The sequence below is a fragment of the Thalassotalea litorea genome (genome assembly GCF_043642205.1).
Lineage (GTDB): Bacteria > Pseudomonadota > Gammaproteobacteria > Enterobacterales > Alteromonadaceae > Thalassotalea_A > Thalassotalea_A litorea.
In genome coordinates, this window is the sequence record NZ_JBHZSG010000004.1 from 1 (window position 1) to 192,907 (window position 192,907).

The 192,907-nt window shown below is 44.4% G+C and carries 158 protein-coding genes, 1 pseudogene and 1 riboswitch; of the genes and pseudogenes, 70 read left to right on the forward strand and 89 right to left on the reverse strand.

What is annotated here, in order from left to right; all coding sequences use genetic code 11:
• Positions 1-183 precede the first annotated feature (183 nt).
• The 5 genes from bfr (ACHUFQ_RS02985) to ACHUFQ_RS03005 all read right to left on the reverse strand — a co-directional run bounded on the left by bfr (ACHUFQ_RS02985) (position 184) and on the right by ACHUFQ_RS03005 (position 3,990).
• On the reverse strand, positions 184-657 hold the full coding sequence (gene bfr / locus ACHUFQ_RS02985; protein WP_394172830.1) for a bacterioferritin: 474 nt from the start codon (positions 655-657) through the stop codon (positions 184-186).
• Between the two features lie 9 nt (positions 658-666).
• Complete coding sequence (bfr, locus tag ACHUFQ_RS02990; RefSeq protein WP_394172832.1) at positions 667-1,146, reverse strand: bacterioferritin; 480 nt, start codon at positions 1,144-1,146, stop codon at positions 667-669.
• Between the two features lie 526 nt (positions 1,147-1,672).
• The gene (locus ACHUFQ_RS02995) at positions 1,673-2,155 is read right to left on the reverse strand and encodes a hypothetical protein (protein WP_394172834.1); all 483 of its coding nucleotides are present in this window, start codon (positions 2,153-2,155) and stop codon (positions 1,673-1,675) included.
• Between the two features lie 321 nt (positions 2,156-2,476).
• Positions 2,477-3,070 (reverse strand): DUF938 domain-containing protein, encoded by a 594-nt coding sequence (locus ACHUFQ_RS03000; RefSeq protein WP_394172836.1) that lies wholly within the window; start codon positions 3,068-3,070, stop codon positions 2,477-2,479.
• A gap of 41 nt (positions 3,071-3,111) precedes the next feature.
• Positions 3,112-3,990, reverse strand: coding sequence for a mechanosensitive ion channel family protein (locus ACHUFQ_RS03005; protein ID WP_394172838.1), 879 nt, complete (start codon positions 3,988-3,990; stop codon positions 3,112-3,114).
• A gap of 271 nt (positions 3,991-4,261) precedes the next feature.
• Here ACHUFQ_RS03005 and ACHUFQ_RS03010 point away from each other — a divergent pair, with 271 nt between their 5' ends.
• Both ACHUFQ_RS03010 and ACHUFQ_RS03015 read left to right on the forward strand, forming a co-directional pair.
• Positions 4,262-4,531: a metalloregulator ArsR/SmtB family transcription factor gene (locus tag ACHUFQ_RS03010; RefSeq protein WP_394172840.1), complete on the forward strand. Its 270-nt coding sequence runs from the start codon at positions 4,262-4,264 to the stop codon at positions 4,529-4,531.
• A gap of 2 nt (positions 4,532-4,533) precedes the next feature.
• Positions 4,534-5,208: an SdpI family protein gene (locus ACHUFQ_RS03015; RefSeq protein ID WP_394172842.1), complete on the forward strand. Its 675-nt coding sequence runs from the start codon at positions 4,534-4,536 to the stop codon at positions 5,206-5,208.
• Between the two features lie 752 nt (positions 5,209-5,960).
• Here the strand turns inward: ACHUFQ_RS03015 and ACHUFQ_RS03020 are convergent.
• The 5 genes from ACHUFQ_RS03020 to ACHUFQ_RS03040 form a co-directional block, all read right to left on the reverse strand.
• Complete coding sequence (locus ACHUFQ_RS03020; protein WP_394172843.1) at positions 5,961-9,110, reverse strand: efflux RND transporter permease subunit; 3,150 nt, start codon at positions 9,108-9,110, stop codon at positions 5,961-5,963.
• 11 nt (positions 9,111-9,121) lie between these two features.
• On the reverse strand, positions 9,122-10,348 hold the full coding sequence (locus ACHUFQ_RS03025; RefSeq protein ID WP_394172845.1) for an efflux RND transporter periplasmic adaptor subunit: 1,227 nt from the start codon (positions 10,346-10,348) through the stop codon (positions 9,122-9,124).
• A 66-nt stretch (positions 10,349-10,414) separates the two neighbouring features.
• Positions 10,415-10,756 carry a hypothetical protein gene (locus ACHUFQ_RS03030; RefSeq protein ID WP_394172847.1) on the reverse strand — a complete coding sequence of 114 codons (342 nt, stop codon included), beginning with the start codon at positions 10,754-10,756 and terminating at the stop codon, positions 10,415-10,417.
• A gap of 79 nt (positions 10,757-10,835) precedes the next feature.
• Positions 10,836-11,723 (reverse strand): cation diffusion facilitator family transporter, encoded by an 888-nt coding sequence (locus ACHUFQ_RS03035; RefSeq protein ID WP_394172849.1) that lies wholly within the window; start codon positions 11,721-11,723, stop codon positions 10,836-10,838.
• Positions 11,704-12,444, reverse strand: a complete 741-nt coding sequence (locus ACHUFQ_RS03040; protein WP_394172850.1) for a transglutaminase-like domain-containing protein — start codon at positions 12,442-12,444, stop codon at positions 11,704-11,706. The genes ACHUFQ_RS03035 and ACHUFQ_RS03040 overlap by 20 nt, the downstream gene beginning before the upstream one ends.
• A gap of 88 nt (positions 12,445-12,532) precedes the next feature.
• On the opposite strand from ACHUFQ_RS03040, the gene ACHUFQ_RS03045 reads away from it, so the two are divergent.
• The 5 genes from ACHUFQ_RS03045 to ACHUFQ_RS03065 all read left to right on the forward strand — a co-directional run bounded on the left by ACHUFQ_RS03045 (position 12,533) and on the right by ACHUFQ_RS03065 (position 15,377).
• Positions 12,533-12,922: a Cd(II)/Pb(II)-responsive transcriptional regulator gene (locus ACHUFQ_RS03045; RefSeq protein ID WP_394172852.1), complete on the forward strand. Its 390-nt coding sequence runs from the start codon at positions 12,533-12,535 to the stop codon at positions 12,920-12,922.
• A gap of 120 nt (positions 12,923-13,042) precedes the next feature.
• Positions 13,043-13,666, forward strand: coding sequence for a tyrosine-type recombinase/integrase (locus ACHUFQ_RS03050; protein WP_394172853.1), 624 nt, complete (start codon positions 13,043-13,045; stop codon positions 13,664-13,666).
• A gap of 114 nt (positions 13,667-13,780) precedes the next feature.
• Positions 13,781-14,230 carry a hypothetical protein gene (locus ACHUFQ_RS03055; RefSeq protein WP_394172854.1) on the forward strand — a complete coding sequence of 150 codons (450 nt, stop codon included), beginning with the start codon at positions 13,781-13,783 and terminating at the stop codon, positions 14,228-14,230.
• Between the two features lie 312 nt (positions 14,231-14,542).
• Positions 14,543-14,827, forward strand: coding sequence for a DUF6881 domain-containing protein (locus ACHUFQ_RS03060; RefSeq protein WP_394172856.1), 285 nt, complete (start codon positions 14,543-14,545; stop codon positions 14,825-14,827).
• A gap of 199 nt (positions 14,828-15,026) precedes the next feature.
• The gene (locus tag ACHUFQ_RS03065; RefSeq protein WP_394172857.1) at positions 15,027-15,377 is read left to right on the forward strand and encodes a hypothetical protein; all 351 of its coding nucleotides are present in this window, start codon (positions 15,027-15,029) and stop codon (positions 15,375-15,377) included.
• Positions 15,378-15,421: 44 nt separating this feature from the next.
• Here the strand turns inward: ACHUFQ_RS03065 and ACHUFQ_RS03070 are convergent, their stop codons facing one another.
• Positions 15,422-15,724, reverse strand: a complete 303-nt coding sequence (locus ACHUFQ_RS03070) for a hypothetical protein (RefSeq protein WP_394172859.1) — start codon at positions 15,722-15,724, stop codon at positions 15,422-15,424.
• 706 nt (positions 15,725-16,430) lie between these two features.
• Here ACHUFQ_RS03070 and ACHUFQ_RS03075 point away from each other — a divergent pair.
• Positions 16,431-17,447, forward strand: coding sequence for a hypothetical protein (locus ACHUFQ_RS03075; RefSeq protein ID WP_394172861.1), 1,017 nt, complete (start codon positions 16,431-16,433; stop codon positions 17,445-17,447).
• Between the two features lie 52 nt (positions 17,448-17,499).
• Here the strand turns inward: ACHUFQ_RS03075 and ACHUFQ_RS03080 are convergent, their stop codons facing one another.
• Both ACHUFQ_RS03080 and ACHUFQ_RS03085 read right to left on the reverse strand, forming a co-directional pair.
• The gene (locus tag ACHUFQ_RS03080; RefSeq protein ID WP_394172863.1) at positions 17,500-17,745 is read right to left on the reverse strand and encodes a hypothetical protein; all 246 of its coding nucleotides are present in this window, start codon (positions 17,743-17,745) and stop codon (positions 17,500-17,502) included.
• Between the two features lie 362 nt (positions 17,746-18,107).
• Positions 18,108-18,518 carry a hypothetical protein gene (locus tag ACHUFQ_RS03085; RefSeq protein ID WP_394172865.1) on the reverse strand — a complete coding sequence of 137 codons (411 nt, stop codon included), beginning with the start codon at positions 18,516-18,518 and terminating at the stop codon, positions 18,108-18,110.
• A gap of 853 nt (positions 18,519-19,371) precedes the next feature.
• Between ACHUFQ_RS03085 and ACHUFQ_RS03090 the strand changes: the two genes are divergently transcribed.
• On the forward strand, positions 19,372-20,562 hold the full coding sequence (locus ACHUFQ_RS03090) for a tyrosine-type recombinase/integrase (protein WP_394172867.1): 1,191 nt from the start codon (positions 19,372-19,374) through the stop codon (positions 20,560-20,562).
• A 194-nt stretch (positions 20,563-20,756) separates the two neighbouring features.
• Here the strand turns inward: ACHUFQ_RS03090 and ACHUFQ_RS03095 are convergent, their stop codons facing one another.
• The 5 genes from ACHUFQ_RS03095 to ACHUFQ_RS03115 form a co-directional block, all read right to left on the reverse strand.
• On the reverse strand, positions 20,757-21,002 hold the full coding sequence (locus ACHUFQ_RS03095) for a DUF6482 family protein (RefSeq protein WP_394172869.1): 246 nt from the start codon (positions 21,000-21,002) through the stop codon (positions 20,757-20,759).
• Positions 21,003-21,184: 182 nt separating this feature from the next.
• Positions 21,185-22,282 (reverse strand): phosphotransferase family protein, encoded by a 1,098-nt coding sequence (locus ACHUFQ_RS03100; RefSeq protein WP_394172871.1) that lies wholly within the window; start codon positions 22,280-22,282, stop codon positions 21,185-21,187.
• A 94-nt stretch (positions 22,283-22,376) separates the two neighbouring features.
• Complete coding sequence (gene pnuC / locus ACHUFQ_RS03105) at positions 22,377-23,003, reverse strand: nicotinamide riboside transporter PnuC (protein ID WP_394172873.1); 627 nt, start codon at positions 23,001-23,003, stop codon at positions 22,377-22,379.
• Positions 23,003-23,269, reverse strand: a complete 267-nt coding sequence (locus ACHUFQ_RS03110; RefSeq protein WP_394172875.1) for a YkoF family thiamine/hydroxymethylpyrimidine-binding protein — start codon at positions 23,267-23,269, stop codon at positions 23,003-23,005. Before ACHUFQ_RS03110 ends, pnuC begins: the two co-directional genes overlap by 1 nt.
• Before the next feature lie 68 nt (positions 23,270-23,337).
• Positions 23,338-25,518 carry a TonB-dependent receptor gene (locus ACHUFQ_RS03115; protein WP_394172877.1) on the reverse strand — a complete coding sequence of 727 codons (2,181 nt, stop codon included), beginning with the start codon at positions 25,516-25,518 and terminating at the stop codon, positions 23,338-23,340.
• A 24-nt stretch (positions 25,519-25,542) separates the two neighbouring features.
• A riboswitch (TPP riboswitch) is annotated at positions 25,543-25,648 on the reverse strand.
• A 439-nt stretch (positions 25,649-26,087) separates the two neighbouring features.
• Between ACHUFQ_RS03115 and ACHUFQ_RS03120 the strand changes: the two genes are divergently transcribed.
• Positions 26,088-26,882 (forward strand): SDR family NAD(P)-dependent oxidoreductase, encoded by a 795-nt coding sequence (locus ACHUFQ_RS03120; RefSeq protein WP_394172879.1) that lies wholly within the window; start codon positions 26,088-26,090, stop codon positions 26,880-26,882.
• Here the strand turns inward: ACHUFQ_RS03120 and ACHUFQ_RS03125 are convergent.
• Positions 26,879-27,703, reverse strand: a complete 825-nt coding sequence (locus ACHUFQ_RS03125) for a hypothetical protein (RefSeq protein WP_394172881.1) — start codon at positions 27,701-27,703, stop codon at positions 26,879-26,881. The two genes, ACHUFQ_RS03120 and ACHUFQ_RS03125, sit on opposite strands and share 4 nt — an antisense overlap.
• Positions 27,704-27,875: 172 nt before the next feature.
• Positions 27,876-28,832 carry a DM13 domain-containing protein gene (locus ACHUFQ_RS03130; protein WP_394172883.1) on the reverse strand — a complete coding sequence of 319 codons (957 nt, stop codon included), beginning with the start codon at positions 28,830-28,832 and terminating at the stop codon, positions 27,876-27,878.
• Positions 28,833-29,171: 339 nt separating this feature from the next.
• Between ACHUFQ_RS03130 and ACHUFQ_RS03135 the strand changes: the two genes are divergently transcribed.
• The 8 genes from ACHUFQ_RS03135 (at position 29,172) to ACHUFQ_RS03170 (ending at position 37,563) form a co-directional block, all read left to right on the forward strand.
• Positions 29,172-30,266, forward strand: a complete 1,095-nt coding sequence (locus ACHUFQ_RS03135) for an extracellular catalytic domain type 2 short-chain-length polyhydroxyalkanoate depolymerase (RefSeq protein ID WP_455342384.1) — start codon at positions 29,172-29,174, stop codon at positions 30,264-30,266.
• Between the two features lie 348 nt (positions 30,267-30,614).
• Complete coding sequence (locus tag ACHUFQ_RS03140; RefSeq protein WP_394172887.1) at positions 30,615-31,586, forward strand: sialic acid TRAP transporter substrate-binding protein SiaP; 972 nt, start codon at positions 30,615-30,617, stop codon at positions 31,584-31,586.
• Positions 31,561-32,145: a TRAP transporter small permease gene (locus ACHUFQ_RS03145; RefSeq protein ID WP_394172889.1), complete on the forward strand. Its 585-nt coding sequence runs from the start codon at positions 31,561-31,563 to the stop codon at positions 32,143-32,145. Before ACHUFQ_RS03140 ends, ACHUFQ_RS03145 begins: the two co-directional genes overlap by 26 nt.
• A 41-nt stretch (positions 32,146-32,186) precedes the next feature.
• Positions 32,187-33,467, forward strand: coding sequence for a TRAP transporter large permease (locus ACHUFQ_RS03150; protein WP_394172890.1), 1,281 nt, complete (start codon positions 32,187-32,189; stop codon positions 33,465-33,467).
• A gap of 213 nt (positions 33,468-33,680) precedes the next feature.
• The gene (locus tag ACHUFQ_RS03155; protein ID WP_394172892.1) at positions 33,681-35,207 is read left to right on the forward strand and encodes a tryptophan halogenase family protein; all 1,527 of its coding nucleotides are present in this window, start codon (positions 33,681-33,683) and stop codon (positions 35,205-35,207) included.
• Positions 35,208-35,358: 151 nt separating this feature from the next.
• A complete protein-coding gene (locus tag ACHUFQ_RS03160; protein ID WP_394172894.1) occupies positions 35,359-35,991 on the forward strand; it encodes an MSMEG_1061 family FMN-dependent PPOX-type flavoprotein in 633 nt (210 codons plus the stop codon).
• Between the two features lie 95 nt (positions 35,992-36,086).
• Complete coding sequence (locus tag ACHUFQ_RS03165) at positions 36,087-36,377, forward strand: helix-turn-helix transcriptional regulator (protein WP_394172896.1); 291 nt, start codon at positions 36,087-36,089, stop codon at positions 36,375-36,377.
• On the forward strand, positions 36,367-37,563 hold the full coding sequence (locus ACHUFQ_RS03170; RefSeq protein ID WP_394172898.1) for a type II toxin-antitoxin system HipA family toxin: 1,197 nt from the start codon (positions 36,367-36,369) through the stop codon (positions 37,561-37,563). Before ACHUFQ_RS03165 ends, ACHUFQ_RS03170 begins: the two co-directional genes overlap by 11 nt.
• 243 nt (positions 37,564-37,806) lie before the next feature.
• On the opposite strand, the gene ACHUFQ_RS03175 is transcribed toward ACHUFQ_RS03170, so the two are convergent.
• Positions 37,807-38,514, reverse strand: coding sequence for a hypothetical protein (locus ACHUFQ_RS03175; RefSeq protein ID WP_138319595.1), 708 nt, complete (start codon positions 38,512-38,514; stop codon positions 37,807-37,809).
• A gap of 200 nt (positions 38,515-38,714) precedes the next feature.
• Entirely contained in the window at positions 38,715-41,213 is a 2,499-nt protein-coding gene (locus ACHUFQ_RS03180; protein WP_394172900.1) for a choice-of-anchor D domain-containing protein, read from the reverse strand.
• Positions 41,214-41,760: 547 nt separating this feature from the next.
• Between ACHUFQ_RS03180 and ACHUFQ_RS03185 the strand changes: the two genes are divergently transcribed.
• Positions 41,761-43,479: a methyltransferase domain-containing protein gene (locus tag ACHUFQ_RS03185; protein ID WP_394172902.1), complete on the forward strand. Its 1,719-nt coding sequence runs from the start codon at positions 41,761-41,763 to the stop codon at positions 43,477-43,479.
• Between the two features lie 107 nt (positions 43,480-43,586).
• The gene (locus ACHUFQ_RS03190) at positions 43,587-44,516 is read left to right on the forward strand and encodes a nuclease-related domain-containing protein (RefSeq protein WP_394172904.1); all 930 of its coding nucleotides are present in this window, start codon (positions 43,587-43,589) and stop codon (positions 44,514-44,516) included.
• A 21-nt stretch (positions 44,517-44,537) separates the two neighbouring features.
• On the opposite strand, the gene ACHUFQ_RS03195 is transcribed toward ACHUFQ_RS03190, so the two are convergent.
• The 3 genes from ACHUFQ_RS03195 to fic all read right to left on the reverse strand — a co-directional run bounded on the left by ACHUFQ_RS03195 (position 44,538) and on the right by fic (position 49,674).
• Complete coding sequence (locus ACHUFQ_RS03195; protein WP_394172905.1) at positions 44,538-47,738, reverse strand: DUF3427 domain-containing protein; 3,201 nt, start codon at positions 47,736-47,738, stop codon at positions 44,538-44,540.
• Between the two features lie 79 nt (positions 47,739-47,817).
• Complete coding sequence (locus tag ACHUFQ_RS03200) at positions 47,818-48,423, reverse strand: DUF1294 domain-containing protein (RefSeq protein ID WP_394172907.1); 606 nt, start codon at positions 48,421-48,423, stop codon at positions 47,818-47,820.
• Between the two features lie 147 nt (positions 48,424-48,570).
• Complete coding sequence (gene fic / locus ACHUFQ_RS03205; protein WP_394172909.1) at positions 48,571-49,674, reverse strand: protein adenylyltransferase Fic; 1,104 nt, start codon at positions 49,672-49,674, stop codon at positions 48,571-48,573.
• 274 nt (positions 49,675-49,948) lie between these two features.
• On the opposite strand from fic, the gene ACHUFQ_RS03210 reads away from it, so the two are divergent.
• Positions 49,949-50,620, forward strand: coding sequence for an amino acid adenylation (locus tag ACHUFQ_RS03210; protein ID WP_394172911.1), 672 nt, complete (start codon positions 49,949-49,951; stop codon positions 50,618-50,620).
• A gap of 266 nt (positions 50,621-50,886) precedes the next feature.
• Here the strand turns inward: ACHUFQ_RS03210 and ACHUFQ_RS03215 are convergent, their stop codons facing one another.
• Entirely contained in the window at positions 50,887-51,750 is an 864-nt protein-coding gene (locus ACHUFQ_RS03215) for a YicC/YloC family endoribonuclease (RefSeq protein WP_394172913.1), read from the reverse strand.
• Positions 51,751-51,842: 92 nt separating this feature from the next.
• On the opposite strand from ACHUFQ_RS03215, the gene ACHUFQ_RS03220 reads away from it, so the two are divergent.
• Positions 51,843-52,037, forward strand: coding sequence for a hypothetical protein (locus ACHUFQ_RS03220; RefSeq protein WP_394172915.1), 195 nt, complete (start codon positions 51,843-51,845; stop codon positions 52,035-52,037).
• Between the two features lie 113 nt (positions 52,038-52,150).
• Here ACHUFQ_RS03220 and ACHUFQ_RS03225 read toward each other — a convergent pair whose 3' ends face one another.
• The 4 genes from ACHUFQ_RS03225 to ACHUFQ_RS03240 form a co-directional block, all read right to left on the reverse strand.
• Positions 52,151-52,282 (reverse strand): hypothetical protein, encoded by a 132-nt coding sequence (locus tag ACHUFQ_RS03225; RefSeq protein WP_260680386.1) that lies wholly within the window; start codon positions 52,280-52,282, stop codon positions 52,151-52,153.
• A gap of 112 nt (positions 52,283-52,394) precedes the next feature.
• The gene (locus ACHUFQ_RS03230) at positions 52,395-54,110 is read right to left on the reverse strand and encodes a GMC family oxidoreductase (protein ID WP_394172917.1); all 1,716 of its coding nucleotides are present in this window, start codon (positions 54,108-54,110) and stop codon (positions 52,395-52,397) included.
• On the reverse strand, positions 54,110-54,880 hold the full coding sequence (locus ACHUFQ_RS03235; RefSeq protein ID WP_394172919.1) for a gluconate 2-dehydrogenase subunit 3 family protein: 771 nt from the start codon (positions 54,878-54,880) through the stop codon (positions 54,110-54,112). Before ACHUFQ_RS03235 ends, ACHUFQ_RS03230 begins: the two co-directional genes overlap by 1 nt.
• Before the next feature lie 27 nt (positions 54,881-54,907).
• A complete protein-coding gene (locus ACHUFQ_RS03240; protein WP_394172921.1) occupies positions 54,908-55,561 on the reverse strand; it encodes a thioredoxin family protein in 654 nt (217 codons plus the stop codon).
• A gap of 380 nt (positions 55,562-55,941) precedes the next feature.
• On the opposite strand from ACHUFQ_RS03240, the gene rph reads away from it, so the two are divergent.
• Both rph and pyrE read left to right on the forward strand, forming a co-directional pair.
• Positions 55,942-56,655: a ribonuclease PH gene (gene rph, locus ACHUFQ_RS03245; protein ID WP_394172923.1), complete on the forward strand. Its 714-nt coding sequence runs from the start codon at positions 55,942-55,944 to the stop codon at positions 56,653-56,655.
• 108 nt (positions 56,656-56,763) lie between these two features.
• Positions 56,764-57,408 carry an orotate phosphoribosyltransferase gene (gene pyrE / locus ACHUFQ_RS03250; RefSeq protein ID WP_394172925.1) on the forward strand — a complete coding sequence of 215 codons (645 nt, stop codon included), beginning with the start codon at positions 56,764-56,766 and terminating at the stop codon, positions 57,406-57,408.
• A gap of 874 nt (positions 57,409-58,282) precedes the next feature.
• On the opposite strand, the gene ACHUFQ_RS03255 is transcribed toward pyrE, so the two are convergent.
• The 3 genes from ACHUFQ_RS03255 to bioH all read right to left on the reverse strand — a co-directional run bounded on the left by ACHUFQ_RS03255 (position 58,283) and on the right by bioH (position 61,727).
• On the reverse strand, positions 58,283-59,413 hold the full coding sequence (locus tag ACHUFQ_RS03255; RefSeq protein ID WP_394172927.1) for a mechanosensitive ion channel family protein: 1,131 nt from the start codon (positions 59,411-59,413) through the stop codon (positions 58,283-58,285).
• A 149-nt stretch (positions 59,414-59,562) separates the two neighbouring features.
• Entirely contained in the window at positions 59,563-60,855 is a 1,293-nt protein-coding gene (locus tag ACHUFQ_RS03260; protein ID WP_394172929.1) for an NADH:flavin oxidoreductase/NADH oxidase family protein, read from the reverse strand.
• Between the two features lie 35 nt (positions 60,856-60,890).
• The gene (gene bioH, locus ACHUFQ_RS03265) at positions 60,891-61,727 is read right to left on the reverse strand and encodes a pimeloyl-ACP methyl ester esterase BioH (protein WP_394172931.1); all 837 of its coding nucleotides are present in this window, start codon (positions 61,725-61,727) and stop codon (positions 60,891-60,893) included.
• Between the two features lie 63 nt (positions 61,728-61,790).
• Between bioH and ACHUFQ_RS03270 the strand changes: the two genes are divergently transcribed.
• Positions 61,791-62,579 (forward strand): ComF family protein, encoded by a 789-nt coding sequence (locus ACHUFQ_RS03270; protein ID WP_394172933.1) that lies wholly within the window; start codon positions 61,791-61,793, stop codon positions 62,577-62,579.
• 52 nt (positions 62,580-62,631) lie between these two features.
• On the opposite strand, the gene ACHUFQ_RS03275 is transcribed toward ACHUFQ_RS03270, so the two are convergent.
• Positions 62,632-65,202 (reverse strand): M14 family metallopeptidase, encoded by a 2,571-nt coding sequence (locus ACHUFQ_RS03275; protein ID WP_394172935.1) that lies wholly within the window; start codon positions 65,200-65,202, stop codon positions 62,632-62,634.
• Between the two features lie 429 nt (positions 65,203-65,631).
• Here ACHUFQ_RS03275 and nfuA point away from each other — a divergent pair, with 429 nt between their 5' ends.
• Together nfuA and ACHUFQ_RS03285 are read left to right on the forward strand one after the other, a co-directional pair.
• Positions 65,632-66,210: a Fe-S biogenesis protein NfuA gene (gene nfuA, locus ACHUFQ_RS03280; RefSeq protein ID WP_394172937.1), complete on the forward strand. Its 579-nt coding sequence runs from the start codon at positions 65,632-65,634 to the stop codon at positions 66,208-66,210.
• 629 nt (positions 66,211-66,839) lie between these two features.
• Positions 66,840-67,127, forward strand: coding sequence for a GIY-YIG nuclease family protein (locus ACHUFQ_RS03285; protein ID WP_394172938.1), 288 nt, complete (start codon positions 66,840-66,842; stop codon positions 67,125-67,127).
• Positions 67,128-67,832: 705 nt separating this feature from the next.
• Here ACHUFQ_RS03285 and ACHUFQ_RS03290 read toward each other — a convergent pair.
• Positions 67,833-69,542: a serine hydrolase gene (locus tag ACHUFQ_RS03290; RefSeq protein ID WP_394172940.1), complete on the reverse strand. Its 1,710-nt coding sequence runs from the start codon at positions 69,540-69,542 to the stop codon at positions 67,833-67,835.
• Positions 69,543-69,957: 415 nt separating this feature from the next.
• On the opposite strand from ACHUFQ_RS03290, the gene ACHUFQ_RS03295 reads away from it, so the two are divergent.
• The 5 genes from ACHUFQ_RS03295 to ACHUFQ_RS03315 all read left to right on the forward strand — a co-directional run bounded on the left by ACHUFQ_RS03295 (position 69,958) and on the right by ACHUFQ_RS03315 (position 72,381).
• On the forward strand, positions 69,958-70,380 hold the full coding sequence (locus tag ACHUFQ_RS03295) for a PH domain-containing protein (protein WP_394172941.1): 423 nt from the start codon (positions 69,958-69,960) through the stop codon (positions 70,378-70,380).
• An 8-nt stretch (positions 70,381-70,388) separates the two neighbouring features.
• Positions 70,389-70,601 carry a hypothetical protein gene (locus ACHUFQ_RS03300; protein WP_394172943.1) on the forward strand — a complete coding sequence of 71 codons (213 nt, stop codon included), beginning with the start codon at positions 70,389-70,391 and terminating at the stop codon, positions 70,599-70,601.
• A 217-nt stretch (positions 70,602-70,818) separates the two neighbouring features.
• Positions 70,819-71,253 (forward strand): GFA family protein, encoded by a 435-nt coding sequence (locus ACHUFQ_RS03305; RefSeq protein ID WP_394172945.1) that lies wholly within the window; start codon positions 70,819-70,821, stop codon positions 71,251-71,253.
• A 47-nt stretch (positions 71,254-71,300) separates the two neighbouring features.
• Positions 71,301-71,669: a SpoIIAA family protein gene (locus tag ACHUFQ_RS03310; RefSeq protein WP_394172946.1), complete on the forward strand. Its 369-nt coding sequence runs from the start codon at positions 71,301-71,303 to the stop codon at positions 71,667-71,669.
• A 52-nt stretch (positions 71,670-71,721) separates the two neighbouring features.
• Complete coding sequence (locus tag ACHUFQ_RS03315) at positions 71,722-72,381, forward strand: cyclase family protein (RefSeq protein WP_394172948.1); 660 nt, start codon at positions 71,722-71,724, stop codon at positions 72,379-72,381.
• A gap of 318 nt (positions 72,382-72,699) precedes the next feature.
• Here the strand turns inward: ACHUFQ_RS03315 and ACHUFQ_RS03320 are convergent, their stop codons facing one another.
• Positions 72,700-74,277, reverse strand: coding sequence for a di-heme oxidoredictase family protein (locus ACHUFQ_RS03320; protein ID WP_394172950.1), 1,578 nt, complete (start codon positions 74,275-74,277; stop codon positions 72,700-72,702).
• 240 nt (positions 74,278-74,517) lie between these two features.
• Between ACHUFQ_RS03320 and ypfJ the strand changes: the two genes are divergently transcribed.
• The 4 genes from ypfJ to ACHUFQ_RS03340 all read left to right on the forward strand — a co-directional run bounded on the left by ypfJ (position 74,518) and on the right by ACHUFQ_RS03340 (position 78,616).
• On the forward strand, positions 74,518-75,405 hold the full coding sequence (ypfJ, locus tag ACHUFQ_RS03325) for a KPN_02809 family neutral zinc metallopeptidase (protein ID WP_394172951.1): 888 nt from the start codon (positions 74,518-74,520) through the stop codon (positions 75,403-75,405).
• 276 nt (positions 75,406-75,681) lie between these two features.
• The gene (locus tag ACHUFQ_RS03330) at positions 75,682-77,115 is read left to right on the forward strand and encodes an MFS transporter (protein WP_394172953.1); all 1,434 of its coding nucleotides are present in this window, start codon (positions 75,682-75,684) and stop codon (positions 77,113-77,115) included.
• 157 nt (positions 77,116-77,272) lie between these two features.
• Positions 77,273-77,608: a hypothetical protein gene (locus tag ACHUFQ_RS03335; protein WP_394172955.1), complete on the forward strand. Its 336-nt coding sequence runs from the start codon at positions 77,273-77,275 to the stop codon at positions 77,606-77,608.
• Positions 77,609-77,749: 141 nt separating this feature from the next.
• Positions 77,750-78,616 carry an alpha/beta fold hydrolase gene (locus ACHUFQ_RS03340; protein ID WP_394172957.1) on the forward strand — a complete coding sequence of 289 codons (867 nt, stop codon included), beginning with the start codon at positions 77,750-77,752 and terminating at the stop codon, positions 78,614-78,616.
• A gap of 180 nt (positions 78,617-78,796) precedes the next feature.
• Here ACHUFQ_RS03340 and ACHUFQ_RS03345 read toward each other — a convergent pair whose 3' ends face one another.
• From ACHUFQ_RS03345 to ACHUFQ_RS03365, 5 genes are all read right to left on the reverse strand, one after another.
• Positions 78,797-80,617 (reverse strand): alpha-amylase family glycosyl hydrolase, encoded by a 1,821-nt coding sequence (locus ACHUFQ_RS03345; protein ID WP_394172959.1) that lies wholly within the window; start codon positions 80,615-80,617, stop codon positions 78,797-78,799.
• 79 nt (positions 80,618-80,696) lie between these two features.
• On the reverse strand, positions 80,697-82,877 hold the full coding sequence (gene malQ, locus ACHUFQ_RS03350) for a 4-alpha-glucanotransferase (RefSeq protein ID WP_394172961.1): 2,181 nt from the start codon (positions 82,875-82,877) through the stop codon (positions 80,697-80,699).
• The gene (glgX, locus tag ACHUFQ_RS03355; RefSeq protein WP_394172963.1) at positions 82,874-85,057 is read right to left on the reverse strand and encodes a glycogen debranching protein GlgX; all 2,184 of its coding nucleotides are present in this window, start codon (positions 85,055-85,057) and stop codon (positions 82,874-82,876) included. The genes malQ and glgX overlap by 4 nt, the downstream gene beginning before the upstream one ends.
• Positions 85,057-87,252 carry a 1,4-alpha-glucan branching protein GlgB gene (gene glgB / locus ACHUFQ_RS03360; RefSeq protein ID WP_394172965.1) on the reverse strand — a complete coding sequence of 732 codons (2,196 nt, stop codon included), beginning with the start codon at positions 87,250-87,252 and terminating at the stop codon, positions 85,057-85,059. The genes glgX and glgB overlap by 1 nt, the downstream gene beginning before the upstream one ends.
• Before the next feature lie 219 nt (positions 87,253-87,471).
• Positions 87,472-89,928, reverse strand: coding sequence for a glycogen/starch/alpha-glucan phosphorylase (locus ACHUFQ_RS03365; RefSeq protein ID WP_394172967.1), 2,457 nt, complete (start codon positions 89,926-89,928; stop codon positions 87,472-87,474).
• A 444-nt stretch (positions 89,929-90,372) separates the two neighbouring features.
• Between ACHUFQ_RS03365 and ACHUFQ_RS03370 the strand changes: the two genes are divergently transcribed.
• Positions 90,373-90,912 (forward strand): NlpC/P60 family protein, encoded by a 540-nt coding sequence (locus tag ACHUFQ_RS03370; protein WP_394172969.1) that lies wholly within the window; start codon positions 90,373-90,375, stop codon positions 90,910-90,912.
• Between the two features lie 106 nt (positions 90,913-91,018).
• On the opposite strand, the gene ACHUFQ_RS03375 is transcribed toward ACHUFQ_RS03370, so the two are convergent.
• From ACHUFQ_RS03375 to ACHUFQ_RS03385, 3 genes are all read right to left on the reverse strand, one after another.
• Positions 91,019-92,005 (reverse strand): hypothetical protein, encoded by a 987-nt coding sequence (locus ACHUFQ_RS03375; RefSeq protein WP_394172971.1) that lies wholly within the window; start codon positions 92,003-92,005, stop codon positions 91,019-91,021.
• Positions 92,006-92,112: 107 nt separating this feature from the next.
• Complete coding sequence (locus tag ACHUFQ_RS03380; RefSeq protein WP_394172972.1) at positions 92,113-93,291, reverse strand: MFS transporter; 1,179 nt, start codon at positions 93,289-93,291, stop codon at positions 92,113-92,115.
• Positions 93,292-93,590: 299 nt separating this feature from the next.
• The gene (locus ACHUFQ_RS03385; RefSeq protein WP_394172974.1) at positions 93,591-96,056 is read right to left on the reverse strand and encodes a TonB-dependent receptor; all 2,466 of its coding nucleotides are present in this window, start codon (positions 96,054-96,056) and stop codon (positions 93,591-93,593) included.
• A 368-nt stretch (positions 96,057-96,424) separates the two neighbouring features.
• Between ACHUFQ_RS03385 and ACHUFQ_RS03390 the strand changes: the two genes are divergently transcribed.
• The gene (locus tag ACHUFQ_RS03390) at positions 96,425-97,327 is read left to right on the forward strand and encodes a LysR family transcriptional regulator (protein ID WP_394172976.1); all 903 of its coding nucleotides are present in this window, start codon (positions 96,425-96,427) and stop codon (positions 97,325-97,327) included.
• Positions 97,328-97,392: 65 nt separating this feature from the next.
• Here ACHUFQ_RS03390 and ACHUFQ_RS03395 read toward each other — a convergent pair whose 3' ends face one another.
• The 8 genes from ACHUFQ_RS03395 to ACHUFQ_RS03430 form a co-directional block, all read right to left on the reverse strand.
• Entirely contained in the window at positions 97,393-98,703 is a 1,311-nt protein-coding gene (locus ACHUFQ_RS03395) for a M24 family metallopeptidase (protein ID WP_394172977.1), read from the reverse strand.
• A 218-nt stretch (positions 98,704-98,921) separates the two neighbouring features.
• The gene (locus tag ACHUFQ_RS03400) at positions 98,922-100,361 is read right to left on the reverse strand and encodes an amidase (protein WP_394172979.1); all 1,440 of its coding nucleotides are present in this window, start codon (positions 100,359-100,361) and stop codon (positions 98,922-98,924) included.
• Between the two features lie 101 nt (positions 100,362-100,462).
• Entirely contained in the window at positions 100,463-101,404 is a 942-nt protein-coding gene (locus ACHUFQ_RS03405; RefSeq protein ID WP_394172981.1) for an N-acetylmuramoyl-L-alanine amidase, read from the reverse strand.
• 96 nt (positions 101,405-101,500) lie between these two features.
• Complete coding sequence (locus tag ACHUFQ_RS03410) at positions 101,501-102,367, reverse strand: hypothetical protein (protein ID WP_394172983.1); 867 nt, start codon at positions 102,365-102,367, stop codon at positions 101,501-101,503.
• Between the two features lie 18 nt (positions 102,368-102,385).
• A complete protein-coding gene (locus tag ACHUFQ_RS03415) occupies positions 102,386-105,271 on the reverse strand; it encodes an FAD-binding and (Fe-S)-binding domain-containing protein (protein WP_394172985.1) in 2,886 nt (961 codons plus the stop codon).
• 176 nt (positions 105,272-105,447) lie between these two features.
• Complete coding sequence (locus ACHUFQ_RS03420) at positions 105,448-108,624, reverse strand: efflux RND transporter permease subunit (RefSeq protein ID WP_394172987.1); 3,177 nt, start codon at positions 108,622-108,624, stop codon at positions 105,448-105,450.
• Positions 108,625-108,634: 10 nt separating this feature from the next.
• Positions 108,635-109,843 carry an efflux RND transporter periplasmic adaptor subunit gene (locus ACHUFQ_RS03425; RefSeq protein ID WP_394172989.1) on the reverse strand — a complete coding sequence of 403 codons (1,209 nt, stop codon included), beginning with the start codon at positions 109,841-109,843 and terminating at the stop codon, positions 108,635-108,637.
• Between the two features lie 159 nt (positions 109,844-110,002).
• A complete protein-coding gene (locus ACHUFQ_RS03430; protein WP_394172991.1) occupies positions 110,003-110,500 on the reverse strand; it encodes a hypothetical protein in 498 nt (165 codons plus the stop codon).
• 174 nt (positions 110,501-110,674) lie between these two features.
• Between ACHUFQ_RS03430 and ACHUFQ_RS03435 the strand changes: the two genes are divergently transcribed.
• The 6 genes from ACHUFQ_RS03435 (at position 110,675) to ACHUFQ_RS03460 (ending at position 117,555) form a co-directional block, all read left to right on the forward strand.
• Positions 110,675-111,214 (forward strand): PH domain-containing protein, encoded by a 540-nt coding sequence (locus ACHUFQ_RS03435; RefSeq protein WP_394172993.1) that lies wholly within the window; start codon positions 110,675-110,677, stop codon positions 111,212-111,214.
• Positions 111,204-112,808, forward strand: a complete 1,605-nt coding sequence (locus tag ACHUFQ_RS03440) for a PH domain-containing protein (protein ID WP_394172995.1) — start codon at positions 111,204-111,206, stop codon at positions 112,806-112,808. The genes ACHUFQ_RS03435 and ACHUFQ_RS03440 overlap by 11 nt, the downstream gene beginning before the upstream one ends.
• A 112-nt stretch (positions 112,809-112,920) precedes the next feature.
• Positions 112,921-113,562: a YqiJ family protein gene (locus ACHUFQ_RS03445; protein WP_394172997.1), complete on the forward strand. Its 642-nt coding sequence runs from the start codon at positions 112,921-112,923 to the stop codon at positions 113,560-113,562.
• 25 nt (positions 113,563-113,587) lie between these two features.
• A complete protein-coding gene (locus ACHUFQ_RS03450; protein WP_394172998.1) occupies positions 113,588-115,372 on the forward strand; it encodes a flotillin family protein in 1,785 nt (594 codons plus the stop codon).
• A 142-nt stretch (positions 115,373-115,514) separates the two neighbouring features.
• Positions 115,515-115,811: a DUF4212 domain-containing protein gene (locus tag ACHUFQ_RS03455; RefSeq protein WP_394173000.1), complete on the forward strand. Its 297-nt coding sequence runs from the start codon at positions 115,515-115,517 to the stop codon at positions 115,809-115,811.
• 4 nt (positions 115,812-115,815) lie between these two features.
• Complete coding sequence (locus ACHUFQ_RS03460; protein WP_394173002.1) at positions 115,816-117,555, forward strand: sodium:solute symporter family protein; 1,740 nt, start codon at positions 115,816-115,818, stop codon at positions 117,553-117,555.
• A gap of 21 nt (positions 117,556-117,576) precedes the next feature.
• On the opposite strand, the gene ACHUFQ_RS03465 is transcribed toward ACHUFQ_RS03460, so the two are convergent.
• The 5 genes from ACHUFQ_RS03465 to ACHUFQ_RS03485 form a co-directional block, all read right to left on the reverse strand.
• Positions 117,577-118,218: a hypothetical protein gene (locus ACHUFQ_RS03465; protein ID WP_394173004.1), complete on the reverse strand. Its 642-nt coding sequence runs from the start codon at positions 118,216-118,218 to the stop codon at positions 117,577-117,579.
• Positions 118,219-118,460: 242 nt separating this feature from the next.
• Positions 118,461-118,997 carry a hypothetical protein gene (locus ACHUFQ_RS03470; RefSeq protein ID WP_394173006.1) on the reverse strand — a complete coding sequence of 179 codons (537 nt, stop codon included), beginning with the start codon at positions 118,995-118,997 and terminating at the stop codon, positions 118,461-118,463.
• A gap of 591 nt (positions 118,998-119,588) precedes the next feature.
• Positions 119,589-121,733, reverse strand: a complete 2,145-nt coding sequence (locus ACHUFQ_RS03475) for a prolyl oligopeptidase family serine peptidase (RefSeq protein ID WP_394173008.1) — start codon at positions 121,731-121,733, stop codon at positions 119,589-119,591.
• A 31-nt stretch (positions 121,734-121,764) separates the two neighbouring features.
• Positions 121,765-122,946 carry a chromate efflux transporter gene (gene chrA, locus ACHUFQ_RS03480; protein WP_394173010.1) on the reverse strand — a complete coding sequence of 394 codons (1,182 nt, stop codon included), beginning with the start codon at positions 122,944-122,946 and terminating at the stop codon, positions 121,765-121,767.
• A 111-nt stretch (positions 122,947-123,057) separates the two neighbouring features.
• Entirely contained in the window at positions 123,058-123,870 is an 813-nt protein-coding gene (locus tag ACHUFQ_RS03485) for a transporter (RefSeq protein ID WP_394173012.1), read from the reverse strand.
• Between the two features lie 505 nt (positions 123,871-124,375).
• Here ACHUFQ_RS03485 and ACHUFQ_RS03490 point away from each other — a divergent pair.
• The 4 genes from ACHUFQ_RS03490 (at position 124,376) to ACHUFQ_RS03505 (ending at position 136,064) form a co-directional block, all read left to right on the forward strand.
• Complete coding sequence (locus ACHUFQ_RS03490) at positions 124,376-127,249, forward strand: TonB-dependent receptor (RefSeq protein ID WP_394173014.1); 2,874 nt, start codon at positions 124,376-124,378, stop codon at positions 127,247-127,249.
• A 52-nt stretch (positions 127,250-127,301) separates the two neighbouring features.
• Positions 127,302-131,609 carry an alpha-1,6-glucosidase domain-containing protein gene (locus tag ACHUFQ_RS03495; protein WP_394173016.1) on the forward strand — a complete coding sequence of 1,436 codons (4,308 nt, stop codon included), beginning with the start codon at positions 127,302-127,304 and terminating at the stop codon, positions 131,607-131,609.
• Positions 131,610-131,857: 248 nt separating this feature from the next.
• On the forward strand, positions 131,858-132,073 hold the full coding sequence (locus ACHUFQ_RS03500) for a hypothetical protein (RefSeq protein ID WP_394173017.1): 216 nt from the start codon (positions 131,858-131,860) through the stop codon (positions 132,071-132,073).
• 223 nt (positions 132,074-132,296) lie between these two features.
• Positions 132,297-136,064, forward strand: coding sequence for a S8 family serine peptidase (locus tag ACHUFQ_RS03505; protein WP_394173019.1), 3,768 nt, complete (start codon positions 132,297-132,299; stop codon positions 136,062-136,064).
• A 634-nt stretch (positions 136,065-136,698) separates the two neighbouring features.
• On the opposite strand, the gene ACHUFQ_RS03510 is transcribed toward ACHUFQ_RS03505, so the two are convergent.
• From ACHUFQ_RS03510 to rpmH, 21 genes are all read right to left on the reverse strand, one after another.
• Complete coding sequence (locus tag ACHUFQ_RS03510; RefSeq protein ID WP_394173021.1) at positions 136,699-136,953, reverse strand: hypothetical protein; 255 nt, start codon at positions 136,951-136,953, stop codon at positions 136,699-136,701.
• Between the two features lie 25 nt (positions 136,954-136,978).
• On the reverse strand, positions 136,979-138,337 hold the full coding sequence (glmU, locus tag ACHUFQ_RS03515; protein WP_394173023.1) for a bifunctional UDP-N-acetylglucosamine diphosphorylase/glucosamine-1-phosphate N-acetyltransferase GlmU: 1,359 nt from the start codon (positions 138,335-138,337) through the stop codon (positions 136,979-136,981).
• A 138-nt stretch (positions 138,338-138,475) separates the two neighbouring features.
• Positions 138,476-138,904: a F0F1 ATP synthase subunit epsilon gene (locus ACHUFQ_RS03520; RefSeq protein ID WP_394173025.1), complete on the reverse strand. Its 429-nt coding sequence runs from the start codon at positions 138,902-138,904 to the stop codon at positions 138,476-138,478.
• Positions 138,905-138,921: 17 nt separating this feature from the next.
• Positions 138,922-140,307, reverse strand: coding sequence for a F0F1 ATP synthase subunit beta (gene atpD, locus ACHUFQ_RS03525; RefSeq protein WP_394173027.1), 1,386 nt, complete (start codon positions 140,305-140,307; stop codon positions 138,922-138,924).
• A gap of 33 nt (positions 140,308-140,340) precedes the next feature.
• Complete coding sequence (gene atpG, locus ACHUFQ_RS03530; RefSeq protein WP_394173028.1) at positions 140,341-141,201, reverse strand: F0F1 ATP synthase subunit gamma; 861 nt, start codon at positions 141,199-141,201, stop codon at positions 140,341-140,343.
• 24 nt (positions 141,202-141,225) lie between these two features.
• Positions 141,226-142,767: a F0F1 ATP synthase subunit alpha gene (gene atpA / locus ACHUFQ_RS03535; protein ID WP_394173030.1), complete on the reverse strand. Its 1,542-nt coding sequence runs from the start codon at positions 142,765-142,767 to the stop codon at positions 141,226-141,228.
• A 14-nt stretch (positions 142,768-142,781) separates the two neighbouring features.
• The gene (gene atpH, locus ACHUFQ_RS03540; RefSeq protein ID WP_394173032.1) at positions 142,782-143,315 is read right to left on the reverse strand and encodes a F0F1 ATP synthase subunit delta; all 534 of its coding nucleotides are present in this window, start codon (positions 143,313-143,315) and stop codon (positions 142,782-142,784) included.
• 14 nt (positions 143,316-143,329) lie between these two features.
• The gene (atpF, locus tag ACHUFQ_RS03545; RefSeq protein ID WP_394173034.1) at positions 143,330-143,800 is read right to left on the reverse strand and encodes a F0F1 ATP synthase subunit B; all 471 of its coding nucleotides are present in this window, start codon (positions 143,798-143,800) and stop codon (positions 143,330-143,332) included.
• Between the two features lie 47 nt (positions 143,801-143,847).
• Positions 143,848-144,069, reverse strand: coding sequence for a F0F1 ATP synthase subunit C (gene atpE / locus ACHUFQ_RS03550; RefSeq protein ID WP_089153031.1), 222 nt, complete (start codon positions 144,067-144,069; stop codon positions 143,848-143,850).
• 124 nt (positions 144,070-144,193) lie between these two features.
• Positions 144,194-145,021 (reverse strand): F0F1 ATP synthase subunit A, encoded by an 828-nt coding sequence (gene atpB / locus ACHUFQ_RS03555; protein ID WP_394173036.1) that lies wholly within the window; start codon positions 145,019-145,021, stop codon positions 144,194-144,196.
• 3 nt (positions 145,022-145,024) lie between these two features.
• Positions 145,025-145,429, reverse strand: coding sequence for an ATP synthase subunit I (locus tag ACHUFQ_RS03560; protein WP_394173037.1), 405 nt, complete (start codon positions 145,427-145,429; stop codon positions 145,025-145,027).
• 180 nt (positions 145,430-145,609) lie between these two features.
• Complete coding sequence (locus tag ACHUFQ_RS03565; RefSeq protein WP_394173039.1) at positions 145,610-146,491, reverse strand: ParB/RepB/Spo0J family partition protein; 882 nt, start codon at positions 146,489-146,491, stop codon at positions 145,610-145,612.
• Between the two features lie 12 nt (positions 146,492-146,503).
• Positions 146,504-147,292, reverse strand: a complete 789-nt coding sequence (locus ACHUFQ_RS03570) for a ParA family protein (protein WP_394173041.1) — start codon at positions 147,290-147,292, stop codon at positions 146,504-146,506.
• 29 nt (positions 147,293-147,321) lie between these two features.
• Positions 147,322-147,957, reverse strand: coding sequence for a 16S rRNA (guanine(527)-N(7))-methyltransferase RsmG (gene rsmG, locus ACHUFQ_RS03575; RefSeq protein ID WP_394173042.1), 636 nt, complete (start codon positions 147,955-147,957; stop codon positions 147,322-147,324).
• Between the two features lie 72 nt (positions 147,958-148,029).
• Positions 148,030-149,919, reverse strand: coding sequence for a tRNA uridine-5-carboxymethylaminomethyl(34) synthesis enzyme MnmG (gene mnmG / locus ACHUFQ_RS03580; RefSeq protein ID WP_394173044.1), 1,890 nt, complete (start codon positions 149,917-149,919; stop codon positions 148,030-148,032).
• 407 nt (positions 149,920-150,326) lie between these two features.
• Complete coding sequence (locus ACHUFQ_RS03585; RefSeq protein WP_394173046.1) at positions 150,327-150,770, reverse strand: flavodoxin domain-containing protein; 444 nt, start codon at positions 150,768-150,770, stop codon at positions 150,327-150,329.
• Positions 150,771-151,344: 574 nt separating this feature from the next.
• Complete coding sequence (mnmE, locus tag ACHUFQ_RS03590) at positions 151,345-152,736, reverse strand: tRNA uridine-5-carboxymethylaminomethyl(34) synthesis GTPase MnmE (protein ID WP_394173048.1); 1,392 nt, start codon at positions 152,734-152,736, stop codon at positions 151,345-151,347.
• 237 nt (positions 152,737-152,973) lie between these two features.
• Positions 152,974-154,620, reverse strand: coding sequence for a membrane protein insertase YidC (gene yidC / locus ACHUFQ_RS03595; RefSeq protein ID WP_394173050.1), 1,647 nt, complete (start codon positions 154,618-154,620; stop codon positions 152,974-152,976).
• A gap of 6 nt (positions 154,621-154,626) precedes the next feature.
• Positions 154,627-154,875 carry a membrane protein insertion efficiency factor YidD gene (yidD, locus tag ACHUFQ_RS03600; RefSeq protein WP_394173052.1) on the reverse strand — a complete coding sequence of 83 codons (249 nt, stop codon included), beginning with the start codon at positions 154,873-154,875 and terminating at the stop codon, positions 154,627-154,629.
• Positions 154,842-155,198, reverse strand: coding sequence for a ribonuclease P protein component (rnpA, locus tag ACHUFQ_RS03605; RefSeq protein WP_394173054.1), 357 nt, complete (start codon positions 155,196-155,198; stop codon positions 154,842-154,844). Before rnpA ends, yidD begins: the two co-directional genes overlap by 34 nt.
• Positions 155,199-155,225: 27 nt before the next feature.
• On the reverse strand, positions 155,226-155,360 hold the full coding sequence (rpmH, locus tag ACHUFQ_RS03610; RefSeq protein ID WP_068547039.1) for a 50S ribosomal protein L34: 135 nt from the start codon (positions 155,358-155,360) through the stop codon (positions 155,226-155,228).
• 648 nt (positions 155,361-156,008) lie between these two features.
• Here rpmH and dnaA point away from each other — a divergent pair.
• From dnaA to glyS, 6 genes are all read left to right on the forward strand, one after another.
• Positions 156,009-157,373 carry a chromosomal replication initiator protein DnaA gene (gene dnaA, locus ACHUFQ_RS03615; RefSeq protein WP_394173056.1) on the forward strand — a complete coding sequence of 455 codons (1,365 nt, stop codon included), beginning with the start codon at positions 156,009-156,011 and terminating at the stop codon, positions 157,371-157,373.
• Positions 157,374-157,386: 13 nt separating this feature from the next.
• Positions 157,387-158,490 (forward strand): DNA polymerase III subunit beta, encoded by a 1,104-nt coding sequence (gene dnaN / locus ACHUFQ_RS03620; RefSeq protein ID WP_394173058.1) that lies wholly within the window; start codon positions 157,387-157,389, stop codon positions 158,488-158,490.
• A complete protein-coding gene (gene recF / locus ACHUFQ_RS03625) occupies positions 158,490-159,569 on the forward strand; it encodes a DNA replication/repair protein RecF (protein WP_394173060.1) in 1,080 nt (359 codons plus the stop codon). The genes dnaN and recF overlap by 1 nt, the downstream gene beginning before the upstream one ends.
• Positions 159,570-159,650: 81 nt before the next feature.
• Positions 159,651-162,086: a DNA topoisomerase (ATP-hydrolyzing) subunit B gene (gyrB, locus tag ACHUFQ_RS03630; RefSeq protein WP_394173062.1), complete on the forward strand. Its 2,436-nt coding sequence runs from the start codon at positions 159,651-159,653 to the stop codon at positions 162,084-162,086.
• Positions 162,087-162,472: 386 nt separating this feature from the next.
• The gene (gene glyQ, locus ACHUFQ_RS03635; RefSeq protein WP_394173064.1) at positions 162,473-163,399 is read left to right on the forward strand and encodes a glycine--tRNA ligase subunit alpha; all 927 of its coding nucleotides are present in this window, start codon (positions 162,473-162,475) and stop codon (positions 163,397-163,399) included.
• Between the two features lies 1 nt (position 163,400).
• The gene (gene glyS, locus ACHUFQ_RS03640; protein WP_394173066.1) at positions 163,401-165,467 is read left to right on the forward strand and encodes a glycine--tRNA ligase subunit beta; all 2,067 of its coding nucleotides are present in this window, start codon (positions 163,401-163,403) and stop codon (positions 165,465-165,467) included.
• A 155-nt stretch (positions 165,468-165,622) separates the two neighbouring features.
• Here glyS and tusA read toward each other — a convergent pair whose 3' ends face one another.
• Positions 165,623-165,880 carry a sulfurtransferase TusA gene (tusA, locus tag ACHUFQ_RS03645; RefSeq protein ID WP_394173068.1) on the reverse strand — a complete coding sequence of 86 codons (258 nt, stop codon included), beginning with the start codon at positions 165,878-165,880 and terminating at the stop codon, positions 165,623-165,625.
• Positions 165,881-166,071: 191 nt separating this feature from the next.
• On the opposite strand from tusA, the gene ACHUFQ_RS03650 reads away from it, so the two are divergent.
• From ACHUFQ_RS03650 to ACHUFQ_RS03665, 4 genes are all read left to right on the forward strand, one after another.
• On the forward strand, positions 166,072-168,033 hold the full coding sequence (locus ACHUFQ_RS03650; RefSeq protein WP_394173070.1) for a transglycosylase SLT domain-containing protein: 1,962 nt from the start codon (positions 166,072-166,074) through the stop codon (positions 168,031-168,033).
• A gap of 86 nt (positions 168,034-168,119) precedes the next feature.
• A complete protein-coding gene (gene pepQ / locus ACHUFQ_RS03655; RefSeq protein WP_394173072.1) occupies positions 168,120-169,436 on the forward strand; it encodes a Xaa-Pro dipeptidase in 1,317 nt (438 codons plus the stop codon).
• 145 nt (positions 169,437-169,581) lie between these two features.
• Positions 169,582-170,205, forward strand: a complete 624-nt coding sequence (locus ACHUFQ_RS03660; protein WP_394173073.1) for a YigZ family protein — start codon at positions 169,582-169,584, stop codon at positions 170,203-170,205.
• Positions 170,206-170,307: 102 nt separating this feature from the next.
• The gene (locus ACHUFQ_RS03665) at positions 170,308-171,759 is read left to right on the forward strand and encodes a TrkH family potassium uptake protein (RefSeq protein ID WP_394173075.1); all 1,452 of its coding nucleotides are present in this window, start codon (positions 170,308-170,310) and stop codon (positions 171,757-171,759) included.
• 33 nt (positions 171,760-171,792) lie between these two features.
• Here ACHUFQ_RS03665 and trkA read toward each other — a convergent pair whose 3' ends face one another.
• The 4 genes from trkA to def are packed head-to-tail and all read right to left on the reverse strand — an operon-like array spanning position 171,793 to position 176,050.
• Entirely contained in the window at positions 171,793-173,169 is a 1,377-nt protein-coding gene (gene trkA, locus ACHUFQ_RS03670; RefSeq protein ID WP_394173077.1) for a Trk system potassium transporter TrkA, read from the reverse strand.
• Between the two features lie 22 nt (positions 173,170-173,191).
• Entirely contained in the window at positions 173,192-174,529 is a 1,338-nt protein-coding gene (gene rsmB, locus ACHUFQ_RS03675) for a 16S rRNA (cytosine(967)-C(5))-methyltransferase RsmB (RefSeq protein WP_394173079.1), read from the reverse strand.
• Positions 174,530-175,501 (reverse strand): methionyl-tRNA formyltransferase, encoded by a 972-nt coding sequence (fmt, locus tag ACHUFQ_RS03680; protein ID WP_394173081.1) that lies wholly within the window; start codon positions 175,499-175,501, stop codon positions 174,530-174,532. It lies immediately after the preceding gene.
• A gap of 33 nt (positions 175,502-175,534) precedes the next feature.
• Complete coding sequence (gene def, locus ACHUFQ_RS03685; RefSeq protein WP_394173083.1) at positions 175,535-176,050, reverse strand: peptide deformylase; 516 nt, start codon at positions 176,048-176,050, stop codon at positions 175,535-175,537.
• Positions 176,051-176,625: 575 nt separating this feature from the next.
• Here def and ACHUFQ_RS03690 point away from each other — a divergent pair.
• From ACHUFQ_RS03690 to ACHUFQ_RS03720, 7 genes and pseudogenes are all read left to right on the forward strand, one after another.
• Complete coding sequence (locus ACHUFQ_RS03690; RefSeq protein ID WP_394173085.1) at positions 176,626-177,741, forward strand: LysM peptidoglycan-binding domain-containing protein; 1,116 nt, start codon at positions 176,626-176,628, stop codon at positions 177,739-177,741.
• A gap of 75 nt (positions 177,742-177,816) precedes the next feature.
• Entirely contained in the window at positions 177,817-178,908 is a 1,092-nt protein-coding gene (gene dprA, locus ACHUFQ_RS03695; protein ID WP_394173087.1) for a DNA-processing protein DprA, read from the forward strand.
• 9 nt (positions 178,909-178,917) lie between these two features.
• Entirely contained in the window at positions 178,918-179,391 is a 474-nt protein-coding gene (locus tag ACHUFQ_RS03700; protein ID WP_394173089.1) for a DUF494 family protein, read from the forward strand.
• Between the two features lie 175 nt (positions 179,392-179,566).
• Entirely contained in the window at positions 179,567-180,118 is a 552-nt protein-coding gene (locus tag ACHUFQ_RS03705) for a DNA topoisomerase family protein (RefSeq protein WP_394173091.1), read from the forward strand.
• A gap of 346 nt (positions 180,119-180,464) precedes the next feature.
• Positions 180,465-180,659, forward strand: a complete 195-nt coding sequence (locus tag ACHUFQ_RS03710; protein ID WP_394173092.1) for a hypothetical protein — start codon at positions 180,465-180,467, stop codon at positions 180,657-180,659.
• Positions 180,660-181,057: 398 nt separating this feature from the next.
• Complete coding sequence (locus ACHUFQ_RS03715; RefSeq protein ID WP_394173094.1) at positions 181,058-182,920, forward strand: DUF3604 domain-containing protein; 1,863 nt, start codon at positions 181,058-181,060, stop codon at positions 182,918-182,920.
• 39 nt (positions 182,921-182,959) lie between these two features.
• Positions 182,960-183,109: pseudogene (locus ACHUFQ_RS03720) on the forward strand (hypothetical protein); the annotation flags it as partial.
• 66 nt (positions 183,110-183,175) lie between these two features.
• On the opposite strand, the gene ACHUFQ_RS03725 reads toward ACHUFQ_RS03720, so the two are convergent.
• Both ACHUFQ_RS03725 and purE read right to left on the reverse strand, forming a co-directional pair.
• Entirely contained in the window at positions 183,176-184,318 is a 1,143-nt protein-coding gene (locus ACHUFQ_RS03725; protein ID WP_394173096.1) for a 5-(carboxyamino)imidazole ribonucleotide synthase, read from the reverse strand.
• Between the two features lie 6 nt (positions 184,319-184,324).
• Positions 184,325-184,810 (reverse strand): 5-(carboxyamino)imidazole ribonucleotide mutase, encoded by a 486-nt coding sequence (purE, locus tag ACHUFQ_RS03730; RefSeq protein ID WP_394173098.1) that lies wholly within the window; start codon positions 184,808-184,810, stop codon positions 184,325-184,327.
• Positions 184,811-185,039: 229 nt separating this feature from the next.
• Here purE and ACHUFQ_RS03735 point away from each other — a divergent pair, with 229 nt between their 5' ends.
• Complete coding sequence (locus tag ACHUFQ_RS03735; RefSeq protein WP_394173100.1) at positions 185,040-185,591, forward strand: L-threonylcarbamoyladenylate synthase; 552 nt, start codon at positions 185,040-185,042, stop codon at positions 185,589-185,591.
• Positions 185,588-186,505 (forward strand): oxygen-dependent coproporphyrinogen oxidase, encoded by a 918-nt coding sequence (gene hemF / locus ACHUFQ_RS03740; RefSeq protein ID WP_394173102.1) that lies wholly within the window; start codon positions 185,588-185,590, stop codon positions 186,503-186,505. Before ACHUFQ_RS03735 ends, hemF begins: the two co-directional genes overlap by 4 nt.
• On the opposite strand, the gene ACHUFQ_RS03745 is transcribed toward hemF, so the two are convergent.
• Genes ACHUFQ_RS03745 through ACHUFQ_RS03755 form a run of 3 tightly spaced genes read right to left on the reverse strand, consistent with a single transcriptional unit; the run spans position 186,498 to position 189,653 of the window.
• Complete coding sequence (locus ACHUFQ_RS03745) at positions 186,498-188,237, reverse strand: ArnT family glycosyltransferase (protein WP_394173104.1); 1,740 nt, start codon at positions 188,235-188,237, stop codon at positions 186,498-186,500. The two genes, hemF and ACHUFQ_RS03745, sit on opposite strands and share 8 nt — an antisense overlap.
• Before the next feature lie 2 nt (positions 188,238-188,239).
• Positions 188,240-188,932 (reverse strand): TVP38/TMEM64 family protein, encoded by a 693-nt coding sequence (locus ACHUFQ_RS03750; RefSeq protein WP_394173106.1) that lies wholly within the window; start codon positions 188,930-188,932, stop codon positions 188,240-188,242.
• On the reverse strand, positions 188,922-189,653 hold the full coding sequence (locus tag ACHUFQ_RS03755; RefSeq protein ID WP_394173116.1) for a glycosyltransferase family 2 protein: 732 nt from the start codon (positions 189,651-189,653) through the stop codon (positions 188,922-188,924). Before ACHUFQ_RS03755 ends, ACHUFQ_RS03750 begins: the two co-directional genes overlap by 11 nt.
• A gap of 312 nt (positions 189,654-189,965) precedes the next feature.
• Here ACHUFQ_RS03755 and ACHUFQ_RS03760 point away from each other — a divergent pair, with 312 nt between their 5' ends.
• From ACHUFQ_RS03760 to ACHUFQ_RS03770, 3 genes are all read left to right on the forward strand, one after another.
• Positions 189,966-190,661, forward strand: coding sequence for an OmpW/AlkL family protein (locus ACHUFQ_RS03760; protein ID WP_394173108.1), 696 nt, complete (start codon positions 189,966-189,968; stop codon positions 190,659-190,661).
• Positions 190,662-190,774: 113 nt separating this feature from the next.
• Complete coding sequence (aroE, locus tag ACHUFQ_RS03765) at positions 190,775-191,602, forward strand: shikimate dehydrogenase (protein ID WP_394173110.1); 828 nt, start codon at positions 190,775-190,777, stop codon at positions 191,600-191,602.
• The gene (locus ACHUFQ_RS03770) at positions 191,603-191,842 is read left to right on the forward strand and encodes a hypothetical protein (RefSeq protein ID WP_394173112.1); all 240 of its coding nucleotides are present in this window, start codon (positions 191,603-191,605) and stop codon (positions 191,840-191,842) included.
• A 21-nt stretch (positions 191,843-191,863) separates the two neighbouring features.
• On the opposite strand, the gene ACHUFQ_RS03775 is transcribed toward ACHUFQ_RS03770, so the two are convergent.
• Entirely contained in the window at positions 191,864-192,412 is a 549-nt protein-coding gene (locus ACHUFQ_RS03775; RefSeq protein WP_394173114.1) for a gamma carbonic anhydrase family protein, read from the reverse strand.
• Between the last annotated feature and the right edge of the window lie 495 nt (positions 192,413-192,907).

The window sequence follows — 192,907 nt, forward strand, 5'->3', positions numbered from 1 at the left end:
CCCATCAATTTGATGGGGCTATTGTCGTACGATCCTTTTACCTGTCAACCGATCGATTGCTTATCTGATCGGTGTTAGGCGTTAGCCGGCATTTTTGTTTTCGGTATCGTCCGTGTGATCCGAAACCTTGTCTAAAAGACTGTAAATTCTCAATGAGTGAGCAATAATTTAATGTGATTGGTATTACTCATCATCCATCATTTTTTGCAGATAATTTTTTAAACCGGCCTTATCAATCAAGTATTGTTGAGCTTCGAGCCAATCGATTTGCTCTTCCTGATCCTCAAGGATTTCTTCTAGCATATCCCGGCTCACATAGTCCTGGTGCTGCTCACAAAACAATATCGTCGCTTTTAATGTATCCAGTGAGTCCATTTCAAAAGCAAGGTTGGCTGCTATCATCTCCTCACAATGCTCACCAATTCTCAGTCGCCCAAGATGTTGCAGGTTGGGTAACCCCTCGAGAAACAGTATCCGTTCCATAATCTCATCGGCGTTTTTCATCACTTGAATTGAACGTTTATAGTCGGCCTTATTAAGTCGTTTAAAACCCCAGTTTTTGTGCATCCTAGCGTGCAAAAAATATTGGTTAATCGCAATTAATTCATTGGCGAGTACATTATTTAGCTGCTGAATTAACTCTTTCGATGTCTTCATAGCTACCTCCTATTCACCATCGCCCATTTGCGACTGAATATAGTTTTTCATGCCAATTTTATCGATTAATCCAAGCTGCTTTTCCAACCAATAAACATGATCTTCTTCGGTGTCGTACAAGAGCTTTTCAAGGATTTCCCGGGATTGATAATCCTGCTCTTGTTCACAAATGCCAATCACATCTTTTAGGGACTGAACAACCTCCATCTCCAGTACCAGATCATTCTCCATCATTTCCTTTACGTCAGTACCGATTAGCAGATCCCGACGCTTAACCATATTGGGTTGGCCTTCAAGGAACAGCATTCGCTTAATTAAGAAATCCGCATGTTCCGTTTCTTCCTCGCGTTCATGTTCGAGACGCTGGTACAAGCGATTTAAACCCCAATCGTCATACATGCGAGAATGAATAAAGTACTGATCAATTGCTGCAAGCTCGTTGGCGAGTAAAGCATTAAACCCATCCAACACCTTTTTATTGCCTTTCATAATTACCCTCGATTGTTATCCCAATCACGATAGGAAAGCGCCCCTTTGTAAATATCAACCGTAAGCTTTGGCGCATAATATGTGCACTGCGTTTGTTCCAAATGTGTGCAGTACATCGCAATGTTGCAGACATTTTTCGTAGCACCCTGCAATTGCGCGCATCCGCGCATCAAAAGTGCGAATATTTACGATAATCAACGCTGCGTTCAAACATTAATGCGCTTAACATTAATGCGCTTAACATTTTTGCGCTAAAAAAAACCAACGGTTCATGGAAATGTTAAGACAACGGCGCAGTCGTCATTCGTGACTGGTATTGATACACCTAACTTAAGGATAGAATATTTCGGGGGAAATTCAGGGTTTTTTACAATAAAATCAAATGGATATTAATGATAACGATTCACATTCCCTTTCTCAAAAACGAGCCCGACACAGTAAGCAAGCACTTACACCTGGTCATTAAAAAAGCCTGACGATTAAGACAGGCTTTGATTTGTTGTACTAAATCGCTGAAAAGTCGATGCTAATTTTCTATCTGCAAATAGAGCAAAGCTTGATTATTCACACATTGGGTAAAGCTTTTTTGGCGCTCTTCCTTGCCAAGCGTATTTATTGCCTGCTCGACTTGTGCCATCTTTTTGAGTTGCTGTTCTTGATTCAAGTGCTTGGTTTGATCACTAAAGCAGCCGGTAATGCCATAATTAAGCGCACTGTCAGAGCCTATACCATCGTCCCCCAAACATTGAATCAATTGCTGACCCAAGGTATTTCTATCGGTTTTTAAAATCAGAGTTTCAAGGCTTTCAATGTCTTGTCGAGTATCCTGCTTGGCCAGCTGACAGCCATAATACATATCAGCCACGGCCACTTTTGCCATCAGATTCTGATGTATCTCAGCAAAGTTTTTAACTAATTCTTCCTGACTTTGGGGTATTTCTTCTGCCGCTAATGTAGAAAGGACAATACTGCTGCCAACGATAAAACTGACCAAGCGACGCATAACCATAGGGTTACCTCAAAATAAGAGTGAAATAAGAGTTATACCAATCACATTAAATTATTGCTCACTCAGTGAGAATTTAAAGGCTTTTAGGCAAGGCTTTGATTGCAGAGAATGGTTATTCCATTGTCAAAATCAGTAACGCAGGATAAGTGCCTTTAAAACTCACCCGTAGGGAGTTTATCAGAGGTCCATTTACGGCCCTATACTTCATTAATATAGAACGACTATATCAATAAAATCTATGTTGTAACTGAACCTCTGCCCTAACTCTGAGTTGTGCCAAACTTAATGTGATTGGTATTAACGGCCATCATACCGTAAACGCTATTGACGATAAAACACCAGCAACTGGTTATTAGCAGGCATGGCAATATCGGTATCGAGCCGGAAGTGAGCTGAAGTTGCTAATGTTTCAATCCATTCAAAGTCACGAATACCACTTTGTGGATCCCGGTCTAACAACCACTGTTGAAAATCTGTATTGCTCGCACTGGTATATTGGCCGTTGTATTTAAAGGGTCCATATATCATTAACTGGCCCCCAGGGTTTACCATGGCACTGGCAATTTTAAAGATATTTTCAACTAGCAACGGCGCGACAATATGCAGTGTATTGGCCGTATAAATACAATCGACTTGCTGGTGTTGCCAGGTGTCAGCCCGGCTTAAATCCAAATGCACGGGTGCGAGCAGATTGTCACTGCCAAAAGATTGGATATTATTGGCTAACGGCAGCAAATTTTCTTCAATATCGCTGCATTGCCAACGCATGTCCTTTCGGTATTGAGTAAAATGCAAAGCGTGTTGCCCGGAAAGGCTGCCTATTTCAAAAACGGTAGCGTTCTGAGGTAATCGTGGTGCTATTTGTTCTAATATCACTTGTTTATTACGTTCGCAGGAGGGCGAATAGTTTTCCATAAATCGGCATTCGTTAACATTTTCGCCCAGTCTATCCTAATTTAATCCTGCTTTGCTACCTGGTGCACATGCACGTCCTGCTGCGGATAAGGAATGGATAAGCCATTCTCATCAAACGCTAGCTTAATGTTTTCCATAAATTCAAAATAAACATCCCAGTAATCGCCACTGTTAACCCAGACCCGCACATAAAGATCAATGCTACTGGCACCATGAGCTCCGACAACTACCGTGCGCTCTGGCTCCTTTAACAAGCGTTCATCCTTGTCGAGCAAATCATTGATGACCTGTTTGGCTTTACTAATGGAGTCGTCGTAACTGATGCCCACCACAAAATCGACCCGGCGGGTATCTTCTGATGAGAAATTCACCAGACTACCATTCGATAACAGACCATTAGGTATGAATATGCGTTTATTGTCCGGGGTTTTTAATACAGTATTGAAAATCTGAATTTCATCAACCGTACCACTTTGCCCCTGGGCATTAATAAAATCACCGGCTCGAAACGGACGATACATCAAAATCAAAATACCGCCGGCAAAATTGGCGAGACTGCCTTGCAGCGCCAGGCCAACCGCCAAACCAGCGGCACCTAGCAACGCGATAAGTGAGGTAGTTTCAATACCCACCATCGAGGCGAAAATGATGATACATATCACTTTCAAAACGGTTGAGATAATATCTTCGAGGAATTTCTTTAAGGTAACTTCAACCTCGCGCCGTTCCATTGCCCGACCCAAAAAACGCACGATAGCATTGGCCACCCAGAGGGTAATGCGCAAAACAATCAGCGCAATAACAAAGCTAATTGCAAAATCGATCAACATTTCAGAATACTTATCGATATATTGCGCTAAGGTTGATACATCTATTTTATCTACCTTCTCGGCGATACTACCATCTTCTTGTTTCTGCATTATTTTGCCCTTAATTCATCCAGTTAACTAAAGAATAGTCCAATCCTGATAGTATTCATGCCATTGCTATAGCGCAACCAAAAAATAGCGATAGTGCGCGCGGGGACCAATGCCAACAGCTCAGAGTTAGGGAAGGGCCGTAAATGGGCCCCTGATGAATTGCCACTCAGTGGCATTGATATTAGCTTATTTCGTCTTTAATTTGCTTTTATTTCGTTATTTCGCTAAATTACGAAATATAAAAATTACCAACTAGGTTAAGAGGTTGTAAGTGGCTGACGTTTATCAGGCATTATCCAGTTCTGTGCGCCGGGATATCCTGGCGTTGTTAAAAAAACAGGATCTCAGCGCTGGCGATATCGCCGTGCAGCTCAATGTCGGGCGTTCCACTCTTTCAGGACACTTAAATGTGCTCAAATCGGCAGATTTGGTGGCCACCCAACGACAGGGAACCACCATAATGTACAGTTTGAAAACCAGTGTCGTAGAAGATGTACTTAACCAACTTTATTCTCTTTTTTCTAAAGATAACAAGGAGTAAATATGTCTGCGATGCGATGTGCCTGGGGCGTTTTTTTATTGACCTTGCTTGCCTGTTTAACCGGGCTTTGGCTACTGCCATTAGATATGCAGATCCCGCACCACTGGAATATCCAGGGTGAACCGGATCGTTTTGGTTCGTTGATGACAGCGTTAATTTATCCGCCAGTCGTAATGCTGGGCATTTTATTGCTGCTCTCATTTTTAAAATATTTTGAACCTCGCCGTGAAAATCTGCAACAATCAGAGAAAGCCAAAGGCTGGATTGGTTTGGCCGTGAGTTTGATGTTGGCCCTGATTGCCGGAGCGAATCTGGCCATGGGCATGGGATACGAAGTGCCAATGCTACGTCTTATTATGGTGGCAATATTTATATTATTTATTGTGATCGGTAATTTTCTATCAAAAACTCGCAGTAACTTCTTTATCGGTATTCGCACCCCATGGACCTTATCCAGCGATGACAACTGGCGCAAGACGCACCACTTGGGCGGCCGTTTATTTATGCTAGCCGGCGTGCTTGGCTTAATCATTTCTTTCGCATTACCACATCAGCTATTAACCTGGTTAATGCTGGGATTACTCTTGCCAGCATCGCTCATTCCCATTATTTATAGTTGGTATTTGTGGCACAAAGATGACGGCTCAACGACCAATTCTCGCTCGAACTCAAAATAGTCTGGCTTAAAAACAACCCAAGGCACTTGAAAGTCTAGAGTAAAGACGGGGGTTCAACTCCCCCCCGCCCCACCACCTTCAAAACACCGCAAGCCCAACAATCACATGGGTTTGCGACCACAAACCCACTACAAAACAACAGTAAGTGCCCCTATGTGGGCACTTACTGGGCACTTGTCAGTATTTATGCGGCGTTCAGAAGAATTTTCATTGTTTAATAATGATAACTAGTTTTGACGATCGGGCACGCAATGGGCACGCAGGTGAAGCGTTCAAAACTGCGCTATACGGTACCGAAAAATCTAAAGAGAACAGCATTTTTTAAAGCCAACGGATTGAGTGGTTATGATAAGTTCTGATATGTTATTAATACACCTCAAGTCTACAAATTTGGTATCTATTTGGTATTCCAATCAATCAAGCCGACCAAGTACCCAATACTAATGATTTGGCAGTTAACCAAGCTCATGTTGAGCCTCTGGTGAGTGTCTCTTATGTGCCCAGACTGTGTGAAAACCATTTCAATATAAGAAATTACGTGATGCTATGTAAAATTTTTACCTACTTAGGCTTGAAATCGGATCAAAATTAAATCTCAGTCACGAAATTGATTGGATTTTTTCGATTTTAAGAAGCTACTTTTAATATTCACACAGCCTGTGCCATTAACAGACCTTCATGTGACTTTGTAATCTGGGAGCAAATCGTATGAATAGCCCCACAGAAAAATAAAATGGGGCTATATAGAGTTGTTATGACGTAAAGTCTTTAATTTTTCCTTTAGAGAAAAACTTATACAAGCTTGGTACAACAAATAACGTGAGTAATGTTGCTGTAATTAAGCCACCAACAATTACGCTAGCAAGTGGCCTTTGAATCTCGGAGCCGACTCCATTTGACATTAACATAGGTATTAGACCTAACGCTGATGTGATAGCTGTCATAAGCACCGGACGCAACCTTGATGTCGCACCATCAAATATTGCATCTGCTGTTGCAATCCCATCTTTGATGCGTTGATTTATACTTTCTACCATAACCACACCATTAAGCACCGCCACACCAAACAAGGTAATAAAGCCAACAGAGCTTGGAACTGATAGATACTGACCCGAAAGATATAGTGAAAATACGCCGCCGATAACAGCTAATGGTACATTAAGTAGGATGAGCATCGTTTGTCCTAATGAACCAAATGCAAAATAAAGGAGCAAAGCTATCAAAGCCAATGACAACGGTACGACAATAGAAAGACGCTGCTGCGCTCGCTGCTGACTTTCGAATTGCCCACCAATCGACACCGAATAACCTGCTGGCAATTCTACTTTTGATGCTATCGTTGATTGAATATCTTCAACCACACCTCCCATGTCACGGCCTTGGACGTTAGCTTGAATAACCACTCGACGCTGTACATCATCTCGCCTAACTTGTGGAGGGCCAGACTCAAAAGACACAGAAGCTACATCGCCAATGCGTACCCAAGCTCCTGTAGGAGATTGCAGTCTAATATCGGCTATTGCTTCACTATTGGCTCTAAATTCCTCATCTAGGCGCACGTAAATATCATAACGTTCGTTACCGTTGATAATCTGTCCAGCCTCAACGCCACCAATACCGTCTTGAATCACTTCCATGACATCACCAACAGATAAACCATATCGAGAAAGCTCAAGCCTATTAGGAGCGATAACAAGCTGTGCTTCACCTGCAATCTGCTCAAGTGCAACATCTTTAGCACCTTCAATAGACTTAATTGCAGTTTCTATTTCCCGCCCTTTGTTTGCAAGTACCTGTAAATCTGAGCCAAATAATTTAATCGCAAGCTGTGCTTTAACTCCTGATAACAACTCATCCACACGAGTAGCAATAGGCTGAGAGAAATTTAGTAAAAGACCCGGAAACTCCTCTAATGAGCGTTCCATTTTATCTTGCAGCTCATAACGATTAGAGGCGCTTGTCCATTCTGAAACAGGCTTAAGGCCAATGTAGATTTCAATGTTGTTTACTGGCTCTGGGTCGCCGCCAATTTCTGCTCGACCAATTCGGCTTAATGCGTAAGTTACTTCAGAGAAAGCCATTAGCTTTTCTTCCAATATTGGAGCAACAGATAGCGCTGTTTCCAAACTTGAAGAAGGGGCTAGTGTCACTCTGAGGTTAATCGTTCCTTCTTCTAGCTCTGGCACGAATTCTGTCCCAATTTGTGGAAGAATGGCCGCTGCTGAAGCGACGAGAGCTAATGACACGAAAACAACAAACTTGGTTTGCTTTAATGCGATTCTCAACAACTTTCGATACAAAATGTCGATAGGCTTTAAAATCAAACTTTCCCTTTCTTTCACCCCTTGCTTAAACATAATAGTGGCAAGTGCAGGAACAATAAACAAAGCTACTACAATAGCTGACACCACCGCTAGCATAATGCTGATAGCCATTGGCTGAAATAGCTTTGCTTCAACACCTTCGAAACTAAACAGTGGCGTAAAAACAACGAGAATAATTGAAGCCGCAAAAAAGATAGGACGAGCAACTTCTTTGCCTGCCAATTTTAACTTTTGTTTAGCTTTAATACTTGCATCAGCGCTATCGCCTTCTAGTTGTCTGTTTAGGTGTTTAAACATGTTCTCAACCATAACAACTGACCCATCGACTAACATGCCAATAGCCACTGCGATGCCGCCGAGCGACATCAAGTTGGCTGAAATTCCCAACCAAGCCATCACCATTAATGCAATGCCAATAGAAACTGGAATTGAGATAAGCACTAGAAATGTAGCTCTTAAATTCATTAAAAAGAGCGCAAGTACAATAGTGATAAAAATAAAAGCCAAAGTAAGGGCTTCTACAACAGTTGCCACTGCTTTTTCAATTAAGTCAGCTTGGTCATAAAAAGGCTCAAATCTTACACCTTCAGGTAATGCCTGATTAATAAGCTTAGTTCTTGCGTTAATTCCATCTATTGTCGCTTTGGTATTAGAACCCATGCGCTTTAATACGACGCCAGAGACCACCTCTCCTAAGTTCTCAACACTGCCATTGTTCGTTTTACGGGTCATAGTGACAGCGCCTTGTCTGATCTCAGCACCAAGCTCTACTTTAGCGATATCCGAAACAGTAACAACTACACCATTAAGTGTTTTGACAGGTACCTGTTGAATATTCTCAATACCTTCTTCACCATTTTCGAACCAACCAGTACCACGAATAACAAGCTGTTCTTGCCCTCGATTCATGTACCAGCCACCGACATTGGCGTTGTTATTTTCAAGCGCTGATACCACATCCTCTTGGGTTAACTCGTAGGATAATAATTTGGAAGGATCGACATTAACTTGGTATTGACGAACGTTACCACCAAATGACAGCACATCTGTTACGCCGTCTACAGGCATTATTAGTAGTTTAATGATCCAGTCATTCAGGCTTCTAAGCGCCATTGAATCATACTTACTTGCCTCATCTGATATCAGCAAATATTGAAATACCTGTCCTAAGCCGGAAGTGTTTGGTCCCATCTCTGGTGTCCCAACCCCAGCAGGTATCAGTTCCTTTGCAGCCTGTAGGCGCTCAAATACCAATTGTCTTGCAAAATATATATCCGTGCCTTCTTTAAAGACTACAGTGACACCCGACAAACCTGTTTTTGAAATAGAGCGCACTTGTTCTACATCTGGTAATGCGTACATCACAGCTTCAATTGGATATGTGATAAGTTGCTCAACTTCTTCTGCGGCTAAACCCGGCGCTTCAGTATTAACAGCAACTTGCACGTTTGTAACGTCTGGAAACGCATCTAAATTCAACTTAGGTATGGTGATAACAGCACTTGCGATTAATGCAAATAGTGCGATTAGCACGAGCAATCTATTGTTAATAGACCAATCAATAATTCGATTAAACATAACTGGCCTCCCTAATGATTGTGCGGGTCAAAGCCGCCCTTAGCTATCTCAGAGGCGACAAAAAAAGCACCACGGGTAACGACTTTTGTTCCAGATTCAATACCAATAATTTCTCGATATTCGCCAAAAGCTCGACCTCTTGTTACTTCTACTGCTTTAAACTCATTTGGATGGTCTTCAATAAATACAGTCCAATCACCGTCACTGCTTCTCATCAACGCTTCTTCTGGTGCTGCAATGACTTCATCTTTTGATTCAAACTGAAAATAAACCTTCACAAACATACCTGAATGAAGCTTATGTTTTGTATTCGTAACCGAAAGCCTTACTATTCGGGTTCGTGTAATTGGATCAATAGTGTGAGCTTCTTGAATGACATTGGCTTGGTATTTAATACCATTCAAATCAATTAAGGCAGGACTGCCTAATGATAAATTTAACTCTTTATTAGGAGGAACATTTGCTTCTACCCAAAGGTCTGTCTCATCGGCAAGTAACATGATGGTTTCACCCGCTTCAATGCGCTGACCTTGCATGAAGTCATCTTGTAATACAACGCCTTCCCGCTCAGCTATAAGCACGTACTGCCCAAACGTAGCGCTACCTTGTTGCGCTATTTTATCAATTGCTTGTTTTGTTAAACCAAAAGCGACCAACTTGCCATAAACGCCTTTATAGATGTTTTCTGCTTCAACAAGTGTGCGTTCGCTTATGTTATTGCTTCCTAGCTTTTTCGCTCGCTTCCAATTAGAAGAGGCAATTAAAAAATCCGCTTGAGTTTCAGCCATTGTTTCGCTGAACAAGGTAACTAATTTTTGTCCGGACTTTACGTGGTCGCCTAAGCTCGCATGGCGATTGATAACCACAGAATCTGTGCGAGGCGACACAAGATAGCTTTTATAACCGTTTGCTTTCACTTCTCCGGGAGCGTAAACCATATTCTGGTATTTCTTTGGAAACAACGCCTCAATTTTTATGCCTGCTAATTCAACCTTTTCAGCACTTAAAGAAATCCCCTCAACATGTTCCTCTTCTTTAACGAGACTCTCGGTTTTATGTTCTTCATCCTCTGCATGGTCATGCTCATCAGTAGCTTTCTTGATAGACTTTTCATGTTCATGCGAATGTTCATCGTGTTGTGTGTTATTTTGACTTTCATTAGCCAGTGCTGTGTTTATTGAAAACACAGCAAGAATGACTACTAACGCTACGCCAGTAGTTCGAAAAATATTATTCATAATGACTCTTAACTTTTATTAAACCAAATTGTGTTTGCGCAAAAGCGCACTGTATGGAGTAAAAAGTTAAGTGATAGGTGGTCGGTAGAGCCTAGATTGAACGCCCAAAGGCAATAAAGTTAATTTGTTGAAGTTATGTGAATGATTTAAAGACAGGTTTGGTACAAACGCTTTTACTAAAATCCAACTGGTATGGTTGCCACTACAGTGTCCGCAATGGTGGCAGTCCTCAATATCATGTTCGTTATCACTATCTAACTGAGGAGAATGATCTGTTTCGTGGTCATGAATGGTTTGGATATGCTCAACGTCTAACTGATGAGTTTCCATGCTTGCAGATACAGCGACAAACGATTGTAAAACAATCGATATTATCAGCAGTATTTTTAAAGCAATTTTGGTGTTCAATATTCTATTCTCTTCATTAGACGTTGGTAATTTAACAAATTTCTGAGTACAAATCTAAGCCCGCAATTAGGTTAAAATGTTAATCATCTCTGCAAACTTCATCGGGAAATTCAAACTCTATGGTGGTATGCGACAATTCAAAATCGCTTAAGTCTTCAGAAATTACTTGCTTGAGTGATTGTAACTTGGGAACATCATACGGAGCATTCAAGACAAGGTGCGCTGTTAGCACATGACTTTCGCCATCTAAAGACCAATAGTGCAAGTGATGAATTTCTCTCACCTCAGATTTCAAAAGTAAGGCTTCGGTTATCTTGGTTTGTGTTTCTTTATCAGGTGACGCTTGTAAAAATAATGCTAACGTAGACCTTAAGTTTTTTAGAACGTTAAATAAAATAAAAAGTGTAAAAGCGATAGATAACAATGGATCTAAAATAGGCCAATCCACAAACATCAAGATAATTGATACGATTAGAACAGCAACCCAGCCAAGGACATCTTCTAATAGATGCCATGTTAATACCTTTTCATTTAATGTGGTTCCAGCCTTAAGTTTATATACGGCATAACCGTTTACTGTAACCCCAAGTAATGCCAATCCTAGCATTCCCTCAACCATTGGCATTTCTGGGTTAGATAATCGAGGAATGGCTTCAAACAAAATAAAGATAGAGCCAGCAATTAAGACAACGCTATTTATTAAGGCACCAAACAGTGACAATCGCTTATAACCGTAACTGTAAGTCGAAGATGCTTGTTTATCTGAAAAGTGACTCAACAACCAAGCAAAACCGATAGATATGCTGTCACCTAAATCATGGACTGCGTCAGCCATGATTGCTGTACTATTAGTTAGCCAACCGCCGATGAATTCAATGATGGTAAAAGTAACATTTAGAAAAAATGTCCAACCAATGCGTTCATTTTTCTCGTGTGCATGGTGGTGACTATGATTGTGGCTGTGCATTTTCATCTCTAGCTTTGTTAACGGTGTTTCTCAGGCGATTAACATTCATATTGATAAGATGACGAATCACCGACTGATATAACCAGCGTTTTACGCCTGACAAATTAGTGCCTTTCTCGCTGTAAAATTCATCTGGCGAGTTGTATAAACCAAAGTCATCATGAATGCCTTCCTTTTGAATGTATGTATTTTTTCCTATCCATTCAGTCTGAGGTTTCTCCAAACAGGTGGTTGCGATCCCATATCCACAGAAATTCCCTTTATCTTGATTGAACTTAGATTGAACTGAGCTTAGATAATCATTGTCGAGGATAAAACCTTCTAAGTTAATCCATTCACCATCAAAAAAGACTTCAACCCAACTATGAATAATATATTTAGGCGCAAGCCAAAATACGTAAGCGGGAATAGCGCCTTTTTGCAGTTGTTGGTCAATCGTAAATCCATGAAATCGGCACTGAATACCGAGCGCCCGTAGTAGAGCCATTAACAAGTTCCCCTTGGTGTTACACTGGCCATAACCATCAGCCAAAACTTCACTTGCTGTAATATCATCACTGCGGTTATAGCCGAACTGAATTTCGTCTTTAACATAAGTGTAAGCAGCACCTATCTTGTTGTAATCATCTAAATTCTGCCAGCCTCGTTCTTTAATTAATCGTTGAATAGCGTCGTGACTAAAATTTAAGATTTTTGTTTCAGATAAATATGTCTCGTTCATATCACCATCACTTAGGTAGTTTATGCTTTGCATAACAGAACTATAAAACCTATAGTAACTATAGAGTCAAGCTAGAATTGAAATTAATATGAAAATAGGCCAACTAGCCAAGGTATCTGGCTGTTCAATACAAACAATTAGGTATTACGAAAAAGAAGGGTTACTGAATTCGCCTAGTCGTAGCGAAGGAAATTTTCGGTTATATGATGAAAAAGCTCTGAAGGAGTTAGAGTTCGTAAAGCATTGTCGAAGCCTCGATATCACATTGGCAGATATTAAGATCTTGCTAGATCTGAAGAACAAACCAGAAGAAAGCTGCTCCTCAATAAATGGCCTAATTGCAAACCAGCTTGATTTAGTCAACCAACGTATTAAGGAGTTGAATGTATTAAAGTCAGAGCTTCAAATAATGAAGAAAGCTTGCTCTACAGACGATACAGTTGAAAGATGCGGGATTATGAGAACGCTAGAGGTGTAATTAAAACTCAATGTCCGCTTGTCGCTCATTGAAGCCGTCCAGATTCCTGGCGGCAACTCGAGAATTAGAATATACAATCATCGGTGATAATTAAAGCGCTTTCGATAAAAGGAGCGCTGTATGAATCACTTTACTCAAGACAAACCTTTCATTCCCTGGAACAAGGCTCAAATCGTAGGACAGCGTAAACCGCTGAAAATATCTCATATCTGGGGTATCCGAGTCCGGCTTGAACTAACGAACAATCACCGTGATTTGGCATTATTCAACATGGCACTTGATAGTAAGCTTCGCGCCTGTGATTTAGTATCACTGAAAGTATCTGATATTTCCCATGGTCGTAGAATATTATCCAGGGCTACGATAACCCAAAAGAAAACCGGAAGTCCGGTGCAATTCGAAATCACTAAGGCCACCAGAGAGTCTGTAATTGCCTTGATTGCTATAGCTGGACTAGATGCTAACGATTACCTCTTTAAATCCCGCCTAAAGGATTCTGAGCATCTTAGTACGCGTCAGTACAGCAGGATATTTCATGGTTGGATATCTGCTTTGCATTTAGATCACAGCCTGTATGGTACTCATTCTCTGCGTCGTACAAAGCCATATCTGATATACAAGAAAACCAAGAACCTCAGGGTGGTTCAGTTGCTCCTCGGCCATAAAAAGCTGGAAAGTACCGTTCGTTACCTGGGGATTGAGGTTGACGATGCACTGGAAATATCGGAGTCTATAGAGGTATAAATTATTGCCTGATGGGGATATCCCTATCAGGCCGTGATGAGCGAACTGCAGTCATTCTATCAATCTAAAGTGAGTATTGAAATTCGATAGCTTGTCAGCTTCACAAGGAACGTAATGTATAAACTAATCTCTTTTTTATTTTTACTTCTTCCACTAAACGCAAAAGCGGAAACCATTGAATATTGGTCTTGTAAGCAATCTCATAAGTTGAGTGAAACGATGTTTGGTGTAAATGAATATACCACTCGATATAACTTTGAGAGTAAAACTTCTATTCAAGAAGGGAGAGTAATAATCACTGACAAGTCAAAGAAGTCTGAGATTAATTACACGATTGAATTTGATTATACCGAAGTTGAAAATAACTCGAAAAGCATTGTTAGGGACGTTAAGTCAAAAATAGTACAAGATGAACTGCAATTATTTTCCGGTGACGCATTTCGTGGACTTCCAAATGTAGGAGATATTGTGCAAGGTAAGTTCAAGATGCTCGACAACAATACGAAGCATTTATCTTTTGAGGGTGGCACTGTCGTTGAATGTCTCAAGAGTTTATCCAGTTAATTTAAAATTGGTCGAGCTGGCACGGTTGAGTCTTACTTTTTTATCCGGTAATTTGGATGTGCAGCCTGGGGCTGTAGTGAGCGATCTAGAGACATTCAACCTTCCTTTTTTTATTCGTTTAAAGTAATTTGCTTGCTTAGTCAGGAATGATCCAATCGCACGTTTTTGTCCTAGACCAAACTACATTCCAACTCTATTTTCTTAGCGCTAGCAATTAGTTAGTGGCTTTGGTAAAAATAGGTCATTTAAAAAATAAGCGATGCTACTGCAGAAAAACGCGTGATTGGCTCGCTATAAACTTGTTAAGTGCTTATGAGATATATTGACGTGCAATGGAATCATGATTTTAAAGACGAACCAATTCGTTTGGTCTCTGAAATTGGGCCAGATGAATTCGAAACTAGGAAGCTAGAGTTCTTTCCAGGTGGAACGGTTGGTTATGCATATGAGGATATAGAGTCCAACAGCACGAGGCTAGGAATCGATGTTGTTCCATCATTGGAAGAAATAAATTCGGAACAGGAATTTGAAGGTATTTCTATTTCAAAAAGTGATTTTGAGCAGCTATGGGCTAAGTATGTTCCTGGCTGCACTTAACAAGGAGCAGCAACGGACTGTCAAACCTAGCACTGTGCACGGCGTTAACGCTTCGAAGTCAGCGTATATTAGTAATTGCTAACGGGCAGCTAATGGCACATAAGAGACACTCTGCTCCTACCATTTTTCATCAAAATTGTCGAAATTCCCCCTACCGGTTCCTTGTTATTTGTGCCCAACCAAACAACAAGGAAAACCTATGAAAATGGAACAAAACTATCTAAACATTAAATTTGTCAGCCAATTGCTAAACCAACTCAATGAGGCGTTTCGCTTGGAAGAAGATGTATTGCGTGATGTAACAGTAAATAAGTGGGGGGTGCACGATGATTATATTTTTTGTGAGCATCTGCAGAAATACTTTACTGAACTTTTACCGCATGAACGCAAGGCGTTAATGTCGATTGCTCGGACTGTCATTTGTGCTTCGGCTGAAGCCTATTATGAATTGATTGAGGACAATTACCTGGGGTATGAGATGCAGGACAATGAAGCGCTCAGCTTAAATGAATTCATCGACAGACTTCAAACCGAAGGCGCGGAGTATTAGCCCTAGCCTTCATAAAAAATACAGCCCCTTTTGGGGCTATTTTTTTACCAGTCGTCGCTAAACGATGAGCCTATAGAGCTATCGAATGACGAAAAGCTATCATCAATCGAGCTAGAAGAAAGTGAATCATCAAAACTACTCGTGCAGGTATCGATACCGATAGAGCTTGTTATATCCATGTCATTGCTACATTGTCCATACACCTTGCCTTCCACATCTATCATAGAGTCGGGGACCATAGGTGTACCATCACAATTTATGATTGGTGTTGTGCTAGTGTTACTTGAGCCTAAATGTAACGTTGAGGTGGTATCATCAGAGCCGAATAACCAATTGAATAGTCCCATATTTTTCTCCATGCTTAATTATCAACCCATTCCATTTTAAGGATTTTTCTGATAATTTGATGAATTCTTCGTACGCGAATGCGACCTAAAATTCTTACCTTTCTGTCAAACAAGCCTCCCTGCCCTAACACTCACCTCTGATTCGATACGCATTATCTGCCGAAGGCAAAATAACCAAATTTTTAAGGATTTAAAAATTCAAAATAAGCGAATGTAATTCGCAACAAATCGCGGAAGCAAACAACCACGATAGTGGCTTGTTTGGTGAAGCCTACCGAAAGAAGCAAAGCGGCTGAGTGGGCTCGTTAGGATTTCGCCTTAAGCGAAATTTTTCGATTTTCTGTGGGAAAATCGGAAAACCTAACATCACGAAGTGATGAATAAATTGAGCCTCTCTCGGCTTCTCAGCCGGGCGATATTTATGGACTAAGGGGCCCACTCAGCAGTTTAATGCTGAGGTAGCGGGTATTTCCTGAGACGCCCGAAGGAAGGATAGCCAGACCGCGACAAGTCGCGAATAGTCTGGCGTTCAGAGAAATAGCCAAAACGAAGTTTTTACAACGACTGTTGATTTAGCTTGCAGCATGCAAAGCGTGGCGAAGCCCTACCCTGATGCCAGGCATCAGGAAAAACGAGTTTGATACATGGTAGCAAAATTATCCTTAGCTGAACCTTGATAAAGGTTTACAAGCAAGTAGGAGAAGCGATGCAAGAATTATCAATCTATCAAAATCTGGGGACTCGATTTCTCATTCCCCCGGAGTACAACAATCCAGCTCAAATCGGTCATGCCAGGAGAATTTCGGTTCTCTATGTTATTGGTCGATTTGGCTTTAGTAGTAAAACCGTTATTCAGTATCTTCTAGGAATTCGCCGTGAGGCCATCAACAAGTTATTTAGAAAGTTAGTGGTAGACGGCTTGATAAATGAGCGAAAAAGTTTCGGTAGTAAAGATGGTGCGGTGTATTACTTAAGTGCCAAAGGAAAGCGATTCATCAGCTTTGAAACGGAGTTGGAATATCATCAGAAAACCGATACCAGCGCGCACAACTCAAAAACCGAAATTCACGACTTGAGTGTTCAAATATTTGTAATTGACAGGCTAGTCAAGAGCAATGGCAATGTCGATCGTAATAGTGATCAGTATACAGCATTCGTCACTGAAAAAGAGCTAAGAGAGGCCGGCTATGGGCGCTTTGGCGAGCTCAGACATCTAAGGGCAGTCGATTCGTTATTATACCATCCTCAATCGGATTCCTGGCACGCCGGTGAGGGCGAATTTTCGAACAAAAAGAATCTGAAAACCCCGAACAATTATCTTCGACCAGAGATTTTAGAACAGTACCGGCGTCAATTAGTAGCAGAGGATGGTCTCTATGCTCGGGTACTATTTTTCAGTCATCGTGAGCGTTTCCTCCGACAAATTGCCGCTATAACAGATGAAATCATCAAAGAGAATGCGCTGGGTTATACCGATAAAGATATTGAGGTATTAACGGCGTCATTAAAGTATGTCCATTCATTTTGCCCTACTCTTTACGAGTTATTTTGGAACCCGGATGCTAAGTTAGACAAAGACAGTCACATCAAAATTGACCAAGACAGATTCGAGCAAGCGGTGGCCTTATACTCGGTTAGCTCATCCAACGAGTATCAACAAGGCTTAACCGATGTATTTCGAACACTTGGCATTAAACATCCAAACATACCAACTAACAAATAAAGGCATAAAAACAGGCACCGCATAGCGGTGCCTAATCATAACGGGTTGCCCGTCAATCTTTAACCATATCTGGTCGGTGTTTGGCGACATAGCATCGTAATCCGATACTGGTACCAACCATTGTCAAAGCCAATACCGTCAAGCCAACAATGACATGAAGCTGAGTATCTAAATCTTCTTGCAAAAAGATGACTATCATAATCAGCGAAATCGATGTGGCCTGTAGTATCCTCAAGCCAATTTCACATAAGCCTTGTGAGGATTCATAGATATAAATTAAAGATTCTTTATTTTTCATAGTGTTTCCTTTTTCATTCATGGAACTGTCTTCCATAACTATGTAGAAACACCCCAGGCGAAATATGGGGAAAGGGAGCCAATCTGGCTCCCTTTACAGTCGATATGCTTTCCTTTTCTCACCATTGTCGCAATGACGTTGGCAACATCCGGTATGAGCTTCCGATCACCCACGGAACGTTGAGCTGGTCATAGAGGTCAACGTCAACTCAGTCAAAACGCAAAGCTCGGAAACTTCACTTATTTGCTGTAATAAGTGACAGCGGCACCTTGCCCCAACATAACTTCCGACTGCCCTAATAACTAGTTCCAATGTGGGGAAATTATTGCAGGAAAAAGAAAAGGGAGCTTTCGCTCCCTTGATTAGACTGAGTTTTCGCACAGCGTTAACAATGATTCATAGTTTTCATTGGAAAAGAACACAGATTTGGGAACCCCAGTAAAATTGAAAAACGCCATATCATCGACGTTATGCTCGATAAACTGGCAAATTTCACTAAAGAAAAAGCCGAATACCCATGCCCTTTCATCCGGCGAGAAATATTTCCTATTTATGTGTTCTGGAAGTTCAGAGCGCAAACCATCACTGATAGAGAAACCATTTGTTGCTCCAGCATGGTTACGGTATTCATATATTGCTTGTTTATTTTCTTCGTCGAGATACCAGCAAATTCGCAAATCATCCGGTTTGTCGCCATTGCCCCAGGGGCAACGAGAGCGACGTACCATTTTATGAATCCAGTTGAATTGTGTGCTTTCTGTCTTTTGGGTCATTGATATATCCTCAGTTTTGTTAACCTCGAATTTATCTAGGCCCCTCTCAGGAGAATTATTTCAATCGTTGGGTAAAATACCGTTATTTTCCGTTTGGAAATTTTTTGCTTATGAGCATGCCAAGTGAAAATTGGTGTCTGAAAAAGTTTTGGAAAATCAAAAATGTCAGTTTTCGTATAAAAACCAAGCAAACGAACAAAAAATCGATTTTTTTTTAAAAAAAGTGAAATTCGCCTGTTTCAAACATAGAACCAATATTTTTCAAGTCTTTAAGAATTTTCTTTCGATGAGCCGGGACTTGCTAAAACCCGGATAAAAACCTCTCGCCACCAACAAATAAACAACAAAATCAGGAATTTAAAGAAAGTGGGTGTTCAGATAAACAATGGGTAAATTCTAACGTTAATTTTTTTACGAGAGGGTTCCAATGTCTTCTGCTTTCAGCTTAGATAAAGGTGAATTCAATATTCTGAGAGCGTTTAAGTTGAATATAACGTCAAATTTAATAGTCGAAAAACAGGTTAGCCAAATGACAGCACCTGGAGATTTTGGAGAAGTAAAAATTAATATGCCGCGTTCTAATTATGTAATAACTCCCCAGTCTAAAAATGTGAGTAGTAAGATTCGTAGATCTCGAGTTAGTATTTTTTCTCGTATGCAATTATTCACGATCCAGTAAGGAAGTAAATGTGACCTTACCTGTAGTACCAATATCTAAGTATTGTGAGATTAGTGGCGAGAGTCGTGTGGCCGTTGAAAGACGAATCGAACGAGGCGTTTGGGTGGTCGGAATACACGTGTTGAAGATAAATAACGTCAAAGAACGCTGGGTAGATTTAGAGGAGATTGCGATATGGGCGCGAAACGCAAAATGCCGAGGGGTGTAAGTATCCGAAAGCACAAAACGTGTGAAACAATTCAAATTAACTTTTATTACAAAGGTGTTCGTTGTCGCGAGTCGCTCGGCTTATCCCCTACCAGGGGGAACATAGCACATGCAAACAAAAAGCTAAGTAATATTGAAAGCGAAATCGAACTAGGGACATTTCGGTATGCGGACTATTTTCCAAATAGTCCGAAGCTAAAAGTATTTGGACTGCAGACGTCAGGAGCAACTGTAGAGCATTACATGGATGAATATATCAATAATGCTAAGAAGCGTGGCTTGTCTCATACCACCATTAATGGTTATCAAAAAGCTAAGTCTGCCTTATCAAAATTGTTGGAAATTACTGTATCAGAATTATCAGCCAACGATGTGCTTACTTACGTCAAAACAGCAAAGGTGTCTCAGAAAACAATAAGAAACCGCGTATCGGTGCTGCGTTCGTCGCTTGATCAAGCTGTGATTGAAGGATTAATCAAAATAAACCCAGTAAGCGCAATAAAGATATCTTTGTATACCGAAAAACAAAAAAAGACCAATACACGTGGGGCGCATAAAGATGTTGATATTTTTTACCCCGCAGAGATTGCCAATATATTAGATCACGCAAAACCTGTAACACGAAACATTATTCAACTGGTATTCAACACAGGATTACGTTCGGGTGAATGGGCTGCTTTGAAATGGCATGATGTCGATTTGAGCGCAAAAGAATTACTCGTTTTTGATGCATATACTGAAGGCATGTTTACAAGCCCAAAAAGTGCTGCTGGCTGTAGAACTATTCCGTTAAACGACACTGCAATAAATGCATTAAAAGCTCAAAAAGAGCATACCTTTTCAAGTAGTGAATATGTATTTTTAAATTCTCGAGGCCGCCCTTGGAACACTGAAACTTTCAGAAAAGGTCACTGGAAATCAATATTGGAGAGCGCTGAAGTCAGATACCGAAGGCCCTATCAGATGAGGCATACGTTCGCGACGATGCATATAAGTCAAAACGAAAACCTTTGGCAAATAGCCAAATGGATGGGACACACATCTCCAGAAATGCTTTTCCGGCATTATGGAAATTTCGTGAGGGAATTCCAAAATTCAGACGGGAATTCAGCTCCCCATAAGGGAGTTGAACAGAATAAAAAACATATCCCCCACTAGAAACCAACACCAACGGGCACCCAGAGGACACCCAAAAAAGAAAAACCCATAAAAAACAAAAGCTTGAGCCAGAAAGGAGCGGGGTTCAACTCCCCCCCGATTCTGGAAATGTCTTTTAGGACGATAGAGATAGCTCACAAAAAAAGCCTGAAGTATTCAGGCTTTTTTTTCTGGATAGGGATGGATGAAATGCATTACCACTTCAATTTGATGCGTAGTTTATCGTTCGAGGATGGCAGGCCGCACATCTCCTCGTAAGGGGTTGCCTGTTCTAACCAGACTTCGTTTAAAAAGTGCTCATTAAAGTGTTCTTTCACATCGGCCAGACAATTAAATTTTAACGGTTGCTGTTGCTCATCGGTCACCACGGTGTGTTTACCACCATCACCAACTTTGACTAAATACGAGTTTCCTTCCAACGATTCAATAAACAAGTCCATAAACTACCTCACTCTGAATCCGTAACACCCACTAAGATGCTGTGTGCTTAGTGGAAACCTTTAAAGTAAACGGATGGGAAAATGGAAAGGATCAATCAACTTCAGTTGACATCACACAGCCTAAATTTAACTGTAGCGCAATTCTGGCCTGCTTCTAGTGACTTTTCAGGATAATCGGCAGTTTAATTTGTAAACAAATAAGACAGCGTGGACGATTGGGTCAGTGATTCGAAGGCGTTTATCTGCCAACGGGCAGAGGCAATAAACTTTTCATTTTCCCGGCCTTTCAGGATAAACCACAGGCTATTTAATAATAAACATGCGGGAAGATAAGCCCGAAGCAAATCGACATTAACATTTGCTCCTGAAGATGCTTGGTAACCTTGTACCACAAGCTCAGGAAACGGATGAACATGGCCATTTTGATGGTTACTAGATTTGTCGCCAGTGCCTTTGTCTTTGTCTTTGTCTTTGTCTTTGTCTTTGTCTTTGTCTTTGTCTTTGCAACAATCCTGACTAATAAATTGCTCAAGCGTTAACGGATCAATCGCAATAAACATCGCCAGATCATATTCTCTTGGCGCAAGACACAGATATTCTAAATCAACAAGCCATGGGCGCCCGTCGGCTTCCAGCATGATATTGCCAAAATGTATATCGCCATGGGTCATTACGCTATTTTCGGCATAAGCAGCAATGCCTTGTTCCGCCGGGCATATCGTATTGATTAATGACATTAACCGTTGTTCTGAGTCTTCATTTAATGCAAGCAAGCCAAGCTGAGATCGCAGAGCAGAACCCAAATCTAACGGTGCAAGCGAACCTGCTTCTAATTTTTTCGCATGCAACGCTGCCATCACATCCATAGCAATAGTGGTTTTCTCATCATGCGATAACGCGCAATCCTGCAGGCTTGTACCATTGATAAAGCGCTGCACTTGCCATTGACGGTCCTGATAGACAATGGCTGGGCTAATGTCTGCCAACGCATGATTCATTGCCAAACCATTTGTCTCTGAATCCATCGTTGGCTTTATCGCAGAGTGGGTCGCCAAATTGGCATTTGCGTATAATTTGATATCCGCATTTTTATACGTACTAGACATTGCCGCATCGATATTCTGCAAGCCTAGATGTTTGACAAAAAAAGCATCGGAATTTTGATGACCGATGACTTTGCAACAAGGATTGTTACCACTGCCCACAAGCGGGATCACCGAGACATCCAGCCCCTTAAAGCAAGGCAGACGAACCAACTGGCTAATTATCTCGGCATTCATTTACTTAATTTTCCAACCATATTGGTTAATTTGATTTTTATCGACGCTAAAACGCGGGTTGCCATTAAATTGCAACCCACAATTTTACCACCAATTACTCGGTCGTGAGCGAGGCATGTGCCGGCAATTGCGCCTGATGGTACTTGGCCCGCCAGTTAATATAACCATAAACGGCAATAACCACGTAAATCGCAAATAACACGGCGGTAGGCTGTAATGATTTTTCGATATAGATATATATCGATACCAGATCAATTACCACCCAGTACAGCCAATTCTCCAATACTTTTCTGGCAACCAAATAGGTGGCAAAAACAGCAAATACAGTGGTTGCGGAATCAATATAGGGGAAATCTGTTGGCGTATAGGTATCCATCAACCAGCCAAGGGCCAAAGACAATACCGATAAAGCCGCAATCGCAATCAAATGAGTAGATAGACGCCAGCGAATGATACTGCTGCCCAGAGACTCTCCCGGCGGCTGTTTTTGCCACATAAACCAACCATAGATGGCCATGACAAAGTAGTAGACCTGCAGTAACCCATCCATCCACAGGTACACGTCATAGAAGATTGCGGTATATATCAAAGTGCTGATCAGCGCCGCAGGCCAACACCAGATGTTAACTCTCGCGGCAAGAACGACATAAAGTAACGCCGTGAAAACCGCTATCAGCTCCCACAAGGGTAGAGTGGCGATATAATCAACAAATGCTGACATTAGCTTCGGTCTTCCGCAAACTGACGATCGCCGCCAATAAACTTGCAGACAAACACGGCTGCGCCCAGGGTTTCATGGACTTTTTTGATTTCGGCCATCACCGTCGACGTTGCCAAATCATATTCACCGAATACCTGAGTACTCATACCATTGGTGACAACCCGTAAACCTGCTGTCGCATTAAGATTATCAATAAAGCCCCAAATCTGGTCTTTATAGGTTTCTTCCGCCAGCGGATATAAACTGATTTCGATAGATACTTGCATGAGCACTCCTGACAAGAATTTTAAAACTCAGAGCCCCGATATCAGGGCTCTAATGTTATCTCAACAACTTAAAAGTTGTAGTCGAAAGTTACACCGATTCGTGCTGGTTCGCCATATTGATAATAAGGCTTCGCCGCGTATCCATCGCGAGGATCATTACCGAAATAAAAACCTCGGGTAGCGTATTGCTCGTCAAAGACATTGCGTCCCCATAGCTTAACGCTCCACGCCTCCGCCTGATAGCTTAGCGATGCCGCCCATAGGGTAACACTGTCGGATTTTTGCTCATGACTATCGGAGAAGTAAAACTCGTCTTTACCTTCGACATTAACGTTAAATAACAATCGATCGGTGAAATAGTAATTGGCGCCAGCATTAAACTGATAGTTGGGTGCATGCGCCTGATCGCGACCGGTTTCAAGCGTACCATCGCCGTAAGTAAAGCCTTCGAACTCGGTATCCAACAGACCCAGGCTACTGTATACATTCAAGGAATCGTTGATGTCCCACAACAACTCCACTTCAACACCAGTATTACTGCCCTTAGCAGCATTATCCCAATAGCTGATAAATTCACTACTGCCATCTTCACGCTCATCTAAATGATAACTGCTGATTTGAATATCATCACGACTCATATAAAATGCTGCAACCCGAAACAGCGCACTGTTATCCAAAAACGCCGTTTTAAAACCAATTTCGTAGTTCCATAGGTATTCCGGGTCAAATGCACGAAGCTCGTCAGGCAAGCTACCATTGCTGTTTACGCTACCGGCTTTATAACCGCGATTTATCGAGGCATAGGTCATTGCCGCGTCAGTTAACTGATAGGAAAGCACCAGTTTTCCGCCAACCATTGCATCATCCGGTTTAAAATCCAGACCATCTGAATTCACATAATCGGTATCGCGCTGTTCAACACGCAATCCGGAAGTCAGCGTTAACTGCTCAGATAAATGAGTTTGCAATTCGCCAAATATTGCCAGGTTTTGCGCATCGAACGAGGAAGAATAGTCACTATCCAGGTAAGTATACTGACGGATTAAATCTTCCGACTCATTTTTCCCATAAACACCGACCACCCAGTCGGTGCTACCAGCAAAAATACGGTGTTCAGGGTTTGACACCAAACGAAACTCTAATGTGGTATTTTGGCGATCACGCAGATATCGATCCGTTGAGGAATATTCCCACGGGTGCAAGCCAACATAGCTCCAGTCTTCATCATAGCCATAGGCTAAGTCGGAATTGGCATGGGTAAGGATAGAGATGACATCGAAAGAATCCTGACCTGTGTAGGTAAATTTCACGCTACCTGCGGTAGTTTTTTGCTGATCAAAGCCAGGTTCATCAGAGAAAGTTTCACGGGTATTATCTAATGAAAAGGCATCATAACCATTATCAAAATCTGCGTGAATCAGACTGATATCGACGTCAAGGTTTTCACTGGCGGCAATCGCCAGTTTGCCACGTAAGGTTAACTCATCGCGGTTATTGGTGTCTTCGCGATTCAGATAGGTGTTTTCAATAAAGCCATCGCTAACATTTTTTTCCGCGACAAAACGATAATTGATGCCATCTGTAGCCGGACCCGATAGCACTAAGCCTGAGCTTAAGCTGTCGTAATTGGCCGCGGATAAACGCACCCGACCTTCAAATTCATCGGTTGGTGCATTGGATTGCAGTGACACAACCCCCGCCAAAGCATTGGCACCAAATCGCGTGCCCTGAGGTCCTTTAAAGAACTCGACTTGTGCCATATCAAAGGTTGAAGCGATACCGCCGATACCTGCCAAATCGATATCGTCCATCAACACACCGACAGATGGATTGATGACTTCCTGGAACTGACTACGTTCACCAATACCGCGAACCTGATAGTAACGGGCGCGCTGGGAACCGCTGGAAAAATTCACATTGGCAACCGCGCCAAGAATATCTTCAAGATTTTCCGCATTACGAGTTTCCATGTCTGCAGCAGACATGATCGTCAATGACGAAGGAATAGCTTGTAATGATTGTTCACGAAAATCCGATTGTACGGTTATCACTTCGATGCTTTGTTCGTCAGCATTGGCAGCAGTATCGGATTTATTTTGGGTTTGATTTTGGGCAAAAGCAGAAAATGAGATTGCGCTCGTTAAGATCGCAAGAGTAATAGGTGATTGAGTAAAATTCATGTTTTTCTCTACATCATCACCGGAGTATGAAAGCGGCAGACAAATCACGCCAAAGGATTCTTCAAGCACCTAAGGTGCAAAAATCGATTGGAGAATTTAGTCTTTAACCATCCCTACGCCGGTATTATCCGTTTCAGGTAATAAGGGTTTATATTCTCAGCTCCGCATAAATTTATGCAGTGCACCCCTTGGTTCGGCAGGGATATTAACAACATTGAAATAAAAGTACAGGAAAATATGGAGTTAAGGTTAAAAAGGTGGGTAAAAAGCAAGGTGGATAAATACTACTTTGGGCGTATTTTAGACGACAAACTAACGTCGCTGGATAAATGCTCCCTGCGTCGCATTTTAGGTGACAGGCTAACACCGGTTAAAAGCAGACCTTTGCTGCGCTGTTTGCAGCATTGTCAGCAGCGAGAAATCTTAATTTCATGCTGTCAGTGAGTCGAATTTTGCCTTTTCAAATTCGGCTCTGTCACCCTAGGAGAGCTTTAGCTCGACTTGTCACCCTTCGCGATGTCGACTCCGACTTATCACCCGTTTCAACTAAGACTTGTCACCTTGCAAAATCAACCCCCCTTGATTTTGCATTCGTCTATACTTTTGACTTCTATAGTCACGAACCTCAGGCCTTTCTTATGGATCTCCAATTAACCAACAAACTCGTTTTTATTAGTGGCTCAAGTCAGGGCATCGGCCGGGCAATTGCCGAAACCATGCTCAATGAAGGTGCCAGAGTTATTGTTAATGGTCGCAGCGACCTGTCGGCGTTAGTTTCGGAACTATCCGCTAAAGGTGACGTGTATGGGGTGACGGGTGATTTGTCAAAAGTCGAAGACAGTGAGCGGATATGTCAGGAAATAGATAACATTGGCGAGTTGGATGTGTTGGTCAATAATATGGGGATTTTCAGTCCTAAACCCTTTGCGGATATCGATGATAACGACTGGCAGCAGTTTTTTGATTGCAACATCATGAGCACAGTGCGTCTGTGTCGGCATTTTTTTCCGAAAATGCAACAACGCAGCTTTGGCCGCATTATCAATATTGCCAGTGAAGCCGGAGCAAGGGGACTGGAAAGCATGATCCATTATTCGGTAACCAAGGGCGCGCAAATGGTGATAGGGCGAGGACTTGCCAATCTGACCAAAGGCAGCGGGAAAAACCTGACCATTAATACGGTATTGCCGGGGCCGACATTAACCGAAGGCGTGCAAGCCTGGTTAAAAGAAAGTGCTGACGTACAAAACAAAAGTGAAGCGCAGTTTGTGGCTGAATTTTTCAAAGAAACTGAGCCTGATTCCTTACTACAACGCTTTATCCAACCTCAGGAAATTGCCGACGTGGTAACCTTTATCGCCTCGCCGGTTAGCGGTGCCGTTAACGGTTCCAGTATTCGCGCCGAAGGGGGTCTGATCAAAACTATCCTTTAAGGTTGAGTTGGGCTATCGGCTTTACCGCCTTGCCCAAACTGAAACGTATAAGATAAGACAAAGCGTTTGTCCGCTTCATCGAGATAGGTGTTGTTATCCATCACGAACGTAAATGCACTGAACGAATGAGTTTTATTCGGAGCAAAGCTTACCCCTGCGCCACCAAACCAACCTTTATAGTTTTCACCTCCGGCATTTTTGGAACCATAGCTGAAATTAACCACGGTCATAAACGTCCAGGTTGGCGTTAAAGGTTTAAGAGCAAATGCGCCTAAATAACCACTTCCTCCCTTAGATTGCACCATTTTAAAACCGTTTTCCGGCGTTGCTTCAATCGTTATATCATCACTATTACATTGATTTTCCACACAAACGGGTGCCTCACCATCATTGTAGGTATATCCAGCCATAGGGAATATTTGAAAGCCCGCAGGGGCAATATCAAAGTGACTCAATGGCACAAAGGAACCAATGCTGTAATTGGTTTGGTTCGCACCATTGGAGTACTCATTTTTGCCAAAGTTAAAATTGATAATGCTAAACGGAAATAACCAGGAGCCGCCGATACGCCACTCGCTCGCATCACTATTCACCCGGGCATTTATTTTGCGCACCGGATCAAAGGCAAATGAGCCAGAGAAGGATACATTATTATAATTAAAGTCGTAATTGTCCGCATAAGAAATGCCAAACTTGGTGATAACTTTGGTGGGATCATCGGCTAACTTGTCGTCATTGACATTCTTTTCGTCTTCCTGAGCCAATGTAAATGCGGACCCAAACAGGCTCGCTAAAATGAGAGCAAAGCAGGTTGATTTCATGTGCGGGCCCTTATCGATCGGCACCTAATTAAAGGCGTTAGTCACTGAGAATATTCAATAAACTATAGCACCTTAATGTATTCAAGCTACTAGCATTGCTTGGAAAGTATTTCCTGAGAACGCAATGCCTTAGACAGCATCAAACCTGCTTCAACCTCTCGATTAGATTCCATTATTCGGTAAAGACTAGATGACCAAAGTCCACGGCAAAATCGATACACCAAACGCTCAATGTATTGAAATCATCAAGCGAACGGTTTGCAGGCAATTTTAGGGTAATACTCGCATTGTCATAAACCATACCATTAAGCTGCTGACCAATTGCAAAGGCTGATTCAGCAGTATAATCATGATCTTTCCCAAGATAGAAAAACACATCTGGACCGCCGCCGTCGTAATTAAAAAAGTCGATTTGAATAGTACAGTTATCAACGATCGTGGCGCGGCCAGAAACCTGATGGGAAAAGGTTTCGAATTCGCCACTATAGCCAACCATTGGGTGATCATCGGCGCAACTACTCATTGCGAGTAAATCCAACTCTTGCAGAGTTGTCTCAAAATGCAGCAACGCCTGCTCCGCGGAAATTAGATCCAGATAAACCCCCTGATTGGCCATCAACAGATCCGCCACCTGACTATCAAAATCCGCTTCATCAAAGGTTAAGTCCAGGGTGTTCGCATAATTGATTGCACCATCGCCTAACTTAATGCCATTATGCGGGTCACCATCAACATCCAAAGACTGTAATAACCGCAACATATTCACCACCCGAACATCTTCCATGTCGGTTGTGGCAAATAATTCCATCGGGGTAACGATATCGCCGCCAGCAGCACTGCCTAATTCAAGACTGCCCACGTTAAAAGTCACCGACTCTGAGGCTTGATACATAAATTCGCCGTCCGCATCCGTAATGCCGGAGCTGGAATCGGTGCTATAGGTTAAGCCTTCCACTGCCGCATCAATAAATTGCCCGGCATAGACAACCGGATCTGGCGTAGATGTCGTAGGAGGGGGTGGTGTAGTGGGTTCGTTGGTACCATTATCATTAGAACCACCGGAGCCGCCGCAACCGGCCAGTGAAAACAGCGAAAAGGTGATTAAAGCAACAAGCGTAGAGCGATTCATTGTTATTATTCCAAGTGTTATATGTACGAGCAAAAAGCGCGTACGATTATTGGTATAAACATTAAAACCCGATAACTTAGTAAATAATTTCAGAATGTTGGTTAAATATTGAAAATTAATTAGGCATACGACCTGCACTAAGCGTTCCTGCCACTATGTAGTACGTATGCAGTACTAAAGTACCATAGGTGTTCGGTACCAATTGCTTCGCTGCTCGGTAAACTAACGATCAGCGTCTGTAAAGTTATCATCCAGGAAACTGAGCTGCACATAAACAACAAATAAAAACCACAAATAAAAACCACAAAACCGTAGCAATAAAGAAAGGTAGTGATAGTGATGCAAAAAAAAGTAAGAGCTGGAAAAACCATCAGTCGTATTCTGATAAGCCTGACCATGTTGTTTATCGCCGCTGCCTGTAATGATACTAAACCAGCGGCTGAAGGCGCTGCAGCCACACAATCGAAACAGGAAATGGAATCTCAACAATCCGGCAACGCTGTGCTTAATATAAACTTACAACAGACCACAGTTTCCGGGTTATCTTCCGGCGCCTATATGGCGCATCAATTACACATCGCCTACTCCGATAAAATTAAAGGTGCAGCATTACTTGCCGGTGGCCCATATGGTTGTGCTAAAGGCGACCTCAATACCGCGTTAAGTGCTTGTATGACCGTTAAAAAACCCATGGATGTTGCGCCGTTAATCGAACTTGCGAAACAGGCGGAGGAGCAGGGCAGTATTGCATCGCTTAACAATATCAAAAATCACCCCGTCTGGATTTTCCATGGCAGCGCCGACAACCGTGTTAACGACAACGTGACACAGGCCAGTGTTGATTTCTATACTCAGCTCGGAGCCGCGCCAGCCGCTGAATTTAATATCAAGGTTGGTCATGGCTTCCCAACTGAAAATAGTGGCGTACAATGCGACACCACCGCCGAGCCTTTTATCAATCAGTGTGACTACGATGCAGCCGGCAAACTATTAACGCATTTATATGGCAAGCTTAATAACAAAGTTCAGACGATGTCTGAGACCGAATCGAACAGCGGAAAAGTGATTGAAATTCACCAGGCAGATTACGTCAGTGAAGGTCAGGACAATACGCTTGCCGACACTGGTTATGCTTTCGTTCCTGACAGCTGTGCGAGCGGAGAAGAATGCCGGGTACACATTGCATTGCATGGCTGTAAACAAAATGCCGAAGCAATCGATCAGGCCTATATCACCGATAGTGGCCTGAACCCTTGGGCCGCCACCAACAATATCGTCGTTTTGTATCCACAAACTAAATCCAGCTATGCACCCTTAAATCCTAATGCTTGTTGGGATTGGTGGGGTTATACGGGATCGAAATATCAATCCCGTGATGGTGCGCAGATGCAACAAGTGATCAATATGGTTGAAGGGCTTACTGAGGCGCTGTAAACACCTGAAGTAAGAGGGGCTGCTCGAATTCATGCAAAGCTACTTGCCTAGTATTTAACACCGCCTCTTGTATAGTATCTAACACAGCCTCTCGCACAGTTACTTGCATAGTATCTAGCACAGGTACTTGCACAGCCGCCTGTATGGTTAGGCCTGCGCTATCGCGTCTGTTTTTTGCCCCTTTTTTCGGCTTTCGCGTTGCTTTTTCAACCAACAAATGTTTAATTGTTAACATTAAACAACAATAACAACCTTCTATTCATGTCTTTTGTTTCGTACTTTTTTGTTAATAAGTCACGCCCTGTAGTAACAGAAAACAAGGTTAAAACGAGCCGAGCGCCGTGGGCATTGTCTGTACTGCTGATTAGCGCCTATGCAATGGGTTCTGGCAATGCCAGTACCGAACACCCAGAGGTGAAAAGATTATCCTGGGGCCATGTATACGAAACATCCGAACCTCTGCACAAGTGGGCGCTCTGGGCAGCTGAGCAAATTAGTAAGCAAACAGACGGCCGTTATCACATTGATGTTTTCCCAACCTCAATTATGGGCAAAGAAGCCGAGCTCAATCAAAGTTTAACCTTAGGTACCTTGGATATTATCTATACGGGCACCAGCTTTGCCGGGCAAACGTATCCGCCAATGTCACTCTCAGAACTGCCCTATATATTCCGTGATTATCAGCACTGGCAACGCTTTACCGAAAGTCCGTTGTTTAATGAAATGATTGCAGGCTATAAACAGGCCACCCATGGCAATCAGATTATTGGCAATAATTACTATGGGCAGCGCCACTTAACTTCCAATAAACCGATAACCACGCCAGCACAAATGCAAAACCTTAAATTGCGTGTGCCTAATGCCAGCATCTACAAAATGTTTCCGTTAGCCGTCGGTGCAAACCCTAGCCCGATCGCCTTTTCCGAAGTGTATTTAGCGTTACAGCAAGGTGTGGTAGATGCGCAGGAAAATCCGCTACCGACCATTAAAGCGAAAAAATTCTATGAGGTTCAAGCATATATTAGTCTTACGGGGCATTTGCAAGGTTCCATCCTCACGGTCTTGAGCCACAGATTGTGGTCATCTCTGAGCGAACAGGACAAACAGATTTTTGCCTCGGTATTGAAACAGGCTGCACAGGGCGTATCTGCAGATACGCGTCATGCGGAACTGGCGTTAATCGATTGGTTTGAAAAGCAGGGGACCAAGGTGTTAACGGTAGACAGGGCATTGTTTCGCGAGAAAACGCTTCCTCAACATGCAACCATTAAACATCAATTAGGTGCTGAATTTTATGACCGATTACAAAAAATCCAATAATTCAGCCGCAGAAAATGCGGATAGCTCTACCACGTTAAGCTTCCATCAAGACGATGAACCTGTATTTGACTATGCCAACTTTCGCTTTGAAGACTGGATTGCATTTGCCCTGTTTTGGCTTTTAGCGATCACCGTATTTTCCCAGTTTATCAGTCGTTTTATTTTTGCCGCGCCCCTGGGTTGGACCGAAGAAGTGGCGCGTTATCAACTCATTTGCCTGGGTTTTATGGGGGCCTGTATCGGCATTCGCAAGAATAGCCATATTTTTGTTGCCCTGTTTCATCGATGGTTACCGGCCAAAGTATCCATTCGCCTCTATCAGATTATTGCAACCCTTAACGTTTTATTGATTGCTACACTCGCCTACTTTGCTGCGCAAATCATGCCGCAATTACACATTCACAAAATGGCGTCACTCGATGTACCTATCAGTGTGCTTTATGGGATTGTATTGGCAAGCCTGCTCATTATGTTGGGCAGAAGCATACAGCTTCTCCTGAATCTATTGAAGCAGCCAAACCAACTCTTAGAGCAATCACCCTCATGCAACCAGGACTAACGTTCATTACAACCAATACCCGGAAATAGATAGGAAAACCTATGGTTATCGCAACGCTTTTTATCTCTCTTTTTGTCATGATCGTTCTCGGTTTTCCCGTTGCATTTGCATTAGCAGGTTCCGCCTTACTGGCCATCATTGTCTACGGGCAAGTACCCGAGCTGGTGGTACTGCATCGTATGGTAGGCGGCATCGATAGCTTTCCACTGCTTGCCATTCCGTTTTTTGTTCTGGCCGGCGCATTAATGAATTCCGCTGGCATAACCAGCCGCATTTTCGATTTTGCGAATGCCATGGTCGGTTGGATGCGCGGTGGTTTAGGGCATGTCAACGTAAGTGCTTCGATCATGTTTGCCGGAATGTCCGGCGCTGCCGTTGCTGACGCCGGTGGTTTAGGTGCGATCGAAGTCAAAGCCATGCGCGAAAAAGGCTACGATGCGGGTTTTTCTGTGGGTGTCACCGCCGCATCTTCCACAATAGGGCCGATTATTCCTCCGAGTTTGCCGATGATTATTTATGGGGTAATGGCCGGTGCATCCATCGGTCAGCTATTTGCCGCAGGCTTTATCCCGGGTTTATTAATGGCCATCGCACTGATGGCGATGGTGTGGTACTACGCTAAAAAGCGCAACTACCCCAAAGATGCCGGTTTTAGTATGACTCGCTTAACGACCACATTTCAGGCCGCGTTTTTATCATTAATGACACCGGTCATCATCATCGTCGGCATCCTGTTCGGCATTTTCACCGCAACCGAGGCGGCTATTGCTGCCACTGCCTATGCGTTATTTTTAGGTACGGCTGTTTATCGAACCCTGACCTGGAAAAAGCTGGTTCAAGTCAGCATGGAAACCATAGAGACCACCAGCATTATTTTGATGATCATTGCCGGTGCCGCAATATTTTCCTGGGTATTGACCAGCCAACACGTAACCGCAGACTTCACCGCCTGGATGCTAACCGTCACTGACAGTAAAGTTGCCATCTTGTTGTTGATGACGCTCATTCTGTTTGTGGTCGGTTGCTTTATGGAAACCATCGCTGCCATCACCATTTTAACGCCAGTGTTATTGCCGATCGCCATTAGCTTAGGCATAGATCCCGTGCACTTTGGTGTGATGATGGTATTGAACCTGATGATTGGCCTGTTAACGCCGCCTGTTGGTATGGTGCTCTATGTTCTCTCGCGCATTTCTAATGTGCCATTTGAAGACTGCGCCAGAGCTACCATTCCATTTTTAATACCATTGGTTATCGTTTTGTTGTTGGTCACCTTTATCCCCGAATTATCCATGTGGCTGCCAACCTTGCTGTATCGCTAATCGCGTATCAATGTTTAAGGTTCCCCAAAAACTGCATATTATGAATATGGTGGGTGGGCTTTCTGAAGCGCTTTAATCTGGGTATAGTGTATTCGGGGTCAGATCTTGAATCTTGCCATTCCAATATTGAGATTCACGCTCTAACCCCATGCCATTTTTCATCGCCACTGACTAAAAACAACAATAAGAATAAGACTAAAAACAAGAACGACAATGCAGACAAATTCCACAGCACCGAAAGAAAACGAACCATCAACGTCACCCTTTAATATCGTTATTTTAGGTGGGGGCTCCGCCGGTTGGATGACCGCAGCCGCACTTGCCAATACCCTGCCGAGCAATCATTTCAACATCTGTTTGGTGGAATCTGAGCAAATCGGTACTGTCTCTGTGGGCGAGGCAACCATACCCGGCATTCACGACTTCAATCGCTTTTTAGAGATTAACGAGCAGGAATTGATTAAGGCCACCAATGCCACATTCAAGTTAGGTATCGAGTTTGAAGGCTGGACTAAAGGTGGCAAGTACCTGCATCCATTTGGCCCATATGGCCTGAATAGAAATGGTGTTCCGTTTCATCAAATGTGGTTAAAAGCCAAGCTCGCCGGTGAAGATGTCGCCGAGTTAGTGAAATACAATATGGAAGGGATGGCAGCGCAACAAAATAAATTTAGCCCTAAGCTCAATATCCCTAACTTTCCCATTGAGCACTTAAACTACGCGTTTCATCTCGACGCGGTTGCCTATGCCAAATATCTACGCCAATACGCCGAACAGCGTGGCGTTGAGCGCATTGAAGGAAAATTTGAGCAGGCCCGTTTAAACAGCAATGGCTTTATCCAGTCCATAGTCCTTGATGATGGCCGGGAAATTCCAGGTGACTTTTTTATCGATTGTTCGGGTTTTAGAGCGCTGCTTATCGAGAAAACCTTACATGCCCGTTATGAAGACTGGCGACACTGGCTGCCTTGCGATAGCGCCGTTGCTATCCAGTCGAAAAGTCAGCCACAAATAAACTCGTATACCAAAGCCATTACCCATGAACATGGCTGGCGCTGGCAAATTCCACTGCAAAATAGAATGGGCAATGGCCTGGTCTATTCCAGCCGATTTATGTCCAAGGAGCAGGCGGTTGAAAAACTGCAGTCATTGGTCAATGAAGAGCTCATTACCGAGCCAAATCACTTGCACTGGGTAAACGGCTGTCGTCCTGAGCCCTGGAGAAAGAACTGTCTGGCCATTGGCCTTTCGGCGGGCTTTATCGAGCCGCTGGAATCCACCGGCCTGCAATTGATTCAGTCGGCAATATTCCGTTTATTAAGTTTATTCCCGGATAAAAACTTTAATCAATCGAACATTGATGCCTACAATCGCTTCGCTAATGACGAAATCAAGTCAATCCGCGATTTCGTTATCCTGCATTACAAGCTTACCGATAACAATCACAGCCCGTTCTGGGACTATTGCAGAAACATGGATGTGCCGGATTCATTGCAAAATAAAATGGCAATGTACCAGCAAAACGGCAACCTGTTCCGGGAGAACAATGAGCTGTTCAGTGAGTTAAACTGGTTATCGGTGTTAAATGGTCAGGGCATGTTGCCAAAAACCACACACCCGCTCACCACGCAATTTACCACCCAGGAAATCATCTCACAGTTACAGCAAATCGAAAATGCCTATTCCCGCGTTGTCGACAGCTTGCCAAGCCATGATGAGTTTTTGGCGATGTTAGCGTAGTAACAGCAGCGGCCAGAATAACCGGGGTCAGATCTTGAATCGACACTGTCAATTTATCCGATTCATGCGCTGACCCCATTATTCCCTCCCTAGACAATCCCCCTAGAGTTGTTAGTATATTTTTTAGTCGCCAAAGACTTGGAGAATAACAATGTACAAACCAACCGACATCGTCACCACAGAGGCGGAAATTCGTGAAATCGTGCCGAATCAATTTGCCAGCCAAATCGGCAAAGTAATCGACCATATCGATGATCACCTGAGAACCTGGATTGAGCGCACCCCGTTTATCACCATGGCGACCGTGTCTAAAGAAGGCAGGGTAGATGTTTCTCCAAAAGGCGATCCTGCGGGCTTTGTGAAAGTGTTGGATGAAAAAACCCTGGCAGTGCCAGATAGACCCGGCAACCACAGATTTGACAGTTTTTTAAATATCCTGGAAACCGGCCGCATCAGCCTGATGTTTTTAGTGCCTAACCGCCGCGAAGTGGTTCGCGTTGCCGGCAGCGCCGTTGTGGTTCGCGACCAGGCCTTGCGCGAAAGCATGGCCGTTAATGGCAAAGTTCCAGACTTTGCCGTCGTCGTCACCATTGAAGAAGCCTTCTTCCACTGCGGCAAGTCAGTGATCCGTTCCAAATTATGGGAACTAGAAAAAGCCTTACCCGTAGACGGCCTTTCCACATACGCCCAGGCGGTTAAAGATCACGCCGCACTGGAAACCCCACTGGTAGATATCGAAACCGCCTTCGCCAATAACGAGAAAAACCGACTTTATGATGAGTGATGGTTTGTTTTCCGGGGTCAGAGCCTATGCATGCTTGAATAACACACCTCTATGCATTATATTTTAATCATTAGCAAGCTAACGCCCAATATTTAATGCAAAAGTCACAAACCCTTCTCAAAACCATCGGAAAGTTAGTGGTCGCGTCTCGCGCAGCCACGATGGATCAAACCGAGCTTGGTCAACGTGTAGGTGTTGGCAGAAATACCATATCCTCAATTGAGAATGGCAAGCCGGTAAATGCAGAAACGCTGTTTAAAGTACTTGAGCACTTAGAATTAATCGATGATCTGCAAATCGCGATAGAAAAGAAGCTCGAAGAGCAAAGTAATCCCCTTTCGCGAAAATCTCGAAAAGATACTCAGGAGCTAGACAATGACTTCTAAAGCCTATGTCTATATCGACGGTCTTGAAGATAGACCTGTTATTTGCGGTGTGACAGAAGTCGATGAGCCAGGAAAGTTCGGTCGTTTTCGATATGGTAAAAGCTACTTAGCACGAACCGATGCATTCCCCCTCGATCCGATACATTTGCCACTTAGCGAAAACCAATATCGAACAACATTCAACAAAGGGCTATTTGGCGCCCTATCAGATGCCGGTGCAGACTCGTGGGGTGAAAAAGTCATATTATCACTGCACAATACCAAGCCTAAAAACCGGCTGGAGTTTTTATTGGCCGGTTCCGGTATGGGCGTTGGCTCATTAGTATTTAGCTTATCTAGCTCTTCATCGAAGCCCAAATACAATAAAAACACCTTGGGCGATCTTCCCATGTTACTGAAGGCAAAAGACGCGATATTGGCGGACAAAGAAATACCCAATGAAGCAAAAAGAGCATTTGAATTTGGTTCATCAATGGGTGGCGCTCGGCCAAAAACTATCATTCAAGATGATCAGCTGTCATACCTGGCTAAATTCAATCGACCCGATGATCTATACAATGTCGTCAAAGTTGAAAATGCAGCTATGCATATGCTCGCTGAATTACCTTGTAATGTCGCCAACACCGAAGTTAAGAACACCCCCTCAGGAGATGTGTTATTAGTTGAACGCTTCGACCTTAAAAATGGCAAACCAACTTGTCATTATTTAAGTGCAAACTCTATCTTTAGCGTTAATAAAGTCAGTAACTCAACAATGCGAGAGCAATACACCTACGGTTATTTGGCCGAATTCATAATGAAATATGTCTCCGATCCCACCGATGCACATGACCTGTATTATCGAATGGCTTTCAATGTACTGATCGGTAATACCGACGATCATTCCCGCAATCATGCCATGGTTTATAACTTTGCGAGTCAAGATTGGCGCTTAAGTCCGGCGTATGATGTGCTCCCGATTAATTCATCCAAGCAACATGGCATTGGCCTGGGAGCATATGGCAGGGAAGGCACGATAGCAAACCTACTGAGCCAATCTGACCGATTTGGCTTAAAACAGTTTAAAGCCAAAAAAATCATCGATCAGGTGATGCAGTTAGCCAGTGAGTGGGAACACTATTTTAAGGCTCATAACGTTGGTGCCGGCGATATTGAACGCTTACGTGCGGTAATACCGACGTTTTAGCGAAGTGTAGCTCGAGGTCAGATCTTGAATTTCGCAGTTTAGCTGCACGGTTCAAGATCTGACCCCATTTTATCAAAGCACACTCCGTTCCTAGAACGTTATCACTCCTAGCACATTGCATTCCTAGCACGCCTACGCTACTAGTACTCGCATTCTCCTAAACGCCAGACTCTCAACCGTCATTTCCAGCCACGACTGGAAATCAAAGCCGAGCCCACAGCATGAGGCCTTCAATGTATTCGGTTAACTCTTCGCATCAATCTCATTGCTAATGACAACAAGAGAGTTGTTTATAGTCTCATGCAGCTCTTTCGAATCTTCTAAATCGTATTTTAAATTTGAAAGAATAATACTCATAGCAACATACAACTCTCTGGGATCTTGCTCTACTAACTCTGAATCAAATGTGATTCGGTTGCCTTCAAGGGGTTTAATGTATTTGGCCATCACTGGGAATGCATCACTGCGCAGCAAATTCCGGATGTTGGTAATTTGAGAAATTGAAACTTTCTTTTGCCAGACGTTACCTAAATTCTCCCGCAATTCTCGCGATTCGATCAGACGCATATAACCGGTATCTTTTAATTCTTCAAAGGTACCTAAATAAACCGAAAAGCTGCCTGTAATCGATGAGCTTTGCAGCGCTTCAAAAACCTTGTGATAATCTTCTTCGTTGCGAGTCTCTTTGGTTAAAATGCTTAGCCCGAAGGATATTTTTTCAAGCGACAATTCGATTCGTTGAATGCTTTCTTCCAGTCCCTCGCTACTTTTTCGAAAATCATTCTGCAGGCGATCAAGGTACTGTACTTCTAACGCTCGGTTTGCTCGATTGTTCTGCCATTCGTTAGCCTGCAAACTCAAATACACCCCCAGTATCAAGATACAAAACTCGATTAAAAACGAACCGAAATTTTTATTCAGCAAATAGTTTTTCAACCTGGTTAAAAACATTTCAAACTCTCCATGTAAAAGGTTTGCAGTAAAAATTGTGCAAAAGATAATCTAACCATATAGGTAAAATGACTTGAGAACCACCTTGGTATTCCTGCCCGGCTCCAAGCAAACGTCATTGCGATGGAGCTTAAGATAACAAGCAAAAAAGCCCCGCGGACTGAATGCCAACGGGGCTCTGCATTAGAAAGGTTTAGGTATTAGTTACCGCAGATATTGCTAATTTTATGCAGCTCCGCTTCCGCGCCACCAAACGCGTAGGCGTCACTATCACTCACATAATAATAAACTGCGCCATTCGGGAACATAACCACACCGATACCGCCGTAACCTGACATATAGCTTACCCAGGAACCTACCGGACACAGTGGAGTAGAGCGCTGCCCCATGTCATATGTCCACACCCCGTTTAGGTAATTAGATTCAGAACCATAGGTTTCTAAACCAAGATCACCGCCTTTAACCAACATGTCATCCATAATGCTCGGATCTAACACTTGCTGACCATTAATCACGCCACGGTCATTAATAAACTGACCAAGCTTAATCATGTCATCCGCGTGCCAGGTTAAACCATGGCTCCAATATGGGTCGGCTACTGAGCCTTCCGTTCGCACTGTGGTGTATGTTACCGGGCTAAGGTTTAATGGTTTGTACACTTCATCAACCAGCTTATCGAATAAATCACCGCTACTGTAATTATCCATGGCCACACCCGCTATGTAAGTATCTGATGAATGATACGAGAAGTGGGTGTTTGGTAAGGATTTGCGAATATAACGCTCACAGGAATGGGCGATTTTTTCATCATGAGTAAAGGTTAAGAAAAACTCGTTAACCACGGCAGTACTGCCTTCATCTCCTTGATAAGACGCTAAGCGATAGTTACCCGTTGCCATATCAAGCGCATTTTCTACAGAAACATCGCTCCAGATAGAACTGGTACCATTAATCCCATCCTGACACTCGCTTACATTAGGCGAAACCATGATATTGCGGGCAGCGCTATTTTGTTTCACAAGTAACGCGAAAGCAAAGTTAGCGGTCGCCGTTTTCGCAGTAGAATACGAAGGCAAACTCATGACTTCACAGAATGGGTAATCGCCATGGCGAGTGCTACAGGCGCCGGCATAATGCACACCGTTGTACAACACCCCATGGGTGGTAGGTGCAGACGATTGCTCGGAACCAATATTTGCCACGTTTACGTTACTCGCAGGGTAATCCGTTGCTAATTCCGCAATCGGTTTTACCGGTATACGATTGGCCACTTCCGCCTCGTAATCCGTGATGATTGTCGCCGCACCGGAGACAGTTCCTTGTACATAATTGGCAGACACTAAACCGGTTAAGTCATATTGAAAATATAAGCAGGTCTCACCACCAATTTGCACGGCAGCATTGGTAATTGAACCGTCATCTTTAAAGGCGAAGGTGATCACCCCGTTGTGTGTACAGTTGGCCTGATTTTCCTGCAAGGCAAACGGTATGGCTACCCGGCTATAACCGGCATCATTGGTTTCATTCCATACGCGGCCAGGTTCGAGAATATAGTTCCAGTCCTGAAAATCCGGCGAGCCAATATTACCACTGACAATTAAACCACGGGTTTTCGGAATAATATGCGAGCCAATTTGCACAAACTCAAAATCAAAAGCCGGTAACGTTCCCGGGCTATTATAATTGCCCGCTTGTCCTCTTCCTGAGGTTTGTTCGTTAAAATTCAATGCTGTGGCATTGCCACCATTAAGCACCAAGCGACCTTCAAAGGTATTGGTGGGTTCCTGGGCATTAGAATTATCCGCATCAATTTCAGCCACACCATGACTGTAATGGGAAAAATCCATCACACTTAAACTAGAACCGTTAAGGTCGCTTATCGTCAAGGCAGTACGTGCGACGTTACCGTTGCCGGTGAACACATGCAAATCCCCTGTCGGCTCTGGTGGTTCCGGCGGTGTGCCCGTCCCGGTGCCGCTCAACGCAACCGTTTGGTTGCTGTCGTTGTTGGCTATCGTCAACGTTGCAGAAGATGACGTTTCCGTGGTTGGCGCAAATACCACATCAAATGAACAACTGCTGTCAGGTGCAACAGCACTGTTGCTGCAGTTATCATTGGCCAGGCTAAATGGCGCGCTGGCACCACTGATAGCTGATATATCTAAATTCGCATTACCGGTATTGGATACGGTAATGGTATTCGTGGCACTATCGCCAACTAACACATCGCCAAAACTACCGCTTCCAGAAACACCCACACTTGGTGTTGGCACACCGGCACCAACAATACTAATACCATCGGCATAGCAATAATCGGCGGCAGAGCCGGTTTGCACATACCGAATATAGGTAGTGCCACCATTGGTTGTCGTGGTTGCGGTAGTGAATGTGCCATCATCCTGAACTTTATTTAAGGTAATTAACGAGCTACCCCAGTTAACCCCATCTTCAGATACATACACATCACAAAAGTTGTTGGTTTCTAAACTGGTTGCCGCGAGTGCCACGGTAACATCGCCATCGGCAGCGAAACTGCGCTCGGCAGTGGCTCCGCCTTTAAGGCGCATTGAGTAATTGCCTATGGTTTTCGAGGTATTAATGGCAACCGTGCCAGAGGTAGTCCAGCCGGCAAAATCTCCGTCTTCAAAGTCTTCAATAACATCGGCGACTGCACCTATCGAAACTGTTGATAATACCATCGCCAAGGCGAGTGACCTTATGTTGAAACAATTCATTTTTGATCCTTATTTAGTATTTTTACTATGAAATCAATAACTATATGCATTACAACTTGATAGTTATGCTCGCCAATATGTGTAGAGTTCGTCCAGAAACATGCCGTGTAACGGCATGCCCAACGTGTCCTTATTGGGGCAATAAATAAAGGCTTACTCCGATACTAAACTGTTCATTTTTTATACATAGTGCCAGTTTGCGGATCTTGATGGCACCAGTGGTTATGCCAATTATGAACGAGGTAATGATAGTGATGGGATTGCGGGTTCGCGTGGGTAAACATTTGCTATCCCATTGAAAGAACTATGAAAAGTGATCGCCAGTGACGGCCTTTCTGGTTATCTTCCTGTTTATTTTTCTATTTATCTTCCTGGTGATTGTATTAGTTTTGCCCTGGGTGTAATCGATCGGGCCTGGAAACCCCAATGGCATTAACTAAGTATTTTCTAGTGAAATTCAGATAAGATAGATTCTGGTCAATGGAATTGGACAGAAGGACGTTAAACGTTCATGGAAAAGAACATCTTATATTATTCAAACAATGCCGAAGCGCTCGCTGCACAATACGATAATGTTCCTTTTGAGTCAGTGCATAAAGACTGGATTAATGAAATTCCACAGCAGGGCATGGTGTTGGATGTTGGTGCTGGTTCAGGCCGTGATGCGCGTTATCTTGCAGCTAAAGGGCTCGATGTTGTCGCAGTAGAACCTTCCGATGGTATTCGAGAAATGGCGCAGCAATATCATCAATATAAGACCACCAATAAGAAAGCCTCTGCGATTCACTGGCTCTCTGATAGCTTGCCCGAACTCAAACAAGTCTTCGCATTACAAACCAAGTTTGATCTGATATTACTAAGTGCAGTTTGGATGCATATTGCCCCATCACAAAGAAATCGCTGCCTGCGAAAGCTCAGCTCGCTGTTAAAACCCAATGGTAAAATTGTTATATCTCTTCGTCACGGGCCATGTCATGACGAACGGGTTATGCACACAGTATCTGCATCAGAAGTTGCAAACCTTGCCAGCAAATTTGGCCTTTCATACAAATTATTGACTCCGGAAAGTCAATCCGATGAGCTCGGTAGAGAGGATGTATTCTGGCAAACCGTATTGCTGACATTACCGGATGACGGCACCGGTGCATTTCCGTTGATCCGCAATATTGTCGTCAACGACAATAAATCATCCACGTATAAAGTTGCCTTGCTAAGAACTTTACTTCGCATTGCAGAAGGGCACCCAGGTGCAGTGGTTGAGCAAACCGATGAATATGCAGTGCTGCCAATGGGGCTTGTTTCTTTGTATTGGTTAAAACTCTACAAACCGCTGATAGATCAGTATGGAATGCAGCAAAATAGTAACAATGCGAAAGGCCTCGGTTTTATCAAGCCAAATGGCTGGGAGCAAATAGGATCGTATACCAGCAATGATTTTTATATCGGTGCGGCATATGGAGACATCAATGTTGCAAATGGCCTGTATCAAGCCTTAAAAGATATCAGCAGCACCATAAAAACCATGCCAGCCAGATATACGACACTACCCAATTCAAATGAAGCCGTATTTCAGGTGGAACTAAACCGGACATCAAAACCCAAAACATCAGTCTCATTGAACTTTGATTTTCTTAATTCCCTGGGAAAGTTTTATGTGCCACGCCATATCTGGGATTCACTAACTCGCTTTAGTGTGTGGATAGAACCTGCCCTTATCAATGAATGGTCAACCTTAATGGCCGGATATGGGCTGAACAAGGAAAAGGCTTTTTCCAAAATCGATTACCTAAACGCGCTCAATTGGGATGACCCACATAGAACAACATCTCGGGTTAGAAAAAGGGTAGACGAGATATTAAACACCGATGATGTAAGGTGTTGCTGGTCGGGCTCCAAAATCACAACCTCAGGCTATGCGATAGACCATGCCTTTCCATTTGCCCGCTGGCCAAATAACGATCTGTGGAATTTATTGCCAACGAAATCGACAGTAAATGCCAGGAAATCTGACAAACTTCCGACTAGCCGAAAATTACTCCAATCACGAGGTTTCATTCTTCATTGGTGGACGCAAGGCTGGCAAAACAACGAAAATGAATTCTTTACCCAGGCAAATTTTGCCCTGCCTAATTTGTCTCATAATAATTGCAACTTTGACGATGTATTCGAAGCCTTCGCTTTGCAACGAAGTAGGATTAAAGATTTTCAGCAGTTGGAGGATTGGGCATAGACGTCATTGGCAAAAAATTTAAAAGAAATATAAGTATTAATAAAGACATAGAGTTGGGGTATGATTCTAGCGTCTCGTTTATCGATATTCATGGATGATTTAGCTGTATGATTCTAAAAGACAAATCCCTCCAAAATGCTGTTTCCCCGACAGCGAAAGCAGGTCAAAAGCAAGAACAAGATGTAGCCTTCTTTTTAAGACGTGCGTTTAAAGATCACAATAAAGTGTTTGTGATAAATGACTTTAAATTTACCCACAACAATGAAACCGCACAAATAGACCACTTAATTATCTACACATTTGGTTTCGTGCTCATAGAATCAAAAAGCATTAAAGGCGAAGTAAAAGTCAATAAACTTGGCGAATGGACTCGAAGCTTAGGGAATAAATGGTCGGGAATCCCTTCCCCGATCAAACAAGTTGAACTTCAGCAAAAATTATTAAGAGAAATGCTTCATGCAAATCGTGAAGCTGTTCTGGGTAAGTTACTTGGTATAAAACAACAATCTTTTGGTTTACGTTGTTGGGATAATATCTGTGCGGTTTCAAGTGATGCAATCATTGACCGAGATTCAATGCCAAATAAAGTATCCAAGCAACTTGTAAAAACTGAATTCCTGGTGGAGAAGCTTGAAAAAATAATGAACCTAAAACATAAGGTCGTAAGTACATTAACCTTCGATTCTCGGCCTGATTTTTCAGATAAAGAGATGCAATCAATCGCCACTTTTCTATTGAATCAAAAGCACTCTCAAATCCTACCTAAAAACCCAGAAGAAAACGAAGTTCAACGGCCTTGGCAGCCACCTAAGAACAACTCGGCGCTGTGCTGCAAGTCATGTGATGAAAAGTCAGATTTCTCGCCTCAATCTGGTCGTTACGGTTATTACATCAAATGCAACAAGTGTGGCGCTAACACAGCGATGAAAACCCCATGTAATAGTTGTGGAAGTAAAAATACAAAGGTATCTAAAAGAAAAGATACCTATACGCTTAGTTGCGGTGATTGTTCCGATGCTACTGTGCTTTTGGGATAATTCGAAGGATTACCATTCTTTTTAGCCGACAGCTAACTTAGCAGTCTCATGCCACATATATGCTGGCATGGGATGTTTCAATTTCCAGGTTATATTCATTGGCTGCGAACTTTCATATTTCACGAAATCAACGGGCCCGAAGTTCACAAAGCCCATCGTTTTTCCATATTCATCCTTAGCTTGCTCCCTAACAAACAGAATAAAGGTTTTCTTATTCTGTTTCTGTTGGATATAGCCAAGCCCTTTTCCTGACGTTGGTTTAGCGCTGTTTTGTGATTGCCAATGAAACAAGGTTGGGCTTATTGCATAGTCGTGATACATAGTTGTTGCTGAAAATTGCTTTTCACACTTATTCAATGTTACAAACAATAGTTCTGTATTTTCTTCTTCTATTTCTCGCACCCCTTCACGACTTGAAGACTTCTTATTGATAGTGCTGTCGCCAAACGCTACCAGAATATGCTCTCTAGGATATCTTACATGCATTTTGAGTGGGGAGTTATCGACAAAGGTATTATCTGTGGTCGGCATTGAAAATTCTTGCACTTCAAGTCGCTCAATTAACAGTGTAACTAATTCAACTAATTCACTTCTTAAAACAGGGTTATTTAAAGCCTTTAAGCTTGAGGATAGCGAGCTGAATCCTACTTGTTCAGCAGGCTTATCCCAGAAGTCATAATGACACATAACAGCAAAAAGCTCCTGGTGCCTTTCAGGCACTTTATCGACCATCACTTGGTTAGATAAAGAGAATTTATTTTCGCATAACGCTAAAATAAACTTTAAATAAGAGATGGAAGTATTACTCAAGAAGCGATTATTCATCGCTCTATAGTAGGCTTTATAAATCGGCACCTTGACTGGTTCTATATGTTCCTTTTTGCTAGCGGCAACTAAAGCACTCCATCCGCCAAACTTCCCAACCTTGACCTTGTATATCTCCTCTAGAGATATGTCCGGGTAGATGTGCCAAAAGTTAGTTAAAGTAAGCGGTAATTCAGTTACGTGGGGATAATTTCGAATCAGGTTGAGCAGCTTATTTTTGTTTATCGTGGCTTTAGATATGTTCCTCAAGATCATTTCCTGAGTTTTCTCTTGCAACTCAATACGACAACCCAAAGGCAAATGCGGAAAGCCTTGTTTCACCTCTTTTGAGATCGCTTGGTTTGTTTTACCAACTAGTGCTCTAAACTTGTGAGAAAAATCATATTCAGGTCGAGAATTGCCAACGAAATCTAAAATTGTGCAACACTCTTTATCTTCTATCAGTCGAAGGCCGCGACCTAACTGCTGCAAAAAAATAGTTAAGCTTTCTGTTGGTCTCAGGAACAACAGCGTGTCCAGCTCAGGGATGTCGACACCTTCATTAAATATATCAACGACAAATAACACATTAATTTCTTTAGATTTCAAACGCTGCTGCTGAATATCTCTATCTTGAGAATTATCGCTGGTAAGAACACCACATGAGATATTACTCAACGCAAATTTTTGAGCCATGAAGTTCGCATGCTCTTTACTGACACAAAAAGCGATCGCACGCATTTTCGATATGTCGGTCACAATTTCATTAAGGCTTTGAATTATTCTAACTACCCGTTGATCATTCAACGTATATAAGTTCGTAAGCTCTGCAACATCATATCTGCCTTTAGACCATGAAATTTTCGTAAGATCTGTTTCATCATCAATTGCAAAATACTGAAATGGCGATAAATGACGCTGATTTATTGCCTCTGGCAATCGTATTTCAGCAGCAATCACATTGCAGAAGTCTTTTAAAATATCCGCACCGTCATGCCGCTCTGGCGTTGCTGTTAAACCTATTAATACTTGTGGCTCAAAGTGTTCTAGAATTGGGCGATAGCTATTAGCTGTAACATGGTGAACCTCATCAATGACAATATAGTCAAAGTAATCGTTAGTTAAGCTCAAGCTAGAAAGTTGATTATTGAAACTCTGGATAGAAGCAAATAGGTGGTTGAACTTTTGAGGCTTGTGTTGGCCTACTAATAACTCTCCAAATTGGCTGTTTTTAAGTACGCCGCGATATGCGCTCCTTGCTTGCTTCAAAATTTCTTGTCTATGAGCTAAAAACAAAAATCTAGCTTCGGCGTTTTCTGCATAAAACCTTGCAAAGTCGAAAGCTGAAATAATGGTTTTACCTGTACCTGTTGCTGCAACAACAAGATTTCTATATCTGCCATGCAGTTCTCTTTCAACCTTCAATTTCTCCAGGATATCTTTTTGATGTGAATGTGGCCGAATATCAAAATAAAAACTGGGCTGGTTACCATCAAAAGAGCCTCTTGCTATTTGCAAAGCAGTATTAAGCCTCTCCTTGCTTTGCGTATTGCCGTCAAAATATTCAAAATCTGGTGATTCCCAATAAGTTTCAAAAGTACTAAGTGACTTTTCGATAATATGAGGTATTTCTCGAGATGTGATTTTTAAATTCCACTCCAAGCCACTTGTTAAGGCCGAGTGAGATAAATTGGATGAACCAATGTAGCCAGTATGAAAGCTTGTATCGCGCATGAATAAGTATGATTTGGCGTGCAAGCGCTCCCGGTTCGTATTGTAGCTCAGCTTAACTTCCGTGTTAGGAAGCGAAGCCAAAAACTCAACAGCTTTAGCATCAGTTGCTCCCATGTAGGAGGTCGTAATAACTTTGAGCTGCTTACCGCTTCGGGTAAATTCTTCCAGTTCTTTTTTAAAAATTCTGATGCCCGCCCACTTAATAAATGAAACCAGCCAATAGATTTTGTCAGAAGATTGAATCTCGCGTTTTATTTCCGTTTCTAAGGAAATACCTGCATTACTTCCACAAAATAATTCACTTTGCGTAAGTCCAGTTAAAGGCATGATCGAATCAATATATTTGGGAAGGTCTGATGAAATTGGGTTTTTCTTATCCAATAATGCGGTAAGTATTTTTCCCTGACTATCAATCAAATTGTCAGTTACTAGCTCTGGGTCGCCAATATTTTGGCTAAGCCAATTGATCATTTTGTTAGCTAAATCTATCTGCTCAAATACCCTTTCGTCGCTATTGGGTACAGAATCGATAGCTATTTCAATTATGCGAGTTAAGAACTGGGATAACCGTGTAGCGGCTTCTCCACTTTCTAAAGCCCGCTCTCCGACATAAAATTTTTCACGATTTAACTTTCGCTCAACTAATTGAGTGATTAGTTGCTCGTATAGGCCGGTGTCCTTCATACAAGTCCTTTTTATTTTATGAGGATGTTCCAGAGTAACGGAAAAACCAAAACAAACATATAGCTAGGTTCAGTTACAACTACCAAATCAACTTCAAAACTGCACCACCATCCGGCCCTAACAACCAGCACACAGCAACGATATTCAAAATCACCGTTACCCAGAAAACTAATCTGAATTCTTTCTTTTTTGATTTGTGCCTTATGAGTTGTTGCGCGATTGCAGCACCGGGCCAGCCGCCAAAAAGTGCAAACAAGTGCAAGGTGCTCTCTGATGTGCGCCAGCCACCATGTTGAGCTTTATTTTTATCCCAGCCGTACATTAAATAGGTAAATACGCTTAGCCCAAGGTAGATAAAAACCAGCGATAGAGAAATGCCTGCATAGATAGAATAAAAGAACAAACTAGCCAGAAATAATAAGGCTAGGTAAATACTAAATTTGCTGGTTTGTTGTGGCTGTTTCTTTACTAGTTTTTCACCGGAAAACGTAGCGTCGACGGCACAGGCTCTGCCTTTGTTATCACTGGAGAGTGTATAGGTAATGACATCGTTTATTTGCGGTGTACGTTTGCGGTTTGAAAAGCCTGATTTGTGGATAAATACGTTTTTGCCGCGCTTGGTTGGGGCGATAAAACCAAACCCTTTGTTAGCATCCCAGCTAATTAATTTCCCTTTAGATCTCACGTTTACTTCCTTGGACTTCAAATGAATTTTAGCGATGGTAATCCTATCATAAAGGCGCAGGCATAATTACTTCAACACAGTCGACGAGTCTGCAATTCCTTAGCATTAAGCGAGTTTCATGCAGACCAGTGCCTACGGGCTTCCAACTTAAAAATCAATAATACTATTGCTATCTTTTGTCATTAGAGTCATCAAACGCGGCTGCACAAATAGCTTTTCCTTTCCGGAATTAATTTCTTGAAGAACACCAATATCCGCCAATTGTTTTAAATAAATGGAAGCGGTTTGTCTTTTTGCAATATTGCGCTCAACCAGGTTACTGATTCGGCAATAGGGTTGTTCAAAAATAAGCTGAACAAGTTCAAAGCTATAAATTTTAGGTAGCTGGGCCTTTATGTGATCGATTGTCCTTTCCATGAGTATTCTAATCGCGGTTATTTTTTCACAGGTCCATATTGCTGTTTGCTCCACGCCTTTTAACATGAATACCAACCACGCTTCCCAATCCTGATCTTTGGTTACTTGATTCAAAAAACGATAATAGTCCTGTTTGTTCTGAACGATGAAACGACTCAAATAAAGGATCGGTAACGTTAAAAGACCACTCTCAATAAGATATAAAACATTAAGGATACGACCTGTACGGCCATTGCCGTCATAAAAAGGATGGATGGCTTCAAATTGATAATGACTAACAGCCATTTTTAAAAGTGGATCCAGGTCATCTTCATCGTGCAGAAATCGCTCCCAGTTGGTTAACAAGTCACGGATAACATCTTCTCCAACTGGTGGAGTATAGATAATTTCACCTGTCGTTTGGTTGCCGATAAAAGTACCTGGTACTTTACGAATATCCATTTCAGCATGCTTTAACGTACTGCACACCTCAATGGCAGTAGCTGTGCAAAGCGGCTTTTTTTCAAGTTGGATAAAGCCCTGATATAACGCCGTTCGGTAACGTAATGCTTCCTTGGTTGCATGATCGGCGCCTTTGTCTCCCTGCGCATACTGAAAAAGCTTATCAGTAGTCGTAACAATATTTTCTATCTCCGAGCTATCTTTCGCTTCAAGCAAAGGCAGCAAGTTAATTAACATGCTTTGATTCGGGATGAGTTCCCCAGCCTTTTTTAACTCTGCTAAGGCGGCACGCGAAGAAATGCAGGCTTTTAGTACAGCTCGGGTTTCTATGACATCCAGATTTGGCGGCAAAGTGGGTAATTGGTTGTAGGGCTGCTCGGCTTTCCAAGTCATGTTTAAATTCCCAGATAATATCGACATAAGCGTTGTATTGAGTCAGTGTATGTCGATTCAATCGACACATCAACCAAATATGTCGATTTTTTTACCTTTTATCGACATATTGTTTCTGTGTGTCGATATCATCAGCTTAAAATAAAGGGCAAATAAAGGGACAAGTCTTGAACCATGCGTTTACGAATGGAGCACCACACAATGTTTTGTCGACGTTCAGCACTTTTTCGGTAGAATGTTCATCATATTCAAAAAAACCACTAGCGTTGAATTCATGCGATTATTCTATTCCACAAGCAAAGCCCTGGATAAATGGCTTAAGGCGGATCTGCCAACATTAGAGGGCACTCAAAAAGGTAGGAATACGATTACATCGGATACCAATACGTTGAGTTGGCAACTGCATATTATCGAGAATCACTACAGATCAACGCAGAAAACCATTATAGCGACAGAGGCCTATAGCCGTTTTACGTGTTTTCTTTCGGTTTGCGAACCAGTTAGCTTATCTGAGCTTCACCCACAACTATCTTTGCAATGGCAACCGCTGCTAATAGAAATGATAAGAACCAATCATTTACTTCCTAGTAGTGATGCTATCTTGCTACTGAGCAAATTGGATAACCTGCCATTTGATATTCGTTGGGCTAAAAATACCGACTTGAGTATTAATGGCCATATTACCGATGCCGCGCTGTGGGTAACGCAAACGCTGGCAGATCGAAAACTTGATACTATGCCACCAGAGCTAGCTGAAGATTTAGCTATGTATCTCAATAGTCAACAAAAGCGTATTAAACTGAGAAAAGAAAAGTTTATCCCTTTAGAAAGGCTTTTCAATTATTGTCAGAAAATCACTAACTCGATTGATAATAAAGCAATTAAAGTTAATGAAAAAATTACTCTACCGGATAACGTAATAAGGTTTAGTGACTATAAAAAGTAACCGCACCGCAGTTGGGTTTTCTTAGATAATCTCTGGACAATCAATGTAAGGCAGGGATTTAAGCTTCTGCTTAAATCGGTTATGAAGCTGATATGTATAGAAAACAGGATAATTTATACATATCAGGCTTAAATGTATAAATTAATTAAAAATCTATACGTTCCTTGTGGAATGCATGAAAAGTTGAATTTACCGCCACTTATAAAGCCGACAACGATACCCACCACCCAAAGACGGGTATCGCTATACATCATGCGGAATGACGGTTATTCGATATTTTGAATTTGCTCTCTCATCTGTTCAATTAACACCTTAAGCTCAACCGCGGCGGCGGTGATATCCGTGTTGATAGATTTAGAACCCAGGGTGTTCGCTTCACGATTGAATTCCTGCATCATGAAATCCAGGCGCCGGCCTTGTGGGCCACCTTTTTTGAGGATTTTGGTGGTTTCTTTTACGTGAGAGAACAGGCGGTCGATTTCTTCGTCGACATCCATCTTCTGAGCTAGCAATACCAGTTCTTGTTCTACGCGGCCGGAATCGGGTTCGATATTGGCGTCGTTAAACTTTTCAATAATGCGATCGCGCTGCCATTGGATCACATCTGGCATTTGCTTTTTCACCGCTTCGGCCTGAGCGGTAATGCCTTCTAAGCGTTCGACAATGAGCGCGGCCATATTCGTACCTTCGCTGGCGCGAGCGGCTTTGAAATCTTTCAGGGCTTTATCAAAACCGGCTAAAAGCTCAGACGAGATGGTATCCATATCGGTTTCTTCGGCTTCCATCACCCCTGGCCATTTCATAATATCCACAGGATTTAACTGCTTTACATCGGCCATATCCATAAGGGCTTTGGCGTGCGCCACGAGCTGTTCGGCCATTTTGGTATTTAAAGTTAGATTGCTTTTGGCGGCCGGGTTGGCGGTAAAACGCAGGCTACATTCTACTTTGCCGCGATTTAACTGCTTACGAAAGCGCTCACGCAATATCGGCTCTAATGAGCGGAACTGCTCTGGCATGCGGAAAAAGGTTTCAAGAAAACGTTGGTTTACCGAGCGGATTTCCCAAACGGCATTGCCCCAATCGCCCTTAATTTCATTACGGGCAAAGGCGGTCATACTATGGATCATGGACTGTCCTTTAATTAGTTAGTGTCGGACAATCGGCACTGTTATTTATCTTGGTGCCAATTGCTGAGCAAAGTATGCATGAGGAAACGTCTATGGACAAGGTGGAAAGTTATGGCCATGGATGGCCGGTATGCCGAAAATGCACAAGGACATGGATGTTCGCAGGTAGAATAACGCAGGAGCAGTTATCGAAGAGCGTATTTTCGGTGGAAGAAAAAGTGAAAAGCCTTGGTACGTATCGTGAACGATACTCCGGGAACGCGACAAACAATGTCGCTCCGAGTTAAAAGCAAAAGCTACCGTCACGTCATATTCGGGTTAATAAAGATCTTAATTCATGAGGTCTTGGCTTTGATTTCCAGTCGTGGCTGGAAATGACGGGGAGGCAGCAGTGCTTTACCTAAACTTCGCCATTAGCTCGTTTTCGAGTGATTACTGCACTGATAATGTCTTCGGGAGAGCGAGAACTAAAACCGCCTTGCTCCGCTTTAATAAGCTCTTTTCTGATATTTTCAACTTCACTGGTCTGCATTTTCTCTTTCCTGATCAAACCCGTAACAACTCACTGCCACTGGCGTAATTACCAATTAACAAGATGGATCTTTACTTAATTTTTTCAAGAAGAATAATTAAGTAAAAAACCCTTAAGCGTTACTTAACTCCTTCTCAATGTGTTTTGCTACGCGAAACGCATTGGCGTAAATCGTGTAGGTATATGGCACAGAGCCGCCACTTGGCATGAATGAACCGTCGGTAACGTAGAGGTTTTTCACTTCGTGGGCGCAACAATTTTTGTCTAAAACCGAGGTATTTGGGTCGTCGCCAAAACGGCATCCGCCGGCTTGCAGGTTTGGCGGCGGATAACTGCTCACCGAGGAATAGACATTGGTGGCGCCCATGGCTTTTAACACGTTTTCTGCTTTTGCTGCCAGGTATTCGCCAACTTTGAGATCGTGTTGATGGGCACCGATTCGAACTTTTGCGACGGGGTCACCCCATTTATCGGTCACCTCATTATCCAACTCGACAAAACAATCATCGGTTGGTAGCCAGTCATTAAATACTTCAAAGCGAAGGGTCTGACCGTAGTTAAAAGCGTTTAATAACCTTTCTTTTAAAGCATCACCCCAAACCAGATTGTCATCTTCGTCCCATTGTTCGCCGCTAGCTTTGGCAATGGCGTTTTGATGGAACAGAAAATCGATGGTGCCGCCTTTGGATCGGTCACCAAAACTCTTGTCGTCGATTTCATAAAAATCCTGAACCGCGCGGTTAATAAATGGCCCGCGTACCCGCAATAAATCCTGTTGCTCTTTACTAACCTCATCAAACATAAAATCGCCGCGACCGGTGCCACCGGCGGAGAAGATGATATTTTTCCCCACCTGTCCATGGTTATTGGCAAGGCCATTAGGGAAGGCATCGGACTTTGACGCTAATAATAGCCGTGAGGTTTCAATCGCCTGACAGGCGACGATGTATTTACGGGCGGTGATGGATTTTTTACGGCCATTACGATCGTAATAATGCACGCCGGTTACGGATGGTTCTGAGTCAGAACCTGTTCCAGATTTTTGCATTTGGGAATCGAGCTTAAACACTTTGGCATTGGGAATGATTTTGCAATTGCCAGTTGCTACCGCATGGTTTAACAAAGCAGCGCGGCCTGAGCCCTTGGCGCCGGATGAACAACCATAGCTGGAACAAAAACCGGAATACTCACAGCTTCTTCGGCCCATGGCAGGTTTTGATAAAACCGCTCTTGGCACTGGAATGGGATGATAGCCGATTTCGGTAGCCGCTTTATCTATCCAGGCGGAAATCGGATGCTCCGCTGTTGGTGGAAATGGATAATCGGATTTATGGGGTTCTAAATGAGGATGCTCCACCACTTTGCCGGAAACGCCAACTTCGCGGTCCACCTGATCATAAAAGGGTTCCAGTTCATCGTAACTGATGGGCCAGTCTTCTACGTTGGCGCCTTTAATGGCACCGAATTCTGATTTGAGGCGGAAATCTACTGGCTTTAAGCGATGAAAATAGCCACTCATTAAATTGGATGAACCGCCAACCATAGAGCCATTCCAAAAATCCCACCCGGATTCCGCCGTCGATTCTCCCTGCCAATAACTTATCCCGGCATCGTTCTCGTATTCTTCTTCGATAACATGGGGCTCGTCTTCCAGTTTTGGCGAATAGGTAGTGCGACGACAACAGGCAAGCTCGTCTTTGTAGAAATCTTTTTCATCAAGCCAGGGACCTTTTTCCAGCACCACAACCTTGTACCCGGCTTTAGCCAATGTATATGCCACAGGTGAAGCGCCCGCTCCGGAGCCAACAATGCATGCATCATATTTCATTATGCCATTCCTTTTTTCTGCACCGGATTTACCGCTCTTGGTTTGTTGTTGGTAAGTGCAGCCGTTTTGTTTTCATTACTGGAATAGCGAGAATCACCAGTGGCACTGGTATCCCTGCTATCAGCGCTATCGGCGATTTCGCTAATATCAATTTTTGCGTAAGCCGGGAGCTCATAATATCGCTTGCCTTTATCTGGCATAGGGAAGCCTGCCTGATGACTTAGCCATTTCCAGCCTAGCCCTTCCGGGTTACCCCCATAAGCGGCTGGCGCCAGCATGCCTTCGATTAAATAGGTTAATAGGGTATTGATCCAATTCTCACCGGCTCGGGATTTAGCAATGGTACGCAGCGATTTTTCTTTATCTTCAAACCCTAACTCGAAAAAATCCTGTTGATAGGTTTGCTGGGTATAACCGTTCAGCCAGCCAATGCCGTTATTGATAAAGGTTTTTTCATCTTTATCAATCGGTTGGTGCTCGAGCACGTTAACGAAATAATTGAGAATGTTGAGCTCTTTGGCGCCCGGACCTTTATCGGAATTTGGCAATAAATGTTCAAGCACGCTATTGAGAGTCTGCCAGGGTTCTTGTTGCAAATCTGGTGATGGCTCTGGTTCAGAATTACCATCGGCAGCCATAGCCAATGATACCGGTGCGGAAGCCGCGGCGGATGCCAGGGCCGCCGATTTTAAAAACTGTCGTCTGGAAAGGCGCGCCTGAATAACTTGCGGCACCTTAATATCCATATTCAAGAAATGTTGATTCGCCATGAAGTCGTATCCTTTTAGATATTTGACCTAGTTCCCTTCGCCAGCAGTGCTATTCGCTTTATTCGCTTGCAAGCTGATATTGGCATCGTTATTTGCTGACTGCCAGCGCTCGATAAACGTCATCCAAGCCTGTTTCGAATAACTGCCATCATCGAGAAACTCGGCGGTGTCTTTAGATAAGATCACTTTACCCTGGCCGGTCGAGACATACATGTGGGGATACCCGAGAACCGGCGGCAGTCCAGCCATAAAATCGGCATTTTCATTGCTGTCGCTAACGTTAACTTTTAGCAAGACGAAATTGTCATGCAACGCCTTATAGATATCTGGGTTTTGCTCTAAAAACGCATCCATTTTGTGGCACCAGGTGCACCAGTTGCCGCCAATTTCGATCAGCACATTGCGATTACTGTGTCCTGCCAAAGCGATGGCTGCGATGGCATCGGCAAATGGATCGCGTTTATCGTCGTAGATTTTTGAATAGATTGGCAAAGCATCGGCAATTTTTGCAGTTTGAGGATCTTTTGGCTCGACGGTGGTGACAGAGCCGCCGCTTTTCTCTTCCGGATTCGCAATTTGACTACTTTTAAAAACACCTTCGGCTACGCCTGCAGATTCAACGGCCGTTGTCTCATCAGTGTGCGGGGCGGCGTGCGGCTCAGCATAGGCGTAAAAACTCATACTGCTTGCCAGTAGCAAGAGCGAAACGCATAAACGCCATCCGGGCACGGTTTTTAATATCATCACTTGGCAGACTTATCCCTTGGTTACGATTGCAAATGGTGCAGCATTCCTAAACGTGCGGAATGACTAACTGTCTAATTTTTATAAGCTTAGGTAGAAGACCACAGTAACCCTAACTATATTTCATTATTGCCATGCATACCAATCAACAGACAATTGCCGCCAAAGCTTTACTAACAACACCTTAACATCAGGCTAACAGAATGAATTTACAGCCAATTGAGCCTTAGCCAACTCTATTATCTTTGGCTGTGAACGACTATAATGCGTATCAAAATTTGCCCTAAAATACATCTTAATCAGATAAGGAACACCTTATGCGCCCCAGCGGAAGAACTGCCGGACAAATCCGGCCTGTTACCATCACTCGTCAATTTACCTGTCATGCCGAAGGCTCAGTGTTAATTGAATTTGGTGATACCAAAGTAATTTGTACCGCCACGGTAGAAGAAGGTGTGCCTCGCTTTTTAAAAGGTCAGGGCAAAGGCTGGATCACCGCAGAATACGGTATGTTGCCACGTTCAACCCATACCAGAATGCGCCGTGAAGCGGCAAGTGGGAAGCAAAGCGGCCGTACCTTAGAAATTTCTCGTTTGATTGCTCGCGCATTGCGTGCTGCGGTTGATTTAAACGCCTTGGGTGAGAACACTATTACCGTAGATTGTGATGTAATTCAGGCCGACGGTGGCACCCGTACCGCATCAATCACCGGTGCATGTGTAGCATTAGTGGATGCACTCAATCATTTGCGCAACAAAGGATTGATCAAAACTAACCCGTTAAAACATATGATTGCTGCCGTTTCTGTTGGTATTTATAAAGGCACGCCAGTATCCGATTTGGATTACCCGGAAGATTCGGCCGCTGAAACCGACATGAATGTGGTTATGACGGATACCGGTAAACTGATTGAGATTCAGGGTACGGCAGAAGAAGAGCCATTCAGCTTTGAAGAAATGAACGACATGATGCAATTGGCCAAAGCCAGCATTATGGAATTGTTTGAAGCGCAAAAAACCGCGCTTATCTAAACTAAGTAGGTTGACCGGTTAAGGTCAGCGTTTATTGAACTAATGTAATACCGAGCAAGCTAAGACTGTTTCAGGCTTGCTCCATTCCCGCACTTACTGGAATAAACAATGAAAGATTATCAACGCGAATTTATTGAATTTGCTCTGGAAAAAAACGTTCTTCGATTTGGCGAGTTTACCTTAAAATCCGGACGTACCAGCCCTTACTTCTTTAACGCCGGATTATTTAATACTGGCCGCGATTTGGCGCGATTAGGTCGTTTTTATGCCGCCGCTCTAGCCGATAGCGACATCGACTACGACTTATTGTTTGGCCCAGCCTATAAAGGCATTCCGATTGCAACCACAACCGCAGTAGCATTAGCCGATCATCACGATTTAGACGTGCCTTATTGCTTTAACCGTAAAGAAGCGAAAACTCACGGCGAAGGTGGTAACCTGGTCGGTAGCGAATTAAAAGGCAAGGTTATGCTGGTGGATGATGTGATCACCGCTGGTACGGCAATTCGTGAATCGATGGAAATCATCAAGGCCAATGGCGCCGATTTAAGTGGTGTATTGATTGCGCTTGATCGTCAGGAAAAAGGCAAAGGTGAACTAAGCGCGATTCAGGAAGTGGAACGTGATTTCGGTACTGCTGTAGTTGCTATTGTCAGCCTGACAGATGTGATTAGCTTTTTGGCGGAAAAGCCGGAAATGCAGGAGCACCTGGAAGGGGTTAAAGCGTATCGAGCGCAGTACGGCATCGCATAGCGCGCTGATACTAATGAAGGTATGACTGCAGCCTCAGCGACTCGTGTAAGTCGCTGAGATCACAGTCGGCTGACAGAACCTTCTCGCTGTCAGGTTCAGGGTGACAGCTAACGCGCTGACAACGAAAAGCCTTATTTATTTGATTACTGTTAAAAAAGCTCCTTTACGGAGCTTTTTTGTTTTGGCGTTTCCTAATTTCGTCATACCGGGGTCGCCCGGTATCCACACTCGTCACCCTCATGAAAATGGGGATCTCTGGCTTGAGATTCCGGATCGGAGTCCGGAATGACGGTGATAGGGTGGTTTCGGGGATAGGGGTTTTCGGGGGTAAGCTGGTTTCGGTGCTTAGACTGAAATCACCACCTCGTCATACCGGGGTCGCCCGGTATCCACACTCGTCATCCTCATGAAAATGGGGATCTCTGGCTTTAGATTCCGGATCGGAGTCCGGAATGACGGTGAAAAGCTGGTTTCGGGGATAAGCTGGTTTCGGCGGTTACGGTGCTTGGACTAAAATCATCACCTCGTCATACCGGGGTCGCCCGGTATCCGCACTCGTCATCCTCATGAAAATGGGGATCTCTGGCTTGAGATTCCGGATCGGAGTCCGGAAAGACGGGGATAAGCTGGTTTCGGTGGTTTCGGGGCTTAGACTGAAATCACACCTCGTCATACCGGGGTCGCCCGGTATCCACACTCGTCATCCTCATGAAAATGGGGATCTCTGGCTTGAGATTCCGGATCGGAGTCCGGAATGACTAAAAGGTTTATCGAGGCGCTTACGGAATGACGAAAAGGTTTATTGTCGACGCTTACGCAACGCCACAGTTAGGGTTGTCAACATCCGATAAAATCAAAGTCGAACCTAGTGCTTCTACTTCTCGCTTCCCGCTTCCGGCTCGCGGTCGTCGGAACCCTTATGGTTCGAAATATCCTGGGGAAACGACTTAATATATACATCGTGTTTGGAGTAGGGGATTTCGATACCCAATTCATTAAATTTCTTATAAATGGCGGTATTGATCTGATCGAGGATGCGGCCACGAAATGCCGGCTCTTCAATCCAGCCCATTAATTCAAACTCCAGTCCTGATCCGCCAAAGGTGCGAAAGCGTACCACAGGTTCAGGAAACACATTCATTTCCGGTTCCTGCTCGGCGACTTGGGTCAACACCTCTCGTACCTGATCGACATCACTGCCATAGGCAACACTCACCTGGGCGCGGATCCGATAGTTGGTACTTGGTCCACCGGATTCATTAATCACTTTGGTGTTACCCATTACCGAGTTAGGGATGGTCACTTCAATATTATCTCGGGTTAATAGCCGGGTACTGCGCAAGCCGATATTGGTAACCTCGCCACGTTCGCCGGTTTCAAGCACCACGTAATCATGAATTTTATAAGGGGCATCGGCCATAATAAACACCCCGGAAAAAAGGTTTGCCAGGGTATCTTTAGCAGCAAAACCGACGGCAATACCGATAATACCGGCACTGGCCAGCCAGGCGGTCATATCAATGTGCCAGGAAGATAAGATGTAGTAGATGGAAACGCCGAGGATAACCAGCAATGCCAGATTTTCAAACAGAGGTAATGTCTGCGGATGGAGAATGTGGAAATAGCGATCATTCTTGGCAATTTGACGCAACCCTATGCGGGTAAAGCGAATAAGAAATACCGTCCACAATATTAACAACAGGGTATCGTAAGCAGGAAAGAGTATATTGGTGACGCTTTCGGGAATGTCGATCACACCGGTCGCAACAATAAGGCCGACAATAACGATACTGTAGAAAACCGGGGTATGCAGTAGCTCAACCAGTCGGTCATCAATTTTAGCGTCAGTGCTGTCGGTAAACTTTTTAACCCAGGCCAGAAAAAATTTATTGATTATCCAGGCTGCGATCCAAAAACCCATTACCATCAAAGCGGCATGGAGTAACGGATAATCGGTTACTACACTCAGATAATGTTTAAGTGTTTCTATCCATTGTTGCTGCATATCAATTTCCTTGTTACTGAGAGTCACTTCTGACTCACCGAAGAAACCCGCTCAGACAGATACCACATACATTCTGATCTGCTGATTGCCCGGAAAGTGAGCGTCCAAATACCTACTACTTGCTAATTTATTACGTTCTTTATGGGTTGTTAATTACTACTAAACAGTTTCTTGCCCTGAGCCTTATTACGCGCCAGATTATTTTGGATATCCGTATACAAATGCCGGAAAAAGCCTTTTGACACATTAAAGTCTCTATCCGGGCTCAATCCTTGAGATAAGCGTATGATTTGCTTGTAATAATAACTTACCTGACCAACCGTATTCATGGTTTTTATCAATGATAACGGACTGTTATTGCCCCAAAATCCGGTTCCGATTTTTAGCTGATGTTCAAAATCATCAATTCGGTCAACCTGCTGTTCGATTAATTGCCGACTTACATCGGGTTGTGAACACAAAGGCCTGGCCAAACCAACCACGTCTACTTCACCACTTTCCACCGCGCGCTCCATCACCTCCCGGGAACGAAAACCACCGGTTATCATCAATGGCACTTTAGCGTTTTCCTTTATCGATTGTGCATACTCGATAAAATACGCTTCTCGGCGTCGCGTACTGTCTCTGACTTCAGTTGCTTCCACACCCATTAACGATAGCTGCTCATAGGTACCGCCGGAAATTTCCAGTAAATCTATACCATCTTCGGCCAACCAGCCTGCAACCTGAATACAATCGTCCTGGGTAAAGCCACCCTTTTGAAAGTCGGCGGAATTGAGTTTAACCGCCACCGGGAAACTATCCCCCACGGCTTTACGAACCGCCTGAACCACACGACGGGCAAAGCGGGCGCGATTTTCCAGACTACCGCCCCATTGATCTTGTCTGAGATTGGTTTTCGGCGATAAGAACTGACTGATCAAATATCCATGAGCACAATGAATTTGCACACCGGTAAACCCGGCCTGTTTCGCTAAACGCGCGGTATTGGCATAACGGTAAATCGCATCTTCAATTTCAATTTGCGTCATCGCCCGCGGTTTAGAGAAGAAGGAGAGAATCTTTAACTGTACTTCCGATGGGGCAATCGGCTGGGTATTAACAAAATTTTGGCACTGACGTCCTGGGTGGGATATTTGCATCCAAAAATGATTACCACCTTTGGTACCCGCCGCAGCCCAGGCTTTAAACTTTGGCAGATCGCGGCTGTCTTCAAGAACCACGTTACCGGCGCGCTCTAAGTAGCGACGGTCGATCATCACATTGCCGGAAATATGCAATCCGGTGCCACCTTCGGACCAGGTTTCGTATAGGGTATTTAATGCCGGTGTTGGCCTGTCCCAGGGATCGGCCAACCCTTCTGTCATCGCACTTTTACCGAGACGATTAGCTAATTCTGCGCCACAAGGGAGTAATAATGACTTTGCTAGTGGAGAACTCATAACTGCCTATCTGTACCAAATATGTCAAATACCGCTCACTCAGTGGCATTTGTAATATTGTTGTTATCTGTGCGTATATTACCAGTAATCCAGCCCATTAAAACAGTGTAAAATTCTTCACTATGGGAAATAAATGGCGCGTGTGAGGCGCGCTCAAAGGTATAACTGTCCGTATCTGGCCATAATTTATCCACTTGCGAGATAACCTTCTTCGGTACCAGCGCATCCAACCGGCCATACATCCGCAAAACCGGGACCGACACATTTACCAGCTTGGCTCTTAGATCGACCTGTTCCAGTAAATTTAAGGAATGATCCAGTGTTGTAATGCTGGCATTCGGGTACTCATTGATTAATGCGCGAATGGTTTTAATATCCTGACGCACATGTTCTGAGCCCATGGCCTGAAGTTTGAGAAAATTATTAATGGTTTTCTGAGCATCATCCGCGAGCGCGGCGTGAAATGACGTTAATAATTGCGACTCGATACCCGGCCAATGATCATCGGCGCTAAATTTTGGCGTCGAACATAAACTAACAAGCCCGGATACCAGCTGCGGATAGCGCAGGGTTAGTTGCGTTGCGACCAACCCACCCAAAGACCAACCAACGATCACCGCTTTCCCGGGTAATTGCTGAGCCAAAGTCGCTGCTACCTGCTCGGTTACGGTATCCAGAGCATAATCGTCAGGGGCATTTTGATGATTTAAACCAAACCCCGGCAAGTCAACACCAATTACCTGAAAATGCTCACTCAGTCGTTTACTGACGGGGGCAAAGATAGCGCTGTTGAGTCCCCAGCCGTGAATAAAAACAATGCAAGGTTGTGTTGAGGCTTCACCCTGTCTGTGTACGTGTAATAACTCTGCCATGCTTAGTGATACTTATTCGGAAAACGACGAAAGATAGTTTCATTTTACGCAAGGAAGGGAAAAGTGGAAACCATACCAGCGATCAGCGTTGTGCCTTGGGCGTGGGCGCGCTTAAAAGCCTGTTACCAATACTGGTTGTCTTTAGGTCCATGCTTGTGGTGTTTGCAAAGCAAATGCGAGCCGCAATGGCTATGTGCTGATTGCCAATGTGCATTGCCAAGGTTTAGCCCACAAATGGAGTGTGCCAATTTATTGGCGTATCCTGGCGTTGCGAATCATATCGCCCATAAATACCTGGATACCTTATTGGTTCTATCACCTTACCAGTACCCGATAAATCATTGGATAAGTGCCTTAAAATTTCAACGCCGTCCTGATTATGGCGATTTGCTCGGGGTTCTTTTAGGCGAGTACCTACAGCAATTGTATGGACACGCTAGTGACCAGATAAGCGCTCAAAAACCGCCACGGCATGCCGGACAAAAAGCGCTACAGCCGGATATTCTGGTGCCGGTCCCCTTACATTGGCGCCGTTTAAAATCCCGACAATACAACCAGGCAAATTTGATTGCCCAGCAAATAAGCAAACTCTGCAACATACCGCTGTCAAATACCTTACTCACGCGACAACAAGCCACAACCGCGCAAGTGGGTTTAGGCGGTGGTAAACGGAGGAGGAATTTACGGGGTGCGTTTATGTTTAACCCGACGCATCCACTGCCTGAGCACGTCGCTATTATTGATGACGTGGTAACGACGGGCTCAACGGTCAATGAAATTGCACGCGTGTTAAAACGCCACGGGGTGAAAACGGTAAGTGTTTATTGTGTCGCCATCAGTTGCAATCTCTAGCTGAGCTAGCTTGGTACAAACCTGATGGCGTTCACAATACGCAGAGTAACGATTATGGCGTTACCCTAACGCTAAATGCTTTTGGAAAGAATATCGCATTGGCAACGATTTTCGCGGTACCGTGCCAGTAACCTCGAAACACCAGATTTTCCGAGCTGGCAATAACCCGCCCTCTACCTACGTTATGCGCCGTGATCGCGGTATTTTCCGCAACTTTACCAACCATGGCATCATCACTGTAACCACTTAACAGCGGTTTTTCGGTAAACTGCGCCAGAGTCACGAACGGACGCGAGGCTTTTTCCATAATCACCGTAGAGTTTTTAAAGATCGGTAGACGAGGGTTAAGGTAACCAAATGCCAGTGGGTGTGTAACGTCAATATCGGTGGCAAAAATGGTTCCGGCGATACGTTTTTTCGCCGCCAGCTGCTCTTTATCGGCATAGGTCAGATCATCGGTATTGAACAGTCGTTCCAACTCGGTGTCGCTGACAAAACTGCTTTGCAGAATATTCTTACTGGCAAGCCATTTACTGGCACGTTTCTGAGCATAAATGACACCGCCATTTTCAACCCAGGTTTTGAGTTTCTCAAGTGTAGCGTCACCGATTTTCTTATAATTACCGTCGACCATAATCACATGGGTGTAGGCATTAAAATCGATTTTGCTTAATCGATAGTCATCGATAACCGAAACAGGCACGCCAAGCGTATCATCAAGATAATACAGCATGTGACCCGCTTCATACTGGGATACCGAATGACCGCCGATCATCATAACCTTAACCGGTTGTAACGGCACCATGGATGAGCTGCCTAAATCAATCCCTTTAAGACTTAAACCTGTGGTTAAAGACACAATATCAATATGATACTGCTGGTAAGTATCCATTAGTTTGTCGAACCAATCGGTACGATTTTGCAAACCTGACAAGATAACAATGCTGCCGGCAGAAAATTCTAGCTGCTGATTTTTACCGTCGCCCGCCAGGGTAAAATCTTTGGTCGCGACTTTGGCTTTGATCCCCTGGTTTAACAGGGTGTTTAGAAGTTTTGGCGCCAGATAATCATCCCAGGCAAAAACATATGCATAGGCATCTTCCTGTAATGGCATATTTTGCTCAGGCAAGGTTAATAAATCCGCGGTAAACGGTTCAGAATCAATATCCAAATCCCGGACGCGATTGATCTGTTTTACATCCAGGTTATATGCCAGCGGCAAAGTCCAGCCAGAAACATCATAAAAAGTATTATCTTTAAACTCTTTTACCTGCTCAAAAATCGTTTTGATCAAGCGATATTGAGGTTGTTCTAACGGCACATAATAACTACTACCCGGCCGATACTTGGTACCAGAGGATTCGTAGGTGTCCGTTAACGCATAACTTTGAATCTGGTGTTGCTCCAACAATCGCAGAAAGTCTTTCAAACGCTGACGGTCGGCGGGCTCATGCAAAAGATAGCCGGCAAAATTAGCATCAGAGGCCATTTCTACACTTTGGGCATAAAAATCGGTACGAAACTGATGCAATTTCTTTTTGTTTTGCTGCGCCGCTTTTAACGTTGAAAACGAGGTTAATACATGATTTTTAATACCAAAACCAAACGTCAGCACGCCATTGACGGAGGTTGTCGCCATACCGCGAGAACTTGCCTGTTCAAATAGAATGCCTACAGCGCCATTGATATCGGGATAGGTTGAGCCTTTTCCGTAATAAAAATCATCGAAATTCTCTCGGCTAAAATACAACCGATGATCCGCATCCAATGCTTCCCCGTGATAACGGGCAAAATCCTGGGTCAGCTCAATATTGGCTTTGGGCGTTAATGGATTGGTTCGGCTGGGAATGCCCGGCTGGAAAAAGTAGCTGCTGTCTTTGCCCATTTCATGGAAATCACCAAGAACATTGGGCTTAAATTGATGGAAAAACTTAACCCGATTGCGGCTTTCGACCTGCGTTAACGGCAACCAATCCCGGTTCAAGTCAAACATAAAATGGTTGGTTCGGCCCGAAGGCCATTGCAGTTGGTGCTCCCGATGCTCCGGATCGGTATTTAAGCTGCTACCTCGATTGGTGTTTACCCAGGTCACGAAGCGATCCATCCCATCCGGGTTCATACTCGGTTCAATCAGGATAATAACATCATCTAACAGTTGTTTGATTTCGTCAGTTTGTGCGGCGGCAAGGTAATAGGCCGTTAACATGGAAGCATGGGAACCGGATATTTCATTACCATGAATCGAATAGCCTAACCAGACCACCACAGGGTCGTTGGCATTCTGATTTTTGCCGGCCTGGCGATTTTCCAGAATTTGCTCAAGATTGTTTAAATTTTTGGTACTGGAAATGGTGGCTAAGACCTGCTGGCGGTGCTCATTGGTGTAACCCATCGACAACAAACGCACCTGATTGCTGGCATCAGCCAATTCTTTAAAATAGTGAACCAGTTGATCATGGCGTACATGACGATCGCCCACGTCAAAACCCAATACCGCTTTCGGTGTCGGAATTTTACTATGATACGTTGTGGGTTCTTCAAAGTAATAGGACAAAGGCTCGGCGCATACTGGGGTTAACGCAAATAAACCTGTCAATGCCAGTGCTTTAAAAAATTGAACCAATTGGAGTCTCCTTGGGCCCGAAAGCCACTATTATTATTTTTGACTTAGCCGGAAAAATGTTTCCAGGTTAAGTGTTTACGGGGGACTGCTTAGATGTCGCAATTTGCAGCGCGACAACGCAATAATTATCTAAAACAAAAGATTACCACAAAACTTCTGGCAATTCGTATAGTCATCAAACATTGAGAAAAAAATTCAATCACCGCCAACATGCCTACTGATGCTAAAAACCTCACATATTTGTATCAGAATCGGCAGATGATGCCTTAAAAAGCGAACAGAACTAGCCCTCAGCCCTTGAGAATAGTATGATAGTCCCCATACTTGAGTTAATTAGTCAGGTATAGGGGGTTCAGCCTTTTATGTTGTTTGTGTACAGCACCCAATGAAGCCTTCCCTATACACAATCAGGCGCGAGAGAAGCTAACTATGATCCAAATTTCCGATACGGCACAAGAGCATTTTGCAAAACTTTTATCACAACAAGCCGAAGGCACGTGTATTCGCGTATTTGTGGTAAATCCAGGCACTGCCCAGGCAGAGTGTGGTGTGTCTTACTGCCCGGCCGAAGCCATTGAGCCGGACGATATCCGTATTGAATACAAAGGTTTTTCAGCTTTAGTCGATAAAGACAGCGAAAAGTTCCTGGTTGAAGCAGAGATTGATTTTGTCTCCGATCAAATGGGCTCACAGCTAACATTGAAAGCACCAAACGCGAAACTTCGTAAAGTGGACAGTGATGCTCCTTTGTTTGAACGCGTAAATTACTTCCTGCAAGCCGAAGTAAATCCTCAACTAGCCGGTCATGGCGGCGAGTGTTCGTTAATGGAAATTACTGACGATGGTTATGCAATCCTACAATTCGGTGGCGGCTGTAATGGTTGTAGTCAGGTGGATTTCACCTTGAAAGAAGGTATTGAGAAGCAATTACTTGAAGCGATGGGTGACGAGCTGAAAGGTGTGAAAGATATGACTGAACACCAACGCGGTGAGCATAGCTACTACTAAGGTGGAATGTCTTAGAGTTGGAAGGTGGAAGGTGAAAGTGGTGAGTTGAAAGTAGAAAGTTTCAGCTAAACGCTGTGCTTACCACTTGTAACAGTTTCTAAAGGCGACATAGGTCGCCTTTTTTGTGCCTGTTCAAAAACCAACACAACCGTCATTCCGGACTCCGATCCGGGATCTAAAAACGAGATACCGGCCTTCGCCGGTATGACGACTCGAGAGGACACAAACTCGCGTCATTCCGGACCCCAATCCGGGATCTAAAAAACAAGATACCGGCATTCGCCGGTATGACGACTTGAGAGGACGCAAGCTCGCCTCATTCCGGACCCCGATCCGGGATCTAAGAACAAGATACCGGCCTTCGCCGGTATGACGATTTGGGATAACACAAACTCGCGTCATTCCGGACTCCGATCCGGAATCTAAAAACGAGATACCGGCCTGCGCCGGTATGACGATTTGGGTGGACACAAACTCGCGTCATTCCGGACTCCGATCCGGAATCTAAGAACCAGATACCGGCCTTCGCCGGTATGACGACTTGGGAGGACGCAGACTTGCGTCATTCCGGACCCCGATCCGGAATCTCTAGCTAAACTCATAAAACCAATGTTGAAAAGGACTTCACCATGAAACAGCCGGCCGTATACATACTCACCAATATGAAGAACTCTGTGTTGTATCTCGGAGTAACCAGTAATTTACCGCAACGCATCTATCAGCATAGAGAGAAACTCGTAGAGGGCTTTAGCGCGAGATACAACCTCACGAAACTGGTCTATTTTGAGCTCTACGACGATCTAGAAAACGCGATAACTCGTGAGAAGAGAATGAAGGAATGGCATCGCCAATGGAAGGTTAATCTGATTGAAAAAAGCAATCCGAATTGGCGAGATTTGTATCCGGAGATACTATAGATACCGGCCTTCGCCGGTATGACGATTGGGGAGGACGCAAACTCGCGTCATTCCAGACTTCGACCCGGAATCTAAAAACAAGATACCGGCCTTCGCCGGTATGACGATTTGGGTGGACGCAAGCTCACGTCATTCCGGACTCCGATCCGGGATCTAAAAACCAGATACCGGCCTTCGCCGGTATGACGATTTGGGTGGACGCAAGCTCACGTCATTCCGGACCCCAATCCGGAATCTAAAAACAAGATACCGGCCTTCGCCGATATGACGATTTGGGAGGACGCAGACTTGCGTCATTCCGGACCCCGATCCGGAACCTAAAAACAAGATACCTGCCTTCGCCGCTATGACGACTTGAGAGGACGCAAGCTCGCGTCATTCCGGGCCTCGATCCGGAATCTAAAAACGAGATACCGGCCTGCGCCGGTATGACGATTTGGGTGGACACAAACTCGCGTCATTCCGGACTCCGATCCGGAATCTAAACCGGAATCTAAGAACCAGATACCGGCCTTCGCCGTTATGACGACTTGGGATAACACAAACTCGCGTCATTCCGGACTTCGATCCGGAATCTAAGAACAAGATACCGGCCGTCCATGGTCATACCCCTAAACCTGACAGCGGGAAGGTTTTGTCAGCTGCCGGCAGTCTTACCGAATCACCGACCAACAAAAGGCGATTCTTCGTCGACTTCCGCCCCCTTTAGTCGCCGCCCAGCGACAGGCGATTAAACACCATATCCCGATATGCATGATTATCGCGAATCTTGTCGCTAAACGGACGCAGGGTAAATCCGCTGACCTGTTGCTCGGCATCGACAATAAACTCAATAAAAGCCGGAGAGGCGGCATTGGAGTCGTCAAAATGGATAACGAAAGTGTGTTGATCAAACGGCGTTAGTTTACCTTTTAGGTTCCGCATTTTTTCAAACTCTATGCTAAGCTCGGACTGCTTGGTATCGTTTGCGGCTGATTTCGCCTCAGTGATATTTACGCCGCCGTACCAGATATCGGCAAAGGCGCCGGTATAGGCATTTTCTTCAAGGATTACCGTATTCGAGCCTTGTGGTATCGATAACTTTGCCAGATAACGTTGCTCTGCTTGTTGCTGATATTGATAAAAGTCTGCAATCCAATCGGTAGTATCTTTCGGATTTAAATAAGCGCTGAGAATTTCCTGCATCATCGCTCCACGGAGCGAACCATTGGAGCCATTGTTTAAGATAATAACGCCCAGTTCTTGTTCGGGAACCAAGGCCAGATACGCCTGCATACCCGATAACGTGCCGGTGTGGGAGATCACCTCTTCACCATACATATCATTTTTCCGCCAACCCAAGGCATAGGTTTTGAAATTGCTCTGATTGCGCTCAGCTTCCCGTTTCGACATCGAAAGAATCGTCTGAGAACGCCACATTTGCGCTAACTCTTTTTTCGAGAAAATAGCCTCACCTGCCGCGGTTTTTCCATCGTTGAGCAGAAGCTTTATCCATTCAGCCATGCCTGAGACATTACATACCAAACCACCGGCGGCCGCGGATACCGTCGCTCGCCCCTTTATCGCATTGCGATCGATGGCGTATAAATCTCCGGCAACATCGCCATGGGGGCGAGCAATATTATCCATGGCCGACAAAGGCATATCGCCTGCAAAACAGTTCATACCCAAAGGTGCAAAGATGCGCTGTTCAACAAAGTCTTCATAGGTGTGCCCAGAGATTCGCTCAATAATCTCTCCGGCAGTGATATAGAACACATTACTGTATGCATATTGACTGCGAAAACCGTATTTTGGGGTTAGAAACCTTAGGCTTTGAATCACTTCCTGGCGGCTAAAACCACTAGGTTCGGGCCAAAGCATACTATCACCAGCACCACTAACCAGACCGCTGCGGTGGATCAATAGATCCTTAATGGTGAACTCGTTGGTAACCCATGTCTCTTGCATTTTAAATTCAGGAATAATCTCAATTACCTTGTCGTCCCAGGTTATTTTCCCTTCATCAACCAAAATCGCCAGTGCTGCTGCCGTAAACGCTTTCGACGTCGATGCCAGTCGAAACAATGTATCCTCATCCACCCTTGCCGAACTCTCAAAATCCCGCAAGCCATAACCTTGTATATGGTCAATTTCACCACGATGGACAATCCCAATCGCCATTCCGGGTCCTGAAAAGGTCTCTATTGCCTGCTCAGCAAGCTGATTTAATTCCTTGGCTTCGATTGCCAGATAGGGCGAAGGGGTATCCGATGCCGATTGTGAAACACAGCCACTGACAGTTAATACGCATACAATGACAACCATAGCGGCGTTTGCAAATTTTTGATGGAGAAGCTTATTGAGCAAATTCATAACTTGAGCCTGACATTTAACCGATAACGTATCATGCATGAACCATATTGGATATTCCATACAGAACACTTAAAAGGGAATAACAAATTCTTAAATAACCGCTTTATTATCAACATTACGACTTCGATATCCGATAAATCCATTCCCGCCTTGCATCACAACGAATTGCCAACAATACTCAGTAGTTATGACGATGCTAAAGGTATTCTTTGCCTTAATGGCGTCGCCCAAAAGCAAGGTTGCTGTCACTATCTCAGATGTTTTTGACACCCGGTCAGGAGACTTATACCAATGACGATAAGCAGTGAGCTATGCATTGAATTGGCTTGAGCTTTCCTGAATAGCAGCGCCTGCATCAACGCTCGGCTGGCATTCTGAATGGTTCGCACTCCTATCGAAATTGGTGATATTGGTTTTCTAAGCTGAGTGCCCACCTCAGACTTACGAACATGTCACTGTGGGTTGGAGAGAGATAATGGCTGAAGAGCAAGAAGTCTGGCGAGGCACGCCTTCGCAAGTCATCAATATGGGTTCGTATATTCTGTTGGGACTATTTTTCTGGTTAGTGATCCCCCTGTTTATCATGCTCTGGAAGTGGTTGCAGGTTAAAAATATGAAGTATGAGCTCACCACTCAACGATTGCGCACCCATCATGGGGTTTTCAATAAAGAGATAGACGAGTTAGAACTCTATCGGATTCGCGATTATCGCCTTGATCAGCCATTCTTTTTGCGTATGTTCTCGAAAAGTAATATTGAAATGGCTACCTCAGATCGCACCCATCCGAAAGTAACCATTCGCGCCATTGATGATGCGGAAGAGATCCGCGAGAAACTCCGTACGTATGTTGAAGAATGTCGCACCCGCAAAGGTGTACGTGAATTTGATGTGGATTGAGGTGACGCATGACTAGCTTTCAAATTATCGTTCTAATTGTTGGTGTCTGCTTATTATTGCTTGGTGGATTTTCTGGTATTGCCATCTTTATCCGGGCCTTAAAAATCTCCGATAAATTTGGCGACGAAACCAATGTTGGCTCCCTCTGGGGGCTGTTTATGCTGGGTATTGCTGCCGGCTTATTACTCACCTGGTGGGCGTTAAAAACCACAGGGGGATAGTACAAAGCCGAAGACATCATTGACTCAACCAGTTAAGCATCATTAAATGGAATCTATTGAAAAGATATTAAGTCAATGAATCATAGGCAAAATACCATGGACGACAGTGATAATACCTTTCATTAATATAGAATGACTATATCAATGAAACCTATGTTGTAACTGAACCTCGGACCTAACTCTGAGTTGTGCACAAACTTAATGGGATTGGTATAACATGTTACTCGAAGGCAGTTGCCTGTGTGGCGGTGTCGCGTTTCAAATACGTACTTTTGGCAATAACATTGCCCACTGTCACTGCACCATGTGTCAAAAATTTCATGGTGCGGCCTTTAGCACATTTTTGCCGGTAAACATTGAACATATCACTTGGCGACAAGGCAACGCGTTGCTTCGTACCTACACCGCACACAATGGTAGTAAGCGGCAATTTTGCCAAAATTGTGGTTCCAGCCTTACCTTTCAATCGGCTAATACAAGCGATAGCCAATCTCTGGAAATTGCACTGGCAACCCTGAATGTACCGACTGCACCTACTGCAGCAAACCGAAAACTCCCTCAGCCCGATGCCCATGTACACACCAAGTCACAAGTGAGCTGGTACACCATTAACGATACCTTGCCGCAATATCCCGGTGATCGTGAAAGTTAAGTAATCAAACCTATACTAAAAACATAAATTCTTGCTGGAGATAAATCATGATCGAAGAGCTTCCCCAAAGTGATGGCAAATATTTCGGGGTGAAATTGTCAGGGCAATTGCAGTTCGACGAAGAGCGTAAATGGCTTAATGAACTGGATAAACGCATTAACGAGCATGGTAACATTCGAATTTTGTTGCAATTGGACGACGGCGCTGGCTGGGGACTGAAAGCCGGCTGGGAAGATATCAAGTGGGTCTTTCATCATATGAAACAAATTGAGAAGGTCGCCGTGATCTCGGATTCCAAGGTGTGGGAATGGCTGATAAAAGTCGACGCTGTGTTTGCCAAAATGGTGAATATTGACGAAAGTCACTTTTATCAGAACGAACAAGATAAAGCCTGGCAATGGTTAAAAGCGGATTAAGACCGTTCACTTGTCTCTATCAGCGGCTTAACAAATGGAGCAGGGAAGGGTGATGCAATTCATAGAACTTAGTCACACAATTTTTGAAGGGCTGGTCACATACAAGGGTCTGCCGGCGCCACATATCTGCGACTTTCTTAGTCGAGCGCAATCAAAACAACATTACCTTGAAGATACCAGTTTTGTGATCAGTGAAATCACACTGTGTTCAAACACTGGCACTTATATTGATACCCCATTTCATCGCTATGAAACGGGCAAAGATACTTCTGAGATACCCTTGTCACAACTTGCCAATCTCCCGGGCATCAAAATCGTAATTGAACCCAATATTCGTCCCATCGATGCGCGTTTTTTTCTAGACTTGCCCGATCTGAAAGGCAAAGCCGTGCTGATACAAACGAATTGGAGCCAACACTTCAACACTGAACGTTACTATCAGGGTCACCCTTATCTAACAAAAAACGCCGCCGAGTATTTGTTGGCGCAAGAGGTTGCTCTTGTGGGTATCGACAGTTTAAATATTGATGACACCGAGGATTTAAACCGCCCGGTTCATAGCATATTGTTGGCCAACAATATTCTTATTGTCGAGCATCTGAACAATCTCAATGCACTGCCTGAGCAACATTTTTTATTTACCGCAGCACCAGTGAAAATCAAAGGGGTAGGGACATTTCCGGTACGAGCCTTTGCCACTATTGATTCATAACTTTATTTGATAGTACCGCTCTCATGAACAATCAAAGCCTTGTCTAAGTACCTTTAAATTCTCACTGAGTGAGCAATAATTTAATGTGATTGGTATTATCCGTTGCTGGCGGATTACAAAGTGAAGTGTCACGCAATGTTTGAGGATTTAGGTTTAACGGCAAGGCAAATAGAGGGTACGGTACATAACCACGTACAACAACTGCTGAATACTTCTCATATGTACCGCACAAAACCGATAATGGGTGGCGGATGGCGCACTGACTGTGCGCTTGCTTCATATTAAAAGTGACGAAAATAATCCGTGTCACTAACCTGCCTAGTCGCCTTCAGCTGGCAGATACAACACCAAGTTATTCAAAAAAGCGAGAATAGCTTTACGATTAGATTCATTTAATCGAGTATAGCTTAGCTTTGAAGAATCTGCCTCTCCTCCATGCGCCAGAATCGCCTCTTCCAATGTCGTTGCTCGCCCATCATGAAGGTAAGGTGGCGTGCTACCGACACCCCACAATTCTTTAGTCATCCAAACCGATGCCCCAGTGCCCGTCTCATCGATATTCTCCGCAAGCTCAGGGCCCATGTCGTGAAGTTTTAAATCGCCATATAGGCGGACAATCACCTGACCTGACGCATCGGTTTCAAATGCTCCCAAATGCTTCACCAAGGTGTCATTAAGGACAATCTGGTTTTGAGGTTGATCACCGCGAATATCAAATCGAATCGCTTGTGCGTCACTAATCCCTAGCTGACCGCCTGGAAATATTGCATCCTTATACATGGGATTGTCGCTTGGTTCGCTGTACACAAACTTTTCTTCAATGACCATCGAAGGTTTGTGACAAGAACTACAGTCGACAGAATCAAATAACCTTTTGCCTCGCTTGATCTCACGACGTTGCGAAACACTTAAGGTTGGCAGCATTAATTGCTGCGCTAATGATGAACCACCGATGTCACCATATTGACGCCCTTCCAGAGTTTGACGTAACTCGTCTAGTTCTATCAGGCTAGTTGGTCTTGGTTGTGCAGCCAGATAAATGACCATCGCGGTAATATCCGCAATAGAGATTTCATTCACCACACCATCAAAGTCACCATCAATATCATCGCCGGTAAGCTCCACCGGATCCATGCCAAGTTCATTTTGAAACGCATCCCGAGAAAAATTACGGACACTTAACTCACTGCCTTTCCATTGAAAAGGGCGTACGATGAGGTCGTCTTTTACCCCCTGGCTTTGCACATCAATAGAAGGAGAGTTACATGGGGGGTCAACACGAACGGATCCAAAGTCCATGCCTTTAGTACTCAACGCTGCCTGCTGTTGCGATCCGGTTTCGCAGACCATAGCCAAGGTTTTAGCAACCTGGCCCTGCAATTCTTCGGTCATCTCTTCGGCTAACAACTGCAAACCCGCCATACCAAATACATGGGTTGTATTGCGCTGAATAAATTGTCCGGGTTGCCCCGTATGAAAAGGGTCACGAATGGCATTAAATACCACGGCACCGCCGCCATTGCCACCGCCGCCGATAATATTGGCGCCGGCATGACAATCACTACAAGCTGCGGCATTAGGCCCTGTTTTGCGTCTGGGAATGGTATTGGACCAGTTAAATAAATCTGCCCGTGGCACCCGGGTCAGACGACCGCCATCACCAACGTTCATGCCTCCGCCGTCAAGTGCGTTAAAACTAAATCCAAATAATTCATCGCCACACTCAAATATATCGATGAAAACTCCCGAATCTAACGATTCATCACAATGTTCGATAATCCCTTTATTGAGACTGGAAAGATACTCAAGAGAATTTTCCTGAGCCTGCGTAAATGTTGAAAGAAAAGTTATTCCTGGAAGAGCAAACGCGTAAAATATAGCGCGAAAAATTGCCATAGTGCACCTCATAGCTGAATCACCGATGCTTGATCGCCAATAACAACACAGGGCGAAAAACGACTGCACAATTTTTTATCTAAACCACTTCTAACTATAAAAGAGTCTTGCCCTCTTGCTAAATGCAAATGCAAACAATTTGCATTTAAATAACCATGAAGCGACTTTACTATTTGGGAGATTTTCTTGCTCCTGCGCCCACAACTGCTAGATTTTAGAACAGGCGGTGGAGGTAAGATTATGCGCTGGGAAGATAAACGTAAGAGCAGCAATGTAGAAGACAGGCGTGGACAGCAAGTGGCCGCCGGTGCCGGTATTGGCGCTTTGTTATTCCGCTTTCTCCCTTTTCTGATCCGCAGTAAATTAGGGCGTACCTTACTTATTGTTGGCGCCGTAGTGTTTTTTGGCAGTCGCTTTCTGGGGGTTGATGTCGCGCCTGGATTGTCTTCAGGAGGAGGATCTCAACAGCCCGTACAATTAACCGAGGAACAACAACGTATGGGCGATTTTGTCGCCGTTATCCTCGCCGATACCGAACAGACCTGGCATGACATTCTTGGCCAACAGGGTATTACCTATCGCGAACCCAAACTGATTTTATTTACCAGCCAGGTTAATTCCGCCTGCGGCATGGCTAGTGCGGCCGTCGGTCCGTTTTATTGCCCCGGTGATGAACAGGTATATATTGATCTGTCCTTTTACGAAGACCTTAAAAATCGTCATGGTGCCCCTGGGGACTTCGCTCAGGCCTATGTGATCGCTCATGAAATTGGCCATCATGTGCAAAATATCCTGGGCACCTCAGAAAAAGTACATCGAGTGCAGCAAATGGGCTCTAAAGTCGAAGGCAATAAAATGTCGGTAAAATTAGAGCTTCAGGCAGACTGTTACGCAGGCGTTTGGGGGTATCATGCCAATACCGAACGGCACATGCTCGACTCAGGAGACTTAAATGAAGCCTTAGTGGCGGCATCTGCAATTGGCGATGATCGCCTGCAAAAACAAGCAACCGGGCGGGTCACCCCAGATAGTTTCACTCATGGTTCTTCGGAGCAACGGGTGGCCTGGTTCAAGCGTGGCTTTGAAAGTGGCGATATCAGTCAGTGTGATACTTTTTCCGGAGGTTGATAACGATCAGGCCCCTTTATCCCGCAAATATAACAAGCTTTCGGTCCCTTTGTCATGAATACGTATGCAATAATTTGTCAGCGTTGCCTTGACCACGTAATTTGCTCACTTATACATTAACAATATTCATTCATAGTGCGGTCGATTTGCGCAAAGAGTGGCTAAGACATTCATCTGAGCAGTATCGACAAGGCAAGCAGCGCCGAATCGCAATTGCGCCAAAATGATAAAGATAATTTTCGATACGCACAGGAAAGAACAACAAGTGAGCCTTTCATGTTAACCATGCAAAAAAACCTAAGCCGGTCGTTTTATGTCCTGCTCAGTTTACCGTCGACGGCAATGGGGTTTGCCCTGTCAATCCAAATTGCAGCACTTAGTTGGCTACTGAATACCCAATACGGGCTAGATATTCATGAAGTAGGATTGGTTTGGGCCGCAGGTCCAATCGCCGGCATTTTAGGCCAGGTCATTATCGGTATTATCAGCGATAAGGTTTGGTTTTGGGGAGGTCGACGCAGACCGTTTATCATCATTGGTGGTGTACTCGCCGGGATGATGTTGCTGGCGCTTCCGAATATCGATATTGTCTCCAGTGCTCTGGGTATGGACGGCTTGCTAGGTATCGCTATCATGATCGCGCTGACACTAGATCTTTCGATTAATGTCAGCATGAACCCTACACGCTCAATCATTGCCGATGTTACCCCGCAAGGTGAGCAGCGCACCCAAGGTTACACCTGGATGCAATTGATTTCCGGTACCTTCGGCATGATGGCCTATGCTATCGGTGCGACCTTAGGTAACTATGTGCTGATCTATCTGGGTGCGGCGCTGGTATTTTTGTTAGCCGTGATCCCGCCATTTTTTATTACTGAACCTAAAGAGTTAACCGATAGCGAAGACGGTAGTGAAAAATCTGCCATTGGCGTTAAAGAAATCCTGATTAACATTAAGCCGCTTTGGGGATTTTTAATTTACGATGTTTATGCCCTGTTTATTAAACTTGCGGGCATTAAAACCAATCACTATTGGGTAGAAATTGCCTGTCTTGTCCTAACCGCCTATTTTGTTATCACCACCTTAATTCCATCGGAACAGGGTAAATGTGAGGAAGAAGCCAATCGCATCGGCTTTCGAAAAGTACTTGCTGCCCACTCCTTTAGCTGGATTGGTATTCAATCCATGTTTGTATTCTTGTTTGCCTTCTTGCAGGATAAGATGCCAGGCATTGGTGATGATGAATTGGGTAAAATCATCAACTTAAGCTTTTTGGTACTCAATGGTGTCGCTGCTATTCTGCCAGCTTTGGTGCTGTTGCCACTAACCCGTTCTTATGGTCTGGTGCGCGTGCATACCGTATGTATCGCAACCATGGCGATGGGCTATTTCGGCGTCGTTCTGTTTGGTGACAATGAATATATGCTGTATGGATTAATGGCGTTTTTGGGCATAGGTTGGTCGGCGGTGATCTCATTAGCATTTGCCATTATGTCAGAGAAAATCGATCAATCTCGCATGGGAAGTTACATGGGGCTATTTAATCTGTCGGTTGTGATCCCACAATTAGTGGTAAGCCTTGGTGTTGGCCTGGCAGTTTCGCAAGCAGACGATAAAGGCCTGATTTTTATCATCAGTGCGGTGAGTTTATTGATTTCTGCCATCGCCTGGATGCGAGTGGGTGAGATCAAGCCCAAAGCGCTGAGTTAATACCAATCAAGGTCGGCGATGTAGTTACTGAACCGGCCTTGAAATTTCAGAGCACCTCCTCCAACATCAATCCGTTGAACTATAATGATGCCACCGAATAATTACCTCATCTGGAACTCGCTGGCATTGACTCTGGTTGCGAGTGATTGGTCTGAACATGAATCGATTGGTTATTATGCAACTGGTTTTTGCGGTTTTCTTATACGGGTGCTCGACTGCAAATCCAGGAATTTTTGTTAGCTCTAGCTATATCGCTAATCCAGATAAAGCGGCTCAGTTTCTCGGTGAGGTGCAAGGCGAGTCAAGGCAGAGATGGATTTTATATTTGATTCCTATGGGCGAGGCCCCTTCAACCCAGCAGGCAATTATAAACGCCAAGCAGCAAATATCTGGGACACGTTTCCTTGCCGATGTTTCGATAGATGATCGCACCGAGTGGGGCTTTGGATATAGCGAACAAATAATCATTGTTAATGCTCAGGCATATCGATAATTCACGCATAAAAATGCGTTTATCGCCATCGCTCAGCTTAAATTATCGGGTTAATCAAAATACTGGTCAGATGAGTGATTGCTTTGTCGGCCTGTTTGCCGTTACCATGATTCCTCGTTTAACCTGACGAGATATTGCACAGTGACTTTTTCTAACCCAAAATCCTTTCCCGCATTACCTGAAAACGCCAGTTACCAGTTTTACGGTGGCAATGGCCCAGATCTGCACTTTTATCACGCCAATGGATTTTCAAGTATTACCTATCAGCCATTTATCGAGGCTTTGACCCAGTCATTTAGTGTATCCGCGCTCGACTCTCGCGCTGTCTGGCCGAATATTGGTACCCCACCAAAAACTCGGGAATGGCATGTCTACGCAAAAGATTTAATCGCATTTATTGAGCAACATTACCAACAACCCATCATCGCAGTGGGGCACTCGCTTGGTGCCAGCGCTACTATTTATGCTGCCAACATGCGACCAGACTTATTTAGAGCATTGGTATTGATTGAGCCAGCGATGTTAAAGCGCAGTATGGCAACCGCCATTCGATGGATGCCCGATTCGGTGTTAAAACACATCGACCCAGTGAAAACCACACTGAACAAGCAGGACCGGTGGTCTTGCCGGAACAGTTATCGAGAATATTGCCAGCAGCGACGCAGCTTTAAACGCTTTCACCCAAAAAGCTTTGAAGCCTTTGTTGAACATTCGGTGATAGATGATGGTGACGAGGTCACATTGAGATTCCCTAAAGATTGGGAGGCTCATAACTTTTCGCAGCCCCCTTATATGCTAAAAGAAATATCTAAATTATCGGTGCCAACTGTGGCGGTAAGAGGCAAGCCTAACGTGTTTTTTAGCGATGAAATCTGGCAGAAATGGCAGGCCTGTCAACCAAATGCGGTGTTTTTAGAAGATATCAAACATGGTCATTTACTGCCTTTGGAGAACCCCGATAGCTGTTATCAATTGATTCTACAAGGCATCGAAAAACTTAAACTTTAGCATTGGCTGCGGGTAGCCAATTGTTACAGGCATCGATGCAATCGTTTGCCGTGAGTCAAAAACCTAAATCCACCGATATCGCTACTAAATGCTGCCAATTAGTGCGATATCGAAGGGATAAAGCGAAAAAAGAACCTAACGTGTAATCAGATACTTTTTTAGCCGACAAAGGATAAACGTTTATTGGCTAACATTTGTACTGTCAGCTTTATAAATGGCAAAGCTTAGCGGTGCTAAATGAATCATTACCTGACCGTCTTCCTCAGTTTTATCCTTGGCAAGAACGATCGGTTCATAACCGGCAAACGGCATTTTAAATGTCTGTTTTTGCTTCTCTAATGCGGTATTAAATACCACCAAATATTGTTCAGTCTCTGTGGTTCGGGTAATGGCAAAAATGCCCGGAGTATCCTGAGAGTATAAAGTTTCCTGCTCACTAATGCGCAATCCCGGGTGGTATTGATAGATACTCGCTAGATACGCCAAATCTTTATACAGAATATGTTCCTGATCAAAATTAGCATCCGCGGTAGTGGCGCTGGTACCTAATAGATCATCGTCATTATAAGAGAGTACTTTCGATGGCATCATATCCTGACGGGAATCGCGATCATGGCCATCACCGACAAAGCCTTGTTCATCCCCATAGTAAACCACCGGGATACCACGGGAAAAAAACATCATCGCATTGGATAGTTTAATGCGCGCTAAAGCCTCGGATTCGCTCATATCAGGATGCTTGCTCTTCAATAGATAGGCAAAGCGGCCCATATCATGATTACCGGTAAAGTTAACCAACATGCTGGCATCGGAATCGTCATCTTTGTAAAAACTGTCGGCCTCAAATAATCTGGCGAGGACGTCAGTACCCTGTTGATCCACTAACGTGGCCTGAACCGCACTTTGAAAGCCAAAATCGAGAATCGATTGCAAGTTACCAGTGGTAGTAAATTGGCTTAAATATTCAGGATCTGCAGAATATACTTCGCCAAACATAAAGAAGTTTGGGATCCCTTGTGTTTTTGCATGGGCGAGTAATGCTGGCGAAAACTCTTGCCAGAACTCGATATTTACGTGTTTTACCGTGTCAATTCTAAAGCCGTCCGGTTTAAATTCGGTGATTACATCTTTGAAGATATCGATCATCCCCTGAACGACGTACGGATTGTCGGTATCGATATCGTCAAGACCGGCAAAGTCGCCATAAACTGCGCTTTCCCCTTCCCAGGTGCTATCCCCCTGATTGTGATAATACTTGCTTTCATTTAACCAGGCCGGGACCTTAATATCCTCACTGCCCGGCATGACAAATGGAGTGTATGTATCACCGGCGGCGACCTGCGCCAGAGTTTTGTAATCACACAGACCAACGGTTTCACCTAACCATTGTTTACCGTCTTCACCATGACACTCTTTGTATTTAATCACGTCAGCACTATGGTTAGCGATGATGTCAAAAAATACTTTAATATTGAGCTTATGTGCCTCTTCAATAAAGGTTTTTAGTTCTTCATTGGTTCCCAAATGCGGGTCAATTTCCGTGAAATCGACAACCCAATAACCGTGGTAGCCACTGCCATCGTGCTGTACCGCCTGATTACGCATTATCGGCGTCATCCAAATCGAGGTAATGCCCATATCATGCAGATACGGAAGTTTGTTTTGCAAACCTTTCAGGTCGCCACCGTGGTAATAACCCGTGTCTGTTTGATCAAAGCCGCCCCGTGACTCGAGCTTAGTCGCTGAACCATTGTCATTATTGACATCGCCGTTATCAAAACGATCCGGCATAACAAAATAAAACACTTCATCACGTGCATCACGTTGCTGGTATGGTGCCAGATTCTGCGCCGATACCTTGTGCCATTCAACAGCTGGTGAAGATTCAATAATATCAACCGTTTCACTTTTTTCTGACGAACAGCCGGCCAAAGCCGCCGTGACGATACCAGCCATTGCCAGCGTTATTGAGTGTTTTATTACCTTGGTGTTACCTAACATTATCCCTCTCCCCATCGAGTTCAATGTAACCATACAAACGAGCCCGGACAATGAACCGGGCTCAAAGCTAATTGCGCACCTAACCCTTAGGGCGCTCTTTGTTCATCACATCCACCAGATTATGCATATCGATATGCTGCCAGAATTCTTCAATCGTGACCGGCATACGACGACGCCAGTTAGGATGTTCATCAACCGTGCCTGGAATGTTCACTTGTTCATTTAAGCCAAGCGCATCTTCCAAAGGCACCAATAAGATCCGGCTAGGTGCTTTCGCCAGAAAAGCCTGCACCGCACGTGATAAGGCATTGTTCATCGTCGCAGGTGCCAGACTCGGAAATTCATCCGCGTGCAATACCCCTTCATGCTCTAATGCGGCTAACAGTTGCTCACGATCGCTCACACGAGAGTTACGCTCGTCCTGACCCATTTGCTCATTAGGATACAGATTTAACTCCTGACGCCATTTCAGGTCATTGCCTGTCCACCAACCTGACATGGTTGATAAATCATGGGTCGAAACCGTCACCATAGATTGTTCAGGATAAATTTCTGGACGGAAAAACAAACCAGAATCCCAACGTTCGAAAAACAATACCTTATAGGATAGCAAGCCAGCTTCTGCCATGATCTCACCGAAACCATCAGGCACGTTCCCTAAGTCTTCACCAATAACCACACACTGGTTACGGCGCGATTCTAGTGCAATAATGCGAAAGATTTCATCGAGCGGAAAGGTGATATAGATACCCTCATGCGCTCCCATTCCAGGTGCAACCCAGTACTGACGCATTAAACCCAGTACGTGATCGATGCGCAGCGCGCCGGCATGACGCATATTGCTGCGCAGCGCTTTAACGAGCGGTAAATACCCTTGTTCTTGCAAGGCAACCGGATTAATCGGGGTTAACCCCCAATCCTGGCCTAACGTATTCATCGCATCAGGTGGCGCGCCTACCGCAGCACCGGATACATAGCTATGTTTGTCCGCCCATACTTCAGCACCACTGCCATCACAACCAACAGCCAGGTCCATATATAAGCCCACCGGCATATCATTGGCTTTCGCCGAGCTTGCTGCTGCGCCGATTTGGCAATCCGCTAACCACTGCAAAAACTGGAAGTAACCGATGCGTTCTGCATGCTCAAGCTTAAACTGTTCAACTTCCGGGCTGTGTGGATCCTGATATTCGATTGGCCACATTTTCCAACCATAGGCGTGAAAATCGATTTTTCGAAAATGCTCGTAAAGGGCGTCAAAGGTTGCCAGTTCAAATAAATCGTCACCCATTTCATCACAAAATTCCTGATATAGGGCGGCGATATCGCTAGATTTACCAATATGCTCACTGATAAAGTCCTGATACAGCAGTTCAAGCACCTGGTATTTCAAATGCGCGGCATGGGGATAGTCGATAAACGTCTGGCTATTGGCCTGCACCACCTGCTGCTGAAAATCTTCACTGTTGACCACATCCTGTGCGGCGGCACAGGTGGCGAAGTTTGGCACTGCGGTTACATCAATATAAAGCGTATTTAAGAAGCAACGACTGGTTGGTGAATAAGGACTGATATGACCCGGGTTATTCGGATATAGGGGATGCAATGGGTTTAGACCTATTGCCGTCACGCCGCGTTTTGCCGATTGCTCAACCAGACTTTTCAGATCCCCAAAATCGCCCATACCCCAACTATTTTCAGACTTTAATGAATATAGCTGTGCGGCCAATCCCCACATGCGATAATCCGCAGCTTCATTCGGGCTGTAACAGGTTTTGGGCGCGACAATTAAGTGTCCGGCAGAATTTAATCCATCAAGTTCGATAGAAAGCTGATGATAACCTTCTTCTATGTGCGGCAATACCAAAGTTAATTTTTGATAAACGACACCGTCAATATTCTGCTCATCAACTTTTTCCAGCGCTTGCAAAGATTGCTCACCGGTCAGGACTTCTCCGCTTTCAAGAGTGATGGTCCATTGGATTGATTGCTCAATGTCTACCGTTTCAACACTTAAGGTCACTGAATGCTTTGCGGCTTCAGACTTCACCATAGACATAGCGGGTAAAAGGGTTAACCAGGATTTATTTTTCAATTCCTGGGCGCTGGCCAAAATGGCCTGGTCCGAGCTTAATTCGTAACCCATCGCCTGTAGCAATGACTGTAAAGCCTGCTGATTAGCGTGAACCATGTTGCCATAACAATCCTTATAACTAGGATGAAAACCGACAACATCGGCTAACTGTTGTAAAGGCGTCATAAATTTAATTCCTGAGTATCATATTGGCTGTAAGTTAGCACCGAGCAACTGTAAGCAGCGACGTCGATTAAAGCCGTTTCTATTGGCTGTTGACTATCGGCGTTCAGTTTGCAGGCGAGACTGTGCTCTGGCTCGGCGGTATTGATAATGCGAGTCCAGCGACCCGGTAATTTAGGTAGCTGGAATCGACTAATATGTTTATGAGCGTTAAAGATAACCAATAACGCATCGTCCTGGACTCGATCCTGAGTCGTGTTGGCGTCAAACACATCGGTTTCGGCCAACATCATGGCAAAGCACTTAAGAGCGCTGTTGTGCCAATTGTCCTCTGCCATAGGAACCCCATGGCAGTTAAACCAGCTCAGATCCTGCAGTCCGGTTTTCGCGGATACTTTAAGTCCGTGCTGGTAATTTAAACGGTTTAATAACGGGTGTTGCTTACGCAATTGGATCAACTTTTGTACAAACAAAAGCTGCTCATGATCGGCAACGCCTTGTTCTGACTCCGGATCAGATAAAAACTGCCAGTTCAACCAGGTCATATCGTTGTCCTGACAATAGGCATTGTTGTTGCCCTGTTGACTGTGATTGACTTCATCACCACCAAGTAGCATTGGTGTGCCCTGGCTCAAAAATAACGTGGCAAGAATGTTGCGTTTTTGCTGCTGTCTGAGGAGATTGATTTCGCGATCCGACGTTTCGCCTTCAACGCCATAGTTACGACCATAGTTATGGCTATGGCCATCACGATTGTCTTCACCATTGGCGTGATTATGACGCTCTTCATAGGTGACAATATCATGCAGGGTATTACCATCATGGCTAGTTACCATATTAATACTGGCATAAGGCCGGCGACCATGATGTTCAAAAATATCGGCGCTACCATGTAACCGACGGGCAAGCTCAGGGATCATACCTTCATCACCACGCCAGAAACGGCGCACGGAGTCGCGAAAGCGATCATTCCATTCCAGCCAGCTACTGGGGAACTGCCCCAGTTGATAGCCACCATGGCCAATATCCCATGGCTCAGCGATCAATTTCACATTCGCTAAGGTGGGATCCTGACGCAGTGCCGCAAAAAAGCTGGCGTGCTGATAAAAGCTATCATTGCCCTGATAATCTTTGCGGCCCAGAATCGGTGCCAGATCAAAGCGAAAACCGTCAACCCCCATAACATCAACCCAGTATCGCAAGCTATCCATTACCAGCTGTAACACTCTGGGGTGGGTTAAGTTTAAGGTGTTACCACAACCAGAATGATTGATATAAAAGCGTTTATCTTCCTCTTCTAAACGGTAATAACTTAAGTTATCGATGCCTTTAAAACAGTAGGTTGGTCCTAAGTGATTGCCTTCTGCGGTGTGGTTGTAAACCACATCCAAAATCACCTGCAATCCGGCCTGATGAAAGTTGTCCACCATTTGCTGGAACTCTTCAAGCTGGTTTTGATAACAATACCTTGGCTCCGGTGCAAAAAAGGCAATGGAGTTGTAACCCCAGTAATTTTTCAGGCCTTTTTCATGCAAAAAGGCTTCATCAAAAAAACCCTGTACCGGCAATAACTCAATACTGGTTACGCCCAATTCCTTAAAATACTGAATCGATTCCGGTTGTCCGAGGGCTTTAAACGTGCCACGCATCTCGGCATCAATATGCGGATGCTGTTTGGTAAACCCTTTCACATGGGCTTCATAAACAATCGTGTCGTTATCCGCAACGTAGACATGATTATCAAGACCTTTGAGGGTCGGACTCACCACACACTTAGGCATGACATCGCTATTATCACGATGATCAATAATCAAATCCTGTTGCCGGCTTTCTAAATCATAACCATGGTGTTTTTGCGACCAGGTAAAACTGCGGCTCAACTGTTTGGCATAAGGGTCAATTAGCAGCTTGGCCGGGTTAAATCGGTGTCCGGCATTCGGGTTGTAAGGACCATGTACCCGATAACCATAAAAACAACCGGGTTTAATATCCGGCAAATAAATGTGCCAGACTTCGTCGGTATACTCGGTTAACGCAATCCGTTCCAGTTCCTGCTCGGTTTCAACATCAAACAAGCATAATTCAACCTTTGTGGCGTGGGCGCTAAATAAGGCGAAGTTGGTGCCCTGACCATCAAAGGTGGCACCGAGGGGATAAGGTCGACCGGATCGGAATCTGTGCATTAGCCCTGGATCTCAAATACTAGGGTTGCTAAAGGCGGCACGGTTATCTCAATTGACTGCGGGAAGTCCTGCCATGGTGTATTACTGGCAACAACCGACCCATGGTTACCAATATTACTGCCGCCATAAATGCCGGCATCGGAATTGAAAATTTCCTTATGCTCACCGGCAACGGGTGTTCCCAGGCGAAATTTATGATGTACGCTTGGGGTAAAGTTTACCACCACAAGTACCGGATTGGTCCCTGCTTCACCGTAGCGCACATAACTGAAAATGGATTGTTCGCTATTTTGATAATCGACCCAGTCAAAGCCTTCATGTTGGCAGTCTTGCTGATGCAAAGCCGGGGTCGATTTATACAATCCGTTCAAATCCCGGATCAGTCGCTGCACCCCCTGATGTGGCTGATGGTCAAGCAAGTGCCAATCCAGAGATTGCTGATAGTTCCATTCATTTTGCTGACCAAATTCACAGCCCATAAACATCAATTTTTTGCCTGGATGGGTCCACATAAACCCGTAATAGGCGCGCAGATTTGCAAAACGTTGCCAGTCATCGCCCGGCATACGCGCAAGAATGGAACCTTTACCGTGCACAACTTCATCGTGACTTAACGGCAAGACAAAGTTTTCATCAAAGGCATACACTAAGCCAAAGCTGATTTCATTGTGGTGAAATTTACGATGAATTGGCTCTCGCCCTATATATTGTAGGGTGTCATTCATCCAACCCATATTCCATTTAAAGCCAAAGCCCAGGCCGCCCATATCGGTCGGCTTGGAAACACCCGGCCAGGAAGTTGATTCTTCGGCAACCGAAAATGCGCCCGGGTAGTCGGCGTATAACTCTTCATTAAAGCCTTTGAGGAAATCTACGGCTTCGAGATTTTCATTACCACCAAACTCATTGGCCACCCATTCGCCATCTTTACGCGAATAATCCAGATATAACATCGACGCCACGGCATCCACTCGGACACCGTCAACATGGTAATTATCCAACCAATGCATGGCACTGGCGCGTAAAAAGTTAGCAACTTCGGTACGGCCATAGTTATAAATCAGGGTGTTCCAATCAGGATGGAATCCTTTGCGTGGGTCCTCATGCTCATACAAACAGGTACCATCAAAGCGTACTAAACCATGATCATCAACCGGGAAATGTCCTGGCACCCAATCAATCAAAACTCCCAGACCTGCCTGGTGGCATTGATCAATAAAAACCTTAAAGTCTTCCGGGCTGCCAAATCGTGCGGTAGGTGCAAACAAACCAACAGGCTGATAGCCCCAGGAACCATCGAAAGGGTATTCACTAACAGGCATTAACTGAATATGAGTAAAACCAAGATCCTGAACATATGGGATGAGCCGCTCGGCAATTTGTTGGTAATTTAAAAATTCATTATTTTCATCACGTTGCCAGGAGCCAAGATGGACTTCATATATACTGATCGCCGCGTGACGATTATTCATCGCCTCTCGGGTTGTCATCCATTGCGAGTCTGTCCAGGCAAAGGCTTGTTCAGCATTAATTACCGACGACGTATCTGGGCGATATTGCGCCTGAGCCCCCATCGGGTCTGCTTTTAATGGCAATAAATTGGCTTCACTGTCTTTGACTTCAAATTTGTAGTGACAGCCAGCTTGTACGGGGTGGCGAGCACTATGATGAGGGATAAATATCTCCCATATGCCACAGTTGAGTAATTTACGCATCGGGTGGCAGCGACCATCCCAATCGTTAAAATCACCAACGACAGCAACATGGCTGGCGTTCGGTGCCCATACGGCAAAACTGACACCAGCAACACCTTCATGCTCAATACCGTGTGCACCGAGTTTTTGATATAAATGCTTATGGCGTCCTTCGACGAAAAGATAGATGTCCATCTCACCGAGTACACAGCCAAAAGAGAAAGGGTCATCAATCACCCGCTTGGTGTCGCCCGCGGTGACTTGTAACTGATAGGCAAATGCTTTTTTACGGCGGGTGGTTTTATGGAATAACCCCTGTTCACTGGCTCGCTCCAGTTCGCAGATCACCTTACCGGATGCTTTATCCAGCACAGCAACGGTTTCGGCCCAGGGAATAAATACATTGAACTGTAAGTAGCCTTTTTCATTGGTATGCATACCAAGAAAAGCAAAAGGGTTTGAATGCTGTGCGTTACTCAGCGCCTGATTATGTTCATGCATTATTCACTGTTCCTTCAATTTATTGACGGTTACTTCAATAGCGACCGTTTATTCAGTTTAATCAACCTATTATGTTACGCATTATTATTTGGCTGATACAACAAAAGCCTCAGTAAATTAATACTAAGGCTTTTGACAAACAGCGTTCATACCAATTCTGATTCGTCATGGTATGCATTCACCGCTTACCCACAACCGTTTGCGGGCAAATAGCGATAACTACTTAAGCGGTGTTAATTTCCAAATATTGTTCACATAATCTTCAATGGAACGATCGGATGTAAACTTGCCCATCTTCGCCGTATTTAAAATTGCCATGCGTGCCCAGCGTTTGGTGTCTTTGTATGCGACATCAAGTTCTGTTTGTGCTTTGGCATAATCCGCATAATCGGCAAGTACGCGATACGGGTCACCACCTTCGAGCAAACTATGTGCAATCGCCGCAAGTTCACCCGGCTTACCCGGTGTGAAGAAATCACCCCGTAGCCAATCAATAACTTCTTTTAGCTCTTCATCGGCGTGGTAGAAATCCCAAGGATTGTAACCTTCCACTTGCATCGCTTTGATCTGATCGACGGTATTACCGAAAATAAAGATATTGTCATCACCAACTTCTTCGGCAATTTCAACGTTCGCACCATCAAGTGTGCCGATCGTAACCGCACCATTTAGCGCAAGCTTCATGTTACCCGTACCCGAAGCCTCTTTACCTGCGGTAGAGATTTGCTCAGAAACATCGGCAGCTGGAATGATTTTTTCTGCCAGCGTTACCCGGTAATTGGGCATAAACACGATTTTCAGTTTGCCCTGGATGCGCGTGTCATTATTGATGCGCTCAGCGACCTTATTGATCGCATAAATGATTTCTTTAGCCAGGTAATAGCCAGGCGCCGCTTTCGCACCAAAGATAAATACCCGAGGCTGCATATCATAATCTGGATTTTCCAGAAGACGACGGTATAGGCCAAGAATGTGCAAGAAGTTCAGATGCTGACGCTTGTACTCGTGCAAACGCTTGATCTGGACGTCAAAAATTGCATCGGCACTGACTTCGATACCCGTCAGACTTTTAATTTCAGCGGCCAGTTTAAGCTTGTTTTCATGCTTGATGTCCATGAATTTCTTCTGGAATTTAGCATCGTCGGCATATTCACTCACCGCATTTAAGCTGGACAATTCTTTCGCCCAGTCTTTTTTCACAACCGTATCCAGCAGCTTGGATAGTTTAGGATTACAGGCTTTTAACCAACGTCGTGGCGTAACACCATTAGTGACATTGGTTAATTTACCCGGATACAGGGCATTAAACTCAGGGAACAGATCAGATTGCACCAGATCCGAGTGAATCTGTGCCACACCATTCACCTTAAACGAGGTAACAACACAAAGGTGTGCCATGCGGACCATTTTCTGCTGGCCTTCTTCAATGATCGACAGTTGAGCACGCATTTGTACATCACCCGGCCACATACGCGCCACTTCATTATTTAAGAACTGCTCATTGATGGCATACAAAATTTCCAGGTGACGCGGTAATACGCGTTCAAACATGGCAACTGCCCATTTCTCCAGCGCTTCTGGTAGTAACGTGTGGTTGGTATAAGCAAATACCTGACGACACATTGCCCAGGCGTTGTCCCAGCTAAAGTCATAATCGTCCATTAGCGTGCGCATTAGCTCAAGAATGGCGATAGTTGGGTGAGTATCGTTTAATTGTATGACAACCTGATTGGCAAATTCTGACCAGTCGTCGCCGTATTGTTTCTGATAACGCTTGATGATGTCTTTGATTGAACAGGCACAGAAAAAGTATTGCTGAATAAAACGTAACTCTTTACCCGCTTCGGTTTCATCATTTGGATATAAAACTTTGGAAATCGTCTCTGCCTGATTTTGTGCACTGTGTGCATCCTGATAATCACCAGCATTAAACTGGTCCCAGTCAAAATGACTACAGGCACGGGACTCCCATAAACGCAACACGTTTACCGTTTTTGAGTTGTAACCGACAATCGGCACATCCCATGGAACCCCTTTGATGATTTGCCCAGGGTGCCAGATTTTCTTAACACTGCCATCAACCTGAGTCTGGGTTTCTACTGAACCGAATAACGGGATCTCCTGAACCGCTTCAGGACGACATACTTCCCATGGGTTGCCATACTCACGCCATTCATCCGGCGTTTCAATTTGACGACACTCGTGAAACTGCTGTTCAAACAAGCCATGCTGGTAATGGATACCGTACCCTACAGCGTTGTAATCCAGGGTTGCTAAAGAATCTAAGAAACAAGCGGCAAGGCGACCCAAGCCACCATTACCTAACGCCAAATCGTGGCCTTCTTCGAAAATATCTTCCAGCTCAAACCCTAAATCAGCAACCGCTTTGTTCGCAACTTCAAACAAGTTCAGGTTATGCAGGTTATTGGAAAGCATACGCCCCATCAGATATTCAAGGGATAGGTAATTTACACTGCGGCTTTGTTGTTCGGTATGAGCGGCATTTGTTTCCTTAAGCTTTTCATAAACCACTTCATTCACTGCCAGACACACAGCACGTAAAACGGCCGTTGGATTGTCCTGAAAATCGACTTCACTGGAAGTGAAATTCAAATGATGAAGAACCTTGGTTTTGAATTGCGCCGCGGTTAACGGTTTTTTCGTTGCTGTCGCCATAATAAAACGTTTCTCTTTAAGTAATCGAATCTGTCCAGCGTTAGGACGATAATTCAGTCATAACAAATTCAATTGCAACAACTGCTTAATTTTCAGGCAAAATTATAATTCTGGCTGTAAGTGTCGTTAATTTAAGCTTTGGGAGCAAACATCTGCATACGTATGTATTGCATTTAAGTGTTGCATACGTATGCAGAATCTCAACCCGGGTACCCCATAAACCCCACGTAGTGTCTGGTTCCCAAGACCAGTCTGCGATATTGTTCAGAAACCCACAGGCACGATGTCTCAACCCGGTTCCTGATATTTATCACACTACCACTTAGTTAAGTTAGATGTTTGAATTTAAACAACAAATGAATAATTTTCAGCTAAGGATTGATAGCCTCTCAAGAGTTTGAAACACTTAGGTATTGTAACTTATGCTAAGTCGAGCAATGACCCATGAAATCTATTCGTTTTTTTAGTTTTTCCGCGTTTCTGGCGCTTTCCTCATTCAACGTCTGTGCAAACGACGGCGATACTGCATTGCCAGCGGCTGACAAAATAATCAATGCGGCGATGCCCTGGGAAAACCAATATTTTCGTAAAGACCAAATGGAGCAGTGCATGAATTGGACCCGGGAAGTTCTGGTACAAGCCTGCGGTTCAGAATTTGCCGCTTTGGAAACTATGGATCCCTGGGATAAAGCACTTCTCGGTGCAGAAGATTTACTTTTACCTGAACATGCGGATTCTCTGGCAAGTGAAGAATTTGGTCGTCGAATTAATCGCATTGACGCTTTACTTCCTGGCGATATCGTCTTTTTAAAAAATACCTATGGAGACTGGGCAGACGGGGTGATTACCCATGTGGGTATTGCCACGGGATCGGGCAAGTATATTCACCGCGGTACGGTTAAAACCTCATTAGTACTCAATCAGGACATTCCCAAAGATAAATTTGTTGCCGGGTTGCGCCTTGATGAGGCGCTTTGCAAATAAGAAGGGATTAAAATCTTATACCAATCACTCCCTGAAGCAACTCGTGAACAGCGATTTCAACCTCATTTAGCTACAGGTATTTGGCAAAGACAATCTCTAATCTTGGCTATTCAATGGCCCAATGACTGCATTCATTCGCAACATACTCGGTTTGATTCCACGCCATCTTTTCGATATCCGTAGCCAGCTCAGGCGTGTGAATGCGCCAGAGTGAAGCATTCGGGCCTGCGTAGCGTATAAACTCATTCAATTGTTCGACACTTAACACTTTATCTTCGTGGGATACGATGTGCCATACCGGCTTAGTTGCGCCCAATGTCTGATATTCACAATCTCCAAGCGCTATGGTCTCCTTTATTTGATTCGTCAGCCCCCACTTTTCCACATAGGTTTGTGGCATATGAAAATCTGCATATTGATCGATAATATCAATGGCCATACCATGATCTTTTGGATTACCCCAGGAAGTTACACCAAGTAAGAAAGAGGCATCGGTATCGCCAGCATTAACGGCGTCATTGAGCGCATCACGATGTGCTTTCATAATGGTTTCCAGTGCGTCAGGATTATGATCAAACTCGACTTCGATATCCATAACAAAGCCTTGATAACCGATAGCGATGGCCGCCTCTAGCATATCAACCTGAACGGCGGTGTTACCGATATCATTGTAGGTCCAGGCCCAAGGTTCGATACCCATGTTCTTATAATACTGCAGATTCGAAGGTTCACAGGCATCTTGCCATACACCGCAGCTGACACCTGCATCGGTGAAGGTTATGGCATTGTCTTCATAGAAATAATTAATGTCGTGAATTTTGATAAAAACACGTTTTACCCCAAGATCTGCCAAATACTTAGCCATCGATTGATGATCACCTTTTACCAACCCGGCTTCATCGATATACCACAGCCAGACACCGAGTTTATTTTCCGCAACCGCAGTCACAGTTTCTTGATTTTCTGGCTGCGTTACCACGGGAGCAGGGGCAGCGGGCTTTGAGTCACCTGAGCCGCCGCAGCCAACTAAGGAAAGACTGAAAAAGGCACAGAATACAAATACTATTGCGGGGATTATTGTTATTTTCTTCACGACCATTTCCGATAAAAAATTAAGATAGGTTTAAGCTATCGGAATTCGTCGACTGAAGGCAGTTAGAAGCTATCGGTTGATGCGATAGCTATCTGATAAATTTAGCATTATTTCAGTTTCTTGGTTGCCAGGTGGCAGCAGGCCAGACTCAATACCATGGCTGCGGCACCGAGGGCAATGACATGATTTTGAGTATAATAAGTCAGAATAAATCCTGCGACCGGTGGACCCGCCACCAACCCGAGTTTAAAAGCGCTAATGCAAAACACAATTAATCGTCCGGATTTATCGCTGTCATTAAAAATGGCCATCATAATTGGCACCACAAAGCTCCAGAATATCTGATAGATCATCGTCGCTATCGCGTAAATTATCCAGGCGAACGACTCATTCATTAACATGAGCGCACTAATACAGCCTAGCTGCAACGCCAGCGTCATATACAAAGAGGTAGTTCGACCAAATTTATTTACGACAATTCCTGATAACCAGGAACCGAGCGCGCTAATGCCAAAGCCAACCGACAATATTAGGCCAATATCCGATCTACTAATGCCATGGGCATCGCCGATTCGCTCCAAATGTGCCCAGATCATGCCTTGCGCAAAGTAATAACAAACAATGGCAAAGAAGATTAACGCTACCGGAGAAAAGTGAATGTTGGTTAATGGGGAGGAGGAAGTATCGGTTCGTTTGTTTTTGGGAAAGTGCCAGACCACCAAACCTAAGGTGATCAGCAGACTGATATTGAAGAATTGAAAAATCCCGGCTAAGCTCCAGTTTTCAATAACCCAGGGCAAAATGGCAAATCCTAACGTGCCATAGATAACCTGCAGCGTAACTGCATCGCCAAAGGCTTTATCACTGTTATCTTTATCGCCTAATGCCGCAAGGGCGATGGCATAACTCACTCCACAACATAAACCGGCAATAAATCGACACAGTAAAAGGTAGCTGTAATCGCTAAGCTGAGCGCTAATAGCGTTGCTAACAATAAAGCCGACTAGAGTGATGACCACGACCGGCTTCCAGGAAACATTACGAACCCATAAAAATGCCGAAGCACTGGATATCAGAATTCCCGCCACGTCCGCTGACGTTAGCCAGCCAACCTGCTGGATAGTGAAATGGCCGGTATCAGAAAATGCACCAAGAATAAGTGGCATTAACGTGGTAACAGCGGCGCCCATCATGGCGACCCAGAGCAGGGCAAAATAACCCATTCGCTCGGACCAATTAGCTGTCTTATTAGCAATCTGGCTAGGTTTTATTGTTATTGATGTCATGATTGCCTCAGGATTGTTGACCCGATAATAACCGGATTGAGCAAAGGCTTGCACCCCTATTTGGGTATAGGAGGAAAGGTACTACTAATCGATTGTATGTTCTCGGCAATTGAATCGATTGTCAGTTCTCGGCAATTGCTCCATGCATTGCTCTAATAAATTACGTCCATGTAACGACAGACACAATCGACATACCTACATCCATGCAAGCAGCTAACCGGGCATACATTCGTCCATGAAATAAGGGCCCGAAGGCCCTTTGAAAAAACAACTTCTAAGGAGTCTCTTATCCCACCGGATTAGAAGTAGTTATAAGAGAAGTTAATACCAACAGTTCTTGGTGTCACATAGATGGTGTTATAGCCAAATGGACCACCATCGAAATGATAGGATGTTTGCGCATCTTCGTTGGTAATATTGTCTACCCAGCCGGTTACTTTCCAGTTATCCATAGCGTAGCTAATTGATGCATCAAAGATGGTGTAAGATTCGAACTTGAATGGCGGGTACTCAATCAAATCGCCGTTTTCATCTGGCGCTGTATCAACGCGGTCCGAATACAACTCTCCAACATAACGCGCTCGAATAGAAGCATCCAAAGCACCGTCTCCGATTTCCTGATAGTAGTTGACGCTCAGGTTGTGGCGCCAGTCTGGAGTACCACCTAACTCACCGCCCTCATACCAGGTACGACATTGATTACCTGGCGTATTTTCATCACCTTCAAAGATACACACAGATTTGGTTTCAACAAACTCAGCACTGGCATTGGCCGCTGCCCATTTCACCGTCCAGTTATCTGTGATGTTATAACGGGCGTGCAATTCAACACCCTTTGATTCTGAATCCGGACCATTGTTGGTACCATTTAAAGGGAAACCAAACAGGCTTTGACTGTTATAGGTTTGTGTGCCGGCCCATTCAATCATGTACACGGCGGCCTGAAAGTAAAAATCGCCATCAAGCATGGTCCCTTTGTAGCCTAACTCATAGTTTGTAGTTTCATCAGGTTGAAAGACTTGTGCTTCTTCGGAAACAATCAAGTCACCATCATCACGATAACTGTTGGTACCACCACGACGAAACCCCTGGGAAGCCGTGAAGTAGGCCAATTGGTCATCGGTGAGAGTATAGGCAGCGTTAAATTTAAAGATAGATTCGCCCGTACCCTTGTTAGTTGTGGTCTTATCATCGACACCTAACCAACCCGTGTAATCGGAAATATTACGGTTGTTAGTATCTTCCCAGTTAAATACCCGAGCACCAGCCGTTAACATTAACTTTTCGGTTATCTGGTAATTCAATTCACCATAGAGTGCGATTTCTTTATAGTTGGAGTTGATATCTTCAAAATAACCGGAATCGATATACTGACGCTCAGGATACGCTTCAACCGGATCAAAACCCCAGGCATCGATCATAGCCTGATCCAGGGTCGGGTAAACTTCCCAGAATTTCAGGCTACTTTCACGATCAGAGTAATAGATACCGGCAATCCAGGACCAGTCTCCATTGATGTTCGAGGTCAAGCGAGTTTCATGCTCGATGCCGCTATAAGAGTTGTCGTAGAGTACATAGGCCGACTCATTGGTGTCATTAAATCCAAGCCCAGGAATACCCGCGAAGACATTGTAATAAAGCACGCCATAGTTTAAGTAGTCGCCCTGACCATCGCTGGTTTGATCATAATAAGCGGTAGAACTTGTGATCGTTGCAAAACCAATATCCCAATTTAGTTCTACCGACGACATTTCAAAATCTCGATCGGTAAATTCTTCGTGCGCGCGTTGCAGCGTATAGCGATCATATTGCAGTGGCGCGCCTTCACGTTCCTGGTAAGGACAATCGGTTCCAGAGTAAAACGCTTCACAGGCCTCAGCAACGTCCCAACGGCTCGCAGCCGTCGTACCATGGGCAGTCTGCTCCTGTTTGATGTATGAGAAATTAATATCGAATTCGTCAGACGGAGTCCATTTTACCTGGATACGACCAGAGGTGGTCTCTTCCCAGTCGTCATCTTCGAAAAACTGACCTTCAGGGCTGCCTTTACGGTACTCATCTTCTTCCCACCAGATCGCTTGCTTATAACGATCGACATAACCATTATCATCGAGACGAGAAAAATTAGCACGAACAGCAAGAGTATCGCTTAATGGAACATTGAACGTCATATCAGTATCGTGGCTTAAGCTACCTTCTTTCACCTGATAAATACTGGTATTAAAATCGAAGGTAAAGCCGTCAACATCTGGTTTATTGGTAATGTAGCGAACCGTACCACCTAAACTACCACCGCCATATAGGGTGCCTTGCGGGCCAAGTAAGGTCTCAACGCGCTCGACATCTTTTATTCGATAGCCAAGTTGAGGCAATGAAGTTGCATCAAGGTAATACGCAAGTGTTGAACGTTCAAAATAGGTAAGGTTGGTTGCGCGTACCGCTGAAACGTTCAAACCACGAACGGTCACGGACTGGTTAAAACGAGCGCCATTTCCCGGAGCACTGATTTCTACGCTGTCGGCAAATAAATCTTTAATGTTAGTGATACCTTTGGTACGAAGTTCCTCAGCACCGATGGCGGTTACATTCATTGGCACCTTACTGGCCAGGCTTTCGCGGCCAAGTGACGTTACTTCAATCACTTCCATGTCTTTCGCTTCGTCTTTCAACGATGTCTCAGGTGCTTGCTCCTCAGCATACGCCTGGTTGGTAAACAAGGCGGCTGTGATAAGCAACGCCGATTTGCGGATATTGAACGGCAACATTTTCAACCTCAACTAAGTGTTTATTATTTTTGTCTTTACTATCAATGACTCACGGCCACAGATAATCAGGGTGAGGTTAGAATCGGAAATTAAGAAAAGAAGGTAAAGTTAATAACTATCGGTTTAAGCGATAGTTGAGAAGGTTTAAATTATTCCGACAAATACAAACAATAAAAATAAAATATTTAACCAATAGAAACAACGAGTTAAAAACAACCAAAAAGTTTCGGTTTAAGACGATGATCCGAAAAACCTGGCAAAATGAATAAAAAAAACACAAAAACATCGTAAAAACCGATATCTTTGATTTCGTTTGAACAACAAAATCGTTATAGTTTTTGCTAAAGGATAAGAATAAGAAATCGGCTATGCAGTTATCTTTAGAACAACTTCAGGCATTCAAAGTTACCGTCGAAACCGGCAGCTTTTCAGCGGCGGCCCGAAAGCTTGGCAAGGCACAATCGTCTATCTCCGGACTGATCATGAATCTCGAAATAGATGCCGGGTTTGCCTTGTTCGACCGCTCTAGTCGGTCACCAAAATTAACGCCGGAAGGATTATCATTATTAAATGACATCAATGCGGTATTGAATAGTCATCACAACCTGACCAGCCGCATCGCTAACCTGGCACAGGAAGTGGAACCGGAAATTGCTATTGCCATCGATAGTTTTGCATTTCCTCACACTAAGCTGCTTAAACTTACCGCCAAGTTTGAGGAAAAGTTTCCGCATACCTCACTGCTACTTTATAACTCGCCGCATCAACAGGCCTACCACCTGATTAACGAAAATAAAGTGAATCTGGCCATTGCCTTATCTCAAGATGATTATCCACAACAGTTTGCGTTTCGGGGAATAAGCCACGCCCATTACAGTACCGTTGTCAGTAAGGAGCATCCTTTAGCTCAGCTATCCGCTGTAACCCCTCAGGATTTGGCCACTTATCGACATTTGCGCATTACCGATGCCGAGGCAGGATTTCGTCGTTTTGACAGTGAGCTATCAACGTCGGTCTGGTATACCAATGACAACAATTTATTAATAGAAGCCGTTCGCAACAGCTTTGGTTGGGCAGAATTACCGGTTGCCAGTATTAAAAAAGATTTACAGTCCGGCGCGTTGGTTAAACTCCCCACGACCCATCAAACCGTTACCTTTCCCCACTGCGTCGATATGATCTGGCATAGTGAGGGAGCCATGGGCATTGCTTTAAACTGGTTAGTTGATGAGTTTACTGTGCTTGGCAAAGAATTAATGAGCGAGAGTTAAATTAAGCGATCTTAGCTATGAAATATCAACAACTATGATCGCTTGAACTCGACCTTTCTGTCTATTTAATCGCGATTTACCGGTATCAAAATAAGTTCTTGTTGCGGAGGAATCAGGTAACGAGCTCCGTCGTTTTCAATTACCACCATTTCTTCAACGGAAATCGTCTTCAACGTACCATCGCCACGCTTCCAACTATGGAAGCCATCAAAGGCAAACACCATACCTTCCTTAAGTGTCTTATATGCGGCAGGTCGAACCGTTGCTCCTCGAGAACCACCAAGATTAGGCCCAGTATCATGTGCGACATACCCAACGGGGTGGCCGGTACTCCACATTACGTGTTCAGAACCATGTTCATTCATTAGTTTACTTTGCGCGGCATCAACATCGATACCGCGAACGCCCGGCTTCATCGCCTTAAAAGCGGCGAAGCCAGCATCGCGCCCACTTTCCCAGTAATACTGTATGTTCTTAGGAGGTTCTGTTTCACCGGGTTTCAAAACATAAGCAAACCTTTGAATATCACTAACCCAGCGATCATAAAGCTTAATGCCAAAATCGGTTTGAATAACGTCACCAGGCATGATCACTTTATCGGTGGCGTGTGAATGGCCCCTGTCAGGGCCGGAGTTTACATTTGGGTTTTGATCTGGCGCCCAGGCATCGCCAACGCCATGTTCTGCCATTTTTTCTTTTAGGAACCTGGCAACATCGGCATCGGTTGTCTGACCCGGAATTATGGTTTGGTAAGCCTCTATTTGCCACTGTGCCGTAAGTTCCGCCGCCTTGGTCATGATCTCAACTTCTTCTGGCAGTTTTATCGACAACCATTCATAAACAACATCATCAGACGACACGAGTCGTTGCACAAAGCCCTTACCCAGATCTTGTTCTAATTGCTTTCTCTGGCTATAACTCAAACCATCTGCCTGAGCATTGGTATCTGACGAATTGATAGCGATACGTTTAAACTGGGCTTGTTTGATAAATTCAGACGCATATTGAATGGCTGATTCACCACGTGGTACCGAAACGACTTTGTTCAATAAATTTAATTCTGCCAGCGCCGTTGACTCGCTGGAAGGGGAGAATGCGATAGAGTGAAAACCATGTTTGTCAATGTAAAACATAAATGCCGCTGTAGCGCCGGCATTTTCACAACCAACATGTTCGGCCAGCGGATCATTATTATTTTCACGACAAATAATCAACCAGGCATCGACATTGGCAGTCTGTAACGCATCGGGCAGCAACTGCTCAATGCGATTTTTCCTGATCTCTGACCAAGGATTATCTAAAGCCGGCGAAGATGCCGCGACAGCTGAGAATAGGAATAAAAATAGAACGCTGATATTGGATAATAGCTTTTTCATAATATAAGTTTTCTTATTGGCATTATGGTAATGAAAACAAAGTAGAGCCGTACATTCGGTGAGTGACCGGCTTTAGAACCTGTTCAATTTATGTAAGGTTATCAATGCATCGCATTGAAAGCCATCATCAAAAGAATTACTTTAGCCAATACAGAGTGGAACTATCCGATACATTCATTCAAGCCCGTCGAACCGATATTCACCAACGCCTTATTGATTTATGGATACGAACTAGATGAAAAGCCTGGAAAGTGATTTTGATACCAGCGCAATGGTTGTAAGGTTTCCAGATATTTACCAACCGCGAAAACCGGAGCTTCCTGATAGGGACGACCAACAATTTGCAACGAACTTGGCACCTGGTTACCACACATGCCATTAGGCATCGCTAATACCGGACACTGGCCCAGACTATTAAACGGGTAGGTCATAAACCATCCCTTGTTAGCATCCACTTGTTTGTTATTAATCATGACAGTGTCTTTTGAGTAATCAAAATCCGCCGGGATCCGGGTCGTGGCCACCGTAGGGCAAAGCAGCACATCGTATTTGGCGAACACCGGGGCGATTTTGTCCCACATTTGACAGACATGAAGATTAGCTTCAAACACATCATCCAAGGTAGTCGCTGCTACTTTTTCCAAGTATTGTTGTACGTATGGCGTCAATGTTGAGCGTAACTTTGGCGCCCCATGGTCACGCAACATTAACTTTCCCATTAACGAACGTTGATGCACTTTTGCAGTCTGGATAACTTGCTCATCCCAGTCGATATCGACGAGCTCAACAATGGCACCTGCTTGCTCCAGTAATTTTGCCGATGCCAGCAAATTATCAAGTATGTCCTGTTCAACCTGATAAAAACCAAGGTTTTGAGAAACCGCTATGCGCATGCCTTTGACGTTGGGTAAATCTGCCATCGGGGAAAAACTATCGGGTATCCAGGAATGAGAATCCTGAATATGGGGTCCCTTCATATGCTCATAAGCCAACAAAATATCGTCAATACAACGAGCTAAGACACCATGGTGACAATAAGGGTCGATATTGTACGGGCTGATTTCGGCTATACGTCCGTGCGGTGGCTTGTACCCATAGATGCCGCACATAGCAGCTGGGATCCGCACCGAGCCTCCAATATCGGTACCATTGGCAAAACTGCACATGCCACTGGCAACTGCAATGGCGCTACCACCAGACGAGCCACCGCAGGTGACATCTAAATTCCAGGGATTTCGACTAATGCCCCATAAATGTGACCAGGTTGCACTGGATGCGGAAAATTCAGGCGTTGTAGTTCGCCCCAGAATACTGGCATTGGCGTTAAGCAAACGTTCCGCTGCCGGATCTGTGGTTGTGGAGATATTATCTTTGAGCAGTAATGAACCATTGGTCATTGGCTGACCGGCAATATAAGTTTCATCCTTGATCGCCAGCTGTAACCCGGATAAGGGTTTGTATTCGCCTTGAGTATAATCTTGCTCAGCACTTTTAGCGGCGGCACGTGCCTGCTCAAAAAATACTGAGGTAAATGCATTCACCTGAGGCTCGACTTGCGCTACTTGCTGGCGATACGCGGCAAGCACCTCTACGGGTGAGACCAATTTATCGCGAAATAACGTTAGCAGCTCAGTCGCAGAGCAGAATTCTAGTGACATGGATTTACCCGGAGAAAAACTCAATAAATTCTATCTTCTCGACATTAAACCGATAATTCCAGTGAGCTTGTATCGGTTAAACCGATATGCAATGCCTTTCATCATTGACCTGCAGAGGTTGGGGTAAACACGCCGCGACGCTCATTGTATTCAGGGTTAAATTCAAACTCATCCTGAAAATGACAGAAAAAGTCTCCTTGTTCATTAACGGAATGAGGAAAATATTTTTCAAGCAATGCCCAAAGGGTCGCTACCGTTCGATAATCGGCAATACCATCTGTCTGCCAGGAACGAAAATGCAACTGAAAAGCACGGATAATGTCATGGGTTTGCTCATCATAAACACCGGTCAATTCAATCCCATAACCATATTGTTTTAACGCACATTGAACCTGCGATATGTCCGGCAGCTCTTGCTGTGTCAGGTGCTGCCAATGTCGAAATAATGCCTCTTGTTCATACCAGGCACCAATGCCGTGCTGATACAGGGTATACCAGGGAAAACGTGGCCCGGGATCAGATTTCCACTCCGGTTGAATATCAGAGTGACCAATGACCCGTGTCGGGGTGATTTCAGGATGGCGCTTGAGAATATCCTTACTGAGTTTGATCAACAGCTGAATTTGCTGTTGTGAAAATTCTTTATAGTCACACAGATAATCGCTGCGATAGTCGAGGCGAGGATTATCCTGCTGATACGTACAATCGGCTCGATTGACCAGTTCAATACCAATTGACTGGTCATTGATAGCATTGCGATCTTCCCACTGGCTGTCGCCAGCATGCCAGGCTCGCTGAGTTTCATCCACCAACTGATAAACCTCAAGCTTGCCTTCCTCATAAGATTCGTCATCCGGCTCTGGAATCAGATAATGAGAACTGACGCCACCGGGAGGCTTGGTCAAAGTGGTTAACGAGCTTTGCCAGTCGCTGACCGTATAGTGCATCACCAGAAAACGGACTCGCGAGGAATAATTTTCCGACTGAAAATCAGAATTAACGCCTGAGTTCGTTGTGGCACAGGAAGATAAGGCTGTCGTCATCGCAGCAACAAGCATTGTGCGCGACAGCCGGGGCATATTTTTTAGTGAAAATGTTTTTATCATTATTATTTAACTGATTGTTATTAAATTAATTATTTATTCAGAATGAGAAAGTTGCCAACGAAAATCGTTAATTCCCCGGGCCAGTAATTGCAAGCTCGGCTGCAACGCTGCAACGATCGCCTCCGGGCTTCGGTACAAACGCATAGCCTGTTCCTGAGATGCTAATTCGAGTAACAAACCGCCACCGGCGCTGTCACCAATAATTTTTAAGGTCTGATTAGCCTGAAAACGGAACTCATGACGGTAACCTGGGCGTGGACGAAAACCCGCTGCGAGTAAAGATTCAAGAATTTGATAATCATGAAGCAGGGAATATCCAAGGCGATAAGAGCCGGACGACAAATGCTCCGGATCGAAAATAATCTGGGTGCCACCGATGTAATTTGCCTCTAAGTCACCTTCTGCAATCAAAATATCGGCATCAAAATGCAAGGAGATAATAGAAATACCATTCTCAACGGCTTTTTTCAGCACTGTGTCATAATCACTATACGCAGCATTCACCGATGCTTTATCGTTTAACTCTCCTCGACCAAATGTCATATCTTCAACGTTTAAAGTAAAACTGTTTAAACCAAGTTTATTGAGCTCGCTGGCCAAAACTTTTGAAGCAGGGTCGATAAACACCCGCTCTTTGCCCTGTGCACCACCAGTACCCATATTAAAATGCTCGGGTAAGGTGTGATCGGACACCAAAAGCACATCGACAGCGTCTAGTTGCGCAAGTATCTCGGCTAATGCGTTATATTCTGCGCTACCGTGATGAGACCCAGGGTTAACAACGTCAGTAACCAAAGGTCGCTGATCCAGATCACAGGTAACCTGACAAGCGCTCACCAACATAACGGCCAAGCACCCAACAATAAATGTACGAATATTTCGACTATCGACAAACTTCATAAAAACGTCTCTAATGGTTTAATTATTTTTATTAACGCTGACCCTATCCAGCAGATAAACGATGGATTGATAGGCTATCTGGCCATGCTGTGACAAACCAATTTCACAGGTACGGGCATTGGACACCCCAATATGGCAATTTTCCGGAACTTGATCCTTTAGGGAATGCAAGGCATTAGCATTGAGTTCAGGCGTAAAAAAGCCTTTGTCGCCTGCAAACCCACAACAGTGGATATCGGCAGGCACTTTCACGTCATTGCTACAGCGCTGCGCTAACGCTAATAAGTGCTGCTCATGCCCCAGCCGTTTGGTGCTGCAGGTAATATGCAACATCACAGGTTCATCAATAAGTTTTATTTCAAGCTTGTCTGCAACGAATTGATTAACAAACTCTGCAGCTTCATAAATCTTCAATGAATGTTTAGAGTCCGATTCCTGCTGCTTATCCAGGTGCAAAGCGCAGGAGCTGGCATCCGTTACGACATAGAAATCTTCCCCTGATGCCATTTCATTTAAAGCACTAATCACTTGTTCGGCTTTACTGCGACTTTGCACCTTATCGCCTTTACTGGAAAATGGCATGCCGCAGCACAATTGGTTCATTGAATCTGGCACTAGCACCTCAAACCCGGCTTTTTGCAAAAGTTCGGAAAAGACCACAGGCAATGGCCGCTGGTCTTCGGCGTTACTATCGGCTGCAAATATCCGACCGGCGCATGCCGGAAAATAAATGACTTTCGTTGCACCCGGTTTGCCAGAACCGCCATTTAATTCTGCAGCGTCTATGGCTTTTTCACTTGCGGGCATCACACCTGGATATTCAGGGATCCATCCCTTAGAAAGACTGTTTCCTAACGCCAATGCGCTTGATATCGCTTTATCTCCCACAACAGAACGGGTTTTATCCAGTGCTGATAACGACCATCGGGCCAGGGTTTGAGTGGTGGCGAATCGATTACCCAGATGCTTGCTCAACTGACGTTTTAGCGTTGAATTCTCAATAGTGTGCTGGCGATAGGCCTTAACAAATTCGCCGGTGTTAATACCCACCGGACAGCGCATACCGCAAAGTCCGGTCGCGGCACAGGTATCGATTGCCATATACGGGAAATCTTTTTTAAGCTTTTGCAATTGCAGCTGCCATTGCTGGCGCAATTTCGGGGCCAGCGACGTATCCGCAAGTAAGGCTTTTAATTCTGCGATTCGACGCCACACACTAATGCGCTGACGAGGGGTTAGCGTTAATCCATTTGACGGACACACTGGCTCACAAAATCCACACTCAATGCAGGTATCGATGATGTCATCGGCTTGAGGCATGATTTTAAGATTTTTTACATGCGCGGCGGGATCGTCATTAATAATAACGCCAGGATTTAGGATGTTATCAGGATCGAACAATGCCTTAATATCTAACATCAGCTGATAGGCTTTTTCGCCCCATTCCTGACGAACAAATGGCGCCATGTTGCGCCCGGTACCATGTTCGGCCTTTAACGAGCCATTAAATCGGTCGACCACAAGTTCACTTACCGCCCCCATAAACCGCTGATAACGACTCGTCTGTTCATCACTGGCAAAGGCCTGAGTAAACACGAAATGCAGGTTTCCATCGAGCGCATGCCCAAAAATAATCGCTTCGTCATAGTTAAACTCAACGAAGAGTTTCTGCAGCGCCAGCACGGCTTGAGCCAGGTCTTCAATCGCGAAGGCGACATCTTCAATAATTACCGTCGTGCCTTTTTCACGATGTGCGCCTACCGACGGGAACGTCCCTTTGCGAATATTCCACAACTCAGTATTGCGCGCTGTATCGGTACTGAAATCCAAAGACAGATATAAATCTGAATGGCGGTCGGCCAGCAACTGACGAACCTTATCGACTTTAGATTGCAGACTATGTTCGTCGTCCGTCTGAACTTCAATAAGCAATGCTGCGCCGACATTGGGTAAATCATCGAGTTTATCTTTCAATAAGGGGTGGTTATCTACGGACAACAAGGCTTTGTTATCAAGCAGCTCAACCGCAGCTACTGAGCATTCGGCAAGCTTAGGCACCAGTTCACAGGCATGATGAATATCCTTAAAAATTAACAGAGCAGCGCTTTTTAACGAATGATCCACTACCGTGTGATAAGTAATATCTGCAATAAAACCTAAGGTACCCTCAGAGCCGATCAACAGGTGTTTGATAATATCAATACCATCGTGATAATCGAGCAGGGCATTAATGCCATAACCGGTCGTATTTTTCAGCCGATACTTATGGGCAATTTGCGCGCTGAGTTCATCATCGTCTGCAACTTGTCGGGCTAATTCTAGCAAGCCGTGATACAACTCAGGCTTTTCAGTGATGAAGGTATCACAACTTTGCGGATCGCTGGTATCGAGCAGAGTACCGTCGGCAAATACGACGGTGATATCCGCTAGCGTATGGTAAGAGTTTTGTTTGACACCGCAGCACATACCGGACGAGTTATTAGCAGCGATCCCGCCAATTTTACAGGTATCAATAGAGGCCGGATCCGGGCCGATTTTTCGTCCAAAGGGTTTCAGAATTTGATTAACCTGACTACCAATTAGTCCAGGCTGCAACTTTATCTTTTTGCCCTGCTCGATAATCTCTAAATCGCACCAGTTGTCGCTGAGAATGATTAACACCGAATCGGTAATCGCCTGACCGGAAAGACTGGTGCCCGCCGCCCGAAACGTAACCGCCACCTTATAGGCAGTGGCCAGCGCCAGCACTTGGCGCATTTGCGCTAACGAATCAATGCGCAGAATATATTGCGGCACCAACCGATAAAAAGACGCGTCGGTACCATAGGCATAGCGGCGAGTATAATCATCAATGATCTGAGCAGGCGCAAGGAAGTCGGCGACTTTTGCAATAAAAGTCACCATTTTCGAAGTTGTATTTTGCGATCGTTGTTGAGTGCTCAACTGCACGCTATGCGGCATGAAAAGGCAGACCAGAGTTAAAAAACAATCCTTAGTTTATACCTTGGACTGACCATAAAAACAAGGAACGATTATTCTTGAAACGCAAATACTAAAAGAATAATTAATTCCTGCTAATTTTATGTGTCGCTCAGTGCCGAATCAACGACCGCTTCCTCGGCTGTAATGTCCTGCGGTTTGGGTTTCCCAAAGCGACGACGATATAAAAGCAAATAGCAGCTTGGGATCACAAACATCGATACTAATGGGCTCAGTAACATACCGCCGACCATAGGCGCCGCAATACGTTGCATCACTTCATTACCACTACCACTGCCCAGCATGATGGGCAGTAATCCGGCGATAATAGTAAGTACCGTCATCGCTTTAGGTCTGACGCGAAGCAAAGCACCAGATTGCACCGCATCGATGGCACTGGTATGGGTTCCAATCGCGACCCGATTAAACTGTTGATTTAAGTAGATCAGCATAATTACCCCAAACTCGGCGGCGACACCGGCTAAAGCAATCATGCCAACCGCCAGTGCTATGGAAAAGGCATAATCCAGCCAGTAGACCAACCATATGGATCCGGCCAGGGCCACAGGCAATGTCAGCAGCACCAACAAAGACTGTCGGACCGATGAAAAAATTAAATAAAGCAGGATAAAAATCAATAGCAATGTTAATGGTATTAACCACGTTAAATCGCTGTTCACCCGCTGCATATATTCATATTGCCCGGCAAAGCTCCAGCTATAGGTAGCAGGGACATTTAATGCGTCAAGCTTGGGGCGAATCACATCAATATAATCCGCAATGGAAACATCCGGATCAATATCAATAAATACCCAGGCGATAGGTCTGCCATTCTCACTTTTGACCAACGCCGGTCCCTGTGTGATTTTGACCTCTGCGACCTGGCCAAGCGTTAGCCTAGCCCCGGAAGGGCTGACAAATGGAATATTGTTTAAATCATCCACACTTTGTCGGTAGCGCGCCGGATAACGCAGGTTTATCGGATAGCGCTCACGTCCTAACACCATTTCACTAACATTCGCGCCACCAATGGCATAGGTAACAACTTGCTGGATATCGTTAATGGTCAATCCATAATTTGCTGCCGCCTGCCGGTCTGGTTTTATATCGATATATCGTCCCGACTCAGCTCGCTCAGCATAGACGGATACGGTTTGTGGGATCTTCGCCAATATCCCTTCAATATCGCGCCCTAAACGCTCAAGTTGATGTATCTTGGGTCCGGAGATTTTGATACCTAATGGAGTTTTCACCCCAGTTGTGAGCATATCAATACGTGTTTTTATCGGTTGCACCCAGGCATTACTCACCCCGGGAAACTGCACTTTGGCTTCCAGTTCCGCGATAATATCGTCAAGTTCCATGCCATTTCGCCACTGGGATTTTGGTTTTAATGCAATGGTTGTTTCCAACATGGTCAACGGTGCAGGATCGGTTGCGGTTTCTGCACGACCGACTTTACCAAATACCGATGCCACTTCAGGTACCGTGCGAATTAACCGATCCGTTTGCTGTAAAATCTCGCCGGCTTCACTGATAGAAACCGCCGGCAAGGTGGTTGGCATATAAAGCAAATCCCCTTCTTCCAGCTCCGGCATAAATTCACTTTGCATATTAGTAATCGGGTAAGCGCTGGATAACGCAATCAAAATGGCCACTAGCACGGTAATTTTAGGAAAATTAAGCGCAGCTTTAAGCAAAGGCCGATACACCGCAGTGATGCCCCGATTTAACCAATTTCTGTTTTCATCGGGTACTTTTCCACGAATAAAATAGCCCATCAATACAGGAACTAACGTGACACTCAGTAATGCTGCCGCAGCCATTACCAGGGTTTTTGTCATGGCTAATGGCGTGAATAACCGGCCTTCTTGGGCCTGCAGGGCAAATACCGGCAAAAAACTGATGGTAATTAACAACAGGGTCAGGCCTAACGCAGGGCCAACCTCTTTTGCAGCTCGCATTGTTAAACGCCAATGGTCTTTTCCTTGCGGATATCTTTGGTGCTGCTGGTGAAAAGATTGCAAATGTTTATGCTGATTCTCTACCATCACTATGGCCGCATCCACCAGCGCTCCAATCGCAATCGCGATGCCACCAAGGCTCATGATATTGGCATTGATCTCAAGGGCATTCATGGCAATAAAACCGATAAATACAGATAAAGGCAGACAAATAACCGCCACCAGCGTTGAACGGGCATGAAGTAAAAACGCAAAACAGACCAAAACCACGATAAGTATTTCTTCGAGTAGTTTTTCCTGCAAATTCGCAATCGATCGTTCAATCAGTGCCGCACGATCATAGGTTGTAATCAGTTCAACGCCCTCGGGTAATCCGACTTTAAGCTCTTGCAGTCGTTGTTCAACGTTGTCGATCGTCGCCAGCGCATTTTCCCCCTGGCGCATGACCACGATACCGCCTACCACTTCGCCTTCACCATTTAATTCGGCAATGCCGCGGCGCATTTGCGGGCCTTCACGTACCGTTGCGATATGTTTGATGCGCAGAGATGAAAACTGCTCCGATTGAATCGGCAGAGCGGTTTCTTCGATATCGGAGATCGATTGTAAATAGCCTTTTGAGCGGATCATATATTCCGCTTCTGCCAGCTCCAATACCGAACCACCGGTATCCATATTGGCCGCTTGCAGGGCTTTCTTTACTTGCTCTATGGTTAATCCGTAATAGAGCAATCGAGCTGGCTCAACAATGATTTGATAGGTACGTTCCATGCCACCGACGGTGGCCACTTCACTGACACCTGGCACCGATTGCAGCCCTAATTTCAGATACCAGTCTTGCAACGACTTCAGATCGGCCAAATCAAAGTCACTATTGCTGGCCGTCAAGGCATATTGATAAATCCAGCCAACACCGGAAGCGTCTGGGCCCAGGGTTGGTGTTACCCCATCCGGTAGGATGTTATTGGCTTGTTGCAGGTACTCGAGAACCCGGCTTCGAGCCCAGTAGGGATCCGTATCTTCAGCAAAAATAATGTATAAATAGGAATCGCCGAAAAACGAAAAGCCACGCACCGCAGTAGCGCCGGGTACCGATAGCATAACCGTGGATAATGGATAGGTTACCTGTTGCTCAACTAGCTCAGGCGCCTGCCCCGGATAAGGCGTTTTAACAATAACCTGAACGTCACTCAAATCCGGTAATGCATCCAGAGGCAACGTCTGCATGGCGCGAAATCCCCAGACTGCCGCAATGAGCGCGATCACAATGACCAGCACTCGAAAGCGCAGCGAGAGTTCGATTAACTTACTCATTTACGCTTCCTTAATGATGCTGATGGGGGTTTTCCGACGCACGAGAGGCATTGCCAAGGCGCAGCATGCTGCCTTGAATATTGGCTTCGGAATCGATAAGAAACTGTCCGGATGTGACAACTCTGTCACCTTCTTTTAAGCCGCCGGTGATTTCAGCTCGGCCCTGGGTGATCATGCCAACGGTGACCTCAGCGATGGTAAACGTAGCATCATCTTTTTGCACCACAACCCGATTTTGTTTTTCGGTCTGAATCAGTGCCTGCAAAGGAATATTTAATACCGGTTGTGTCGCGCCACCATAAATGCGAACGTTGGCAATCATGTTGGGTTTAAAAATCCCGTCTGGATTTTTCAATGACAGGCGCACCTTCAATGTTCGGGTGTTAGCATCCAGTTCCGGATAGATATATTCAATCTCGCCTTCAGCGGCAAAAATCCCCAATGCGGGGAGATCAAACTCTACCCACTTTCCGGTTTTAACCCAGTCAATCTGGTGCTCAAACACATCGGCAATTACCCACAGCTTGCCCGGATCGGCCAACATCATGATTTCATCTTCAGGGTTAACATACATCCCCTGGCGAATATCGAGATTGGCGACAATACCATCGGTAGGCGCGTAATAGGGGACTCGGTACAACGGCTGATTGCCTCGCTCAATTCTATCGATAAGATCATCATCCATTCCTAGTAAGGTCAATCGGGTGCGACCTCGCAGCTTAAGCGCATCAGAAATATTTTTATCGCGAAACAGGCTTAGATATTCATCCTGGGCCAACAACAAATCAGGAGAATATATTTCGTAGAGTAACTGCCCCTTTTTCACCGGTTGCGCTAAGGTATTAACCGCCAGATTTTCAATCCAGCCACTGGCTCTTGGATGCAAATGCCGCTGACCTTGTTCGTCATACACAACGGAACCAAAGGTTTCGATATAGCGCCACAACACACTTTTGTTCACCAGAGCTGTCGTCAGCGCCAGGTTCTGCTGAATAGCACCGGATATATTGATTTGGGCGGCGGGTAAATCACGCTCTGCGCCCTGAATCGATTTGGCGACCAGATCCATACCACATATCGGGCATTTTCCTGGGTGATCTTTGATGATATGGGAATGCATAGGGCAAATATACTGAACCTGCTCCAAACCCTGAACCTGCTTCGGGGTCGGATTTTGCTGTGCATTCGGGGCTGCAGATCCATAGGCGTTGCTAGCCATAAAAACCAGTAAGCACACAATAAGGCATGACGACTTATACGCTAAATAGCAATGTGATTTTGCCCACCCAAGAGGCGTCAACGCCGATAGCTGGACAAATAAAGACTTGAATATATACATAAATAACCTCTGAAAAATAAAAAACAATGATTTCAGATGTTATCTAATGGGAGGAATCAACCACTCTTTGACGGGCGCCGGGGGGCGACGGGTAAGTTGACTGAAGTTTCGGTTTTCCAATGTCTGCGGCAAAGTCAGTAATGCAAGGGTTAATACCGCATGGGATGAGCCGCAAGATTGCATGTCACAATCACCACATGAATTATGATTCTGTACTCCAGACGACATCGATTGTTCTGGATCACAACAGGGCATATGATGAGTCCCCATATCATGGGAGGCAATGTCAGAAGAGTCAGACGCTTTTGCCGTCATATTGCCGCTCATCATATGCTGAGCATGAATAGTATGCTCACTACCCGTATTCGTATCAGCATTATTGACTGTCGTGGCGGCCGACATCACTGCACCATTACTATCCACAGCACCATTTTCCAGCGGCGCACAAACGTGCACCTGCGCTCTGGCTACACTGGAAAGTGCCAGACTCAGGGTCACCAGGACCAGGACTATGTAGGTGCGAAAATCAATGCTCATATTGCTGAGTATAATGGAAACCTAAACGGGTATCTATACAACAAGAAAGTTTAAGCGATTGATTTTTTACCTTTATCGTGAATTAATTAAAACAAGATCATATAGTTACTCAATCTATTTTGATGTACGGCTATCACTAAGCCGACTCAACCTTTCAATATCAGGAGCCCAGGTTTGACTACTGACTACAGCAATATCCAGTTGCACGACGCTCAATTACCATCAATCGATGCGATCGATTTTGAAAACATTTCCCCCATTCACATAAAGTGGACGCGTATCCTTGGCGCTATTTTGTCTCTTTTGTTTCCTGTCCTGTTAGTCATTCTGTTAAGTGTTGGGGATGACCTGTTGCCTGAAACGTTAAGTCTTGTCCTGACTTTTGTTTTTAGCGCATTGTCGCTGATTTTCTTCCTGTCCTTTTTGTATCAGTGGTTCGCTGAACCCATTAAAGCTTATGCGCTTAGGGAGCAGGATTTATCCTATCGCTGTGGCCTGGCGTTCCGAAAAACCATCACTCAGCCAATGAGTCGAATTCAACACGTGGAACTTAAACGCGGACCTTTTGATCGCCGCTTTGAGCTCGCAAAATTACAAGTGTTTAGTGCTGGCGGTGCCATGCATACCTTCCAAATACCAGGCTTGCCTCTCAAAAAAGCTCAGGCAATCCGTCAATTTATACTATCCCACAAAGGTGGCAATAATGACGGATAGATCACCTCAGCCTGAACAAGCAACGGCTCAGGAATCGACCAAGGAGTGGCATCGAATATCGCCAATCGCGGTAATATTTTTTGCACTGCGCTTTATTCGAGGCATTGTTGGTAACATCGCGTATTTATTACCCGCACTGTTAGTGGGCTACAACCAGATCCAAAAAAATCCCCAGGCGGCAATTCCTTTAACCATAGGATTAACCCTCCTCGTCCTGGTTAGCGCCATTTTAAATTACTGGTTTTTCCAATATCGATTAAGTCATCATCATCTGGAGATCCGCTCTGGCGTTTTTTCGAAAAAATATGTGAATCTGCCGTTCAATCGAATTCAGAATGTTGAAATCAGTCACCCTTGGTATTATCGTCCGTTTGGCTACGCCACTCTGAAACTCGATAGTGCGGGCTCGGTACAACAAGAGGCTAACATCGCCGCTCTGCAAACCCCATTTGCCGAGCAACTTAAGCTGGAAATATTGAGTCAGCGGCATAGTAGACAGGATGCTAAAGGTGCATCAGCAGATGCATTAGGCGAAGGTGCGGAACTTGCTCCTTCCGGACATCAAAATCCAGCAAGTACTGGCTCGGAAACCTTGTTAAAGACCCGCTCTTTGTCGGATTTGGTATTGCATGGTATCGCCAATAACCGGGTGTGGATTGTTCTGGGTGCGCTGGCACCTTTTATCGATAATATTACCGAAGGCCTGCCGGAATATATTGAAGCCCAGGGCATCGACGCGATGCAAATATTCTATGCCGATTCAACACCGATTTGGCAATTAGGTCTTGGCGTTCTGGTAATCTTTTTCATCGTCATGGCATTAATGTCATTAATTTCGGTGATTGGCGCCATTATCACGTTTTACGGCTATACCTTAAGCAAAGCCGACAATAAATATATTCGCCGTTCCGGATTATTTACCCGACACGAAATCACCATGCCCCATTCAAGGCTACAAATGGTGACGTGCCAACAGGATTGGCTGGATAGATTGTTCAAACGTATCAATATTAAGTTTGAACAAACCAATGCCAATAATGCCCAACAGGGGCAACCATCAATAACGGAAGGCACCAATAAAATTATCGTGCCTTCCGTTACTGGCGAAGAGCGCCAGGCCTTACTGGATGATGCCTATCCTGAAAATCAACTAAACCAGATAGAATTTCATACCATCAGCAAACGTTATTTACTGCGCTTTTACTTTTTCCTTTGGGTAATTGCTGCACCGCTGATGATGTTGTTTGTATTAAATAGTAGCTGGGGATTATTTACCTTAACCTTGGCATTCAGCGGATTTTTATCTGTCATTTTCTATATGCGCTATCGTCGTTGGGGGGTTAACTTCGATGGTCACTTTGTCTATATTCGCAAAGGCTGTTTTGGTATCGACTACCATGTATTTGAAGCCTATAAGCTACAACAGATTCAGGTGAAACAAAGCATCTGGCAAAAGCGCCATCAGTTAGCTTCGTTGCAGTTTGTTGTCGCCAGTGGTTCCATCTCGGTCCCTTTTATTTCTGAAGATTTAGCACGTTCGATTGCCGATTCCGTACTCTATCAAGTCACATATAAACCTCGTTCGTGGATGTAAAACATCATAAAAACCGAACAGGTTAACATTCTGTTAATGGCTATAAAATCTGTTGGCAAAGATGCGAATAATGCAGTAGATTGATTTTTTAAACATTGGAAAGGAATCTCTTTTGTTCGGTTTTTTACTCAACGATGTAAACTTTGCATTTACCGTCGCGCTTACCATAGTCTTTGGTTTAGCGCTTTTAGAGGGCCTCGCTCTGGTCATCGGTTCCAGCGTAATGACCTTACTTGATGACCTCACCGGATTCGACGTCGATGCGGATGTCGATGCGGATATCAGCTCTGGCGGACTAACCTCGGTTCTCGGTTGGTTATGTCTGGATCGCTTGCCGCTGTTGGTATGGTTGATCCTCATGCTTACCAGTTTCGGATTGACCGGACTTATATACAACTACGTTGTGTTAAGTTCGCTTAACGCTGAATTCCTGTTTTGGTTTGCCAAACCTGTCGCTTTGTTTTCGGCGTTGATAATCACTCATACCTGTGGCGAAGCCATCGCGAAAATCGTGCCAAAAAATGAATCCTCCGCAGTATCGGTCAATGCATTTTCAGGTAAAGTTGCAATCATTACTCTGGGCAAAGCCCGCAAAGGTAATGCGGCACAAGCATCCCTGATTGATGAATTTAATCAAAAGCACTATGTCATGGTCGAACCGGACAATGATGACCAGGAATTCCTGCAGGGAACTCAGGTCGTGCTGATTGAAAAAACTGACAGCAGCTGGATAGCTGCGCCTTTTCAACCATAAAAACGAAAACAGTAAAGGAAACTAAATGGACCAGTTCACAACGGGTGATAATTTAACCCTAATTTTAATTGTTGCCGCCGTGGTGCTGATTTCGCTGATGACCATCGGCTTAATTATCGCCAAACTATATATCCGCGCGACCAAAGAAATTGCTTTTGTACGCACCGGTATGGGCGGTGAGCGCGTGGTAAAAGATGGCGGAGCGATTGTCTTGCCAGTGGTTCACGAAACCATCCCTGTCAATATGAATACCCTACGTATTGAAGTGGAAAAGACTCAAAAAGACGCCTTAATCACCAAAGATCGTATGCGTGTCGATGTAAAAGCGGACTTTTACCTTCGTGTCGCACCAAATACCGAAGGCATCTCCATGGCAGCACAAACACTCGGTACCCGCACCATGCGTGTAGAAGAGCTGAAAAAGCTCATGGAATCTAAGTTTGTTGATGTCTTGCGTGCCGTCGCTGCAGAAATGACAATGACGGAAATGCACGAACAACGCAGTGAGTTTGTGCAAAAAGTACAGCAAAACGTCATGACCGATCTTGAAAAGAATGGTCTTGAGCTGGAATCTGTATCATTAACAGGCTTTGACCAGACCGACCTTCAGTTTTTTAATGAAAACAACGCATTTGATGCCGAAGGTCGTGCACGATTAGCGAAAATAATTGAAGAAAAACGTAAAGAAACCAATGACATCGAGCAGGAAAACCGCATTCTTATCGAACAACGTAACCTGGAAGCTGAAAAGCAGTCTCTTGATATTCAAAAAGAGCAGCAGGAAGCACAGTTAATTCAACAGCAGGCGATTGAATTTAAACGCGTTGAGCAGCAAGCGGAAATCGTCAAGCAGCGTGAAGTTAAAGAGCGAGAAGAGCGTGAAGCTGAAATTGCCAAACAACGAGCGGTTGAAGCTGCTGAGATTGAAAAGTCGAAGAATATTGAAGCTCAGGAAATTGAAAAGCGCAAAGCTCTTGAACAAGCACGCATTCAGCAAGAGCGTGACGTAGAAGTTTCGATGCAGGAAAAGCAGATTGCCGTTGCGCAAAAATCGGAAGAAGAATCTGCCGCTCGTGCCAAAGCGGCGGAAGCGGAAAAAGCCAAAGTCGAAAAAGAAGAAGCGGTTGTTACAGCTAAACAAATTGCCGTAGCGAATCGCCAAAAAGACATCGAAGTTATTGATGCGAAAAAAGAAGCCGAGCGTGAAGCGGTTGGCATTACCGTTCAGGCTGAAGCCGATAAGCGTGCAGCCGAAGATAAGGCCGAAGCGATTTTGACCGAAGCTCGAGCCGATGCCGATGCCAAGAAACTTAAAGCGGAAGCTGATGAAAAAGTATACGCGGTTGAAGCGGAAGGTAAGAAAGCGCTTTATGAAGCGGAAAATACCTTACGTGACGAGCAGGTAGAGTTACAAAAATCATTGGCGATCCTGCAAGCTCTTCCTTCCATTGTTGCCAGCGCTGTTAAGCCGCTAGAAAACATTGAAGGGATTAAGATTTTGCAAGGTTATGGCCAGGGTAATGCGGTTGCTTCCGGTACCGAAGGTTCAGGCACAAGCGCAGGTCTTTCTGAGCAAATCACCAACGCTGCACTAAACTATCGAGCCAATGCACCATTGGTTGATAGCATGATGCGTGAATTAGGTATCGTTGATAAGGAAAATGGTTCTTTGAATGATTTACTTACCGGTCAACACCCCTTGGTTCAGGATGCCATCACAGTAACGCAACAGGCACATACCAGCGCCCCCTCGAACAATAAGGGCGCTAGCCAAGGGACAAATTCCGGCGTCAATGGCGCCAGCGAATAACATCCCTTTATCGACTAACACTAAAACGGGCTACAGCCCGTTTTTTTTTGTCTTTTATAACTCGTGCTAACATAAATTTATTGGTGCTTTTTCAAGCAAAACATGCCATAAAAGAATCATGGGTAAACAATAATAACGTCCTATGAAACAGTCGGTTAAAGAACAAAAAATCACAGCAAAGCCTGAGGCATCAATTAGCAACAATCAATACTGGCGAGAAAACCTTAAACTTATCGCAATCTGCCTGGCCATCTGGTTTTTGGTATCATTTGGCTGCGGCATCTTATTGGTCGAACCGCTCAACGAAATTCGCCTCGGCGGTTACAAGCTTGGCTTCTGGTTTGCCCAACAAGGTTCGATTTATACCTTTGTCATACTTGTTTTCTACTATACCCGGCAAATGAATAAGTTGGATAAAAAATTCGGCATTAAGGACTAACCCCATGGATGAGTTGAAGTTATATACCTACATCGCCGTATTCGGTTCTTTCGCTTTGTATTTTGCCATTGCCTGGTGGGCAAGGGCCGCTTCAACCAGTGATTTTTATGTGGCCAGTGGTCATGTCGGCCCGGTGCAAAACGGCATGGCAATTGCCGCTGACTGGATGAGTGCAGCGTCGTTTATTTCCATGGCGGGATTAATCGCCTTTCTCGGATATGGAGGGTCGGTTTTTTTAATGGGCTGGACCGGTGGTTACGTGTTACTGGCAACCTTGCTCGCCCCATACATGCGCAAACACGGTAAGTTCACCGTCCCAGAATTTATTGCCGATCGCTTTATGTCTCGCACCGCGCGTATCGTTGCAGTAATTTGCCTGATCATTGCTTCCCTAACCTATATTATTGGTCAGATGAAGGGCGTGGGCGTGGCGTTTTCACGATTTTTGGAAGTCGATTATGGCGTTGGCCTGGGCATTGGCATGATCGTGGTGTGGTTCTATGCGGTACTCGGCGGCATGAAAGGCATTACCTATACGCAAATTGCCCAGTATTGTGTGCTGATATTCGCCTACACAGTACCCGCTATCTTTATCTCCCTGCAATTAACCGGTAATCCGATACCACAACTGGGTTTAGGCTCAACATTAGCCGATGGCAGTGGCACCTATTTACTCGATAAATTGGATCAGGTGGTTACCGATCTCGGTTTTGATCAATATACAACGGCGAATATGGAAAATCGTCTTGATATGTTCGCCTATACCTTATCTTTGATGATAGGAACCGCAGGCCTTCCTCACGTGATTATGCGTTTTTTCACCGTACCCAGTGTTAAAGCCGCACGTTCGAGCGCCGGCTATGCGCTGGTATTTATTGCCTTGTTATACACGGTCGCTCCTGCGGTTGGCGCGATGGCACGTTTGAATCTGTCTTTTACCATAGAGCCTGAAGCGGGCCAGCACATCGAATATGAACAAAGACCGCAATGGTTCAAGGATTGGGAAACAACCGGTTTGCTGCAATTTGAAGATAAAAACGGTGATGGCAGAATCCAGTATCACGCCGATGAAGCAACCAATGAACTGGTGAAAGTGGATCGAGATATCATGGTGTTGGCGAATCCTGCAATCGCAAACTTACCTAACTGGGTCATTGCTCTGGTTGCCGCGGGCGGTTTGGCCGCAGCGCTTTCCACTGCAGCAGGCTTATTATTGGCAATTTCATCGTCGGTATCTCATGATCTGATGAAAGGCCTGTTTTTTACCAGTTTGTCAGAAAAAAGAGAGTTACTGGCAGGTCGAATAACCATGACCTTGTCGATATTACTGGCCGGATACCTGGGACTGAATCCGCCGGGATTTGCCGCCGGTACCGTTGCTCTGGCCTTTGGACTAGCGGCTTCATCCATATTCCCAGCGTTAATGATGGGTATTTTTTCAAAAACCATTTCCGGTAAAGCGGCGGTTAGCGGTATGTGCGCGGGTATCAGTGTCACTTTACTGTATGTGTTTCAGCACAAAGGCATCATGTTTATCTCAAGTACAAGCTTTTTGGGAGACATGCCCGAAAATTGGTTTTTCGGCATTTCACCGAACGCCTTTGGCGCGGTGGGCGCATTGGTGAATTTTTCCGTTGCCATGGTTATCACAGCACTTGGTAGCAAAGCCCCTGAACAAGCGCGCATGATGGTGGATAATATGCGCCAGCCAGGGAATACTTCACAGCAGGTTTCAAGCCATTAAGACTATGGTTTTATTTACAACCTAATGGTTTTGTTTATGGTGATATCTTCTTAAGCCAACGATGGCTAATATCGCCAACGCAAAAATCACCACGGATTTGGGTTCAGGAATCGTCTGCGACGGATCATCGCTTTCCACAGCGTAAACCCCATCAAGGAAATTGCCAGAGAAACCTGTTTCCGGATTCACAGAGGTAAAGCGCACTGTCGCTTCGCTACCGGTTGCTTCAAAAACGGTAGAAAACTCACTCCAGGAGCCGAATTCATGATCATCGAAAGTCTGCGAGAATAAGACATCATCGCCAGCGAGCACTTCGAATAGAAACACTTCGTCATCAAAGCGGGCACTATAAGCAAATCCAACCTCATAAAATGAACCGACATCAGACATAAACGTCTGCTCCATTGTCCAGGCGCCATCAACCGGACCCGCAGCGTTTAGTTCTGCATGTTGCAGACCACTGAATGCCATCGTACCGTTGGCCATATGCCAAATTTCAATACTGGCACCGTCCCAGCCATCAACGTCATCACCAGAAAACCACTGCCATCGACCTTCCTCGACGATGGGATCTTCAAAATCGCCATTAACCAGCAGGTTTGCATGGGCAAAAGGCGTACAGAGTAATAACAGGGCGGGTAATAGCCATTGCTTAACTTTCATACAACATACCTTAATAAATTGCTTTAACTACGCAGCCAACGTATTAACTACAGGAACATCGGAAGGTGTTTTCACAACCATGCCGACAAGGGTTAAGAATTAACTAAAGATGATTCTATGCAAGCGATATTCCAGTTGTCGTAACCAGTTGATTTTTAGTTACTTCCCAATCAGAGAAATGTTGCGCCAGCAAAAACTGTAAAAAACTCTGACACAATCTCCTTTAAAGCCTTATCAAGGCATTAAAATCGATAGCCTAAGCGGACAAATGCGGTAATGGAAAACCCCGTATTGGTATCGTGGGGTAGGACAGTCGCATCTAAATGAAAGCCTTTTTTATAAAAACTGAGGTAGGGCATAAAGTGGACAAAGTCTTTACGGATAAATTCGGCACTGGTATCGGAATAAAGGATGTCTGAACGATCAACATACGTAATTGGCATAGAAAGCGAAATTTTGTCGAGAAAGGAATCTTCCAAAGGAAAATCGCGGGTAACGCCAATACCAATGGAGTTGTAATCCATATCATGAGAATCTTTCATACGCCAAAGCTCTACATTGATTTGCCATTTAGGCGTTAGCTCATAGAAGTACCACTTAATACCATAACCTTTATGGTTTTCATTATATTCAAAATCCGGATCGATAAACTCCTGAATAATGGATTCTGTATCATTCTTTTTTAAATGATCTGACCATCCACCGATTTTCACTTCAAAGTCCATGGCTGATGCTGTAGAAGAAAGCATTAGCATTAACAATGCCGCAAACTTACCCATAACTTCTGTCCTTGCTACTGGCGAAAAAATCGCGCAAAAATCCCCTGCACCTTGACCAAGATGCACTTGCTAACTAATTATTTTAGTGATTGATTCCTTGAGGAATTATGCCGTTACTCTAACGAGTAAAGGTTCTAGCTCTTATCCGGGGAGGACTAGAAGAAATGTAACATGCGGGTGTATATCTCATGGGTTGTTATCCTGTTTTATCGTTGCTCACTTGAGCCAGTTACCAATACCACTAACAAACATCATCAGGGTGCTTGAAGGAGTGATAATTTCCCCCGCAGACAAACAGCAACAACATAAACAATCTGCAGGTAGCAGGCCGGGAGATAAATCCTTGGCCACCGATTTATACACCTAAGTATAGATAAAGAATGGAAAACGACAGAAAATTGTTGGATTTTTTTACACTTTTAAAATTCGGGCAATGTCTAGGAATAAGCTAATGGTTTTCAAAGCCTTACAAAACAAGGGCTGATAAAGAATTGCGAAGGAATCTTACGGATGATGGAAATCTAAAAAATCGCGAAGTCACAAAGAAGAAAAAACCCTTACGCTCTCAAAAGAGCGCAAGGGAAGTGTCGTTTATAGCTTTTTAACGCCCATGTTGTAGAGCGTAAAACCGAAAATATCGGCATATTGTTCGATGGATTTCGATACTGGCGTACCGGCACCGTGACCGGCATTGGTTTCAATACGAATCAATACCGGATTTTCACCACCTTGCTTGGCTTGCAACTCAGCGGCAAATTTAAACGAATGCGCGGGAACGACGCGGTCATCGTGATCTCCTGTCGTGATCAAGGTTGCCGGGTAATTCTCTCCCGCTTTAACATTATGCAGTGGTGAGTAACCATACAGATACTCGAACATTTCTTTACTTTGCTCCGATGTCCCGTAATCATAGGCCCAACCAGCGCCAGACGTGAACGTGTGATAACGCAACATATCCAATACACCTACCGCAGGTAGGGCAACTTTAAACAACTCTGGTCTTTGTAACATTACGGCTCCGACTAACAATCCGCCATTAGAACCACCACGAATCGCCAAATAATCGCTGGATGTATAGTTTGCCTCTATCAAGTACTCTGCGGCAGCAATAAAGTCATCAAACACATTTTGCTTTTGCATTTGCGTTCCGGCTTTATGCCACTCTTTGCCGTATTCGCCGCCACCGCGCATATTCGCAACGGCATAAACGCCACCCTGTTCCAGCCAAACGCCATTGGCGACACTGAAATATGGCGTCAAACTAATATTAAAACCACCATAGCCATATAAAATCGTTGGGTTTTTACCATTTAACTCAACACCTTTTTTATGGGTGATGATCATCGGTACCTTAGTACCATCTTTAGACGTGTAAAACACCTGTTTCGAAACATAGTCATCGCTATTGAACTTAGCGCCTGAGGCTTGATACACAGCAGAATCGCCGTTGTTCACATCAAAAGAATAAATGGTCCCCGGGGTTTTGTAGTTGGTAAAGCTGTAATAAAGAACCGCATCGTCACTCTTGCCATCCAGGCCTGACGCCGTTCCCACATCGGGCAATTGAATATCACGAAGCTTCTTACCCTGGCGATCAAATTGTACCAATTTAGTTGTTGCATCAACCATATAGTGAGCATAAAGATAACCCCCACCAGCGGACGCCTTTAATACATTTTCCGATTCATCGATAATCGTTTTCCAGTTTGCTGGCGCCGGGTCATTCACATTCATTGCCACAACTTTTTGATTCGGCGCATCCTTGTTGGTCACCAAATACAAGGTGTCATCGACACTATCCAGCATATAGGTATCGGCACTCTGGTCATTCATAATGGTCTGTATTGCAGCGTCGGTTTTGGTTAAGTCCAACATATGCAAATCATTACCAGAGGTTGATTGCGCGCCCGAAATTAACAAAAAACGGTCGTCTTCAGACACCTGAGCACCGACGTAGCGACGTTTTTGTTCCGCTGTGGCACCAAAGATAACTTTATCTTCTGATTGCGCGGTACCCAGCTTATGATAATAAAGTTTATGCTGATCGGTTTTCGCACTCAGCTCACTGCCTTCTGGCTTGTCATAGCTGGAATAGAAGAAACCTTCATCACCTTTCCAGGAAATGCCTGAAAATTTAACATTTTCCAGTGCTGGTTCTAGTTGCTCTTTGGTGTCGGCATCGATAATAATTATTTTGCGCCAGTCGCTGCCGCCTTCAGAAATCGCATAGGCGGCAATATTACCTTGTTTAGAAAAGCTCAGTTGAGCCAACGAGGTGGTGCCATCTTCACTAAATTTATTGGGATCAAGAAAGACTTCCGCGTCACCATCACCTTGTTGACGATAAACCACATACTGGTTTTGCAGGCCATCATTTTTATAGAAATAGGTGTAATCGCCTTCCGTAAAAGGAGCGGAATATTTTTCATAATTCCATAACTCTGTAAGGCGTTTTTTCAACGTATCACGATATGGAATTTGCTCAAGATACCCGAAAGTGACGTCATTTTCGGCCTTTACCCAAGCCGCTGTCTCAGCACTACGATCATCTTCTAACCAACGGTAGGGATCCGCGACTTGTTGTCCGAAGTACTCGTCAACAACGTCATCTTTTCTAGTTTGGGGGTAAGTAACAGAACTCACAGTAGTCTTGGTCTCAGGTTCAACATTGCTCTCCGGTTCACTCCCGCAGGCAACCAGTAACAGCGCACTTGCAATAATACTTAAATTTTTCATGTTCAGCTTCTTGTTTAGGTTAAGGTATTTATTAAACCATAGTCACAGCGCCTAGCGCAGCACCAATGGCAATAAATAAAGCCACCAGATAGATAATCGGGCACTTTATTTTTTTCAGTAAAAACAATCCGATGATCACTAACGCCATATCCTGGCCAGTGAGCACCGCACTGATAAAAACCGGTTGATATAATGCGGCGATCAGCAGTCCAACCACGGCAGCGTTGATGGCATCAACAGAAGCACCCACCGCCGGTTTGTTGGCCAAACTCAACCAGGCATCTTTCAAGGCAATCACTAACAGAAATCCCGGCAGGAAAATCGCTATGGTTGCCAACAGCGCAAACAACAATCCCTGATCAGGGTTTATCTGCACACCAAGGTAGGCCGCTACGGAAAACATCGGCCCAGGCACGCCTTGTGCTGCTGCGTAACCGGTTAAGAATTGATCCTGGGAGATTAACCCTGCCAACGTTTGCTGCAGCAACGGCAGAACCACATGACCACCGCCGAATACCAACGCTCCTGACTGATAAAAGGCACCAAAGGTTTGCCAGGCTGCAGACACTGACGACAGTAATGGCAAGCCAACAAACAACACCACAAAGCCTATCAGTGGCCATTTAATCACAGTGTTTTTGCTCTTTTCATGAATTGTTGGTGATACGGTTTTCGAGGGCGGAATGCGCCCCTTATACAACCACCCAATCAGAGCAGCTGCCAGTAAGACAAGCAGCTGCATGCCAATCCCGGGAACGGAAAGTAAAACGGCAGCACCAATGACGGCGATACCAATATGAAAGCGCTGTTTGCAAAAATTATTGTACATGCCCATAACCGCGTCACTCACTACAACCACAGCGAATAACTTAAGACCGTGAACAATCCCCTGAAATAAGGCATGTTGTTCAAACTGTGAGGCCAATGAAGAAACAACAAACAGGAGAATAAACGAAGGTAGGGTAAAGCCGATAAACGCGGCAATGCCGCCGGCCAATCCGGCCCGTTCCAGGCCAATTGCAAATCCAATCTGACTTGAGCCAGGCCCCGGTAAAAACTGGCTCAGTGAGATTAATTGGGTATAGTGCTTATCGTCTACCCATTGTAATTTTTCCACAAACGCATGACGAAAATAACCGATATGAGCAACCGGGCCGCCAAAAGAGTAGCAACCTAAAAGAAGAAAGCGTACAAAGATTTCAATAACTTGCATAGCGAAGAGAAGATGACTAACAGAAACTCAGAGTAAACCACTCAGCGAGAAATATATAGACACTTATCGCTAAACCGATGCAAAAACACGTTAGAAAACTGAGTTTTAGCTTTATCTAGGAAAAATCAGTGTGAATATTAACCTCGCTCCCCAACCTTCCGGACCGCCATTTGAACTGGCGACATGATAACGTAACCCGCCACCAATACTGACGGTTTGATCACCAATTTTAGCAACTTGGCTGACCATAAAGTTCACTGGCACAGCCCAGTCCTCTGTTTCCCAGTTATACGTGGTTTCAGAATTGATCGTATAAGACATCGCAGTTTTGGTTGTATAGGATAAGAATGGCTGCATAAATGTTGTATTCACATCAGGTCTGTCATCTTCTCCGGCAAAACTCCAGATATGATTAAACAAGCCACCATAAGTCCATTGCCCATCTTGGCGCAGGGCGACAGCGGTTGGTCCAGCCCCCCATTTGTCAGCCGTGAGTAAGTCATCGGAGCCTGTCGGCAATAGCAATACCGGACCTGCCCCTAATATCCAGCCACTCTTCGTTGGTTGAACCGGTGAGAAGAAAAAGCTTTGCACAATATCGCCAATGCCAAACTGACTTCCCGCTCCGGGGAAAATATCATCCTGAGATATCACCGGCAAAATGGTACGGGAAATAAGGTTCCAATCCTCATTGATACTCATGGGCACGACCGGTTGAATATTAGTGAGATAACGATCGCCATGATCACCTGGACCAATATTGTGATCATAATTAAATTGAAATGGCACACTGATTAACGAAGCAACCGGATTGGAAAGTTTTTTCGCCAACTCTTCGTTTTCCGGACTCGCGATTACAGTTGAAGAAAATGCTAACAGAGACGTGCTCAGACCCAAGCCTGATAGAGTAACGGTTTTTACCATGGTAACTGCTCCCCGGAGTAATAGGATTACTCGATTAAACAAGATGTTGGCGAATAACAAGCCCTTACAATAATAGTTCAGCATAAATGGATAACAAGGCGAACCAGACTTAACCTTACAGCGTTACCTGCCATTACACCTGAATCAATGCATACGTATTCATAAAGCATCGATTTAGGGAAATAATTTAGAACTCGCCTATCAGCAATTTCCTGCAACAGCAGCAGATACCTCGTATTCATTGACCTGCTTTCTTATCTAGTATTTTTTGTTCATTCACTTCAGTAAGTTACGAAGATCTTACTAGGTTTGTACGGTGTGACTGGCGGTCTATGAATACGTATGCACTGCGTAGTTCTTTAGGCGAGCAATTTTTATGATGAACCTGTCCCATTCTTTAATCTGGGGCACTTATACCTGCAAGGGTACTGAATAATAAAAATACTAGCACGGCAGCTAATTAATAATTTGATGGTTCAGGGACTGAACGTCTGGGGAAAACAATATGTTTAATTTAAGCAAAGTCACGCTTGCGCTGATGGCAAGTGGTGCTCTGGCTTTTTCTGCGCAAACCTATGCTCAGCAAGCTGAGAACGCCAGCCAGGAGCCAAATGAAGACGACATTGAAGTGATTGAGGTTACGGGTTTTAAAAGCTCATTAATCAAATCAATCAACCAAAAACGCTGGGCCGATACGGTATCCGAGCAAATCTCAGCCGATGACCTCGGCGGTCTTCCTGATGTATCTATGGCCGATGCCTTAACCCGATTACCGGGTATTGCGGCAGTTCGCACTGGCGGTCAGGCAGCAGAAATCAATATTCGAGGCCTCAATGGTGACTACATATCCACCACCCTAAATGGTCGCGAACAGGTCTCTACCTCAGGTAGTCGTTCAATCGAGTTTGATCAATACCCTTCCGAACTCATCTCTGAAGCGGCAGTATACAAATCTTCTAAAGCCTCTTTAATTGAAGGTGGTATTGCAGGTTCAGTTGAACTAAAAACCGCCAGCCCATTAGCCAATGAAGAGCAGCACAAATTTAATGTCAATCTTCGCGGTATGTATAACGATCGCGCTACAGAAGTCGCCGATGCCGAAGAATACGGACATCGCTTCAGCTTTTCTTATCAGGGCCAGTTTTTAGAAGAAACCTTGGGGGTTTCTTTGGGTTATGCGCGTTTGTACCAACCCGGTGTAGCTACTCAGTTTATCGGTTTTGCCTACAACTCAGATCAGGATGTGGACTTTCTTGCTGATGATATGGACGGCCCTGTAGAGAACCCTGATCACGAATATCTAAGTGAAGGATTCGAGCTACAACACTTGGGCGGTGAAGAAACCCGAAACGGTTATGTTGGTGCTATCGAGTGGATGCCAAACGATACCTTTACCGTTCGTGCCGATGCGTTTGTCTCTCAGTTTGACAGCGAATCGTTTGCCCGGGGTTTTCGGGTCAAATTTGACGGTGAAACTGCAGCGATTTCCAACCCGGTTATCGTTGATAACTCTATGATTGGCGGTACCATCAATCGCAAGAGTAAGAACAACAATACACGGGTTGAGCTAGTAAACGATGACAATCAGGATTTTGATGAAGTTCAAAGTTATGGTTTAAATCTCGATTGGCAAATCACCGAGCAATTAACCGCCAATATGGATATCAGTTATTCCAGCGCTGAAAGCGAATTTAGAAACGGGCTGCTCTGGTCTTTGGTTGCTGAAGATGCCACCGTCGAAAACCCATCACTGGATCAAAATGTTTCCATTTCTTATATGCTAAACGGTCTCGACTTGCCTAATGTTGGCTTTAGTCAGGAAGATGCCTTTACCGACATCAACCGGGTAATGGTTAGCAAATACGGCATCTATCCCTATGAAAATACCGACGAGTTAAAAGCCTATCGTCTCGATTTTAATTATGAGCTGGACAATGATTTCATCGCATCGGTTGAGTTTGGGGTTCGTTATTCCGACAGAGATTACAGCAGTGATCGTTCCGTTTACGAATACGGTGCCGATAATAATTTCTCAAGCAGTGAACCACCTCTGCGTCTGACTGACGATATGATTGATGTGGTTGACTGGGAAGGTGAGTTTTCCTATTTTCCAAGCTATTTAGCCATCGATTTAGACAAAGCGCTTAATGCCTGGTTTGGTAATGATATTCCACAACCGGTGCAAACCTGGGGATCGGACGAAGACGGCGTAATCAACAACTCCTCATCCTGGTCGGTTCTGCAAAGTGGCGAAGTCTACGAAAAAGTCTTCTCCGCCTATGTGATGGCCAATCTGGACTTTGAATTATTCGACACTCCAATCAGCGGTAATGTCGGTATTCGTATGGTAGATACCGATCAAAGTGCTACGGCTCTTGATTTTGTTGGCGGTGACATTATTGCTGGTGCTCAGAATATTGCTGATGAAGCGGGTCTGATCAATTCAGATTATGCTCCTAAAGTGATAGGTATTGAATATACCGATTACCTACCATCCATTAACCTAAATGCCCGTATTACTGATGATTCGCAAATTCGTTTTGCGGCAGCAAAAGTTATGGCCCGCCCTCCGATAAATCGTCTGGCAGCCGACCGCAGTACCAATATTGCCGATGATGGAAAGGTAACAGGTTCAAGTACGAATAGTCCGTATTTAAAACCGACTTATGCAACTCAATACGATCTTTCATACGAATATTACTTTACTGAAACTGAAGGTAACTTTGTTTTTGCAGTTTACTACAAAGATATCGACTCATTTGTTCAAAATCTGACTATTGGTAATTTCAACTTCAGAGATGCCGGCTTCTACATTCCAGAAACTATCGAAAATGAAACGACAGGAGTGGTAAGTGAAGTAGACCCTGTGGGTATTTATAGCACAGCAGTGAACAATGAAGAGGGCGGTACAATTAAAGGTGCCGAAGTATCATATACTCAAGTCTTTACGTTTCTGCCAGAACTATGGTCGGGTCTAGGTATGAGCCTGAGTTACTCTCATACCAAAAGTGACGTTAAACTTTTAACCAACTTAGCAGGCGGAACCAAAGAGCAAACTCTGCCTGGTCTGTCAGAAAACCTATTCACATCAACCCTGTTCTGGGAATACCTAGATTTTGAAACCCGCTTAAGCGTGCGCTATCGAGATAGATTTGTTTCTGAGCAATGGGGGGTAAATGAACAGGTAGCTAACTTTGCCGGTGAAACCGTTCTTGATTATCAAGCCTCTTACAACTTTACCGACAAGTTTGGTGCGCTTTTCCAAATCAACAACCTGACGGATGAGCCGACGCAAAGTTACTTCGGCAGCAAACCATTTTCGGGTACTACCCAGTATTTCGGTCGCCAATTTTACTTAGGGGTTACTTACTCGTTCTAGCCACCGGCTAAATCGATAACCCTAAGTAACGATTGAATAAGGAATAATAAAAATGAAAACGACAAAAAACTTAGCGAATATGCTGATTGTCGCCTTAATATCGCTGTTTCTCACCGCCTGTGGCGGTGAAAGTGATGTTAAATCCGGTGAATCTCTGCTGACCTGTGATGTACCTATGGTACCAGATGCCAGTGGCACATCTTGTGTAGCTCCAGAGCCTATCCAATGTCCGGCACCAACCGTACCGGATGCGTTAAATGAAACCTGTATTGTCGGTGTTGATCCAAATGCACCCGCTCCGGTTTATTTCCCGGCAGAAAATGAAGCGGTGCTTTATTTTAATCTGGGAACCGATAATGATGCCGATTACGACGGCTATCGCCTGCATACCTGGAACACTGACCTGTGCAATGCTTATGCAGCGCCACATGACGAGTCCGACTGGGCCAATGGCCATGAATTTGCCGGGATCGACCCTACCTATGGTGCATACTACATTTTGAACCTGACAGAAGGTTACAGCGAATGTGGCAACTTTATCATCCATATTGGTACCGATGATGCCGGTAAAGCTTTAGGTAGCGGCGACTTCCAAATGCCTTTACAACAAGACGATCCGACCTATGCCCGGATGAATTTTACCTTCATTGGTGAACCGGCGGTATTTGAATACCCAGTAGTATCCTTAGGCAAGCAACCCGTTAAAGCCGCCGATTTTGCAGCTCACTGGATTGATACGGATACCTTAGTGTGGAATTCAGACGCGGATATCGCTTCGGTAAAACTTCATTACTCAGCGAATGCTGGTATCGAAGCTGACGAAAATGACGTATTCAACGGCTCTACGTTGGATTTGACTATGGTTGATTTAACCGATGAGCAAAAAGCATTTGCGCCGAAAGTAGCAGACTGGTCTGCGTATCAGGGTAGCTGGAGTGCAGAAGAAGCCAAATCTGTGTTAAAGAGTCAGTTGGTATTAGTCGGTTATAACAGCGATGGTGAAACCGTCGCCGCCAGCAATGTGCAGGCGGATAAAGTCCTGGATTACCTATATACCATGGGTGAGATGGATGCCGATGAAGCTCAGTTAGGCCTGAACTATGCCAATGGCATGATTGATGTTGCACTTTGGGCACCTACGGCTCAAAACGTGGTATTGAAAGTATTTGATGCCGACAAAGCAGAGACTGGCAGCTACCCAATGATGGAAGACACCATGACGGGTATCTGGAGCTACAGTGCAGATTTGGCCATGGATCGAGCGTTTTATCAGTTTGAAGTAACGGTTTATCATCCACAAAACAAAAACGTTGAAACATTGCAAGTAACAGACCCGTATTCGGTAAGCCTGTCTACTAACGGTGAATACTCGCAGTTTGTAAACCTGGAAGATTCCGACCTTTATCCGGATGGCTGGATGGAGCAGACGATTCCTACCATTGCCGACATAGAAGATGCGGTTATCTACGAAGCACATATTCGTGATTTCAGTATTTTTGATGAAACGGTAAGTGAACAAAACCGTGGTAAATACATGGCGTTTTCGGAAAAAGAAAGTGATGCCATGATGCACCTGAAAAGTCTTGCTGATTCAGGCTTAACGCATTTTCATATCCTGCCAGCAAACGATATTGCTTCTATCAATGAAGATAGCAATGACGTTATTAACTTAACCAATACTGTCGCTGACTTATGTGCCGTCCGCGCTGACGCTCCGGTATGTGGTGTTGAAAATGACAATGCCACTTTATTAGATGTTTTAGAAAGCTATGATCCTTACGAAACCGACTCAAAAGATTTGGTGAACGTTTTACGGGGTATCGACAGCTTTAACTGGGGTTATGATCCTAAGCACTTTAACGCCCCAGACGGCAGCTATGCCTCGGATAGCGACGGTGTTGCTCGCATTAAAGAAATGCGCACCATGATTCAGTCCTTGCATGAAACGGGCTTACGCGTCGTGCTTGACGTGGTATACAACCACACTAATTCCGCTGGGCTTTGGGATAATTCAGTATTAGATAAAATCGTACCGGGTTATTACCACAGTCGTGATTTATGGACAGGTTCTGTCATACAAGATACTTGCTGTAATGATACGGCTCTTGAACATCAGATGATGGATAAACTTATGGTTGATTCATTATTGATGTGGACCGAACAATACAAATACGATGGTTTCCGCTTTGATATTATGGGCCATGGTTCGAAACAACAAATGCTAGCAGCGCGTGAAGCAGTGCGTGCTATCGATGCAGATACGTATTTCTACGGGGAAGGTTGGGACAGAAATGATCGCGGTTTTGAACAAGCGAACCAGTTCAATATGGCAGGCAGTGAAATCTCTACCTTTAACGATCGTATCCGTGATGGTGTGCGTAAGCCATACATCTTTATGGATGAGTACACTGATGATTCATTCTTCCGTTTAGACTCGGTGAAATTTGGCCTGGCGGGTTCCTTACAGGACTATGTGTTAGAAACAGCAAATGGTACACCGACCAAAGGTATCAGCTTTGGCTATAGCATGTACGCGAAAGACCCGGCGGATGTTGTCAACTATGTGTCAAAGCATGACAATGAAACCCTTTGGGATAACCTGCAAATTTTCTTGCCAGAAACCATGACGCTAACCGATCGCGTTCGCGTTCAGAATGTCGCGCAATCAGTCATGTTAATGGCCCAAGGTGTGCCATTCCTGCAGCTAGGTGGTGACTTCCTGCGATCTAAATCGTTAGACCGCAACACCTACGATGCTGGCGACTGGTACAACAAAGTGGATTATACCTTTGACAGCAACAACTACCGAGTTGGTCGCCCATTGGAATACAGTGAGGGCGATGGCGATGATCAAATCGACAACATCGATGAGCTGGTTCACCTTCTATCTGAAGATAATGCCAAGCCTTACTTTAACGAAATCTTGTTTGCGAGTGATGTGTTTAAGGAATTTTTATCGATTCGTAAATCAAGCAAGTTGTTCCGCTTAACCACAGCACAAGACGTTATCGATCGAGTTGGATTTCACAATATTGGCAAAGGTCAGACGCCTGGGCTTATCGTAATGAGTATTGATGATGGCTCTGGCGTAACCGATATTGATCCTATGGTTGATGCCTTAGTTGTTGTTATCAACACTTCGGCGATGGAACAATCTCATTCGGTTGCAACCGCTGCAGGCTTTGCCCTGCATAATACCCAGTTAAACTCGGTAGACAGTATTGCTGCTGGCGCTTTCTTTACCGAAGGTGAAGGCGAGGGCACGTTCACCGTACCCGCGTTTACCACCGCGGTATTTGTGAAAGCCCAGGGTGAAATGCAAGGCCCAGGCTTATCGGCTTACGCCACTTCTGGAGCACCTGACGTGGTGCCTTACGGTGATACCGCCATCTTCGTTAAAGGCGATATGAATGGTTGGCAAAATAACGATGCCATGACTTATGTCGGCAACGGTGTTTATGAATTAGATATCGAACTTGGCTCAGGGGATTACTACTTCAAAGTTGCCGATGCAGATTGGGCGGCGGTTAACTTAGGCGCTCCGGGAACAGAACCCGTACTTATCGGCGAAGACAAGGTGTTGGTGCCTTACAGTAATGATAATCTGTTCATCAGTCTGACGGACAGTACCACCTACACGTTCCGTGTTGATGCAACCAATCCGGATTCGCCAGTATTGTCGATCGTTTACGAAGAGCCTTACTATGGAACCACCGTCTTCCTGCGTGGTGATATGAACGGTTGGAGTGAAGCTGATGCGTTCACTTACCTGGGTAATGATACGTACTCCCTAACCACGACCATTACCGCCGGCGATAAGTATTTCAAAGTCGCATCCGGCGACTGGTCGACGGTAAATATGGGGGCACCTGCTGATGATACCGAAGCTTTTGAGGGTGAATCCCAGCTATTAGTACCAGGTTCCAATGACAATCTGCATATGGTCTTCGCTGATGGTGAATACACCTTCATCTTTGATGTATCTAACCAACAAGAACCGAAATTACGCGTATACAGCGCCAAAATGTTTGGTGAAACCACGGTATATGTAAAAGGTGGTATGAATGGTTGGTCTGAAGATGATGCTATGACCTATGTCGGCAACAGCACTTATACGCTTACTTTGTCTCTAGACGCACAAAGCTATGAGTTCAAAGTTGCTTCTCAAGACTGGTCAACGGTTAACTTGGGCGCTACCTCAGGTGATGATGCCGATGTGTTCCTTGATACCGCTGAAGCCCTGGTTCAGGATTCACAAACCAACTTCAAGATTGATATTAGCGAAGCAGGCGATTACCTATTTACGGTAACCGGTCCGGATCCGTTAAATTCAACCCTAACGGTTAGCAAAGTCATGTAATCAAACTCTGAGTTTGAATTAATACTAAAGAATTAAAAAACGCCCTATCGGGCGTTTTTTTATGGGAAACGGGAATTGAAATTCACGCAAGTGAACAGGCGGCAGGTTTCAGGATTCAGAAAAACACCTCCGCCTCGCGTCATTCCCGGCTACGACAGGGAATCTATACCACGAGACTGAACGTCTCTAATATGTCAATCGCCGGAAATGACCCCCCTCAGAGTGGAGAAAGGAGCAAGTTTCTTTGTGTGGATACTACGATTTATCACAATGGCGGGATAATGCGAAAAGCGCATTGGATGGGTAACGTTTCATTTTATGATACCTTGGCAAATCAAAAGCGTCATGCCGTGATACTACACGGTATCTTGACCACAGACGTGAAAGAAGTAACCAGTTACCAATATTTAAAATCCTTATCAGGCGACCTGGCAAACTCACAATTACCTAACGTTATTGAATAAATGCATAAGCAATGTGTACAAAATGCTACACAACATTTGCCCCGATTTGCATTCCTAAACAGGAATTTTTCGATATATTAAATTTCCCCACACGTCATAATTTTGGCGCAACAATAATCAAGGGGTGGTCTATCCAGTACCAATTTCGTTTGTTCTACATGTTTGCCAGATAGTTGAACAGCGCATTTGCAAGAGATTCTGCCCCGAATAATAAGGAACATTTATGAAGCAACTCTTTCGACCGCGTCGGTTAACGACCGCATGTCTGTTTGCACTTTGCTCAACCAGTTTATCAGCATTCGCCGATCCTTCGCTGACTGAGCCGCACGGTAAAGCCGTTGAATTTACGCTTATCACCGGTGATAAGGTATCCGCAGTCGTTAAAAATGACGGTTCATTGGCCGGCATCCGTTTATTGTCTGGAGATGATCAAGAGGTCATCACCAGCATTTTTAAACGAGGCAATGACATTTATTTGGTGCCAGAAAAGGCCAAAGCCCTGGTGGATGCTCAAGCCATAGATCTGGAGCTGTTTAATATCAGCAAATTGCATCAATCTGGCTATGATGATGCTACTACACCTAACTTGCCCGTGATTATAGAGTATACCGATGGCAGCCTTGCCGGCAGTGCCACACCACAGGTTTTAGCTGGAACAGAGCTTATTGGTGAAATTGAAATTATTGATGCTGCAGCTTTCGGCATTCAAAAAGATAAGGCTGCAGATGTCTTCGCAAAACTTACCGTTGACAGTAATGTTGAGGGGGTTTGGTTAGATGCAATGGTTCACGCCCACAAAACCTCTTCAAAAGAGGCCTTAACGACCACGGTTCCACTGACGGGAGCTTATGGTAACTATGCTTCGACCTATAATGGTGAAGGCGTTACCGTGGCGGTTCTTGATACGGGCTACGATATCGAACATAGTGATCTAAACGGGCAAGTAATCGCATCGAAAGACTTTACCTGGTCTCGTAATGGTGTTGATGATTTAAACGGTCACGGTACGCATGTGGCAACCACAGTGGCTGGAACCGGTAAGGAGTCTGACGGTAAGTGGGTTGGTATGGCTCCTGGCGCAAACCTGTTAGTGGGCAAAGTCCTCGGCAATACGGGCGGTGGTTCCACCTATGGAATTTTAAGCGGTATGCAATGGGCTGTCGACAATGGCGCCGACATCATTAATATGTCATTAGGCGGCACCGCGACCTATTGTGGTGGTCCTATGGTTGATTTGGTTGAAGCGTATAGCGACCAGGTATTATTTGTAATCTCTGCGGGTAATAGTTTTACTCGTCAAACTATTGGCTCTCCAGGTTGCGCACCGAGCGCACTAACCGTTGGTGCCATTGACCGTGACAATAACACGGCATCATTTTCGTCTCGAGGCCCATCTCCTGACGGTCATTCCGCCAAGCCAGATATCGCCTCCCAGGGAGTAAATGTGGTTGCAGGCGCATCAGGTGGGTATGCCGATACGGCATATCGTAGCTTGTCCGGTACTTCGATGGCAGCACCTCATGTTGCCGGCGGTGCTGCACTCTTGATGCAGGCACGTCCGAACCTTAGTCCACAACAAGTGAAAAGTGTACTGACTTCATCGGCAGCGAATAATAACTCCCATGTTCTGGAGCAAGGCGCCGGACCAATGGACGTGAATCAGGCGATGATCCAGGCAGTGGTTGGCCAGGTGAATCAGGAATTGGGTCTATTCCCATATGGCCTGGATAAACAACGAATCTATCGCGACGTTTCATTGCAAAACCTTAGTGATGAAGACATTAGCCTGAAATTGAAAGTCGATTTTATCGGTGAGGACGGTAATACGCAATTACCTGCCACCATCGCAGGCTTAGACACTCATAGTGTCGTGATCCCCGCCAACGGTAGTGCAGAACTGCCGGTATGGATTGACCCAGGTGTTGCCTTGAGAAACTCAGCATATGGCACCATTACGGGCCGTATCATTGGAACCAGCACCGCTAACGGCGAACAACGTTTAAGTGTACCAGTGTCATTCTGGATCCAGGCTCCCCAGGTGGAACTGACCATTAACGCGATTGACATGCGCGGTAAGCCAGCAGTATCACCATCGCGTGCATTCATTGTTAATGAAGAGGATGACTGGGGGCAATCGGTTAGATTGACGAACGGTCAAGCGCAGGTGTCACTACCGAAAGGTGATTACACGGTTGTCGGCAATATAATGACCTATGATAACGATTCAGATTTTGGTGGTCTGGTTGAATCTGCCGCGCAAATGGCATATCTGAACAAAAAAATCGAGTCTGATACCTATCTTGAATTTGATGCCAGAACCGCACAGAAAGTTGAGTTTAAGACGGATCAGCCTATTTCAACTCAGGGCTATGCCTTTGGTTTTACCTACGCCTTGGATGACAACAAAGTGGCAAAACTGGCGGCAGTTGACCTTGCACCGGATTATGTAAAAGACATGTATCTCTGGTCACAGGGCCACGATGACAGATTCCGTTCATTCGTAACGACCCGTGCCTATGCACCGCAATCCCGCATATTCATGGCCAATGGTCAGGAGCTTGACCCAGTGCGTCAAAGTCTGGCATTGACTTTCCATGGTGAGGGCAGTGCACAAGTGATAAACGTTGGTGACGCTGGTTATGCGACTGACTGGAGTCAATTTGATTTAGAAGGCAAGATCGCCCTGATTGCTCATCCATATTATGTGACTTCATACATGATAAAAAGTGTGATGGATCGGGGAGCAATTGGTGTTCTGTTTTATCGCCCGGGAACCTCTGGTCGTTATAAAGCCACCATTCACGGCACACCAAAAATACCGGTTGTCGGTTTAAGTGCTGAAGAAGGTGAATTACTGGCTTCTGAAGTTATCGCTGGCAATGATATCGTCCATTGGAGTGGCACCGCATTAGAGCGCTCTCCGTATGCTTATTCTTTACATCATATTACCGATGGCCGCAGTGACGGTGGTTTAATTCGTGTTCACGATAAAGATTTGCACACGATTGATGCCAAATACCATGCACAAAATGACGAGCGTCCGGCCTGGACCGATGTGATGGCAATGACCAATAGCAGTGGTGAGTTTTACTCTACCGGTAGCTCACAACTGATGATGTTGCCAATGCAGCGAAAAGAGTACTACACGGCAACGCCAAAAAATACCTGGACAAATATCGTTATGCCAAACTACCGCATACAAACGGATGGGGCTTATTTTGATGGTCCGCGTTTGATGAGAGCGGGAGCGAATGAAAAAACCAACTGGTTTAAAGGCCCGCGCGGTGCATCCTTGTTATCCAATGGTACGCCAATCGCATACCGTGATACCAATGTGCTGAACTTTAAGTTTCCAGCGTATGGTGATTCTTCCGGTCATGATGGTATCGGTGGCTATAATGGTTCAACCGCCTATGGCATTCAGCTAAATGGTGAAAACCAATATCTTGATCAAGGTATGTTAAGTGTCCCAGATAACGTTTCTGACGTGCGTTTGGAAGTGCGATACACGCCACGAGGTGTTGGTGAACGATCGCCAGTGAATGATCATTTAGGTTCGTTTTATCAGGGAATTTTCTATTTTAACACCGATGCCAGTATCCAGGGAGCGCAACGCCTGTTAGTGCCGGTAGTTGATGTGCCCGTTGGTATCGACAATGCGATGATTGCAGGTCAGGCAGCACGCGTTAAAATCACCGGTATGGTTGATACGTTGGGCGCTGTACCGCTAAGCAGCGTTCGCCTGCAATATGGCTATGGTCAGGAGTGTTTGTTGGATGGTGTTTATGGGTTTTCTTATTGCCCAGTGTACCAGAAATTCAGCCCAGATAACTGGCAGGATGCGCAGATTGAGCAAGTCGGTGACGACTGGTTCGCAATTATCCCAAATGATGCAGCCGCTGGTGAGTTTGTTCACCTGAGGGTTGAGGTTGCTGATATGCAGTCAAGTGCCAGCGAACAGACAACATTACGCGCTTATATGTTGAAATAGTTTGTTAGATTAATTAACAAAAAAATCTTTCAAAATTAATCAGGCCACATGTGATACAAGTCGCATGTGGCCTTTTTTGATTGCGGTTTTTGGCAGAACTTTATCGTGATCAAGTAGGCATTGGTGCAATACCAATCACATTAAGTTTGTGCACAACTCAGAGTTAGGGCAGAGGTTCAGTTACAACATAGGTTTCATCGATATAGTCATTCTATATTAATGAAATATAGGGTCGTAAATGGGCCTCTGGTAAACTCCCTACGGGTGAGTTTTAAAGGCACTTATCCTGCGTTACTGATTTTGACAATGGAATAACCATTCTCTGCAATCAAAGCCTTGTCTAAAAGCCTTTAAATTCTCACTGAGTGAGCAATAATTTAATGTGATTGGTATAACTGCTGAATAATAGGTTTGACCAGCTGTTGTCTGCCCTGAATTTCTCACCACCTGTTTTGCCACTTAAGCTTCGCTCTATGCCATAGAGTTTACCGTTAATGCAGAAGCGACTTTATTGAACTTAATAAAATCCATTCAAATGGTCATTCCTCAGGCTATTTTTTAATGACCAAAAGTCGACATTACAACCATCAAATATGATGCCAACATACACTGGCGAGGTTAGGGGGAAAATTATTCACTGACGACCAGAGTCTTGCTTATCCTTATCCCTTTCCTGCTCGCGCTTAACAAGAAGAAACGTAAGATACATTTTGGTAGGCAGAGAGAATATTAAGCCAAAGGCGATACATGAGGCGCCGATTATCATACCCGAGACACCCATTTTTTCAGGTAGATAAAATACGTGAAGCAGACAATAACCTAAGACCAATAAAAAAAGCCCAATACCTATCGCGATTTTAAGTAATTTAATTAATTTCGCTTCAGTCATTGGGCTTTCCTTGAAATGAATTTATCTATTTTTTGGTTGGGCGTTTCCAACCACTGATATTACGTTGCTTACCGCGAGCAACCGCAAGTGCATCATCTTCAACATCTTTAACAATGACAGAACCGGCAGCCGTTGTTGCCATATTACCGATACTAACCGGTGCCACCAATGACGCATTAGAGCCGATAAATGCATGATCACCAATAATGGTTTGAGATTTATTAACGCCATCATAGTTGCAAGTAATGGTGCCAGCGCCAATATTGGCCTTTATTCCAACGATGGTGTCACCCAAATAAGTTAAGTGTCCGGCTTTAGAGCCTGGACCTAACGTCGATTTTTTCATTTCCACAAAATTACCGACGTGAGCATCTTCCTTTAAGACTGAGCCAGGACGAATTCGCGCAAAAGGGCCAACACTGGATTTATTCTCAAGCACAGCATCCTCAATAATGGTGTTGGGTTTTACCACAACATCATCGCCAATCTGACAATTCGTTAAGATACAGTTGGCGCCAATCTCGACATTATTTCCCAGGGAAACATTGCCTGCAAAAATACAGTTGATATCGATTTTTACTTCTTCACCGATAGATAATTCACCGCGGATATCGATACGGGCAGGATCTCTCAGGCTAGCGCCGGCAATCATTAACTCTGCAGCGCGTCGTGCCTGATAGGCTCGCTCCAATGTTGCCAGTTGCATACGGTTATTGGCACCTTCCACTTCTATCGCCGTATCCGGGTGAGCCGTGTGAATCACTTTGCCTTCATTATGGGCCATGGCAATGATATCGGTCAGGTAATATTCACCCTGGGCGTTATCATTGGATAAATTGCCAAGCCAGCGTTTTAGGTCGCCGCCATTAGCGAGCAGGATTCCCGTATTGACTTCGGTAATTTTTAACTGTTCTGGATTTGCATCTTTTTGTTCAACAATACCGACAACCGTGCCGTTATCGCGAACAATTCTGCCATAACCTGTAGGGTCATCGAGTTCTACCGTAAGTAAGGCCATGGAATTATTCTGTTTTGCCGCTAACAGGCGTTCAAGCGTAGAAACTTGCGTTAATGGCACATCACCATATAGCACTAAAACATCTTCATCATCGTTAATGTGATCACGAGCCTGATCTACCGCATGACCCGTACCTAGCTGCTCTGCTTGCTCAACAAAGGTTAAATCATCGCCTTGAATGGCATTCTTAAGTACATCGCCGCCAAAACCATAAACCAGATTAATTTGCTGCGCATCCAATGCCCGCGCAGAATCGATTACGTGCTCAACCATGGACTTATGGGCCACGGGGTGCAGGACTTTGGGAAGTTTAGAACGCATGCGAGTGCCTTTACCCGCGGCTAAAATAACGACTGAAAGAGGCATAATTTTCCCTATGTTTTTTTATTACCTATAGTTTAATCCGTTTTATTAGGTATTAAAAAACAAATCATAAAATTTAACGGTATCAAAACAAAAAAGGCGCCGTAAGGCGCCTTTTCTCAATAAAGAAAGTAATCGAAATTACTTCTTCTTAAATTTATTTGCTTCCTGGATAACACGTAATTGCGCTACCGCTCTGGCTAGCTCCGCAGCAACCTCAGCATAATCGACATCGGCCGATGCATTACTGATGTGCTCTTCAGCACGTTGCTTGGCTTCTAAAGCAGCTTGCTCATCCAGGTCACCACCACGTACTGCCACATCGGCAAGTACAGTAACGGAACCTGGTTGAACTTCCAACATACCACCGGAAAGGTAAATAACCTCTTCGCCGCCATGTTGTTTAACAATACGCGCCATACCTGGTTTCAACGCAGTTAGTAAAGGCGCGTGACCAGGCATAATACCTAGCTCACCTTCACTACCTGATATTTGTAATGATTCTACGCGACCAGAAAATAAACTTTCTTCAGCGCTTACTACATCCAAATGAACAGTCATGGCAGCCATATTCTCTCCTAAGCCAATTAAGCTTTCTGAGCTTTTTCTACGGCTTCGTCGATAGAACCAACCATGTAGAACGCTTGTTCTGGTAGTTCATCGTAATCACCAGCCAGGATACCTTTAAAGCCAGCAATCGTGTCTTTCAGAGAAACGTACTTACCAGGAGAACCGGTAAATACCTCTGCCACGAAGAACGGCTGAGAAAGGAAACGCTCAATCTTACGAGCACGGGCAACGGTTTGCTTATCTTCTTCAGATAGCTCGTCCATACCCAAGATAGCAATGATATCTTTAAGCTCTTTATAGCGTTGTAGTGTTGATTGAACACCACGAGCCACATCATAGTGCTCGTTACCAACAACTAATGGATCTAGCTGACGAGAAGTAGAATCTAGTGGATCGATTGCCGGGTAGATACCCTGAGCGGCGATGTCACGAGAAAGTACAACCGTTGCGTCCAAGTGAGCGAAGGTTGTTGCCGGACTTGGGTCAGTCAAGTCATCCGCAGGTACATATACCGCCTGGATTGACGTGATTGAGCCAGTCTTAGTTGATGTAATACGCTCTTGTAGAACACCCATCTCTTCTGCAAGAGTTGGCTGGTAACCTACCGCTGATGGCATACGACCCAGAAGTGCCGAAACCTCAGTACCCGCTAGGGTATAACGGTAAATGTTATCTACGAAGAATAGTACGTCACGACCTTCGTCACGGAATTTTTCAGCCATGGTAAGACCGGTCATCGCAACACGAAGACGGTTACCCGGTGGCTCATTCATCTGACCGTAAACTAGCGCTACTTTATCAAGTACGTTAGATTCGCTCATTTCGTGATAGAAATCGTTACCTTCACGAGTACGCTCACCAACACCAGCGAATACTGAGAAACCGCTGTGCTCGATTGCGATGTTACGGATAAGTTCCATCATGTTTACGGTTTTACCAACACCGGCACCACCGAACAGACCAACCTTACCACCTTTCGCGAAAGGACATACAAGGTCGATAACCTTGATACCTGTCTCTAAAAGCTCGTTAGAAGCGGCTTGCTCTTCATAAGAAGGCGCTTCACGGTGAATCGTCCAACGTTCTTCAGTTGCGATGTCACCAGCTTCGTCGATTGGATTACCCAATACATCCATAATACGACCTAGAGTCGCAGTACCAACTGGTACCTGGATAGGGTTTCCTGTGTTCTCTACATTCAGACCACGACGCAAACCGTCAGATGAACCCATGGCAATAGTACGAACTACGCCACCACCTAGCTGTTGCTGTACTTCTAGTACGCGACCAGCCAGATCACCTTCGGTGATAGTTAATGCGTCATATACCTGAGGTACAGCATTTTGTGGAAACTCTACGTCCACAACTGCGCCAATAACTGACACGATATTACCTGCACTCATGTTTATTCCTCTAAACTTTAATTAAATCTCTGCCTATACCGCAGCCGCACCAGCAACAATCTCACTCAATTCTTGAGTAATCGCTGCCTGACGGGCCTTGTTGTATACCAATTGTAAGTCATCAATTAAGCTGCCTGCGTTATCGGTAGCGGCTTTCATCGCTACCATACGGGCTGCTTGCTCACTGGCTAGGTTTTCAACCACGCCTTGATATACCTGGGACTCAACGAAACGCACCATTAACTGATCAAGCAATGCTTGGGCATCAGGTTCGTAAATGTAGTCCCAGCGATGGGTAATTTTGTCATCATCGGACTTAGGCAAAGGTAACAATTGATCGATAGTCGGCTTTTGACTCATAGTGTTTTCAAACTTGTTGTACACTACGAAAAGTCGGTCGATATCACCCTTGTCATAGGCGTCTAACATCACCTTAACAGAACCGATTAAATCAGTTACTGAAGGTTGGTCGCCTAAACCGGATTTTTGGGCAACTATGTTGGCACCGAAACTTGCGAAGAAACCGGCTGCTTTCGAGCCGATTAATGCAAATTCCACTTCAGCACCTTGTTCCTGCCACTGGGCAGAGTCTTTCAATACAGACTTGAACAAGTTGACATTTAAGCCGCCACAAAGACCACGGTCGGTAGAAATAACGATATAGCCTACACGCTTAACTTCACGCTCTTCCAAATAAGGATGGCGATATTCAAGTTGACCGCATGCAATGTGACCGATCACGTTTCTGATTTTCTCAGCGTAAGGACGTGTGGCAGCCATCGAATCTTGCGCACGACGCATTTTCGATGCTGCAACCATTTCCATTGCGCTGGTGATCTTCTGTGTATTTTTAACACTTCCGATCTTGTCTTTAATTTCTTTACCACCGGCCATGACTATTGTCTCCGAAACTAATAATTACCAGGTTTGGGTCGCTTTGAACGTGTCAAGCAACTTAACTAGACCTGCTTCGATATCTTTATCATAGTTACCAGTTTCGTTGACGGTAGCCATAAGCTCTGCGTGCTCGTTATTGGCATAGGCTAATAGCGCACCTTCGAAATCACCAATTTTGTTGATTTCGATGTCAGTTAAATAACCTTTTTCAGCCGCGAACAGAGAAACTGCAGTCTCAGCCACTGAAAGTGGGCTGTATTGCTTCTGCTTCATCAGTTCAGTAACACGCTGACCATGCTCAAGCTGTGCACGAGTAGCATCATCAAGATCAGATGCGAACTGCGCGAACGCCGCTAATTCAGCGTATTGAGCAAGGGCTAGACGGATACCACCACCAAGCTTTTTGATGATCTTAGTTTGAGCAGCACCACCAACACGAGATACCGAGATACCTGCGTTTACAGCAGGACGGATACCAGCGTTGAATAGATTCGACTCTAGGAAGATCTGACCATCGGTGATTGAAATTACGTTAGTAGGAACAAACGCAGATACGTCACCCGCTTGTGTTTCAATGATAGGTAGAGCAGTTAGTGAACCAGTCTGACCTTTCACTTCACCATTAGTGAACTTTTCAACATACTCAGCGTTTACACGAGCAGCACGCTCTAGTAGACGAGAGTGAAGATAGAATACATCACCAGGGAATGCTTCACGACCAGGCGGTCGACGAAGTAGTAGTGAGATTTGACGATAAGCAACAGCTTGCTTAGACAAATCATCATATACGATTAGGGCATCTTCACCGCGGTCACGGAAGTATTCACCCATAGTACAACCAGAGTAAGGCGCTAAGTATTGTAGTGCAGCGGCTTCTGAAGCAGAGGCTACAACAACAATCGTATTTTCAAGTGCACCGTGCTCTTCTAGAGAACGTACTACGTTAGCAACTGTAGAGGCCTTCTGGCCGATTGCAACATAGATTGACTTGATGCCAGTATCTTTCTGGTTGATGATTGCATCGAGTGCGATCGCAGATTTACCAACCTGACGGTCACCGATGATAAGCTCACGCTGACCACGACCGATTGGAATCATTGAGTCAATTGACTTGATACCTGTTTGTACAGGTTGGTCAACAGATTTACGATCGATAACACCTGGTGCTACCACTTCAACAGGAGAGAAACCATCGCTATCGATAGGACCCTTACCGTCAATTGGCTCACCAAGAGTGTTTACTACACGGCCTAATAGACCGCGACCTACTGGTACTTCCAAAATACGGCCAGTACCTTTAACTTTTACGCCTTCAGCAAGGTCCGCGTAAGGACCCATCACTACCGCACCTACCGAATCACGGTCAAGGTTTAACGCGATAGCGAAACGGTTGCCAGGAAGTTCAATCATCTCACCTTGCATAACATCTGCAAGACCGTGGATGCGAATGATACCGTCTGTTACAGAAACGATAGTACCTTCGTTACGAGCTTCACTAACAACGTCGAATTGATCAATACGTGATTTGATCAACTCAGCGATTTCAGTGGAATTCAATTGCATGCTCTTTTCCCCGATTAGGATTGCATTGAGGTAGCCAAACGTTCCAGTTTACCGCGGACTGAACCGTCGATAACTGTGTCACCAGCCTTGATTACAAGACCAGAAACTACATTGGCATCTACTGTGCAATTTAGCTTAACTTTACGAGCCAGACGCTTTTCAAGCGCGGCGCTCAATGAAGTAACTTGTTCTGCGCTTAATTCAACCGCAGAAGCTACATCAACAGAAACTTCTTTCTCATGTTCCGCTTTTAATTCAGCGTACTGAGAAACGATCTGTGGTAGCACCAACAAGCGTCCGTTTTGTGCCAGAATCTTAATAAAATTCTGACCTTTGTCGTTGATTTGTTCCCCACATACTTTCAGGAACAGGTCTGTTACTTGCTCAACGCCCATGCCACCAGTTAAATAACCGGCAACGGTTTCGTTCTGGCTAACTTCAGATGCAAAAACCAGCATCTCTAACCAGGCATCAACAGATTTTGCCTCAACGGCATACTCGAACGCTGCTTTCGCGTAAGGACGAGCAATGGTTGTCAATTCAGACATAGCTCAATCCTCTCTTAAAGTTCAGCAACTAGTTTGTCTAAGATGTCGCTGTGTTCAGCGGCATCGATAGAGCGTTCAAGAATTTTCTCGGCACCGGCAACAGCAAGAACAGCGACTTGTTGACGCAATTCTTCTTTAGCGCGGTTACGCTCAGATTCAATTTCTGCATGGCCAGAAGCGAGAATTTTCTCACGCTCGGCTTTTGCCTTGTCTGCGGCTTCTTCGATAAGTTGAGCTTCACGTTTCTTAGCAGCTTCAACAATCTCAGCAGCTTGAGCTTTCGCTTCTTTAAGCTGTGCTTTGATGTTGTCGCGAGCTAACTCAAGATCTTTCTCAGCTTTCTCACCAGCAGCAAGTCCATCAGCGATGGTCTTTTGACGTTCTTCAATGGCACTCATAATTGGTGGCCATACGAACTTCATGCAGAAAATAACAAATACGATAAATGCTATCGATTCACCGATTAAAGTAGCATTAATATTCATATTCGTAGCTCCTATATCTAATTAATTCGCAAGGGTTCGGTAGTGAATTAAGCACCAACAGCGAATAGTAGATATAGACCGATACCAACACCGATCATCGCGATCGCATCGATAAGACCTGCAACGATGAACATTTTTACTTGAAGCTGTGGAGCCAGTTCAGGTTGACGAGCAGCAGATTCTAAGAACTTGCCACCTAAAAGACCAAAACCAATCGCAGTACCTAATGCACCTAAGCCGATTAGTAGAGCAACAGCAATATATAACATGTGTATCTCCAGTTATTTTCTAGTTAGTTAAAATTAAAAGTTAAAAATTAAAAATTTGTATTCCCGACATCCATGCCGTCACTCACGGGCAAGCGGTTAAACCTGCCCGAGCTCTTCCTGAGACTTAGTGATCTTCGTGCGCCAGGCTTAAATACACGATGGTCAACATCATGAAGATAAATGCCTGAAGCGGAATTACTAGTAAGTGGAAAGCTGCCCATAAGAAATGTACAGGCAACTGGAATAAACCAATGGTTGCGATCAAAATAAAGATCAACTCACCCGCATACAAGTTACCGAACAAACGCAGTGCCAATGACACTGGACGGGCGATAAGGGTAACGGATTCAAGGATGAAGTTAACCGGAATAAAGGCCCAGTGGTTAAATGGTTGAAGGGTTAGTTCCTTCATAAAACCACCAACACCTTTTACTTTGATTGAGTAATAGATGATCAGGAAGAATACACTAAGACTTAATGCAAACGTCATGTTCATGTCCGTCGTAGGTACGGATTTGATATAAACATCATCAGGGTTCATACCTAAGCCATACTGACCAATCAGGCCAGCAACACCTGGGATCCAATCTACTGGTACCCAGTCCATGGCATTCATCAGTAATACCCAGACAAAAATGGTCAGGGAAAGGGGAGCAATTAATGCGTTTTTACCGTGGAAGGTTTCTTTCACGCTCTTGTCGACAAAATCGACAATCATTTCTACCGCGCATTGTAATTTCCCTGGAACGCCCGTCGTTGCTTTTTTGGCAACGGAGCGGAATGTAAGAAGAAAAATCAAACCGAGAACAATTGACCAGCCCAGAGTATCAACGTGTAGAGTCCAGAAGCCAGCGTCGGCACATGCTTTGTTAAAAGCAATACCGCTGTCCGAGGAACACATTGTCCAGTTAGTCAAATGGTGTTTGATATAAGAGCCTGTATCTGCAGCCATCTTTTATCCCAATTTTTGTTGATTAAAATGAAACCTGTTAACAATGGCGTTCAACCAGGGAACCAGCATTGTTATTGAATATGTTATAAAAAAGGTAACGACGTTTAACTCAAGAAACTTAAAACACAAGGCAAACAAAATCGCCGTCAACACCAATTTTAACTTCACGCCACCGTAAAACGAATCAACCACCTGTCGGGCTGCGCGTGCACCGGCAAATTTAAAAGCCTTATGTGCAAATACAAAATTAGGGATTACACTGACCATACCACCAGCAAATGCTGATGTAGCGGCAGTTAATCCCCAACCGAAATAGCAAATTGTAAAACTTAAAAGAGTAATCAAAAACTGCAGGAATACTTGTCTGTATGCGTATTTCCTGCCGGGTTTTGCTAGCGTATTTTGCACCCGTTACTCCTAAGAAATCGTCCCAAATCTTTGATTCAGCTTGAATTCAAATGGGTTCTGATTTTTTTCTCGCCAAAAGCCAGCGCAAGTATACTGAATTAGGTTTTTTTTGCAACTTTATGAGGCATAACAAGCGCTAAAAGTGTGCAAAAAACGGAACAGGGTTACAATGCGGTAATATTAGTGAATTTTGGATAAAATTCCGTCAAGTTCATCAAGTGATGCGTAACTGATTACCATTTTCCCTTTGCCTTTACGGTTATGTTGAATTTCAACAGAAGAACCGATCCGTTCAGCCAACTCCTGCTCTAGTTTCACCGTATTCGCATCCTTTTGTTTTGCCGCTTTCGGCGCAACAGGTTCAAGGACTTTTTTCACCAAAGCTTCCGTTTCTCTAACAGTCAGTTCTTTGGCTGCAACCGTTCGAGCCGTTGCGGTTTGTACATCACCGGTCAGGGCGAGCAGAGCTCGGGCATGGCCCATATCAATGTCACCATTTTCAAGGAAGGTTTTAACATCGTTATTCAGGCTATTTAAGCGCAATAGGTTGGTAACCGTTGTTCGGGATTTGCCAACAGCCTCAGCAACTTCAAGGTGAGTTAATTCAAATTCATTTAACAGTCGTTCCAGGGCAATGGCTTCTTCCATCGCATTAAGATCTTCACGCTGAATATTTTCAATTAACGCTATTGCTACAGCAGATTCATCGGCAACATCTTTGATAATACAAGGAACCGTATCAATCTTAGCTAACTGCGCAGCGCGCCAGCGACGTTCACCGGCAATAATTTCATAAGCACCGGCAGCGACCGGACGAACCACAATAGGTTGAATAATGCCCTGGGCTTTAATCGAGTTACTTAACTCCTCCAAAGCATCTTCAGACATATCTTTACGAGGCTGGTATTTGCCAGGTTGCAAAATATCGATAGGCAACTTTTGCAATTCATTTTCGTTATTCGCTAATTGCTGTCCATTAGCGCTATCCGAGGCAGGTCGTGGTGCTGATGTTAATAATGCATCAAGGCCTCTACCCAGCCCACGGCGTTTTGAAGTGCTCATTTATGTTCCTGCCTAAACTAATTCTTCGCTCACTGCGACTTGCTGTTTTTTAAGTAATTCACCGGCTAACGCTAAATACGCTTTGGCGCCTGTCGATGATTTATCGTAATACATAGCCGGGGCACCAAAACTTGGAGCCTCCGCCAAACGCACATTGCGAGGGATCACAGTGCGATAAACCTTGTCACCAAAATGACGTTTAAGTTGTTCGGATACATCGTTTGCCAAGCGATTTCGAGGATCGTACATGGTACGTAATATCCCCTCAATATGCAGATCTTTATTAACCACCTGGGATAGTTTGGCAATGGTATCCATTAACGCGGTTAACCCTTCAAGCGCATAGTATTCACACTGCATTGGAACCAAAACAGAATCGGCTGCTCCCATCGCATTGACGGTTAACATATTCAGCGAAGGCGGGCAGTCGATAATAATAAAATCGTAGTAATCACGGGCGTCTTGCAATGCGGTTTTTAACCGTAATTCGCGAGCAAACACTTCCATGAGTTTAATTTCAGCGGCGGTAACATCGGTATTCGCGGCGATTAAATCATATTGCCCCATGGTATCTTTGACGATGACCTGTTGATAGGGCTGCTCATCAATCAATAACTCATAACTGGTCGCATGGACTTCATATTTATCAACGCCGGAACCCATGGTGGCATTACCTTGAGGATCTAAATCAATCAGCAAAACTTTTCTTTTGGTGGCAGCCAGGGAAGCGGCTAAATTCACCGATGTCGTTGTTTTACCGACGCCACCTTTCTGGTTAGCGATTGCAATTATTTTTCCCACAGCGTCCCCGCAAAATTCGAATAAAGCAATTAAAGTGCGTTAGATTTTTTCAATTCGATTAAATGTCGTTGCCCTTCAAGTTCCGGCACCTGAACCTGGTGGTAAGCCACCAACTCAATGCCAGCAGGCAATTGTTGCAGTTCTTGCTCAGGAAGAACACCTTTAAGTGCAAAAAAACGACCGTTTTCATCGATAAGATGTTCACACCAGCTTACCATATCCAGCAGAGAAGCAAAGGCTCTACTTAAAACCCCGTCAAACGGGACTTCTGGCTGATATGCCTCAACTCTGCTAAGTAGCGGAGTTACATTGGAAAGTTTCAGTTGAAATACCACCTGACGCAAAAACGTGATGCGTTTTCCTAAGCTGTCCAATAATACAAAATTTCGCTGCGGATACAAAATAGCCAATGGGATGCCCGGTAATCCCGGGCCGGTACCGACATCAATAAAGCGATCACCATGCAGATATGGGCCATTGGCGATACTATCAAGGATATGTTTGACCAACATTTCTTCGGGATCGCGCACCGACGTCAGATTATAGGCTTTGTTCCATTTGTGAAGAAGCTCAACGTAGGCGACAAGCAAATCTATCTGCTGCTCATTCACCGCTAAATCGGACTGAGCAATTAAATCGGTTAATCGAGATTTTAAATTCGTCATCGGTTGTTGCGTTCCAAAGGGCAGGGGCTGATAAACAAAGACCGGCTATTATCGCCGGTCTCGTTGTTAAGGTTAAGCAGTTTTTCTCAACAGACCGTGTTTTTTCAGGTAAACCAGCAATAACGATATTGCCGCCGGAGTGATCCCCGAAATCCGGGACGCTTTACCTAAGGTCTCTGGGCGAGCGTCGCTGAGCTTGGCAACCACCTCATTGGATAAACCAGAGATTTGTGAAAAATCAAAATCGGCTGGGATCAAGGTGTTTTCATGACGTTTTTTCTTATCGATTTCATCAAGCTGACGTTCGATGTAACCGGCATATTTAATCTGAATTTCAACCTGTTCCGCCGCTTGCTTGTCAGTTAGACCAGGTCCGAAAGCTTCGATGTCCATCAGTGTTTCGTAACGGGTTTCAGGGCGACGAAGTAAGTCTTCAAGATTCGCTTCCCTTGAAATAGGGTTTTTTAACAATGGATTTAGCTGCTCAGCTGCAGGATTATCTTTTTGCACCCAAACGCCACGCAAACGTTGACGCTCAAGTTCGATATTTTCCATTTTTTCACAGAATCGCTGCCAGCGCGCATCGCCAACCAGACCAAGTTCACGGCCTTTTTCGGTCAGACGAATATCAGCATTGTCTTCGCGTAACAGCAAACGATATTCGGCACGAGAAGTAAACATGCGGTAGGGTTCTTTGGTGCCCAGGGTAGAAAGATCATCGATCAATACGCCCATATACGCCTGTTCGCGACCTGGCGTCCAGCCTTCTTTGTCCTGCACCCGACATGCGGCGTTCATACCAGCCACTAGCCCCTGTGCGCCTGCTTCTTCATAGCCAGTTGTGCCGTTGATTTGTCCGGCAAAAAACAAATTCTGGATAAATTTACTTTCCAGCGTTTGTTTTAGATCGCGAGGATCAAAATAATCATATTCGATCGCATAGCCTGGACGAATGATATGGGCATTTTCAAATCCTTTAATGGAACGCACTAAATCCATTTGCACGTCAAAAGGTAAACTGGTGGAAATACCGTTAGGGTACACCTCATGGGTCGTCAGGCCTTCAGGCTCGACAAAAATCTGATGCGATTCTTTATCGGCAAATCGCATAATTTTATCTTCAATCGAAGGACAATATCGCGGACCAACACCTTCGATCACGCCAGTATACATCGGCGATCGATCTAATCCTTCACGGATCACATTATGGGTTTTCTCGTTGGTATGGGTGATATAACAAGGAATTTGCTGCGGATGATGGGCTGTCTGGCCCATAAATGAGAACGTAGGAACTGGTGTATCACCAGGTTGTTCCTGCATCACAGAAAAGTCCAGAGTCCGGGCATCTAAGCGTGGCGGAGTGCCCGTTTTAAGGCGTTCGATGCGAAATGGCATATCCCTTAAACGGCTTGCCAGATTTACCGAAGCAGGATCGCCTGCACGTCCGCCTTGATAATTATTTAAGCCAATATGGATTTGTCCGGCTAGGAAGGTACCAACCGTTAATACCACGGTTTTACCTTTGAATTTCAAGCCCATTTGCGTGGATACACCAACGATTTGATCGTTTTCAAGGATCAAGTCATCGCAAGGTTGCTGGAATATCGTAAGGTTTTCCTGATTTTCCAAGTAGTTACGGACATAGGCCTTGTAAAGCAAACGATCCGCCTGGGCACGGGTTGCGCGCACTGCGGGACCTTTTGAAGAATTCAATGTACGAAACTGGATCCCACCGTGATCAATGGCTTCAGCCATCAAACCACCCAGAGCGTCAATTTCTTTGACCAAATGTCCTTTACCGATCCCACCAATCGCTGGGTTGCATGACATGGCACCTAAGGTATCAATGTTATGAGTCAGCAATAATGTTTTGCAACCCATACGAGCCGCCGCCAGGCAGGCTTCTGTACCAGCATGACCACCTCCAACAACGATAACGTCAAAGGAATCTTGATACCACATAAAAGAAAAACCTCGATTAATGAAAACGGAATACGACTTAAATCTAAGGTGAGTATTCTACCGTTTATTGGCGGTTAGGGAAACGATCAAAGTGTTAAAAGATCGAACGCTGGATCCTTAATAAAATATAAAGATCTATATATAGATCTTATTATTATCTCTTATTAGTGATCGCGTTTTCTGTTGATAACTCAATAAAGCGCTTTATTTATAGGTGGTTGGGATAGATCAGATCCTGTGATCAAGGTTGGATCTGATCATGTATTACTTCTGATCAAAAGGCCTGTTTATCCACAGGAGATCTTTTTGATTTTATTGTGCACTGAATAATAAGTGAAAATTAACGGTTTGATCACAGTTTTATTCACAATAGCTAATTTTTAGATCGTAAACTGTGGGTAAGTTCTTTATAACTGATCCAAATGATCGCGTATCCATTGCTCAGCGATCTCTTCGGGATCAATATCCTCGTCCATATCGATACAGAATATATCAATGATTTCTTTAGCCCCCTTAGATAACATATTGTTTTGTATGTTTTTTCCTGCCAAACAAAAGGTGTCGTAGTTACTATCACCAACAGCGATCACAAAAAACTTTAGATCGTCCAAGGGTTGATCATATGCACAGAGGTTCTCGACGAACGACTCTATATTTTCTGGAAAATCGCCTGCGCCATGGGTTGAGGTGCAAATAATCCAGGTCTGATCTTTTCTTGGAATTTGTGAAAATTCCGGTTGAAAGTGCAATTCACATGAATGATTTGCATCTTTTATAACCGATTCTACGGCTTCAGCAATGTATTCTGTCCCACCTAACATGCTGCCAACGATGATTTGAAATGATGACATGGAGAGTTCCTGTAAGTAATTTATCTTCAATTATGGCGATTCTTTTGTCGAATGAATCCCATTTTTTGCGGACATTATACGTGTGCATGTAGAAAAGCGGGATCTTTATTCTTGGCTGAATAATGGTCGTAAACGAGGGCGATAAATACAGATAGACCTATATCTGGAACTGTTTTTACCTGGGGTAAAAAGGTTTATTTTTAGGCTTTTTAAGACATGGTAGAAGAATTATTGAGTGGTAATACAAACGCTGGGTTGACTCGGATCCACTCTTTCATTAGATCCCGTTCTTCAACGGGATGACGCAGATTCCTCACGCAGTGCGGGATCTTTGTTACTCTATAAACGTGTCATTCCGTGATACTGCACGGAATCTGAGGTTTAGGTTTTGGCTTGGTATAAATGAAGGCTCAGTATGGGAAGGGAGATCCCGTTTTTCAACGGGATGACGCAGATTCCTCACGGGAAGGGAGATCCCGTTCTGCAACGGGATGACGCAGATTCCTCACGGGGAAGGAGATCCCGGCCGACGCCGGGATGACTCTGCAGCCTAGCTGACGCGGCGGGAGCCTCGTCACTTACCAATACAGAATGATGAGAATATTTGGCCTAGCAGATCGTCACTGGTAAATTCGCCGGTAATTTCATTTAGCGCCTGTTGGGTAATACGCAGTTCTTCCGCGAGTATTTCGCCCGCCATAAATGACAATAATTGTTCCTGTCCCGTTAACAAGTGCTGTTGTGCCGTTTCCAGGGCCTGAATATGGCGTCGGCGTGCCATAAAACCTCCCTCGGCATTACCTTCATACCCCATGCATTGCTTAAGGTGCTCGGTTAACGCATCGATGCCATCGCCAGTCTTTGCTGACAAGGTTATGGTTGGCTTTTCATGGGAGACTTTGTAGCCACATACCTGGCCGCTAATATCGGCTTTATTGCGGATAATGGTTAAGCCCATATTGTCCGGCAGTTGTTTGAAAAACTCAGGCCAGAACTGGGTTGGATCGATAGTTTCATCCTGTTGTGAGTCAATCATTAACAAAACGCGATCCGCTTGTTTGATTTCCTTCCACGCCCGTTCAATACCAATTTGCTCGACTTTATCCGGGCTTTCCCTAAGACCTGCGGTATCGATAATATGTAATGGCATGCCATCAATATGAATCTGTTCCGTTAGCACATCCCGGGTCGTACCTTCAATGTCAGTGACGATCGCCGATTCTCGGCCACTCAAGGCATTAAGCAGGCTGGATTTACCAGCATTGGGTCTGCCGGCAATAACGACCCGCATGCCTTCGCGGATAATCGAACCTTGCTGGGCTTTCGCTAATACATCTGCTACCTGTTCAATCAATGCCCTCAAGGATGAACTTACGTTGTCATCCTTGAGAAAGTCGATCTCTTCTTCCGGAAAATCAATGGCTGCCTCGACGTACATGCGCAGATGTATGACATCATCGACGAGCTGATGTACCAGTTTTGAAAAATCCCCTTGTAGTGAATGCAGGGCTGCTCGGGCTGCCTGTTCTGAACTTGAATTGATTAAATCGGCGATGGCTTCGGCCTGGGTTAGATCCAGTTTGTCATTAATAAATGCCTGTTCGGAAAACTCCCCAGGTTTGGCCATGCGAATATTATCCAGACTAATAATGTGCTTTAGCAGCATATCCAGAATAACCGGGCCGCCATGCCCTTGTAATTCAAGTACATCCTCACCGGTAAATGAGTTAGGCCCTTTAAAAAATAACGCGATACCCTGGTCAATTACGTCCTGATTTTTATCGAAAAACGAAAGATACTCCGCATAACGGGTCTTCGGCACTTTACCCAGCAATTGTTCGGCAGCATGACTTGCCAAAGGGCCGGATACTCGAATAATACCAACCCCGCCGCGACCAGGTGGTGTGGCTTGAGCGGCAATGGTTTCGATATTACTTAAGGTTTTCGTTGAGCTGTTGTCGGACATAAATACGTAAAATTCATTTAGATATGGACTGAATTATAAACGAGTTAACAAAGGAGGGGATAGGGGAGAAGAGGATAACCGGATATTTTATTATCCGATATTGCATTTGGTCATATATAATGGTGTTGAACCTTAACTGTAAACTAAAACAGCGTTACAACGTCTGACGATTAAATCAAAAATGCCCAAAAAAAGACCTGCATATGCAGGCCTTTTAATTAAAAACAATCGACTTCGCTATTTTTTAGCGGGTTTCGCATTGGCTTTTTCTTCCGCTTTTTCAATTGAGCGGAAGATAATCAGCATTTGAATAATGGTGATTACGTTTGATACTAACCAGTATAGTACCAGGCCAGATGGGAACCACAGGAAGAAGAAGGTGAAGAATACCGGCATCCATTGCATCATTTTTTGCTGCATTGGATCGGTTGCCATATTCGGTTGCAACTTCTGCATCAGGAACATCGATGCACCCATTAATAATGGCATGACGAAATACGGGTCCATTGACGATAAGTCATTTATCCATAGGGCAAATGGTGCATGGCGTAATTCAACGCTTTCAATAAATACCCAGTATAACGCCAGAAATATTGGCATCTGTACGAGTAATGGTAAACAACCACCTGCAGGATTAACCTTCTCTTTCTTATACAGCTCCATCATCGCTTGTGACATTTTCTGACGATCATCGCCATAACGTTCTTTCAAAGCGGTCATTTTCGGCTGGATCTTGCGCATTTTTGCCATTGACGTGTATTGGGTTTTGGTCAACGGATACATAATGGTTTTCACCACGATGGTGATACAGATAATCGCCAGACCCCAGTTAACCACTAATCCCTGGATTTTAATCAATAACCAGAACAGAGGCTGACTGATGAAAAATAGGATGCCGTAATCGACGGTTAAATCAAGGCCGTTAGCAATCTTGGCTAATGAATCCTGATCTTTAGGGCCGACATAAAATGTGGCACTTAGTGTTTCTGTACCGCCAGGAGCGATAGCAACGGTTGGCTGTTTGAAACCAATAACGGCTTGGCCTTTAGCGCCAAGATAATTGGTGTATAAATCATTCGTTGTATTTTGGTTAGGCACCCAGGCACTGACAAAATAATGCTGCAACATGCCGACCCAACCAGCTTTGGTTTTGGTATTTAGGTTAGCATCTTCAATATCGTCAAATGGGAGCTTTTCATAGCGACTGTCGCTAGTCGAATACGCGGCACCACGATAGGTAGGCATAAACATAGAGCCTTCATCGTCGATATAGGTGTCTTGTTTTAGCTGACCGTACAGCTGCACACTTGCAGCCGCAGCACTGTTGTTATTAACAATGTATTCAACCGCAACATCATATTTGCCGCGCGTTAAGGTAAAGCGCTTAATATAGTTAATGTCATTGTTAGCGTACGTCAGATCGACAACTAATTGGTCACCGGAAATCTGATATTCTGTTTTGTCTGCAACATAGACTGCGCGACCTTTATTGGTTGCATCGCCTTGAGCGCCGATTAATCCGGACTGAGCAACATAGATAAAACCATCAGACGTCAGTATTGGCATTGCCTGACCACTGCCTTGCTCGGTTTCAAACTGTAATAACTTAGCGGCAACGATATCACCACCACGGGTGTCGATGGTTAATTCCAAAACATCAGAAGCAACAGTGATAGTGCCACCTTTACCTGAAGTGTCTTGAGTTGCAGGGGCTTGCTCACTGGCCTGCGGAATAAAATCATCGTCGCCAGACTGAGTTGGAGACGAGGTCGCAGCCTCAGTTTCTACTGGTTGTTGTGGCGCATTATCGACTTGCCACTGTTGAAACAGTAAGAAACTAACTACCAGTAATGCTATGAATAGCAAACCGCGTTGTGATTCCATAATTTGTTAATTCTCTTGTTTAGATTTAGGAACGGGATCTTCACCACCCGCGTGCAGAGGATGGCATTTTAATATACGTTTAATCGCTAACCAACTCCCTTTTATGACACCAAAGCGATTAATTGCCGTGATAGCATAACTGGAACAGGTTGGATTGAATCGACAATTGTTGCCAAGCAATGGACTTAACCAACGCTGGTAGGCCTTTATCGGGGCAATAACTATCGCTTGTGCCGCTGAATGATTTTTCGCCATATTTTTTCCAATTGTTGAACAATCTCTTCATTTTCGAGTTGATCAATCCCTGACTTTACCATAACAACCAAATCAACGGCAGGAAGTTTGTGCTGATTTAAGCGAAAACTTTCACGAACCAGGCGTTTTATTCGATTTCTTTGTACGGCATGCTTTACTCGTTTTTTAGCAATAGCCATGCCTAAACGATTATTGGCGTCTTTGTTGGTCGTTATTAATATGGTGAAATGGCTTGAGCCATATCGAGAGGGGTGATTAAAAACTTTTTGGAAATGATCAGGAGTCAACAGACGTGACTCCCGATTAAAACTGTAGGTACCCATGTGGGTAATAATCCTTATAAAGAAGGATTAGGCGCTAAGCTTAGCACGACCTTTAGCACGACGACGTGCAATAACAGCACGACCGTTTTTAGTAGCCATGCGAGCACGGAAACCGTGGTTACGTTTACGCTTTAATACGCTAGGTTGAAATGTTCTTTTCATGACGCTATCCCGTTATGTTTGTTTGCTATGCGAAAACAAACGTTTTCGAGCACTGTGTTAAAAAATGAGGCCGAATTCTAAATAGATTAGGCGATAAAGTCAACGATATTCGTAAAAAGAGTTTTTAAAGGATCCTTAACAAGATCCTTTTATATCGCAGACTCGGGTTGTGGGTCGTAATTAGTATAGTAAAGGGATCCTAGATGTTTGAAAATAACATCCAGAGTGTAAAAAAGATGTCAATAATCCCCTTAGTTTTGGATCGCGATCCGTTAAAAGCACATTTTCCTCGTTAGGATCCGATTGCAACAGGAATATAAATAAAGTTTCTTTATATCCACAGTTTTATAACAAAATTTTGGGGTTTTTATTGGTTTGTCTGAATATGTCGGCGAAATCAAGTAATTATATCGTCAAAATCCGGCATGTTCTGATTGCTTATCGTTATTAAAAGCCTTTAAAAATGCTTACTTAGTAAAAAAGATCGATTTTTTTAAAAATTATCCCAAACCTCGTATTGCACTTGTGGATAACTGGGGTGATAATGGCTCGATAATAAAAAACATTCACAGGATAATCTTGCTACCTTCTCTGTTCATTACCCAGTTATACATCGGATAGTAGCCCCCTTATTTCCAGGAGTATTGAGTGGAAGATTCCCTCTGGCAAAGCTGTTTGTCGATTCTCGAAGAAGAATTACCAGCCCAACAATTTAGTATGTGGATTCGACCTTTGCAATGTGAAGTTGCAGGTAACGTAATGACCTTGTATGCACCTAATCGCTTTGTGTTGGATTGGGTGAGAGAAAAATACCTGGGCCGAATTACCCAATTGGTGGCTTTACAAAACCCTAATCCGCCACAAGTGCGCTTTGATGTCGGTAGCAAACCTGTATCTGCGGCGCCAGCGGCATCGATTGATACCAATAGGCATTCTGCACCGGCAGCAATGCCAAATAGCAATCAAGGTAACGCCGTTCCAAATATCCAAAAATCAACGAATGTGCGTGATAAATACACGTTTGATAACTTTGTTGAAGGTAAGTCGAACCAGTTGGCCCGTGCTGCGGCATCTCAAGTGGCTGATAATCCGGGGCAGGCATACAATCCATTGTTTATCTACGGTGGCACCGGTTTAGGCAAAACCCATTTATTGCATGCTGTTGGTAATGGTATTTTGAGAAACAAGCCAAATGCCAAAATCGCGTATATGCATTCTGAGCGATTTGTTCAGGATATGGTAAAAGCCCTGCAAAATAATGAAATTGAAAAGTTTAAACAATATTACCGCAGTGTTGATGCCTTACTTATCGATGATATTCAGTTTTTTGCCAATAAAGAGCGTACTCAGGAAGAGTTTTTTCACACATTTAATGCCTTGTTAGAAGGCAATCAACAAATAATTCTGACCAGTGACCGCTATCCAAAGGAAATCAACGGTGTCGAAGACAGACTTAAATCCCGGTTTGGTTGGGGTTTGACGTTAGCCATTGAACCCCCTGAACTGGAAACGCGGGTCGCCATTCTCAAACGTAAAGCCGAGGAAAGCCAGATCAACCTGGCAGATGAAGTGGCATTTTTTATTGCTAAGCGTCTGCGCTCTAATGTTCGAGAGCTTGAAGGTGCATTGAACCGGGTTATTGCCAATGCAAATTTCACCGGTCGACCCATAACCATAGACTTTGTCCGCGAAGCGTTGCGAGATTTACTGGCATTACAGGATAAACTGGTTACCATAGACAATATTCAACGGACGGTTGCCGAGTATTATAAAATTAAAGTGGCGGATATATTATCCAAGCGTCGCAACCGCTCTGTGGCCAGACCCAGGCAAATCGCCATGGCGTTGGCAAAAGAATTGACCAGTCATAGCTTACCAGAAATTGGTGATGCATTTGGCGGAAGGGATCATACGACGGTGTTACACGCCTGTCGAAAAGTAAAAGCCCTTCGAGAAGAAAGTCATGATATAAAAGAAGACTACTCAAATTTAATAAGAACGCTATCGTCGTAGCAGGGAGATCAGAATGAAGTTTTCATTAAATCGAGATTTATTGCTTAAACCATTGTTGCTGGTCTCTGGGGCCGTAGAGCGAAAAAGCACCTTGCCCATTTTAAGTAATATACTTTTAGAGGTAAGTGGGCAGTCACTTACCTTGGTTGCTACTGATTTGGAACTGGAAATGGTTGCAAAGACTCAGGTTGATAACCAAGGGGGCGATGGCAAAGTTACCATTCCGGCGCGCAAACTACTCGATATTTGTAAAAGTCTGCCTGATCAATCTTTGCTTACGTTTGAGCTCGACGGCGAAAATATCATCATTCATTGTGGTCGCAGCAAATATTCTCTTGCGACTTTACCTGCAAACGATTTTCCGAATATTGAACAATGGCAGGGCGACATTGAATTTAACGTCAATAAATCAAAACTGTTAAGGTTGATTGAAAGTACACATTTTTCAATGGCCAATCAGGATGTTCGTTATTATCTCAATGGCATGTCGATCGAGACGGAAGGCAATGAAATCCGTTCAGTGGCAACGGATGGTCATCGCCTAGCGATTTGTAAAATAGTTGATGAAAACTTAGAGCTTCCAGCCCGTCAGGTTATTGTTCCGCGTAAAGGGATCCTGGAAATTATCCGATTATTGGATCCTATCGATGAACCGGTAACGATACTCTTAGGCTCTAACCATATCCGTATTGTTGATACAGAATTTTCGTTCACCTCAAAGTTAGTTGATGGTCGTTTTCCCGATTATCGACGCGTGTTACCGAGAAATGGTGACAAAGTGCTGTTAGCGCAACGTGATGAATTAAAACAAGTGTTGTCTCGCGCATCGATTCTTTCAAATGAAAAGTTTAAAGGCGTACGTCTTAATTTTGGCAGTAATGAATTAAAAATTACCGCAAATAACCCCGAGCAAGAACAAGCAGAAGAATATCTGGAAATCGATTTTCCTTACGAGCCATTAGAGATTGGATTTAACGTGAGTTATATCCTGGACGTTTTGAACTCAGTAAAAGAAGAAGGTATTAAATTTACTTTGTCTGATGCAAATTCAAGTGTTGTTATTGAAGGACAGGAATCTGGTGAAGCACTTTATGTGATCATGCCTATGCGCCTGTAATGAGTATTCAAAAACTTTATGTCGAGAATTTTCGCAATATAAATATTCACAACACTGAGTTTGAACCGGCCCTGAATTTTATCCTTGGAGATAATGGCAGCGGCAAAAGCAGTTTATTGGAAAGTATTTTTTTTCTTGGTCATGGGAAATCTTTCCGCACGACCAAATTAGAAAACTTAATAAATAGAGATACCGAGAAATTTACGGTATCGATAAAAGATGACCGGGATTCACAACTAGGCGTAAGTCGATATCGTGATGGCAAATGCACGATAAAAGTAAACGGTGCTCCGGAACACAGGTTGTCGGAATTAGCAAAGCACGTTGCAGTGCAGATCATTACGCCTGAAACCTTTAAATTGTTTTTTGGTGGTCCCAAAGAGCGCCGTCGCTTCATTGATCTTGGTATGTTTCACGTGGAACATCAGTTTGCGGATTTGTGGCGAGAATTTAGAAGGGTACTGTTGCAACGTAATGCCTGTTTAAGAACAGGGGTTAGAGGTCAACAATATGATTACTGGACGGAGTTATTTGTCCAGCAATCCGAAGCTCTGGCAACCTTAAGACACGATTATGTTCTGCAACTTAACGAAGAGTTGCAACGTTGGTTAGCGATATTGCTACCGGAACTGTCTGAGCGCATTGGCCTGTATTACAGCAGGGGGTGGAGTGAAAAGTATCAGTTAGCAGACTTGTTGATTGATGTGGAAGATAAAGAACGTCAATACGGTTACAGCACCTACGGCGCTCAGAAATTTGATGTGAAGTTTCACTATCAAAAAATGTCAATTGAACAGGTGTTGTCCCGTGGTCAACAAAAAATGTTCTTAATGGCATTAACCGTTGCTCAGGCAACACTCATATTCAATCAGCAGCAGGTTCGTCCAATTATATTAATTGATGATATTGGTGCTGAGTTAGATACAGGGTCGAGGCAGCGTTTAGCCGAGGCTATAGAAGAATTACAATGCCAAGTGTTTATCACGGCTATTGAAAAAAGTGCGTTGGAACCCATTATTCCTGCTCACAATAAATATAAAATGTTTCACGTGAAACATGGCATAATAAACGAAGTTTAAACACCGTTTTATTGGGTAATTTAAATTCGAACACTACGAAATTCCCGAACGTGAGTTCTGGCAATAACATAGGCAATTAGAATGACAGAAAATAGTTATGATTCGTCCAGTATCAAGGTCTTAAAAGGCCTTGATGCAGTACGTAAAAGACCAGGGATGTATATCGGTGATACCGACGATGGTACCGGTTTACACCATATGGTATTTGAGGTTTTAGATAACTCTATCGATGAGGCATTAGCCGGACATTGTAATGATATTATTGTAACCATTCACGGTGATAACTCAGTATCCGTTAAAGATGATGGTCGTGGTATCCCTACCGATATTCACCCAGAAGAGGGTGTATCTGCTGCAGAAGTGATTATGACAGTCCTGCATGCCGGTGGTAAGTTCGGTGGTGAAGACTCTGGTTATAAAGTATCTGGTGGTCTTCACGGTGTTGGTATTTCTGTTGTAAATGCCTTGAGTTCAAAACTTGAACTTACTATCCGTCGAGCGGGTCAGGTGCATGAACAGTCATATTCTATGGGTGTTCCAGATGCGCCTTTAAAAGTTATTGGCGAAACCGAAAATACCGGTACTCAGGTTCGTTTCTGGCCAAGTGAAGAAACCTTTACCAATACATTATTTCACTACGATATTCTGGCAAAGCGTATTCGTGAATTATCGTTCCTTAACTCTGGTGTTTCGATTCGCTTAATCGATGAGCGCGACGGTAAGCAAGATCACTTTCATTACGAAGGTGGTATCCAGGCGTTTGTTGATTATTTGAATACCAATAAAACACCGGTTAACGAAGAAGTTTTCTATTTTGATCTGGCACGTGAAGATGGCATTGTTGTTGAAGTTGCCATGCAATGGAATGATGGTTTCCAGGAAAATATTTTCTGTTTTACCAATAACATTCCACAGCGTGATGGTGGTACCCACTTAAGTGGTTTCAGAACGGCTCTTACCCGTACCTTGAATAGCTATATGACCAAAGAAGGTCTGAACAAAAAAGCTAAAGGTGGTGGTGAAACCAGTGCCAGCGGTGATGATGCCCGTGAAGGTTTAACCGCGGTTATCTCGGTAAAAGTTCCTGATCCCAAGTTTTCTTCACAAACCAAAGATAAGCTGGTTTCTTCCGAAGTGAAAACCGCGGTAGAGCAAGCGATGGGTGAGAAGTTAGGGGAATACCTGCTTGAGCATCCTGGTACGGCGAAAACCATCATTATGAAAATTATTGATGCAGCCCGTGCCCGTGAAGCCGCCCGTAAAGCCCGTGAAATGACACGTCGTAAAGGTGCGCTAGATATTGCTGGTTTACCAGGTAAGCTTGCTGATTGTCAGGAAAAAGACCCCGCCTTATCTGAACTATATATAGTGGAGGGTGATTCTGCTGGTGGTTCTGCAAAGCAGGGACGTAACCGTAAAAATCAGGCTATTTTGCCGTTAAAAGGTAAAATCCTCAACGTTGAAAAAGCTCGTTTCGATAAAATGATTTCCTCTCAGGAAGTTGGTACGCTAATTACCGCATTAGGTTGTGGTATTGGACGTGACGAATACGATCCAGATAAGATGCGTTATCATTCAATCGTTATCATGACCGATGCTGATGTCGATGGCTCGCACATCCGAACGTTGCTGTTGACCTTCTTTTACCGTCAAATGCCTGAAGTGATTGAACGTGGTTATATTTACATTGCTCAACCGCCACTTTATAAAGTGAAAAAAGGTAAGCAAGAGCGTTACCTTAAAGATGACGAGCAAAAAGAAGCGTACTTCACGACATTAGCGTTAGAAAACTCTTCTATCCATGTTAATGATAATGCCCCGGGTCTTGCTGGTATAGCTCTTGAGCAGTTATTTAATCAGTATCGCGATACGATGGGTATCATTACTCGGGTATCTCGCCAAATTCCTGAAAGCATTTTGCAACAACTGGTTTATGCACCTGCAGTCGATCAAACAGACTTTGCGGAGCGCTCAAACGTTGAAGCCTGGACGGATGCTTTAATCAAATTGATTGAAGAAAAAGGCGATAAAGGCACGTTATACAGTGCAGAAGTACTGAAAGATAACGAACGCAATATCTATTACCCATCCATCACCGTTCGTATGCATGGTATCGACAGCGTTTATAAGCTTAGCTATGACCTAATCCATTCTTCAGAATTTAAAGCCATAATGGAGCTTAACAGAGCCATTAATGGGTTAATGGAAGAGGGCGCTTACGTTAAACGTGGTGAGAAAGTAAAACCTGTCGATTCTTTTGTTGAAGCCAGAGCCTGGTTAATGAAAGAAGCTGAGCGTGGGCAATATATCCAACGCTACAAAGGTTTGGGAGAAATGAACCCTGAGCAGCTTTGGGAAACCACGATGGACCCAGAAACTCGCCGTATGTTACAGGTAACGATTGAAGATGCTATCGGAGCTGATTTATTGTTCACGACCTTGATGGGTGACCATGTAGAACCTCGTCGTAACTTCATCGAAGATAATGCCTTGAATGTAGAGAACCTGGATGTTTAACCCCTGTTCTTGATATCCCTAAAAAAGCCCGGTTAAAACCGGGCTTTTTTATTTCTAATGCTGTTTGCTATACCAACACCTTTCTTATTCGTCATAATATTACTGAATTGATTTCTCGATGAAACGAGTCATTCAATTATCTGTGCGTTATGTTAATAGTATTCGATAAACTAAATTATGAAATATCCTCGTTAGAATATTTGTTGAGTGATCCGTTGCACAAACTTAATGTGATTGGTATTACTAATGTGGATTGGTCTAAGACTTGATTAGCGCTGGGTATTTCACCGATTTTTCACTAGGCTATTGACAGGCTTACCGTTATAATTAGCGCCATTTTCTATTACTACACGTACTATTTTAAATAGTTGGGGTTTTCTGGATACATGAGCACATTTGATATCAAAACATTCCAGGGCCTAATTCTGAAACTTCAGGAATATTGGTCTAAACAAGGTTGCGTTATTGTTCAACCATTGGATTTGGAAGTAGGGGCAGGTACATTTCATCCTATGACATTCTTACGCTCGATTGGCCCCGAGCCGATGAGTAGTGCATATGTCCAACCCTGTCGTCGACCTACTGATGGTCGTTATGGGGAAAACCCAAACCGACTACAACATTATTATCAATTCCAGGTAGTTTTGAAGCCGTCACCTAAAAATATTCAGGAACTGTATCTCAATTCCTTAGAAGAACTTGGTCTGGATTTACTGGTCCACGATATCCGCTTTGTCGAAGATAACTGGGAATCTCCAACGTTAGGAGCGTGGGGCCTTGGCTGGGAAGTTTGGCTAAATGGCATGGAAATTACCCAATTTACATACTTCCAGCAGGTTGGTGGTCTGGAATGCGCTCCCGTAACTGGCGAAATCACCTATGGTCTAGAACGTTTGGCAATGTATATCCAAAACGTTGATAGCATTTATGACCTTGTATGGACGGATGGACCTTTGGGTAAAGTGTATTATCGCGATGTGTTTCATCAAAATGAAGTGGAGCAATCGGCTTATAACTTTGAACACGCGGATGTTGATGCATTGTTTAATCAATTTGACGTCTGTGAACGCGAAAGCGCAAAGCTTATTGAATTAGGATTACCATTACCGGCGTATGAACAGGTAATGAAGGCGAGTCACGCCTTTAATCTGTTAGATGCCCGTCACGCGATTTCTGTGACCGAACGTCAGCGCTATATCCTGCGGGTCCGTACACTGGCAAAGGCCTGTGCCGAAGCCTATTACGCCGCAAGAGAAGAGCTCGGATTCCCGCTATGCAAAAATACGTCAGAAGACGTTGTTAAGGAGAAATAATATGACTACTAATACTCTCCTGATTGAATTGGGAACCGAAGAATTACCACCAAAATCACTAAAGAAATTAGCAACGGCGTTTCATCAGCAAATGACGGCACAACTAGACAGTGCCGAATTGGCTTATGACTCAGCGAAATGGTTTGCTTCACCTCGACGCCTTGCTATTCAGGTTAAAGGGTTGATCGCAAAACAAGCGGATAAAACCGTAGAGAAGCGTGGACCTGCTGTTAATGTCGCATTCGATGCCGATGGCAATCCAACCAAAGCGGCTCAAGGTTGGGCTCGGTCCAATGGCATAACCGTCGAGCAGGCTGAACGTTTAACAACCGACAAAGGTGAGTGGCTTTTGCATGTCGCCAGCCAGTCTGGACAAACCGTTGAGGCATTGATTCCTGCGATGGTTAATCAAGCTGTCAGTAAATTACCTATTCCTAAACCTATGCGTTGGGGCAGCAGCCGTATTCAGTTTATTCGTCCGGTACATACCATTACTATGATGTATGGCTGTGAGGTTATTGCCGGTGAAGTTCTTGGTGTAGCATCGTCTAATCAGCTGCTAGGTCATCGCTTCCACCACCGTGGTCTGGTTACTCTCGACAGTGCGGATAATTATGTTTCAGCGCTAGAGTCCGCTCATGTTATTGCTGATTTTGAGCAACGTCGTCGTAAAATCTCTGAGCAGATTCTTGCCGCCGCTCAGGACTTGGGTGCACAAGCCTTACTGGATGATGACTTACTTGATGAAGTGACTTCGATTAATGAATGGCCCACTGTTCTCGTTGGTACCTTTGATAAAGAGTTTTTGCAAGTACCAGCCGAACCTCTTATTTACTCGATGAAAGATCATCAAAAGTATTTCCCCGTTCAGGATAACGATGGCAACCTGGTGAATAAATTTATTTTCGTCACCAATATCGAGTCGAAACAACCTCAAGAGATTGTAAAAGGTAATGAGAAAGTTATTCGTCCGCGTCTGGCCGATGCGGAGTTCTTCTTTAAAACCGATAAAAAGCAGTCGTTAGCGTCACGCCTTGAAAGTTTAGCTTCGGTACTATTCCAGAAACAACTTGGCACCTTAAAAGATAAGTCTGAACGTATCGCACAGTTAAGTCGTTTGGTTGCCGATAAAGTTCAGGCGAACGGTGATGAGGCATACCGAGCCGGTTTACTCAGTAAAACAGATTTGATGACGGAAATGGTTCTAGAGTTTCCTGAAGTCCAGGGCACGATGGGGAAATACTATGCGCGCCATGACGGTGAAGTTGAAGCGGTTGCGCAAGCGCTGGAAGATCAGTATCGCCCGAAATTTTCAGGTGATACCTTACCTGAAGGCATTACCGGATGCTGTGTTGCGATTGCCGATAAAGTCGATTCATTAGTTGGTATTTTTGGCATCAATCAACCACCAAAAGGGGATAAAGATCCTTTTGCTTTGCGTCGTGCAGCAATTGGTTTAATCCGTATCATTATTGAGAAGCAACTGCCACTGGATATTAACGCGCTAATCGCCGACAGTATTTCAGCATACGGCGACAAGCTGACCAATGACAACACAGCGAATGATGTTATTGATTTCGTGATGGGACGCTTCCGGGCTTACTATCAGGAGCAGGGGATCAGTGTCGATGTGATTCAGGCGGTGTTAGCTAAGCAACCGACAGCACCACTGGATTTTGAACAACGTATCAAAGCGGTAAGTCATTTTAAAGAGTTACCTGAAGCCGCTGCGTTGGCAGCAGCCAATAAGCGTGTTGGTAACATCCTAGCGAAGTTCGATGGGGACTTATATCCGGCGTTTAATGCAGAGCTTGCTCAGGAAGATCAGGAGCGTGAATTAGCCAAGGCGTTTGATGCTCTAAATAGTCAATTAGTACCGATATTTGCGCGCAAAGACTATCAACAGGCGTTGACGCTTTTATCTGGTCTTAGAGAGCCTGTAGACGCGTTCTTCGATAATGTGATGGTAATGGCTGACGATGAGTCGATTAAGGTTAATCGTCTGACCTTGTTAAGTCAGATTCGAGCCAGCTTCTTTAATGTTGCGGATATTTCGCTGTTACAGTAATCGCTATCAATCGATTAAATAAAAAAAGCACCTTCGGGTGCTTTTTTTATGATTGGTCGTAACGCAACCATGACTGCCAATAACGAGTGCCGATAGGATTATTGCTATTATTTAGGGCGCCATCGAACCTAAGGTTATTAACGTGGTCTACAGGTTTAGGCGCTTTTCTTTATTAGGTAACGATAGGGCGCATCGGTGACTTCTTTTGCAACTAATTCATGTTCCATAAATTCACAAAAGCTGGGAATATCGCGGGTGGTAGACGGGTCATCTGCGATAACTAATAAGGTTTCTCCCGCTTGGATTTTTCGGATATTCAAGCGTACCATCATGACCGGCTCTGGACAGCGAAGTCCGATAGCATCGAGTGTGTGATGGGCTGTGAGGCCATTAATTGATTGATTATCTGTCATATAAGCATTGTAGAGAAATAGAGTAATTAGCGTATTTTAATCGTTATCCATGGGAATGCACCAGAGAAACGATATTTAATTGATAAACATGCCCGGATGTTACAAATTTCTCTACCTTGTTAATGAGATTTGAACTAACCTTGTGATGTTTCTTTGACCCAAATTATGAGCTGTTATTGTGTGTCTGTTGTATGAAATCTGTTGTTAGCTATTTATCCTTAATCTCGTCAATGTCCCTGACGTTGGTTGTCATATCAATTGTCGGTTTTTGTGCTGACGTTGATGCATCGGTTGGTGTGTCACAGTCGGAACTGCAAAAGCAACGAAAAGCCTATCAGTCCCTTAGTAAAAACACCTTTAAGCTGGACTCTAAAGCCTATCAAAAAGCGCTGAAAACATTAGACGGTTATCCATTAAAACCCTACTTTATCCGAAATCAGATACGTAAAAATTTTTCGTTAAAAAATGAACACCAGGTAGCTTCGTTTTTAAATGAATTCGATAACACACCGTTAGACTGGACGCTTCGTCGTTCATGGCTATCTTACCTGGCAAAGCGCCAGCAGGGAGAGAAGTTTATTGAGTACTTTCGCCCTACCAGTGACGCCACGCTAACCTGCCAGTTTTATCGCTTTCAACTGCAACAGGGGGTGAGCAAAGATAAGGTGCTACCGAATGTTGAAAAGCTTTGGTTAACAGGGCGGTCTCAGCCCAAAGCCTGTGATCCCTTATTTAACGTATGGAAGGCAGAAGGCTATCGCACCGATGAATTGCTCTGGCAACGTATCCTACTCGCAGAAAACGCTTCTCAGCCAAAACTATCGGCATATTTGCAACGTCAGCTAAGTGCTGAACAAGCGTACCTTGTAGGAAAATTTCAACAGGTAAAGCGTGATCCCGAAAGCATTAGTGATCTGCAGGATTTAACTCAGCGAAATACTCAGGAAGGGGATGTTATTGCCTATGCATTGAAACGTCTTGTTTGGGACGATGAAGTTAAAGCCCTGGAACTATTCAATCATGCCGACGAGCAGCAGCGATTAAATGAAGCGCAGCGTAAAAAAGTCTTGAATCCACTGGTAACTGCGCTTGCCCGTTCTGAACATCAGGAGGCGGGGCTTTGGTATGCAAACCTTGACCGGAAGTATATTCATGATGGAGCGTTGCAATGGCGAATCGCGTTTTTACTGCGTAGTAAGAACTATCAGGGCATTATTGATGAAATTGAACTGTTAAGGGCCGATATTCAAACGAAAAATCAATGGCAGTACTGGCGAGCACGCAGTTTACAGGAGCTGGATCGGACCGGTGAAGCGCGCATTATTTATCGCGAGCTGGCGAAAAAGCGCAGCTATTATGGCTTCCTCGCAGCAGTCCGATTGGGGAATACCAGCCAAATCAATCATCAACCTTTAGTGGTCAATGAAAACGAAAAAACACGATTAATGAATGATGAGCCTGGACTCAGAGCGTTAGAGCTGTTCCACCTTGATCATTATATTCTTGCCAGAAGGGAATGGTATTACTGGATGCGGGATTTGGATGAGCAGGAAAAATTGATCGCAGCCCGTATTGCGTATGAGCAGGGCTGGTATGACCGCAGCATCTACTCTCTGTCGCAACTGGGCAGTTTAAATGACATTGAAATTCGTTTTCCAATGCCGTTTGCTAACGTGTTCGAACAAGCCGCTCAACAATACGAGGTCGATGAATCCTGGGCTTATGCGATTGCCCGCAAAGAAAGTTTGTTTATGAGTGATGCCGCTTCCCATGCCGGTGCCTTTGGTTTGATGCAAGTACGTCCTATGACCGCGAATTTTTTGCGCAGCCCTGATATCAGTTTTAACCGTTGGCAACTGATGGATGTCGATACCAATGTTGATATTGGCTTTAATTACCTTAATTACCTGATGCAACGGTTTGACCAAAATTTACTGTTGGCAACCGCAGCATACAATGCCGGACCGGAAAAAGTGGTGCGTTGGGTCGAAGATAATGAAGCATTACCGGCTGATGTCTGGGTTGAGTCTATTCCGTATAGAGAAACCCGGGATTATGTTAAAAGTGTGCTGGCCTATACCGAAATTTATCGTCACCGCCAGGAAAAAGCCAGTAATCCTTTTCTACAATTAATACTTCAGACCATAGAGTAAGCGCATAATTAACAGCGCCGGCAAGCTATGTTAACATCGGCTGCGCATTTCATTAGGATGCCCAGAAGATAAAGGATAACAACCGTATGTCATTTGCTAGTTTATACCCCAGACACATCGAAGCATTGCAACAACGAGCTGCAACGATTCTTAACCGTCAGGGCGCCTCATCATTAGTCATTCACTCTGGCCACCCTGGCCGGATATTTTTGGATGACATGAATTATCCTTTTAAATGTAATCCACACTTTAAGCATTGGTTACCGATCACCGAAACCCCTAACTGTTGGTTAATCGTTAACGGTGAAGACAAGCCAGTGCTGGTATTTTATCAACCAACCGATTTTTGGCATAAAGTGACGCCGCTTGTGGATGATTTTTGGAATGCGAGTTTTGATATTAAAGTGATCAGTAAGCCGGAAGAGGTCAAATCCATTTTACCCGCTGAGTTAAGTGGGTCCGTTTATATCGGTGCCCATGAAGATTTAGCGAAGGAATATGGCTTTAAGCAAGTTAATACAAAGTCGGTATTAGACTACTTACATTATCATCGAGCTTATAAAACGGACTACGAATTATCGTGCATGCGCGAAGCAAACAAACTTGCTGTTGCAGGACATAACGCCGCAAAAGCATGCTTTTATCAACAGGGCTCGGAATTTGATATTCAATTAGCGTATCTTAAAGCCACAGGTCATGGTGAAAACGATGTGCCTTATGGCAATATCATCGCCCTAAATGAAAATGCGGCTATTTTGCATTACACGGTATTGGAAAAGCAAAAACCAAAGCAGCATCATTCATTTTTAATTGACGCTGGTGCAAGTTATCACGGTTATGCCGCAGATATCACCAGAACCTATGCATTTGCACAAAATAAATTTGCCGATCTGATCAGCGCGATGGATGACATGCAAAAACGATTGGTTGCGGGTTTGATTCCCGGTCGCAGTTATGTTGATTTACACATTGAAAACCATCGCCAGCTAGCAAACCTATTGGTAGAGTTTGATTTTGTTCGTTTACCGGCAGAGCAGGTTTTTGAACAGGGCGTTACGCGTTACTTTTATCCCCATGGTTTAGGCCATCATCTGGGATTGCAGGTCCATGATATGGGCGGTTTTATGAGTGACGAATCTGGGGCGACGGTTGCTGCTCCTAAGCAACATCCATTTTTACGTACAACACGGGGTATAGAAAGTAAGCAAGTGTTTACTATTGAGCCTGGTCTTTACTTTATTGATGAATTCTTAACGCAGCTCGCATCAAGCGACGTCAATTCGGCCATTAACTGGGCCCTAATCGAGGAGCTTAAGCCGTTCGGTGGCATCCGGATTGAAGACAATATTATTGTTTATGACCATGGTATTGAGAATATGACCCGGGATCTTGGTCTTGCCTAAAATGTGTTAATCCCGGTGTGACATGCTTGTTGGTGCAGACGGTTACTTTGCATCAACATGCGGTTAGTTTTTGTTTATCTGCAATGACTGATGTCTTTTTACCCTCTTATTATCGTATGCTAATTCTATACAAGAGCGTCATACATTGACTCAAAGAATCCAAAATCCCTATCTGGTACCCTCTGGATCTATTGAACACAGCATTGACGTGCTTAAAAGTCAGTTCATTTGTGCTGTTGCCCGCTGCCAAAGTAGTGAGCAGTGTAAATCGTTTATCGCATCGGTACGGGCGAAATACCCCGATGCTTCACACCACTGTGTCGCTTTTGTCTATGATCGACCTGATAATAGCCAAAGCTATGGTTTTAGTGATGATGGTGAACCGAGTGGCACCGCAGGTCGTCCTATGCTTGCCGTACTTCAGGGCGCTGAAATTGGAGAAGTCTGTGCGGTTGTGACTCGCTATTTTGGTGGTACAAAATTGGGGACGGGTGGATTGCAAAGAGCATATGGTGCGAGCGTTCGTGAAGCACTCCAACATCTAAGCACCCAATGGATTGTTCCTAGTACCGAACTGACGCTAACGTGCAGCTACCCGCAACTTAATGACATAGAGCATTGCCTTAAATTGCATTCTGGCCTTGTTGTGAGTCAGGAATTTTCTGAGCAGATAGATCTTGTAGTCTCTTTACCGATGGATAAGTTACAGCCGTTTAAAGATGAAGTGATTCAGTTAACCAGTGGTCAAATTCAATTTCCGGGAGAATAAAAGCACAATTCTCCTTCTCCTCCTTTCCATTTCTTAAGGTTAGGCATACAATCACTTTACAAGCTTGCTAAGTGATTGCCGTATAAGAAAAACAATTAAGCCATGCAGTATTTAAATATCATTCGAATTCTCGGCCTGCTGGTAACCATTCTAAGCGTTACTATGCTGCCTCCTGCATTGGTTTCTCTAATTTACCGAGATGGCGGTGGTGTTGCCTTTCTTCTGGCATTTGTTCTTTGTCTGGTCACCGGCTTTTGTTTCTGGTACCCAAATCGTAATGAAAAAGGCGAGCTTAGAGCCCGTGAAGGTTTTTTGATTGTGGTTTTATTCTGGACGGTACTGGCTAGCTTCTCTGCTGTCCCGTTAATGTTGTTAGACAACCCCTCTTTAAGTATCACCGATTCATTCTTCGAAGCATTCTCAGGGTTAACCACAACCGGTGCGACTATCATTACCCATATTGATGGCCTGCCTCATGCGGTACTGTTTTACCGCCAGCAACTGCAATGGTTAGGGGGGATGGGGATCATCGTCCTGGCCGTGGCGGTACTGCCAATGCTAGGTGTTGGTGGTATGCAATTGTATCGTGCTGAAACGCCTGGTCCGGTTAAAGACTCAAAAATGACGCCCAGGATAGCCGATACGGCGAAACATTTGTGGTACATCTATCTCAGCCTTACCATATTATGCGCGTTAGCCTATTGGTTGGCAGGTATGGGGCCTTTTGATGCCATCGCACACTCGTTCTCAACCATTGCAATCGGCGGCTTTTCAACCCACGACGCCAGTATCGGTTATTTCAATAATCCGATGATTAATCTGGTTTGCGTATTCTTCTTGATTGTTGCCGGCATTAATTTCGCCTTACATTTCGCAGCGTTCCAAAGTAAAAGCCTACGTACCTATATTTTTGACCCTGAGTTTAAAACGTTTATATCAATTCAAGTCATTTTAACGCTCATCTGTTTTGTCGTCCTCATCGCATCAGGGTTTAGCGAAAGCTATGAAAGTGCATTTGATGATGCTTTGTTCCAGGCGGTTTCGATCAGCACAACCGCGGGTTTTGCCACCACCAATTTTTCTGAATGGCCCACGATTTTGCCGCTGATGCTGATTTTTGCCAGTTTTATCGGTGGTTGTGCCGGCAGTACTGGTGGGGGGATGAAAGTGGTACGGGTGATTCTTTTATATTTACAGGGAATTCGTGAATTAAGTCGACTGATCCACCCTAAAGCGATTATCAACATTAAGTTAGGGCGTAAGGCACTGCCAGACCGCGTCGTTGATGCAATCTGGGGATTTTTTAGTGCTTATGCTGCAATCTTTACCATTTGTATGCTGTTGCTGATTGCCAGCGGTATCGATGAGTTTACAGCGTTTACCGCGGTAGCGGCCTGCTTGAATAACCTTGGTCCAGGTTTAGGTGAAGTGGCGGCTAATTTTTCCAGTATTAACGATTTCGCCAAATGGGTACTCATCATCGCCATGTTATTCGGTCGACTGGAGATATTTACTTTGCTGGTGCTGTTTCTACCATCTTTCTGGCGTAACTAGCCTGTTGGTAAAAACGAAAAACCTACAATTGCGTTAAAAGAATATTGCACTGACGGCAAAAAGTTTTTCTACCTGATGAATGTATTTTTTGTCCACCAAAAACAAAATGACGTGATCGTCCGATTGGATAACGGTGGTTGAGTGAGCGATTAAGACTTCTTCACCTCGCACAATTGCGCCAATTGTCGTACCCGGTGGTAGTTTAATATCCTGAATTTCCCGGCCTACAACTTTTGAGGATTGCTCATCACCATGAGCGACCGCTTCAATCGCCTCTGCGGCGCCACGACGTAAACTATAAACGTTGACGATATCGCCTTTACGCACATGGGTTAATAACGCAGAAATCGTAGCTTGCTGAGGGGAAACCGCGATATCCAGTTCACTACCGTGAATCAAATCGTGATAAGCGCCTCGCTGTACCAATACGATGGTTTTACGGGCACCTAATTTTTTCGCCAGCAAAGCTGACATAATGTTGGCTTCATCGTCATTGGTTACGGCGATAAACACATCCATTTGATCAATGTGCTCTTCGAGCAGCAGTTCCGTGTCCGAAGAATCCCCGACAAAGACTAAGGTTTTATCGAGATCGTTTGCGATCAGCTCAGCACGTTTGGGGTTACGTTCAATGATTTTAACCTGATGATTGTTTTCCAGGATACGTGCTAATCCCGCGCCTATATGTCCACCGCCAGCTATCATGATGCGCTTATAAGCCGGTTCGAGCTTCTGTAACTCACTCATAACGGCGCGAATGTGCTTGGTCGCGGCCAGGAAAAATACTTCATCATCCGCTTCGATAACCGTGGTGCCAAGTGGGCGAATAGGTCTGCCGTTGCGGTAGATTGCCGCAACCCGGGTATCAATATTAGGGATATGATCGCGAATCGTAGATAACGCATGACCGACTAAAAGACCACCATAATAGGCTTTGATACCAACTAAGGATATCTTGCCGCCAGCAAACTCTCTGACCTGCAAAGCACCGGGATAGTTGATTAACCGAGCGATGTCTTTCGTTACTAACTGTTCGGGCGCAATGATATGGTCAACCGGGATATCCTGGTTATGAAATAGCTTTTCTTTATATTTGAGGATTTGTTCAGAACGGATTCGGGCAATTTTTGTTGGGGTATCGAAGACAGTGAAGGCGATTTGGCATGCAAGCATATTGGTTGCATCATCACTGGTGACGGCAATCAACATATCGGCATCTTCCGCACCTGCTTTGGCGAGCACATCAGGATGGCTACCATGTCCGGTTACCACCTGCAGATCCATCTTATCCTGTAACTCGCGTAACTTGTCGGAGTTTAAATCAACCAATGTGATTTCGTTTTGTTCTCCAACCAGGTTTTCTGCGAGTGTACCGCCAACCTGACCTGCACCGAGTATGATAATCTTCATTGTCTTAACTTATTCTTTTTATTTAAGCTTTCTTGCCTAGTTTGGCATAATAAAAGCCATCCTTCGAGTCCTGTCCCGGTAATATTTGCCAATCCAGTGTATCGCTGACACCAAGAGGTAGCCATTGAGCATCGTCATTGTTCGCTACGAAATGTTCGATTTGTTCACGGTTTTCCTGTGGCAAAATAGAGCAAGTGGCATAAATCATGGTGCCACCGGGTTTTAGGGTCGACCAAACCGCATCGAGAATACGTTGTTGCAACTCAACTAATTGGTCGATATCGGAAGCTCGACGCAACCATTTGATATCCGGATGTTTTCGGATCACACCGGTACCCGAACAAGGGGCATCAAGCAGAATACGGTCAAAGGGTTTTCCATCCCACCAGTCTTTGGTATTGCTGGCATCGGCACATACGATTTGAGCATCCAATTGTAATCGAGTCAGATTTTCTTCCACCCGCTTTAATCGTTGTTCTTCAACATCCAATGCGATGACGTTTTCGACTTGCGGTGTGCGTTCGAGAATGTGGCAGGTTTTACCGCCGGGAGCTGCACAGGCATCAAGGACGTATTCGCCAGGCTGAGCATCGAGAAATATCGCGGCATGTTGTGCGGCGCCGTCCTGAATTGAGACCATCCCAGATTCGAAGCCGGGTAGGGCTGTCACATCTTTAGCAGAAGCTAAACGAATGGCCCGGGAATGGCTATCCTGAAATGCAATATCGGCCCCAGCTTGTGCCAGCAAATCGAGGTATTCGTTGGGGGTGATTTTTTGTTGATTCACGCGAAGCCACATTGGCGGGCGCTGCATATTAGCTTCGGCGATTTGTTGCCAATGATCAGGATAAGATTGTTGCAACTTCTTCAATAACCAGCCTGGATGGTTGTATTTCACCGGGTCGCTGGCGTTGGCAAATAATGTTTCATCGCTATTTTCTTCACTACGCTGCACGCTTCTGAGCACCGCATTGACCAGGCCTTTCATGTGCCGGCCTTTCATATTGTCGCATCCAGCCACGGTTTCACTTATGGCAGCATGATCAGGAATACGGGTATGGCGTAGCTGATAGATGCCTACCAGGATTAAAAAATGGAATACCCGCTGTTTGCCGGTTAATGGCTTAGTAATGAACTGCCTTGATTGATGTTCAAGCTGGGGTAAAAATCTCAGCACGCCATAACAAATTTCCTGTAATAAACCTTTATCCTTAGGGTTTATTAATTTCGCTTGAGCCTGAGGCAATTCATCGCCTAATGATCGTCCTTTATCGACGACCTGAAACAAGACCTTTGCCGATAACGCTCGAAGATTCACTGGTTTTTTCTGGCCAGATTGACTACCTGTTGAATGATTCATTTAATCTTGCCCATTTATAGGCGTACCGGTGATAAACCAATCGGCCCGACCATTTAATATATCGGTAACAGCCATAGGTTTTTTGCCTGGTGCCTGTAGCTTAGTTAGGCACAGTGCACCTTTTCCACACTGGACTTTGATACCATCTTTGTCAGCCATTAAAATTGTCCCTGGTGCGATGTTATTATCGCCGGCAATGACATGCGCCTGCCAAATCTTGATTCTTTGGATTTGTTGTTTGTCATCTAACAAATGAATTTGTGCAAACGGCCAGGGCTGATAAGCGCGCACTTTTCGTTCTAAAATATCTGCATCCATTTGCCAGTCTAATACCGCTTCGTCTTTATTGAGCTTATGCGCATAGTTGGCTTGCTTATCGTCCTGGTGTTGCGCATCAGCGTTGCCTTGGGCCATGATACCCAATGTCTCCACTAACGCATCCGGACCCAACAGCGCAAGCTTTTCATACAGGCTACTGCTGGTTTCATCGTCGGCGATATCACAATAGGCTTTGGCGAGCATTGCGCCGGTATCCAGGCCTTCGTCCATTTGCATAATGGTAACACCCGTTTGTGCATCTCCGGCTTCCACGGCTCTTTGAATTGGCGCGGCGCCACGCCAGCGGGGTAGTAATGAACCATGAACATTTATACAACCAAGGCGAGGGGTATCGAGAATCACTTTCGGTAATAACAGGCCATAGGCAACCACCACCATAACATCGGCTTGGTAACTGGCTAGTTTGTGTTGATCGCTTGCGTCTTTAAAATTTTTCGGTTGCTCGACAGGTAATTCATGGGTTAATGCTAATTGCTTTACCGCACAAGGGGTGAGCTTTTTCCCTCTGCCAGACGGTTTGTCTTGAGGGCAGTACACGGCAACGATTTCATGTTCAGAGTCAATGAGACCCTGGAGATGGCGGGCGGCAAAATCCGGTGTACCGGCAAAAATAATCTTAAGTGGTGAAGACAAGGTTCTATCCAGCAGAGTTAATCAAAAGTGAGTTTAGCTTGCGCGCTTTTGCAGGCGTGCTTCTTTTTCGAGCTTAGTTTTAATGCGCTGACGTTTTAGTGGCGACAAATAGTCGACAAACAATACGCCTTTGAGGTGGTCTAATTCGTGTTGAATACAAATTGCCATTAATTCTGATGCATCAAGAGAAAACTCTTCGCCGTTTTTATCCAGAGCCTTAACCGTAACTTGGGTGTGACGTTCGACTTTGGCGTAACAGCCCGGAACCGACAGACAACCTTCTTCATTGATCATAATCTCGTCGCTATGGTCAATAATTTCTGGGTTTATCAACACGATTGGGTCAGAGCGATCATCGCTCACATCCATGACAACGATACGCTGATGTATGTCTACCTGAGTTGCAGCAAGACCAACACCATTTTCGTCATACATGGTTTCAAACATGTCTTCGACAATTTTCCGAATTTCATCAGTCACTTCGGCTACTGGGGCGGCGACGGTTGTTAATCGTTCGTCGGGAAATCTCAATACATTTAAAATAGTCATGGTGCTAAATACGAATCGCTATGTTCCTGTGAGTTCAATAGGGGTAATTCTAGCCTTTTTCTTATTAAAAAGATATTTCTAAAGAGGGATAGGAAATTCACGTTTTTAGCAGTTTAGCCTAGTCATCACGCCTACTTTAGGGGAGAGTAAAAGGCCTTGGTTTATCGCGACGCGGTGTTCCTGACCTGATAATAAAATTTGAGAAAAATTACGCTGTTGGGTTCTCTTAAAGGACAACAGGCTCTAGTCATTTGCCTAATACAGTGATATGTTTATTAAGCCTTTATTTCCTTGAAGAAATGGGCGTATATACCAGTTCACTTGGGTAGATGAGTAGTCAAAGACGGTTTAAATAACGTTGTGGTGTGATGGTAACGATGATATTCCATGCTTTATCTCGGGATCGAATACCTCATCGCGAACTTTTTACCTTGCTTGACGGGAAGCTCTCGTAACGCTCACTCATTACATTTCTCAATGACTTGGTATTTTCTTGGCAAAGTAAAGTGGTCGACAACTTGTAGGGGAACTTTGTAAGTCTGCAGGCTGCGTTTACTTAAAATGGAACCAACTAAATGCTAAAAAAAATACTAATAACCACTTTCTGCATTCTGACTTCCGCCATGGTTTTCGCAGATCAGCTCAGCATACGAGATGATGCGCCGAAGACATACGTGGTTGAAAAAGGGGATACCCTTTGGGACATTTCAGCAATGTATTTGGAAGAGCCATGGTTATGGCCTAAATTATGGCGTTGGAACCCGGAAATTAATAACCCCCACTTAATTTACCCGGGCGATATCCTACGATTGGCCTTCGATGAAAACGGACAGCCTATTCTGGTTAAAGATGATTCTGATTCCAGTGGTAAACCGGAATACAAATGGTCACCGCAAATTCGCAAAAAAATGAAGGATGGCAATCCGATCACGATATTGCCTCTGGAAGAGCTTGCACCACTGCTTAATTATTCGAACGTACTAACCAAAGACATGCTTGCCGATGCTGGCGTTGTTTTAGGTGCGGACGAAAAATATAAATCTCATGTGGAAGGCGCTATTTTGTACGCAAAAGGCGATCTGCAAGCGGGTAAAAGTTACGCCATTTATAAGAAAGGTGAGCCAATACTGGATCCGGAGACCGGTGAACAACTTGGTTTTTATTCAATCTTGGCAGGTACCGCGAAAGGCTTGAGAGATGGTGATAGCGCCAATCGCATTCCCGCATCATTAATGTTGGACGCATCGCGCCGTGAAATTCGAGCCGGTGATGTTATTCTGGAAGTTAACAACGAACAGTTGTTACCGGCGTTTTATCAGATGCGCCTGGCGGAAGGTAAAGATGTTCAGGCTTTATTTATCAACAATGCTAACGATGCTCGAGAATTTGGCAAGTTAGAGATTGTGCTGTTAAATAAAGGTGAAAATGCCAATCTTTTACCTGGCGAAATCTACGTGATTAATCGCCAGAGTCCGGAAGTGATTGATACCGAAGACGGGCCCATCTATGAAGAAGATGCGTCACGATGGTATCGCTTGACCAAGGACGACGAATCGGAAGACCGTTATAAGATGCCAACGGAAAATATTGGCCAGCTTATGGTATTCAAAGTTCAGGAAAAAACCAGCTTTGCTGTTGTGTTGGCAACCACCAAGCCAATACGATTATCCGATAAGGTGACTGCCCCTTAAGCAGTGTATCAAAGGGCCTATAGGCCCTTTTTTATTATTGGCGCTGCCCTGAACAAATAGATACTGGGAGGGGATATGTCCAACACCATTTACTGGCTTGCTATGGTAAAACTTACCGGAGTGCGTCATCAACTTAAGCTGCAATTGCTCAACCAATATTCCCCTTCGCAATTGTTTCAAATGAATCGTCAACAGTTAATATCGCTTGGGTTGTCTAACCCTCAGGCGGCAAAGTTTAATCAAGCATTGATAGATGACGCTCAGGCATTATTTACTCAGTGTCAGGCGCTAAATATTGTCTGTATTGATTTGCAACACGCAAGCTACCCACCTTTACTTAAAGAGATCAGCGACCCACCACTTGTGCTATTTGTTCAGGGCAATCAAGCTCTGCTTGATCAAGTTCAGTTAGCCATTGTTGGCCCCAGGATGGCGACATTCAGTGCCTTGGATATTGCAGAGGACTTTGCCAGAGGCTTATCAGAAACCGGGTTTATCGTGACATCAGGGCTTGCGCTTGGGATTGATAGTGCAGCCCATAGGGGGGCGTTAATGGGGGCTGGCAAAACCGTTGCGGTTGTCGCGACAGGATTGGATCAGGTATATCCGCGTAGAAATCGTGACCTGGTTACCCAGATCCTGAACCAGGAAGGTACCATAGTGTCAGAATATTTACCTGGGACGCCACCACGAGCGGGTAACTTTCCCCGAAGAAATCGTATCATCACCGGGTTGAGTTTAGGGACACTAGTGGTAGAAGCGGCATTGAAAAGCGGTAGTCTGATCTCTGCTCGCCTTGCCATGGAGCAAAACCGAGAGGTGTTCGCTATCCCTGGTTCAATTAACAACGCCAATTCAAAGGGTTGTCATCAGTTGATAAAGCAAGGGGCACATTTGGTTGAAACAACAGAAGATATCAGCTCAGTCTTGGTTCCATTAACAGCGAATTTACAAGCGCAGAAAATTCCTAAAAAAATCAAAAAAATCGAATCACAAGGCTTGTTTCTCGACCCATTGTTAGCTAGTGTGGACTATGAAGCAACGCCCGCAGACGTGGTTGCTTTCCGGTGTAAACTTCCTGTAGAAGAAGTGTTAACCCGGCTTACCATTCTGGAGCTAAGAGGGCTGGTTGTTGCGGTACCAGGTGGCTTCCTAAAACAAAAATAGGGGATAGTTATGTTCGATATTCTTATGTACCTTTTTGAGAACTATATTCATAGTGAAGCCGAGGTAATGGTCGATCATGATGTCCTGACCGATGAATTGACGCGTGCTGGATTCCATCAGGATGAAATCTATAAAGCCCTTTCATGGTTAGAGAAGCTCGCCAATCTACAAAATACCGATGCCTACAACTTCTTAACTAAACGTCCACAACAATCCGTTCGCATCTATACGCCGCAGGAAACCCGTTTTTTGGATACCGAATGCCGCGGTTTTTTGATGTTTCTTGAAAACGTCAATGTCCTGGATTTTGCTACCCGGGAAATGGTCATCGACCGCGTACTTGAGCTGGATACCAAAGATTTCAATATTGATGATTTGAAATGGGTGGTGTTGATGGTGCTGTTTAACGTTCCAGGAAAAGAATCAGCATATTCGCAAATGGAAGATCTCATTTTTGATGAATGCGAAGGTCCGTTGCACTAGCGCTATTGAATTTTTCTGGGGGCAACCAGCAATAGAAAAATTTAACCAAAAACAAGCTCATTCAAAAAAACCATAAAGATAAGCTGCTCATGGTATAAACGCCGGACGTAAAGTTTGGCGTGCAAACTTTCTGTGTCATAATAGAGCCCTCATTTCATCTTTGGGGTGCGTTAGCATGTCAAAAACCGATAAATCATTGTTCTCTTTGCATGAGCATGCGCTACAAAAGGCCAATGAAACTTGTCCGGTATGTGACGCGCCATTGCAAATCAAGCATTCAAAGGCCGGAAGCTTTTGGGGCTGTAGCCAATATCCTCAGTGTGATTACACCCGCCCGGTAAAAGAAGCTTCGCAATTTGAAGAGCAAGTTATCGCTGGCAGTGAGTGCCCTAAATGTGGCCAAACCCTGGCGGTGAAGCAGGGGCGTTATGGCATGTTTATCGGTTGCTCAAATTTTCCCGCTTGTGATCATATTGAACACGAACAGGAACAAATCCTCGACGTACAATGCCCGAATTGCAAAAAAGGTCATTTACAGGAAAAGAACAGTCGCTTTGGTAAAACTTTTTATGCCTGCGATACATACCCGACATGCAAGTTTGCGGTTAACCATCCTCCGGTAGCCGGCGCCTGTTCTGCATGTGACTATCCATTACTGATTAAGCGAAATATGGCTGCGGGCGAGAAGCTCCAGTGTGCCAATAAAAAGTGCGGAAAGTTCCAGTAGGCGGGAGTTGAAACGCCCAACTCCCTTAGCACGTATCGCAAGCGATACTTCGGGAACGCGGCGGAAAACGTCGTTTCGAGTACGCTGATGTTATCAGCTCTGAGTTGCCGACATGGACGTTGGTATGCAGAATTTGTCAGGAACCTAAATTCTGTACCCGCGACACAAAACATCGCTTCGAGTGAAAACCCACAAAAACCTACGTCATGCCGTGATACTACACGGCATCTAGGGCGAGAGCCGAACGGCTCTGATGTGCCAATAACGGGAATTGAAATTCCCTCAAGGTGGAGAAAGAAACAAGTTTCTTTGGGTGGAGATTACGATAAATCGTAATGGAGGGATAATGCGCAAAACGCATTGGGTGGATAACGTTTCATTTTATGAAACGTTGGTAAAAGCAAAAAAGCTCGCGTCATGCCGTGACACTACACGGCATCTAAGGCTAGAGCCGAACGTCTCTGATGTGCCAATAAGAGCAGTACGTATCGCAAGCGATACTCCGGAAACGCGACGAAAAACGTCGCTTCGAGTACGCTGAAGTCATCAGCTCCGAGTACACGCTGTTTCGAGTTTCCTATATAGATATAGGTATGTCGACAGCGTCTGTCGTTACATGGATGTAATTTATTAGAGCAATGCATGGATGACGGTATATCGATTGTGTCCGTCGTTACATGGACGTAATTTATTAGAGCAATGCAGGAGCAATTGCCGAGAACTGACAATCGATTCAATTGCCGAGAACTGGCTGTCGATTCATGCACACCCAGCCTCGCGTCATCTCCTGCCACGACAGGGGTCTTAGCTAAAATCGAATATCTGAAAAGTGCCCAAACTGTGTGAAATCCTTCACAATTTAAAATTACTTATTTCTAAGTAATTTAGTAGTCTGTGGTCTACGCTTTTGGTAGTTGAAATCGATACAGGCACAAAGTAATGCAATTTCTCGTTCGCAATGCTATCACTTTAGTTATCGTCACCTCTTTTGCTGCGACTAACTCATTAGCTGCAGGGGATTATCCAGAGAACGTCTATTTTGGCGATACACACAATCATACGGGTAATTCGTTTGATGTATATCTGTTTGGCACTCCATCTTCGACGCCAGATACTGCGTTCAGATTTGCTAAAGGAGAAAAAGTTACCAGTCCAACGACTAATGAAGAATGGCAAATAAATGAACCTCTTGATTTTTTAGTCATTGCCGATCATGCCGAGATGATGGGTGCAATGCCGCTCTTGTATGACGAAAACCTTGCTGATCTGGCAAATACCAAATCAGGTAAAGCATTTATAAAACTTGCCGGCAAAAAAACTGAAGAAGAATTACTCGAAGTCTACTATGAACTTCAAAATGCGAATGATGGTAAAGAGAACAAGCTAGGCATTACCGGTCAGGAAATGGCAAAGGATTTGCACTCTGGAGAAAAGAGGCGCACCGCTTGGGAGAGGTATATCGAGACTGCTGATAAACATAATGAGCCAGGTAAATTTTCTGCCATTATCGGTTGGGAGTGGACTTCGACAACAGGGGGGGCCAATTTGCATCGTGTGGTTTTTCAGGCTCAGGACGGCAGCACCGCAAAAAAATATCTCCCTTACAGCACATTGGAAAGTGATGACCCAGAGGATTTATGGGCTTGGTTACAACAAACCAGCGATGCTACAGGCGCTGACTTTGTGGCAATCCCTCATAATCCAAACCTAAGCATGAGACGCATGTTTCCAATGCTTAGAAATAATGGTGAACCTATAGATAAGGCCTATGCCGAGACGCGTTCCAAATGGGAACCCGCCGTTGAAGCAACACAAATAAAAGGGGATTCTGAGACCCACCCAGCCTTGTCTCCAAATGATGAATTTGCTGACTTTGAGACATATAACTTTATTTTAACCCCTGACGGTTCTTTAGCAGAGCCTGATAAAGCGGATTATATGCGTACTGGATTATTGCGCGGTTTGGAATTTCAACAAAAACTTGGAGCCAACCCTTTCAAAGTTGGTATGATTGGCAGCACTGACTCGCACACCGGGATAACTGCGGTAGAAGAAAATAACTTTGCAGGAAAAGGGCAACACGATGCGAAGCCTGAGCAACGCTCACATCCCACAGGAATAGGCAGTTCGAAAGGGTGGGATATGGCAGCTGCGGGTTACGCCGCAGTTTGGGCAAAGGAAAACACTCGAGAAGCAATTTTTGAGGCATTTAAACGAAAAGAAGTTTACGCTACTTCCGGCCCAAGAATTAAGCTTCGCTTCTTTGGTGGTTTCGGTTTCGACCTTGATAAAGTAGGCACATCGGACATGGCTACCATGGGATATGAAAAAGGCGTCCCGATGGGCGGAGATTTAGTTGGTAATGGCAATGACTCTCCAGCGTTTATGGTGCAGGTAATGAAAGCGCCTGATGGTGCAAACCTGGATCGGGTACAAATAGTCAAAGGCTGGGTTGATAAATCAGGCAAATCGTATGAGCGCATATATGATATCGCCGTTTCTGACGACCGAACAATCGACGACAGTGGTCGTTGTCAGGAGCCCGTAGGAAATACTGTTGATTTAAAAACGGGTAAATACGAAAACACCATTGGTGCAACACAGTTTTCTGTTGGCTGGAAAGATCCAAACTTTGATGAAGGGCAATCGGCGTTCTACTATGTTCGCGCATTGGAAATTCCGACTCCTAGGTACTCGTTATTAGATGCTATTCAACTGGGCATCGATGTGAAAGATACAAAACACCCTGCGACAATTCAGGAACGAGTTTACAGTACCCCAATTTGGTATACGCCTAAATAAAGTTAATTAATCTGGGCATGAGCCGCTTCAAAGTTTTTTAGAAAACTAAAACCCTACGTACATGGGATTGTGTTGTCGGCCACTTACAGAATGAGCACATGTACCCTTGAAGGAATGAATAATAAAATTAAACTCATCAAGAGAATGCTTATGGTTATCGAGATTCAGCGTACTTTTTCTTATAGATAAAAGCGGCATTTCCCGTAAAGTGCGACGAACCATAAAAAAAAAGCGCCTTCCGGCGCTTTTTCTGTTTTAGCTAATGTCGCTGACGTACTGTTTAACTCCCGGAAAGTCTTGCTCCGGCAGTATTTCAGTAATTTTTGCCAATCGTGCTAACAACTCGGCTTTATCTGCACCACTTACATTGATATGGCCCATTTTACGACCTGGACGTTTACTTTTGCCATACCAGTGGAGTTGTGTGGCTGTAACAGACAGGATTTCATCGGGAACCGTATCGGCGCCGAGAATGTTAATCATTGCTGTTGGCCGCACTAGTTCAGTGCTGCCCACTGGTAATCCGCTAACGGCGCGAATATGATTTGCAAATTGACAGGTATCCGCTCCTTGTTGAGTCCAGTGACCCGAGTTATGAACCCGTGGCGCAATCTCATTAACCAATAATTTGTCACCAACCTGGAAGAACTCAATCGCTAAAACGCCAACATAGTCTAATGCATTGGCAACTTTCGCAAACGCATCGGCAGCTTGTTGTTGCAGCCCTTGATGTTCGCCAGTCGCTAGTGAAACACTAAGAACACCGTTGCTGTGATGATTCTCCGTTAAAGGATATGCGAAAGTATTACCGTGAATATCACGGACTCCAACCATGGAAACTTCGCGATCAAATGGGATCATTTTTTCAGCGATAATTCCCTGAGGAACACGGCCTTTAGCTTGCTCTAGAAATGCAGCAATATCGTCCCAAATCAGATCCACATCGCTGTCTGCTTTGATACGCCATTGGCCTTTGCCATCATAGCCTTCTAAGGCACTTTTGAGTACCAAAGGAACGTTAAGCGTTTCAATCGCTGCTAACAAATCGTCTTTGCTTTCAATCACACGATAGGGCGCATTGGCAACCTCGGCTTTATCCAACAATGCTTTTTCCAGACGACGATCGCCTCCAGTTTTTATGGCTTGACTGGTAGGGCGGAGTTTTCCTGATGCTTCACACACCGATAATGTCTGGTGGTCAATGTGCTCAAACTCGGCAGTGATGATATCCGCAAACTCAATGCCTTGTGCGAGATCGCCAAAGGTCAATTGTGGTGCTAGCGGATCGATAACGGTTTTGCTGCCAACATCAAACGCACGAATCACGATGTCTAAGGGTTTGCTTGCCAGAGCCATCATTCGTGCCAGCTGGCCGGCACCTAACACTAAAACATTCATCAGCGATTAAGGCTCCTGAGGATTTGGGTTATCAAGAATGGTTTGCGTTTGAATACGACGAAATTCTTCGATAGCGTTCATTACGGTTTCATCATGTGTCGCCAGAATCTGCGCCGCCAGCAGGCCAGCGTTAGCAGCACCAGCTATACCGATAGCTAAGGTACCAACAGCGATACCTTTAGGCATCTGAACGATGGATAACAATGAATCCTGTCCGGACAACGCCTTGGATTGTACTGGTACACCAAGAACCGGAAGCGGGGTAAATGCTGCAGTCATACCTGGAAGATGCGCAGCGCCACCAGCACCTGCAATAATGACTTTAATGCCACGTTCTTTCGCAGCTTCAGCGTATTCGGCAAGCAAGTGAGGAGTGCGGTGTGCAGAGACAACCTTGGTCTCATAACTTACGTTCAAAGAATCCAGCATTTCTGCTGCATGTTTCATTGTCGGCCAATCAGATTTTGACCCCATGATAATGCCCACTTTCATGTTACACGCCTATTTATCTATCAACTAAAAAGAACTAAACCTAGGCTAGGATGCATAGGCTTAAAAAATAAGCGGCAATTATACCTAGGTTTGCGTAAATCCCAAAATAATCATCGCTGGCCAATTGGCAATGGCTATGAATTTGTTGCAAAAACATGACACAAAGTTTGTTTGTTACCCTCGACACTTGTTAAAATTGTTCTGTATAAGCAAATAACCGGGAATTGATGTGACTGAATTGACTGCTGCAGAGATATTTGCACAAGGTGGAATTATCGCTTATCCAACAGAAGCGGTGTTTGGTTTGGGGTGCGATCCTGATAATCATCAGGCGATTGAGAAGTTGCTGACATTAAAGCAGCGCCCTAAGGAAAAGGGCTTGATATTGTTAGCCGGCAATTATTCGCAGTTGCTGCCCTATGTGGACGACAGTGCAATTCCGCAGGATAAACGATTCAGTGTTTTATCCCGTTGGCCAGATGGCATTACTCAGGTGTTCCCGGCTAAGCCTGGATTATCGGACTTTTTAACCGGTAAATTCACGTCAATAGCGATACGCGTAACCAGCCAACCCGATGTTGTCGCTTTGTGCCAGAAAACAGGCAAACCTATTGTTTCGACCAGTGCTAATCTTACTGGCCAGCCACCAGCTCAATGTTGGCAGGACGTTGAGAAAGAGCTCGGTGAACAAATCGATTTTATTATTAAAGGTGATACGTTGGGCTATACCAAGCCGTCGACGATTATTGATGCCTTAACCGGAGAGACATTTCGCCAATGAGTCAGGTAGATATTCAACCCGTAGTTGATTTTTTAATGCAACTGCAAGATTACATTTGTCAGCAGTTGGAGCAAGCCGATGGCACAGGTAAGTTTACTGAAGATAAATGGCAACGCCAGGAAGGCGGAGGTGGGCGCACTAGAGTTATGACCGATGGTGCGGTTATTGAGCAAGGTGGAGTCAACTATTCTTTGGTTAGTGGCAATAAACTTCCGCCGTCCGCCACAGCTCACCGTCCTGAACTTGCTGGCAGAACCTGGCGTGCGTGTGGTGTGTCATTGGTGATCCACCCAAAAAATCCATTTATTCCAACGTCCCATGCCAATGTCCGATTTTTCGTAGCCGAAAAAGATGGCGAAGAACCCGTATGGTGGTTTGGTGGTGGTTTTGACTTAACGCCATTTTTTCCATTTGATGAGGATGTAAAGCACTGGCATCAGGTTGCGCACGATCTCTGCGCCCCTTTTGGCACTGATGTTTATGATAAACATAAGCGCTGGTGTGATGAATATTTCTACCTTAAACACCGGGATGAAACCCGAGGCGTTGGAGGACTATTTTTTGATGACCTCAACGATTGGGATTTCGAACAATGTTTTGCCTATATCAAAGCCGTCGGTGAAGGGTTTGTGGATGCCTATGTACCGCTCATTGAGCGCCGTAAAAACCATCCCTATGATGAGAGCCACAGGCAGTTTCAATTGTATCGACGTGGTCGCTATGTAGAATTCAACCTGGTATTCGACCGAGGTACCTTATTTGGGTTGCAAAGTGGCGGACGTACAGAATCCATTTTGATGTCTATGCCTCCCCTGGCCAGATGGGAATACAATTATCAACCACAACCAGACACTCAGGAAGGTAAGCTGCAAGCCTACCTGACTCCGCGAAACTGGTTACAGGAGCTTAATTAGCCTGACAATATTGGCTCGGACTTGTTGTCGCAATGACAAACAGGCGATATTTTTTGGTATACGGAAACTGTGCCATTAACGTGTCGCCTGTCGCCACATCAATCGGCTCATCTTGTTTTTTGATAAACACCCAAAGCGCATTACGATTATTTTCAAAAGACTGGCAGTTGACTGAAGTAATCAAGTGCGTTTTGTCATAAAAATAGATGCCATGCGATAACTTATGATCGCCGTACACATTGATTTTTCGAACATTCCCTTGCGCAAGATTATGCTGTTCCAGATCGTTTCTGATGTGTTTTATTTGCGTCAACATGGCCTCGATATTGCGATATTTTGCCAGACTTTGGTATCGATAGGGCAAGCTATAGCTGATGTCTACCAGTCGAATCAATAACACCAATATGATAGAGAAAAGCATAAACGACGTCGCTTGGGGTGCAGTTTTTGTGTATGCCGTTTTTCGTAACATATGCACCATAAACAGCACAGTGAGGCTAATGACGCCGACTAGGCCAAGGCTGCTTGGCAAAGACACTGGTGCTGTTATGATCAATAAGGTACAAGCAATCAGCAAAACACCACTAAATAACAGTGGGATGGGCTTGGTCAGCCATGTTCGATAATACGTCGGCCAAAGTGTTTTCGACGTCGATGTGTTATCTGCTGCTGTAAACCCACCATTAAGTATCATAGTGCTGAGCAGCAACGCCGGGATAAACATCGGCAAATAATAACGAACATTACTATCACCAATCAGCATAAGCGGTAGTAAATTGCCTATTACGGTGATCAGGCAAAAATGATAGAAATGGCCGTAGGTTGATTTTAGATTCAAACGACAATGTTGGTTAAACAGCAATGGCAATAATAGGCTGGCGGGTAGCAATGCTACGATGATTTTAAACGGATAACCGATAACACCAGTGAGATATTCAATATTTGAGCCTCGATTTTGACGAGCAGTAACTTCCGCCTGATTGAGCTCTATCGACGCATCAAGCCCAAATTGAACCAGCATAGGTACCCACCAGATAGCGGCGCAGAAAATCGGTATGAGTAATGCCGTAAAAAAATCTCTTTTATTTATGCTGTGCCAGCTTCGGGAATAGATTAGAAATCCAATAACAGACAGGAAATAACATAACAGCGCGGCTTCTCGCTTACATAAATAGGCCAGACCGACAAAGGTCATGGAAATAAACCAAGCCCTTTTCGATTGATGTTTTTGCCAAAAATAAAACCAGCTAAACCACGACAGATTGACCAGAACCATAAAAACCGTGTCCAGTTCGGCGGAGGTGGCTTTTCGGGTTAATTCTGGTGTAAACAAAACCATGAACAACAGCCAAATCTGCAGTCGATAGCTAAAATAGCGGCGAGTAAATAACAATAAAAAAACAATCAGTACTAATGTCGATAGTAATGACGGCAAACGAGCGGATAGCTCGTTGATTTGCCCATCGGTAAATACACTGGCGAGAATAATCGACCAGTTAAACAACGGGGGTTTCGCCCAGTAGGCCTGTTGGTTGATGGTGGGGGTGAACCAGGTTGTATTTTCCATCATTTCCCTGGCAACCAGTGCTCTGCGTGTTTCTTCGTGGTACAACCAAATGGTATCTAAGCCGGGTAGGTAAAGTGCCACGATTAGTACCAGGCTCAACAGTGCAAAAGTCAACACGACAAATTGCTTTAACAACCCCGGCGTTGCCAGCATTCGTTCACCCATGGTTATTTCTGCTGAATAAATGGATTGGCGTGCTGTTGGTTTTGCTCCTTTTTATATAGCCAAATACTGATCAAAAGGCTGATACAAAGTAGCACCGCACTTAGCAAAAGTTGCCATTTTGACTGCAAATTAACACCGCTTCCACTAAGACTGAAAATTATCATTTGTGGTAAGTAGCCAATACATGAGGCACTGAAAAATGCCAACTTGTTAACTTGGCTAATGCCAGCTGCAAGGTTGGTGAGTAGGTTGCTGCCGACGGGAAATAGCCGGATAACCAGAGTTTTATAAAATACATTGCTGGCGAGAAATGAACTTAATCGATTGATTAGGCTGAAGGTGCTGGATAGCTGGTAGCGTTGTGAGAGTTTCGTTGCGAAAAAATAACAAAGGATACAACCTAGCAGTGTCGAAATCGTCGCCAATAATGTCCCGTACCAAAAACCCAGGCTATAACCGGCAATAAAGGCAATAACCTGACGCGGGAAACCTAACATAGTACTAAGCGCCGCCAGCGCTATGAAAGCGATTTGTATGTTTAGTGATGATGGCGATAACTCCGACCAGAATGATTCGACAAACAAATCTTCAAAAAGATACGTTTGCAGGAGTAGGGCAAGGATTAAAAACAGAGAAAAACTCAGTACAACCTTAAATAAGTGCTTCTGTAAACTGCGAGGAACACTATGATTCATGATTTGTCTCAATGATTTCTGCTCGCTTATATCTGCGTTTTAACCAGATCACACCAAATAAGTCCACAAGACCTACCAAAGCACGATTACTAAATGAATAATTCGAGGTCCCCGATAGACGCGGACGGTGGTTGACTTCGATAACTTCAATGTTTCCACCCCGGCGTTTAATTAATGCCGGCAAGAAGCGGTGCATATGATCAAAATAGGGCAGAGCAATAAACGTTTCTCTGGGGATAACTTTAATGCCACAACCAGTATCCGGCGTTTCATCGTCTAAAAGCGCTTGTCTAATCTGGTTTGCGACTTTTGATTGCCATCGTTTCCATGAGTTATCTCCGGAACGGTTTTTTCGATATCCGGCAATGCAAAAATGGCTGTATTGTGGTTGAGCCTTTGCCGCATCAATAAGTTTGGGTAAATCTGCCGGATCATTTTGCCCATCAGCATCAAGAGTGGCGATCAGGCTCCCCTGACTATTTTTGACACCATTAAAAACCGCGGTACTTTGTCCAACACTGACTTTATGGCGGATAATTTTTAAATTTGGTTGGTTTTGTTGAATGTCTGCAAGTCGCTGATATGTTTCGTCCGTACTGCCATCGTCTACATAAACAATTTCATACTCATAATGACCAGTTAATGCCCGGTTAATTTCCGTGATCAGAGGATCAATGTTGTCCTGCTCATTCTTTGCCGGTACGACGACAGAAATATCAATGTTCATACTCGTTTTAGTATTTTCTTTAATTAATTCCCAGGGAGTCACGAGATGTTCAATTTTTTTTCCATATTGAATAACAATGAATCCTGACATGAAAACAGAACCTAACTATAGACAATGATTGAATATTTGTCGGTTTTCACTGACTTTTGCGGCAGGGTTTGATTCAAATCAACAAGTACCCCATCACTGATCGACTAAACTTTAGGTGCTGGTCAGGTTTGTATTAAAGGCTTTATGGAGAATGCCTTGAGTCCCGTACTTATCCTGAACAGTTCATGTGTGATTTGTTCTCTGAGGGAGAGATGTATGAAAAAACAAATCGTAATCTTGGCTATCACTTCAGCGCTTTTATCTGGAGCTGTCAATGCCAATGAAGCCGGTGACTGGGTTATCAGAGCCGGTGCTACCAATGTTGATCCGGACAGTGGTAATTCTGGAGTCTTCGTCGATGCTTTGGGTGGGGATACACCATTATCCTTGTCTGTTGAAGACGATACTCAGTTAGGTCTTAACTTTGCTTACTTTTTCAGTTCGAATTGGGCCGTAGAGGTGTTGGCGGCAACACCATTTCAGCATGATGTCATCATTAATGATCCATCGGGCATTGCGCCAGGAATCTTTGGTGTACCCGTTGATGGCGCAACACTCGCTGAAGTGAAGCACCTACCACCAACACTAAGTCTACTCTATTACTTTACGACGAATGGTAGTTTCCAACCTTACTTAGGTTTGGGTTTAAATTACACCACCTTCTTTGAAGAGAAATTTAAATCTGATCCTGACGCGCTCGGGTTTAATGATTTAGAGCTAGACGATTCTTGGGGCTATTCTGCTCAGGTTGGGTTGGATTTTTACTTCACCGATAGCTGGTTGGTTAATGCATCTGCGAGATATATTGATATCGAATCTGATGCCAGCTTCAATATAGGCGATATCGAAGGCTCATCGACGGTTGAAATTGATCCTATGGTGTATTCATTAATGCTAGGTTATAAGTTTTAATTTATAACGAATAGCTAACTTGAATAAAAGCGGCGTTAATAGCGCTGCTTTTTTATTTCTTTATTTAACGCGATTAGATAGGATCAGTGCAACGACTTATCACAGGGAACGTTATGAAAGCACGTCAATTTTGTGTGTTTGGCAATCCGATTAAGCAATCTCGATCTCCATGGATTCACCAGCAATTTGCCAATCAATTGGGCATCAATTTGGAATATCAAGCATCGTTGGCACCAATCAACGGGTTTGAGCAGACATTAAAAACCTTTATTGCCAATGGTGGTGCTGGTGCCAATGTGACTGCGCCATTTAAAGAAGAAGCCTGGCGTTTAAGTGATCACCTTTCCGATATTGCAAGAGACAGTGGCGCGGTAAATACGTTGTCGGTAAACGGTGATCGCCTATTGGGTGATAATACCGACGGCTACGGGCTGATAACCGATTTATATCGACATGGAGCCACATTAAAAAATGCCAATGTTTTATTACTAGGTGCCGGCGGCGCTGCCAGAGGTGTTATACCAGCACTGATAAAAGAACAGTTGGCTTCATTGACGATAGCCAACCGAACTGCGTCGAAAGCACACGATCTAAAGCAGCACTTTTCAGACTTCTCGATTCAATCCTGTGGTTTTGATGAACTCACAGACACAGGCTACGACCTTATAATCAACGCCACCTCAGCAGGGTTAGCCGCGCAAAAGCCCGATGTACCCGCTACAATTATCAATCCCAATACGTTTTGTTATGACATGGTTTATCAGGCGATGCCGACTGGATTTATGCAGTGGTGTCAGGCTTGCGGAGCACTGCAATGCACGGATGGATTGGGCATGCTTGTTGGCCAGGCGGCAAAAAGCTTTTCAATCTGGTTCGGACAGATGCCTGAGATAGAGCCGGTCATTCAACAATTGAGAGAATTGCTGCAAACGGGAAAATAAATGAATCAGTCACTTCTTTTTAATGACGACTTCCAAACGTACCGTTGCGATAGCACGGTGACCTTCAGTGGTATGGCTAACGGTCGAAGAATTCAATTGATAGTAACGTTTAAAAGCCAGCCGATACCTGCAAGTGGCATACTTAGCGAAAAGATAAAGCTTGATCTGGAAGCGCTGGTTGAAGACTGGACCGAGGACCATGATCTAGACGAGGCTACCGAAATCCATGTGGTTTATTAGCCTCGTTCATAGGGCAGTAATTTATTGCTCTGCTATATACTCGTCTTTTAGCTGCACGTAATTTTGCGCGGACTGCTTTAGAAAAGCCATTTCCGATTCTTTGAGGGCTCTGGCTTTTTTCATTGGGTTACCGACATAGAGAAAACCACTTTCCAGGGTTTTGTTCGGTGGTACCAAGGTTCCTGCTCCAATAATCACATCGTCTTCTACTGTTGTACCATCCATAATAATGCTACCCATTCCCACCAATATTCGATTACCTAACTGACAACCGTGTAGCATTGCTTTGTGCCCAATTGTGACATCGTCGCCTATAATAAGAGGATGGCCTTCGGGATTACTTTCACTGCGACGAGTAACGTGCAATATGCTTCCGTCCTGTATATTGGTTCTTTTTCCTATTCGGATAATATTAACATCACCGCGAGCGGCAACGAGGGGCCAAATGCTACTATCGTCACCGATTAAAATATCGCCGACGATCACGCTGCTAGAATCGATATATACGTTTAGCCCTAATTTAGGGGCCGTATTTCGGTAGCTGCGAGTCTTTGAGTTGTGTGATTCCATATGAATAACTACTTAATTTAACGATTTGACTATAAATTTAACAAATAAATAGAGAAACGTTAAAAATTTGTCGCATTTAAGGGTGAAATATCTGTTAATTAGTGATTTTTCTTGGCTAACTCATTGATTGCTAATTAGGTGTTTATATTGTAAATGTTGATAAGTTGTATTTTCTTTCGTTAATGTCTGGCCCTTAATATATAAGGGTTGTATGGAAATTGTGCAAACAAACAGTTAATTGGCTTTTTTTCAAAAAAACAGTTGACGTCATCGGTAAAATCTCTAAAATGCGCATCCACTTCCACGGGACATCCCAACGAAGTGTTTTGATACGATAACCACAAGGGTTTAACCCGGTTATCTCAACCGAAACTGGTAAATGTTCGAAAACAATTTTTTCGAAATAATTATCAAAAAGCGGTTGACATCAAAACTGGATGACGTAGAATGCGCATCCTGCTTCGGGCAAGGCCTGCAGCGAAACAACGAGATTAA

Bases quoted from the DNA above. Each gene is read 5' to 3' on its own strand.
- ACHUFQ_RS03400 (WP_394172979.1), bottom strand. From the start codon at position 100,361: ATGTCACTAGAATTCTGCTCTGCGACTGAGCTGCTAACGTTATTTCGC.
- def (WP_394173083.1), bottom strand. From the start codon at position 176,050: ATGACTATTTTAAATGTATTGAGATTTCCCGACGAACGATTAACAACC.
- ACHUFQ_RS03075 (WP_394172861.1), top strand. From the start codon at position 16,431: ATGCAAGAATTATCAATCTATCAAAATCTGGGGACTCGATTTCTCATT.
- ACHUFQ_RS03060 (WP_394172856.1), top strand. From the start codon at position 14,543: ATGAGATATATTGACGTGCAATGGAATCATGATTTTAAAGACGAACCA.
- ACHUFQ_RS03385 (WP_394172974.1), bottom strand. From the start codon at position 96,056: ATGTTGCCGTTCAATATCCGCAAATCGGCGTTGCTTATCACAGCCGCC.
- yidD (WP_394173052.1), bottom strand. From the start codon at position 154,875: ATGGCGAAAAATCATTCAGCGGCACAAGCGATAGTTATTGCCCCGATA.
- ACHUFQ_RS03035 (WP_394172849.1), bottom strand. From the start codon at position 11,723: ATGCACAGCCACAATCATAGTCACCACCATGCACACGAGAAAAATGAA.
- ACHUFQ_RS03395 (WP_394172977.1), bottom strand. From the start codon at position 98,703: ATGAAAAAGCTATTATCCAATATCAGCGTTCTATTTTTATTCCTATTC.
- rph (WP_394172923.1), top strand. From the start codon at position 55,942: ATGCGCCCCAGCGGAAGAACTGCCGGACAAATCCGGCCTGTTACCATC.
- ACHUFQ_RS03015 (WP_394172842.1), top strand. From the start codon at position 4,534: ATGTCTGCGATGCGATGTGCCTGGGGCGTTTTTTTATTGACCTTGCTT.
- ACHUFQ_RS03380 (WP_394172972.1), bottom strand. From the start codon at position 93,291: ATGACATCAATAACAATAAAACCTAGCCAGATTGCTAATAAGACAGCT.
- ACHUFQ_RS03185 (WP_394172902.1), top strand. From the start codon at position 41,761: ATGGAAAAGAACATCTTATATTATTCAAACAATGCCGAAGCGCTCGCT.
- ACHUFQ_RS03450 (WP_394172998.1), top strand. From the start codon at position 113,588: ATGGACCAGTTCACAACGGGTGATAATTTAACCCTAATTTTAATTGTT.
- ACHUFQ_RS03190 (WP_394172904.1), top strand. From the start codon at position 43,587: ATGATTCTAAAAGACAAATCCCTCCAAAATGCTGTTTCCCCGACAGCG.
- ACHUFQ_RS03195 (WP_394172905.1), bottom strand. From the start codon at position 47,738: ATGAAGGACACCGGCCTATACGAGCAACTAATCACTCAATTAGTTGAG.
- ACHUFQ_RS03125 (WP_394172881.1), bottom strand. From the start codon at position 27,703: ATGAAATCAACCTGCTTTGCTCTCATTTTAGCGAGCCTGTTTGGGTCC.
- ACHUFQ_RS03710 (WP_394173092.1), top strand. From the start codon at position 180,465: ATGCGCAAAACGCATTGGGTGGATAACGTTTCATTTTATGAAACGTTG.
- ACHUFQ_RS03700 (WP_394173089.1), top strand. From the start codon at position 178,918: ATGTTCGATATTCTTATGTACCTTTTTGAGAACTATATTCATAGTGAA.
- ACHUFQ_RS03090 (WP_394172867.1), top strand. From the start codon at position 19,372: ATGGGCGCGAAACGCAAAATGCCGAGGGGTGTAAGTATCCGAAAGCAC.
- glmU (WP_394173023.1), bottom strand. From the start codon at position 138,337: ATGCCTCTTTCAGTCGTTATTTTAGCCGCGGGTAAAGGCACTCGCATG.
- ACHUFQ_RS03120 (WP_394172879.1), top strand. From the start codon at position 26,088: ATGGATCTCCAATTAACCAACAAACTCGTTTTTATTAGTGGCTCAAGT.
- malQ (WP_394172961.1), bottom strand. From the start codon at position 82,877: ATGACGCCTTTACAACAGTTAGCCGATGTTGTCGGTTTTCATCCTAGT.
- ACHUFQ_RS03775 (WP_394173114.1), bottom strand. From the start codon at position 192,412: ATGGAATCACACAACTCAAAGACTCGCAGCTACCGAAATACGGCCCCT.
- ACHUFQ_RS03475 (WP_394173008.1), bottom strand. From the start codon at position 121,733: ATGAAAAATTTAAGTATTATTGCAAGTGCGCTGTTACTGGTTGCCTGC.
- ACHUFQ_RS03465 (WP_394173004.1), bottom strand. From the start codon at position 118,218: ATGAAAGTTAAGCAATGGCTATTACCCGCCCTGTTATTACTCTGTACG.
- ACHUFQ_RS03150 (WP_394172890.1), top strand. From the start codon at position 32,187: ATGGTTATCGCAACGCTTTTTATCTCTCTTTTTGTCATGATCGTTCTC.
- ACHUFQ_RS03345 (WP_394172959.1), bottom strand. From the start codon at position 80,617: ATGTTAGGTAACACCAAGGTAATAAAACACTCAATAACGCTGGCAATG.
- ACHUFQ_RS03520 (WP_394173025.1), bottom strand. From the start codon at position 138,904: ATGGCTGCCATGACTGTTCATTTGGATGTAGTAAGCGCTGAAGAAAGT.
- ACHUFQ_RS03285 (WP_394172938.1), top strand. From the start codon at position 66,840: ATGAAACAGCCGGCCGTATACATACTCACCAATATGAAGAACTCTGTG.
- ACHUFQ_RS03415 (WP_394172985.1), bottom strand. From the start codon at position 105,271: ATGGTGACTTTTATTGCAAAAGTCGCCGACTTCCTTGCGCCTGCTCAG.
- ACHUFQ_RS03390 (WP_394172976.1), top strand. From the start codon at position 96,425: ATGCAGTTATCTTTAGAACAACTTCAGGCATTCAAAGTTACCGTCGAA.
- ACHUFQ_RS03420 (WP_394172987.1), bottom strand. From the start codon at position 108,624: ATGAGTAAGTTAATCGAACTCTCGCTGCGCTTTCGAGTGCTGGTCATT.
- atpE (WP_089153031.1), bottom strand. From the start codon at position 144,069: ATGTTATATATTGCTGTTGCTCTACTAATCGGCTTAGGTGCATTAGGT.
- atpG (WP_394173028.1), bottom strand. From the start codon at position 141,201: ATGGCCGGTGGTAAAGAAATTAAAGACAAGATCGGAAGTGTTAAAAAT.
- trkA (WP_394173077.1), bottom strand. From the start codon at position 173,169: ATGAAGATTATCATACTCGGTGCAGGTCAGGTTGGCGGTACACTCGCA.
- ACHUFQ_RS03055 (WP_394172854.1), top strand. From the start codon at position 13,781: ATGTATAAACTAATCTCTTTTTTATTTTTACTTCTTCCACTAAACGCA.
- ACHUFQ_RS03705 (WP_394173091.1), top strand. From the start codon at position 179,567: ATGTCAAAAACCGATAAATCATTGTTCTCTTTGCATGAGCATGCGCTA.
- ACHUFQ_RS03080 (WP_394172863.1), bottom strand. From the start codon at position 17,745: ATGAAAAATAAAGAATCTTTAATTTATATCTATGAATCCTCACAAGGC.
- ACHUFQ_RS03235 (WP_394172919.1), bottom strand. From the start codon at position 54,880: ATGGCGAATCAACATTTCTTGAATATGGATATTAAGGTGCCGCAAGTT.
- ACHUFQ_RS03690 (WP_394173085.1), top strand. From the start codon at position 176,626: ATGCTAAAAAAAATACTAATAACCACTTTCTGCATTCTGACTTCCGCC.
- yidC (WP_394173050.1), bottom strand. From the start codon at position 154,620: ATGGAATCACAACGCGGTTTGCTATTCATAGCATTACTGGTAGTTAGT.
- ACHUFQ_RS03145 (WP_394172889.1), top strand. From the start codon at position 31,561: ATGACCGATTACAAAAAATCCAATAATTCAGCCGCAGAAAATGCGGAT.
- ACHUFQ_RS03770 (WP_394173112.1), top strand. From the start codon at position 191,603: ATGAATCAGTCACTTCTTTTTAATGACGACTTCCAAACGTACCGTTGC.
- mnmG (WP_394173044.1), bottom strand. From the start codon at position 149,919: ATGTGGTATCAAGATTCCTTTGACGTTATCGTTGTTGGAGGTGGTCAT.
- ACHUFQ_RS03100 (WP_394172871.1), bottom strand. From the start codon at position 22,282: ATGAATGCCGAGATAATTAGCCAGTTGGTTCGTCTGCCTTGCTTTAAG.
- ACHUFQ_RS03335 (WP_394172955.1), top strand. From the start codon at position 77,273: ATGAATCGATTGGTTATTATGCAACTGGTTTTTGCGGTTTTCTTATAC.
- recF (WP_394173060.1), top strand. From the start codon at position 158,490: ATGAGTATTCAAAAACTTTATGTCGAGAATTTTCGCAATATAAATATT.
- ACHUFQ_RS03070 (WP_394172859.1), bottom strand. From the start codon at position 15,724: ATGGGACTATTCAATTGGTTATTCGGCTCTGATGATACCACCTCAACG.
- bfr (WP_394172832.1), bottom strand. From the start codon at position 1,146: ATGAAAGGCAATAAAAAGGTGTTGGATGGGTTTAATGCTTTACTCGCC.
- glyQ (WP_394173064.1), top strand. From the start codon at position 162,473: ATGAGCACATTTGATATCAAAACATTCCAGGGCCTAATTCTGAAACTT.
- ACHUFQ_RS03220 (WP_394172915.1), top strand. From the start codon at position 51,843: ATGGACAAGGTGGAAAGTTATGGCCATGGATGGCCGGTATGCCGAAAA.
- ACHUFQ_RS03405 (WP_394172981.1), bottom strand. From the start codon at position 101,404: ATGACGACAGCCTTATCTTCCTGTGCCACAACGAACTCAGGCGTTAAT.
- rsmG (WP_394173042.1), bottom strand. From the start codon at position 147,957: ATGACGAATTTAAAATCTCGATTAACCGATTTAATTGCTCAGTCCGAT.
- ACHUFQ_RS03045 (WP_394172852.1), top strand. From the start codon at position 12,533: ATGAAAATAGGCCAACTAGCCAAGGTATCTGGCTGTTCAATACAAACA.
- glgB (WP_394172965.1), bottom strand. From the start codon at position 87,252: ATGCATGAACATAATCAGGCGCTGAGTAACGCACAGCATTCAAACCCT.
- ACHUFQ_RS03295 (WP_394172941.1), top strand. From the start codon at position 69,958: ATGGCTGAAGAGCAAGAAGTCTGGCGAGGCACGCCTTCGCAAGTCATC.
- aroE (WP_394173110.1), top strand. From the start codon at position 190,775: ATGAAAGCACGTCAATTTTGTGTGTTTGGCAATCCGATTAAGCAATCT.
- ACHUFQ_RS03425 (WP_394172989.1), bottom strand. From the start codon at position 109,843: ATGGCTAGCAACGCCTATGGATCTGCAGCCCCGAATGCACAGCAAAAT.
- ACHUFQ_RS03460 (WP_394173002.1), top strand. From the start codon at position 115,816: ATGGATGAGTTGAAGTTATATACCTACATCGCCGTATTCGGTTCTTTC.
- mnmE (WP_394173048.1), bottom strand. From the start codon at position 152,736: ATGTCCGACAACAGCTCAACGAAAACCTTAAGTAATATCGAAACCATT.
- ACHUFQ_RS03315 (WP_394172948.1), top strand. From the start codon at position 71,722: ATGCAATTCATAGAACTTAGTCACACAATTTTTGAAGGGCTGGTCACA.
- ACHUFQ_RS03650 (WP_394173070.1), top strand. From the start codon at position 166,072: ATGAAATCTGTTGTTAGCTATTTATCCTTAATCTCGTCAATGTCCCTG.
- ACHUFQ_RS03175 (WP_138319595.1), bottom strand. From the start codon at position 38,514: ATGTTTTTAACCAGGTTGAAAAACTATTTGCTGAATAAAAATTTCGGT.
- ACHUFQ_RS03565 (WP_394173039.1), bottom strand. From the start codon at position 146,491: ATGAGCACTTCAAAACGCCGTGGGCTGGGTAGAGGCCTTGATGCATTA.
- ACHUFQ_RS03065 (WP_394172857.1), top strand. From the start codon at position 15,027: ATGAAAATGGAACAAAACTATCTAAACATTAAATTTGTCAGCCAATTG.
- ACHUFQ_RS03490 (WP_394173014.1), top strand. From the start codon at position 124,376: ATGTTTAATTTAAGCAAAGTCACGCTTGCGCTGATGGCAAGTGGTGCT.
- ACHUFQ_RS03510 (WP_394173021.1), bottom strand. From the start codon at position 136,953: ATGACTGAAGCGAAATTAATTAAATTACTTAAAATCGCGATAGGTATT.
- ACHUFQ_RS03165 (WP_394172896.1), top strand. From the start codon at position 36,087: ATGCAAAAGTCACAAACCCTTCTCAAAACCATCGGAAAGTTAGTGGTC.
- ACHUFQ_RS03215 (WP_394172913.1), bottom strand. From the start codon at position 51,750: ATGATCCATAGTATGACCGCCTTTGCCCGTAATGAAATTAAGGGCGAT.
- ACHUFQ_RS03470 (WP_394173006.1), bottom strand. From the start codon at position 118,997: ATGGGTAAGTTTGCGGCATTGTTAATGCTAATGCTTTCTTCTACAGCA.
- ACHUFQ_RS03585 (WP_394173046.1), bottom strand. From the start codon at position 150,770: ATGTCATCATTTCAAATCATCGTTGGCAGCATGTTAGGTGGGACAGAA.
- ACHUFQ_RS03000 (WP_394172836.1), bottom strand. From the start codon at position 3,070: ATGGAAAACTATTCGCCCTCCTGCGAACGTAATAAACAAGTGATATTA.
- ACHUFQ_RS03300 (WP_394172943.1), top strand. From the start codon at position 70,389: ATGACTAGCTTTCAAATTATCGTTCTAATTGTTGGTGTCTGCTTATTA.
- ACHUFQ_RS03290 (WP_394172940.1), bottom strand. From the start codon at position 69,542: ATGGAATATCCAATATGGTTCATGCATGATACGTTATCGGTTAAATGT.
- rpmH (WP_068547039.1), bottom strand. From the start codon at position 155,360: ATGAAAAGAACATTTCAACCTAGCGTATTAAAGCGTAAACGTAACCAC.
- atpB (WP_394173036.1), bottom strand. From the start codon at position 145,021: ATGGCTGCAGATACAGGCTCTTATATCAAACACCATTTGACTAACTGG.
- ACHUFQ_RS03180 (WP_394172900.1), bottom strand. From the start codon at position 41,213: ATGGTATTATCAACAGTTTCGATAGGTGCAGTCGCCGATGTTATTGAA.
- ACHUFQ_RS03370 (WP_394172969.1), top strand. From the start codon at position 90,373: ATGAAATCTATTCGTTTTTTTAGTTTTTCCGCGTTTCTGGCGCTTTCC.
- bfr (WP_394172830.1), bottom strand. From the start codon at position 657: ATGAAGACATCGAAAGAGTTAATTCAGCAGCTAAATAATGTACTCGCC.
- ACHUFQ_RS03320 (WP_394172950.1), bottom strand. From the start codon at position 74,277: ATGGCAATTTTTCGCGCTATATTTTACGCGTTTGCTCTTCCAGGAATA.
- ACHUFQ_RS03310 (WP_394172946.1), top strand. From the start codon at position 71,301: ATGATCGAAGAGCTTCCCCAAAGTGATGGCAAATATTTCGGGGTGAAA.
- atpA (WP_394173030.1), bottom strand. From the start codon at position 142,767: ATGCAATTGAATTCCACTGAAATCGCTGAGTTGATCAAATCACGTATT.
- atpF (WP_394173034.1), bottom strand. From the start codon at position 143,800: ATGAATATTAATGCTACTTTAATCGGTGAATCGATAGCATTTATCGTA.
- ACHUFQ_RS03745 (WP_394173104.1), bottom strand. From the start codon at position 188,237: ATGGGTGAACGAATGCTGGCAACGCCGGGGTTGTTAAAGCAATTTGTC.
- ACHUFQ_RS03050 (WP_394172853.1), top strand. From the start codon at position 13,043: ATGAATCACTTTACTCAAGACAAACCTTTCATTCCCTGGAACAAGGCT.
- ACHUFQ_RS03760 (WP_394173108.1), top strand. From the start codon at position 189,966: ATGAAAAAACAAATCGTAATCTTGGCTATCACTTCAGCGCTTTTATCT.
- ACHUFQ_RS03485 (WP_394173012.1), bottom strand. From the start codon at position 123,870: ATGGTAAAAACCGTTACTCTATCAGGCTTGGGTCTGAGCACGTCTCTG.
- ACHUFQ_RS03110 (WP_394172875.1), bottom strand. From the start codon at position 23,269: ATGCAAGTATCTATCGAAATCAGTTTATATCCGCTGGCGGAAGAAACC.
- ACHUFQ_RS03130 (WP_394172883.1), bottom strand. From the start codon at position 28,832: ATGAATCGCTCTACGCTTGTTGCTTTAATCACCTTTTCGCTGTTTTCA.
- ACHUFQ_RS03170 (WP_394172898.1), top strand. From the start codon at position 36,367: ATGACTTCTAAAGCCTATGTCTATATCGACGGTCTTGAAGATAGACCT.
- ACHUFQ_RS03365 (WP_394172967.1), bottom strand. From the start codon at position 89,928: ATGGCGACAGCAACGAAAAAACCGTTAACCGCGGCGCAATTCAAAACC.
- bioH (WP_394172931.1), bottom strand. From the start codon at position 61,727: ATGGCAGAGTTATTACACGTACACAGACAGGGTGAAGCCTCAACACAA.
- chrA (WP_394173010.1), bottom strand. From the start codon at position 122,946: ATGCAAGTTATTGAAATCTTTGTACGCTTTCTTCTTTTAGGTTGCTAC.
- purE (WP_394173098.1), bottom strand. From the start codon at position 184,810: ATGAAAGTGGGCATTATCATGGGGTCAAAATCTGATTGGCCGACAATG.
- ACHUFQ_RS03135 (WP_455342384.1), top strand. From the start codon at position 29,172: ATGCAAAAAAAAGTAAGAGCTGGAAAAACCATCAGTCGTATTCTGATA.
- hemF (WP_394173102.1), top strand. From the start codon at position 185,588: ATGAGTCAGGTAGATATTCAACCCGTAGTTGATTTTTTAATGCAACTG.
- ACHUFQ_RS03025 (WP_394172845.1), bottom strand. From the start codon at position 10,348: ATGAATAATATTTTTCGAACTACTGGCGTAGCGTTAGTAGTCATTCTT.
- ACHUFQ_RS02995 (WP_394172834.1), bottom strand. From the start codon at position 2,155: ATGGTTATGCGTCGCTTGGTCAGTTTTATCGTTGGCAGCAGTATTGTC.
- ACHUFQ_RS03230 (WP_394172917.1), bottom strand. From the start codon at position 54,110: ATGAAATATGATGCATGCATTGTTGGCTCCGGAGCGGGCGCTTCACCT.
- ACHUFQ_RS03665 (WP_394173075.1), top strand. From the start codon at position 170,308: ATGCAGTATTTAAATATCATTCGAATTCTCGGCCTGCTGGTAACCATT.
- ACHUFQ_RS03085 (WP_394172865.1), bottom strand. From the start codon at position 18,518: ATGACCCAAAAGACAGAAAGCACACAATTCAACTGGATTCATAAAATG.
- glgX (WP_394172963.1), bottom strand. From the start codon at position 85,057: ATGCACAGATTCCGATCCGGTCGACCTTATCCCCTCGGTGCCACCTTT.
- ACHUFQ_RS03725 (WP_394173096.1), bottom strand. From the start codon at position 184,318: ATGAATGTTTTAGTGTTAGGTGCCGGCCAGCTGGCACGAATGATGGCT.
- gyrB (WP_394173062.1), top strand. From the start codon at position 159,651: ATGACAGAAAATAGTTATGATTCGTCCAGTATCAAGGTCTTAAAAGGC.
- tusA (WP_394173068.1), bottom strand. From the start codon at position 165,880: ATGACAGATAATCAATCAATTAATGGCCTCACAGCCCATCACACACTC.
- ACHUFQ_RS03430 (WP_394172991.1), bottom strand. From the start codon at position 110,500: ATGAGCATTGATTTTCGCACCTACATAGTCCTGGTCCTGGTGACCCTG.
- ACHUFQ_RS03715 (WP_394173094.1), top strand. From the start codon at position 181,058: ATGCAATTTCTCGTTCGCAATGCTATCACTTTAGTTATCGTCACCTCT.
- ACHUFQ_RS03225 (WP_260680386.1), bottom strand. From the start codon at position 52,282: ATGCAGACCAGTGAAGTTGAAAATATCAGAAAAGAGCTTATTAAAGCG.
- dprA (WP_394173087.1), top strand. From the start codon at position 177,817: ATGTCCAACACCATTTACTGGCTTGCTATGGTAAAACTTACCGGAGTG.
- ACHUFQ_RS03040 (WP_394172850.1), bottom strand. From the start codon at position 12,444: ATGAACGAGACATATTTATCTGAAACAAAAATCTTAAATTTTAGTCAC.
- atpD (WP_394173027.1), bottom strand. From the start codon at position 140,307: ATGAGTGCAGGTAATATCGTGTCAGTTATTGGCGCAGTTGTGGACGTA.
- glyS (WP_394173066.1), top strand. From the start codon at position 163,401: ATGACTACTAATACTCTCCTGATTGAATTGGGAACCGAAGAATTACCA.
- ACHUFQ_RS03155 (WP_394172892.1), top strand. From the start codon at position 33,681: ATGCAGACAAATTCCACAGCACCGAAAGAAAACGAACCATCAACGTCA.
- ACHUFQ_RS03240 (WP_394172921.1), bottom strand. From the start codon at position 55,561: ATGAGTTTTTACGCCTATGCTGAGCCGCACGCCGCCCCGCACACTGAT.
- ACHUFQ_RS03505 (WP_394173019.1), top strand. From the start codon at position 132,297: ATGAAGCAACTCTTTCGACCGCGTCGGTTAACGACCGCATGTCTGTTT.
- ACHUFQ_RS03455 (WP_394173000.1), top strand. From the start codon at position 115,515: ATGAAACAGTCGGTTAAAGAACAAAAAATCACAGCAAAGCCTGAGGCA.
- ACHUFQ_RS03750 (WP_394173106.1), bottom strand. From the start codon at position 188,932: ATGAATCATAGTGTTCCTCGCAGTTTACAGAAGCACTTATTTAAGGTT.
- pepQ (WP_394173072.1), top strand. From the start codon at position 168,120: ATGTCATTTGCTAGTTTATACCCCAGACACATCGAAGCATTGCAACAA.
- ACHUFQ_RS03005 (WP_394172838.1), bottom strand. From the start codon at position 3,990: ATGCAGAAACAAGAAGATGGTAGTATCGCCGAGAAGGTAGATAAAATA.
- ACHUFQ_RS03305 (WP_394172945.1), top strand. From the start codon at position 70,819: ATGTTACTCGAAGGCAGTTGCCTGTGTGGCGGTGTCGCGTTTCAAATA.
- fic (WP_394172909.1), bottom strand. From the start codon at position 49,674: ATGACTTGGAAAGCCGAGCAGCCCTACAACCAATTACCCACTTTGCCG.
- ACHUFQ_RS03210 (WP_394172911.1), top strand. From the start codon at position 49,949: ATGCGATTATTCTATTCCACAAGCAAAGCCCTGGATAAATGGCTTAAG.
- dnaN (WP_394173058.1), top strand. From the start codon at position 157,387: ATGAAGTTTTCATTAAATCGAGATTTATTGCTTAAACCATTGTTGCTG.
- nfuA (WP_394172937.1), top strand. From the start codon at position 65,632: ATGATCCAAATTTCCGATACGGCACAAGAGCATTTTGCAAAACTTTTA.
- ACHUFQ_RS03495 (WP_394173016.1), top strand. From the start codon at position 127,302: ATGAAAACGACAAAAAACTTAGCGAATATGCTGATTGTCGCCTTAATA.
- ACHUFQ_RS03330 (WP_394172953.1), top strand. From the start codon at position 75,682: ATGTTAACCATGCAAAAAAACCTAAGCCGGTCGTTTTATGTCCTGCTC.
- ACHUFQ_RS03020 (WP_394172843.1), bottom strand. From the start codon at position 9,110: ATGTTTAATCGAATTATTGATTGGTCTATTAACAATAGATTGCTCGTG.
- ACHUFQ_RS03260 (WP_394172929.1), bottom strand. From the start codon at position 60,855: ATGAGTTCTCCACTAGCAAAGTCATTATTACTCCCTTGTGGCGCAGAA.
- atpH (WP_394173032.1), bottom strand. From the start codon at position 143,315: ATGTCTGAATTGACAACCATTGCTCGTCCTTACGCGAAAGCAGCGTTC.
- ypfJ (WP_394172951.1), top strand. From the start codon at position 74,518: ATGCGCTGGGAAGATAAACGTAAGAGCAGCAATGTAGAAGACAGGCGT.
- ACHUFQ_RS03160 (WP_394172894.1), top strand. From the start codon at position 35,359: ATGTACAAACCAACCGACATCGTCACCACAGAGGCGGAAATTCGTGAA.
- rsmB (WP_394173079.1), bottom strand. From the start codon at position 174,529: ATGAATCATTCAACAGGTAGTCAATCTGGCCAGAAAAAACCAGTGAAT.
- pnuC (WP_394172873.1), bottom strand. From the start codon at position 23,003: ATGTCAGCATTTGTTGATTATATCGCCACTCTACCCTTGTGGGAGCTG.
- ACHUFQ_RS03410 (WP_394172983.1), bottom strand. From the start codon at position 102,367: ATGAAGTTTGTCGATAGTCGAAATATTCGTACATTTATTGTTGGGTGC.
- ACHUFQ_RS03095 (WP_394172869.1), bottom strand. From the start codon at position 21,002: ATGGACTTGTTTATTGAATCGTTGGAAGGAAACTCGTATTTAGTCAAA.
- pyrE (WP_394172925.1), top strand. From the start codon at position 56,764: ATGAAAGATTATCAACGCGAATTTATTGAATTTGCTCTGGAAAAAAAC.
- ACHUFQ_RS03255 (WP_394172927.1), bottom strand. From the start codon at position 59,413: ATGCAGCAACAATGGATAGAAACACTTAAACATTATCTGAGTGTAGTA.
- rnpA (WP_394173054.1), bottom strand. From the start codon at position 155,198: ATGGGTACCTACAGTTTTAATCGGGAGTCACGTCTGTTGACTCCTGAT.
- ACHUFQ_RS03440 (WP_394172995.1), top strand. From the start codon at position 111,204: ATGACGGATAGATCACCTCAGCCTGAACAAGCAACGGCTCAGGAATCG.